Origin of the sequence: Streptomyces rapamycinicus NRRL 5491 (genome assembly GCF_024298965.1) — a bacterium.
Taxonomy (GTDB): Bacteria; Actinomycetota; Actinomycetes; order Streptomycetales; family Streptomycetaceae; genus Streptomyces; species Streptomyces rapamycinicus.
Window position 1 is genome coordinate 287344 of the sequence record NZ_CP085193.1, and the last position, 230686, is coordinate 518029.

The window sequence follows — 230686 nt, forward strand, 5'->3', positions numbered from 1 at the left end:
CATCGGGCTCCTCGCGGAGCCGGAACGCGGCAGTGATGACCGCCGCCGGTACGGATACGACGACATGATCCGCCTCCTGTGGATCCGCAAGATGGCTGATGCGGGTATCTCCCTGGACGACATCCGGGCCGGCTTTGAGGGCGCCACCGGCATCGAGCAGTCCCTGGCCCGGCTGGAGGAGTCCCTCGCCTCCAAGGCGGCCGCCATCGAAGCCCAGCGGGCCGCCGTGCACCGCCTCCGCGCGGTGGGCAGCCCCCTGGGCCTGCTCTCACCGCTGGTCAGCGACCGCTTGCATGAACTGGCGCCCGGAGCCCCGCGCTCGACCGACCTCGATACCCTCCTGGTCACGGAGCGTGTCTTCGGCCCCCTGGGCGCCGCCGTCCAGGCCAACCGGTTCATCGTCCTGGCCACCCACCCCGAGCTGCGGGCCGAGGAGGACCGCCTGGCCGAGGCCGAGACGGCCCTGGACGACACCATGTCACCCGGCGACCCGCGCATCGAAGAACTGGCCGCCCAGCGGTGTGCTCATGAGACCGCCCTGGCAGCCACCATCGACAGATCCGGCCTGGACGAGGCCCTCGACGACCTCCTGGACCAGGAGGACGAGCACACCGGCGAGGAGGAGGGCGAGGCGAGGATGAGCGCGATGGAGGCCATCGGCAAGATGCCGTACGACTTCTCCCCGGCCCGCGTCCGGTACGAGGAACGTGTCATCGAACTGCTTCACTCGGCCGGTCAGGCCGACGACACCCCACGGGCCTGCTGACAGGCGTCGGTGCACGGGGCGAGCCCGACAAGAGCAGCCCGGAATGGTCCAGCACGAACGTAGCCACGGTGCCCCCGGCGGCCGTTGGGCACTGTGTGAAGCGAGCCGAAGAGCACGCCGAGGGCACGACCACGTCCTGGCCCACCTGCGCGCCGCCGGTCTTGGCGCCCTCGCAGAAGGTCGGTACGCCGACGCGGAGCCCGGGTGGCAGGCCGGAGTCGGGTGGACGCTTGCACGCTGCGGTGGATCGAGAACATCGCGAGCCAGCTGGCCGGAGACAGGCCGTAGCCGGATATTGCGGCCGACGAACCGACCGCTGACCTGCCGTGGTCGGGGCGTCGGCCCTGCGCACCGCCAGCCGCCGAACGAGCCAGGCCGAGGCCGCGGCGCACCGCACTGAGTGCATTCGATGCGCACCGATGGTGCGGCGCATCGTTATCCCGTCGGCGGGTGCGCGGCCGTGCCGTACGAGGCATGGACGGTGCGGTGCGCGGTGCGCAGGCGGTCGGTGAGACGGCCCGGTCGTGGCGCAGCGGGACACGCGGGATGTCGCACTCCCCTGGCTCCAGGACCCAGCGCCGTGCTGTACCGCACTCTCAGACGATCCGCGGGAATCGGGAGGATCGACTCGATGAACATGACTCGCAAGCTCGCACTCCCAGCGCTGGGCATCGCCTTGGCCCTCGGCGGGACGACCGCCGCGCCGGCCACCGCGCAGACCGCCCAACCGGCCCGCGCCCACAGTTCCGGTGCACCGGCCGCGACCCTGCGACAGCCCGCCGCACAGGCGCGGTGCAGCGTGTGGAAGGACCATGCGGGACCCGTCGGCGCAGGCCGCGCGCACGCCAAATGCCCGGGTTGGTACGTCCGGGTCAAGGCCTACTGCGACAACGGGAGCATCAGCACCAGCGCATGGCTCAAGGGCTATGCCAAGGCCGAGTGACCCGCGCCGTTGACGTTGACATGATCAAGCACCGGACGCGGAAGCGATAGCCCGCCAGCATGATCGTCGTCACCCGCCGCAGTGTGCGAACGCTGCCGTCCTCGGCGGCCGCCGGCGCGGAGCCGGCGTCGCCGGGTGCGGGCGGCAGGACTGCGGGGTGCGCACGTTCGCGCCCGGCACCTCGTGTTGGCCGCCGCGATCAGCTTCGGCGCGTTCCAGCGCAGTGCGCGTACGCGCCGGGCGGCCGGGTCCCAGCGGGTGACGGCACCGTTGAGCTGCCAAAGCCCCGCGCACGACCTCAGCTCTGCTTGGCCTGAGCCTCCTTGGCAGACGCCTCCAGTCGGTTCCAGTAATCCCGGTACCACGCCTCGTCGCCGCCATCCATGTTGTTGTTGCCCTCCCGCATGCCGACCTTGCCGTCGATCAGTTCGCGGACGATGTCGGCGTGGCCGGCGTGCCGGTTCGTCTCGGCCGTCATGTGCAGCATGATCCGCTGAAGCGTCACGTCTCCGCTGTCGCCCCACCATGCGACGTGGCCCATCGCGTCGAGCGGTAGCGCCCCGATCGTCGCATCCGCGTGCGTCCAGGCGCGGTGGTAGAGGCCGAGAACATCCTCGCGCGACTCGTAGGCGGTCGCCCACATGTCCGAGTTGGGCTCGGCGCCCTCCTCGTGCCAGGGGAGGGATTCGTTGTGCGGGCGGCCGAAAGTCGGGCCGAAGTACCCGAGCTCGACGCTGGCGAGGTGCTTGACGAGGCCGAGGAGGTTGGTGCCGGTCGGCGTCAGGGGGCGGCGGATGTCGTACTCGGACAGTCCATCCAGCTTCCAGATGATGGCTTCGCGTGCTGCTTTGAGATAGCGGTGCAGGTCGTCTTTGGGATCATTGGGCTTCATGGGGCCGAGTCTCGCACCACCTGCCGACAGCGGTCATGTGAGTTTGCCGGCCACCCAGGAAGCACCAGTCGGCGGCTGGGCCGTCTGCACCGCGGACCGGCTGTCCCGAGAACTCACACCGGGGCCATCGCAGTGATCCGTCCCCGCGCGACCAGCTCCAAAGTGGCCCAGACCGCGATGGACTGCACGGCCAGCAGTGCGACGAGGACGAACAGTTGGACCGCGCCCGCCTCGACAGGTGAGGATCCGCTGAGCAGCATGCCGACATAGGCACCGGGGAGAGTGACAAGACCGACGGTGCGGGTCTGGTCGAGGCCGGGAATCAGCGCGTCGGAGGCCGCTGGGCGGGCGATCTCCAGGCGGGCGTCGCGGTCCAGGAAGCCCAGGGCGAGGGCTGCCTCCACCTCTCCTCGGCGGGCGGTGAGTTCCTCAAGGGCGCGGCGTCCGGCGAGGATCGTCGCGGTGAGCGCTCCGCCGGTGAGGATGCCGGCCACCGGAATCAGCGCGATGCCTTTCGACGGCAGCAATCCGGTGAGAAGGAGCGGGGCGAGGACAGGAAGCACACCACACGCGATCGGCGCCGCCGCCCAACGCCAGCTGGGATGGCGGGTGATGCGGTGGCCCGCGGTCCACGCGGCAACGGAGAGCATCAGGACGACGAAGCCGAGCGTCAGCGGCAGGACATGCACGACCGCACCGACGACCAGGGAGACCACAGCGAGTTGCAGCGCGGCGCGTGCCCCGGCAATGGCGATCTCCTTCGCATAGCGCCGGGTGCCGCGGGCATCGCCGAAGTCCGCCCGTGCGGCGATGGCGACAGCGGCGGCGAGGAGTGCCGCCATGACGACGGCGAGGGTCGCGTTGACGGGCAGTAGCATCAGCGCCGCCTCTCGGCGATGGCGCGGGTCAGGGCGCGGACGGCGTCCCTCCAGTCGGCGATCAGGCCGATGTCGCACTGATCGAAGACCGGCGCGTCGGGATCGTGGTTGATCGCGACGACGGTGTGGGCGCGCGCCACCCCGATCAGGTGATCGCGGCTTCCTGAGATACCGATGGCGAGGTAGAGACGCGGAGCTATGGAGCGTCCGGTGATGCCGACCTGCCGGTCGTGCGCCTGCATTCCGGCGTCCGTGACCTTGCGGGTCGCGGCGAACTCCGCATCCAACAGGTCGCGCAGTTCGTCGAGTTCGGCATAGCCCTCCTTGGGGACGCCCGCGCCGACGCCGATCACCACGTGGGCCCGTTCGACGGCGTCGTGGTCGCCGCGTGGGACGCGGTGCAGCACGCGCACGGCCGGTTCGTCCGCGACGTCCAAGGTGCGGTGTGTGATGCCGCGGGCGGCGCGGGGGGCGGGCAGCGGCAGGCAGCCGGTGTGCACCGTGGCGATCCGGGTGTGTCCGACGGCGGTGATGTCGGCGAGGGCGGAGCCCGTGGGTTTGGTGCCGATCAAAAGCGTCGACTCGGCCGTCTCCTGTGTGCGCAGGGAGGTCAGGTCGCTCATCAACCCGCCGTCGAGGCGCACTGCCAGGCGAGCCAGGACTTCACGATCCCAGGCGGTGGAGCCGGACAGTACCGCCCACGGTGGTTCCGGCCGGGACGCGGCCCAGTCCGCGAGCGCGCGGGCCAGCGAACGAGGTCCGCTGTCGGTGAAGACGAGGGCGTCGTCCGCCCCGGCCGCCGAAAGGTGGGCGAGGTCGGCATGCGGGCCGGCGACGACGACATGGCCGTCCATCCGCACCGCGATTCCGGCCGCGGCCCCGAGCAGGGCGCGGGCTCCGACGGACCGCGGCGCACCGATGACCGCGAGGATGAGGGGCCCGCTGAGCCGGGGCGGGCCCGGCGGAAGTGCTGAAGCGGGAGCGACATCGAGCCGGGCGGCGCGCTGGTCGATCAGCTCCAGGACATGCCCGGCGTCGTCCGGGTCACCGGTGAGGAGCTCGGGCCGTCGGCCCTGCCGGATCGTGTGCACTGCGAGGACGGTGGTCGGGCTGGCGGCGGCCGCCCGCGCCCCGGGCAGCTCGGCCAGGGACAGGGTCGTGACGGCGGCGGGAGGCGGCCAGTTTTCGGGCGCTGCCTTCGCGGCGGCACATGAGCGCTCGGCGACGGAGATGACGGCCGGCAGCTCGGCCTCGACCTCCTCGACGGCATCCTCGCGTTGCAGGACGGCGACGAGTCGACGCGTGCCACCCGCCATGCGCAGGCCGACGTCGAGGACGGGGCCGATGAACGGCAGGCCGAGCAGTTCGGCGGTCATGGGGCCGATCGCGCTGGTGGATCCGTCAGTGCTGCTGCGTCCGGCGACGACGAGGTCGGCCGCGCCCTGGGTGCGTACCGCCGCGGCGAGCGCGTGCGCGGTGACGAGGCAGTCGGCGCCTGCCAGGGCGGGATCGCTCACATGCAGCCCGTCGTCGGCACCGCAGGCGATGGCCTCTCGCAGGACGTCCACGGCGCGCGGTGGTCCGAGCGTGACGGCCGTGACACGGCCGCCGCCGGCGCGGCCCAGTTCGATGGCGCGGGTCACCGCGCGCCGGCACCAGGCGTTCATCTCGGCGGGCAGACTCGTCCGGTCGATGCGCCGCCGGCTGTCGAGGGCCGGTGAGCTGTCGTACGGCGGAACCTGTTTGACCAGTACGGCGATGCGCAAGGGCTGCTCGTCGGCCATGGCGCTACGCAACGCCCGTGCCGACGATCAGGCCGACGCCGAAGGTCACCGCCGCGGACAGGCTGCCGAGAATGAGCTGGCGGCCGCCGCCGAACCAGGCGGGTCGGGCTGTGAGGCGGGCGATGAGGCCGCCGGCGAGCAGCAGGCCCGCGGCGCTCGCCAGCAGGGCGGGCAGGATCGCGGTCGCGCCGAAGAGGAAGGGCAGGAGCGGGATGAGCGCGCCGATGGCGAAGGCCAGGAAAGACGATCCGGCCGCCGTCCATGGGGAGGGCAGGTCGTCGGGGTCGACGCCGAGCTCTTCGCGGACGTGCACGCGCCAGGCCACTTCCGGGTCCGCGCTCAGCTCCCGCGCCACTTCGGCCGCGAGGGTGGGCCGTACGCCCTTCGCTTCGTAGATCATCGCGAGTTCGCGCAGCTCGTCCTCGGGGTGCCGCTCCAGTTCGCGGCGCTCCTTGGAGATCTCGGACTGGGTGAGCTCGTTCTGCGAGGAGACGGAGGTGTACTCGCCGGTCGCCATCGAGCAGGCCCCGGCGACCAGGCCCGCGAGTCCGGTCAGGACCACGGACGAGCCCGTCGCGCCGCCGCCCACCACACCCGCGACGAGGGCGAAGTTGGAGACGAGTCCGTCCATCACGCCGAAGGCCGCCGGCCGCAGCCAGCCACCGTTCACGTCCCGGTGGGCGTGGTGCAGTTCGGCCGCGGAGGTGCCGGCGGTCATTGCCATGGATTGTCCAATCTCGTTGAGCAAGTGCCCATTCCCCATACCGGGAGAGCTCAATTAGGTAAGGTTTACTTTTCTTGCCGCTTCCGTTCTCTCGGCAAAGACCGTAGAGTTGCCGGGCCATGGCGGGATTGGTGGTGACCGAAAAGTCGGGACCCGAAGGTTGGGCTCCTCGACAAAGCGTTCGGCGCACGCGACACAAACACTGGTGTCCCTTTCCGGAACACGAAATCGCCGTGCGACTGCGAGGACTCCCATCATGATCCGGCCACTGACATACGACAGCTTTCCCACCCACGACGCCCTCACCGAGCTGCTCAGATCGTGGGCGAATGACCGACCGCACCTGATGCTCCTGGAGAGCCTCGGTCCTTCCCTGGAGGGCCGGGACATCTGGCTGGCGACACTGACGAATACGGCGACGGGCCCCGCCCGCGACAAGCCGGCATTCTTCGTGGAGGCCGGGATCCACGCCGCTGAATGGGCCGGCGGATTCGCGGCCCTGCATCTCGTGCACCGATTGCTCGCCGCGTACGGAACCGACGAGCGGGTGACCCGGCTGCTCGACACCCGGGCGCTGTACGTGGTGCCGCGCCTGAATCCCGACGGTGCCGAGCACGTGATGTCCGAGGGCCGCTACATACGCTCCAGCATGCGGGCCCACCCACCTCGTGGGGAGCAGCCGGGATTGCGGTTGCGGGACGTCGACGGGGACGGGCGGGTGCTGTTCATGCGCCTGCCCGATCAGGACGGGCCGTGGAAGGCGCATCCGGCGGAGCCGCGGCTGCTGGTGCGGCGCGAGCCGGACGAGGTCGGCGGCACCTACTTCCGGCTCTTCCTCGAGGGCGAGATCGAGGACTACCGCGGCGATGTCGTGCCGGTGGCCGACCCGGTGGAAGGCATCGACCTGGGACAGAACCTGCCGACGGACTGGGCCGCCGCGGACCGGATCCCGGACAACGCGGGTCCCTACGCGGGGTCCGAACCGGAGACCCGGGCGGTTCTGGAGGCCGTGACCGGGCGTCCGAACATCACCGGCTTCGTCACCTGCCACACCTTCGGCGGACTGCACCTGCGCCCACCGCTCAACAGCGGCGAGCAACTGCCGTACGCGGACCGGCGGGTGTACGACACCGTCGGCGCGAAGGCCGCCGAGCTGACCGGCTACGACGTCATGTCGTTCCAGGACCTCAAGTACGATCCCGACGTCCCGTTCCGCGGCGGCCAACTCGGCTGGTACTACGACCAGTTGGGCATCTTCGCGTGGATCACGGAATTCTGGAGCCCGCAGCGCGCCGCGGGCATCGAGTCCTACCACCCCTCGCGCTGGCTCCTGGACCATCCCGTCGAGGACGACCTGCGGCTGATCGAGTGGAGCGACAAGGAGCTGGAGGGGCGGGGCTTCGTCGACTGGTACCCCTTCGAGCACCCGCAGTTGGGCCCGGTCGAACTGGGCGGCTGGGACATGATCAACTACTGGTACAACCCGCCGCTGCACCGGGTGGAGGCGGAGGTCGCCCCGCACACCGACTGGATCGTCTTCCAGGCCCTGTGCTCGCCGCGCCTGGACGTGCGCACGGTGTCGGCGACCGAGGAAGCACCCGGCGTGCACCGGATCCGTGCGGTCGTTCGCAACAGCGGCTGGCTTCCCACGTACGTGACGCGGCAGGCGCTGCGCCGCGGGGTGGCGGGTACGGCGACGGCATCCCTGGAGCTCCCCCCGGAGGCGCGTCTGCTGACTGGTGAGGCGACTGTCCGGCTGGGCCAGCTGGAGGGCCGCAGCGGGGCGTTGTCGACGACCACATGGTGGGGGCACGACCCCGGAACGCCCGATCTCGCGGCGGCGGAATGGGTCGTGTCCGCTCCCGCCGGGACGACCGTGACGGTCCACGCCCGGCATCCGAGGGCCGGGGCGGCCACGGTCGACGTCCGTCTGGGCGCCTGACCACGGCTCTCGCGAAAGAGGGGTGACGGATCACTGCCGTCACCCCTCTTCTTCGCGCTCTCCCGCTCCAAGCGCGGCTCAGTCGGCGCGATACGTCCAGCGCCCGCCGAGCAGCGTGCCGAAGACCGGCATGGCGGCCAGTTCGTGCGGTGCGAGGTCTCCGGGGTCCTCCTCGGTGAGGACGAGGTCGGCCCGGTCGCCGATCCGGACCGCGTCCCGCCCCGCGGCGGCCGCGGTCAACGCCGCGTCCAGTCCGATCGCCTGCTCCGGATGCCAGGGTTCACGGCCGCTCTCCGCACCGCGGTGCACAGCGGCCGCGATCCCCCGCCATGGGTCCAGGGGAGCTACGGGCGCGTCCGAACCGATGCGCAAGGTCGCCCCGGCCGCGAGGAGATCGGCGTAGGCGTAGGCCCGATCGGTGCGGCCACGCCAGTGACGGTCGGCGATGTCCCGGTCGTCCGGGGCGTGGGCGGGCTGAACCCCTAGGACGAGGCCGGGGCGAGCGAAGCGGGGCAGGTCGGCCCGGTCGACGAGTTGGGCGTGCTCGATGCTGCCGCGCGCGCCCACCCGTTCGAAGGCGTCCAGTGCGATGGTGTTGGCGCGGTCCCCGATCGCGTGCACCGCGCTGTGCAGTCCGTGCGCGGCGGCTCGCGCCATCAGTTTCTCGAGGTCGGCGGGAGGGGTCTGCAGAATTCCGCGGGAGTGGCCGTCGGGGCCGGCACCCGGGTACGGCTCGTGGCACAGCGCCGTCCTGGTGTTGAGGGAGCCGTCGACGAACACTTTGACCGGGCCGACGGTCACGAGGCCGTCGGTGCCGGGCAGCGGATCGCCGGTGCGCAGACCGGCGGCGATCGTCCGCTCCAGGTACTCGGGGTAGACGGCGCCCGTGACCCGTACCGGGAGCCGCCCGTGGCCCGGGCGCCGCGCCCAGTCCCCGAGGTTGTCGGCGTATTCGAAGTCGAGGAGATGGGTGACGCCGCGGGCGGCGGCGGCCCGCAGCGAGTCCGCCACCCACGCGTCGATCACTTCCTCGCCAACCTGCCCGAGGCGGGCCACGGCGTCCAGAGCGTCGTGCTCCCGCAGCACCCCCGTGGCGTGCCCGGCCCGGCCCAGGCGGGCGAGCGCGGCCCGGCTCAGCCAGGCGGTGTGCAGGTCATTGCTGACCAGAGCGACGGCCCGCTCCCCCGCCCAGGCCAGCAGATCGCGGTGCGGCTCATCGCTCCACAGGCCGTCGCGGAAGCCGAATCCGATGAGTGGTTCGTCCGGCCGCCCGGCCGCGCCGCCCGCGGCACGGGCCATCTCCTGCGCCGCCGCCCGCGCCGACGTCGCCGCGGACAGGTCCACGCGGCGCCGCGCGCTGGCCCATTGCACACTGTGGACATGGGCGTCGGACAACCCTGGCAACAGGGTGCGACCGTGGGCGTCGAGAACGCTGTCGGCGCCGTCGGGCGGCACATCGGGGGTGACGGCCGTGATGCGGCCGCCGGTGATCGTGACACTGCCGCGCGGGCCCCGCGCGCCGAGTCGCACATCGCGCAGCAGCAGCGTCCGGCGGCGTGTGACGGTGCCGCTCAGTGCCTCAGACACGGGCGACCATCACCTTCCGCATGGCATCGGCCAGTTCGGGGTTGCGGTGCGGGTCGTCACCGGCGAGGGCCGCCACCACCCGCTCCACCGTCTCGCGAGGCTTGTCCTGGCTGAGCTTGTGCTTGCCGACGACACGGGTGGGCTCGAGCCGGAATCCGGTCGTGTGCGGGGCGATGGACTGTGCGTAATCGGCCACCGTGTCCAGACTCCACGGTCTCGGCCTGGTCCCTTCGAAGTGGTCGACCGTGCGCCGCAGTACGTCGAATGTGGCGTCGGCGCCGAGAACCGTGGGGTGTCCGTGCAGGTGGGCGACGACGAAGTTCCAGGTCGGAACGTACGGGCCGGTGCCGTAGATGCTGGGCGAGACATAGCCGTGCGGGCCCTGCACGACAAGCACCGCGTCGTGTTCGCCGAGCCGGTGCGTCTCGGCGTCGGCGCGGGCCAGATGCCCGACCACCGCGATGCCGGATCCCGTCTCCGGCTCGTCGACCAGTACGGGCAGGTGGGACACGACGGGCGCGGCCCCGTCCGCCGTGATCAGGGTCGCCCATCCGTGCCCGGCGATCAGCTGTTTCAGCTGCTCCGGGTCGGTCAGGGCGAAGAGTTCTTGTTCGAGCATGGAGTCCCCACGGGTCGGCTGACGCTGTCGTGCCGACGGTAGGTCGCGGCCCCTGCTCGTACTTCGTGCGCGGCGAGCATTTGCGACCCAGGAGTTTGTCGGCGCGCACACACCTCGCTCGCGGCCCGCTATGTTCTGGTGCTGAGGTCGTGCAGGCGCAGTTGCAGCCAGGTGGCGAGTCGGGTGTCCGGGTCGTCGAGGTCCAGGCCGAACAGTTTCTGGATCCGGCGGACGCGGTACCGCAGCGTGTTCTCGTGCACGGAAAGCCGGGCCGCCGCGGGCACGGCCTCGCCGAACGCGTCGAGATAGGCGAGCAGCGACTCGGTGTACGTGGACGCGGTACGGGCGTCGTGCGCGATGATGCGCTGCACCGGTCCCGGCGCCAAGTCCGTTGCCGGGGAGCCTCGTTCGAGGAGTTCGAGGAGCGTGACGCGGCTGCGCACCTCCTCCAGGGCGGCGACCCGCGGGGAGTCGGGGTCGGCGGCCAGGGCGCGCAGCACCCGGTCGGCCGTGCGACGGCAGGCGGGGACATGGTCGAGGACGTCGCCGGTCATACTGACACCGCCGTGCAGGGTGAGTCCCGTACTGCGCCGGACCGTGTCGCAGACGTTCTCGGCGAACTTCACCGCGCGTTCGAGCACTCCCGCGTCCGCGCGCACCGGCAGCAGCGCGTACACGGTGCCGCCCGCGGCGACGCACAGCGCCTGGGGGTGCCAGGCCTCGCAGTACAGATTGACCAGGTCGACGGTGCGGGCTCCGGCGAGGCCGGGGGTGTCCTCCGGTGTCGCCTGCGCGAATGCGACGACGACAGTGCGGGCGTCGGTGGCGAGGCCGAGCTGGGCGGCGGCCGTGTGCCCGCCCACGCCGCCGTCGAGGAGCGCGGCGAGCACCTCCGCGCGCCGCCAACGGTCAGGGTCGCGGTGGGTACGGGCGCGCAGCAGGTGCAGCGCGGTGACCTTGGCGGCCTCCACGATCGCGGCCGCCGCGCCCTCGCCCAGCGCCGGGGCGCCGTCCAACGCCCACAGGAGGCCGAGGAGTTGAGATCCCGCGCGGACGGCTATCGCGAGCCGGTCGGTGTGGTCGGGCTCCGGTATGTCGAACCATACGGGGCCGTCGGCGCGGATCACACGCTGGTACTCGTCGCTGTTGCCGGGGCGGTGCGGAGTGAGCCGGCCGAGGATCGCCTTGCGCCGGATGTCGTCGATCTCCTGGTGCGGCAGGCTGGAGTGGGCGAGGACGTGGCCGTGCGGATCCTCGATGGTGATGGCCCCGCCGACCTGGTAGGCGATCACATTGGCCAGGGCGAACAGGTCGCCCATGCCGACGGACGCGTAGGAATCGGCGGACGGCTCGACCGCTCCGGTGGCGGCGGTGGCGAGCGCGTCGAAGTGCCGCCACGGCATGTCGTCGGGGATGGTGCACAGCGCGACGCCCGCCTCCTGCGCCACAGCTGCGGCTGCCGCCAGGTCGGCCCCGCGGGCCTTGAGGACGACGGCGCAGTAGCCCGCCTGACCCGCTTGTCTGATGGCCTCCAGGGTTCCATCGTCCACGGCGCCGCCGGCCAGCAGGAGCAACCCGTCCGGTTGCGGCGGCACCGGTTCGTAGAGCCCCTGGACGACGGGCTGCCCGACCAGCACCTCGTCACCGCGCGGGATGCACACGCTGTCCAGGACGAGCGGGCCGAGCGTCTCGCGCAGGCGGCGCAGGGTGATGCGATCGGAGTCCTGGAGAGCCAACGGTCCGGTGGCCGGAAACGATCGTTCGGGGTAGCTCGGCATTGCGTCATCGTAGCCACAGCACGCGCTCTCGCCTCAAGATCACATGGGCATCGCCCCGCTCGATCATCAGCATATTTCATGACTTGATCTGTGGCGTGAGGGCGTATGCGTCCTCGGGGTCGACGCCGTGTGGAGGCCGACAAACACTCCGGGGCGTTTTTGCGCCACCCGACGATGTCGGGCCCTTCGCGGTGCGGGACTCTCGGGACCCGCAACCCGACAGCCTCGGAGGTAGCCGTGTTCCCTGTGCTCAGACGCCGCAAGGGGGTGCGGGCCGCGGCGGCCGGTGCCGCCCTGTCCGTGCTCGCGGCGCTCACCGGCTGCGGCACGGACGGCGTCGGCCGGGCGGCGCCGGGTCCGGACGGCGGCTCCTTCAGCGTCGGTGTCCCTTCGTGGTACGTAGCGCACCTCACGCCCGGCCGGGCCGGCAAGAGTTCCGTCGCCGACGCGATCTGGACGCCGCTCACCCGGGTCGACGCCCGGGGGCGGGCCGTCGGCGCGGTGGCTCGATCCGTACGCTCCCCCGACCTCCGGCACTGGACCATCGAGCTGCGCCACGGCTGGACGTTCCACAACGGCGAGCCGGTCACCGCCCGGTCGTTCGCCGACGCCTGGAACGCCGCCGCCTACGGCCCCAACGCGATGCCCTACGGGTATCTGTTCTCCGACATCCAGGGGTACACCGACCTCAACCCTCTCAAGGGAAAGCCGAAGCGCACGACCTTGTCCGGGGTACGCGCCGTCGATGCCCACACCCTGAAGGTGACGCTGTCCCGGCCGCTGTCCGTCTTCCCCTACACCCTCGCCAGTACGGTGTTCGCACCGATGCCGAGGACCGCGTTCAAGGACCTGGCCGGCTTCGACCGGCTGCCGATCGGCAACGGCCCCTACGAGGTCGCCGCGCCCGGCATCAAGCCCGGCGTGCAGCAGCTCACCTTGCGGCGGTACGACGGCTACGCGGGCCCCGAAGGCAGCGCGGCCCGCATCACGGTGAAGTCCTACCAGGACGACGCCACCGCGTTCACCAGTTTCCGGTCCGGAGCGGTCGACGTGGCCCTGGCCTCGGGCAACCGGCTGGCGCAGGCGCGCCGCGCCGACGCGGACGACGTGGCGCTGTCGACCGCCGGCGGCCTCGTCTACCTCGGATTCCCGCTGTGGGACAAGCGATTCGGGGACCGGCGGGTGCGGCAGGCGTTCTCCCTGGCGATCAACCGCCGCGCCGTCACACGCTCGTTGCTCCAGGGCCTGGCCTCGCCCGCCGCCGGTATCGCGCCGGGCACGGTGACCGGGGGCGGACAACGGGCCTGCGCCGACTGCCGCTACGACCCCGGCCGGGCCAGAAGGCTGCTGGCCGAGGCCGGCGGCTGGCACGGCCGCCTCACGCTGTGGACGCAGGCGGACCCGGCCATGCAGACGGTCCTGGAAGCGGTCCTCAACCAGCTGCGCACGAATCTCGGCATCACCTCGATCACCCTCAAGGCACAGCCCACCGACCAGCTCTATCCGAACCTGTCCGCGCACAAGGCCGACGGCCCGTTCCTGCTCTACATGGGCGCCTCCTACCCCGCGCTCTACGCCCAGGCGCAGCAACTGTTCGCCACGGGCTCGGGCACCAACACCACCGGCTACCGGAGCAGTAGGTTCACCTCGCTCCTCGATCGCGCGGCGGCCGCCCACACCACGCCCCGTATCACCACCCTCACCCGTCGCGCCGAACGCACCGCCCTCGACGACCTTCCGCTGGCACCCCTCTACCACCCCGTGACCGGCGCCGTACACGGGCCCGCTCTCGCGGGGGTGCATCTCGACTTCCTCGGCGACGTGCGGCTCGCCCGTATCTCGGTTCGCTGAACCCGCTCGTCTCCCCCTGTAGCTGAAGGAAGGAACGGATGTGGCGCGCTTCCTCGTTCGCAGACTGCTCACCATGATCCCGGTCGTCCTCGGGACGACGTTCATCATCTACGCCGCCGTGTACGCTCTGCCCGGCGATCCCGTCCAGTCCCTGGCCGGGCCCGACCGCGCCGTCAGCCCGGCCGCCGCGGCCGCCCTGCGCTCCCACTACCACCTGGACTCGTCCCTGCTGGCCCAGTACGGGCACTATCTGTCGGGTCTGCTGCACGGTGACTTCGGCATCGACTTCGGCGACGTGCCGGTCTCGTCGCTGATCGCGGCGGGCTGGCCGGTGACCGTGCGCCTCGCGCTGACCACGTGGGTCATCCAGGCGGTGGCCGGTGCCGGCCTCGGGGTCCTCGCCGCGGTGCGTGCGGGCCGCTTCCCGGACCTCGCGGTCCTGGGCGGCTCCACACTGATCCTCGCGGTGCCGTACTTCGTCACGGCGTACGTGGCGCAGATCGTGCTCGGCGACCGCCTCGGCTGGTTCCCCGTCTCCGGCGTCGACGCGGGCTGGCCCCGCAGCTATCTCCTGCCGGCGCTGTGTCTGGCCCTGCTGGGCGTGCCGGAAGTGGCACGCCTGACCCGGGCCGCCGTGCTGGAGAACCTGGGCGCGGAGTTCGTCGACACCGCCGTCGCCAAGGGTGCGGGCCGGATGCGGGTGCTGACCCAGCATGTACTGCGCCCGTCGCTGATTCCCATCGTGTCCATGCTGGGGCTGACACTGGGCACGCTGCTGTCCGGCACGATCCTCATCGAGGGAATCTTCAATCTGCCCGGTCTCGGCTACCAGACGTTCCAGGGCGTCCAGCAGCACAACGGGCCCGTCGTGGTCGGCATCAGCACGCTGCTCGTGCTCACCTTCCTGTTCATCAATCTCGTCGTCGACGTGCTCTACGTCGTCATCGACCCCAGGATCCGCCTTGACTAGCCTGCTGTCCGCCCCCGAGGCGGCCCCCGCGTCCCCTGCCCTCGAACCCGTCCCGGCCACCGGCCCGTGGCGCTCCCTGCTGCGCCGCCCGCGGTTCGTCTTCTCCGCCTTCGTCGTGGTGCTGCTGTGCGCGGTCGCGGCCGGGCCGGGGTTCTTCGCCGGATGGTTCGGGCACGGCGATCCGCACTCCTGCGATCTCGACCACAGCGGTCACGGGCCCACCGCCGGCCATCCGTTCGGCTATGACATCCAGGGCTGTGATCTCTACAGCAACGTCATCCACGGAACACGTGATTCGCTCGGCATCGGCCTGCTCACCACCGCCGTGACCCTGGTGACCGCGGTCGTTCTCGGCTGCCTGGCCGGCTACTTCGGCGGTCTGGTCGATCTGCTGATCAGCCGTCTCATGGACGTGTTCTTCGGATTCCCCGTGCTGATCGGCATGATCGTGGTCCTGGAGACATTCAGCGTGCACAGTGTCACCAGCGTCTCGCTGGTGCTCGCCCTGTTCTCGTGGCCCGTACTCACCCGCATCATGCGCTCGTCCGTGCTCACCGTCCGCGATCTCGACTACGTCGTCGCGGCACGCGAGCTGGGCGCCGGACACCTGCGCATCCTGGTGCGGCATGTCATCCCCAACGCCATCGCCCCGGTCGCCGTCCTCACCAGCATGAGCATCGGCGGCGTGATCACCGCGGAGGCGTCCCTGACATTCCTGGGCGTGGGGCTGCGGGCGCCAGCGGTGTCCTGGGGCGTCCAACTCAACACCGCCCAGCAGTACTTCACGGACCATCTGGGCCTGCTCCTGTTCCCTTCGTTGTTCCTCTCCCTCGCCGTGCTCGGCTTCGTCCTGCTGGGCGACTGCCTGCGCGACGCCTTCGACCCGAGGTTGCGATGACTCTGTCTCTACGCCCCTCCCCGCCCTCCCCCGACCCCCTCACCGCGCTGCCCGCCTACGACGCCGACGCCCCGGCCCTCGCGGTGGACGATCTGCGTGTCGAGTTCCGCGCCACTCGCAGCCGACGGACCAGCACCGTCGTCGACGGCGCTTCCTTCCGAGTGACCGCCGGGCAGACCCTGGCCGTGGTCGGCGAATCCGGTAGCGGCAAGAGCATCACGGCCCGGACGGCCCTGGGCATCCTTCCCGCCGGGGCGGCGGTCCGCTCCGGCAGCATCCGGGTGCACGGCGTGGATCTGCTCACGCTCGACGAACGACGGCTGCGGACGGTGCGCGGGAGACACGTGGCGATGGTCTTCCAGGACGCGCTCGTCGCACTCAACCCCGTGATTCCCGTGGGCCGGCAGATCGCCGAGGTGTTCCAGGTACACGGCCGGGCCGGCCGCCGCGCCGCGGCCCGGCACGCGGTGGACCTGCTCGACCGGGTCCGCATCCCCGACGCGGCCCGCCGCGCGGGCCACTATCCGCACCAGTTCTCCGGCGGCATGCGCCAGCGCGTCGTGATCGCGATGGCGCTCGCGCTCACCCCGCGGGTACTCATCGCCGACGAGCCCACCACCGCGCTCGACGTGACCGTCCAGGCCCAGATCCTCGCTCTGCTGCGGGAGCTCCAGGATGAGCACCGTCTCGCCCTCGTCCTCGTCAGCCACGATCTGGCCGTCGTCGCGCAGAGCGCCGACCACGTGGCTGTGATGTACGCGGGCCAGGTCGTGGAGTCCGCCCCCGGATACGAGTTGTACCGACGCCCGGCACACCCCTACACCCGCGCGCTCCTCGACGCCGTCCCGCGCCGCGGCCGCAAGGGACTCCCCCTGACCACCCTGCCCGGCGCACCGCCCGACCCGGCGCGCCTGGCGGACGGATGTCGCTTCCGTCCACGCTGCCCGCTGGCCCGCGCTCAGTGCGCGACTCCCCCACCCGTCCACGACGTCGGGGCGCAGCACACCAGTTCATGCCACCGCTGGCAGGAGGTGACCGGCTCATGACCGCTGAACCACACGCGACCCCCGTCCTCGACGTGCGCGATCTCGTCAAACACCATCCAGCCGGCAGAAAGCCACTCGCCCGGCGTGGCGGGCACCGGATCACGTCGGTGGACGGGGTGAACCTGACGCTGCGCCACGGCGAGACGCTGGGGCTCGTCGGCGAGTCGGGCAGCGGCAAGTCGTCGCTGGCCCGGCTGCTGACCGCGGTGGACCGTCCCACCTCGGGCGAGATCACTGTGCTCGGCCGCCGCTTGGACCTCCTGCGGGGACGTCGGCTGCGCGAGATGCGCCGCAACATACAACTGGTCTTCCAGGACCCTTACACCAGCCTGGACCCCCGGATGACCGTGTACGACATCGTGCGCGAGCCCCTGCTCATCCACCGCGAGGTGGCACCTCGCGCCGGTCACCGCGCCCGCGTCGCCGAGCTCCTCGAACTCGTCGGCCTGAGCCCCGACCACGGCGGTCGCCGCCCCCATGAGTTCTCCGGCGGTCAGCGTCAACGCATAGGCATCGCCCGCGCCCTGGCACTGCACCCCTCCATCCTCATCTGCGACGAGCCCGTGTCCGCGCTGGACGTCTCGGTCCAGGCCCAGATCGTCAACCTCTTCACCGCTCTCCGCGGCGAGCTGGGCATCTCATACGTATTCATCGCTCACGACCTGGCCGTCGTCGAGCACGTCGCCGACCGGATCGCGGTCATGCGACAGGGCCGCATCGTCGAGACAGGGACCGTCGCAGACATCTACGAGAGCCCCCGACACCCGTACACCCAGGAGCTGTTGGCCAGCTCCCCGGACATGGAGCCGGCACTGCGCGGCCGGGCGGTCCCGGATCCCCACGACTGACCGCCACCGCGGGCCCCGCCCCCTCAGGCGGTGACGGGCGGGCGGGCGGGCGAGGGCAGTGCCTGCTCCGTCCACATGCACTTGCCCGCCGCGGTGAACCGCATGCCCCATCGATCGGACAGCGCCGCGACCAGCTGCAGCCCGCGCCCGCCCTCGTCGGTCTCGGCGGCGCGGCGGATCCGCGGCGTGGTGAGGCTGCCGTCCGACACTTCGCAGATCAGTGTCCGGCCGTACAGCAGGCGCAGCCGCGGGGGGCCGTTCGCGTGCCGGACGACATTGCCGACCAGCTCGCTGACCAGGAGCTCGGTGGTCATCGACAGCTCGTCGAGATCCCACGCGGACAGCTGTTCGGTGGCGCGATGGCGGGCTTCGGCCGCGGCGATGGGGCCGTCCGGGAGCGTCCAGGACACCACCCGGTCCGGAGCCATCGACCGCGTTCGGGCGATCAGCAGCGCGGCGTCGTCGTGGGTCTCGGTCTGCTCCGGCACCAGTGCGCCGATGACGGCGTCGCACAGCCGTCCGGGGCCATGGAGGGTGGTGCGAGCGCACACGTCCGCGGACACATCCGCCGGAGGCGCGGCGGCCTTGGTGAGGGCGTGGGCGAGGCGGGCCATGCCCTGGTCGATGTCAACGGCGGACGACTCGACCAGGCCGTCGGTGTACAGCACCAGATGGCTGCCCTCGGGCACCTCGATCTCATGCATCTCGAAGGGCGGGCTGGCGGCGCCGAGCGGTGGATCGGCGTCGGCAGGGGGGAAGTAGGTCGTCCCGTCGGGTCGGACGATGGCGAGCGGCGGGTGCCCGGCGGCGGCGAAACAGCAGAGGTTGGTGGCGGGGTCGTAGACCGTGTACAGACAGGTGGCGTAGAAGTCATCGCCGAGGTCGCCGACCAGATCGTTGAGGTGGGCGAGGAGTTCGTCGGGCGGAAGCTCGAGGTCGGCGAGGGTGTGCACGGCCGTGCGCAGCCGCCCCATCGTGGCGGCCTCGGACAGCCCGTGGCCCATGACATCGCCGATGACGAGGGCGACCCGCTCCCCGGACAGCGGGATGAGGTCGTACCAGTCGCCGCCGACCTGTACGCCCTCGGCGGCGGGCAGATAGCGCGCCTCGGCCGTGACGGCCGGTACGACGGGCAGCGTACGGGGCAGCAGCCCGCGCTGGAGCTCCTGGGCGCGGGTGTGCTCGGCGTCGTAGAGCCGGGCCCGCTCCAGCGCCTGGGCGACCAGCCCGCTCAGCGCGATGAGCAGGGAGCGGTCCTCCTCGGAGAAGTGGCGCGGCCGCGAGAAGCTCACCACGCAATAGCCGATCTGCTGGTCCGAGGCGATCAGAGGGAGGAACGCCCACGCCTTCATCCCGCTGCGGTGGAGATAGCCGACCGCGTCCGGGTGGTGTTCGGCGTACTCCTGCGGCGTGGACAGGAAGATCGGGGTGCGGGAGGTGAGGGCCTCCACGATGGCTGACATCTCCATGACCGAGATGCTCTGAACGGTCTCGAGGAACTCCTCCGGGTACCCGGCCGCACCGACCATGCGCCACTGCCCGTTCTCGATCAGCTGGCAGATCAGGCCGGTGGCGCCGAACGGCGGAAGCATCCGGTCGGCGACCGCCTTCACCACGTCCTGGACGGTCAGCGCCTCGGCGAGCGCCGAGGTCAGCTCGCCCATGCGCATGACCCGCTCGGCCGCGGTGCGCTGGGCCGCGGACTGCTCGGCCTCCTCCCTCCGGCGTTCGGTGATGTCCGCGATGTGGATGACCAGTCCGTCGGGGGCCGGGTCGAAACGTGCGTGGTACCAGCCCGCTCTGCCGGGCCACCGGGTGTCGAATCCGGCCGGTGCGTGAGTGGTCACGGCCCGCCCGTGGCAGGCGGCCATCCCGGTGTCCCGGACCACCGGGTGGTCCCACAGCACCGTCCCCAGCACCTCCTGGGCGGAAGCACCCAGCAACTTCAGGGCCGCGGGGTTGGCGAAGGTCAGCCGCGCCTGGCCGTCGAGAGCGAGGAGGCCGTCGTTCATCCGCCATACGGCACTGCCGACGGCGTCACCGCCGAGGGGCTGTCGCTCGTGCTCGACGTCCGCGGCGGCGGGCCGCGCGGGCCGCAGATACTCGGCGACCCAGTCGGCGACCCTCCGCAGGAACTCACACTGCTCCTCGCCGAGCTCATCCGGCGCCTCCACCAGCACGGACAGCGCGCCCACCGACCGCCCGCCGGCCGTGACCACCGGCACCGACACCACACCGCTGCCGGGCGGCAGCGACCCGGCACCGGGAGAAAAGTCCCCGGAGGGAGAGCGGCCGGACAGCGGGGGATGCACCCGGTGCGGCACATCGGGCGGTGGCGGCGTCCAGACCCGGGTGCGGTAGCGGACGCAGGACACCGGGGCCGCGCTGTCCTCGTCCGTGAGGGTCTCCCACCCCGCGATCAGGTAATCCGGGAGCCCCACACCGGCGACCACGCGCATGCCTCCCTGGCGCGGATCACGTATATGGATCATGCCGCCCAGGGCGCCGAGTTCGGCGACCGCCTGCCCGAGGGCGAGCCTCACCGGCCCGGTGCCACTCAGCTGGCCACCCGCGGAACCCATCAGCCGAAGCCGTGTCCGCGCCGACCGAGTGATCCGGGTGTCCGCGCTGTCTGGGCGCTGCTCATCCACACCCATGGCGTCACCTGTCATCTCCTCGGTGACCCGATGTCGTACGGATCGCAGACCGCGAGCGTCCCATATAGCCCGAATATAACCCTCCCCCGAGGAGAGTCCCCGGTCGATGGTCATGGTCATCGGTATACGAGCCGGACGCCGCCGAGGCGCGGACGTCAGCCGATGCCCTGCCCGGCCTTGATCAGGTCCGCGGCCCGTTCGCCGATGACGACGCAGGGTGCCATGGTGTTTCCGCTGGTGATGGTGGGCATGACCGAGCCGTCCGCGACACGCAGGCCTTCGATCCCGTGGACGCGCAGGGAGGCATCGACCACGGACATCTCGTCGCGCCCCATCTTCGCGGTGCAGGTCTCGTGGAAGTACGAACCGGCCGCGTCCCGGATGAAGTCCCTGAGCTCGGCACGGCCCAGCGGACCGGGCATGACCTCGCGTTTGACGAACGGCTCGACCTCCGCCGAGTTGCCGATCTCCCGGCAGAGCTCCACGCAGTGTTCGAGCGCTCTCATGTCCTCCTCGGCCCGCAGGTATCCGGCGTCGATCAGCGGGGGTGCGAAGGGATCCGTACCGGCCAGCCGTACGGAGCCGCGACTGGCCGGGCGGGCGAGGCCGGGCGCCAGCGTCCAGGCGGAATCGGCCCCCACGGGAACGTCGTACCGGAGGGCCGTCGCCTCGCTGGCGAGCGGGAGCTCGTCCAGCACCGGCATCAGGTCGGGACCGGGCAGCGACGGGTCGCTCCTGGCGAAGATGGCGAACTCGGCGGCGTTGTTCCGGGGCGCCTCGGGGATCCGGTACTCCCAGATACAGCCGGCGAGCAGGATGTGATCCTGGAAGTTCTTCCCCACACCCGGCAGATCTACGACGCCGGGGATGCCGAGCGCCGCGAGTTCCGCCTGGTCGCCCAGGCCGGAGAGCATCAGCAGCTTCGGGGTGTTGATGGCACCGAGGGAGACGATCACCTCCTCGGCCGCCGAGACGGTGTGTGCGCGGCCCCGGCTGACGAACTCCACCCCGGTCACCCGGCTCCCCGACAGCCTCAGCCGGGTCACCTCGGCGCGCAGCACGATGTCGAGATTGGGACGGCCCATGGCCGGATGGAGATAGGTGGCGGCGATCGAGACCCGGGCATGTCCCGGGCCTACCGCGAGATTGGGAAAGCCGCAGCCACAGCCGGACTCCATGGGGTCCGCGTTGAGATCGCCGACAGCCGGAATGCCGGTCGCGGACGCCGCCCGGGCCAGGGCCGCCGCGACCGGGACCGGGTCTTCGGGGAGGGCGATCCGCAGCGGGCCACCGGTGCCGCGGCGGGGGTCGGCGGGGCCGGTCCAGCCCTCCACCCGGCGGTAGACATCGCGGACAGAGGCGTACGACCAGCCCGGGTCGCCGGTCTCCTCGGCCCAGGAGTCGAAGTCGACGCGGTGGCCCCGTGCCCAGACGGAGGCGTTGACGCTGGAGCCACCGCCCAGCACCTTGCCCATCGGCAGCGCGGGCGCACGGCCGCGCAGCGAGCGGGACGGCTGGGCCGAAAAGCCCCAGTCGCGTTCGCTGCCGATGTTGGACATCCACCGGGTGGCGTCGGTGACCGACTCCACCCGGTCGCTGCCACCGGCCTCCAGCAGCAGGACACTCACCTCGGGCACGTCCGCCAGCCGCCGGGCGACGACGGACCCCGAGGTCCCTCCGCCGCAGACGATGAAGTCGTAGACGGGGCGAGGGACGTCGGTGACGAGCTCACGATCCTCGGTGATGTGACTGGTGCGTGCCATGGGTAACGACCGTCCTCCCGCCGGACGCGGCGTTCGGTGCCACCGCCTGGCGGACTCGCTGATGTCCAGCGTAGCCATGGCGCGGAACCACTCGCCAGACGGATGACGGCGCGATGGGATCAGGCGAGCCGGTTCCAGCGGATCCTCAGCCCCAGAGGCCGAGGGTGAACTCGGCGATCAGCGTGGACAGGAGGAACGACGCGGTGATCGCTACCAGGCCGACCGGGACGATCTTCCAGCCGATACGCCGCAGCAGGGGGACGTCCTTGCCGAGCGACAGACCTGCCAGCGTCAGCATGATCGTGGCGATGGAGAGGAAGTCCACCGAGTTCACCAGCGAGTTGATCGCTTCCGCGCCGAAGAACCACGGACTCGAGACGTACGCGCCCACGGTGGTGATCCACACGATGGGTGAGATCTTCCGGGTTGCCTTGGCCAGGACGAGACCGAGCGATACGAGGGCCAGGAGGATCGCGTAGCCGCCGATGATCTGCCAGCTGAGGGCCTTGGCCGACACCGAGGCGGCGCCGATGCCCAGCACCGTCAGTACTCCGAGGGACAGCCAGAGCGGTAGCTTCACCTCGGCCGAGGCCGCCGCCACCTGCTCCCGGAACGCGCGGTTCACCGCGATGTCGTCCGCCTGGGAGCGGGCGGGAGCTGGGGTGGCGGACGCCCCGGCGTCCGTGTCCGGCTCCGTCGTGGCGGCCGCGGCCGCGCCGTCGTGCCGGCCGCGGGTGAGGAAGCGGTAGACCCTGTCGGCCAGCGGGAGCGCGATGTAGATCCCGATGTAGACGCCCAGGACGGTGGTGATGAGGTTGGACACCGCGGCCGTGCCGAGGATGGCCTCCTGGTCGGCGGGGTGCGCGGCCACGATGCTCGCCGAGGACGCCGCCATCATGGACCCGGATCCGACGCCCGCTCCCATGGCCATCGCCAGTGGATCGAAGATGCGCCAGTTCGCCACGACGGATGTCAGGAGCGTGATGAACACGGCGCCGAAGAGCGTGCCGAACACGTACATCGCCAGCACGCCGCGGTACTGGTCCGAGTCCGGCCCGTACTTCTCCGAGACCATCGCGAAGGAGGGCTCGCGGTCCAGCGAGAAGGTGGCGCCCACCGTGGCCTTGCCCATGCGCAGCAGCACGGCCAGCGGCAGGGCCAGGGCGATCGTCCCCAGGAGGTGCCCGACCTCCTGCAGCAGCAGGGCGGGTCCCGCCTTGACCAGGGTCGGCAGGCTCGGACCGATGTTGAAGGCCAGCCGGGCCACGAGGAGCATCACGGCCACGCCGACGAGAGCCGCGGCCGCCTTCTGGAGGTCCAGGCCCAGGGGCCTGACCTTCTGGACGGAGACCAGCAGGCCCAGGAGCAGGCCCCACACCATCGGGAAGATGATGACGGATCCGACGCCCAGATCGATGTCGAGTTGCCCGATGAACTGGACGGCCAGCGCGATGACCAGCGCCAGGGCAGCGATCGGCAGCGTTTGCAGGGGTGACTTCGGTCCGGCCTTGGCCGGGGCGGTGTGGGTGGTCATGTCGCTGCTGCTTCCTGGGTGGGGTTCCGGCGATAGGGCGTCGTGGCGAAACGTTTCCTCTGCTCCGAGTCGGTGGCCGTGTCGGCTACGGTCCAGGCCAGCGCGAGGGCTGCCTCGAACATCACCCGGTACGCCCGGGGGGTGTCGGCCAGGGCGGTAAAGCCGTGCGAGTGGATGGGGACGTCGGCTCCGGGGATGCTCAGCCAGGGGTGGAGGCTGGGGATCACCTGGCTGACGTTGCCCATGTCGGTCGATCCGCCGCTGAGCCGCCCCGCGGGCGAGGTGTCCCGCCCCAGGGCGCGCATGGCGGCCGTCCAGTGGGCGGCGAGTGTCTCATCCTGGACCAGCGGCTCATAGAGCGGCTCCGTGGACTCGATGGTCAGCTCGGCGCCCGTGGCCAGGGCCGCGCCCTCGAAACAGCGGCGGACCCGTGCCAGCAGCGCTTCGTACTCCTGCAGGGTGAAGGCGCGGCACTCGAAGTCGACGACGGCGCGCTCGGGTATGACATTCGTGGCGATACCGCCCTCCGCCACGAAGAGCGCCACCCGGTGGTCCCCCGGGATCTGCTGGCGCAGCAGGCCGACGGCCACCTGGCTGAGCACGGCCGCGTCGGCGGCGTTCACACCGAGGTGAGGGGCCGCCGCCGCATGGGCCGCCTTGCCGGAGAACACGGCCCGGTACCTGCCCACCGCCTGGGAGCTGGTCCCGGCCGGGGCACAGGTCACTCCGTCCTGGACGAGGTGAACCATCAGGGCCAGCCCCACTCCGTCGAACGCGCCTGCCTCGAGCAGCAGCGCCTTGCCGCCGCCGTGCTCCTCGGCCGGGGTGCCGATCGCCTTGAGCGTGATGCCGAGTTCGTCCACGTGGGGTGCCAGGGCCAGCGCGGAGGCGAGCGAGGCACCGGCGATGAGGTTATGTCCGCAGGCGTGGCCCACCTCCGGCAGCGCGTCGTACTCGACGCACAGCGCGACCGTCAGCTCGCCGCTTCCCGCCGTGGCGGTGAAGGCGGTGGGCAGACCGCCCGTGCCGCGTTCGACGTCGAACCCTCCCTGCTCGAGCAGCTGCGTGAGAGCGGCTGAGGAGGCCGTCTCCTCGAAGGCCACCTCGGGATGGGCGTGGAGGGAGCGCGAGAGCGCGAGCACCCGTTCCCTCCAGCGCTCGACGCCGGCCGCGAGGTCCGTCTTCAGCCGGCCGGAACCGGCGGCAAGGTCCGTCAGTGTCATCTGTGCCTGCCTAGTAGCTCAGCGAGGGGAACGGCGTGCCGGCGGCCCGGGTGGGCACCCAGACGGCCTTGGTCTGCGTGTACTCGTCCAGCACGCCGGGGCCGGAGGACCGGCCGTGGCCGGAGTCGCCGAAGCCGCCGAAGGGGACCGCCACGTGGATGGTCTTGTAGGCGTTGATCCAGAAGGTGCCGGCCCGCACGGAGCGCGCCACATGGTGGGCGCGGGAGACATCGCCGGTCCAGACCGCTCCGGCGAGGCCGAAGTCCGTGCCGTTGGCCCGTTCGATCGCCTCCGCCTCGGTGTCGAAGACGTCGGCGCCGACCACCGGTCCGAAGACCTCGGTGGTCTCCAGCCGGTTGGCGGGGGTGACCCCGTCCAGCAGGGTCGGCATGACCCAGTGGCCGCCGGCCAGCGCGGAGCCGGTCAGCTCGGAGGGCAGCCGCGCGTCGGTGATCCGGCGGCCGCCGTCCGCTATTCCCGCCTCGATCAGCGAGGTCACGGTGGCGAACTGCGGTGCCGTGATGATCGGGCCGACCTCGGTGGTGGGGTCGAGCGGGTCGCCGAGGCGCAGCCGCGCCGCCCGCTCCGCCACGCGCTCCACGAACGCGGCGTGGACACCGCGCTCGACCAGCAGGCGCGAACCGGCCACGCAGGACTGTCCGGCGCCGGAGAAGACGGCGGCGATGGCGCCGTCCGCCGCCCTGTCCAGGTCGGCGTCGGCGAAGACGATGTTGGCACTCTTGCCGCCGAGCTCCAGGACGGTGGGGATACCGGCCCCCGCCGTCGCGACCGCCACCCGGCGGCCGGTGGCCACCGAGCCGATGAAGGAGACCTTCCCGACGCGCGGATCGCTGGTCAGTGCGGCGCCCACGGTGGAGCCGTGCCCGGCGGCGACGTTGAACACGCCCTCCGGGAGGCCGGCCCGGTGCGCCAGCTGGGCCAGCCGGAGCGTGGACACCGGGGTGAACTCGCTGGGCTTGACGACGACCGCGTTGCCCGCCGCCAGCGGGGCTGCCGAGTTCCAGCCCGCGGTGAACAGGGGCGCGTTCCACGGGGTGATGGCCACCACCACACCCCAGGGCACGCGCTCGGTGTAGGTGTGCCAGTCGCCGGGGACGGGGATGGTCTGGCCCGTCAGCTTGTCCGCCCAGCCGGCGTAGTAGCCGAACATCTCGGCGACCTTGGCCGCCTCGGCCCGGGTGTCCCGCAGGGGCTTTCCCGTGGTGACGGACTCCAGCACGGCCAGTTCCTCGGCGTGCTCGGCAACCGTGCGGGAGACCTCGCGCAGGATCGCCGCCCGTTCGAAGGGGCCCGTCGCGCCCCACACCGCCGCCCCGCGGACGGCGCTGGTCAGGATGGTCTCGGCCGCCTCCCGGCCGGGATCGCGGAACGCGGCGTACTCCTCGCCGGTGGCGGCGGCGGTGAGCGGGATGGTCTCACCGCGGCCGGGGACGACGCGGCCGTCGAGGAAGGTGCCCAGACCCTGGGGGAAGGCGGTGTCCACGGCCGCGCGGGCGGCGGTGGCGGAGGACGGGGTGGTCGCGGTGGTCATGCTGCGGGGGCTCCTTCGCTGGTGAGACAGGGGGCGACGGTGCGGGCGATCTCGGTGAAGTCGGCGCCGGAGCCGAGTGCGGCCAGGGCGGCTTGCCAGCGCTGGTTCGCCGCGGCCAGCAGCTCCGGCCGTTCGCCCCGCTGGGCGGCGATCTCGATGGCCAGGGCGGCGTCACGGGCCATGAGGCCCATGGAGAAGCCGGAGTCGTGGGCACCGGTCAGCACCCACTTCGGGTACATGGCAGCGGAGACCTGGCTGCCGCCGGAGGCACCGCTGATACCGGCTGCGGCCATCGCGGGATCCACACCGTGGGCCTTCGCGATGGCGAGGGCCTCCCCGACCGAGACCAGGTTGGCCGCGGCCAGGACGTTGTTGAGCAGCTTGACCACATTGCCGGAGCCGGGGCCGCCGAGATGCTCGTACTGGCCGCCGGTCAGGGCCTCGAGGACGGGCCGGGCCGCGTCGAGGGCCTGCTCCGTGGCACCGACGAAGGCGGTCAGCCGGCCTTCCGCGGCCCCGTCGCGGCCGCCCGAGACGGGCGCGTCGACGAAGGCCGCGCCCTGGTCCGCGGCGAGGGAGGAGAGCGAGGCGCTCGTGGCCGGCTCCGATGTCGTGGTGTCGACGATGGCGAGAGTGCCGGGGCGGGACAGCAGCACCGGAACGGTCGTCCCGACCACACCCGCCGAGGGCAGCGAGAGGACGGCGTAGGGCGTTCCGGCCAGGTGTCCGACGTCGTCCACGGTGCGGATGCCCGCCGCTTCGGCGGCGGAGCGCGCGACGGGCGAGGGATCGAAGCCGGAGACCTGCCAGCCCGCCCGATGCAGGGTGACGGCCATGGCGCCGCCCATCGAGCCCAGGCCGACGACGGCGACGTGCTGGTTCATGAGAGCTCCTGTCGAAGGGGCGTGGGTACGACGAAGAGGGGGCGAGGGCCGCTGGTGGCCCGGGAAGATGTCGCGTGGGGCGGCGGACGCGGGCCGGGTGCGCGCGCGGGCCGGGTGCGCGGGCCCGGTGCGCGGACGCGGGCCGGGTGCGATGATCTCGGCGCCGGAGTGGTGGGGCGTCGAGGAGTGTCCGGTGTCCGGCACCTCTACTCCAGGTAGATGTCCAGGTCCTTCCACAGCTGCTGGGTGCGGCGGATGGCCGCCCTGCTGCGCTCCGGCTGAGCCGCCTGCATTCCGGCCAGCAGACCGTAGACCACCGAGGTGGCCGCGGTGACGGACTGGAAGAAGGAGATGCCTTCCGACGGCACGATGAACAGATGCTCGGCCACGGTGGTGGCCAGACGGCCGCGGCGCATGTCCGTGATCGCCACCACCGCGGCGCCGGCCTCACGGGCGGCCTCGGCGGTCACGATGATCTGCTTCATGGACCGCCACATGTTGACGACCACGAGGACGTCCCCGGGGCCGAGGCTGTTGACGGCACTGGCCAAGTGCACTCCGCCCCGATTTTCCAGCGATATCGGATAGCCCATCGTGGAGCCGAGGTGGGCCATGACGCTCGCCGGTCCGGCGAAGGAGCCGGCGCCGACGACGAGGATCGACTTGGCCGCGGCCAGGGTCGCGATGGCGGCCTCCGCCTCCGCGGCGGTGTTGTTGTCCAGGGTCTGGCGCAGATTGTCGATGTCGTGTGTGAGGGCGTCGTGCAGCGGGCTGCGATGCTCGCCGGACTGGGTGAGCTTGTCCTCGGTGGAGATCAGCACCAGGTAACGGGCGCGCAGCTCACGCTGCAGGTCCGGCCAGCCCCGGTACCCCAGTGCCTGGGCGGCTCGGACCACTGTGGAGCTGTTGACGTCGGCCCGCTGAGCGATCTCGGCGAGGTCCGCGTAGGAGGCCAGCTGCGGGTTGCGGACGATCACGTCGACCACGCGTGACTGCGCCTTGGACAGCCGCACCCGGGGCAGTGCGTCGCCCAGCCACTGAGCGTCGGCATGGTCGAGGATCTCGTTGTTCTGTGCTGTGGGCACGCCTTCGCTCCCAGGTATGAGACGGAGCATCCTGCAAGGAATATTGCAGCACTGTATATTGCAACCCTTGTTGCGGGAACCCCTCGGTGTTCCGGGGAGGTAAACACTCCGGCGCGAGGGTGTAGTGGCCCTGACCGCGGATCTCAGCAGGCGAATCGACGGCAGCGGACGAGAGCGCGGACGACTCTCGCGCGGACGAGGAAGGTGGCCTGACGGAATCCCCCGGCCGTGTCGCTGTCGAAGGGGCGGGCGGCGGACGCGGTGTGGGTGGCGGCCCGGCTGACCGAGGCGCTTGGAACCCGTTGCCGCGTTGCGGGCCGTTAGCCTGTCGGTATGTCAGAGCGTGTCATACCCGGTCGCACGGACGGCCTGATCACCCTGGGGGCCGCGGACGCTCTGTGGGTCGATGTGACGGCCGACAGTGCTGTGCCGACGGCTTCTGGGGCATTCACCCGCTCTCCTGCCCATGCCCGGGCGGGGTACGTCCTGCTCGGCGGCCATGTGGTGGCGACGGTGAGGGCGAGCGGCGGCCAGTGGAGGGTTCCGGAGCTCGAGGTGCGCCGGGCGGCCGCGGAACTGAACGCGGTGGGGATGGATCGGCACGACCTGATCCGCATCGGTCCATTTCGTAAGGCGCCGAGTCAGGAGTGCGACGAGGAAACGCCGCTGCGCTGGCGTCGGCGCATCACGGGGGAACTGCAGCAGCTGGGCGGCCCCGAGCGGGTAGCACGAGGTGAAGTCGGCCGACCGTACCATCTGGCGGGAATCGACTGGCGGCGGATACTCGTGGAGCAGGCCCGCGACGGGACACAGCGGACGTGGTGGCTGCCGCGCGCCGTGGTCAGGCTGCTCGACGCGGCCGAGCACACCGAAACGCAGTGGGTGCGAGCCGCGCGGACCCGCCAGGCAGGCGCATCCGTCACCGAGCCGCCCTCCCACCCCCGGCAGGCCCGAGAGGCCGACGATCGGCAGACGACGAGCCCAGGCGGGCCCACCGTCTCGCCGCGCCCGTACAACGGAGAGCTGGAAGGCCAGCTGTACTCGGTGCTCAGCAGAAAGCCCGGTACCTCCCGCAGGATGGCCGGGTGGGCGTGCGCCGTCTGCCGCACCGCGCCCGCCGCAGTCCTCGACCACTGCCACGAACACGGCTACGTCCGCGCCCCCGTCTGCCAGTCCTGCAACACCCAGGAACGCCCCGACCACCTGTACAGCAACGACATCCGCGTGGCGAACCGCTACACACGCCTCTTCCACATCGACACCGACCACTGGCTTCGCCACTGGCACCGCTGCCCCGGCTGCCGCGCACGCACCACCTTGCCCCTGCCGCACCTCGCCGCATGGACCGCCCAGATAGCCTGCCGATCGCTGCGCCCGACCCACCGCACCTCCCGCGGGCGCCAGCCCTGCGGTGTCCTGCGCGTGTCCTGGACGGGCAGTCAGAACGCGCCCCGTTCCTGCCTGCTCACTGTCGCAGTCGATTTCTGCCCCTCCGGCGAGCACCGCGTCCTGGCGCGAGTCCCCTACCGCGAAGCCGCCGAGCGCTTTGGTCTCTGGTTGGCCGAGACGGCCCCTGCCGTGGCCGCCGCGGCCGGTCCTGACCGCTTGGACGGACTCCCCGCCCAGTTCCGGCCAGTCATCGCGGACACCAGCGGCGAGGGCCTGGCACTGTTCTGAGCGGGCACCGGGAGACCATGACCGCGCAGCGGGCGCTCCCCGGCCGAAGCAGCCCATCGACCCGCGCCGCGCCTCGGGTGCGAGCCGCGGATACGAGTCGACGGGCCGGCTGCCCGAACACGCCCGGCATCGCCGCCTCCTGCGTTTGTGAGGATGCTGTGGGTGACGGGAAATAGGGCTTCCGGCTTCCGGCGCCCCTCCCTACCCTTCGGTGTTCATGACAACTGACAACGCGCAGCAGTCCCAGGGGCACAACGGGCACAGCCGCAGACGCTTCCTGACGGCGACCGGGGGCGCTGTCGCCGGAGTCGTCGGCGGGGGAACGGCCGGCGCATTGGGGACTGCCGGCAGCGCGGCCGCAGCCTCCTCCGGCAAGCGCGTCGCCGTCCTCGGCGGCGGAGTCTCCGGCCTCAGCGCCGCCCACGAACTCGCCGAACGCGGCTACGAGGTCACGGTCTACGAGTACTACGACGCCCTCGGCGGCAAGGCCCGCTCCATGGACGTCCCCGGGACCGGAACGGGCGGCCGCAAGCCGCTTCCCGGCGAGCACGGCTTCCGCTTCTTCCCCGGCTTCTACCGGAATCTGCCGGACACCATGCGTCGCATCCCCTTCCCCGGCAACGCGAGCGGAGTCCACGGCAACCTCCGCAGCGGCACGGAGGCGTTGTTCGCGCACGGCTCGGGCCGCCCGGACCTGCACTTCCCACTCCGCCGGGCCACCACCCCGCCCGCCCCCGGCGACCTCACCCCGTCCTGGATCCGCGACCAGATCCTGTCGGTGCTGGACCTCGCCACCCACCTGCCCGCCAACGAGGCCGCCTACTTCGCCGACCGCCTCCTGGTCCACCTCACCAGTTGCGACGCCCGCCGCGAGGACCAGTGGGAAAAGGTCGCATGGTGGGACTTCATCCGGGCCGGCGAAATGAGCCGCGAGTACCAGGTACTCCTCGGCATCGGCCAGACCCGCAACCTCGTCGCCACCCGCGCCGAGATCGCCTCCACCCGCACCGTCGGCCGCGTCATCATCGAGGCCCTCCTCCTGTGGGGCCTGCTCGGCCGCGGCATGGACGGTGACGCGGACATCGACCGGGTGCTGAACGCCCCGACCAGCGAGGCGTGGATCGACCCCTGGGAGAGGCATCTGCGCTCCCAGGGCGTCGGGTTCGTGCTCGACACCGAGGTCCGGGAGGTGGTGCACGACGGCGGCCGGGTGAGCGGCGTACGGGTGGCGGCGCGCGACGGCAGCCGGCAGCGCACCATCACCGCCGACCACTACATCTCCGCCCTCCCGGTCGAGCACGCGCGCGCGACCTGGGGCCCGGCCCTGCGCGCCGCCGACCCGCAGCTCGGGCGGTGCGACACGCTGAAGACGGACTGGATGACCGGCGTGATGTTCTACCTGCGCACGCCCACCCCCGTCGTGCACGGCCACATCAACTGCATCGACTCACCGTGGGCGGTCACCGGAATCGGCCAGACGCAGTTCTGGGACGTACGGAACTTTTCGCGCGACTACGGGGACGGGCAGGCCCACGAGTGTCTGTCCGCGATCATCTCCGAGTGGGACAAGCCCGGCATCCTGCACGGCAAGACGGCCCGTGAGTGCACCAAGGACGAGATCGTCGCCGAACTGTGGGCCCAGCTGAAGGACGGGCTGAACGACTCCGGCAAGACGACGCTCAGGGACGAGGACCGGCTCGGCTGGTTCATGGACCCAGCGGTGACGGGCCTCGGCGGCCCCGATCCGCGGAACCGCGAACAGCTCCTCATCCACCCCACCGGCACCCTCTACAACCGCCCGTCGGCCAGGACAGCGGTGCCGAACTTCTTCCTCGCGGGCGACTACGTCCGTACGGATGTGGACCTGGCGACCATGGAGGGAGCCAACGAGTCCGCGCGACGCGCCGTCAACGCACTCCTGGACGCGGAGAATTCGGCCGCCGAGCGGTGTCGCATCTGGGAGTTGTTCCGGCCGCCGGAGATGGAGCCCCTGAAGCGGGTCGACGAGGTGCGCTATCGGTTGGGGCTGCCCAACACCTTCGACCTGGGGTAGCACCCGGCACGGAGTTGCACCGGAAGGGCCGCCGCCCGACCCACAGCAGGGATCCCCGACGAACAGCTCCACCCTCTACGGCAGACGGAAGCATCGGTCCGTGCGCTCCGGGCCCGGATAGTTCCTCATCATTCCGCCCAACTGGGTGAGATGGGGCGGATCCACAGTTCGAAGTCGCCGTTAGGGCCACCACCCACCCCCTGCCCGTGCTCGGCGCGCTCCGCCAGTGCCCGGTCCGGCGTACGGTCAGGGCTGGTCCAAGGCCCGTTCGATCGCGCGGTGGGCCCGGCCCACGGCCGACCGGTCGTGCTGGAGTTGCATGGCCGCGTTCAGTGCCAGCCCGGCGGCGACGATCTCGAACAGCGCCTGGTCGATGTCGAACCCGGCGGGCAGCTCGCCGTTCTCCACCGCCGCGGTCAGGTCCGCCCGCAGCTGTTCCCGCCAGCGCGACCACACCTCGGCCACCGCGTCGCGCACCCGGCCGGGGCGGCCGTCGTACTCGGTGAGCGCCGCGGTCATCAGGCAGCCGCCGGGCAGCAGTGGCGCTTCCAGATAGCCCACGGAGTTGGCGCACACCGCGCGCAGCCGCCGCAGACCCGGCGGTTCGGCCAGTGCGGGCTCGACCACCCGGTGCCAGAAGTCCACGAACGCCTTGTCCAGCGTGGAGATCTGCAGCGTCTCCTTGGTGCCGAAGTGCTTGTGCACCCCGGACTTGCTCATCTCCAGCTCCTCGGCGAGCCGGCCGATGGTGATGCCGTCCAGCCCCTCCTCGGAGGCGATCTCGGCGGCACGGCCGAGGATCCGGCCCCTGGTGGCCTGCGCTTCGGCCGCTGAGCGTCGTGGTGACATGCCACAAGGATAGCGTACGGCCGTTCGCTATTGATTTAGCGAACGACCGTACGATAAATTCCACGGCACCCACCGGGACGAAGGAGTGCGAGATGCGGGTGCGACGACTGGGCTGGGCCGGACTGGAGATCGAGGCAGGCGGCAAGCGACTGGTGATCGACTACGTACGGGACCTCTCACCGCTGTTCACGGGGTGGAAGCCCGGCGAGGGGCTGGCGGTGCCGAGCGGGAAGGTCACCGCCGCACTGGTCACCCACCTGCATCGGGACCACACCGACGCGTCCGCGCTCGCGGACGCGGTGACGCCGGGGGCGCCGGTGCTGCGACCGGCACCCGGTCACGGCGACGACGTGGACAACGTGACGACGCTGCCGGCCGAGCGCGAACTGGCCCTGCACCGGCTGGCCGCCGAGGTCGTGGATGCCTGGTCCACCCGCGAAGTCGGGCCGTTCCGCGTCACCGCGGTCCCCTCCGTCGACGGGCTGGGCGACCCGCAGCTGAACTGGGTGGTGCAGGCCGACGGGCAGCGGGTCTTCCACGGCGGCGACACGATGTTCCACGGCTACTGGTGGCTCATCGCGCGCCGGTTCAGCCCGTTCGACGCGGCGTTCCTGCCCGCCAACGGCGCGGTGGTCGACGCGCCGCACCTGCAGCCGCCGAGCCCGCTGCCCGCCGCGATGGACCCGAGGCAGGCCGCCGCGGCCGCGGAGATCCTCGCCGCCCGGTACGCGGTGCCGATGCACTACGACGCGGAGCAGCCGGACAAAATCCCGGGCTACGTCGAGGTCTCCGACCCGGAGAACGAGTTCCGCGCGCACGCCGGACGGCGCGCACACGTGCTGGCCGTCGGGGAATGGCTGGACCTGGCCACATGACCGGAAACTCCGCCGCCCCAACAGGCTCGGGCAGCAACCGGATACAGGTCCGATGCGCACGAAGCAGACCACGACCTCCCGCGGTCACGCCGGGCGCTGGAGCACGACGGCGCCCGGCCCGCCGAGGTTGCCGGCCTCGGCCGGGCAGAGCTCGCCGAGCCGCGCGAGCGGTACGCCGCCGACGGCTGACCTCCCCGGCGTGCACGCCTCTGGCGGTTTGGCGGCCCGCGGGCCGTGAGGTCAGCCGGCCGGGAGCGTCAGCAGCATCTGGACGAACTCCGCATAGACCTCGGCCCGTTGGTAGCCGGTCATGACCCGCTGCTCGGCTTCACGCAGCCGCTGCTCGAAATCCGGACACTTCAGCAGCGTCCGGCGCAGGTAGCGCCCGCTGATCCAGCGGCTGAGGTCCTTGCCCGCGGCCGCCACATCGCTGAACCTCGGGAACGACTGATTGCCCAGGATCACCGCCAGCGCCTGGCCGGCCTCGGCGAACTCCTTCAGCCCCGGCAGCTCCTTGCTGTGCGGCACCGCCCTGACCCGGTCGTAGTCGCGGCTGACCGCCTCGATCCGGGCGATCTCGCGCGGATCGACCCTGGCCCCCTGGTACAGCGACCGGCAGAACGCCCAGCTCTGCTCCATGCCGATGCTCTCGTACAGGATGGTCTTGCCCGCCGCCAACGCCTCCGACGTGCTCTGGTTGCCGGTCGTCATCATCACTGGCTCACTGGCCCTGACCAGCTTCAGCAGGTCGGCGTGGCCGATGCGGGCGGTGACGACGAGATGCAGCCGCTTGCCGTCCTCCAGACCGGTCTCGAAGGAGGACCGGACCATGGAGCTCTCGGCCGGGAGCTCCGTCAGCTCCACACGACCCACGCCGCGCTCGGCGAGGTATCCGCGCAACGGCTCCTCGGTCAGACCCGCCACCAGCCAGTTCCGGTTCAGCGCGAACTTCGGGTTCCAGAACTCCGGGCAGATCTGCACCACATGGACATCGTGCTTGCCGGCCTTCTCGAACTCCGCCAGGACCAGCGCGAAGCGGCTGGCGCTCTTGTTGGTGTACGAAAAGTACAGCCGCGACCGCGCGTCGCCGGCATACCTCTTCAGGTTCGCGTCGAGGTTCTCCGCCTCGTCCTCCGGGAAGAGCGCGGCCAGCAGCGGCCGGGCATTGCCCGAGAGCGTCGCCAGGTACTCCAGCCGGACGGTGCGGCGGACCGCTTCGTCCTCACCCAGTGCCTCCTGGGCCCGCTTGTACTCGCGCAGATCCGCGTCGAAGGTAATGCCGCGTTCCTCCTGGCCGAGCCCGGTGGCGAAGGTCTTCCCGCCACCGAACGGGGCGGCCTCGGTCTTGGCGTACTCGGTCAGCGCCATCGACCTGCCGCCCCACGCCGACTCGACAGTGGTCTGCAACGCCTTGGTCGCCGCCAGTTGCGGTGTGACCAGCACGTATTCAGGCGCGCGGTCCTTGGCGAATACCGGCTCCGCCTTCGGGTTCGCGTCACTGCCGGGAAGGATGACATAGGGCAGACCACAGCCGTCGAACAGCTCCGGCAGCTTCGCGTGCGCCTTCGCGGCGGTCAGCAGTGCCACGTCGTTGGCAGACGGGCCCTCCGTGCTGAACACCAGGCGCAGCGCCTGCGCCGCCTTCACGCCGAGCATCAGGTCGCCGCGGCCGTTGGCCTCGTGGGTGTAGACCGAGACCGCCGAGCGGCCGGTCCAGCGCAGACAGCTGTAGAGCTGGTCGATGATGAGCGGGACCTGCTTCTCCTGCTGCCCCAGACGGATGGACTTCGGGAAGCGCGCGCACACATCTTGGGGATACGGGTTCACCTCCTGCGGTCGCAGATGGACCCACGGTTGGGTGCGCTGCTGGAGCAGGGCCTCGCGGGCCTGCTCCATGTTCTCCTTGTACCGGTCCCACGCTAATTGCATGACGCCCCCTGTGATTCGCCGGCTCCCGGGCCGGTCCGCTGCCGCAGAACGCGTGCGCGGTCGACGGAAGGACCGCTGCCGTGGGCACGTCAGCGGGCAATGCATGGAGAAGTGTTCCGAACCTTACACGGTCGGTAATCAATTGGTGACACATGGCGAGGCTCACGCCCGGCCGGGGGCGGAGGCGGCGGGTCTCAGCGGAGGACCGCCATCATGTCGATCTCCAGCAAGACGTTCGCCAGATCGGCGCCGACCGTGGTGCGGACCGGGTAAGGCGGGGTGAGGTGACGTTCGTAGACGGCGTTGAAGTCGTCGAAGTCCCGGTTGAGGTGCTGAAGATGGACGGTCGCGCGCACCACGTCGGAAAAGTCCAGTCCATGCGCGTTCAGCACCGAGGCCAGGTTGCGCATCGTCTGCTCGGTCTGCTCCTCGATGGTTCGGCCTGCGACGCGGCCGGTGACGGGATCGTGCGGTCCCAGGCCGGACGTGTGCAGAAAGCCGCCCGCCACGATGGCCTGCGAGTAGGCGCCGACCGGCTGGGGTGCGGCTTGAGTACTGATGACCTGGCGTCTGTCCACGTGGGCGGCTTCCTTCGCGGGGTGCTGCGAGGTCGGTTCGGAGCCTCTGCTGCTTGGGCGGCCAGAGCCGTTGGGCACGGCGACACTGCCGGGGTGCCCGGCGGGACCGTGGGTCCCGAGGTGGGCCCCACCGTCGGCAACGCCCGCCCTGCCCGCCCTGGCACCGAGCGCGCGTGATATTTCGTGGGCGGCTCCACGGACGAGTGTGCCCAGCGACGAGACCGACGCGCTCTGCGCACTGCCCGCCATCGCACCGGACAGACCAATGGCCGCGACGGGGGCGTGGTCATGGTTGGAGATGGGGGCGTCCACGCTGAGCACGCCCGACCCGGCGGTTCCGTCCTCGACGGCGAAACCGTGGCGCCGTGCCGCATTGACTGCCGCGCGCAGCTCCTCGGCCACCACTTCGCTCGCCGGATCGCCGGCCGCCGCCAACCGCGCCGCCTTTTCGGCCCGTGCCACCTCGGCGTCGTCGAGCCGGGCCAGCAGCGCCCACCCGGCCGTGCCGGTGTGCAGGGGATGACGCGCGCCCAGTCGGGGTCGTACGGGCATCGGGCCGCTGCCCTCCACGGCATCGACCAAGACGGTCTCGTCGGCTTCGCGGATGCTCAACCGTGCCGTATGGCCGGTCTGCCCGGCCAAGCCGGCCAGCGCGCCCCGAGCGACTTCCCGCAGGTCCAGCCGTTCCAGGTAGGCGCCCCCGAGATAGGCGGCATGGGAACCGAGCCGATAGCGGGCTCGCTCCGCGTCGCGCAGCACCAGCCCATTGTCGGTGAGCGGGGCCAGCAGCCGCAGCAAGGTGCTCTTGTGCAGACCCAGACCCCGCGCGATGTCCTTGAGGGACACGCCCGCCGGATCGGGGTGGTCAGCGATGTAGTCAAGCACCGTCAGCGCGCGCCGCAACGACGAAGAGCGGTTACGGCCGCCGTGCCCTGAGGGTCGTTCCCCTCTGTGTCCGTCACCCTGCACGGTCTCCCTTCTCCTTTTCGTGGCTTCCGCGCTGCCGATTGCTCCCCGTGCAACGGCTCTTGACCATGCCGATCCTGCCTCCTACCGTCAGCCAAATGCAACACCACATTTTGCAATGCAGTACCGATGAGACATTGCTGGCCGAGCTGGTCGCCATTCCCAGCGTCAACCCTCGCGAGCAGGCCGTCGCGGCGGAGACTCCGCTCGCCGAATTCGTCGCGGATTACTGTCGCCGCCTGGGCATGACCGCCCGACTGGACGAGGTCGCCGACGGCCGCTGCAACGTCGTCGCCACCATGCCGGGACGCCGCACCGACGAGTGGCTCCTGCTGGAGACACATCTGGATACCGTCGAGACCGAGGGAATGGCCCTCGACCCCTTCACCGCACACGTCCGCGACGGCCGCCTGTACGGGCGCGGCGCCTGCGATGCGAAGGGGCCACTGGCCGCCTTCCTCTCGGCGCTCGCCCGTATCGCCGCCTCCGGGCGCCCGCCCGAGCGCACGGTCGTGCTGGCAGGTGTCATCGACGAGGAGCACCGCTACCGAGGCGTGACACACCTCCTCGGTCCGGACGGAGGGACGGACACCACGGGCGACGGCAGCGATCGATTCGCCGCACGCTGCGCCGGTGCTGTCGTCGGCGAACCGACCAGCCTCGCCCTTGTCGTGGCACACAAGGGAGTCATGCGCTGCCGCATCGTCGCCACCGGACCCGGTGGGCACAGCTCCCTCCCGGAGGGGCGGGTCAACCCGGTCGAGACGGCCGCCGAGGTGGTCCGCCATCTGCGCGCGGAGGTCGCCACTCGGCTGGCCCGGCAGCAGCGGCCGCTGGTCGGCGCACCCACCCTGGTCACCACACAGATATCCGGCGGTTCAGGACCCAACGTCCTGCCTGAGCGCTGCGAGATCACCATCGACCGTCGCACCGTGGGCGGCGAGGAGCCCATGCAGGTGTGGCGGGAGCTGAAGGACGAGCTGGAGAGCCACTTCCCCGGCCTTGTGGAGGTGGCACCGCCACACGTCGTCGACCACGCCCTCCCCGCGCAGAACGAGGGAACCGGCGCCGCATTCTCCGCAGAGGTCGGCCGTGCCCTGACTGCCCATGGGCTTGACCCGACGGGCATCGGCGTGGGACACGGCACCGACGCCAGCAAGATCTGCCGGGCCGGCATACCCTCCGTCGTCTTCGGCCCCGGCTCCATGACCGAAGCCCACACCCCCCGGGAATTCATCGAACTCAGCCAGCTGGCCACGGCGACCGACGTACTGGTCACCCTGCTCACCACCGGCTCCGGCCGCACCCCGGGCGGGCACGGTGACTGACGCACCTCGCGGCACACCCTGAACGGACGTCCCCCGTACGGCTTCTGCTGCGCAGCGGCGCCTACTCCTCCCACGACGACCCAGATGATCTTCACCCCTGAGGAGGGTCTCGCGCTGCTGGACGCCCGTGATCTCCCCTTCGACGAGGGCCGATCAGCGCGCCTTCTTGCGTTTCCCCCTCCCCTCGATCCGGCCTCACCGTCCCCAGGAAGGATCACCACCAGTGTCCCGCTCCCCCTCCCCCACCCTGTCCAAGGGCACCGCCCGGCGCTCCGGCGGCGACCGGCCACCCACACCGCGTACTCGCTGGGCCGTACTCGCCGCCAACTTCATGGTGCTGGGCCTCAATTACGCGGACCGGGCAGCCATCGGCGTCGCCGCGCCGTACATCATCGAGGAATACGGCTTCTCCGAGACCGCGTTCGGCTGGATCCTCAGCATCTTCGCCGTTTCCTACGCACCCTTCGGGCTCATCGGCGGCTGGGCCGCCGACCGTTTCGGCCCCCGCAAGGCCATGGGCTGGGCGGCTCTCGCCTGGTCCGCCTTCACCGCCGCCACGGCGGCGGGTGCCGGATTCATCAGCTTCCTGATCATCCGGATTCTCTTCGGCGCCGCCGAAGGCCCCCAGGCAACCGTCACCGCCAAGCTGATGAACACCTGGTTCCCGCGGCGGGAGCTCGGCACGGCCATCGGCGTCGCCAATGCCGCCACACCCCTCGGCGGAGCCGTCGGAACCCCCGTCGTGGTCGCCATCATCGAGGCGACAAACGGCAACTGGCGTGCGCCCTTCATCATCTTCGGCATCGTCGGCGTGCTCTTCGCAGTCGGCTGGTTCGCCGTCGTACGGGACACCCCTGAGCGGCACCCCTGGATGAAACCCGCGGAACTGCGCGAGATCCGCGGCCCGGAGGGCGAAGCAGCGGCAACGGGGAAGACCCCCGCTGCCGAAGACCACATCCAGGGAGATGAACACAAGGCCAGAGAGAGCGACGCGGCAGGAGACAAGGCGGGCACAGAGCCGTCGGCGCTGCCGGGCGTGTGGCACTACGTCGCCCGGCCGGTCATCTGGACCACGGCCCTGGCCTACTTCGGCTACGCCTGGATCCTCAATGTCTTCCTGACCTGGTTTCCCACTTATATGGTCAGCGAGCGCGGCATCGATCTGGACCACTTGGCCGTCGCCGGTGCCATCCCATGGGTCGGCGGCTGCATCGGCATGATCGCGGGCGGCATCACCACGGACTGGCTCGTACGCCGCCTCGGCGCCGCCGCCACCGTACGCCGCTGGACGATCGTGATCTGCCTGATCCTCGCGGCGGCGCTGTTCGGCGGCATCGCGTTCGTCGGAAGCGCCGTCGAGGCCGTGGCGCTCATGACGGTCATCATCTTCCTGCTCTACTTCACGGGTGCGCAGTACTGGACGGTGGTCGCCGAGGAGGTGCCCGGGCCACGCTACGGCACCGTCGCCGGCGTCGTGCAGTTCATCGCCGGGTGCGCCGGCTTCCTCGCCCCGCTCATCACCGGAGCCGTGGTCGACCACGCACACTCGTGGACGACGGCATTCACGACCGCGGTCGTCATCGCCATCGCCGGAGCACTGCTGCTGGCCATGGCCGGACGCGGCAGGACGGCACGCGGCTCCGCGGGGGCAGGGAGGTCATGACCGGATGGCGGAGCGTGCGCCCCAGGTCGGTCCGCGGCACATGCTGCCCACAAGCAGATGGCTGCGCGACAGCGGCTGCTACAGGTCGAACTCCAGGTGCTCGATGTCCGTGAAGCGGACCTCCTCGAGCTGGCCGGCGCGGCGGCCGTTGTCCTGGAAGTAGACCTCCTTGAGTGCCTCGGCGGCGATCTCCTTGAGCTGCTGTTCGCCGGCGCCGGCCTCCTGGGCCTCGAAGAGGCGGGCGGCATACTGCGGGGGCAGGGCGACGGTCAGGTGCCGGAGGCGGTCCTGGTCCGTCGTCCCGATCGGCGCGGTGTAGCCGAGCCGGGCGCGGGTGTCGATGACGATGCCACCCGTGGTCGCCGCGGTCTGCCGGGCCTTGGCCCTGATCTGCGGCTGCCACCGCTTCTTCACCTCGCGCTCCAGGCGCGCGGCGAGATCGGGACGGGGCTTTTTGATCTGGTCCTTCACGTACCGCTCGACGGTGCGCTGGGATACCCGCAGCATCTGGGCGACCGCCCTGGTGCCCTTGAGCTGCTTGACCAGGTAGCGCATCTGCGCGGGTGCGCTCTTGGGCGCCGGGCGGGTGAAGGACTTCTGTACCGCGGCGTCCAGGCCGTCCCCGAACAGGCTCATCGTCGCCTTCTCCTACTCTCCGTTGTCGACGTCGGTGACGGTGCCGTCCTTGATGTACCGGGCGAGGTTGAGCTCGGGGGCGTTGAACTGCTCGCGTACGCCCTCGCCCCACAGGACGGTCTGGGTGCCCTCGTGCTTGACCAGGCCCGGGTTGATGCCGAGCTTGAAGCCGCCGGGCAGCGGCTTGCCGTCGCGGTAGGGCAGGAAGTCCAGCGGGCTGGTGCCGTCGGCCGCGTACACGACGCAGTCGGAGAGGACCGCGACCGGGTACTGGCCGGTGAACGCCGCATGCTTGACGATCTTGCGGTGCAGGTTGATCCGTGTGCGGGAGATGACCGCCGCGCGGATGTCCGGCCGCCATGTCGGACGGGACAGGGCCCGCCACGTCTCGCCGGGCCGCCAGCCCTCACCGCGCGGGCGTTCGCGCAGCTTGCCCAGGCCGCCCTTGACCGTCGCCTTGATCGCGGAGACGACGATCGCCAGCTCGGGGTCGCGCTCCTTGTAACCGTCCATCGCCGTCAGGAAGTCGGCCGGTGCCAGGTCCGCGCCGACGCCGAGGTCGGCCATCGTGGCGAGGTAGGCGTCCCTCAGTCGGTTGTACCAACCGTCCAGGTAGCGGCCGTTGTCGTAGCGGACGTACGCCTCGCTCGGCGCGACGTCGTAGCCCAGTTCCACCGCGTAGGCGACGGTGGGCGTCGCGTACCAGGCCGGGCCGTCGGGGCGCTCACCCTTCGGTGTGAACGGGCTGGGCAGCAGAGCGGCGTCCAGGTCCGCCCACTTGTCCTTGCCGACCTTCACGCGGGAGAGGTCGACGTGGGACAGGTCGACCAGCCACGAGCCGGGCAGCTTCGCATCGAACACCGGGTTCTTGACGTGCGTGGGCGCGCCGAGACCGACAACCAGGCCGTTGGCACCGGCGGCGAAGGCCATGTTCACATCGATGCCGACCAGGTACCGCAGGGTGCATTCGGCGTCCGTCATCGGGCGTGCCCAGTCGTACGCCTCCTCGAACAGCTTCTCGCCGGGGCCTCGGACATGGAAGCGCGGCAGGTCCGCCAGGAGCGGGTGCCCGTCCGGCGCCTCGCACGGAGCGCAGGCCACCGGGTCCTCGCCCAACGACCCCGGGGCCTTGTCGTCGGCCTTCCGGAAGCCGCCGGTGGCCTCGTCGCGCACGGCGTAGGTCGGCGGGTGCAGCGCGGTCATCAGTTCCAGGCCGGTGACGGCCGTGGAGCCGCGCGGGGTCATCACCCGGGCCGCGTAGGCGCCCAGGAGCCGGGCGAGTTCCGCCGGCGGGAGCTGCGCGGCGTGGCCCCAGTGGCGGGAGTCGAGCGCGTTCCAGGACGGGATGCACAGCTGCACGCACTGGCGCTCCGAGCCCTTGGCCGGGCGGTAGATCCGCGCCCACGGGCCGAACCCGCGCTTGGTCAGCTGCCAGTCCCCCCGCGTCAGCTGCTTGATGACCTTGTGGCCCCCCGGGATCCGCCCGGCGAGCCGCTCCTCATCCGTCAAGGCGACCGGCAGACCGTAGCGCTCCAGCGCGGCCTCGGTGAGCACGAGCAGCGGGTCGGCGTCCTTGCCCGGCCCGGACAGCTTCGGCTGCCCCAGCTTCGCCTCCTTCAGCGTCCACTCCACCAGGGCCGGGATCGACTTGGCGGGCACGTCCAGGACCAGGCCGCCGACGCAGTACGCCAGCAGCACCTGCCCGTCGGCGTCGGCGTCGACGACCGCGAGCGGCCCGTTCTCGAACCGCGGATCGATGCCGTCTGCCGAGATACCGGCCGGAGCCGCCTTCCGCGTGCCGGGGCGGCGCGACGTCGATGTCGGCCCGGGAGTGGCCGCCGGGCGTGCCGCGGTGGCCGGAGCGGTCGCCGCGCGTGGCGCGGTGTTCTCCGGAGCCGTCATGGCAGGCATGGCGCTTGAGGTGGGGCTTTCGGCCGCAGCCGAGGTGCCGTCGGTCGGCCGGGGCGCGGGGAAGCGGGCCGCGAGGCCCTCGAGGAGCCGTGCGTATGCGGCACGTTTCGGCGGCCGCGGATCGGTACGTCCGGCCTCCCAGCTCCCCACCGCCTCGCGCCGGGTCCGCAGAGCGTTCGCGATCTGCTCCTGCGTCAGTCCGGCCGCTTCGCGCAGACGTTTGCGCTCCGCGGGTTCCGGCAGCGGATCCAGTGCAGCCTGTTCCAGCAGCGCGTCAACGGCACCGAACAGCTCTTCCTCGCTGGACAAGAGCTCACCTCCCGGCCACCATCCTACCTCAAATCGCGCACCAATCACACATAGAACGCTCGTGAATCCCTCATGGAGGGAGGATAGGCTGCCGTGCTACCCCTCAGCGAACCGGTGTGAGGGCCAGGATCGCCATGTCGTCATGCCGCCGTCCCCCCGCCCAGTCGGTGACATCGGCGACGAGTGTGTCCACCACCTCCGACGCCGTGCGGAAATCCCGGTCGGCCAGCCTCGTGCGAGGTTCGTAGTAGGTCCCGTGCCGGTCGCGCGCCTCGGTGACACCGTCGGTCACCAGCAGCAGGTAGTCCCCCTGATGGAAGGGGAAAGTGTCACAGCCGGACTCGCCGATGTCCTCAGGCATCCCCAGCCCCAGGGGAAACCCCGGAGCCGAGGGCTCCAGCGACGTCACCCGGCCCCCGCTGATCAGATACGGCGGCGGATGACCGCGGTGGTGCAACCGCACCCACCCCTCCTCCTTGCTGACCTCTACCAGTACGGCGGTGGCGAACTGCTCCAGTGCGTCCGGCTGGTCGCCGACGTCCGCCGCGAACCGGGCCAGGGCCCGCTCCATGTACTCGGCCAGCTCCCGCAACGTGGCCGCCTGCTCCGCCGCCTCACGGAAGGCGCTGGTCGCCACGGCCATGGTGGACACGGCGGGCAGACCCTTGCCCCGTACGTCCCCGATCAGCGCCCGCACCCCGAACGGCGAATCGCGCACCGCGTAGAAGTCTCCGCCGATCAGCGCTTCCGCGTGCGCACACTCATAGCGGGTGGCCACCGACACCGTCCCCACCCGCGCGGGCGGCAGCGGCAGGACCGCCCGCTGCGCCACCTCGGCCACGGCGCGCACCGCCGCGAAACGCTGCCCCTGACGCTGGACCACCCACTTCAGCCACAGCGCGATCACGCTGATCACCGCCACATCCAGCAGGTTCACCACGAGCGCCGTCAGCGGGCGGTTCACCAGCACATCCACACACACCGCCAGCACACACGCGACGGCCGCGGTGATCACCGCGCCCCGGAACGTCAGCACCATGCAGGCCGCGAGCGGGCTGGCGGACAGCAGGGGCAACCCGGCGTAGGGCACCGGCCCGAAGACGTCCAACACCACACCGCCGATCAGCAGCAGCACCGGGACCATGGCGAGCAGCCCGGCCCAGCCGCCGCGCCCCTTCTCCACCGACCGGCCCACCCCGCGCCTGCGCACGCCGGCTCCTCGGCCATCGGCCCTCGTCTCGTCCGCCATCCGCGCTCTCCCGCTCCGTGTCCGGCCTACGGCGATGAGAGAGTGCTCTCCCGCTCATACCGCCATACCCGACGGCACGGACGGAGTGCGGAATGCTGAGCCACGTGGCGGAGATCACCGATGGCCGATGCCCCGTATGGCATCGCCACCCGTTTCCGGGACTCACCGGAATTCCCGCCGCTCGTAGAACGCACATTCCGACAACGCGGAGAAAATTCCCGGTGCCGTAGAGCTGAACGCGAAATGGTAATTCGAAAAGGCCGGTGAAATGGGCATGCGAGTGGCACAACCCCGCGCGGATCTTCCACGTCGAAACGGGTGATCGGAAATCAGATCCACTCCCCACGGAGGTCTTTCGTGTCCACCCTTGGCCCGCGCTCCCGCCGCGTCCGCCCGGTCGGCGTCGCCGCCTTACTGGCCGCCGCGGCCAGCACCGGACTCTTCGCCTGGAGCGCCCAGGCCGCCACCTCGCCCGCGTCGTCGTCGCCGGTGCCGTCGGCCGCGTCGCCGGCCACCGTGACCGTCACCGACGGAGTGATGGCCTACACGGCGGCCGACGGCCAGACCAACAAGCTCACCATCAAGCGGGTCAGCGAGACCGACACCACGCTGACCTTCGGCGTCGACGACGTTGTCGAGATCTCCGCCGGCACCGACTGCACCCACCCCACCGCCACCGACCTGACGTATGTGACCTGCACCGTGCCCGTCCCCGACCCGGACCACGGCGGCGACCAGGGCAACGTCGAACTCGGCGACGGCAATGACAGCGCCAAGATCTCCGGCGGCGATGTGAACGTCTACGGCGGGGACGGCGACGACACCATCACCGGCGCCTCCGTCGTGGTGGGCGGCGACGGCGACGACACCATCAGCCACGCCACGAACGCGAACGGCAACGCCGGAAACGACACCATCACCGACTCGTTCGCAGTCTGGGCCGGGGACGGCGACGACACCGTCATCGGCGATGACGTGGCCAACGAGATCTACGGCGGCCCCGGCGACGACTACCTCGACGGCGCCGGGAACGATGACTCGATCGACGGCGAAGGGGGCGACGACACCATCAAGGGCGGACCGGGCAACGACTACCTCTTCGGCGGCCCCGGCCAGGACGACATCGACGGCGGCCCCGGCGACAACGTCATCGACCAGGACGGATCCATCCCTGAGGGGTTCTGAGGGGACCTCAGAGGCCGCAGGGGCAGGGGCCTGAACGACAAGACGGCCCGGGCCGACGACCCGGGCCGTTCCGCCACCGAGCGGGCAGAACTCACCCCCTGACCCAACCATCCGCCAGCCGGTGGCCCACTGAAGTGTGAGGTCGCGGGGGTGGGGCGCTGGTAGGGTCCTGACCATGTCCAGCCAACAGCAGCCAGGATGGGACAACGCTGGTCAAGGGGGGCCTGCTGGGTACGGTCCCGCCCCGTATGCCACGCAACCGCCCTATCAGCCGTATCCGAACGGCGGCGCGGTCCCGGGCGGGCATCACCCCCAGTCGATGACGATGCCTGGAACGGTCCGCGCCGCACAGGTGCTGTTCTTCGTGATGGGTGGGCTCGGCCTGCTCGGCATGGTGCTCGCCATCGCGACGGACCACATGGAGGCGGCTGGCTCGATCTTCGCAACGTCGTCCCCGGCATTCGTGGGCCTGGTCAGCGCCCTGCGCTTCCCGAAGAGGAAGCCAGGCTCACGGGGTACGGCGATCATCATCGCTTCGCTGATGATCGCCGTCGGGCTGGGCACGCTGGGGCAGGGGCAACCGGCCGGGCTGATCCTGGGCGGGGTTGGCACCACCATCGTGATCCTGCTGTCTCAGCGGCAAGCCCGTCCCTGGTTCGGCCGTCCGGTCCGTCCCTGACAGACGGAACCCCAGACATGGAGATCTCCCCGAAGGTAACGGCTGCAGAACTCCTCGCGCGCCCAAGCGCATGCGGCCGACAGCGGTCTGGACACCGGCGGCGAGGCCCTGCGCATCAGCCGGGCTGGAGGTCTGAGGGGCATCCGCTCCCGGCTGTCACGCGGGTCGCTACCCGACCGGCCAGTCCCCGGTGCGGGCGAACAGCTCGATGTCGGCCTCGTACGGCGCGGGGTCGAGCCCCCGCGCACGCACCCACTCCGTATTGAGGTGGGTGTTCCGGTACGGATCAGCGCCATCGCCGATGATGGTGACGACGCTGCCCCGCATCCCCGCTCGGCGCATCCGTGCCACGAGGTAGCACATCCCCCAGAAATTGGTGCCGGCCGCCGGTCCGGCTTCGATCCCGGCAACAGTACGAAGCCACCGCAGGGCCGCAATGGACGCCGCGTCCGGTACCGGGATCATCAGGTCGATCACCGCCGGCAGGAAGCCGGGCTCGGTGCGTGGGCGACCGATGCCAGGTATCCGCGAGGGCATCCCCGTGGTGTAGTCGCCACACCCACTCACCCACGCGGGGAAGTAGGCGGAGTTCTCCGGGTCCACCACCGCCAGGCGAGTCGGATGACCGTGTCGCCGCAGGTGGCGTCCGATCGCCGCCGAGGTCGCCCCGGTTCCGGCACCACTGACGATCCACTCCGGGATCGGGTGCGGTTCCCCGCTCATCTGATCGAAGATCTCGTCGGCGATCGTCGGCTCACCACATCCGGCCACCGCCCGCTCCCCGTCGCCGAAGTGGTCCAGGAAGTGGCCGCCGAGCCGCTCGGCCAACGCCCTCGCCTCCTCCTGCACCGCGGCGGGCGGCTGCTCACCCACCTGCCACCGTCCGCCTTCCCCTTCGATCCTGGCCAGGACGTCCGCAGGGGTCTTCGCCGGTACGACGGCGGTGAACACCAGGCCCAGCAGTCTCGCGAAGTGGGCTCCGGCGACAGCAACCGCCCCGCTCGTAGCCGCGATCACCGGTGTGTCCGACCTGATGGCGCCGCTGGCGATCGCCTCACAGAACATGGCCCGCACCAGGCGATACTTCATGCTGCCGGTGGGATGCGCGGACTCGTCCTTGAGGTAAATCCCGACGTCCCGGATCGCGGGTAGCGGAAGCGGGCGCAGGGGCGTCGGTGCCAGATGCGGGCGACCTGCCCGTACCCGACGGATCGCCTCGGCAGCCCACGAGTTGGGGTGCTCCGTGGTCATGACCGGACCCTACTGGAGCCCCGGCACCGGGCAGGTCACCATGCTCAGCGGTCATTGTCGACAACGAGCCTGCCGCTGCGCCTGCTAACGCGCTTCGGCTCGGCCATATTGCTTGGTCGACTGGATTGGAGGACACGGCGGCCGACTTCGGTGAGAACGGTCATGTGGGACCGCCACCGTCTGTCACGCCAATAGGACGCGTTCGCGCAGGAGGTGGAAGCCCGCGCGGCCGAACAGCCTCTTCCAGGGCGTGTATCGACAGTATTTCCGGAGCGGTTGTCGTGTCGCTTCGCTACGGTGCGGCCATGGCGAACTTTGTGCTGGTCGCGGGTGCGCGGCTCGGATCTTGGGCGTGGGACGAGGTCGTGCCGTATCTGCGTGCGGCCGGCCACGGCGTCCACCCGCTGACGCTGTCCGGTCTCGCCGAGAAGCAAGGCGTGCCGGCCGGACAGCGGACCCGCCGTGCTGGAACGGCCGCTCGGCGATCTCCCGGCGACATACAGCAAGTGCACGCTCGGTGACCCCGAGCCGGGCGACGACGTAACCAAGCTACTGACCAGCGAGCACTGGCGGCTGATCGAGATGGACACCGGCCACTTGCCGATGTTCTCGCAGCCGCGCGAACTGGCGCAGACCCTCCTCGGCACAACCGGGGAGTGACCGCGGTTTTCGGGCTTTCGGACTCCTTGCCGGGGCGCATCATGTGCGCTGGTCGCAGCAACTCGTTGATGGCTGCGACGAGGACGGTCACCTCGTAGCGGACTGCCGACTTGTCGTACCGCGTGGCCACTGCCCGGTACATCTTGAGGCGGTTGATACCGCACTCGACCGCGTGCCGCTCGCGATGGTCGACGTGAACGGGCTCTGCGGGCGGCCCTCGACCTGCTGGACCGCTCGGGTCTGGACGCGTTGGCCATGAGGCGGCTGGCCGACGTGGTGGAGCACTTACTGTGGAGGGGCCGGGAGCGCGACGGCGTACGCGCCAAAAAGGAAACACGGGGAAGCAGATGAGTCACGGTCGGCCCATGCGCCGGGGCGCCTGGTGAGCACGGACGGGATCAGGGCCCCGGGGCGGGCATGGCTGGGACGGCTCCGGCCCGAGGACGAGGCGGTGATCGGCTCCGCCGTGTCCGATCCCATGCTGGTCGCCGAGGTGGTCGCCCGGGTCGGCCGCGCCGCGGCGGGCTGGGCCATCGAGGCCGGCCAGGCCATGGCGGCAAGACGGAACGCCCACGGTATCTCCGACGTCCGGTACGTCCACTTCCGGCCGCGCCGTTCCTACGAGGCCCTGGCTCTGTCCGCCGTCGTCTCCCTGTCGGGGGACCACACTCCGCCCGCCGCGCTGCGCAGCGAGTTCTCCGCCCTGGTCAGGGAGGCCGTACCGAGGGGTGTGTCGGTGGACGTGGGGCTCCAGGGCGTCCAACTGTTCCACTCGGACTTCCTCGGCAGGCTCTTCGACTGGTGCGGCGCCCATCTGCCCCCGGAGAGTCAGGCGGAGGGCATGCGGCAGATGTCCGCGGACCTGTTCGAGGGGATGGCCGCGCTGAGCGCCCTGATGGCACAGGAGTTTGCCGTCACCCGTGACCGCTGGCTCGCCGGCACCGCGGCGGCCCGGCAGGAGATGGTGCGGGACATCCTCGCGGGCCGGGAGGTCGACCGCGACCGGGCCATGAGTCGGCTCTCCTACGACCTGACGGTGCACCATCTGGCACTCATCGCCTGGTCCGACACCGAAGTGGCCGGCGGCGCCGACGAACTCGCCGACGCCGCGACGCGGCTGCTGACGACTCTCGGATGCTCCTCGGTCCTGCTGGTACCCACCGGCACGGCCAAGTTGTGGGCGTGGGGAGGCAGGGTCAGCGGTCCGCCGCCCGCGCCGGGCCCGGACCGGCGGTCCGCGCCGCGGGACCAGGGGCTCCCGCCACATCTGCGCGTCGCGCTGGGGCGTCCCGGATACGCCCTCGCCGGCTTCCGCCGCTCCCATGAGCAGGCGCTGGCGGCCGAACTGGCCGGCCGGGTGGGACGATCTCCGGGGCCCGTGTACGACTACGAGCGGCTGGAGCTGCCGATCCTCCTGAACGCCGACCCGGTCGCGGCGGCGGAGTTCGTGACCCGGGTGCTGGGGCCGCTCGCGGCCGACGACCCGGCGATGGCGGAGCTGCGGAGCACGCTGAGCGCCTATCTCGACGACGACCGTGCCGTCTCGGCTGTCGCCGAACGGCTGCATATCGCCAAGAACACCGTGCTGTACCGGGTGAAGAAGGCCGAGCAACTGCGCGGGCGTCCGGTGAAGGAGGGCCGGCTGGCGGTGCACGCCGCCCTCAACTTCGTCGAGGTGTTCGGACCGCCGTCGCAAAGACCGGACTGATCTTTGGTCGCCGTCACAAGAGTCGCGTCGCGTCGCTCGGCTTGGCTCGGTCGCATCGGGGCGTGAGCCCGGACCGAGACATCCAGGGAAGCGATCATGACGATGACTGCCGTCGGACACGACGAGACCAGCGCGGTGCCCGCACGCGAGGAGTTCGTGGCGCGCGCCGCCGCACTCGTGCCGCTGCTCAGGCAGCACGCCGCCGAGACCGAGGAGCGGCGACGCCTGAGCGACGTGAGCCTTGCCGTGATCACCGAGGCTGGGTTCGCGCGACTGTGCGTACCAGTCGAGAACGGTGGCTATGGCCAGGGCATCGGGACGCTCGCCGAGGTGACGGCCGAGCTGGGGCGCGGCTGTGCCTCCACCGCCTGGGTGGTGGGAGTGAATGGTCAGATCGCCGTTACCCCGAAGAGCCCCGCCCTCAATTCCTTCCTGTACGGCGAGCGTCCGGACTCCTGGCTGTGCGGTTCGCTCAATCCGACTGCCGGCCGGGTGGAACCGGTCGACGGAGGTGTCCGGCTGACCGGGCGGTGGGGGTACGCCTCGGGCTGCACGCATGCGCGGTGGGCGATGGTTCTGGCCACCGGCACCGTCGAGGAAGGCGGCCCGACCGTGCACGGCCTCGCCGTCCCGATGAGTGACCTGACCATCGACGAGGACTGGCGGGTCGTCGGTATGCGCGGCAGCGGCAGCCACACGATCGTCGCTTCGGACGTCTTCGTACCGGCCGAACGGATCATCACCTCCAAGGGCCCCCGGACCGCTGAGCAGGTGATCCTCAGCGGGATCGGCGGATCGGCCATGATGGCGGGCCCGCTGCTCGGCGCCACGCACGGGGCGCTGGACATCGTGCACCAGACGCTGGCGGCGAAGAAGAAGATCGTCTACAGCCGGTACCCCTCCGCTCCGGAGGCGGTGGTGACCCAGCTCTGGCTGGCCGAGGCGACGCAGCACCTGGACACCGCCCGGCTGCACACCCGCCGCGCGACCGACGCGATCGACGGGGCGGTCGCGTCGGGCAGCGCCATGAGTCTGGTGGAGCGGGCCCGCGCGCGCATGGATGTCTCCACCGCGGTGGAGAACTGCCGGCAGGCGATGTCACGGCTGCTCGACATCCACGGCGCGAGCGGGTTCGCCGAGGCCAACCCGCTGCAGCGCGCCTGGCGTGACCTGGAGGCGGCCGGCCGCCACGGTTTCCTCAACACGCAGTTGGCCCGCGAGGCCTACGGGCGGGCACTGATCGGCCTCCACGAGCCCATCGCCACGAACGTCTGACGCCGAACGCCACACGAGCAGGAACCCGAACGAGCTGGACATGGGCGGAAACAACATGACGATCACAGCGACTCGCGCCGAATTCCGGGACGCCATGGCACACCTGGCGGCGGCTGTCAGCATTCTCACGACCGACGGCCCCGGCGGCCGGTGCGGAATCACACTGAGCGCCGTCTGCTCGGTCACGGACTCCCCGCCGACCATCCTGGCCTGCGTCAACCGGAGCAGCGCCATGCACGACGTCTTCGTAGCCAACGGCCGGGTCGCGCTGAACGTCCTCGGCGGGGACCAGTCGGAGCTTGCCCGGCACTTCTCCGGAGCCACGAAAGTGGCGATGGACGAGCGCTTCGCCTGGGACATCTGGGCATCGGCCGGCCCGGTGCCGGTGCTGCGCGACGCGCCGGTGACCATGACCGGCACCCTGTCCGGGCGGACGCCGATAGGTTCGCACAGCGTTCTCTTCATCCGTGTGGAAGAGATCCACATGCGGGGTGACGCCGACGGACTCGTCTACCACAACCGCGATTTCCACCGGCTGGGTTCATGACGGGCCACCGCCGCTGCCCCGCCCGGCCGGTTCAGTCGGGCAGGGGCACGGCGGCGGGGACGTCGACTTCGACGAGGTACCCCGGGGCGAAGGGTGTGTGGCGCCCGGGCGTCGCCACCGGGGCCGTTCGCTCAGCGGGATGCCAACAGTCCGTACAGCAGCGGGATACGCGGCTCCGGCAGCCGCCACCAGCCGGATGAGCCACGAACCATATGAGGCCAGCGCGGCCAGGGCAGTTCAGGGCTCTCGCGCAGCCGTCGGACGTCCAGACCGGCTCCGATCAGGGCATCGACGACCTCGCCCAGCCCGTGCATCCACTCGTAGCTGTCGATGGCGCCCTCGACGGCCGGGCCGTCGGTGTAGGTGTGGGTCGCGTCGCGGTGTACAGGGCCGCCGCCGGCCAAGTAGTCGTGCCTCAGCAGGAGTTCGGGGCCGTCTCCGGGGGCGGGTTTGGGGCCCAGCGAGTTGAGGAGCGGGTGGAACTCCACGACGTACAGGCGGCCGCCGGGACGTAGCAGTTCGGCGACGACACCGGCCCAGCGGTCCAGGTCGGGGAGGTAGCACAGGGCACCCTTACCGGTGTAGACGACGTCGAACCGCCGCCCGCCGAGGGCCTCCACGGCGTCGTACACATTGGCCTGTACGTACCTCACGTCGAGACCGGCACGCGCCGCGATGCCGGTCGCCGCTGCCACGGATGCCGCGGAGAAGTCGAGGCCGACCGTCCGCGCCCCGCGCTGCGCGAAGGCGATGGTCTCCGTGCCGAGGTGGCACTGCAGATGCAGCACGTCGCGGCTGGCCAGCTCACCGAGGTCGTCCCACTCCCACGGGGCGAACCAGCGGGACGGGTCGGGCTCCCCGTCGATCCCGTAGAACCGGCTGGCGAGGTGGACGGGGGTCCGGGCATCCCAGTTCGACTGGTTGGCCCGCATCATCCGCTCGTGCGCGTCGGTCATGGGTTCACTATGGCAGCCAACCGCGGGAAGCAGCGTCTTCGGAGTAGCCGTCGCCCGGCCGTGCCCGCCTCCGGTACAGGGGAGGCGGGCACTCCGTGGGGTGTGGTCGCGCGTGGTCAGACGTGCGTCGAGTTCTTCCCGTACGGCGGCACGGTCACGAGCTCCGGCGCGGCCGCCGGCTCGGGCGCGGGGCCGCCTTCGCTGAGGCCGAACCGTCCGTGGAGCTTTCGCAGGAAGCCGGGCGCGTACCAGGCCGAGCGGCCGAGCAGGCACATCGCGGCGGGAACGAGGATGCCGCGTACGGCGACGGCGTCGATGAGAATGGCCAGTCCGCTGCCCAGGCCGAACAGCTGCATAAAGCTGAGCTCGGCCGTACCGAACGCGAAGAAGCTCACCGCGAGCAGGCAGGCCGCCGCGGTGACGATGCGTCCGGTGTGCCCGAGGCCGTTGGTCACCGCGGACTCGTTGTCCTCGCCGAGGTCGTGGAGTTCTTTGATCCGGCTGGTGACGAACACCTCGTAGTCCATCGAGAGGCCGAAGCCGATGCAGAACATCAGCACGGTCATGGACACATCCATCGGCTGGGCTGTGAAGCCGAGCAGGGAGGAGAGGAGGCCCTCCTGGAAGATCCAGGTCATGACGCCGAGGGTCGCCCCCAGGCTGATCAGGTTGAGGAGCAGCGCACGCAGCGGCTGCACGACGCTGCCGGTGAACAGGAAGAGCAGGAGGAAGGTGGTGACGGCGACCAGGGCCACGGCGATCGGCAGCCGGCTGCCGACGGAGTCCTCGGAGTCGACCAGTACGGCGTCGACTCCGCCCACCAGCGGGTGTGATCCGGCGGGCGGGGCTACCGCCCGCACCTCCTGGACCAGGCTCTGGGCCTGGTTCTCGGCGTCCTCGGGCAGTACGACGCGTTCGTCCGGTGTGCCGAAGGTGATGCCGAGGAGCGGGCTTGCCGCGAGCAGCAGGATCGCGAGTACGGGCAGCGCGGTGAGCGCGGGCCGCCGCATGACGGTGCCGGCCAGCCGTCCCCACATGGGTGCCCGGGGTGCCGGAGCGTCCGCGGTTCGCCTTCGCCCACGGCAGCCGCCCGCTGTTGACCCGGTGCCCCAGGACGACGAACAGGGCCGGCATTCGGCTATGCGTTCAAACACGCACGATCTCCTTTGGTGTCCATACGGTGAAAACGACGCGAAACGGCCGGAGTTGACCGAACGGGAGCCGGCGCGGTGCTCCGCGGAGTCTCGTCACCCCGTCAGAAGCAGGTGCGGTGTCGCACTCTTCGTCGCCGCGAACGACGTTAGTGAGCCGACAGGGCATACGACGACCTGGCCGACGCCGTGCGGGCCGCCGTCGACACCGCGGCGGACGACCCGACCCTGCCGCGCCTGGTGGTCGCGGCCGAGGGCTACCGTCAGTGGGCCATCGCCCATCCCGAGCGCTTCCAGCTCCTCCACGGAACGCCGCTGCGGGACTACGCGGCACCCGCCGAGGGCCCGACCACCCAGGCGACGCGCCGGATGAGCTCGATCTTCGAGCGTGAGTTGTTCGACGGGTTCAGCGCGGAGCAACTTGCCGCGGCCGACACTCCCGTGCTCTCGTCCTCACTCCGGGCACACCTGGAACAGCTGCCACATTACGGTCTGGGGTATCTGCCGCCTCCCGCGACCGCTCTTCTGCTGAGCGCGTGGGGACACCTGCATGGCCTCGTCGTCCTGGAGGTGTTCGGGCACGCCTCTCTCCTCGGTGACCACCAGGCCGAGATCTTCCGCATGGCAATGCGGAACCTGCACGCGGACATCCACCGCCAGGTCCCCGTACACGTGGGCACGCCGGATACCGCGGACCAAACGGAACCCGTCTGAATGGTGACGGGGGCGGGGCCGGGGAACCTCTATGCCCCGGTCTCGCCGTAGCGCGTCCAGCCCTGGTCGAGGAGTCGGAATCCCGCATCGACGGACGACTCGGGATCGGCCTCATGGATGGCGATGAGCTGGATCTGCAGGGCGAACCGGACGTAGAAGCGGATCTCGTCACTCGGCCCGGTGAGCCCGAACTCCTCGGTGATCGCCGCGACCAAAGCGTCCTCGTGGCGCAACCACATCTTCTCCGCGTAGTCGATCAGGGCCGGGGTGTCCTCCATGAGGGCGAGGATCCGGCTCTGGGGCTCGGACTTGAGCGCGGCGATCTCGGCGAGGTAGTGCGCCTTCAGGGCGTCGGAGATCGTGGTCCCCGGCGAGCGGCCGCTCACCGCGGCGATGAGGTGTTCATGCCGCTCGTCCTCATCACTGAAGACCAGCGCCTCCTTGTGGGGGAAGTGGGTGAAGACCGTCTTGGGTGACACATCGGCCTGATCCGCGATCTCGCGCACCGTCACCGCGTCGAAGCCGCGTTCGAGGAACAGCGCCGTCGCCGCATCCAGGATCACCGCCCGCGTTGCCGCCTTCTTGCGCTCGCGTCGCCCAACGGCCGCTCCATCCACCATGCTCTCATCCTACCCTCGATCACTATCTACATTGACGGTAAAAGTAGTGTCGATATAGTAAGTGTGCGAGTGAAGCGATTATTGGCTCATTCGCGTGACGACAGACGTTCTGACCTGCACACCAACCGCGATACCGGCAGCCGAAGGACAACGACCATGACCGCCACCGTCAACTCCCCCTCCAACTCCGAGCGGTCGGACGCGGACGCGTTCGCATGGGTTCGCACCTGGGGCGCCTCGCCGCAGGCACCGGACAACTCCGTCACCTCCGTCGAACCCTTCGAGAACGCGACGCTGCGCCAGGTCGTCCGCGTCAGCGGCGGCGGACGCCGCATCCGCGTCCGCATCAGCAACGAGTACGGAACCGCACCACTGACCATCGGCGCCGCCCGGGTCGCCATCGCGGACTCCGACGGCGCGATCCAGAGCGGAAGCGACCGGCCGGTGACCTTCAGCGGCAGGCTGACCACCACCGTCCCGGCGGGCGCGCCGATCCTCAGCGACCCCATCGATCTGCCCACCCCCGCGCTGTCCCGGCTGACGATCAGCCTCTACGTGCCGGAGCGCGTCGACACCTGCACCTGCCACGGGACGTTCCACGCGCTCGGCTGGATAATCCCCGGCGACGCGACCGCCCTCGCGTCTCTGCCCACGGACGCGGTCCCCTTGCCTGCGCAAGCCCTGATCACGGCCGTGGAAGTGCGGCCCGACACACCGGCCGAGGCCATCGCCGTCATCGGTGACTCCCGTGTCGATGGAATCGGCTCCACCCCCGGCACGGACCGGCGCTGGACCGACCTGCTCGCCGAGCGCCTCGCCGCCCGCGGCGGACAGCCGCGCTGCGTGGTCAACCAGGGCATCGGCGGCAACCGCATGCTCGCCGACGGCATCGGCACCGCCGCCCTCGCCCGCTTCGACCGCGATGTCCTCACCACGCCGGGCCTCGGCCATGTGGTGATCGCCGTGGGCAACGACCTCGTCTTCTCCTTCGCCCCGCACACCGAGGAGACCGCCGGATTCCTCGCGATGTTCCCCGGCGCCCCCGTCACCGTGGACGACATCATCGCGGCCCACCTCCAGCTGGCGGCCCGAGCCCGCGCGCACGGCGCGAAGGCTCACGCCGCGACCATCGCCCCCTACGGCGGCACGGACATGTACTCGCCCGAGGGCGACAAGGCGCGCGAGCAGGTCAACTCATGGATCCGCACAAGTGGCGCCTTCGACGGCGTACTCGACTTCGACGCCGTCTGGCGCGACCCCGCCGACCCCGCCCGCATCCGCGGCGACCTGCACATGGGCGACTACCTCCACGGCAACGACGCAGGCTACGCGGCCCTCGCCGAATCCATCGACCTCCCCCTCTTCGACTGATCCCTGACCCTGGAAGGTCGCTGACGGATCTCCGCGCTCGGTCGTCTTCACCGCCGGCCGGTTCATTCCAGTGCCAGCGCCGCCAGTACCGTGGCGGCCAGTGCGGCGCGCGTGACCATGCCCGACACCGAGGTGTTCTCCGAGCGGGCGTGTGCGCCCGAGCCCACCGCGCCGATACCGTCCAGGACCGGGGTGCCCTGGGCCACGACGAAGTTGCCGTCGCTGGCTCCGCCGACCGACGCCTCGGGCAGGTCGTGTCCGAGCAGTGCGGCGCACCGGCGGGCCAGGTCGGCGAGCGCGGCGACGCCTTCCGTCCGTTCGAACACGGGGCGGTTCCAGCCCCCGGTGACCTCCACTCGGGTCCGCGGGTCGACGGGACGCAGGGCGGCGAGGGCCTCTCCGACGCGTCGCTGTTCGGCGGCGGTGGCGACGCGGACGTCGATACGGCCGATGGCGTGCCCCGCCGTGACGTTGCTGCGGGTGCCTCCCGCCACCACGCCCACGTTCAGCGATGTGCCCGCGTCCGGGGAGCGCAGGTCCGCCAGGCGCAGGATCTGGTGGGCGAGTTCGTCCACGGCGCTGGCTCCGGCGGTCGGGTCGAGTCCGGCGTGGGCCTCGCTGCCGGTGACCGTGACGGTGAAGAGTCCGACGCCCTTGCGGGCGGTCTTGATGGCGCCGTCGGCGGCGGCCTCGAAGACCATGGCGAGCCTGCTGTCGCGGGCCTCCGCCACGATGGCGTCGCGGGAGGCGAGGCTGCCGGTCTCCTCGTCGCCGTTCAGCATCACGGTGCAGGCCGGGCGGGGCAGATCGAGGGCGTCGAGGGCGCGCAGTGCCCAGACCGCCTGGACGAGCCCGGCCTTCATGTCGAAGACGCCGGGTCCGCTGATGCGGTCGCCCTCTCGCTGGAAGGGCCAGGTGTCGAGGGTGCCGGTCGGCCATACGGTGTCGTAGTGCCCGAGGAGAAGTACCGGGCGGTTGTCCTGGGCGGTGGTGTCCCGGGCGGAGTAGCGGCGGACGAGGATGTCCCCGGTCTCCTCGCGCGCGAGGGTCTCCTCGGCGTCCGGTTCGCCGAGGCGCCGGTCGAGCCAGCCGCGCAGCCGGCCGAGGCAGGTGTCCAGTGCGTCCAGGTCGTCGCTGGCACTGCCCTGGGAGGTGTAGTCGGCGAGGTCGGCGACCATGTCCTCGCGGTGGGCGTCGAGCCATTGCCGGACCGCTTCGGCCTGTGCGGAGTCGAGGGGAAGCGGGGGTGCGGGGGCCTGGGCCAGGCGGTCCAGTTCGTCCAGCCGTGACTCCGACATGTCGTGCGCGGCGCCCTCCAGTTGGCGAAGGCCGTTCACGACCGTGCGCAACAGGGCCGTGGGCAGGCCTTCGCGTGCCGCGTGGTGGAAGACGTCGGTGTAGTGGGTGGGCGCTTCCACGGGCCGGTGGCGTACGGCGAGGTCGCGCCAGATACCGCTGCGGTCCTTGGTCTGGGTGCGCAGCCATGCGGTGAGGCGGTCGAAGGCGGCGTTCCGGGCAGCGGGGTCCGCTCCTGGCCGGAAGGCGTCCGGTTCGAAGGCGTCGAACGCCTCCAGGGTGACGCCGAGACGGTCGGATACGGCGAAGACCTCCCCCGTCAGGGCGGCCATGGCGGGGCGGTGCCGGTCGATGAGGTCGGCCATGGGGGCGTCCGCGAGGGCGGTGGCGGCGAGCATGGCGCCGAACCCGGACTTGGCCCACAGGTATCCCTCGACGTTGTCACTGGCCACGGCCGGGCCCCAGTTGCTCAGGTCGGCCACCAGGTCCCGGACCCTCACACTGACCGGCGCGCCGTCGGGCTCGCCGATGACGAGTGCTCCGGCGCCGCCGTCCTGGATGACGCCCGGTTCGATGACGTCGGCGAAGATGTTCACGAAGGCCGCGACGGTGCGGGCGGCGCCCACCCGCTGGGCGATCAAAGACTCGTTGAAGCCGTTCTGCAGGGACACGACGTAGCCGTCCGGGGCCAGGCGGGGCGCGATCCAGTCGAGCGCGGTACCGGTGGCCTGTGCCTTCACGGCGAGCAGTACACGTCCGAGGGGGCCGGCGAACTCGTCCGGGGTCGTGGCGGTGACCGGCACGCTCTCGCGGGTGCCGCCGCGGGCGACGACGAGTCCGTGGCGGCGGATGGCGTCCACGTGGGTGTGGTCGGCGTCGACGACGGTGACCGGGTGGCCGGCGCGGGCGAGGGCGAAGGCGAGGGTGCCGCCGATCGCCCCCGCGCCGACGACGGTGTATCCGGGCTTCGGGTGGGTGTCGTTCATCGGATGTGTCCTTCCGCGGACGCGGCCGCCGGCACGGGGCCGGACGAGGTGGCGCGGGTGTCGTCGGGCTGCCAGATCCGGGGCAGGTGAAGGGCGCCCGTGCTGGACCCGCCGTCCACCCGCAGGATCTCGCCGGTGATCCAGGAGGCGTCGGGGCCGGCGAGCCAGCGCACGGCCCGCGCGATGTCCTGCGGCGTTCCCGGGCGGCCCAGTGGGTTGGTACCGATCGCCGCGGCGTACTCCGCGGAGACGGGGTTGCAGTCGCTGGCCACCAGGACGAAGCCGGGGCTGACCGCGTTGACGCGGATGCCGTGCGCGCCGAGTTCCAGGGCGGCGGCGCGGGTGGCCATCTCCAGGGCGGCTTTCGAGCTGGCGTAGGGGCCCCCACCGGGGCGGGCGCGCTGCGCGGCACCCGAGGTGATGTTGATGACCGAACCGGGCCGTCCGTGCCCGGTGGCGAGCCGGGCGAAAGCGGCGGTCGCCAGGACCGGGGCGCGCAGGTTGACGGCGAACAGCCGGTCCCAGGCCGGCGCGTCCACGTCGGTCATGTCGAGGGAGGGGTAGACGCCCGCCGCGTTGACGAGGATGTCCACCGGGCCGTGCTCCGCCCAGGCGGCCTCGACGACCGCGGTGGGCGCGTCGGGGTCGGTCAGGTCCGCGGCCCGTGTCGCGACAGGGGTTCCCAGATGTGCCCTGGTCCGCCGGAGCGCGGCGGGGTCGCGGTCCACGAGGGTGAGGAACGCGCCCTGGGCGGCGAACTCCTCGGCGATCGCCCCGCCGATGCCGCCCGCGGCGCCGGTGACGAGGATGTGGGCCATCAGCTGAACTCCTTGTCCTTGGTCTCCGGCATCGTGAGGTAGACCACGAGGGAGATCAGTGAGGCTGCCGATACGTAGACCCACAGCAGGTCGCTATGGCCGCTCTCGTGCAGCCAGGTCGTCAGGTAGGGCGCCGTGCCGCCGAAGATCGCGACCGCCAGGGCGTACGGCAGGGCGATGCCGGTGGCGCGTACCTCCGGCGGGAACTGCTCGGCCATGATGACGGCGCAGTTGGCGGAGTAGCCGAGGATCAGCAGCATGCCGATGAGCTGGACCAGGAACAGGCTGAGGAAGCTGTTGCCGAGCAGGTGCAGCAGGGGCCAGGCCAGGACGGTGAAGCCGCCGGCGAACGCCGCCATGGTCGGCTTGCGTCCCACGCGGTCCGAGACCACGCCCATGAGGGGCAACGCGACGACGAAGACGACCAGGCAGAGGGTCTGTGACAGCAGCGCGGTCCTCAGCGGGATGCCGGTGGTCAGATTCGCGTACGTGGGAAGGTAGTTGACCCAGATGTAGTAGGTGAGGGTGCCCGCCACGGTGATACCGGCGACGCGCAGGGCGGCCGCGGGGTGCTCCACGAACATCGCCTTGACGGGATTGGTGCGGGTGCGGCCTTCGCCCTGGACCTGGGCGAAGGAGTCGGTGTCCGCCACGGAGATCCGCAGCCACAGTCCGACCAGTCCGAGCAGCCCGCCGAGGATGAACGCGACGCGCCAGCCCCAGGAGTGCAGGGCGGCGTCGCTCAGTGCCGAGGTGGCGAGTGTGCCCAGCAGGGAGGCGACGAGCACGCCGCCGGCGACCGACACCTGCTGCCAGGACCCGGCGAACGCGCGCCTGCCGCGAGCCGCCGACTCCACCAGGAACGCGGAGGAGGAACCGAATTCGCCGCCGGCCGAGAAGCCCTGCACGAGCCGGGAGAGCAGCAGTATCAGCGGCGAGACGATGCCGATGCTCTCGTAGGACGGGGTGACCGCGATGACGAAACCGGCGCCCGCCATCAGGCCGACCGTGAGGGTCATGCCCTTCTTGCGGCCGTGGCGGTCGGCGTAGGCGCCGAGCACGGCGGCACCGACCGGACGCATCACGAACCCGACGGCGAAGACGGCGAGCGTGGACAGCAGGGCCACCGCGCCGTCGCTCTTGGAGAAGAACTCAGCTGCGATGATCTTGGCGAAGATGGAGTACAGCGCCCAGTCGACCCATTCGACGGTGTTGCCTATGGTGCCGGCGACGATGGCCTTGCGCTGGGCGCGGCTCAGCCGGAGCGTGGCGGGGGCGGCGCCGTCCTCGCGCAGGGGGCCGGTGGGCGTGGCGGATCCGGTGTTCATGGTGTGTGCTCCGGGGTGTCGGCGGCGGAACCGGCCGCGGTCCGGCCGTGCAGCACGCCGCGGGCCGTGTCGGCGAGCTGGGCGTGCGTCGCGTACCAGACGCCGGGGTGAGCGGCGATGTGGTCGAGAAGTTCCCGCAGCGCCACCAGGCGCGAGCGGTGACCGATGACGTGCGGGTGCAGGGTGAGCTGGAAGACGCCGCCGTCCCGGTACGCGGCGTCGAACTCGTCGGTCCAGATCTCCCGTACGTCGCGCGGGCGGCTGTGCGGGCGGACGGACCCGTAGCGGTCCATCGTGAAGTACGGGGCGTCGTCCCGGATCCAGTCGACGGGGATCTCCACCAGGCCGGTGGGCCGGCCCTCGGCGACGATCTCGTAGGGCTCGTCGTCGGCCATGAGCGAGGAGTCGTAGGCGAAGCCCAGCTCGAGCATGATGTCGAGGGTCGAGTCCGAGAAGTCCCAGGACGGGGTGCGGATGCCGACCGGGCGGCGGCCGGTCAGCTCGGTGAGGGTGTCGAGGGCGCGCGCCGTGAGTTCCTTCTCGTCCTCGCGGCCCAGCAGCGTGTTGCGCTCGTGGATCCATCCGTGGACGGCCAGTTCGTGCCCGTCACGGGTGTAGGCACGGGCCTCCTCGGGGTGGACGAGCGCGGAGACGGCCGGCATGAAGAAGGTCGCCGGGACGCCGTGGCGGGCCAGGAGGTCCAGGATCCGTGGAGCGCCGGCGCGGGCGCCGTACTCGCCCTGGGCGAGTCGGCCGGGGCTGGTCTCGCCGTCGCGCAGCGGGATCGTCTCGTGGTCGGAGTCGAAGGAGAGGGCGACCGCGACCCGGGCACCGCCGGGCCAGCGGTCGGGGACCAGCCGCCGTCCGGCACGGACCGCGCCGATATGGCCGCGCCAGGTGTGCTCGGGCCAGCGCCAGCTCTCCGAGGGCAGGCCGAAGTCGTCTGTGGGCATGGTGGTCTCCACAAGGATCGGGGGGACGGGAAGAGGGCGGATGAGGGTACGGCGGAGCCACCACCGGGCGGTGTGCCCGGCAGCCGGCCGGGGCTCAGACGGCGCGGACCATCCGGTGCCAGGAGTACTTCAGGGTGGCCAGATGCAACGTCACGTCGGAGGCGATCAGCCCGGGCAGTGCCCCGATGATGTCGCTGGTGTAGCGCAGCAGATCGGTGCGGCGGGGCAGAACCATGTGTCCGACGAGGTTGAAGCGCCCGGTCGCCGCGCCCAGGAACTTCGTTCCCGGATGCCGCGCGAGCTGCCGCCCCGCGGCGTCGAGCCGGTCGGGCTCGATCGACAGCCACACCATGAACTCCGCGTCGTACCCGAGCAGGGTCGGTTCGACGAGGGTCCGGAACTGCAGGATGCCGCGGCAGATGAGCCGGTCCATGGCCCGTGCGACACCGGACTCGGTGTGGCCCAGGCTCCGGGCCAGGGTGCTGACCTGGGCGCGGCCGTCCTCCTTGAGGGCCGCGGCGACCTCCTGCTCCAGACCGGTCAGCGCTTTTGGCGCCTCGTCCCAGTCGCCGCGGTCGCATGACGACGCGAGGGAGGCGGGCCGCAGGTCCGCGGCCGCCTCGGCGGGCAGCAGCCCGGTGTCCCACATCGACGCGGAGGTGAAGGCCCGGATGACGGCGACCGCCTCGGTGCTGGTGATCAGGTCGGCCCCGGGCAGATCGGTGAAGAGCATCCGCATCATCTCCTCGTTGTCGCGGGCAACGAAATCGACGATGAGATCGGCGGCACCGGTGACGACGGCCAGGAAGCGCACGTCCGGGCTGACCGCGAGCTGGTCCGCGAGGTCCAGCCCGCGGCCGGGCCTGGCCTGCACCCGGACCAGCATGGACGAGCCCTCCCGCGTGCGGTCCAGCTCCAGACTGCCGACGACCCGCAGCACTCCCCGCTCACGCAGGGCCTTGTAGCGCCGCTGGGCGGTCGTCTCGCTCGTACCCACCCAACGAGCCACCGCGCTCCACGGGGCGCGACCGTTGAGCTGGAGCGCCGCGATGACACGGCGGTCCAGGTCGTCGATGGTGTCCACGGGGGCCTGGTGGGTCATGGGGCGGACGCTAATCAGCGCTTTTCCGCTCGTCAATGACGGAATCCTGCATCACTCCAGGTCACAGCCGGGTGATCCAGCACCGTCCGGGGTTACGAAGGGGTAACGCCCGCAGTTCCGGTACGCACGAGCGGATGACGTCGAGCGTGACGGATTACGTCACCCGAGAATCCGAAAAAGTTCATCCACACGGTTCCGGCCCATGGCCACCCTCGCCGGGTCGCTCGGCCATGACGACCAGACCCGGCCCGCTCTGCTGAACGCGTTTGGAGCCGGGGCCCGTTCCGGGGCGCTCGGCCGCCCCACGGCCGTGTCCGCGGGGACGGCGGTGGGGCGCGGGGATCGTCGTCACCTTTCTCCCGCAAACGAACTCGTGAGGTGACCCGGTCCAGGGGATCCCGCGAGCCGCGATGAGTCCTGCGGCGCCCGGCGGTCGTACTGTCGAACCCGTTACCGAGGAGGACTCCTGATGCGCAGCGTGACCTATTCGATGGGCGTCTCACTTGACGGCTACATCGTCGGGCCGGACGGCGGCTTCAACTGGACGGCGCCCGACGAGGAGGTCTTTCGCCTCTCCATCGACGAGATTCAAGAGGTCGGCGTCCACCTGTTGGGACGACGGCTGTACGAGACGATGCTGTACTGGGAGACCGCCGACCAGGATCCATCGCTCGGCGACTCGATGCTCGAGTGGGCCGCGATCTGGAAGCCGCTCCCAAAGGTGGTGTTCTCCACCACGCTGTCCGCGGTGCAGGGCCATGCCCGCCTGGCCTCCGGTGGCCTGGCGGAGGAGATCGAGCGGTTGCGAGCCGAGCCGAGGGAGGGCGACATCGCGATCGGCGGTGCGGCTCTCGCCGCCGAGGCGGCCGCGTCGGGTCTGATCGACGAGTACCGGGTCAGGGTCTACCCGGTGCTGGTCGGCGGCGGCATTCCGTTCTTTCCCCGGCACGAGCGCCGGGTGGATCTCGAACTCGTCGAGACCCGCACCTTCAGCTCGGGAGTCGTCTACCTCCGCTACCGCGTGGCGCGCTAGACCATTCCACTGGGCCGATGTTCCGGGGCCCGGGCTCGACGCCGGTCGCCCGGCAGTGCCCGGGCTCTCTCCGCTCCACAAGAAGTCTACAGCTGTATACTTACGTGAGAGTTACTTCGCATCACCGCACAGTGCGGACATGCGAAGCGGGCCCATGAGAGGGAAGTACGAGATGAACCTCAACCTGACCGGCAGGCGCGCGCTCGTCACAGGTTCGAGTGCGGGGCTCGGCGAGGCCACTGCGAAACTGCTGGCGGCCGAGGGTGCCGCGGTCGTGGTCCACGGCCGGGACGGGAACCGCACGGAGAAGGTCGCGCGGGAGATCCGCGAGGGTGGCGGGACGGCCGGCGCGGTCGTCGGTGACCTTGCCGACGACCGCGCCGCCGCCGACGTCGCCCGCGCCGCCACCGCGGACGGCCCCATCGACATCCTGGTCAACAACGCCGGCTTCTACCGGCACCTGTCCTGGGCCGAGGCCACCCCCGAGGAGTGGCGCGACACCTACAACGTCAACGTGGTCTCAGGCGTCCGCATGATCCAGCACCTGGTCCCCGCCATGCGCGAACGCGGCTGGGGCCGTGTCGTCACCATCGGCGGCGGACTCGCCTCCCAGCCGATGGACACCCACCCCCAGTACAACGCCACCCTGGCCGCCCGGCACAACCTCGCCGTCTCCCTCGCCCGCGATCTCAAGGGCACCGGCGTCACCTCCAACATCGTCTCCCCCGGAGCGATCCTCGTCGAAGCCACCAAGGACCTCGTCAGCAGCATCGGGCCCGCCCGCGGCTGGGGCCGGACCTGGGACGAGATCCAGCCCAACGCCGTTCGGGCCCTCATCCCCAACGACCAGGAACGATTCGGCGAACCCGAGGAGATCGCCGCAGCCGTCGCCTACCTCTGCAGCGACTACGCCCAGTACGTCAGCGGAGCCACCATCCGCGTCGACGGCGGACTCATCCGCTCCGCCTTCTGAGCGCACATGCCCCGCCATCCCGCGTGCCGGTGGCGGACGGCTACCGCTACCCGTCGGTGCCGTCTGTGCTGTGGGGGCCGTCCGTACCGTCTGTGCCGTCCGTGCCGTCGACACCGGTTCCGGGCACAGACGTGCCGCCCGCCTGACGGATGACCGGTTCGAGCATGTCGGCGAGGAGGGCGGCGAGACGGCCGTCGTCGGCCGTGACGAGCGGGCGGGTACCGACGACGCTGCGCAGCAGCCACGTTCCGGCGACCAGCGCGAGGGCGAGCTGCGCGCGGACGTCGGCGTCCGATCCGTCGAGCAGCCCCGCGAGACGGGCGCCCACATGGGTCTCCACGCCCTGCCGGACGATGTCCGCCGCCTCCGGATCCGGTGCCGAGCGCAGCAGCAGGAGAAACGGGTCGAGCCGCTCGGCGCCGGACGCGGTGCGCTCGGCGAGCGTGTGGGCGATGGCGCCCGCCAGACCGGTGCGTTCGTCGCCGACGACGGTCGGCGGTGCGAAGGCACGATCGACGGCCTGCGCGAACAGGCCCTCCTTCGAGCCGAAGTAGCGGTTGATCATCATCGCCGTCACACCCGCCCGCTCGGCGATCTGACGCACCCCGGCCCCGGCGTATCCGTGCTCGGTGAACTCCACGACCGCGGCGGCGAGAATCGCCTCGCGTGTCGCGGCGCCGTCGCGCCTGCGGGCAGGATGTGCAGTGCTCATGGGCAGGAGCATACGGGGCGCTGACGCGCGGATTCCGGGACGGTGGAGCCGCGATCGGCCCGCTGGACGAGAAAGACCGCTCGCAAGGCGAGGCGCCGCATGCCGGGAGCCGGGCGCGAACCACAGTGATCGGAACGTGCAGCTGACACACCGGGGTTCACTGGGCGCCGCCGTACGCAGGGCGATCGGAAAGGGCTTGCGGGCGGGGGCCACGCTTCGATAGATGTTGCGGCGGAACCCGCACCACGAGGGTGAGGGGCCACGACAGCAAGAGGAGGGATAAGCCCATGATCCCCATGATCACCGCGCTTGTGTCCTCCCGGGGTGCGGACCACATCTGACCTCGGAGCGGACGGGCGCCTTCACCGGAGCGTGCCTTGACCGTGAAACAGGACCACCTGACCATGCGTCCGATCACCGGACGCGAAGAACTCGCCCTCTTCTCCCAACTGCCTTACACCCTCAACGAGGAATTGGCGGACGACCTCGCCGCCGGCCGCCGGCGTCCGGAATGGATGTGGGTCGCCCTCCGCGGCGAGCGCCTGCTGGCCAGGGTCGCATGGTGGGGCCGGGCCGGAGACGACACACCGTTCCTCTTGGATATCTTCGACATCGACGACAGCAGCGCGGATCGCGATCGCGTGGACATCGGCGTACGGCTGCTGCGGGCTGCCACGGCCGCGGTGGTCCCAGCCGACGGCCGACCTCCCGAGTACAACCGAGCCGTCCCATCCGATTGGCATGAGGGCCGAGTGACCGGGCGCGTCGTCGAGGACCGCATGCTCGCTCTGGAACGGACCGGCGCCCGCCTGTTGGCCGAACGGCTGCTTCTGGAGTGGCGTCCCGGGACGCCGCTCCCCGAACCGAGGGGGCGCCTGGCGTTCCGGCCGGTCCGCGGCACCGAGGAAATCCTCGGCCTGATGGCTCGGGTCCTGGACGGAACGCTGGACGCGCACAGCAGGGCCGACCTGACCCGGATGTCCCCCCGCGAAGCGGCGGCCAGACACTATGAGGAGGAACTCGCGCACTTCCGGAGCCCGCAGGACTGGTGGCGGATCGCGACACTGCCGGACGGCGAGCCGGTGGGGTTCGTCACCCCGGCACGCAACGACTACAACCCCGTCATCGGCTACCTCGCCGTACTCCCCGAACACCGGGGCAACGGCTACATCGACGAGATCCTTGCCGAAGGCACCCGGATCCTCACCGCGCGGGATGTCCCGCGCATCCGGGCAGCCACGGATCTCGGCAACACCCCGATGGCGAACGCCTTCCAGCGCATGGGATACGTCAACTTCCAGCGCCGGATCTGCATGGTCTGGAGCTGACCGAGGGTGCGCTGCTCCCGCAACGGCGTCCCGCCCACTCGCCGGCGAGGCTTGTCGTGGGGGAAGACCGGTCCGCGTCGAATCCGTCTCGTACTTCCGACCGGCCGGAGCGCGCTCGTATCAGTCGTGCGCTCCTGGGGCTCGCGCTGTGACGCTACTGGTACCGGCCGCCGACCCGCCCCATTGGGCCAGCAGGCGCAGGGAGGCTCGGACGGGCTGCCGGGTTCGGTGCCGTAGACGAACAGGATCTGGTCCGGGTCGTCCCCGGGGGTGAGGGCCTGGTAGGTGACGGTGAGGTCACCGACGAGCGGGTGGCGGTAGTCCTTGGTGCCGGTCGTGCGCCGGTGGACCTTGTTGTCCGACCAGATGCGGCGGAATTCCTCGCTGCGTATGCGTGCGGGTCGAGGACGCACACTACGGACGGATCGCGAAGACCCTGCACATCCTGCGCCTGGCCGACGAGCCCGACTGCCGTCGGCAGATCAAGAGCCAGGCCAACCTCCAGGAGGGCCGCCACTCGCTCGCCCGGAAGATCTTCCACGGCCGCTCGGGACAGCTCTACCAGCGCTACCAGGACGGCATGGAGGACCAGATCGGAGCGCTGGGCCTGGCGCTCAACGCCCTCGTGCTCTTCGACACGCGCTACATGGACACCGCGGTGAAGCAGCTGCGCGCGGACGGCTTCGACGTCCGTGACGAGGACGTGGCCCGCCTCTCGCCGTTCGTTCGCCACCACATCAACATTTATCTGGACGAATTCCGTGCGCGGGACCGGCTCAACTTTGAATGCATCCTGACCGAGACTGGCCCCGACGCCTGCCACCTCCAAGCCACCGGGGCGGAGCACCAGGACCGCGGGTCGGGAGTCGACCGGGCCGCTCTCCCCGGTGCAGCTCGGTCGTGCCGCCCCGTGGTCACGGACCTGACCGGTCCTCGCCGTCGCGCTGATCGTCGAGGCGGGCAGTCAGGTCGGGCCAGTGCTCGGACCACCGCACCAGATCGCCTGCGGTCAACGACCACCGCGAACGCAGGGCTTGGTCCGGCAGGAAGCGGACGCAGGTTCCCGTGGTCCCGTCGGCTTCGACGGGCTGCAGATCGGTCACCGGGACGCCGTGCTCATAGCGCTGGCTCCAGGATCCGTTGAGACGGCGGTTGGTATGAATCAGCCACTCGCTGAGCGCTGCGACGACGGACATGCCGCGACGCGGATGTCCGTCCGGAAGCCGCTCCGTCTCCGGGAGGTCGAAGAACCGAAGATCCTTCGTGGCCATGACCGGCTTCTTCACCACTTGGCCATACTCGTCGACCCGAGTGTCGGTGCCCCGGCCGTCATCCTTCACTGACACCGAGCCGTCGGTATGCAGCGTGACCACACACCGTCCGCCGCCCCGGCTCGCTGCCTCGTCAGCGGCGTAAGCAACGATCTCGAGAACAAGGTGTTCGGGCCCGCCCGGCGCGAACTCTGCGGATCCCTGGCGGATCCGACCGAGATGGTCCGCCTCCACGATGCCGGCCCAATCGTGCGTGGTGTTGACCCAAGAAGCCCTTGATCCATCCATCCGGCAAGTATCCGTCGGGTTCTCGTTCAGGCTGCCGCAACGAACCGCTCAGCAGTGATCGTCAGGGCCGGGCTCGGTGCTCTCGCCGAGATCTGCGAGGAGGCCGCGGATCCGGTCGGCGATGGCGTTGTGCCGTTCGACCTCGCGCGGCCAGCCGCGTTCGATGGCGTCCTGGGCGAGCTGCTGTTCACGGGCGAGCCGGGACCGCAGGCGCGGTGTGTACTCGCTCGTGGTGGCTCTGGCCCGCTCCGCTGGATGGGCGGACCCTGGAGGTATGGCCAGGAGGAACATCCGGCGGTGCGGCCAGTGCGGAATGGAGTTGCCGAAGGGCAGCAGGCGGTCGCGCCGGTACTGCGGGCCGGCCAGGTTAGCTGTCGGTGCACGACGGCCATTTGTCCACCGCCCAGTCCGGCCAGCTCGGCCAGCCCGCCGGTGGGGAGGGAATCTCGGCGCCGTCGAGTTCGGCGGCGTCAGGCACCTGGAACTGCTCGCGCCAGGCATCCAGGTCGGCCTCGCTCATCGGAAACGTCTGATGCGGTGTTGTTTCCTGGCGGCGCGCGACGCGGGCGAGCTGGACGTCCTTGTCCACGGGCAGGTAGACCACCTGGCATGATGCCCCGGCCGACTGGGCCAGCCAGCGCAGGGCCGACCGTTCATCGCGGCTCCAGAGCCCGAAGTCGAGCACGACGCTGGTCCCTAGCCTCAGCGCCTGTAGGGCGACCGAAATGAGCCGCCCTTCGAGCACCCAGCGCTTGCCGTCGGCCATCGAATCGCCGAACAGTGGGATCATCCAGTGATCCGGGGTCAGCCGCAGCGCCCGGTGGGTTGCAGCGAGCTCTTTGGCGCGGGTGGTTTTCCCAGCCCCGGGAAGCCCGACCATCAGGAGCAGGATGGCAGCACGTGGGTGCTGCGTAGCGCTGGTTCCGGCTGCATGCGGATGCTGTGAATCGAAACGCTGCGACTGAGACATGACTTCCCTGATCAGGCAGGACGACCCGGCGTCACAGGAATATGAGTGACTGCCGGCAGGACACTGATCCGGCGGTACGTCCTGGCACTGCCCCATGCGAGGGCAGGCAATGGCCGCGGTTACAGGAACCGCGGTACCGCCGCTAAGCGGCGGGTGTCGTCATGGGAGCACAGCAGCACATGCCTTGATCATAGCGGACCGAAACTCTGCCCCGGCCCGCATGGGCGCCCGGAGCGGTGGCGGGCAGCGGTACGCGTCTGGCCGGGCATCGGACGCGTCGTGGAAGAGGCCCCGGCTACGCGCTGGAGTACGTCACCAACGACGTGTGAACCGCCACTGCACCCTCACCGGCCGCTCAGGCAGCCTACTTCCCGGCCCGGACCGCCCCTGAGGCGGAATGCCGGCGGCACGGGCCTTGTTCCTCGCCATTATTGATCAACAAGGAGGAGGCCCCATGCCTGCGATCCTTCGGCCCCGCGCGCTACGTTCCGGCGACCTCGTGGTCGTTGCCGCGCCCTCGGGCCGGCTCGAGCCGGGTGAGGAACCACTGCTTGCCCGCGGTGTGGCGATACTCGAGCGGATGGGTTTCCGCGTGCGGGTCAGCCCGATGGTCAACCCGGCGCGGAATCGCTGGTGGGCATCGGGCACTCCGGCGGAGCAGGCCGACGAACTCAATGTGTTGCTCCGGGATCCGGAGGTGCGGGCCATCATCGCGCATACCGGTGGACAGGCGACCATCGGCTATCTCGATCTGATCGATCTGGACGCGATCCGGGCCGACCCGAAACCGATCCTCGGCTACAGCGATATCTCGCTGCTGCACATGGCGTTGTACGCCAAGACCGGCCTCGTCGGCTTCCACGCCGACATCGCCACCCACGGTTTCGGCAGCGATTGGTACACGCTGGGCAACGAGGCCCGTCGCGCCGAGCTCGTCGACCTCTACACCCGTGTGCTCACCAAGGCCGAGGCGCCGGGCGTGCTGCCGGCGATGGGGGCTTGGGAAACCTGGCGGCCGGGCCGCGCGCAGGGACCACTGTTCGGCGGTCTGCTGAACCGCCTGGTCCTACTGCAGGCGACACCGTTCGCGCCGGCCGCCGAACGGTTCGAGGGCGCCGTGTTGTTCTGGGAGGAGGTGCAGCGGCCGGCCTCGCGGATCTGGAACGACCTGCATACCTTGCGGCTGTCCGGTGTGCTGGACCGGATCGCGGGCATGGTGGTCGGCATCCCGGCCGAGGTCACGCCCTACGAGGGTGGCGGAGAGCGCGCGGGCCTACGCGACGTGGTGCTCGATGTCCTGGCTCGACGTGACATCCCGGTTCTCGCGCAGGTCGACTTCGGTCACACCTCGCCGAACCTGCCGCTGCCTCTCGGCGTCCGCGCACACGTGGACGCGGACAACCAGACGCTGTCCCTGATCGAGTCGGCGGTCGCGGAAGGCTGACGCGCGCATCGCATACGAGACCGGCCCGGATCGCCCGGCCGGCCAGGCCTACGACGGACAGGCCAGAGCGGCCCTGCGCGCCCGCAGCCTCGCGCTCGTGAACGGCTACCACACGACGGCCCACTGCCCCCGACGCCGCTCAGCGGACCCACGGCAGGGAACCCGACGAACAGGTCCCTAAGGCCCGGCAGTCCGACAACAGAGGTGCTGACAGCGGAGGAGTCATGAGAGCAGAAGGAACGACGCCGGAACCGGAAACGCCTGTGCGGAGTGGTCTCACATCTCTGGGCGAGATGGCATGCCGTTATCAGGCGGATGAGATACGGCCGGAGGATCTACCGGTGGTCGCGGCGGAGGCACTCGCGGCCGGGCTGGACACCCCGACGCTGTGTGAACTCGCCGGTTGGCCTCGCAACGCGGATGTCCGCGATATCCGCGACGCGTTCGAGCAGGCGCTCTCCGAGTCGGGAATCAGGTTGCCGGATCGGGGCCTGGCACGGCGCCACGCTCTGCGCCGGCTGGCTGCGAGACTCGTCGACGGAGGAATCACTTCCGCCGACCTGGCGACGGACGACTGGTGGGAGACGGAGGTCGAGACCGCGGCGGAGCAATCGTTCGTGGCGCTGATCCCGCAGTGCGAGTGCTGCATTGAGTACACGTTGGGGCTTGACCGGCAGACGTGGGCGGCCCAGCTGCGGATCGCCGCCCTCGCCCTGACATCGTCTCCGCCGATCGGCCCCGGATGCTGACTCTGCCCGGCGTGCCACGCCCGCGCCGGTGCTCGGCCGCCAACGTCAAGTCCGCCGGCCCTCATCTGGGCCGATGGCGGCTGGACCGGGAATCTCGTCGGGTGCTGCCTGGCCACGCTCGCGCTGGTCGTTTCGATCGTCAAGCGCGGTGACGGCCGGAACCCGTGGCCCCGCGGCCGACTGCGCTCTCATTCGGGCCGGGCGGCACCGCCGACCGTGTGCATGTGCCGGAGCCCTTGCCGGTACGAGTCGAGCAGCCCGGTCTCGGCGTACAAGAGCCCGAGGCCGCGGCAGTGCTCCCGGACCAGAGGCTGGACGAGCCTGAGGTGGGGCCTGGGCATGTTCGGGAAGAGGTGGTGTTCGATCTGGTAGTTCAGCCCGCCGAGGAGCCAGTCCGTGACCGGCCCGCCCCGGACGTTCCGCGAGGTCAGGACCTGGCGGCGCAGATGGCCCCAGCGCTCGCCCGCCGGGTCGGGCATGTCCATGCCCTTGTGGTTGGGCGCGAAGGCCATTCCCAGGTGGAGCCCGAAGAGCGCCTGATGGAGCAGCGCGAACGCGACGGCCTTGCCCACCGGCAGGCAGGTGAGCAGCAGGGCGCCGTAACCGGCCATGTGCAGCGCCAGCAGCGCGCCCTCGACGACCCGCTCGCGCACCGGCTGCCGCCGCAGGTCCTGGACACTGCTCACCTTCAGGGCGATGCCTTCGAGCAGCAGCATCGGGAAGAACAGCCAGGCCTGGTGGCGGGTGACCCACCGGGCGAATCCGCGGCGCACAGCGGCCTGCTCCGCGGTCCACACGAGTGCGCCGGCGCCGACGTCGGGGTCCTTCTCGATGTGGTTGGGATTGGCGTGGTGCCTGTTGTGCTTGTCGTTCCACCATGCGTAGCTCATGCCCAGGAGCAGATTGCCGTGGAGGAGCCCGATGGCGCGGTTCGCCCGGCGGCCGACGGCGATCTGCGCGTGCCCGGCGTCGTGGCCGACGTACGCGGTGCGGGCGGACAGGATGGCGAGCGGCGCGGCGAGCAGCAGCGTCCACCAGGTGTCCCCGGCGAGGACGAACCCTGTCACCACGGCGGCCAGGGCGAGGAGGTTCACGGTGATCATCCGCACGTACCAGCCCCTGCGACGCTCCAGCAGCCCCTGTCCCCTGACCTTCCGCAGCAGCGGAGTGAACTCACTCCCCTGCTGCGCGGTGGCGCCGACGGGTGCGCTGGATACAGACGGCACGGTGGTCTGAGGCATGGAGGGCTCCGGTCCTGAATCGGCCAGCAAGGCTCTGACCTGCTTAAACGTACGGACCGGGGAGCATGCGGCGCCATGGCGTCAACACCCCGGCCGCACGGGGGCCAGCCCCAGGATCCCGAAGGGGGTTAGCGACACCTCCACCCCGACCTCCAGACGCCCACCACGCCGGAGGTCAAGACCCGGTGATCAACTCCGCGCTCAAGACGCACCCGGTGCGCCGCTCGGCGCCGCGGATCGTGTCCCGCGAGGCTTCGCGGGACACGATCCTGAGGGCAGCGCCCGGGGTCTCCGTGCCTTTCGGGCACGAAGACGTGCGGGCGCTGCCCGGCGGACGGGACTTGAAGGCCCGGCCTGTGATCAGGTGGCCCCCGCCCTTGGTCGCACCTCGGTTCTTCAGTAGTCGATCAGGCCTGTGGCACGGCTCGTTCCTGCGAACTGCAGGTAGAACTGGGTGCCGTCAAGCACGTCAGTGGCGGCCACCCCCCAGCTGCCGGCCCGCAGCGTCCGCCAGCTGTTGCAGCCCGTTGTCTTGAAGCAGGTCCTCACACTGCGGGATCCGTCCAGCTTCAGATTGATGTCCTTACACCTGCTCGTGGTGGTTGCGTAGGTTCCCCTGGCGGGCCAGAAGGCGGGGTCGCTGCTGCTGGTACCCGGTGAACTGGTGAAACGCGGCGCTGACGCCGTGCAGGCCCGTGCTGCGCTCATGGGTGTGTCCGAGGCCTCGGCCGATCCCGCCGTCGCGGCGGTCATGCCGCTCCCGAGCAGCAAGGCGGATGCCGCCAGTGATGCGATCTTGAGCTTTCGCAAGGTGTTCCCCTGTCTCATCACAGTGGTGCGGTCAGCACAGGAAGCCACGGACAGAGCTACAGCCGGGATTGCGAAGGCCGCCGCCGCTACCGAAGTGAGCACTGCGCCTCGTGGACGCATACTCGATCCCCCGCTTCGTGATTCCTTCGTTGGCGGATGCGGCCGGGCCGGCTGTAGCCCGGTCCGTGCTGTGCGTCATCGAGTTCACCGCCCACGTCGTTGTTCAGCAGGCCCCCTCCGCCACAGTGAACAATCATGGCGATGCCGGTTCCGCCCCCTCCGGAAGGGGCTGATTCGGTACTTGTCGGACGTATGCCGAGCTTTTAGCGTGGGTGGTGCGCAGGTGACTTCTGCGTTGCGGCGGTGCCAGGGGCATGAGGGGGAATCAGTCCGGTGGGGCGTCGTGAGAGGCCGGTGGACCCGACCGCGGGACCGGTGCAGCGATTCGCGTATGAGCTGCGCAAGCTGCGCCAGGAGGCGGGCGGTCTCACATACCGCGAGATGGCGGGCCGGGCCCATTACTCGGTGACCGCGCTCTCCCAGGCCGCCGCCGGTGAGCAACTGCCGTCACTGGACCTCGCTCTGGCCTATGTCCGAGCCTGTGGCGGCGATGCGGAGGAGTGGGAGCGGCGCTGGCGCGAGACAGCAGAGGAGTCGGCGGTCCGAGATCGTGAGGACGGCGGCGCCGGGTCGCCGTACCTGGGGCTGGTTCGCTTCGAACCAGGCGATCACGAGCGGTTCTTCGGACGGGACCAACTGGTGGCCGATGTACAGGAACTGGTCCTGCGGCGGCGCTTCGCAGCCGTCGTCGGCCTGTCCGGCAGCGGCAAGTCCTCGCTGCTGCGGGCCGGGCTGATCCCCGCGCTGCGCGCCGATGGCCCATCCTTGGCGGCGATCCGCATCCTCACACCGGGCGTGCACCCGCTGCGTACGCACGCCGAGGCATTGCGGCCCAAGGACGCAGACGGCGACACCGTCCTCGTCGTTGACCAGTTCGAGGAGGTCTTCACCCTCGGCCGCGACTCGCACGAGCGCACCGCCTTCATCGACGCGCTGCTCGCTGCCCAGCACCTGGACAGCAGGCTGCGCGTCGTCATCGCCATCCGCGCCGACTTCTACGGACGCTGCGCCGAGCACCGCGAGCTCGCCGACGCCCTGCGGGAGGCCAATCTGCTGGTGGGCCCCATGAGCCCGGCGGAGTTACGCGAAGCCGTGGTCAGGCCCGCACAGTCGGCCGGGCTGATCGTCGAGCGCGACCTGACCGCTCGCCTGGTGGAGGAAGTGCACGGCGCCCCAGGTGGTCTGCCCCTGCTCTCGCACGCCTTGCGGGAGACCTGGCGGCGGCGCCGCGGCAGGGCACTGACCCTGGAGGCGTACGAATCGGCGGGCGGCGTGCATGGCGCGATCGCGCAGAGCGCGGAGGAGATTTACACCCGGCTCGCTGCCGGCCACGCGGAGCTGGCCCGGCTGATCCTGCTGCGGCTGATCGCTCCCGGTGAGGGCTCCCAGGACACCCGGCGCCCGGTCGGCCGCGGCGAACTCGACCTCGACGCCGCCTCCCAGGATGACATCGCCCTGGTCCTGGACCGTCTGGCTACCGCCCGGCTCCTCACCCTCGCCGATGGCACCGTCGATCTCGCCCACGAGGCGCTGATCACTGCCTGGCCCAGGCTTCGTCAATGGATCGACGACGCCCGCGCGCGCCTCCGCCTTCACCGTCAGCTCACCGAAGCCGCGAGCGTGTGGAACGCCCTCGACCGCGACCCGGGAGCCCTGTACCGCGGGGTGCGGCTCGCCGCCGCCGAGGAAGCCTTTGGCGACCTCGACACCGTCAAGGAGCTGACTTGCTTGGAGCGGGAGTTCCTCACCAGCAGCACCACTGCTCGCGAGCGGGAACAACGCGCGGTTGCCCGCACGGCTCGCCGCCGACGCCGGCTCATCGCCGCGCTGTCCGTCCTGCTCGTCATCGCCATGATCGCGGGCGCGATCGCATGGAGCCAGTCCCGAATCAGTGAGCACCGGCGACAGCAGGCCGTCGCCGCGCAGAAGGCCGCGTTTTCCCGACAGCTCGCCGCGCAGTCAGCTGCCCTGCTGGGCTACAACCCTGATCTCGCCTCGCTCCTGGCCGTCCAGGCGTACCAAGTCAACCCCACGGCAGAGGCCACCTCGAGTCTCTACGCCGCAGCAGCCCTGCCGCTGAGACACCTGCTGACCGGAGACGCTCGTCATGTGGAGGCGGTTACCTTCAGCCCCGATGGCCGGACCGTGGCCGCCGCTGGCTCAGACGGCAGGATTCTGCGCTGGGACGCGGGTACCGGGGCGGCCCGTACCTCCTTGCGCAGCGCCGCCGGCGCGGTGAAAGCGATTACCTACAGCAAGGCGGGGCAGCTTCTGGTCGGCAGCGACACCGACGGAACTCTGCGCTTGAGCAACCTGACGCGCCGGAAGGCCTGGACCGCAACGGACCGCACCGAGACAGGACCGCTGGCGTTCAGCCCCGATGACCGTACCGTGGCCGTCGGCTCCGCAGACGGCGGAATCAGGTTGAGGGACGTCGCCACCGGCGCCATCCGGACCACGTTGCCCATCTCCGCCGGAAGAACAGTCGCGATCGCCTTCAGCCCTGATGGCCGCTTGCTATCCGCCGGCGGCGCCGATGGCGTAATCAAGGTGTGTGACCTGTCCAAGGGCACAACCCGGACTGTCAAGTTCACCGGACCTGCCGCCCCGACATCGATGGCTTTCAGCCCGAACGGCCACTTGCTGGCAGTTGGCGATGAGTTCGGCCAGGTACGGCTTTCCGACACGGAGACGGGCAGATCGCACGCCCGCTTCACCGATCACAAGGGGCCGGTAGGGGCCGTGAAGTTCAGCCCTGACGGGCGCCTTCTGGCCACAGGCAGTGACGACAGCACGGCACGGCTGTATGACGTGACCAGCGGCGAAAGCCGTGTCGTCTTCACGGGACACACGCGCGGCGTGGCCTCTGTGTCGTTCAGTCCTGACGGGAGCATGCTGGCCACGGGCAGCCGCGACCGCACAGTCCGCTTGTGGGACGTTCTGCGGGGGGCGGCTCGTGTCACTCGGAAGACCGACAACACCCCGACGTCCATGGTCTTCACCGCAGACGGCCGTGCACTGGAAACCGGCGACGGCGCTGGAAGAGTCAGTACTTGGGACACGGTCCGCCAACAGAGCCACAGCACCCGCAGCCTCGTCTTCGGCACCACGACCAGATCAGTGAGCCTGCCCCCGGGCGGTCCTGTGATAGCCGCCTTGACCAGCGACGACGGCCGCACCGTGCAAGTCTGGGACGCGACCAGCCACCTGCTCCGAACGACGGTGCACGGCCACTCTCGCTCTGTCCGCTTTGAGACGGCGGCCCTCGATCCCGACGGCCGCGTCCTTGCCACCGGCGACACCGGCGCGAACGTACACCTGTGGGACGTGGCCACCGGCAAGAGCAAGAGCCGTGCGGTCCTGACCGGGCAAACGGATGTCGTAGAGGCACTCGCTTTCAGCGGCGATGGGCACACGCTCGCATCCGCCGACAGCTCTGGATCAATCAGGCTTTGGGACGTCGCCACCGGCAAGAGCCGTGCAGTGCTCACCGACAACGCCACTTCGATCGCGCTGAGCCTTGACGGCCGCACCCTCGCCGTCGGTCACGACGACGGAACGCTGCGCCTGTGGGACGTATCCACCCTCACCCTCCGCAGCACGCTGAGAGGGCGTCAACTTCCCGTGAGTTCCGTGGCCATGAGTCCCGACCGACGCACCCTGGCCGCCGGCAGCGAAGACGGGACGATTCAGCTGTGGAAGCTGACCGTGCCCAGCCCGACCGGCGTCATTGACAGGATTTGCCACGCACTGCACCGGGATTTCAGTCAGCGGGAACGAGCCCAGTATCTTCCGGGTCAGCCGCGGTATCGAGTCTGCATGGCCGCCGCGCAGGGTCGTCAGCTCAAGTGAGGCGGGGCGGTGATCGGCATGCCGTTCAGGGCATGCCGACCACCAGATGCGGGCTATCGCGCGCCCGGCGCGGCGTGCCCTCGGGCAGCAGTGATCAGCTCGGTGAGCAGGGCGTCGCGTCGGCGGGACAGGGCGTCGATCGGGTGCGATTCGCTGATCGGGCGGAGCCCGTCCACGAGCCGCCGGGACGTGGCCTCGTCCAGGTGTGGTCGGCCCAGGTCGTCGAACCAGCGGTTGAAGCTGTCGGCGTAACGCTCGCAGAAGGCCTCCAATCCCCTTTCTCCGGCGCCGAGGTGGAACAGCAGCGTCGCGCCCATCGTCGCCCACCGCAGTCCGGGGCCCGCGGAGACCGTTGTGTCGACGTCTTCGACGCTTGTCCGCTCCTTTCAGACCAAGTCGACGACGAGCCTCGGCCGGAGTGGCGACGGTGTGCCCGAGGGACTCGATGATCGTGCGGATTTTCGGGACCTGGGCCGCGTTGGACGGGGTGAGTTCGCCGGGGCCGATGAAGAGGCTGTCCTCCATTCCCACCCTGAGATTCCCGCCGAGCATGGCGGCCTGCGTCGCGAAGGGCATCTGGTGCCGACCAGCCGCGAGGACCGACCACTCGTAGTCGTCCCCGAAGAGCTTCTCGGCGACGGTGTGCATATGCGCAAGGTTGTCCAGGTCAGCGCCCACACCGCCCAGCACGCCGAAGACCATCTGCACGAAGAAGGGCGGTTCGATCCACCCCTGGTCGATGAGCCAGGCGAGGTTGTACAGGTGGCCGAGGTCGTAGCACTCGAACTCGAACCTGGTGCCGTGTGCCCCGCCCAGCTCCTTCACGATGTACTCGAGATCGGCGAAGGTGTTCTTGAAGACCAGGTCGCGCGTCGACTCGAGGAAGTCGGGCTCCCAGTCGTGTTTCCACTGGTCGTGCTTCCGCGGGCCCCACCCGTGGAGATGTTGACGACGGCGTCGGTCTCGGCGGATATCCGCGGCAGGAACCGCTGGAACAGTTCCGGCCGGGGGTCGGGTTTGCCGGTCTGCGGATCGCGGGCGTGCAAGTGGACGATGGCCGCGCCCGCCCGCACGGCCTCGATGGAGGCCTGAGCGATCTCGTCCGGGGTGATCGGCAGGTGCGGTGACATCGTCGGGGTGTGGATGCCTCCGGTCGGAGCGCATGTGATGATGACTGGCTCGGGCATGCGGACGCACCTCGCTACGGGATGGAGAGGGCAGGCACCTTGGCGATCAGGGCGCGGTCGTGCCGCCCGCCAGCGTGCGGTAGGCCTGGAGGACGAGGCCGTGGAAGTGGTGCACACCGTGCTCGGAGAGCCCGGGTGCCCGCTCGGGGTCGTAGACGATCCGGCCCTGGTCGAAGGCGGGCGTGCCCATGCCGCGCTGGACACTCTCGACCAGGCCGATGTCCTGTACTTGCAGCACCTCGTCGATGTACCGCACCGACTGCTCCTCCGCCTCGTTGAGCTCCGGGCCCTCCAGGAAGAAGTCCCAGGTCTCCACGGTTCGATCGGGCCCGGCCGGCAGCACCTGGAAGATCATGAAGTTGCCCCGTCCGGGGTAGCGCAGCAGGCATGTGTTGGGCCACAGCCACCACACCGCGTGCTCCTTGACGGTCGCGCCGGACACGTCGTATGCGACTCGGCGGCGAGGTCGGGAGCCTGCTCCGTCAGGGGCCGGGCGGCCGGGTCGAGGTTGACGTAGACGAAGCCGCAGAACTCCTCGGCCTGGATCCGGTCGAGGCAGATCCCCGACCTGTCGAAAGTGTCCATCCGGAAACCTGTCCGTTACGCCCTACCCCACGCGATCACAGGCGTGCGGGAACCGCCCGTTCGGGGCGTTTGTGCAGCCAGCCACGATCGGCGAGCTTGGTCATCTTCGCCCGCAGCGGCTCCAGCTTCCCCCGCACCCCCGTGTCCAAGCCCAGCACCTCACCGATTGGTCGGACCGCGACCGGACCAGCGGCCTGCCGCACCGCGGCGAGGATGCGCTGGTACTCCGCCGGCAGCGCGGACTCGGCCACGCCCGGCGCACGGTCCGGAACCAACCACACTGCCCGGCCCGCTACTTGAACGACCGACGCCCCGGCCTCCGCCTGCTCGTCGGCGATCTGCTCGCTCAGCCGCTGCAGAACCCGTTCGGCCACGGCGCGAGCTCGTCCCGCTCCGCCCGCACCTCCACCAGCTGCTTGACCAGCTGTTCTTCAAGTCCGTCCAGCTCCGCACGTCACGCGGTGATCCGCTCCAGCACCTCGGGGTCCATCATGCGCCGGATCGTAGAAGCGACACCGGCGACGACGGGCGGGAACCCGCAAAGCCGCCCCGCCAGACGATCTACACCCCGGACTGTCCAGCACGAACACCCCGAAACAACGTCACGCCAGACCACATGACCTGCGACTTCACAATGCACACTGCTCATTGGACGGCAGGGCGTGAACCCTCGGCGCGCGGAGCACTCGGCCCCCGCCCTCAATGCCCCAAAGCCCGGATGCCCTCATTCGCGCTGTTCGCCTACGGCATCACCATGACATCGCTCCGTGATACCTCCCGCTGCCGCAGCGTCTCCGGTCGGCGCCGAGCACTCTGCAATGCCCGCCACCGGAGGGGCTCGACGACGATCGCCGCCGAGCCCCCTTTCCGCCTCAGTCGAAGACCCGCTCCAAGAGCGCGTCGAGGTTGCCGCAGAGGCGCTCGATCTGCTGCTCGACGGTGAGGGACTCCTCCATGCGCCCTCCTGATGCCGGCTTCTTCCTGCCCCGTACGTACAAGGAGCAGTCCAGGTCGGTGCAGATGTAGAGGCCCACCGAGTTGCCGTCGCGACCGGCCGGGCCTGCCTTGCGGGCGGTCATGAGGGAGACACCGCTGCCGGGATGCGTGGTCAGGCACAGCGAGCACAGGCTGCGGCGCAGGAAGCCGCGCTTGCCGGAGGCGGAGCGAAGGGACAGGCCGACGAGCTCGTCGGCGCGTTCGACGACGAGATAGCTGCGATCGGGCGCGGACAGGTCGAACCAGCCCAGGAAGTCCAGGTCGTCCCAGTGCTCGAGGTCCGCCAGGTTCTTGGGCAGGGGGAGGCGTTTGGCCTCACCCTTCGAGCAGTTGACGAATGAGGTACGGATGTCATGCTCGGTCAGGGGTTTCATGGAGGGTCCTTCGGTGGGTGAGGGGGAGGGTGGCGGGGCGGGACCCAGGCCGGCTAGGCGGGTGCGTCGCGTCCGGCGCGCTGCAGCGTCCGGGCCCGCACGGCCAGGCCCGCCACCAGAGCGGCGAGCAGCAGGACGCCCGCCGAGCACCAGTCGGCGACGGAGAAGCCGTGCACCATGCCTTCGTTGAGGATCAGGCCGTTGCGGTCCGGATCGTGCGGGTGCGAGTGGACGTAGCGGCTGGTGGCGCCGGTGGCGATGGTGTTGAGCAGTACGGTGCCCAGCGAAGCGCCCATCTGCTGAACGGTGTTGAGGGCCGCCGAGGCCACACCGGCGTCCTCCGCGGGCACCCCGGCGGTGGCCGTCGCGTAGACCGGCATGAAGGTCAGGCCCATGCCCAGACCGAGCAGCAGCAGGGCGGGCAGCACGTGCGGGACGTACCGCGCGTGCACGGTCAGACGGCTGAGCAGCACCATGCCGACGGCGGCCAGCAGCATGCCGGACGACATCAAGGTGCGCGGCGCCGTGCGCGGCAGCAGGCGGGCCGCGATCTGGGTCGCGCCGATGACGATCCCGACCGACATCGGCACGAAGGCCAGGCCCGTCCGCACGGGCGGATAGCCCAGGACGACCTGCAGGTAGTACGTCAGGAACAGGAAGACGCCGAACATGCCGACGGTGGCCAGGCCCATCGTCGCGAAGGATCCCGCCCGGACGCGGTCCTTGAGGATGTGCAGCGGCAGCAGCGGACTCGCCGCGTGGCTCTGCCACCACACGAAGACGACGAGCAGGATCACGCCGGCCGCGAACAGTGTGAGCACCGACGGGCTGGTCCAGCCTCGGGGTTCGGCCTCGCTGAAGCCGTACACGAGGGCGACGAGTCCGCCGCAGCCCAGCAGCGCGCCCGGCACGTCCAGGCGCCCGCCCCGACGGCCGGAGCGGTCGCTCAGGAAGGCCGGGGCGCCGAGCAGGGCGGCCAGCGCGATGGGCACGTTGACATACAGGGACCAGCGCCAGTTCAGATACTCGGTCAGCACACCGCCCACGATCAGCCCGACCGCGCTGCCGCCGCCGGCCAGCGCACCGTAGACCCCGAACGCCCTGGCCCGCTCCTTGGGGTCGGTGAACGTCGTCGTCAGCAGCGACAGAGCCGACGGCGCCAGGACCGCGGCGAATGCGCCTTGCAGGGCCCGCGCCGCGAACAGCATCCCGGGACCAGCCGCCGCGCCGCCCAGTGCGGAGGCCACGGCGAACCCGGCCAGGCCGATGACGAAGGTGCGCTTGCGGCCCACCAGATCGGCGATACGGCCGCCGAGCAGCAGCAGCCCGCCGAAGGCCAGCGTGTAGGCGGTGATCACCCACTGCCGGTCGGCGTCCGACATGCCGAGGGCACGCTGGGCGGAGGGCAGGGCGATGTTCACGATGGTGCCGTCCAGGATCACCATCAGCTGGGCGAGGGCGATGACGGCCAGCGCCCACCAGCGCTTCGGGTCGGGAGCCGGGGCCACGACGGGAACGTCGCGGCCCGTGGAACGGTCTGTGTCCGTAGAAGGGCCAGGGGTGGACGGGGTGGCTTCCCCTCCGGGAAGTTTCTTGTTCAAGGCGATCACACATGTTTCGCGTCGAGGTGCTGCCGAGGCAGCCGGCCAGGGACGGTCGCAGGGGTGCCGACGGGCCGGGTGTACGCGGGGCGGTACCCGGGCATGCCGCACCAGCTGCTGGTCACTCACGCTGGTGCCTTTGCTGATCAGCAAAGGCAGAGCCCGTCCACGGGCACGCTTCCCCACGACCCATGCGGCGATGGACCGCGGGCCAGGACATGCCACAAGAGGCGTCTCAGAGGCGACGTCTCATGACGATGCCGCAGAGAAAGAAACAGAAGGGGAAGAGACTTACCGCGCGCCGTGGAGGAGGGAGGGCACACGGCCGGAGGCAACTATGGCCGCAACGCATTCGGCACGGTCCATGTCTCTCGCCTCCTTCCGGCCAGGGCACGCAGTGCGTGTCGACGCCGAGCGCGCCGAGCGGGGCGGCAGAGATCCTGCCGCGCGAAATCCCGGACAGGCTACCCCACCAACGCCTCGGAGTGCGATCGGAAAATCCGACCTGCGCAAGCCGGAAGGGGCTCGACGACGGCTGTCGTCGAGCCCCTTGCGGTGTTCTGCCTGGGATTCCTGCCTCTCGGTCGGTACCGGCGTCGCGTCCGTCCGGCCGTCTCCGCAAGCTGCTTGCTCAATCCCTCGGCAAGCGTGTCCAGTTCGCGGACCCACCGGGCCAGGAGAAGTCGAGCTAATCCGCCGTAGCGACGTCCACCAGAGGGGCCCGCACGGCACCGCTGACGCTCGGAAAGGTCTCCGTGGCCCGTGCGTTTGCCGCTGGCAACTCGACCCCGCGTCCCCCGACCTGCCGCTGAGCTTCCGGCGACCGTTCGCAGCCAGCACAACGGTGACGGGCGTCGCGACGCCGCGGAGATCCATCAGAAGCCCCCTAGCCCTCCAGCGCCGCCAGCGCCTCCTCGTCGAGCACGACGTCGCCGGCAGCGAGGTTCTCCTCGAGGTGGTCGATGCAGCGGGTGCCGGGGATGAGAAGCGTCCGCGGCCCCCGGGTGAGCACCCATGCCAGCCCGACCTGGGACGGGGTGGCGCCCAGCCGCGTCGCCACCTCCCGCACGGCGGGCTGGTCGGCGACCTTCGGCAGCTCCGGGAACCCCGACCCGAGCGGGAAGTACGGCACCCAGGCGATGCCGTGCTCGCGGCAGAGGTCGAGCACGGGCTCGGACGAACGGTCGACGAGGCTGTAGGCGTTCTGCACGCAGACGACACCGGCCGGCAGGGCGTGCCGTAGCTGGTCGGCGTCGACGTGGCTGAGGCCGATTCCGCCGAGCAGCCCGGCGTCGCGCAGGGCGATCAGCTCGGCGAGCTGGTCGTCGAAGTCGACCCGCTGGCCGGCGGGGATTCCCTGCGTCCGGTACATCGGGTAGATGTTGACCACGTCGAGGCGCTCGGCGCCCAGCGTGCGCAGGTTCGCCTCCAGCTCGGAGCGCAGTTCGGCGGGCTTTTGCGCCGGACGCAGCCCGTACTGGCCGCCCGGATCGCTGGTGGCACCGACCTTGCCGGCCAGCACCAGGTGCTCGGGGTAGGGACGCAGTGCGGCTCGGATGCGCGCGTTGACGCGGCCCGCTCCGTAGAACTCGGCGGTGTCGATGTGGTCGACGCCCAGTTCGACGGCCCGGCGCAGTACGGCGAGGGCTTGCTCGTCGTCACCGTGTTCGAGCTGCATCGCGCCGTAGCCGATGCGGGCGACGGGACGTCCGGCGAGAGACGTGAGTCCGCCGGGGTGTGGGCGTGCGCCCGAAGTGGTGCGGGTGGTGGTCATGGTGGGGCTCCCGTGGAACGGTAGGCTCACGGCTAAGCGGAGGGACCTCCGCAACGTAGCATAATCGGAGGTGCCTCCGCTTCATGGCCGCTGTCGACCGTGAACCACGCCTGCGGGCCGATGCCCAGCGCAACCGGGACCGCCTCCTCGAGGTGGCCCGCGCCGCCTTCACCGCCGGACAGACGCCGACCCTGGAGGCCGTCGCCCGCGAGGCCGGCGTCGGGATCGGCACGCTCTACCGGCACTACCCGACCCGCGAGGCGCTGATCGAGGCGGTCTACCGGGCCGAGCGAGCGCAGCTGTGCTCCCGCGTGGAGCCGCTGCTCGCCGAGCACGAGGCCGTCACCGCACTGCGCATGTGGATGGACGACTACGCCGACTTCATCGCCACCAAGCGCGGCATGGCCGAGACACTGAAGGCGATCACCGCCGAGGGCACGGTTGCCTCCGCCCGCGCGCGAGCGAACATCAACGGCGCCGTCGGCGCGCTGATCGCCGCCGGGGCACGGGAGGGCACGCTCCGGGCAGACGTGCGCCCCGACGACGTCGTCAGCACCCTGGTAGGGATCTTCCTCGCGACCGAAGACCGCGAGCAGGCCGGGCGGATGCTCGACCTGCTCGTCGACGGCTTGCGGGCCGGGACGTCAGCGAAGCGCGGCTGACATGGGCCGGGCGCTTCTCCCAAGTCCCGCGTCGCAGGAGGGTCGTCGCCGCGACGATCATCCCGAAGAGTTCACCAGGAGGGGATGAGTCGGCCAGCAGCGCGTCGACTTCTTCGGACCGGCCGCACGGCCGACCCTCCGGCTCCTGGCCATGTGCCGCCGCGCAGCCCTTCTGCCCGGCGGCACATGATGTCCGCCGCGACGCTCTTCGTGGGCAGGGTGCCGTATCAAGCGCGGCCTCGGTGAACCGGTCGCCGGACAGGCCGTGTCCAGCATCGCCTCGCGCCACGAGCGGCGCGGGGCCCCCTCGGCGTCCTCCGGCGCGGCCGCCAGGAGCTCGCGGCAGAACTCCATCCGCCGTTCGCCATCGAGCGCGGCCGATGCGACCGCCGACCCCTTCCGTGCCGCCGAGGTCGCCCTCGACCCCGCCGGGTCCCCCGAGCGAGCTACTCATGTGTCCACTCGGGGGTGAAGCCCGGCACCAGCGGTCTCTTGTTGACTCCCTGACTGTCAACGCAGCGGTCGGACCGGCGGTCCGGCCATGTCGAACGCCAGGAGGGCGACACCATGAGAACGATGCGCGATTCTGGAAAGTCCGGTTTCCCCGGGGGCCGCCGGTTCGCCGTGGCTCTGGTGGTTTCCACGCTGGCCGGAACCGGGCTGGCGGCATGTGACGGGGACGACGGGGACACGGCACAGACCAAGGCGGGAAAGCAGACCGGGCCGACCGCCACGCAGACCGCGGCGGACCACGCCGGGATCGCCTGGGGCAAGTGCCCTCGCCCGGCCAAGGGAACGCCCCGGAACGCCCGGTTGACCTGCGGAACGCTGAAGGTCCCGCTGAACTACCGCGACCCCGGCGGCGAGCAGATCGACGTGGCGGTTTCCCGGCTGGCCACCGCCACGCCCGGCAAACGGCATGGCGTCCTGCTGCTGAACCCCGGCGGACCGGCCCTGGGCGGTCTCGACACACCCGGAACCATGGCGCCCACACTGCCGAAGGCCGTAACCGACAGCTACGACCTGATCGGCTTCGACCCGCGCGGCGTCGAGCACAGCACCCCGCAGAGCTGCGGTCTGAAGGACCCCGGCGTCTCCGCGCTCTTCCCGTACCCCGCCGCGGACGGCTCGATCACCAAGAACGTGGCCCTCGCCGAAGCCAACGCCAAGAAGTGCGCCGACACGGCGGGCGAGAACCTGAAGTACTTCAACACCGCCAACACCGCCCGCGACATGGACCGCATCCGCCAGGCGCTGGGCGAGGAGAAGATCTCCTATTGGGGCCAGTCCTACGGCACCTACCTCGGCGCCGTCTACCGGTCCCTGTTCCAGGCCCGGACCGATCGGATGATCCTTGAAGGCAACGTCAACGCCACCAAGGTATGGGCCGATGAGGTGGCGGACACCTGGGGCAAGGGCATGGCCGACCGGTTCCCCGACGCGGCCGCCGTCGCCGCGGCCCAGGACAGCACCCTCGGGCTGGGCAACAGCGTCAAGCAGGTGACCCGGACCTACCTCGCCCTCGCCGACCGGCTCGACCGCAAGCCCGTACCGGTTCCCGGCACATCCCTGTCGCTGGACGGGCCGCTGCTGCGGAACATCACCTACAGCATGCTCCTGCACAACGACACCCTCGCGCCCCTGACCCAGTTCTGGAAGGCGGCCTCCGCCCTGGCCGACGGCCACACCACGGGCGCCGACAAGGCGGTGCTCCAGCAGGTCCTCGCCGACACCCCGGCGCCCCCGGGCGTCCCCGCGGACAACCAGGCAACCATGTTCCTGGCTCTCACCTGCGGCGACGCCGAGTGGCCCCACGATGTCGGCGGCTACGCCACCCGCACCGCCGCCAACCGGAAGGCGTACCCGCTCACCGCGGGAATGCCGGCCAACGTCTGGACGTGCGCCTTCTGGAAGAAGCCGGTGGAAAAGCCGGTCGCCGTAACCGACAAGGGTCCGCGCAACACCCTGATCCTGCAGAACCGCCGGGACAACGCCACCACATGGGAAGGCGGCCTCGGGCTGCACCGTGCCCTGGGCGACCGCTCCGCCTTCGTCGGCGTCGACAACGGCGGGCATTACGTCTACGACGCGGGTACCGCCTGCGCCGACAAGGCCACCGTTGGCTTCCTGACCACCGGCCACCTGCCGGGCAAGGACATCTACTGCACCGACGCCACGCGGAAGTGACCGGCGCCGGTGAGCGGAACGACGCCGCAAATGTGGTGGCCCGAGGTCACGGTCGGTCCCCTCCAAGGCGAGCGGACGGCCTGGGGGCCGAGACCAACCGACCACCACAGGCCCTCAACCGCTCGACCTCACGACAGCCGCGGGATCCGGCAGCGCCCGACGCAGGCGGCACCCATGGCCCACGGTGCGGTAGAAGGGGGCCCGCCGGGTGGGCAGTACAGCCACAGCACAGGAGGCCATCGCCATGGTGGTCCGGCGTCTTCCGGCCGGCTGCGGTCCTGCCTTCCTGGGCAACCCGGAGGAACTCGCGGCTCATGAAGCCACAATGGAGTGGCACCAGACCGACGAAGGTTGAATGACACGGTGAGGGCCTGTCGCGAAAGCGTCGACCGCGATGTCTGATCCCCGCCAGCACGGTGGGCCTTCGCCGGTCATTCTGGCGGCATGACGATGCCATCCACTACAGATACAGACTCAGTAACCGTCCTCACCGGCATGTATGCGGCTGAGGCGGAGTACCTGGCGGCCGGAGGCCCCGGCGGGGCCTCATTCGAGTTGCTCGCCCCCTTCTTCGCACCGAATGTCGAGCTGCATCAGGCAGATGCTCTGCCATACGGAGGCACTTGGCGTGGGCACAACGGAATGACGCAGTTCTTCCTCGCGATGGGACAGGCCTGGGAAACGTTCGACATGGTGGAGCAGGAGTTTCTTGCCACCGGTGAGACCGCGGTCGTGCTCACTCAGGTCCGTGCTCGCGCTCGTGCGACCGGCCGTGAACTCAGCTTCCCGATCCTGCAAACGATCACGGTCAAGGACGGGCAGATCACCGAGGTCCGTCCGTTCTACTGGGACACTCAGGCCATCGCCGACGCCTGCGCCGGGTCCGCGCCAACACGCTGAGGCCGACCGCGAATCCACTCGCGGTCACACGTTGAGGGCTGCGGCCGGTTTGTCGAACTTCGGTGGCCGAACTCCTCGGGAGCCGAGCGTGTGGCGATTGCGGACACGGTCCGAGGGCCCCGGAATCGTCGCCTTGGTCCCAGTCCGGGCTCCTGGCCTGACAGCCTCCGGCAAGTCCCCGACGTTACCGTTGATGAAGGCGGTCTACCGCACAGTCGGCAGCGAGCCGGGCCTGGACGGCTCGCCAACGACGACCTGCGCGACACGCCCGAGGCAGACGTCCAGCGGGTCCACGGCCACAGCTGACATCAAGGAAACAGCCCGCCCACCGGGGCCGGATCGATCTGGTGGCCGTACGGCTGGGGAAGAATGCCGGTAGCGATCACCAAGGGGGCGTCGTACCACGTGGAGGCGGAGACGATGACCGAGGCACGGGGCTATTGCACCCTCTGCAAGTCACGCTGCGGCGCGATCTACACCATCGAATCGGGGGCGATGGTCAGTGTGCGTCCGGACCCGGACCACCCCACGGGTGCGGCGCTGTGCCCGAAGGGCCGGGCGGCGCCCGAGCTCGTGCACAGCCCGGCTCGGCTGACCCGGCCGCTGCGCCGCACCACGCCGCGAGCCGACCCCGATCCGGGGTGGAAGGAGATCAGCTGGGAGGAGGCGATGGCGGAGATCACCGACCGGCTGGCGGAGTTCCGGGACACCACCGGTCCGGAGTCCGTCGCCTTTTCGGTGACCTCTCCCAGCGGTACGCCGATGAGCGACGCCATCGACTGGGTGGAGCGGTTCATCCACCTCTACGGCAGTCCGAACATCTGCTACTCGACCGAGATTTGCAACTGGCACAAGGACTTCGCGCACGCCTTCACCTTCGGCAGCGCGCAGCCGGCCCCGGACTTCGCCGACACCGACCTGACGGTGCTGTGGGGTCACAACCCGGCCAAGACCTGGCTTGCCCGGTCGGCTGCCCTGGCCGAGGCACGGGCGCGGGGAGCCCGCCTGGCCGTCGTCGACCCGCGCCGCTCGGCCGGCGCGACGCAGGCCGACCACTGGCTGCGGGTACGGCCGGGCACCGACGGCGCCCTGGCGCTCGGACTGGCCGACCTCGTTCTCCGCCGCCACGGCGGCGACCAGGAGTTCCTGCGTGCCTGGACCAACGGGCCGCTGCTGGTGCGTGAGGACGACGGCCGCTTCCTGCGGGCGGACGAGCTGGCCCCCGGCGGCTTCGGCTACGTCGTGTGGGACGAGCACGGCCGTGGGCCCGAGCCCTACGACACCGCCCGGGCCGCCGTCGCCCCGCGGCGATTCGCTCTGCGCGGCACCTACCGGGTTCGCACTCGCTCCGGCACGATCACCTGCCGGCCGGCGTTCCAGCACTACCTCGACGCCGTGGCGGCCTGGCCGCTCCAGCGCACGTCGTCGGTGACGGGGGTGGACCCCGACACGCTCATCGCGTTCGCCGACGACCTGGCCACCGCACGCTCGGTCAGCTACGGAACCTGGACCGGGGTCGGCCAGCACGCCGACGCGACGCAGACCGAACGCGCCATCGCCACCCTGTACGCGCTCACCGGCTGCTACGACGCACCCGGTGGGAACGTCGTCCTGCCGCAGCAATCGCTCGCCAGGATGGCCCTGCCGCCGACACCCGAGCAGGCGGTGAAGGCGCTGGGCCTCGACGAGCACCCCCTCGGCCCCCCGGCGTCCGGCTGGGTCACCGCACGGGCCCTGTGCAGGTCGATCATCGACGGGGATCCGTACCGGGTGCGGGCCCTGGTCTCCTTCGGAGGGAACCTGCTGCTGTCCCAGCCCGATCCGGTGCGCACGGCCGAGGCCCTGCGGCGGCTCGAATTCGGCGTGCACATCGATCTGTTCGAGAATCCCACAGCGCGGTTCGCCGACATCCTCCTGCCCGCCAACACTCCCTGGGAGCGTGAAGGGCTGCGTGCGGGCTTCGAGGTCTCGCACCGTGCTCAGCAGCGCGTACAGCTGCGCCCCCGTATGCTCGACCCGCTCGGCGAGTCCCGCTCCGACCTCGACATCGTCTTCGACCTCGCCAACCGCCTGGGGCTCGGAGACGCATTCTTCGGCGGTGACGTCCAGGCGGCGTGGAACCACCAGCTCGGGCCCCTCGGCCTCACCGTTGACGAGCTCCGTGCGGCCCCCGGCGGCATGGACGTGCCGCTGCCGATGCGGTACCGGAAGTACGCCGAGACCGCGCCCGACGGGCAGGTCACCGGATTCGCCACTCCGACCGGGCGGGTGGAGCTGTACTCACAGCGGCTGCTCGACCACGGCTACTCCCCGCTGCCCGAATCCGCCGGACCACCCACCGACCCCGCCTTGCCACTCACCTTGAGCTGCGCCAAGAACGGCTACTTCTGCCACAGCCAGCATCGCGGGCTGTCGTCGCTGCGCAAGCGCTCGCCCGAACCCCTCGTCGACATCGGCGAGCGGGCCGCCGCGGACCGGGACATCACCGACGGTGACCTGGTGGAGATCACGACGCGCAACGCCGCCGTGCGGATGCGTGCCCGGGTCGACCCCGGCCTGCACCCCGACACCGTGGTCGCCGAGTACGGGTGGTGGCAGAGCGCTCCCGACCTCGCACTACCCGGGTCCGACCCGCTGGCCGACGGCGAACAGAACTACAACCTGCTCATCGACGACACCTCGCACGACCCGATCAGCGGCTCGGTGCCGCTGCGCTCGACCCCCTGTGACGTCCGCCGGATACCGACCGGAACATGGTCCGGGCCGCGCGAGTTCGTCGTGGAGTCGGCCGACGACGTGACCGAAGACATCCGGGAGCTGGTGCTCCGCCCGGCCGACGGCGGTCCGCTGCCGGAGTTCCGGCCCGGCCAGCACATCACCCTCGCCGAGGCCGACGCCGCCCCGGGCACCACTCGGGCGTACTCGCTGACCGGCGCGGCACGGAGCGACGAACTCGGAACGTATCGGCTTGCGGTCCGACGGATCGACGGCGGCGCGTTCTCCCCGATCGTGCACCGCCACTTCACCGCCGGAGCCCGGGTGTCGGTGACCGCGCCGTCCGGCCTGTTCGCGATCCCGGTCGACCACGACCAACCGGTGGTGCTGCTCGCGGCCGGAGTCGGCATCACCCCCTTCCTCGGCTACCTCGAAACGCTGGCGTCCACCGGCGGCTCGGTCCCCGAGGTGGTCCTGCACTACGGCAACCGCAACCGCAGGACCCACCCGTTCGCGGACCGGTTGCGGAAGCTGGGCACGGCCGTCCCGCGGCTGACGGTGATCGACCACTACAGCCGCCCGGATGCCGAGGACGTGATCGGCGTGCACTACTCGGCCTTCGGCCGGGTCACCGCCGAACACCTCGACGAGGAGCTGATCCGCCGACGCGCCCGCTTCTACATCTGCGGTCCCCAGGCGATGATCGACGCCGTGACCGCCGGGCTGACGGCTCGCGGAGTCCCGAAGTTCGACATCTTCGCCGAGCGATTCCAGCCCACTACGCGAAACGTCGAAATCCCGGCGGACGCGACCGCGACCGTACGCTTCGTCCGCTCGGACCGCGAACTGACCTGGACCCGGGCGGACGGCACACTGCTCGAACTCGGCGAGAAGGCAGGCCTGCCGATGCCGAGTGGATGCCGCCTCGGCCAGTGTGAGAGCTGCGCCGTCACCGTCCTGAACGGCGAGGTCGCCCACCTGGTGGCTCCACCCGACGACCTGCCCGGCGATCAAGCCCTGACCTGCCAAGCGATGCCGGTCACGGACATCGTGCTCGACATCTAGGGGTACTCGGCCTCAGGCATCGGGGGCTCGCTTCGTGGGCCCACGGCCGCCTGGAGACAGCTTGAGCAGGGTGTCGGGCAACGGGATGTCCGACACCGAAAGCTCTCCGGTGGGCCTGTCCGGACCGAGGGTGGCGGCCCGGAGGATGTCGCGGGCACCGAGTCGCGCAGGGGTCGCAGGTGGTCGATTGCGGCGTCCGGGTAACGGAACGATGGCGGGGCTCAGAGCCGCCGGAGCCGCCTGGAAGTACTACGTACCGGCGACCACAACCGGCGGTCTCCACGGCTCCGGTGAGGCACCGGCCAGGTGGACCGGCCTTGAGGTTACGCCTGCAGGCGCTTGATCCAAGGGTGAGGTCCGTACGTCTTGGAGATCGCGTCGACGAGCCAGCGTCGCTGCTGGTCCGTGAGCACGGGCAGCGCGGCGTCGAAGTCCTCTTCGTCCTTGGGCCGAGGTGCCTTGGCCTTGTAGTAGAGCTGCACGTCCGGGGCGAGAAAGGGAACACCGTCAGCCGAGGTCATCCCCAGCGTGCTGATCGGCCTACGCACCCGAGGGTCCCGCCGGGACACCCATTCCTGACCACGGGACTCGTCGATCATGATCTGGATGCGCCATGGATCGTCGGCCCCGGCCCGGCACCAGATGTCATGAACACCCAGGGAGAGTATCTCGTCCGACGCCCACGGACGCAGGCTTCCCGGCGGATCGGCGGCCCACCATTGCCAGCCCGGCAGAGCCTGCTGGGCCACGAGCTGGTCACGCCGCAGCAGCAGGACATCAAGGTCCCCATGGCTCCGGATCCGGCGGCCCACCGCGAGCTCGATCGCGAAACCCCCAGCCACCCACCAGCAGGACTCCAGGCCGGAGAACCTCGCGACAACCTCGCTCAGAGATGCGGGATCCCATCTGCCGAACGGAGCCCGGAGACGTGTCATGCCGCTCATTCTCCCCTGGCCGGTGTGGGCGTCGGGCACACCAGCCGCGCGCATGGAGCTCCAGGAGCTCGCCCGACGTGAGGCCGGGCGGATGGGGCCGACCTGCACCGCCGATGCGGCCTGACGGCGCTTGGCGCGTTCGGCCCGCCGCCCCGCAGCAGCAGGTCCGCGAAAACGCGCCCATGACACCAGCGAACAGCGCGGCCCCTGCCTCCCGCTCCCCCGGTAGGTTGCCCGCATGTCTTCTGTACTTGTCGTTGGTTACGATCCACAAGCGATACCCGGCCTCGACGGGGACGCTCTTCGCGCCGCTCTTGATGCGGAGCTGGCCCGGTTCGGTCACCACCGCATCGACGCGTCCGTGACGGTGGTCGTGTTCGACGACTCGGCCGAGTCCACCCTCGTCGAGTCGCTGACGAGGCACCCGTGGGATGTCGTGGTCGTCGGTGGCGGGATCCGCAAGGCCGAGCCGTTGCTTCCGCTCTTCGAACAGGTCGTGAACCTGATCCGCCGCCATGCGCCCCAGGCCGCCATCGCGTTCAACACAAGTATCGGGGACAGCCTCGAAGCGGCACAGCGGTGGCTGTGAATTCCGCCCACCCGATCAAGAATCCCAGTCGCAACGGTCACGGTGCCGTGGAAGGCGCAGGCCGCGCAGGGTGGCCGTTCCGCCGGCTTTGTTCACTTCGAGCGACCCTTCTCATCGAGACGACCGATGGTCGTGCTGTCGCTATCCTGTGCGGCTGTGACTGGCTCTGTGCGGCTTCCGCCGCTGTTCCTCGACGTCGACGGACCGCTCATCCCGTTCGGTGCGGAGCCGCAACGGTATCGGACCTATGCCGCAGGCCTCGATCTGCGTGAAGCCGACGCGAATCCGCTCCTGACCAGGATCAATCCTGAACACGACGAGGTCACTGACACTGATCGGGCCTGGGTCGCCGCCCATCATCCGGGACACGCCCTGCTCCACCGAGTCGACGCCCGCCTCGGTCTCACCGATGGCGACTATGCGGCACTCGGCTTGTGGCTGCGACAGTTGCTCGGGGTGGAGGAGGCCGGGCAGCAGTGCATGGTGCCGGCCCGGCGCCCCGAGAGCGAAGGGCCGCCGAGCGGAAACCGGGAGTGATCAGCCGGCCTTGGCCGGTACCTCGGCTCGGGCCCATGCTCTTCGGTCAGCCGGTGGAAGATCCGGGTCACCGTGTGTCGCCACTTGCTTGGCGTGTCCGGGTCTGCCCGCAGGGGCCCGTCGGTCACCGCCTTGTACGGATCGAGCGAGGACGGAGGCGGCGGCAGCGGCTCGCGTGGCTACGGTCGCGCGGAGCCGTCCTGGGCTGAAGGGCCCGGGCATCTCGCTCAAGCCCGCGCGGCCGAACGACCGCGGCACAGCAGCGAAAGCCCCCCTCGGACACCAGTTGGGGCCCGAGCACCGTGCCGACGAAGGCAGGCGGTACGACGGTCACCACGACCGCGAAGATCTGCCGCCCTGTGGTCAAGGCGACGCTGTGCTTTCCGCGCGAGCGCAGGCGAACCGTACCGGCAGATCGCGGAGGTCAAGTCAGCACGATCGGGTTGGTGAGAGCAGCCATATGGCCATGCGGATGGCGTACCTCGATCCGGACGAACGCCGAGTCTTCCCAGGTCGTGTGCCACTCGGCGGTACCCACGCCTGAGTCCGGCAGCGCTTGGTGGTGGACTTTGCCCCGGTCGGTGTGAAAGCTGACGGTCCCCGATGGGACACCGCGTATGTGCGCGCGCACCATGACGGGTTCCCCATTGGTTGCCAGGCGTTCGCCGATGCCCGCGTCGTGGCCGGCGGCGACGGCCGTGAGTGACAGATCGACGGCAGCCGATTCGGCGATCCAACTGCGGCCCACGCGGATTCCCGCGAGGACGGCCGGCATGCTCAGATCCTCGGCGAACACCACGGTGTGCGGGATGCCGATCTGACCTTCGAGGTGGGTGTCACTGTTGCCCATGGCCGGCTGCCAGCACCCCGCGCGTATTCCCTCCGCCAGTCCTCGGCCCCACTCGGCGAGGGCCGCCTCGTTGTCGGCGTTCCACGGCCGGTCCGACGCCCACAGTCCGTTCCATACCTCGACCACATCGAGGTCCTGGTAGGGGTACATGAAGCTGCCTGAGGGATAGGGCGCGTGCGGATGCGCGGCCACGCACAGTCCACCGGATTCGCGGACCTGGTCCAGGCATCGGCCGATGAGTCTGTCCCCCACGCGATAGTCCCAGTCGATCACCTGCCCTGGGGCGATGCCGAGAGCGAGCCAGTGCCCGGTCTTGGTGGTCACCTCCTCGCCCAGGAGGACCAGGAAGTCATCTGCGGCATGGCGTCCCCAGGCACTATGCGCGCCCGAGGAGTTGTGTTCCGTGGTGGCGATGAAGTCGAGTCCCACTGCGCGGGCATCGGCTGCCAGCTGCTCAGGAGTGAGCTCGCCGTCCGAGTACACGGAGTGGATGTGGCAGTCTCCGCGATACCAGTCGGCTCCTCGGCCACGCGCTTGCATTGGTGGTGGTCCCGAGTCCTGCATCGCTCTCCTTGTCGTAGGACCGCCCAACAGACCGTACGAACGAACGCAGCCGACGCAGTGTCCCCGGCGCCGGCTTGGCGCGCGAGCGGTTGCTCACGGGTGTCCAGGCTCCTGCCCCGACGGCACCGCGCTCATCGGACTACAAGCGCCGCAGCAGCCGGTGCATCGCCTCCGCGGACTCGGTCATGGCGGCCAGCGAGCAGGATTCATCGGTGACATGGGCCTGATCCGGGTCGCCCGGTCCGTACACCACCACCGCCGGGTCGCCGAGTCGGCCGGTCAGCACCGAGGCGTCGGTGAAGTAGGTCGCGTACTCGGCCGGGCGGGCCGAGGAGCCGGGGGCCAGGAGTTCCCGCGCGGTGGCGGCGGCCGACGGGGCGGTGGCGACGCCGGGCAGGTCCAGGAGCGGTTCCAGGGTGATGCCGTCGCCGCACAGGCGGGCGATCTCCGCGATCGCCTCGTCCCGTCCGAAGCCGGGAACGGTGCGCACGTCCAGGCGCATCTCGGCGTGGTCCGGTACGAGGTTGGGCTGCTCGCCCGCGTGGAACGTGCCGATGTTGACCGTGGCCGGGCCGTGGGTCGGGCTCACCGGCCAGTCACGGTGCCCGTGGATCCTGGTCGCCGCGGCGGCGAGCGCGGCGATCGCGTTGCGGCCCAGCTCGGGGCGGGAACCGTGCGCGGAGACGCCACGGGCCGTCGCGGCGAGCCACAGCACGCCCTTGTGGCCGAGGACGGTCCGGTTGCCGGTCGGCTCGGCCACGATGAGCAGGTCGGTGGGGGTGAGCGACGCCGCGTCGATCTGCTCGGCCCCATGACAGCCGGTCTCCTCGCCGAAGGTGAGGATCAGCTGTACGGCGGTGTCCCGCGGGCTTTCCCGGGCGGCTCGTATCGCCGCTTCGACCTGGCAGGCCACGCCCGCCTTCATATCGCTGCTGCCGCGGCCGAGCAGCCGGCCGTCGCGCAGTTCGCCGCTCATCGGGTCGAACGACCAGCCCGACGGGTCGGCGGGCACGGTGTCCAGGTGTCCGGTGAAGGTGACCGGCACCCGTGGTGCCGCGGGCCCGAACCGGGCGATGACGTTGGCCCGGCCGGGTATCGGCTCCTCGACCCGGACGTCGAACCCGGCGGCGTCCAGCCGGTCCGCCACCAGTGCGGCGGCCGGTGCCTCCCGGCCGCCCCGGGTGTCGATCCGCACCAGCCGCCGCGCGAGGTCCGTCGCCCCGCGCCAGGTGTCCGCGTCGTCCATCGGGGTCCTCCTGGGGTTGTGGTGAGCGGCCGTCATATGCGGTCCGGAGGCGCCGGAGTGGCCCGGGTGCTGTCGCGCACCACCAGGGTCGGCACGAGTGATATCCGCGCGTGCGGGCCGCGCTCGGCGTCCTTGGCCAAACTCGCCGCGGCCAGCAGCCGTACCGCCTCCGCGGCGATCCGGTCGCGGGGCTGATGGACCGTGGTCAGGGCCGGTTCGGCCAGCCGGGAGAACTCGATGTCGTCGTAGCCGGTCACCTGCACCCGCTGGGGCACCGCGAAACCGTGGGCCCGGCAGGCGCGGGTGGCCCCGAGCCCGATCAGGTCATCGGCGCATACGAGCGCGTCCGGCAGGCCGCCCTCCGCGATCAGCCGGGCCACGGCGGCCTCGCCCCACTCCACGCTGTAGTCGCCGAGCAGCACCTGATCCGGCTTCACCTCGATGTTCAGCTCCTCGGCGCGCCGCCGGAACCCGGCGAACCGCTGCTCCGTGGAGGAGTGGGTCATCAGCGAGCCGATGAAGGCCGCCGACCGCGCCCCGCCGTCGTGGAGGTGGTCCATGACCTGCCGCATCGCGGCGACGTCGTCGACGCCCACCCAGTCGGTGGTGGTGCCGTCGACGAAGCGGTCGAGCTGGACGAGCGGCAGCCGGTCCGCGGTCTGCTGGACGGCGGGCCGGCTGTCGACGCCGTGGCTCGGGCTGACGATGATGCCGTCGACGTTGCGCGCGGCGAGCGAGGCCAGCCGGCGCGCCTCGATCCGCGGGTCGGAGCGCGCGTCGCACAGGAACAGCTCCTTGCCCTCCTTCCCGAGGGCGTGCTCCACGCTCTCCACCAGGGAAGTGAAGAACGGGTTGGTGATGCTGGGCACGACCATCCCCACGGTGTCGGTACGACTGTTGCGCAGTGCCCTGGCGATGACATTGACCTGGTAGCCCAGGTCGTCGGCGGCGCGGCGGACCTTGCGTTCGACCGCGGCCGAGACCTGGCCCCGGCGGGAGAGCACCCGCGACACGGTGGCGGTGGAGACACCGGCCCGCTCGGCGACCTGAGCGATCGTGACCCGTTGCAATCGATTACCTTCCTGCCGGGAAACATGGCGGTCACATGGTTCCAACACCGATGTGACCTGATGCGTTGGATCAGCATAGAGCCTTGACACGGCACCTGACCCCTGCCTACGGTCCTCCGCAACTCAGCTGTAATCGATTGCATTGAGGTGGCGCGATGACGACGTCCGGGAGCACGAGCGGCCTTGGGGTGTTCCCGCCCCGGCCGAACGCGGTCAACGAGCTGTTCGGCACCCCGAAGGTCGTCATCGGCGTGGTGCACCTGCCGCCGCTGCCCGGCAGCCCGCATTACGAGGGCGCCCCGCTGGACGAGATCTGCGCCTTCGCGGTCGAGGAGGCGCGGGCCTATCTGGAGGGCGGCTGCCACGGGCTGATCGTGGAGAACCACTGGGACATCCCGTTCCTCAAACCGGGCGAACACGGTTATGAGACATCGGCGGCGATGGCCGTGGTGACCGACCGGGTGCGGCACGCCGTGCTGGAGGGGGCCGGCGGCAGGCTCGGGGTCAGCGTGCTTTCCAATGCCGCCGAGTGCTCCATCGCCTCCGCCTGGTCCGGCGGCGGCGGATTCGTACGGGTCAACCAGTGGGCCAATGCCTATGTCGCCAACGAAGGCATCATCGAGGGCCAGTCGGCACACGCCAGCCGCTATCGCAGCCGGATCGGCGCCGGTCCGGTCAAGGTCTTCGCCGATGTGCACGTCAAGCACGGTTCGCACGCCATCGTCGCCGACCGCACCCTGGCCGAACAGACCGAGGACGCGGAGTTCTTCGGCGCCGATGTGCTGATCGCCACCGGCTCCCGGACCGGGGACGCCGCCTCACTGGAGGAGGTCGAGGGCATCTCCGCCCACACCACCCTGCCGGTGGTGATCGGCTCCGGTATCACCGCGGGCAACATCGGCGGCCTGCTGCCCGCCTGCGACGGAGTGATCGTCGCGTCCTCGGTGAAGGACAACGGCCGCTGGTGGGGCCGGGTCGACCGGGCCAAGGTCCGCGAGCTGACCACCGCGGCGGCCAAGGCCGGAGTGGTGCTCCCGTGATCGTCTTCTGCGGGTACGCCAACATCGACCTGACCGTCGGTGTGCCGGCGCTGCCCGCTCCCGGTGACCGCGTGCAGGCGACCGCCATCCGCCAGGGCCACGGCGGGATGGCCGCCAACGCCTCGGCGGCCGCGGCCCGGGCGGGGGCCGACGCGTGGTTCGCCGGTGTGGTCGGACCGGAGCCGCGGAGCACGGCGTTCCTGGCCGCACTCGCCGCCGACGGGGTACGCACCGACTGGACCGCCCGCACCGGCACCCTCACCACCGCCGTCGTACTGCTCACCCCGGACGGCGAACGCGCCGTGATCAGCCAGGACGACGAGCTGGACGCCCGGCACATCATCCGTACGGTACGGGCCGCGCGCGAGGCCGGGGCGGACTGGCTCTACCTCGACGGCTACCGCTTCCCCGAGGCCGCCGCCGCACTGGCCGAGGCCGCCGCCGACGCCGACGCCGACGCCCCGCCCGGTGCGCCCGGACCGGGCCTGGTGGTGGACCTCGACGGCTGCGACCGGGCGGAGGCGATGCGCACCGCGCTGTCCGCGGCCGATCACGCCGTCGTCGGCCGGCCGCTGGCCGTCGCGCTGCTGGGCGGAGAACCGGCCCTGGCCCAAGCCGCCGCCGACCATGACGTCCATCTGGTCGTGACCGACGGTTCGCGCGGCTGGACCCTGCTGACCCCGGCCGGTGAACGCCACGACGGTCCGGCGATCGAGATCGACACGGTCGACGCCACCGGGGCCGGAGACTGCTTCACCGGCGCGTACTGCGCCGAACTTGACCGGGGCCGGTCGCCGCTGGAGGCGGCGCGCTTCGCCGCCGTCGCCGCCGGCCTGTCCTGTACCCGGCCCGGCGCCCGTGACGGGCTGCCCGACCGGCGGGCCATCGAATCCTGGCTCGCGGCCCACCCCCACCCCACTCCCGGAACCCCGGAGCCGACCCGCACCAGGTAGGACAAGGAGAGCAGATGCGCCAGAAAGTGACGGCCGTGGTCGCGCTGGGCCTGCTGCTGACGACCGTCGGCTGCGACACCCAGGCCCGCCGCGAGATGGCGGCCGAGAAGAAGACCACCGAGCAGGGCCCGCCGCCGCCCGCGGAGGTCGCCCGCTCCTGTACCGTACGCGGCCACGCTCCGAAGATCGGTATCGTGCCCATCAACCTCCAGGCGCTGTTCTTCAACCAGATCAACACCGGCGCCCGGACCGTGGCCCGCAAGGCCGGGGTGAAGACCCAGATCGTCAACGGCAACGACGACTCCGCCACCCAGGCCAACGCCATCGACGACCTGGTGGCCAACCACTACGACGCCATCATCGTGGACGCGGTCGACACCGAGGGCATCAAGCCCGCCATCCGCCGGGCCAAGGCGGCGGGCGTGCCGGTCGTCGCCGTGGACGCCACCGTCGACGACCCCGCGGTCTCCACCCAGGTCGGCGTCGGCAACGCGGAAGGCGGCCGGCGGATCGGCGAGGCCCTGCTGAAGACGGCCGGCAACCGCGGTGGGATCGGCGTCGTCGGCGCGCTCAACAGCACCATCCAGAACGAGCGGCAGAAAGGATTCACCAGCACCGTCACCGCCAAGGGCATGAAGATCCAGAACGTGGTCGACGGCCGCAACATCCAGGAGAACGCCCAGACCGCCGCCGAGAACCTGCTCACCCGCGACCCCGGCCTGAAGTACGCCTACGCCACCGGCGAGCCCGCCCTGATCGGCCTGGCCGCCGCCGTGGTCAGCCAGCACCGCACCAAGGACCTCAAGGTCGTCGGATGGGACCTGTCCAGCCAGGCCGTCGACGGGCTGCGGGCCGGCTGGATCACCGGTGTGCTGCAGCAGAACACCTTCCGGTTCGGCTACGAGGCCATGAATTCCGCGATCGACCTGGCCTGCGGCCGCACCACCCGCCGGCAAGTGCCCGTTCCCACCCAGCTGGTGACCCCGGACAACGTCAAGAACTACCTCTACTACCTGGAGAAGTGATGGGCGAGAGCGCGCTGGTCTCCCTGCGAGGAATCACCAAATCGTTCGGCGCCGTCCGCTCGCTGCGCGGCGTCGACCTGACCCTGGCCCCGGGCGAGGTGCTCGGCCTGGTCGGCGACAACGGCGCCGGGAAGTCGACCCTGATGAAGGTCCTGGCCGGTGCGGTCCAGCACGACAGCGGGCAGATCTCCATCGACGGCCGCGACGTCCGCTTCACCAGCCCCGCCGACGCCCGCCGCGAGCGGGTCGGCATCGTGTACCAGGACCTCGCCCTGTGCGACACCCTCGATGTGGCCAGCAATCTGTTCCTCGGTCGTGAACCGCGCAGGGGCCCCTTCATCGACCGCGCCACGATGCACTCACGAGCGGCGGAAACCCTCTCCGAACTGCACGTCCGGGTGAAGTCCACCTACCAGGAGATCGGCGAGCTGTCCGGAGGGCAGCGGCAGGCCGTGGCGATCGCCCGTGCGGTGTCGTTCCGCCCGCGCGTGCTGATCCTGGACGAACCCACCGCCGCCCTCGCCGTCGCCGAGGTCCGGCAGGTGCTGAAGATGATCCGCGACGTCGCCGCCCAGGGCGTCGGCGTCATCCTGATCACCCACCGGCTGCAGGACCTGTTCGAGGTCTGCGACCGGATCACCGTGATGTACGAGGGGCGCAGCGTCGAGGACGCCCCGATCTCCGATCTCGACATCGAACGGCTCGTCGCCATGATCACCCGATCCGGCGCCGCGAATGGCGGGCCCGGCACCGAGGAGGTGGCCTGATATGAGCGCCGACACCGCGATGCGCACCACCGCCGTACTGGGCCGGCCTCCGGGCCGCTGGCAGCGCGCCAACAAGGCCACCCTGGCCATGCTCGGCGTGGGGCTCGCGCTCTTCCTCGGCTTCGGTATCGCCGCCCCCAACTTCCTGACCTTCAACAACCTGTCCAACCTGGCCACCCAGGTGGCGATCACCCTGATCGTGGCGGTCGCCATGACCTTCGTGATCAGCACCGGTCAGATCGACCTGTCCGTGGGATCGATCCTCGCGTTCACCGCCACCTGTGCCGCCGAGATGCTGCAGGCCGGCTGGGACTCCTCCGTGGTGATCGTCGTGGCGCTGCTCGCCGGGCTCTTCTGGGGCGCCGTCAACGGATGGCTGTCGGCGTATCAGAAGATCCCCCCGTTCATCGTCACCCTCGCCACCATGTCGGTCGTCCGGGGTCTGGCGCAGCTGTGGACCAAGGGGTTCTCCGTCCCCATCGACGCCCGGCTCTTCGTCGCCAAGCTCGGCGACGCCTCCTTCCTCGGACTGTCCGCGCTGGCCTGGATCGCCCTGGCCACGGTCGCCGTCGGCGCGGTCCTGCTGTCGAAGCTGCCGTTCGGCTCCTACGTCAACGGCATCGGCTCCCAGGAGGAGTCCGTGCGGCGAGCGGGGGTGAACACCGCCCGGATCAAGATGATCACCCTGATGCTGACCGGGGTGGCCGCCGGTATCGCCGGGCTGCTCACCGCGGCCAGGCTCGGGTCCGGCTCCGCCAACTCCGGACAGGGCTTCGAACTCACCGTGATCGCCGCGGTCGTGCTCGGGGGCACCAATCTGTTCGGCGGCCGGGGCACCGTGGTGGGCACCGTCATCGGCGCCCTCATCACCGGAGTCATCGCCAACGGCCTCAACCTGCTCGGCGTGAGCCCGTTCCTCACCCCCATCGTCACCGGACTGGTGCTGCTCGCCGCGATCTGGCTCAACCTGCGCGGCCGGGCGATGGCCGACCTGTTCGCCCACCTGACGGGCCGCTCATGAGCGGCCCCTCCCCCACCAACGTGACCACGGTGACCGGGCCCGTGCCCAGCACCGGGCTCGGCCTCACCCTCACCCATGAACATCTGCGCAACGACGTCCGCAAGGCCGTCACCACCCCGGCCGACCCCCGGCTCGGTCAGCTGCGCGACGCCCGCACCACACCCGGACTGGCCTGGCTGCTGCGCGAACAGCCCTACGCCTGCCTCGACCACTGTGTGCTCGACGACACCGAAGCGATGCTGGCCGACCTGCGCGCGTTCGCCGCCGGCGGGGGCGGCACGATCGTCGACGTCACCCCGGGCGGACTGGGCCGCGACCCGGCGGCGCTGCGCGCGTTCTCCGAGGACAGCGGCGTACGGGTGGTCATGGGCAGCGGATGGTACCTGGAGACCTACCATCCCCGGCCACTGTCACCGGCGGACGAGCGCGGCCTGGCCGTCGCTCTGCTGGCCGAGTTCACCGAGGGAGCCGACGGCACCGGGATCCGGCCGGGCGTCATCGGCGAGATCGGGGTCTCCCCGCGGTTCACCGAGGGTGAGCACACCGCGCTGCGCGCCGCCGCGCGTACCCAGCGCGAGACCGGTGTCCCGCTCTACGTCCATCTGCCCGGCTGGCAGCGCCGCGCCCACGAGGTCCTCGACCTGGTACTGGGCGAGTACGGGGTGGCGCCGGCCGCCGTGGTGCTGTGCCATATGGACCCCTCGCACGCCGACCCGGACTATCAGCGGTCGGTGGCCGACCGCGGCGTCTGGCTCGAATTCGACATGATCGGCATGCCGTTCCGCTACCCCGGCGAGGGGCAGTCCCCGGCACCCCACGAAACCGCGCACGCGATCGCCGGGCTCATCGCCCGCGGACACGGGGACCGGCTGCTGCTCAGCCACGACGTGTTCCTCAAGAGCATGCTCACCGCCTACGGCGGCAACGGCTTCCGCTATGTGCCGGAGCTGTTCCTCCCCCGGCTCGTCGAGCACGGCGTGCCCGAGCGGACCGCCTCGGGCCTGCTGCACACCAACCCGGCCCGGCTGTTCGAGCACGCCGCCGCGTCCTGACCACGTCCCACCGTTTCCATCACCACCCGTTGCGAAGGAGCACCCCGTGAGCCGCGTCCTGATAGCCGGTGAGAGCTGGATCTCCCAGTCCACACACATCAAGGGGGTCGACTCGTTCACCACCAGTAGCTATGTGACCGGAGTCGAGCCGTTGCGCCGGGCGCTGGAGGGCCGCGGGCACGAGGTCACCCACCTGCCCGCGCATCTGGTACCCGGACAGTTCCCGGGCGACGCCGAGGCGCTCGCCGGCTACGACGTCGTCGTCCTCTCCGACATCGGGGCGAACTCCCTCCAGCTCTCCCCCGAGGTGTTCGAGGGGGGCACGCCGGGGGCCGACCGGATCGACGCACTGCGCGGATGGGTCGGCGACGGCGGCGGGCTGCTGATGGTCGGCGGCTATCTCTCCTTCACCGGTTTCGAGGGCAAGGCCGCCTACCGCAACACCGCGCTGCACGAGGTGCTGCCGGTCGAGCTGCTGCCCGAGGACGACCGCGTCGAACTCCCCGCGGGGGGCCGCCCGTCGGCCGTCGGTACCGGCCATCCCGCCCTCGGCGGGGTGACCGGCGAATGGCCGCCGCTGCTCGGCTACAACCGCGTCCGGCCACGTCCGGGCACCGAGGTCCTGGCCACCCTGGGCGGCGACCCCCTGGTGGCGGTGGCCGAATACGGCGCGGGACGCTCGGCCGTCTTCACCTCCGACTGCTCCCCGCACTGGGCGCCCGCGGCGTTCTGCGAGCAGTGGGACGGCTACGCCCGGGTCTTCGGCGGCCTCGTCGAGTGGCTCTCCCGTTGAGCCGGTCCGAGCGGCTCCTGAAGGCCGCCGCCCCGGTCATGGAACAGGCGCTGCGCATGCGCTTCGTCACCGAGGTCACGGCCGGCACGATCAGCGACGCCGACTACGCCGACTACCTGGAGATCGAGGCCGCGTTCGTGGAGACGGCCACCCGGCTGCACGGACTGGCCGTATGGGGCGCCCCGGACCGGACGGCGCTGGAGCGCAACGCCCGTGCGGTCCACGCGCTGACCACGACCCAGGCGGACTACTTCCGCGAAGCCCGCGCCACCTGGCCCGTCCCCGCCCGGCCGGACGCCGCCCGGCGCGCCGAGGTGCTGTCGCGGTACGCACTCGACGTGGCGCGGGAAGGCGGCTACCCGGCGGTGATGACCATGCTGTTCGCCGCGGAGAGCCTCTACCTCACCTGGTGCGCCCGGGCGCACGAGCACGGCGCCGTCCCCGACGGCGCGATGAGCGCCTGGGTGGCGCTCCACGCCGACCAGGCGTTCCGGGACGGCGTACGGGCTCTCGCGGCGGAGGTCGACGCCCTGCCGGACGACATCCCCCAGGAGCGGCTGACCCGCTGGTTCACCGGCATGCTGGAGGCGGAAATCGCGTTCCACGACGCGGTGTTCGGATGACCGGGCCCCGGCGGGGGCCGATCAGTCGTCCGTGGTCCCCTCGTGCAGCCGCTGGGTGAGGTCGTCGGCCCAGTCCCAGTCCCGGGCCCAGGCCCGCACGGTGGCCGTGTCCGCCTCGGAGGCGGGAGCGGCGTGGACATCCATGAGGTCACGCACGGCACCGCGGTCGGCCAGCCCGCGCACCTTCGTGCCGATGACGTCGTCCAGGGCGAGGACGGGGCCGTACTCGGTCGCCGTGGGCGGGCGCCAGAACGCCTCCTTGAGGATGCCGACCTCGCACTGCTCACCGCTGGCGGGATCCGTGACCACGAGGCGGCGGGAGAGCGGGGCCACGCCCACCTCTCTGACCTGCCAGCCGCGCTCGGCCGGCCCCGGCGACGAGGGAGCGGGTGATCTCCGCCATGGGTGCGGGGTTCTCCGTGGCTACGTCGAGGTCCTGGCTGAGCCGGTCGACCAGGCCGTGCGCTTGGACGGCGTACCCGCCGGTGATGACCAGAGGGTAAGGGGTGCCGATGGCCAGGACGTCGGAGAGGAGTCTGCGGTGGAGATCGCCGAGGTTCACGCCGCGGCTCCCGGGCAGGCCGAAGCCAGTTCGGGGAAAGCCTCCTCCCACACGTCACGGATGGCCCGGCTGATCAGCGTGCGCAGGACGGGCCACTGGTCGATGAGGAGATCCCGGTTCAGCAGGGCGACCAGGTCATCGTGCTGCCCTTCGGCGAGCACCGTGCGGTACATGCTCATCCTCGACCGTGGTCGGTCCAGATCGAACCGCGTCAGTCCCGACCACGCCACATGCAGCGGCAGCTGGACGGAGCCGTGGGTCGGCCCGGCCGGCCGGCGGAGCGCGTCGGGGAGCCTTCGCGCGTAGCGCTGCCGCAGCACCTCGGCGGCGGGCGGTGACGGCTCAGCGGCAGGCATGGCGGACATGCAACCAGCATGAATGACGCAGGCCGTCCCGGGACTCACACCCGGCGAGGACGTCCATCGGTTCTTCTTCCGCCCGGGAGGGCCTGTCCATCCCCGAGACCGCGCCGGCTTCAGACGGGCAGGAAGTCCCTCGCTATGCGCGCCGCCACCCGCTCCAGCAGGGGTCCCGCCTGTGTGAGGCAGCGGGGGACGTCGGGTTCCAGTTCGGTCAGGGCGTAGGCCCGGTGGATGCCGACGGCTTTCAAGGAGGCCGGGTCCAGGGACAACCGGCCGCAGACCGCGATCACGGGCAGGCCGCGCGCGCGGGCCCGGGAGGCGACGCCCGCCGGTGCCTTGCCGTGGAGGGTCTGGCTGTCCAGGGAGCCCTCACCGGTGATCACCAAATCCGCTCGGGCCAGGGCCTCGCCGAAACCGAGCAGGTCCAGCATCACCTCCACTCCGGGGCGAAACCGCGCCCGCAGTGCGGTGAGGGCGCCGAAGCCCAGGCCGCCGGCCGCCCCGGCCCCGGGTTCCCCGGCCGTGTCGAGGAACCCGCACGTTCGCGCGTAGTGGCGCAGGGCGCCCTCGAGGAGGTCCACCTCCTTTGGGGAGGCGCCTTTTTGGGGCCCGTAGACCGCGGCCGCGCCCTTCGGTCCGAGCAGCGGGTTGTCTACGTCGCTCGCCAGTACGAGGTCCACCTCCGCGAGCCGGGGGTCAAGCCCGGACAGGTCGGCCTTCGCGAGCCGGGCCAGTGCCGCCCCGCCCGGCCCGGCCGAGGCGCCGGACGCGTCAAGGAACCGCGCGCCGAGCGCCGACAGCATCCCGGCGCCACCGTCCGTGGTCGCGCTGCCGCCGACGCCCAGGGCGATCGAACGGGCCCCGGCGTCCAGCGCGGCGCGCAGCACTTCGCCGGTGCCGAACGACGTGGCGGTGAGCGGCGCGAAGACGCCCGCCGGGAGGTGCCGCAGCCCGGACGCCTCGGCCATTTCCACGACCGCGGCACCGTTCCGCAGGGCGTAGGCGGCGGTCACCGGCTTGCCCACGGGTCCGGTCACGCGTATCTCGCGTCGGCCGAACCCGGCCATGACCGCGGCGTCCACCGTCCCGTCACCGCCGTCGGCGACCGGTACGGACGCGACCGACGCGTGGGGGGCCGCCCGCCGGAGCCCGGCGGTGAGCCGTTCGGCTACCTGAGCCGCGGTCAGCGACCCCTTGAACTTGTCCGCCGCGATCAGTACCCGCACTCGTTTCCCTCTCCTTCCGGGCCGGGCGGCGATCCACCAGGCGTCGTCCGCCGGATCGGTCAGGGGGCTGTCGCCACCAGATCGCGTACGCGGGCGGCCACGCGCGGTTCGCACCCCTCCAGCGCTTTGGCCAGTCCGTCCGGATCGGTCAGCGGGCGCCTGTCGACGGCGCCCCGCGCCCATTCCGGTGCCGCGCCGCACTCGGTGACCAGAGCCTGAACCGCCTGGGCGGCGGGCAGCAGGTCGAACCAGCGCAGCCCGAGCGCGGCGAGGCCGGCGGGGGTGGGCTCGCCGAACAGCCGAAGCCGCGCCAGGCCACCGTCGGGATAGATGTCGAGCCTGATGTGGCTGACGGGGCGGGAGGCGTCGACTCCTGTTCCCGGAGGTCAGCCGTGGGCCACGCGGAGCGTTGTGGGGGCGTGTTCGGGGCTGGTGGCCAGCTCCTCGAACTCGTTGACGTTGTCGAGTTCGGTGCCCATGGAGACGTTGGTGACGCGTTCGAGGATGACCTCGACGACCACCGGTACCCGGTACTCGGCCATGAGCTTCTTGGCCTCTTCGAGGGCGGGCCCGATGCGGTCGGGTTCGAAGACCCGGATGGCCTTGCAGCCGAGCCCCTCGGCCACCTTGACGTGGTCGACGCCGTAGCCGCCCACTTCGGGGGCGTTGACGTTGTCGAAGGACAGCTGGACGCAGTAGTCCATGTCGAAGCCGCGCTGCGCCTGGCGGATCAGGCCGAGGTAGGCGTTGTTGACGACGACATGGAGGTAGGGGATCTGGAACTGGGCGCCGACGGCGAGTTCCTCGATCATGAATTGGAAGTCGTAGTCGCCGGAGAGGGCGACGACGGGGGCGTCCGGATCGGCGGTCGCGACGCCCAGGGCGGCGGGCACGGTCCAGCCCAGCGGCCCTGCCTGGCCGGCGTTGATCCAGTGCCGGGGGTGGTAGACGTGGAGCATCTGCGCGGCCTGGATCTGGGAAAGACCGATCGTGGAGACGTAGCGCGTGCCGGGCCCGAACGCCTTGTTCATCTCCTCGTAGACCCGCTGCGGCTTGACCGGCACCTGGTCGAAGTGGGTCCTGCGGAGCATGGTGGCCTTGCGCCGCCGGCAGCCGTCGGCCCAGTCGCCGCGGTCCCTGAGGGCTCCGGCGGCCTTCAGCTCCCTCGCCGCCTCGACGAAGAGCTCCAGCGCGGGCCCGGCGTCGGAGACGATGCCGTAGTCGGGGGGAAAGACCCGGCCGATCTGGGTGGGTTCGATGTCGACGTGGACGAAGGTACGGCCCCGGGTGTACGTGTCGAGGCCGCCGGTGTGGCGGTTCGCCCAGCGGTTGCCGATACCGAGGACGAAGTCGGACTCCAGCAGGGTGGCATTGCCGTAGCGGTGGGAGGTCTGCAGACCGACCATGCCCGCCATGAGCGGATGGTCGTCGGGGATGGCGCCCCAGCCCATCAGCGTGGGCACCACCGGCACCCCGGTCAGCTGGGCGAACTCCACCAGCGACTCGCTCGCGTCGGCGTTGATGACGCCGCCCCCGGCGACGATCAGCGGCCGTTCGGCGGCCTGGAGCAGCTCGACGGCCTTGTCGATCTGCGCCCGGGTGGCGACGGGCCGGTGGACCGGAAGCGGCTCGTACGTCTCCAGGTCGAACTCGATCTCCGTCATCTGGACGTCGATCGGCAGATCGATCAGCACCGGGCCGGGCCGGCCGGAACGCATGAGGTGGAACGCCTGCTGGAACGCGCCGGGCACCTGTGCGGGCTCCAGCACGGTCATCGCCATCTTGGTCAGCGGCCCCGCGATGGAGGCGATGTCGACGGCCTGGAAGTCCTCCTTGTGCAGCTTGGCCACCGCCGCCTGGCCGGTGATGCACAGGATCGGGATCGAGTCCGCCGCGGCCGAGTACAGACCGGTGATCATGTCGGTGCCCGCGGGACCGCTGGTGCCCACGCAGACCCCGATGTTCCCGGCCTTCGCGCGGGTGTAGCCCTCGGCCATGTGCGAGGCCCCCTCCACATGCCGGGCGAGGACATGCGTCAGGCCGCCGTTGGTGCGCATCGCCGAGTAGAAGGGATTGATCGCCGCACCGGGCAGGCCGAAGACATGGGTGGTCCCCTCACGCTTGAGGATCTCCACCGCCGCCTGGGCCGCGGTCATTCGAGCCATGGGGATGCTCCTGTCGATTGGTACATCGGGGGGTGGGTTTCAGTGGGTGGCGCGGCCGGCCAGCCGCTCGACGCCGCGCAGCAGGGCGCAGTGGTCGAGCCCGCCGTCGCCGCGGGCGCGGGCCGAGGCGACCAGTTGGGCGACGAGGGCGCCGACCGGCAGGGGCGCCCCCACGGCCCGTGCCGCGTCGGTGACGATGCCCATGTCCTTGTGATGCAGGTCGATACGGAAGCCGGGCTTGAAATCGCGGTCGAGCACCGCCTGCCGCTTGCGGGCCAGGACGGTGGAGCCGGCCAGGCCCCCGCCCAGGACCTCCAGCGCCGCCTTCAGGTCCACGCCGGCGTTCTCCAGGAAGACCACGGCCTCGGCCAGGGACTGCAGGTGGATGGCCACCATCAGCTGGTTGGCGGCCTTGACCGTCTGTCCGGCCCCGTGCGGGCCGACGTGCACGATGGTGGTGCCCAGTGCCTCGAACACCGGCCCGGCATCGGCGAAGTCGTCCGGGTCGCCGCCGACCATGATCGACAGCGCCCCCTCGATGGCGCCCGCCTCGCCGCCGGACACCGGGGCGTCGAGCGTACGCAGACCCTTGTCCCGCGCGGCGGCGTCCACCTCCAGCGAGGTCTGCGGGGTGATGCTGCTCATGTCGATCAGCAAGGTGCCCGGCCCGGCGTGTTCCAGGACGCCGCCCTCGCCTAGGACGACCTCCTTCACCTGCGGGTCGGCCGGGACCATGGTGATCACGACCTCGGCTTCGCGCACCGCCTCGGCGATGCTGTCGGCGCCCCGGCCACCGGCCGCGGCCAGGGCGTCCACCGGCGCGCGGCCGCGGTTGTAGCCGGTGACGGTGTGTCCGGCCTTCACCAGGTTGGCGGCCATCGGGCCGCCCATGATGCCCAGGCCGATGAAGGCGATCTTCCGGGAAGTGGCGCTCATCGTGGGTTCCTTCGTGTCGTCCGTGCCGTACTTGTCATCCGTGTCGTCCGTGCCGTACGTGTCGTCGTGGTGGTCCGGAACGGCGGGTCGGGCACCCGGTCAGGCGTGGCGGTCACTGCCGCGACGGTCGCGTGGGAGCCAGTCGAAGCTGTCCGCGCTCGGGCCCCCGGGCTTGTACTCCAGGCCCACCCAGCCCGCGTAGCCCGCGGCCTGGAGGCGCAGCAGCAGCCCGTCGAGGTCCAGCCGTCCCGTACCGGGCGCGCCCCGCCCGGGTGCGTCGGCGATCTGGACATGGCCGATGCGGTCGGCGTGGGTGTCGATCACCCCCGGCACGTCGTCGCCGTTGACGGAGAGGTGGTAGAGGTCGGCCAGGAGACGGAGGTTGCGGCTGCCGGACGCGGCCGCCACCCGCTCGATGACGGCGATCGCGTCCGCCGCGGTGAGCAGCGGGTACGCCGGGGCGCCGCTGACCGGCTCCAGCAGGATCGTGCCGCCGACGCGCTCGGCGGCCTTGGCCGCCAGCGCCAGGTGCTCCACCGCCAGGTCGTCCTGCTCCGCCGGGGAGACGCCGTCGACCCGGTTGCCGTACAGCGCGTTGAACGAACGGCATCCCAGTTGCTCGCCGATCGCCACGGTGGCGTCGATGTTGTCGCGGAACTCCGTGGCCCGGCCGGGCCAGGACACCAGGCCCCGGTCGCCTCCGGGCATGTCCCCGGCGAAGAAGTTCAGGCCGGTCAGGCGGACACCGGCGGCACGTACCGCCCGCACGAAGGCATCGGCCTCCGCGTCCGTCGGCACGGCCGTCGCGTAGGGCCACCAGAACTCGACCGCGTCGAACCCCGCGGCCTTCGCGGCGGCCGGGCGCTCGAGCAGCGGCAGCTCGGTGAACAGGATCGACAGATTGACCGTGTGGGGAAGTCGGCTCTTCATCAGTGCTCCCTGCCGAGGCTCTTCAGGTACGGACGCCAGCCACCGAAGTCGGTGATCTCCTTGTGAACGTCCCTCTCCAGCTCGCCGCGGCGAAGGACCATCGAGAAGGACGAGGAGCCGTCCTGGAGCCGGATGATCCAGAACTCCAGTTCCGGCGGCTCGCTGGGCAGCAGGTGGTCGCGCAGCACCTCGTCGGGGACGTCGTAGACCTCGCCTTCCACCGCGGTGCCGACAGCTGGGTCGGGCAGCAGCCCGGGGCAGGTGTCCCGGATCGAGAAGAAGCGGTAGCCGGGGGCGGTGCGGGTCCGGGCCACGAGGGGGGCTCCGCGCAGGTGGTGATGGAAGGGTCCGCCCTCCATCGCCTGGCCGTTGAGGAACATGCGTGCCATGAGATCTCCCTTGAGCGGCGGGATCTTCTGGGATGTGGATAGTATTTTCTGCAATGTGGAATAACAACCCCCCGGCTCGCCACTCACCCCGGACGCCCCGCCCCACGCCCCGCACTTCGGTGGCAGACTCATCGACGCGGTGACGACGCCCGGACGGACGGGCGGAGCAGGGACGCGAAAAGCCTTGACAGGCACCCACGGCGGACCTATATATCTGCCAATCGAAAAATAAATTCCGCATGGTGAAAAGCGCTTTGGCCCCGTCCCACCCACCGCCGAGGCCTTGGCAGGCGGCCCCGGTCGGCGGCCCTGGTCAGCGGGCTTGGGTCAGCGGCCTCGGTCAGCGGTAGGCGTTCCGCTGAGGCGCCGCCTCCCCTACGCCATGCGCGGCGTCCCGACGGCCCCGCCCCGCCCGCTCGGCGCGAGACGTGCCACCCGCCCCAGACGGCCTCGCCCCACCAGTGGAGGACGGCCCGGCCCAGGAGGTTCTCGACGTGAAACCCATCCATCTGCTCGGCGCGATCCCGTTCCTCGGGATCCTCGGGGGAATCTTCATCGCGAACCGGGTGACGCCCTACGTCCTCGGTATGCCGTTCAACCTCTTCTGGCTGGTCATGTGGGTCGTGCTGATCTCGGCGACCATGGCCGTCATCTACCACCTGGACCCGGCGAACCGGGAGGAGCAGAGCTCATGATCGCCCTCGCCGTCATCTTCGCCTTCCTGCTCGCGGCCCTGGGCCTGGGACTGCGCGCCCGCCGTGGCAGGGACATGGATCTCGAACAGTGGTCGGTGGGCGGCCGCGGCTTCGGGACGGTCTTCGTCTTCCTGCTGCTGGCCGGCGAGATCTACACGACCTTCACCTTCCTGGGCGCCTCGGGATGGGCCTACGGCAAGGGCGCGCCCGCCTACTACATCCTCTGTTACGCCTCACTGGCCTACGTCCTGTCGTACTGGCTGCTCCCGGCCGTGTGGCGCTACGCCAAACAGCACCGGCTGATCTCGCAGTCCGACTTCTTCGTCGCCAAGTTCAACAGCCCGCTGCTCGGCGCGCTGGTGGCCCTCGTCGGAGTCGTCGCGATGGTGCCCTATCTCGTCCTGCAGCTCAAAGGGTTGGGGATCATCGTGTCCGTCTCCTCCGACGGCCGTATCTCCTCCCACTGGGCCATCGTGATCGGCACGGTGGCGCTGACCCTCTATGTGACCATCTCGGGCATCCACGGCTCGGCCTGGACCTCGGTGCTCAAAGACGTCGCCATTCTCGCGATCGTCCTCATCCTCGGCATCTATCTGCCGATGCACTACTTCGGCGGCGTCGGGGAGATGTTCCACGCGGTGGACAAGGCCCACCCCCAGCTCCTCACCCTGCCCTCCAGCGGCATGAGCACCTCGTGGTTCGCCTCCACCGTGCTGCTCTCGGCGGTCGGCTTCTACATGTGGCCGCACACGTTCAGCGCCTCCTACAGCGCCCAGAACGAACGCGTCTTCCGCCGTAACGCCATCTTCATGCCGCTCTACCAGCTCATCCTGCTCTTCGTCTTCTTCGCCGGCTTCACCGCCATCCTGGTCGTGCCGGGCCTCAAAGGCGCCGACGCGGATCTGTCCCTGCTGCGCATCACCACCGCGACGTTTCCCTCCTGGTTCGTCGGCATCGTCGGTGGCGCCGGGCTGCTCACCGCGCTGGTCCCCGGATCCCTGCTGCTCATGACCTCCGCGACCTGCCTGTCGAAGAACGTCTACCGCCTCGCCCGGCCGCACACCAGCGAGCAGCACATCACCCGCCTCGCACAGCTGCTCGTCCCCGCGCTCGCCCTGGTCTCCCTCTACTTCACCTTCAACGGCGGCAGTTCGATCGTCTCGCTGCTGCTCATGGGCTACGCACTGGTCACCCAGCTCTTCCCCGCACTGCTGGCGAGCCTCGCGCGACGGCAGTTCGTCACCAAGGAGGGAGCAGCGGCGGGCATCGTCGTCGGAGTCACCACGGTCGCCGTCGTCACCCTCTCCGGAGTCACGGTGGGCGGCCTCCTGCCGGGACTCCCCCAGGTGGTGAAGGACCTCAACGTCGGCGTCATCGCCCTCGTCCTCAACACCGTGGTCATGGTGGCCACCTCCGCCGCCACTCGCACCGCGAGCCCCGACCCCGTGACCACCGCCGCCCTGCGCCCCGAACCCGAAGCCACGGCCGGCACCGGCTGACCCGCTCCCCGGGCCGGGACCTCACACGGTCGCTCCCGGCCCGGGGCTCCGGCCGCTCCTTCGCGGCAGGGACAACGCCGAGCCCTCCTATGCCGGGCTGTCGCCGGGCAGCCCCATACGGCGGGTCATCGTCCACAGGAGCAGGGCGGCGAGGCTGAACGACGCGCCGAGAACCGACACCCCCGGCCAGCCCGCCGTCGCGTAGGCGAGGGAGGAGCCGAGGGCGCCGAGGCTGCTGCCCGCCGAGTAGAAGACCATGTAGCCGCCGATGATCCTGCTGCCCGCGTCGGGCCGCACGGCGTGGATCAGGGTCTGGTTGGTGACGTGGACCGCCTGCACGGCGAAGTCCAGCAGGACGGCGCCGATCGCCAGCGCCCACAGCGATTGCCCGGTCAGGGCGATCGGGAGCCAGGAGAGCGCCAGCAGGGCGAGGCCGGCACCGGTCGTGCGCTCGGCGAGCCCCCGGTCGTTCCAGCGCCCGGCCACTCCGGCGGCGACCGCCCCGGCCGCCCCGGCGAGCCCGAACGCTCCGATCGCGGTGTGCGACAGCGACCACGGCGGACCGCTCAGGGGCTGGGCCACGCCGCTCCACAGCGTGCTGAAGGCCGCGAACACCAGCAGGGCGAGCGCGCCCCGGATCCGCAGCAGCGGATGGCGGACGAACAGGGTGACGGTCGAGGCCACCAGCCGTCCGTACGACGCCTCGCGCACACCGGCGGACGGCACGCCCGGGGGCAGAGCACGGCACAGCGACAGCGCGAGGACGGCGGTGACGCCCGCGGACGCCAGGTAGACCGCCCGCCAGCCGGCCAGGTCGGCGAGGACGCCGGCGGCGGCGCGGGCCAGCAGAATTCCGGTGACGATACCGCCGGTGACCGTCCCGACGGCACGGCCGCGCCGGGCGGGCGGGGTCAGGGCGGCGGCCGCCGCGACCATCGTCTGGGCGACGACGGCGAGCAGCCCGACCACGGCGAGCGCGCCGAGCAGCGCCGCCACGCCCGGCGCCAGCCCGGCGGCCAGCAGTGCCAGTGCCAGCAGTCCGAGCTGACCGGTGACCAGCCGTCGGCGGTCGAGCAGGTCGCCGAGCGGCACCAGCGTCAACAGGCCCGCCGCATAGCCGAGTTGAGTCACGGTGACGATCACACCGAGCAGCCCCGAGCCGAGCGCGAACCGCTCACCGAGGGTCACCAGCAGGGGCTGGGCGAAGTAGACGGTGGCGACGGAGCTGCCGCAGGCGAGGGCGAGCAGGGGCACGAGCCCGGCGGGCGGCGACGCGTCCGACGCCGACGCCGTGGCAGGCGCCTGGTGGCCCCCGGTCCCGCCGCACCCGCCCGCCGCACCGGAGCACTGGATCGCCATACAGCCACACCTTCCGCTCGGTTGCATCTTGCTACCGACGTGACAGTAGCCATCCGAGGTAGCATGTTGCAACCATCCCTGGAAGGGGTCCGGGGAGCTGAGGAGAGGAGCCACGGATGGTCGCCCGCACCCGTTTCGACGCCGACCCCTGTCCCGTCGCCCGGACGGTGAACGCCATCGGCGACTGGTGGTCGCTGCTGATCGTGCGGGACGCCTTCGACGGCAGCCGCCGCTTCGGCGAGTTCCAGCGCAGCCTCGGCATCGCCAAGAACATCCTGGCGGCACGGCTGCGCACGCTGGAGCAGGCCGGAGTGGTGCGCGCCGAGCCCGCGCCGGACGGCGGGTCCCACCGCGAGTACCTCCTCACGGACAAGGGCCGCGCCCTGTTCCCGGTGATCGTCGCTCTTCGCCAGTGGGGCGAGGAAGAGTGCTTCACCCCCGGCGAGGACCACTCCCGCCTGCTGGACCGCCGGACCGGCCGCCCGTTGCGCCCGTTGCGGATTCAGGCGGCGGACGGACGGCCGGTGGAGCCGGAGGACACGGTCGTGGAGAAGGTGCGAGAGACGGAGAGGGCCGAGAAGAAGACCTCGGCGGAGGCGGGCCGGGCCCGCTGAGCGAGGCCGTGAGTGCGGAGTTGTTGCCGCATCCGAGTCCCGCGGGCTCACCGGCGGCAATACGATGCGATCTCACGACCCCGCCTCTCCGTCACGGTGGCCTTCATGAACAGCGTGTACTCGCCCATCCTGGAGCTCAATCTCCTCCGGGAGTTCGACGATCAGTTCGGGACGCACAGCTACGCGGACGGCTTCGAACTGCTCGACTACGACGACAAGAGTGAGCTCAAGGGCTGGCTGGACGATCCGGAGAACCCCAGCCGCGCCGAGTTCTTCGAGCAGCTGATCCCTTTCGCACGCGCCACCGGCAGCGGTTCGGGCTATGCGCTGTGGCGGTTCGACGACCGGGCCGACCTCGCGGACCTTCCCGTCGTGTTCCTCGGCGACGAGGGCGACGTATGGGTCCATGCGCGCAACCTACGGGAGCTGCTCCGGCTGCTCCCGGTCGAACGCGATGTCGCCTACGAGGACGAGGACCTCGACGAGCTCTTCCCGGCGCGTCAGGAATACCTGATGTGGCTGGAACGGAACTTCGGTCTCGCCCCGCCCGACGAGGACGAGGAAGCGGCCATCGGCAAGGCGGCCATGTGCGCGTTCGGCCCGCGGTTCGCCACCTGGCTGACACGGTTCACGAACCAAGGGGTGATCGACGACATGGTCAGGCTGCTGGATTGAACTCGGCGCGGGCGGCCGCTCAGCCGGTCTCGGCGCGGCTGCGACTGCCTCGCGGAGGAGTTCGCCCCACCACAGCAGCTCGTCGAGCATCGCCTTCGCGGCGCCGTTCGGGCCCTCCGGGTCCCGTAGCTCCCCCTCCGGGCCGAAGAGCTCGTATTGACGTCCTCTCCCCCTGAAAGGGGAGATTCCCGCCCTACCGCGTCGTTGAACGCTGCGGTGTCGAGTGGGTTCCTGCTTCGCTGCGCGGTGCCGGGACGAGTCCCGGTCTTACGCGCTCCACAGGCTGTAACGGCCAGTCCGGCCGCCTTGGCGACGTTGACCGCCGCGTTGATGTCCCGGTCCAGAACCGCCCCGCATCCCCCACAGGTCCACACGCGCACGTGCAGGGGCTTGGGCCCGTCCTTCACTCCGCACCGCGAGCACACCTGCGACGTGGGCTCGAACCGGCCGATCCGGATGAAGGTGCGCCCGTACCGGGCAGCCTTGTACTCCAGCATGCTCACGAACGCCGACCACCCAGCGTCGTGAACGGACTTGGCCAGGCGCGTGCGGGCGAGCCCCTTCACCGCCAGGTCCTCCACGGCGACCGCTTGGTTCTCGCGGATCAGCCTCGTGGAAAGCCGGTGGTGGAACTCGCGGCGCGCGTCCGCGACACGGGCGTGTGCCCGAGCGACGCGGACCCTGGCCTTGTCCCTGTTCCTGCTGCCCTTCTCCGTGCGGGAGAGGGCGCGCCGCGCCTTCTTCAGGCGCTTCTCGGCCCGGCGCAGGAAGCGTGGGCTGTCGACCTTCCGGCCGTCGGAGAGGACCGCGAAGTGCCCGAGGCCGAGGTCGATGCCCAGCTCGGGCGTCGTCTCCGGCAGCACCTCGTCCGGGCCGGTCTCCACGACGAAGGACGCGAAGTACCGGCCCGCCGAGTCCTCGACCACCGTCACCGTGGACGGCGTCGACGGCAACGTGCGGGACCACTTCACCTTGAGGTCGCCGATCTTCGGCAGGCGCAGCTTCCCTCCCGTGGTGATCGACCAGCGGGCGTTCGCGGTGAACCGGACGGCCTGCCGGGTATCCTTGTGCGCTTGGACAGGTCCCCGGTCTCCGGGAACGGCATGCCTTCGCTACGGGCGGTCTCCCGAGCGCGGAGCGCGTCGTTGTAGACCACCCGCACGCATCCGAACGCCCTCGCCAGCGCTGTGCGCTGACCGGCACTCGGGTACAGGCGGAAGCTGTACCGAAGCTGCACGCAGATCATGCTACGCAGTTGGTTTATGAGTATCGATGAGAAGGTTCGTACGGGTCGTCAAATCCCGAGGAGGGTGAACTCCGCCTGGCCTACGAGACGCTGGAGCTGCCCGCCGACGATCAGCGCCTGGTGGTGCACATCCCCGCCGACGACGCCTCCGCCGCCGCGCTGGACCGGCTGACGGGCCGCCGGTCCGGGGCGCTGCGCGCGGTGTCCGGCTGAGACCGCTGGGGACGGCCGCCGGCCCGGCCATGGCGGTCGGGGACGTGACGGCGTTCAGCGCGGAATCACCCAGCCCGGGGCCCAGGTCCCGGCGGCGTCGTGGCCGGCCGCCGCGGTGCCGAGGTGGGCGCGGAGAGTGGCCAGCGCCGGGTGGGGGTTGTCGCGGTGCCAGAGGAGGGAGTGCGGGTAGACGGGCGTCGGATCGGTCACCGGGATGCGGCGCAGCCCGTGGCCGACGGGCCAGATGAGGCGGGTCTGCTCACTCATGAAGGTGGCCAGGGCCGGGGTGTCGGCGACGGTGTCCAGGAGCACGTCGGAGCCGAAGTTGGGGCCGGTCGCCTCGACGGTGAGGCCGAACTCGGCGACGAGGTCGTCGTAGTAGGCGGCCCACTCGGTGCCGGGGACGATGCCGGGCATCCAGATCCGGTGCCCGGCGAGCTGGGCGACGGTCACCGACCGTGCGCCCGCCAGCGCATGAGCGGGGCCGGTGAGGAGCTGGAGCGGCTCGTCGAGCACCCGGACGGACTCGATGTCCTCGGGAAGGGGCCGGCCGGGCATGGCGACGGCCCGGAACGAGGCGTCGATCGTACCGGACCGGATGGCGGCGACGGCCGTCTCGATGTCGAACAGCATCACCACGTCGAGGTCGATCTCGGGATACGCTCGGTGGAAGCCGCGCATCAGACCGGACGCCGCGCCGCGCGAGGCGATCACGTCGACGCGCAGCGGACGGCGGCCGGTGCGCACGGACGAGACCGCGCGCTCGGCGACGCGCAGCAGCTCGCGCGCGTGCGGCAGGAACGCCTGCCCGTCGATGGTGAGCTCGGCGCCGCGCGGAGTGCGGGTGAAGAGCCGCACGCCGAGCTCGCGCTCCAGCGCGGCGATGCGCTTGGAGACTGCCTGCTGGGTGACCGCGAGCTCGGCGGCGGCCTCCTGGAACTGCCCCGCGTCGGCGGCGACGACGAAGGTCCGGACGGTGTCGAGGTCCATGCTGAGACCCTAGGGCCACAACCATCGGTTGTGGCAGGCGGCCCCGCGGTTGTTTGATCCCTGGGTCCGGCGCTCGCTTTGATGCTTCCGATCACGGATCGGTTGTGCGAATGAGTGGCGAGGGGGCGTCGGGCATGTCGGGTACGAGGAGCGGGCACCGACTGGGGCATCTGCCCGGACATCGGCTGGGGCGGCGGTTCGGGTGGCTCTGGGGGGCGTACGGGACCAGCGCGCTCGGCACCTGGCTCGCCTTCGGTGCGTTCCCGCTGATCGCCATCCAGGTGCTGCACGCCGGACCGGCCGAGGTCGCCGCGCTCTCCTCCGTCGGGGCAGCGGTGGGCGCGGCCGTGGCGGTGCCGCTCGGGCCGTGGGTGGAGTTCCGCCGCAAGCGGCCGGTGCTGATCACGATGGACCTGGTGCGGTGCGCGGCACTGCTGACGGTCCCCGCCGCGTTCGCGCTCGGCGCGCTCACCTTCCTCCAGCTGCTGCTGGTCTCGGTCGTCGTCGCGGCGGCCGACATCACCTTCCGCGCCGCCTCCGGCGCGTACCTGAAGACGCTACTGCCGGCCGATGACCTGCTCGTCGCCAACGCCCGGTTCGAGTCCACGGCCTGGACGACCACGATCGTCGGACCGCCGCTGGGCGGCGCCGCGATCGGGCTCCTCGGCCCGGTGGCGACAGTGGTGGCCGACGCGGTCAGCTATCTGCTCTCGGCCCTGGGCATCCGCGCGATGGGCGGCCACGAGCCGCGCCCGGAGCGCCGGGAGGCCGCGCGCATGCGGACCGGGGACCTGCTCGACGGTTGGCGGTACATCCTCGCCGACGCGGCGCTGCGTCCGCTGTTCTTCAACACCGCCTTGTTCAACGGCCTGGTGATGGCCGCCCAGCCGCTGCTCGCCGTCCTGATGCTGGGCCAACTCGGGTTCGCGCCATGGCAGTACGGCCTCGCCTTCGCCGCGCCCTCGATCGGCGGGCTGCTCGGTTCATGGCTGGCCCGGCCGCTCGTCACCCGGTTCGGGCAGCACCAGGTCCTGGTCACGGTCGGGGCGCTGCGCGCGATCTGGCCCGTCGGCCTGGCCTTCCTGGGGCCGGGGACCGGCGGGCTGCTGCTGGTGATGGGCGTCGAGCTCGGGCTCATCTTCTGCTGCGGGGTCTTCAACCCCGTCTACGCCACCTACCGCCTCGAGCGCACCGCGTCCGATCGGGTCGCCCGCACGCTGTCCGCCTGGGCGGTGACGACCAAGGCCTCGACCGCGCTCCTGACGGCCGTCTGGGGGGTGCTGGGCGGGCTGCTCGGCTCGCGTACGGCCATCGCCCTGGCCGGTGTGCTCCTGCTGGCGACCCCGCTGCTGCTCCCCCACCGCGCGGCAGGACATCTCCCGGAGCCGGAGCCAGGGCCGGGGCCGGAACCGGAGCCGTACTCGAGCCAGTCGAGCGGCAGCGCATGACGGGTCGCGCTGAGGTCCGGCTCAGTTCCGGGATCTTGTCGAAGGCGTCGGGGAGGACGTCGGCCAGGCCGCCCCGCCACTCCGTCTCCCCCTGGCTTGTCGCACAGCCAACGCAGCAGTCCGGAGCGCCCGCGCTGCCTCCAGACGGCACCGGCGCCCTGCGCCTACGCGTCGAGCGGGACCCCGATGGTCAGCCTGTCGCCTGGGCCGCTGTGGAGCGTATCCGTTCCACGTCGACGTCCCGGGGGCTATACCTGTTGATCGCGTTGATATCCATCGGACAGGCAGAGAGCACCAGCCAGATCGGTACGAGTGCTTCCAGGACGACGGCGTCGCCGGGGCGGGCGGGGGCGGGAAGCCAGGAGAGGTCCCCGTCGGCGTTCCAGGCGACGTGCATGAACAGATTCAGTGGTGGCGGGACGGGCGGGGGAGCTTCCCCCACCGCCGCCAGTGCGGCACGCATGTTGTCCGCGCAGTTGGCGTGGTCATCGCCCGCCGTCAGCGAGCGGTAGCGTTCCGGGTCGCAGGCGGCGATCAGTGTGTCGTGGATGCCGGGGCTGGTGTCCTCGGCCAGTCGTACCAGCGGTCGGCGGTAGTTGCTGACCAGCGCGTCGCCAGGGCGTGGCACCAGGCGTTCCAGGGCGGTACGGGTGTGCTCCATGGACAGGTGTTCGCCGGGGACAGTAGGGGCTCCCCCACAGATACCCTCCGACCTGCACCTACATGCCGCATCACCGATCGTGATGCACATCTGGTGCACAACCTTCCGAAGCCGAGGAACCCCAGCCGCATGGAAGTCAACTTCGCCGATCATGAGTGCTGCCCTCCTCGTGTCTCCGGGACCTTGTGCCGTGGCTACGATCAATCTGCCAGCGAAACGCCCGTCCTACCCGGTAAGCACCGCAGGTTACATCCATCGCTCACCGAGGTCGTTGGGAGCTCCTTCGTTCACGCTCGGCTCGGGGTGTCAGGGCAACCTCAGGCAGGCCAGCAGGCGCTGCGATGCCGTACAACTCCTCGAACGAGGCGGGAGCGTTCTCCCAGTCAACTTCCCAAACGAGGTAGCCGTACGTATCCAGCGTCTCGGCCAGCCGTGCGTGGCGCATGCGCGCCTGCACCTTGCGCGGCTCCAGGCCCGAGGCGACCAGCACGGCATCAGCAAAATGCCGAAGGTCCCGGAATGTGGCCTTCTTCGGGATCTCCACTCCTCGCACCCGAGCCCGCTCCTTCGCCAGGTCGAACGCCCGACACAGGGCGTTCTCTCGTACGGGCGTCCAGTACCTGGTTACTGTGACCAGGTCTCCGTACTCCTCAGGGACGGGGGGCAAACCTCGCTTTTCTCTCTTACGTAGCGCCGCAGTCGACAGAGGCGCTCGCCAACGAGCCATGTGCGCCTTGTACTTGTCGAGCAGGAAGGAACCAACATCGAGCACCGCTTGACTGGCTTCCGTCTTCAAGGGCACTGCTTTCCCCCGTTGCCGCTGTTCCTCCACTAACTGCTTGCCCGCTGCGGTCTCCATGTCGGGACGCCGCACTCCAGCAGCTTCCATGGAACGCAGAGCTTGCAAAGCCCCGTACCAAATCAACAGTTCATATCGAGGATCGATCTCCTCAGCCAATGCGATCACATGTTTCCATGCCAGCCGCACGCCTCTGCCGCTCCCTTTGGGAAGACGGATACCCGACACGGGGTTTCCCTCAAGGTAGCCATCCTCTACCGCCATGGACAACATGGCCGACAACGCCTTCTTCACTCCGGAACGAGTAGTATCGGGTATCCCTCCAGCCTTTATCTCGGTGAAGAAATCTCGATACTCTCCGCGCTTTACGTCGCCTACCAAACGCGAACCCAAAACCGGTACAACTTTCCCTCGCAGCCGGTACCCGTATGTCTTAACGGTGCCCTCACGGCCTTCGTGTCGAGACAGGAATGTCTCAATGTACTCAGCGATGGTCGGGGTGCCGGAGCTGCTCTTTCGACCCCTATGCGGGAACGGGTCTCGACCTTCCTCCACCGCAGCACGTTGACTGCGTTGGAATGCTAGAGCAGCCGTCTTCTTGTTCTTCGGGAAGTTCTTTGACCGCTGGCGTCCATTCTCGTCCCTCCAGCGCGCTTGCCACCGCTTCTCACACCCATGCTCGCCACTCGGCACCAGACCGGGGTGTTCGCGGCACTCTGGCTCTCCGGCCCTGGGCCGAGACTTGTGCCAGCGGTCATACGGCTCTTCCTTGGCCACTCGTCACCTCCTATCTAGCCCTCCGTCAGGCAGCCCGCGGCATGTTTTGATGTACTGGGAAACATCTGATTCCCGATAACGCAGCGCCCGGCCTCCCATGCGGAGCGGTTCTGGACCCCGTCGCTCCACCTCCCAGGTGCTTGCCCAGTTATAGAGCGTCTTGCGCTTCACGCCGAGTCGGCCCGCTGTTTCCTGTGCAGTTAACAGGCGCTCAGAATAGCCAGGGGATTTCGACAATGAAACCCTCCAAATTTTGGTCCCGCGCAGGCGGAAATCAAGCGAATGAATTTGACTCTCCTGGCACGCCACTTTCGTCGACATGCCCACTGTAGGATCTTGAAGACTCCCAATCGGACGCGGTTCAGGGGGCCATGGCCACGGTGAGGTCAGCGACACGAAATGAAGCGTTGACACGGCATGCCTTAGTGGTCGGCGCTGGAAGTCCTTCGGGGGTTGATCAAGCTGCCAAGGCGACGGAGGATTCTTCTTGTCGGCCGGCGGATGTATGTCGGCTGAGCCGGGCCAGCAGATCGTCCAGGTCGGAGGTGGTGAACCTCCACTGGAACGGCTGTGCCGTGGCGTTGTAGCGGTCTTCGAATGCTCGGAGGCGGTCCCCGACCTGGGTCAGGTCGGTGAAGGCGTTCGGTGAGACGACCTTGCGCTGCACAGCGGAGAAGAAGATCTCTACCTGGTTCAACCAGGAGGCGTGCACCGGGGTGTGGACAAGGACCGCGTTCGGGAACGCGGCCGATAGGCGGTCCGCGGCCCTTTTACCGCGGTGAGAGGAGCCATTGTCGACGACCCAGAACACCCGCTTCGCGCTCGCGTAGGGCTCCTGGCTCATCACCTGGGTGACCAGGTTCATGAACGGTTCGATCCCGGTGGTCTTCTCGCAGCGACCGGACACCTGCGCGGCGTGGACGTCGTAGGCGGCCAGGTAGGCCAGCGCGCCGCCGCGTCCGTAGGTGTGGTTCACCCGCATCGCGCGGGCCCGCCCCGGTGGCAGGGTCGGGTGGCAGCGGCAGCGGGCCTGGACCGAGGTCTTTTCGTCGGCGCTGATGACGTACTCGTCCGCACCCAGGGGCTTGCCCTGCCAGGTGCGGGCGTACAGGCCCAGCACCCGCTGGGCCTTGGCGCGGAAGTCCGGGTCGGTGATGAAGATCCAGGACCGGTACTGCCAGGGTTTGAGCGCGTCCTCGCGCAGCCAGCGGCGCACCGTGGAGGCCGAGATGCTGTCAGCGATGCCTCGCGCGGTCAGCTCGGCTGCCAATTCCGGGCACGACCAGCGGGACAGTGGCACGCCGGCCTCGGCCGGTAACTGGCAGGCCAGTGCCTTGGTCTCGGCGACTTGCACCGGGGTGAAACGGGCTGGGCGACCGGAGCGTTTACGGTCGGCCAGAGCTGGCAAGCCGCCATGGGCGAACCGGCCCCTCCATGTCCGCACCGTATCCACGTGCAGGCGGATCTCGGCGGCGATACGGGCGTTGGAGCGTCCCCGGGCCGCGTGCAGCACGATTTGCGCGCGTATCCGGGCCTGGTGCTCGGTCTTGTGGCCGTAGGCCGCCTTCTTCAGGTGGTGCCGGTCGGAGGCGGTCAGGGTGATCGGGCATGCGGTGGCAGCAGGCAAGGAGGGCAGCGGTCAATCTCGGGAGGATCGTTCAGGGCGGGCAAGCATCGGCCGCAGCCTGAAATCGGTGACCACGCGGCCTGGAAGGCTGATGGGCTGGCCAGATCCTCAATCCCAGTGCCCGTCGGCGGGTGCCTTCAGTAGTCGGTTCAGCTCGTCCCCGGCCTCGTCGTACCCGGCGTCGGCGATCCGTTGCAGCTCGCGCAGGTCGCCGGTCGCGGCCGCGCGTCGAGTGAGCAGAAACCCAGCACGCATGGATCCCTCGTCCAACAGCTCGCTCAGCTCTCCGAGGCCGTCTGCTGCGTCAGCGAGGTCGGCCAGCTGGTCCAGAGCGGTCTCATTGCCCTCGTCGGCCAGCTCGCGCAGGGTCTCCCGATCGATATTCGTGTTCGCCATGACGCCATGCTGCAACCCTGCCCTAAGGGAAAGGTCAAGTGGGACGATGGCTGGGTGATCACCATCGGGCAGCTGGCAAGCTACGTCGGAGTGTCGATCAAGACCGTTCGCGTCTATCACGACAAGGGGCTGCTCCCTGAGCCCGACCGCGATGCATCTGGCTACCGGCGGTACGGCGCGAACGACGCCATTGAGCTGATCAAGATCCGGACGCTCGCCGAAGCCGGCGTCCCCCTAGCCCGCATCCGGGACCTGAGATCAGCGACCGACGAGGAGTTCCAGCAGGCGCTGTGCGAGATCGACGACGAGCTCACCGCCAGCATCCGTGGCCTTCAGGCAACGAAGGGGCGCCTGCGCGAGCTCGCCGCCGGGCGTCTGGCACCGCTGCCCACCGAGGTCGGCGCCCATCTGGAGCACCTGGACAGTTGGGGATTCACCTCTCGATGGGTGGACTTGCAACGCGACCTGTGGATCCTCGTGTTCGCCACCTACCCAGACCGCGCGATCGCACTGTTCCACGACCAGGCCGGGACTTTGGCCAAGCCGGCGCTGCGGCAGCTCTTCCTAGATTACGACCACGCGCACGACCTCGACGCCGACGATCCACACATCGACGGCCTCGCCCGCAGGATCGCCAAGGCGACCCGGGAACGTTACGGACCCGGCGAACTGCCCACGCTGGATGCAGCATCTGAGGTCCCCGCCCTTATTCAGGGCACGGTCAACGCCTCGTCCCCGGCATGGCAGCGACTCGACACGCTCATCCGTGCACAACTGGATGCGTGACTCGACGTGGGGACGCACGGTCCCTTGATCGCCAGTCACGGCTCGGACCATCACGTCAACCCCCGAAGGACTTCCAGCGCCGACCACTTAGAAGTCGCGCGGAAAGACGCGCGGTCATGGACGTCGGTTCGGGCGTTCGTCGCAGCGGTGGGTGGTCCAGGCCCGTCGGATCAGGTTACGCACGGTGATGATCGTGTCGGCGAGGTCGAAGAAGGCGTCGATGACGGTGGTGCGCCGCTCGTAGCAGCGGGCAAGGGGGGTGGAAGGCGTTCTGCCAGGCGTGGGTGCGTTCGACGTGCCAACGCTGACTGGCCTGGATCGGGGCCTTCTCGCCTTTGTGCGCGATACGGCCGTGTGGGCCGCGTTCGTTGAGCAGAGCGCGGGTCTTGTCCGAGTCGTAGCCGGCATCCAGGTGCACGGTGATGTCGTCGGGCAACAGGCCCAGGTCGTCCAGGCGGTCCAAGGTCGGGGCGAGCAGTGGAGAGTCGTGGCGGTTGGCTCCGGCCAGGACACGCCCCAGTGGAATGCCGTATCCGTCCGTCATGCCCGAGCGTTTCAGGCCCTGTTTGCCGCGGTCGACCGGTGAGCGTCCGGCGACCTCGCCGCCTCCGGGTGCCTTGGTGATGGAGCTGTCCACGGCGATCTGGTCGAGGACGAGGCCGACGATACGGTCGTAGGACTCCAGCGCGATCTGCTTGAGCCGAGCGAAGACACCGAGTCGTATCCACTCGTCGCGGCGGTTTCGGATCGTGGTGGCCAAGCACGTCGTGTCGGCGATCGCCTCGTAAGAACAGCCGAAGCGCAGTAGTTGCAGCATCTTGTCGAAGACGATCCGGTCGCTGATGCGTCGGCGGTGGCAGCCCAGCGGGTGGGCCGGGTCGTAAACCGGCCGCGCCGGCAGCAGAGTCGCGAATTGCTCCCAGAGCGGTTCGGTCAGCCATAAGGGAAGCGCAGGCATGGGTCTCCCAGTGATCACAGAGCGCCGCAGCTTCGTGATCACCTGATCTACAACTAAGTCACGACTTATAGGTGGATCAGTAGTCGTTCTGGAGGGGTGGGCCGCAGGCGCCGGGCCACCGGGGTAGTGCCAGCTGAGGCCGCCCCACTCGATCAGAACGGGTACGGCGTGCGGGAGAGGAGATCCCCAGGCCAGGGCCTCGCTGGCACTGCACGGTGGGGCGCCAGGGGCCGGTCCGTGCACGTGAGGACCCCTACCGCGGCCGCTCAGACCTCCTCATCGGGCCTGCCTTCAGTGCAGTCGGCCCGTACGGGCCCGTCGAGGCACCCGCCCACATGGTCCTGCCACGACATGGCATAGGTTCCGCGTGCGCGGGGGAACCGGCCGCTAGTGAAGGCAGCCGCGGCGCGAGGCAGATTGCGAGCTCCGGGCTGGGGCGTCACTTCAGTTCCATGAGGATGTCGGCGCGGGCGTAATAGTCGGCCACCGGGAGACGGTTGCGGGTGATCCTGACGAACCCGGCTTCCTCGTACAGGCGGATGGCGGGAGCCAGCTTGCTGTTCGTGCCGAGGAACAGTCGGGCCGCGCCAAGTGCCTGGGCACGGTCGATCGCTGCGGCTATGAGTTGGCGGCCGGTGCCGCGTCCCTGCGCGGCGGGGGCCACGGCCATCTTCGCCAGCTCGAACACGGCGTCCGGATAAGCCAAAAGTGCGACGCACCCGACAACGATGCCGCTGCCCTGCTCGCGCGCCAGGAGCACATCCCCGCCCGGGCCCACGATGCGGCCGAACGGATCTCCGAGAACCGCCCGGTCCTCTTCCTGCAGGGTGAACAGGCGGGAGATCCACTCCTCGTTCAACGCGCGGAACGCGTCGGCATCACTTTGTGAGGCGATCGAGGAGACCACGGTGGGAGCAGAGGTGTACGGCATGAGGCGGGTTTCCCTTCGGGTGTGCCTTCCCACCAGCCTCCAGTCCCGCTTACCCATATGTCCAATACAAGCAGTAGCCCATATCGATAAGCTTGAACTATGGATCAGCGAATCGAGCTCCGCCACCTGCGGTACTTTCTGGCCGTGGCCGAGGAACTCCACTTCGGCCGTGCCGCCCAGCGGCTGAACATCGCTCAGCCCGCTCTGTCCCAGCAGATCAGGCAGCTCGAGAAAATTGTCGGTGTTGAGCTGTTCCGGCGGACCTCTCGAAGCGTCCGCCTCACAGACGCGGGAGCGACGTTCCAGCCACGGGCGAGGGACCTTCTGGGCCGTCTGGCGGCCGACCTCGACGAAGCCAGCCGTGTCGGGCGCGGCGAGGCCGGCCGCCTGGATGTCGCCTTCATCACCTCCGCCACCGCGATCGTCAGCGAACGGATCCGTGAATTCTCCGGCTGCCGCCCAGACGTCCAGGTCAAACTGCACGACGGCTTCACCGTCGATGTCCTGGCGGCCCTGGAGCGGGGCACGGCCGACATCGGGATCGTGCGGGATGCTGAGAAGCGAGACGACATCGACCTTTCCCTGCTGACAACGGAACGGTTCGTCGCCGTCATCCCCACAAACCACTCCGCCGCAAGAGCTGATCATGTGGAAGCAACAGCGCTGGCCGCTGACCCGCTGATCCTGTTCCCGCGTTCAGCAGGAGCCCAGGCGTTCGACGTGAACACACAGCCGTTGCGGGACGCCGGCATCGACGTCCAGGTCGCGCAAGAGTGCTCGAACTGGCACACCATCATCATGTTCGTCGCCGCTGGCCTTGGCGTCACCATCGCCCCCTACAGCATCACGACCCTGCTCCCCGCAGGCGCCCAACGCCTTGAACTCGACGGACCTCCCACAATGAGCCGGATCTTCATGGCCACCCGCCGAGGAGACAACCGTCCCCTCGTGCAAGCCTTCATCGCAGCATCTGAGTCCGTGACAGGTCGTGGCCACGACCGGACGACGAGAGCACGTTGACCTGCCGAGCGAGCGCCTCCAAGGCAAGGGCTTGAAGGCGTGCCGTGCGTAACCTCATCGGCCGCGTCTGAAGCACCCACCGCTGATACAACAGCCCAAGCCGACGATGCTAAAACCGCGCCTATCCGCGCAGCCTCTAAGCCGTCCATTCCGTTCGCGCGAGAACTCCGGCAGCGACGCCTCGATGCCGGCCCGACCCTCACGGAACTGGCCGTGCGGGTCCACTACAGCAAAGGGCAGCTGAGCAAGGTCGAGCGTGGGATCAAGGCTCCCAGTCGTGACCTTGCTCGTCTGTGCGATGCCGTCCTCGAGGCCGGGGGCGCACTCGTGGCACTGCTGCCGGACCCGGCCACCGACACCCGTACTGAGGAGCCAGATGGTTTCGACGAGGAGGTATGGCTGATGCAGCTGTCCACTGACGGCGGCAGCTGGTTCAAGCCCGTGTCCCGCAGGCAGGTGGTGAGCGCGGGCGCCGCCTCATTGATGAGTCTGGGTGCGGGCAGCTCGGAAGCCTTGTCCACACGGGGTGGCGCGCAGGTGCTGGAGGTGTCCCGTTCGCTGTTCGACCACTATCGGCGCCTCGGCCAGACGGTCGGTCCGGGATTCCTTCTCCCCGGCCTCATCGCGCAGACGCACACGTTGCGAGAGACGTCCACCCACGCCGACCCGCAGACCCGCCAGCAACTGCTCGCGCTCGGCTCCCGATATGCGGAGTACGTCGGTTGGCTGGTGCAGGAGTCCGGCGACGAACGAGCTGCGTTGTGGTGGACACAGCGTGCCGTGGACCTGGCGGCCGCTGGTGGTGACCGGCATCTGGCCGGGTACGCCCTGGTGCGCCGGGCCCTGGTCACGCTGTACCGCGAGGACGCGAAGGAGACCATCGCGCTGGCACGGCAGGCCCAGGACAGCAGCCTTCCCCCACGCATTCGGGGGCTTGCCGCCCAACGTGAAGCCCAGGGACATGCGATCGCCGGCGACCGAGACGCTTGTCTGCGCGCCCTCGACCGAGCCCGCGAGCTACTCGCACGCCATACCCCGGACTCCGACACGCCTGTCATCGGAACCATGCATCTACCCGATCCGGTGGGCATGATCACGGGCTGGTGTCTTTACGACCTGGGGCGTCCACACGAGGCAGCCGAGGCCCTGGACCAACAGCTGACACGAGTTCCCCCAGACGCCCTGCGCACTCAGGTCCGCTACGGGGTACGGCGCGCTCTCGCGCATGCGGCGGCTGGCAACCTCGAACGCGCCTGTGACATCACAGCCCAATTGCTCGGCGGTGCCGCTGCGGTAAGTTCCGCCACCATCTCAGCCGACCTGCGCCGTCTCGCACACACTCTGGGCCGCCATCCACGCAATCCATCGGTCCGCGCGCTGGCACCGCAGCTCGGCACATCCTTACGGCTGATCATGCCATGAGAGAGGAGACAAACATGGCCGAGGTATTCATCAACTACCGTACGGGCGACGGAGAGAAGACGGCTGCCCTGATCAAAAGGGAGCTGTCATACCGCTTCGGCGAGAACAGTGCATTCCGTGCCTCGGAATCGATAGCACCCGGCACGCGCTACCCCGAGGAGTTAATCCGAAGCGTTCGGCGCAGCGCCCTTTTGCTGGCTGTGATCGGGCCGGCCTGGACACGTTTCGCTGAGCTGCATCGGTCGGACGACTGGGTCCGCAGGGAAATCCTCGAGGCGTTCGACTGCGGAGTGCCGGTCGTCCCCGTACTCGAGGGACGGAAGACGGAACGGCTGAATGGAGCCGATCTTCCACCCGAGCTGGGGCGACTCGCTGAGGTGCAGTCCGTCCGGCTGGACATGCAGAACGCCGTGGCGGATCTCAGGCGCCTCGGCGACGTGGTCGCCGACATGGTGCCATCGCTCAAGGCACACGAGCGCCACGACCGGTCTTCCCCCGACGCCGGCGCGGTGAGCAACGCGACGGGTGAGGTCAACGGCACAGCGGTACAGAGCCGGGACATCACCGGGGACGTGGGCACCGTAATCAAGGGCAGCTCGGGTCCGGTACACACGGGGAAAGGCGACATCTACAACAACTCACGCCACATCTCCGGCGGGCGACACTTCTCCGGCCACGGTATGACGTATTTCGAAGGGGACAATCGGGGAGGAATTCACCAGCGCTTCAGTGAGCGTTTTCAGCAGGGCCACTGATCGGGTGACGGCGATGGTGGTGAGCAGGCCGCAACGCACAAGGCTCCCGTGCCGTTGAGGGAGGTGTTCGAAGTCTCAACCCACCGGCACAGGAGCCTTGTTGGTTTCCTATCCTGCCGCACTCGACTTGCCGCACGCGCTGGTCGAGTGGGTCACCATGCTCATCGTCACCCGTGAGGGTGACCGCCGCTGCAAGCTCCCGCCGCACAAGCGGGCCCTGGTCGCGCTGGTGTACCTGCGCAAGCACGACACCCTCGCGCAGCTCGCCGCCGGCTTCGGTATCTCAGTGGGCACCGCCCACGCCTACACCCGGGCGGTCGTCGATCTCCTTGCCGCACGGGCTCCCGGCCTGCTGAAGGTACTGCGGGAGAACGATCCGGACTTTGTCCTGCTGGACGGCACCATCGCCGAGTGCGACCGCGTCGGTGACAGCCGTGCCGACTACTCCGCCAAACACCGCCGGCACGGCGTGAACGTCCAGGTCGTCACGGACCCGGGCGGGCACGTGCTGTGGATCTCACCTGCCCTGCCTGGACGAGCCCACGACCTGACCGCGGCCCGCACCCACCGGATCATCCGAATCTGGGAACGCCAGGGCGTCCCGGTGCTGGCCGACCGTGCCTATCAGGGCGCTGGCCCCTGGGTGACCACCGGCCTCAAGCGCCCGCCCGGCGGCGAACTCACCCTCACCCAGCGGACCGTCAACCGCGCACTCGCCCAGGCCCGCGCACCTGTCGAACGGGGCATGGCTCAGCTGAAGTCCTGGCGCATCTTCCGCAAGTCACGCATCAGCCCCAACCGGATGACGTCCATCGCCAAAGCCGTCCTCACCCTGGAGAGGCAACGCTGAAAACGCTCATTGTTCTCCAAGGGGGACGGTTACACCTCGCCCGGCGGGCGGGCCAGTCAGAGGTCGAGTACGAGCTGGGGGGTGAGAGACCGGGAGACGCACGGCAGGATCCGGTCGCCTGCCGCCCGTTCCTCCTCGGTGAGCACCGAATCACGGTGGTCCGGGCGGCCCTCGAGTACGGCCGTCTCACAGGTACCGCAGGTGCCTTCCTCGCATGAAGTCAGCACGTCCACGCCCGCCTCGGTCAGCACGTCCACAATGGATTGCTCGACGGGCACCGTCAGCTCGAGTCCGGTCGAGGCGATCAGGACCGTGAACGGCGAATTCCCCCGTGGGGAGTCGATCTCCTTCGGCGAAAACCGTTCCGTGCGCAGGCGAGTTCCGCGACGTGCGCACACTGCCTCGGCCGCGCGGATCAGCGGCTCGGGTCCGCAGCAGTAGACGTAAGTCTCCGGCGGCACATCGCCGAGCGTGGACTCGAGGTCGATCGGGCCGCCTGCGTCGGACGGGAGCAGGTGCACCCTGCTCGCGTCGACGGCCCGCAGCTCATCGACATAGGCCATGGAGGCTCGGGTCCGGCCGCCGTAATGCAGCGACCAGTCAGCACCGTCGCGGGACACACTGCGGATCATGGGCAGCAGCGGCGTGATCCCGATGCCACCCGCCACGAACACGTAGCGGGGACCCGGTTCCAGCGGGAAGTGGTTGCGGGGACCGCCAACCAGGACCCGGTCACCCTCGTGGAGCCACTCGTGCAGCCACGCCGATCCGCCCCGGCTCTCGGCCTGGCGCAGAACGGCGATCCGGTAGCTCGTGCGATCGCCGGGGTCACCGCACAGCGAGTACTGGCGGACAATTCCGGCTGCGGTCACGACGTCGATGTGGGCGCCGGGCTGCCATTCCGGTAGATGGCCGCTGTCGACAGGGTGCAGCTCGAACTCGACCACACCGAGGGCGACAGTCCGGCGGCTGCCGATGGTGAGCTGGAGATCCGCGGAGCCGTTCATGCCGAAATTTCCGGGGTGAAGGCCACCGGCAGAGCGAAGTGGGTCATCAGCGATCCGCCGACCAGGCCACTTTCGACCGGCTCCCCGTCGAGACTAAGGTCCGGCAGCCGGTCGAGGAGACGGCCGAGGGCGATCCGGAGTTCGGCCCGGGCGAGGTGCTGGCCCTGGCAGACATGCGGTCCCGCCCCGAAACTCAGGTGCCGGTTACGGGTCCGGCCTCGGTCGAATGTCTCCGGGTCGCTGAATTCCCGCGGATCCCGGTTGGCGGCCGCGAGGTCGAGCAGAACACGGCCGCCCGCGGCGAGTTCCCGGTCGCCGAACTGGACTGGGCACCGGAGCGTGCGCGCGAACAGTTGCAGTGGTGTGGTCAGGCGTAGGCTCTCCTCGATCACCCGCGGCAGCCCGCGTCGGTCGGTGAGGAGATCGTCTCGCAGGCCGGGCACGGTGAGCACGTTCCGGATGAGACCGCCGAGGGCGGATCCCGTCGAGTGGTGGCCGCCGACTATGTAGGCCAGCATCAGTCCGGTGGCGGCGGCCTCGTCGATCTCCTTGCCCTGTACGACGCCACTCGCCAGCTCGGTGAGCATGTCGTCGCGGGGGTTCTCCCGGCGGTCGGCCAGCCAGCGCTGCGTGTGTTCAGAGAATTCGGTAAACCGCGCCGGGAACTCCTCGGAACCCATGGCGGCGAACAGCGCCGCCGCGACGGCGCGGGCACGCACCGCCTCGGCCTGGTCGAGCCCGATCATCCGCCCGATCACGATCGCGGGCAGGGGTTCTGTCAGCTGGCCGACGAGGTCGGCCTTGCCGACGGTCGCGAAGTCATCGATCAGAAGGTCGACGACCTCGGTGATGACCGATTCGAGCCCTCGCACGGCGCGCGGAGTCAGCGGGCCGTCGAGAACGCGCCGCCACTCGGAGTGCTCGGGCTCATCGAACTCCAGCGCGGGGATCGGTGGCAACACCCCGCTGGGCGGAATGCGCACACCGTCGGCCGAAGAGAACGCTTCTGTGCCGTTCAGCGCGGCGCGGACATCGGCGTAGCGGGTCAGGAAGTCGAATCCGCCATGCCGGTCACTGTGCACGACGGGGCAGGCTTCGCGCATGTCCGCATGAGCCCGGCGAACATCCGTGGCGGACAGGGTCCCGTCGAAGTGATCGAGGGCGGGATCTGCGGTAGTCATGGTAGCTCCTTCGTCTGCACTGACGATGCGCCAAGTGTGGTGGCGGGCGGCTGGAGGGGCTATCCGCTCTACGCGGGCCTGTCCGCCGTGCGCGAGGCGTACAGGGTGGTCGACGGCGTGATTCCGTAACGCAGGCGGTAGTCGCGTGCGAACCGGCCGAGATGGTAAAATCCACACGCCAGCGCGATGTCGGCGACCGAGCTGGCAGTGTCGGCCGAGGACAGCATCCGGTGCGCACGGTCCAGGCCCAGCTCGCGCAGATAGCCCGTCACCGTCGTGCCAAAGCGCGATCGGAAGCCTTCCTGCAACGTTCGCAGGCTCACCCCCGCTGTGTGGGCCAGTTCCTCGAGCGTTATCGGTGCCGCCGGGTCCGCGATGATGACCTCGGCGGCGATGCCGGCCGCGCGATACCCGCGGGCGCCGCCGCTGCGGAACATCGCCTGGGTGCGGTCGTGCGGTTGGGCGAGCAGGAGTGCCGTGACCAGCGTGCGCTCCAGTTCGAGACCCGCACGCGGCGGCAGGATGCCGGTGTCGAACCGGTCCACTGTGTCCACGGCAAGCCGAAGCAGACCGGGCCACGGCGAGTCGGCGGGTACTTCCAGCCCGAAAGCCAGGCTGTCGGCGGGCTCGGCGCTGAGGCTGGAATAGGCCCGCTCGACCACGTCCCGGGGCAGCTTGGAGGCGACCTGCACGGTTCCGGGCGCGAAGCGCAGGCGCAACCGCTCACCAGGCGAGACGACACACGCCTGCCCGGGCCCGGCCCGACACCTGCCGCGTTCCGTGACCACGTCCATCGCCCCGTCCAGGATGAGCTGGAGTGTGTAGTACTCCATGGGAGCGAGCGCCGTCACCTCCGCCTCGCCGTAGTACACGGCGTACAGCAGCGTCGAGGAACCGACGTCCACGGCATGCAGTCGGGCGCCGAAGTCCCGGGGCCGTATCACGCGAAGCCGGTGCGACGACATCACGCGCCCAGCCGTGGCCTCGGCCTCATCGAGGTCGGTTGTCCGCAGCCGCGTATACCGGTGCAGTGGCAGCAGAGTTGTCATCACGCATCCTCCGTTCGCGAGCGTGGACTCAGGCGGGACGCTCGGCCACGCGGCGTTGGACAGCGCCAGGGCCCGCGCGGCGCTGCGCCACGTTCTACGGCGCCGAGGAGTCGCGCCGCAGCGCCCGTGCGGCCACGGCGCTGGCGCCCTCGTCGGGCACCGTCAGCGGCGTACGGCGGCCCCTTCGGCGCGGAGCCACGGTCCGCGGGCGCTAGCTCGGCTCGTCCCCGAACGTCTCGGCGATCACCCGCAGGCGGCGGCGGTCGACCTTGCCGACCTGGCTGATCCGTGGCATTTCCGGTAGCACGACGATCCGCTCCGGCCACTTGTACTTCGCGACCTCAAGACGCTCGAAGTGCGCTTGCACCTCGGCGAGATCGATCTCCAGGCCGTTCCGGGTGACGACGAAGGCGCACGCCCGCTCACCCAGCCGAGCGTCCGGCATCGCCACCAGGGCAGCCTCGACGACCGCGTCGTGAGAGCTGAGGAGGAGCTCGATCTCCTCAGTGTTGATCTTTTCGCCACCGCGGCTGATCATGTCCTTGATACGGCCCTCGACGGTGTAGCACCGGACGCCGGCGATGGTCCGTTCCGCCATGAGGTCACCGGTGCGATAAAGGCCGTCGGAGGTGAAGGCTCGCCGATTATGCTCGGCCGCGTCGTAGTAGCCACACAGGGTGTACGGGCCACGAGCACAGAGTTCGCCCACTTCGCCGGGTGCCACCTCCTTCTCGGTCCCCGGCTCGTACAGCCGGATCTCGTCCGCGGGCGAGATCGGCACCCCGACGCTCGCAGCGCGGGCCTCGAGCGGGAAGTCGAGCGGGGTGGTGAGGCAGAGTCCCTCGCTCATCCCGAAGATCTGCCCAGCCCAGATCCCCTGTGCGTCCAGTACTGCCATGTGCCGGTGGGGCACCTTCTTTCCGCTGAACAGCACCCGCCGCAGCGTCGTGGCGGCCGCCAGGCCCGGGTCCATGGCGAGATCGAAGAGGAACGGACCGAGCAGGACATCCGTCGCCCCGTTCTGGACGACGAGGTCGAGCGCGGTCGAGGCGTCGGGCACACCGAGTACGAGGGTCGCCCCGACGCTGTGCGGGCCCTGCAGACCGATGATGATGCCCGCGTTATGCGCGATCGGCATCAAGAACGCGATGCGGTCCCCAGGCCCCCAACCTAGGGCACGGGCGAGGCTCGCGCCGTAGTGCCAGTAGGGAGCCTGCAGGCACGGGATCACCTTGGGCACCCCCGTGGTCCCGCCAGAGAGCTGGAACACCGCCAGTGACTGCATTCCGAGTCCGGCCTGGATGCCTTCGACGACCCTGCGGGCCTCGGCACTGTCGATGTCGTCTCCCAGCCGGTCCAGTTCGACGGCTCGGGGGTCGTCTGCCGGCCCGTCGGAGACCAGGACCGTGCGTTCCACGCCTGCTGCCGCGGCCTGGGCGAAGGCGAAGCGGACAAGGTCGAAGCGGGGATCACGGGCTGCGACGAGGTGCGCGACGGGACGGGTCTGTCGCGCGATCTCCCCGATCTCGTGCCCGCGATGTAGTGGGAGGGTGCACACGGGCAGAAGTCCGGCTTTGAGCAGGGCGTACCAGGCGATCACGGTGTTGGTGGTGTTGTGCACCTGTAGCAGCACCGCTCCGCCCGGACTCAGTCCGAGCCGGTGGAGGCCCGCAGCGCGTTGGTCGGTGATGCGGTCCAGCTCAGCGAAGGTCAACCGGATGTCACCGCACACCACTGCGTCCCGGTCGCCGTGTTCCTGGGCGATGGAGTGGAGGTGCTCGGCAATGCTGGGTGATCTCCACAGCCCCTCGCGGACGTAGCGGGCCTCCGCCTCGATGGAGTAGCGGACGAGTTTGTCGGGAGTGTCGGGAGCAAGCGTCATCGCATGTCTCTCCTCAAACGATCAAGCGGCATTGGGTGTGATCAGCGCAGGTCGCGCTCGTAGCCGAGCACGACCTCGCGGTTCTCCCGCCGGAAGTCCCGGTAAGAGACCCGTCCGGTACGCATCAGGTACTCGAGTGCGAACTTCGTCGGATGGGTGATGGTGCGGGACGGGAGCCCCTCGTACCAGGCGATGCTGCGTTTCGCGGCGGCTTGGAAGGCGTCCGCGACGGGCTTGCGTACCCGCTCGAACTCTTTGAGCCCCACCTCAACGTCCCACTCCGCGCCGACCAGGGCTTGCGTGAGATAGACGGCATCACGCATCGCGAACCGGGTGCCGGACCCGATCGACGGGTGGACGGTGTGCAGAGCGTCCCCGATCAGCACCAGGTTTTGGTGGGTCCATCGTGCGCAACTGACGAACTTCGTCTGAAACCACGGAGAGTGATCGCTCCGCAGCGGTGCGCCGTCCAGCGAGTTGGCGAAGAGCTGCTCGCACCGCTCTCGGGACTCGTCCTCGCTCATACCGGCGAAGCCAAGCCGGTCGAACGTCTCCTGGCCGACCTCCACCGTGAAGTTGCTCATCTCGGCCGAAAACCGAGAGGCATGGACCATGAGGACCCCGTATTCGCTGTTCCGCAGGATGATCGACGGCGGGTAGGGCTTCGGGGTGCCGTACCAGGCCAGCCAGTTGTCACCGAGTTCGACGCTGGGCTGGAAGTGGTTGGCGAAGCGCTCGCGGGTCCGGCTGTGGACCCCGTCGGCGCCGATCACGAGATCCCAGTCGGCCATGTTGTCTTCGGTCACAACCGTGTCGCAGTCGTGCGTGATGTGCACCCCGGCGGCGAGGGCGAACTTTTCCAGTATGGCCAGGAGTGACCAGCGTGCGTTGAGGTGGCTGCGGCCGACCTGAACCGGCACGTCGACGCCATCCAGGCTGATGACCATCCGATCGTGGCGGGTGTTTGTGGTGAGCGCGTCGATCACGTCCGGCGCGGCCGGCCGGAGCGTGTCGGCCGCGCTCTCGGTGAACGCCACGCCCCAGCCGTACGTCACTCCTTGCGGGTTCTGCTCCCTGAGATGGACCGTGGCGGTCGGGAGCGCTCGTTTGGCGATGATCGAGAAGAAGAGGCCTGCGGGCCCGCCGCCGACCACCAGGATCTTCATCGGCTTTCCGGACATCACTGGCCACCTCCCTGCCACAACGCGATATGGTGTGCGACCCGCTCGCCCAGCGCCGACGCCGTTCGCAAGTCGCTGTCCTGCATGCCTTCCAGACCCTGATCCGCATTGGACTGCGCCATGGCGCCGGCGTAGGAACCGAGCCGGTTCAGCTCGGCGTCCGACCCCGTGCTGCGTCCGTTGCCGTCCAACAGGCCCAGCCCGACCCAGACCATTCCGTGCTGCATGGCGAAGAGCCAGAGCTGGGTGAGTGTGTTGAGCTTGTCCCCGGAGTGCCCGCTGGAGTTGGTGAACCCTGCCGCCAGTTTTCCTTTCCAGCCCTGGTTCAGCCAGATCTTCGAGCTGGCCTCCATGAACGTCTTGAACACTGCCGAGCCGCTGCCCATGTAGGTCGGGGTGCCGAAGATCAGCGCGTCGCAGTGGTCGAGTTGCCGGGGATCGCCGGCGAGGTCCTCAGCGAAGTGCAGTGCGACATCGATGCCCGGGACCGAAGCGGCGCCTTCCCCTACCGCCCTGGCCTGGGCGGCGGTATGGCCGTAGCCGCTGTCGTAGACGACTCCGATGGAGCCCATTTCCTTCACCTCGTTCTCTGGGATCGTGCGGTGGCGAACCGGTCGGCCAGCCAGCGCTCGATGTGAACGGCAGCCGCGGCGTACCCAGTGGGCTCGCCCACGGCGATCGGCTGGCCGAAGTGCTGACCCCGGACGACATGGCGGGTCTTGTCTTCGCCGGCCAGCGCCTCGAACATCCGGGCGCTGGCGGTAGGGAGAGCGGCTTGGTCGCCGCTGAACTCAAGGTAGAGAGCCGGCAGCCGTACGCCGGTCGCGCACCGGACGAAGTCCGCGTTGGTGTGATTCGCAGACCAGGTGGACAACCACGCATCGGGAGTGGTCAGCCTGCCGAAGCCCACCAGACCGTAGTTGATCAGATCCGGGCGGCTGCCGAACAACGAGCCATAGTGCCGGTCGTTCGGATCGATCGACAGGTCGACATAGCAGGGGTCGGCGTCGGTGCGGTAGGTGGTGATGATCCTCGGGGCGAGGCTGGTCCGCCGGTCGACGGGATCCTTGGTGCGGGCGAACCGGGCGCGAGCCTCCTTGGCCTCGGAGGCGAGCTCGAGCGCCCGGGCGTCTATCCGGGCGATCCGGTCCTTCTGGGCCGCACGGAATGCGTGGAGGAAGTCCGCGCTGTAGCGGCTTGGCTCCGGTGGCTGGACGAATCCGTTCCCGGGCGAGTACATGTCCAGCGCGGGCTCCACCGACATCGGGTCCGACTCGTTGGTTACGGACGGGTCGATGCAGTGCAGCAGGACTTGTCCTTGTCCCGGGTGTGGCGCGAGGAAGATCACGCCGTCTGGGACGGGCAACCGCGCGCCCGCCAGCGCGACCGGCCTGCCGGCCGGTGTCTGGTCCAGCCGCAGCTCGGGTTCCAGGGACGCCTGCTCGATGTAGAAGGCCGACAGCGTGCCGCCGCCCGAGTGGCCGAAGGTCAGCACCGCGTCGAACCCGGCGTCCCGGAGGAACACGTGCCCCGCCGCCGCGTCCAGCACCGCCTGTTCGTGGACCAGAGCGATGTCGTTGTTCGGCGAGCGGGAGCCCTGGGTCCAGACCGACACGCCGCTCCACAGGAGCAGCGGGATCATCGGATGGTGAGTCATCGATTGGCGCGGGTGCATCACGGTGACCACCGTGGCCGCGCCGTCGAGGGCGTACAGCACCCCCTCGACCTTGGCGCCGTCGAAGGTGGTGAGCTGGTGCGTACTTACCGTGACGCCGGGCGGCGCCTGGGCTGTGTGGACGTCCCGGCCCCCACCGAGCCGGTCCACCGCCAGGGGGCTCATCCCCCGGCTCCTGTGGGCTCGACCACCAGCACCGACTTGTCCCAGCGGCTGATCCGGCTGCCACTGACGGCGGCAATCGAGCTGTACCAGACGGCGTTGCGGCAACCAGTGGCGCTGCGCTCGATGCGGATCGAACCAGGTGCGGCGACCTCGAGGTAGGGGCCGCGCCGCCGGACGGTCACGTCGGGGTCCTTGCCGGCGACCTTGGCCAGCGGACGGAAGTCATCGATGTCGAGGACGAACAACGTGGTCATGCGAACGTCACCAGCTCGGGCTCGCCTGCGTAACGCTCCGCGATCAGCCTCGCCTTGCGGGCGAAGAACTTGTCCAGGGAGGGGTCCGGTTCACCGGCCACCTCCATGAGCGCGTCGACGCTCAGATTGGCGTCGATATCGTCTTCGGTGGTGATCGCCCGTAGTGGACGGGTGATCTCCATCAGGTACCCGTTGGGGTCGGTGACGTAGATCGACTCGACGGTCTCGTGTCGCACCTGCAGCTCGCACGGCCAGTTGCTCGTGTCCAGCCGACGCCGGTACTCCAGCAGATCTTCCTCGCCGTCCACGTGGATCGCGAGGTGCCGGGCACGGTGGAGCAGGTCGGGGATCTCGGTGTCCCGGTAGGGCTCCACACCGAAGTAGTAGAAGAAGGCCAGCCGGTCGCCGTTGCCGATGTCGAAGAAGAAATGGATGAAATCCGGGTGTTCCCCGGGCCCCCACCCGAGCGCGCACGTTGCGTGGACGACCGGGAAGCCCAGGACGTCCCGGTAGAAGGTGATGGTGGCCCGCGGATCGAAGGTCGGGAACGCCGCATGGTCGACGCCCCGCACCGTGTGCGCAGGCAGGTCTCGCCCCGGTGATGACATCTACGTACTCCTCTCGCGACGAAGTCTGTGCCTTGAGAGTAGGCTTGTCTGACACATGAGTCAAGATTCTGACGTATCAGTATCGACCGCCTGTTGGTCGAAGCTGCTGTACAGGTAGGTGAGTCGACATTAGGCTGTCAGTTTTGTGACGCTTCAGCAAGGGAGGTGCATGCGGCGTGCTGGGGTCTGGCGAACGAAGCGAAGGCACCTCTGACACAGAGAGGTCTCCCGGTCCACGGGCGAAGACACCGGCCTTGGACGGCAATCGCATCCGGAGGCTGTGGCGCCTGCAGCGACAGCGCGGGAGCGGCGGGCTCGGCACCATCCGGCGCGCGGCGAAAAACCCGGCGGTCGCGGGCCTGGCCGCGTCGGCGGAAATGGGACGGCACAGCCGGTGTTCGCGGGTAAGTGCCTTCCCGCTGTGCCGGCAAAGACCTTCGGCAAGCGTCATCCTCCCAGCTCAGAAGGCGCGTTTGCTTCTCCGGCCAAGATCGGGACACCGCGGCGAGTGAAGCGCGCAGGCTAGGATGACCCAGATGGCCGCGCATGACGACTTCGCGTCGCACGCGAAACCGAGGGGTGAAAATGGTGACCGCAGAGGACTCCGGGGCGCGGGGGCGGACCGGTGGGCGCCCGGAGTCTCGTCGAGGCGCAGCGTCCCGGCGCAAGCTGCTCATGAGCGAGATCATCGACCAAGCCATGCGACTCTTCGCTGAACGCGGCTACGACGGAACCACCCTGCAGGATGTCGCAGAGGCGGTCGGGTTGAGTCGTGCCAACCTCTACAACTACGTCAAGAGCAAGGAAGAGTTGCTCGTCGCGATGGTCGACGCGACCACGCAGAGCGCGGCGAGCTCGTTGCGCGAGGTCCGACGGCGCACCGATCTCGACTCGGCGGAGAAGCTGCGCATGCTCGTGCACACCCTCGTCCTGCACCGCGCCGAACAGCCGGCGCAGTTCCGTACGCTCGACCGCAGCGACCAGGCGCTCCCCGCGGAGATCGCGAAGAAACATCTCGAGGGCCGACGGGCCGTCCTCCGTGAGATCACGGAAGTCGTCGAGGAGGGGGTCACCGTCGGCCGTTTCCGCCCCGTCGACGCAGGCATCACCGCCTTGTCGATCATCGGCATGTGCAACTGGGTCGCCTGGTGGTTCCATCCCTCTCCGGCGCACCCCGCCGAACCGGTGGCCGAGCAGATCGCGGAGAACGCGGTGGCGATGGTGGTCCGGGACGCCGGGCGTATCCCGGATACACCGACCCCGCTCGGGATTGTCTCGCTGCTCCGGCAGGACCTCGACCACTTGGCCCGCCTCCTCACCGCAGAGGATGAGTGAAGGACCGTCCCTCCCGGCAAGACGTAGTGCCTGCGACGACCACCTCCGCGTCGAGCGGCTGATCGAGGTCCTGGGATCCCCACAGCCGACGGCCGAACCACTCCGCGACTCGCCTCGCCACGGATCCACGGGCCGTTCACCGTCTGCACTGCTGCCACCCACCTCCGGGGGCGGCCGCCGCGGTCGTCGTCGACGAACGGTTCGCGCGCCCCGGGGACTACGGACCGACGTGGCCGTCTTCGCGCAGGCGATGACCACCGATACCCCCTCGAGCACCGATGCCGACGCTCAGTGCCAGTGCAGCCGCCTCTCCGCGTGAGGCCACCTCAAGCTTGCGAAGAACGCTGGCCACGTGGAACTTAACGGTGCTCTCCGTGATGCCGATAGCATCGCCGATTGCCTTGTTCCGCTTGCCTCGCGCAACCAGACGCAAGACCTCGAGCTCTCTGGGATTGAGGTCTGCCAAGCGGGATTGCTCAGGGCGATCGGCGGGCGGATCGAGCGGGAAAACGAGCCTGGCATGGCTGCCCCACCCCGGAATCGCGTCGAGAGTGATGCTCCCGCCCAGTGTTTGGGCACGCCCTTGAAGCTGACGCTGCAGGGCGGGGAGATCGACTCCCCGCTTCCCTGATCTCTCACATCGACTATCAATGAGGCGTCGAGGCTGCTCCAGCCGATGCGCAGGCGTGTGAGCTGGGGCTGGGCGAGGAAGGCCAGGACCGCGGCGCAAGTCATGGCGCGTGCGGCGTAGGCGACCTCTCCCGGCAGTGGGCGTCCGGTCTTGGGCGGAGGCACGAACTCGATGCATGCCTCGTGATGGCGCAGCATATGACGGATGCCTTTACGCAACTGTCCGAAGGCCTTGTGAGCAGCCTCCTCAGACAGCTCCCGGTCAGTCTTCTGTGCCGAGCGAAGGGCGACCAGTGCTGAGGAGGCCGTGTCGGTGGCGGCAAGCCGGGCACGCGCGTCATCGAGGTCAGAGGCCCTCAGCGTGCCCAAGACAGCGACGAGTGACGTCTCGTGGGCGGCTGCCATTTCGGAGATGGTGCGGGCTCGCTCGGCCGGGCTCTGTCACGTAATCGGTGGTGACGAAGCGTGCTCGGCATCGTTGACAATCCATGCGAGACGTCAACTCCCTTGTTTCGACCGTGTTTTTGGGGTTGTCGGCACTGGTTGTCGAGGACGTGGTGGACGAGGGCGATGCAGGGCTGCGTCGTTCAGGTGATGTGTCCTGGTTGATCACGTGATGCCAAGGGTGATCAGCGGACGGTTGGCGTCGCGGGTGTGGTGACGGAGGCCGGCGGCGATGTTCGTCTGGTCGGTGAGTCGGAGAGCGCCGATGGCCAGGTTGCGCAGGGAAGCCATGGCGCGTGGAGCGGTGCCGGTGCGTACGTGGGAGGCGTCCTCGGCATATGTGGTGTCCCTGACGTGGTGGATCTTGTTCTCGATGCCCCAGTGGTCGCGGACGCGGCGGGCGATCTCGGTTGCGTCGGCCTGCTCCGCGGTCAGGTCGGTCACCCCGTAGACGCGTTCCAGGGTGACCTTGCCGGTGGTGACGATCCGTCGGCGGCGCACGATCTGGACGGCCTGCACCGCGTGCGGGAACGCGATCCCGGTGACGGCGGCGGCCTTGATCCGGCGGATCTCGTCGCGGCCGTGGGCGGTGGCCCGGGTCTTGTCCAGGAGCGGCACCTCCCGCCATGGCAGGGCTTTCAGCCACCGGTGCAGGGTGGGATGGTTGCCCTTGACCAGCGCGATGTAGTGGGCGTGCTTGTCCTCGACGAGGAAGCATGCGTGGGCGGTCTGCGAGTGGAGGGCGTCGAAGGTGATCACCGTGCCCTGCAGGTCGAGCGGGGCGAGCAGGGGCCGGAAGACGGTGATCTCGTTGGTCTTGCCGTCCACCTCGCGCTGGGCGGTGACCAGGCCGGTCCCGGTCATCGCGGCGAGCAGGTGGACCTGGGTGCCGTCGGTGCGTCGGGCACCGCGCATGGTCTTGCCGTCCACCGCGAGGGAGGGCAGGGGCCGGTCGCTGTCGTTCTCCTCCTGGCCGGCGGCATGTTCGCGCCCGGCGAGCCACCTTCCGACGGCGGTATCGAGCGCGTCGCCGTCGATGCGCTGGAGGATCCGGCGCACGGTGGCCTCGGCCGGGGCGACGGCGCCGCGGTCCGGCTCCCGGCATGGGCCACCGAGCCTGGCCAGGACGTGCGGCGGGGCGTCGGCGGCCCACTCCGCGATCGCGGCCAGGGACTTCGCTCCGGCCAGGACCGCGCACGCGGCCAGGGACAGGACGAAGACGAGCGGGTGGCGCCGGCCACGGTCCCGGCGAGGGTCGGGCACCTGAGCCAGGCAGGTCAGCAGGCTGGGGAGGTCATCGGGGGCGGTCGGTGCGGCGTCGGTGAGTTGGCCCAGAGGGCCCGGGATGAGCGAGGATGAGCGGGCAGGCACGGTCTTCCGTCGTGGTGATCAGGGACTCGACACCTCATGATCACCGGGAGCCGTGCCTGCCTCCGCGTCAGCCCCCTGCGACCACCCCGCGGTCCTGCCCCGGCTCTTGAAGCCCCATCAACCCGGACACACCGCCTGAACGACGCCGCCCTGGGCGCCCTCCTCCGACAGATCCTCGTCAATGATCACCTCGATGGACAGCCCGGCCGCCTGGAGCTGCTCGCGTAGGCGGGTGTACCGAGTTGTATCGGTGACCAAGAGCTCAGGGTGTGCAGCAGCGTTGCCCACGGGCCGCAGGCAGTGCAGCTTCATCTGATACGCACCGAGCTCCTGCAAGGTGCGGGCCAGAGGCAGCACTTCGTCGATGTTCCGGGAGGTGACCGTCATCGTCGCCCCCGTCCTGACTCCGAGCTCCCGGGCGAGTTTGAGTGCGCTCAACGCGCTCCGGTAGCTGCCGGCCTTGCGGATGTGGTCGTTGGTCGCGCCGATGCCCTCCAGCGAAAACCGCAGCAGGTCAAGGTACTGCGCGATCTCGGTAAGCCGGCGCTCGATCCGGTAGCCGTTCGTGCAGATCTCGACTTGCAGGCCCATTTCCTCCTTGGCGTAGTGGACGACCTGGGCGAGATCCTTATGGAGGAACGGCTCGCCGCCAAGCAACGTGACAGCCTCGGTGCCGTACTGGTTGCGCATCAGCCGGATGAGGTTAACCGCCTCGTCAGCGGTAAAGGCGTCGGCGTGCTTGAGCCTCTCGCCGTGGAAACAGTGCAGACACTGGAAGTTGCAGCGGTACAGCAGTTGCAGGTACAGCATGCGGATCCTGGAGCAATGCTCAGGACCTGTGGATCGGCCTCGGGGAGGGCGCCTCGCGGCATGCGAAGGACGTACCTTCCCGAGTGATCGATTGTTGGTCACCGAGTAGGCCCGCGTTGCAGCGCGGGCCGGGAAGGCACGCCCGTGCTCAGCGTAGTTAACGCCGACGGAACCACCGAGAGCGGCTCCTTGATGGACGAGATCGTCCGCGAGGGTGCGAGGCGGATGCTTGCCGCCGCCCTGGAAGCTGAAGTCAACCAGTACATAGCCGAGTTGGCCGACCATCGCGACGAGTCCGGTCGTCGCCTCGTTGTCCGCAACGGCCACCATCGCGAACGCACCGTCGCGACGGCCGCCGGGCCGATCCCGGTGAAAGCGCCGCGGGTGAACGACAAGCGCGTCGACGCCGTGACGGGCGAGCGCAAGCGGTTCTCGTCGCAGATCCTCGCCCCCTGGTGCCGGAAGTCTCCGAAGATCAGCGAGGTCCTGCCCCTGCTCTATCTGCACGGCCTGTCCTCCGGTGACTTCGTGCCCGCGATGGAACAGTTCCTCGGCTCCTCGGCCGGTCTTTCTCCGGCCACCGTGACGCGGCTGACCAAGCAGTGGCAGGACGACCACGCCGCCTTCCAGGACCGCGCCCTGTCCGGCAGCGACTACGTCTACGTGTGGGCCGACGGCGTTCACCCCAAGGTCCGCCTCGGTCAGGCCCACTCCTGTGTCCTGGTTCTGATGGGCGTGCGCACGGACGGCCGCAAGGAACTCATCGCGGTCGTCGAGGGCCTGCGCGAGTCGACCGAGTCCTGGGCCGACCTGCTGAGGGACTGCCGCCGGCGCGGCATGACGGATCCCGAGCTGGTCGTCGGCGATGGCGCCGTGGGTCTTTGGAAGGCCCTGGCCGAGGTGTTTCCGCAGGCCAGGCACCAGAGGTGCTGGGTTCACAAGGTCCGCAATGTCATGAACACGCTTCCGAAGTCCGCGCAGCCTGGCGCGAAGAAGGCGCTCCAGGAAATCTACAACGCCGAGGACCGTGACCACGCCGAGAAGGCGATCAAGGACTTCGAGCGCAGCTACGGCGCGAAGTGGCCCAAGGCGGTGAAGAAGGTCACCGGCGAGGTGGATGAACTCCTGGCCTTTTACGACTTCCCGGCCGAGCACTGGGTGCACTTGCGCACGACGAATCCGATCGAATCCACCTTCAGCACAGTCAAGTTGAGGACCCGGGTCACCCGCGGCGCCGGCAGCGCGGCCGCCGCCCTGGCCATGGTGTTCAAGCTCGCCGAGTCCGCCCAGGCCCGCTGGCGTGCGATCACCGCACCCCACCTCGTCGCCCTCGTCCGCGCCGGAGCACGCTTCGAACGCGGCGTCCTGGTCGAACGCGGGGAGCCTCGTGCGGCGTGATGGACCCCCAACTGCCGCTCAGCCAGCGGCCATCAGGAGCCGTGACTTCAGCGCGCTGTGCGTCCGAGCAGTCCGCTCAGCTCATGGGCGAGGGCGACCGAGGCCTCGATCTCGACCTTGCGGATCGACACGCTCTCCACGAGGAATCCGAAAGGCATGCCGAGCTTGCGGCAGAAGGCGATCAGATCCCGGGCGTTCGCCAAACAATGCTCGTACGACTCGGCAAGCGTGTCGTCCGCGTGAAGCAGGGAGTTCTCGAGCCAGCGCGGAACCTCGACTCCGAGCCACTTGAGGAACGCCAGCGTCTTCACCGAGCCGCACACCGACAGCGTAAAGAGCACGGGCTTCGGTGCGAGCTGCCGCTCACGGCAAACGTAGTAGTAGTCGGAGACCATGCTCTTGGCCGCGTCGGCGCTGTAGATGACCTGCGAGATGAAATACGCGCATCCCGCCTCCTGCTTGGTGATCAGCCGCAGATGCTCGTCAGGGCGCTCGGTGATGGCGACGCCACCGAGCAGCAGGTCCGGACGGACGTCGCGGCGCAGGACGTGCGCCGTCGACAGGCGCGTATGTATAGCCTTGTCCTTCGAGGACGCACCCACGAAGACCCCGAGCACGCGGTCCGCATCGGCCATCCGCAGCCAGGTCCGCAACTCCGCCTCGGTGTACTTGCCGACGCACCGATAGATCACCGCAGGGCGGTTCCACTCGCCGAGATATTCCGCATGGTACGCGGCGGGATCCATGGTCGGCAGGTAGGGGAACGGGCGTTCCTCCGGATTGCGGTCGCTCTCGTCGTCGATGTCGTAGAGCGCCAGACCATCCACGTTGAGGACGTCCAGCCGCGCCAAGGTGGCCGCGGTGATCTCTCGGATCCGCTCAGGAGCGATACTCAGGCGCGGCGGCGTGATGCCGAACAGAAGGACGCCGCTCTCGGCGTCAGTCACCAGCGTCCGGAGAGCCATGCTTTCGCTGTGATCCACCATGCCGCGGAAACTAGCAGCTCATCCACCAGGCGGTAGGCAAGCATCACTCTGTGAGACCGGATCCGGTGACGCCCCGCCCGAGGAAGCCACGGCAACAAACGCCTCCTGGATCAGGAAGCCGTCGCAAGACCCTTGACGACATCACTCGTTCCCGTACGAAGCCCGACCGCTGCTGGTCAGATCCACAGGGTTTGACAATAACTCCGGATCCTGCGGATGCCGGTGACTTCGCCAATCACGATGGGCCCCCTGGGCTGGTTGGAGACCCGATCGTGGCGCAGCCGACCAGGACCTCGTTACCGCATACGCGGACGCCCCAAGACGTCCGGGGACGTTTTCACCATCGGGCGAAGCTCGCCAGGATCTCAAGGAGACCAGCCGTGTCCGACAGGTCCGGAAGGACCACGGGTGCTTCGGCAACCGTCAGCTCTTCCTCGCTGTGGATACCGGAGGCGACTGCGATGATCCCTGAGCCTGTCGAGAGAGCTGCCTCGACGTCCCGCGGCGTATCACCAACCAACACCACAGGCACCTCCCCCCGCACACCGCGGAGTTGGTGGACACGGCCTCGGGCGACAGCTACAAGGTCAGAGCGCTGTACGGCATCCTCCCCATAGGCGCCTACGGACAGGTCCAGCAGTGGGTCGAGTTCGAAAGCTGACAGCTTCACACGGGCGTTGGCCGCGATGTTGCCGGTCAGAACGGAGGAGATCCAGCCCTCCCGCGCCGAGACGGCCTTCAGGACATCGCGCACACCGGGCAACGCCGTCCCCCGTGCGCGAAGGTCGTCGAAGCGCTCCTCCCCGGCATGAGCGAGGGCAGCCTCTATGGCAGTCCAGTCCGGGACGGGCAGTCGGTGCCGGCAGAACATGTCACGCATGATCAGACGATCCGTACGCCCTTCAGTGCGCGCCGCCTCGGCCGGCGGGAATCCCGACAGCGCCGTGAAGGCGCCGGCGTAGGTCTCCTTGCTCACCCCTGCGTTGTCGATGAGCGTGTGGTCGATGTCCCACAGGACGATGAGCCGCATATCGCCAGCGTAAAGACGACGGTTGTGGTTCAGGCCCATCGAAGTGGCCCCATACCGAGCTTGCCCGCTCCTGGCCACCTGGGCTTGTATAGCCTGTGTGAACGAGCGACTTCACTCCGTACTCGCCCAGCGCGATGTTTCGCCCGAATCGCTGGCCGAAGTCTGCGAGGTAGACGCCAAAACCGTCAGCCGCTGGCTCAGCGGGCGCGTACCGCACCCGCGGCACCGTTTCCGTGCCGCTCAGCACCTACGCGTGGAGGAGACATTCCTCTGGCCCGTGGCGAAGTCCCGCACCGGCCAATCCGGTGTCGGGGTAGGCATCGAGCTCGTAGGCACTTATCAGAACCGGGCCGGTGTTCCGCGGGACGTGTGGCTCTCCCTGTTGCAAGGAGCGCAGGAGCAGATCGACGTCCTCGTCTTCTCAGGCACGTTCTTTGCCCAGTCCAATCCATATGTCGCCAAGATGCTCACCGAACGCGCCTCTGTCGGTGTCCGAGTGCGCCTGTGTTTCGGCGACCCGCGGGGGCACGCGGCCGCCATCCGAGGCCGCGAAGAAGGGATCGGCAACACCCTGGCCGCTAAGATCCGCGCCTCTCTCACCTACTACCGCGCATTGCTGCCGGAGGCTGGGTGTGAGGTGCGGCTCCACGACACCACCCTCTACAACTCCCTCTTCCGCTACGACGACAACCTGCTGGTCAACCCACACATCTGGGGCCAGCCCGCCAGCGCCAACCCCTTATTCCACCTCAAGAAGGCGCAGTCCAACGGCTGGTTCGACAACTACGCTCAAAGCTTCGACGCAGTGTGGGCCGGCGCACGGCCCTGGAATCCCGACCAGGAGGAGACCGCCGCACATGGGCAGGATTGAGTACTACAACGACCCCAATGCTCCCAAGGCCAACACCCTCATCCCCGCCAGCAACCTGCTCGTCGTCGATGACAGCGGCGCGATCCTTCTCCAGCGCCGCCGCGATACCGGCCAGTGGGCCCTGCCCGGCGGTGCCCAGGACATCGGCGAGACCGCCGCGCAGTGCGCGATCCGCGAATGCCGGGAGGAGACCGGCATCATCGCCGAGATCACCGGCTTCCTGGGGGTCTATACCAACCCCCACCACATCGTTGCCTACACCGACGGCGAGATCCGGCAGCAGTACGAGAACACCTACATCGGGCGCCCAGTCGGCGGCAAGCCGACCATCAACGACGAGGCCGACGGTGTCCGCTTCGTCAAGCCCACCGACCTCGACCAGTACGACATCCACGCCAGCATGCGCCAACAGATCGGCGATTACCTCGCCGGCACCTACCCCCACCTCGGCTGAGCCGCCAAGGCCGCCTCCACCCGCTCCACGGTCGCAAAGATTTCCGGCGACGCCCGACGAATAAACCTGCCCACGACACTGCCAGCTCCGTAGCGGCCCACAATTTCCGTAACTCGCCGCTCAGCAGTCGTCTGCTCCCCGTCCGGCGTCGTCGTCATGTCACACCACACAAGAGCGTCCACGAGCAGCGGCTCGTCAAGCAGCGGGAACTCCTCCTCCAGTGTTTCCCTCAAGCCACGCTCTTCGGCCTCCAGCAACGCAAACGAGTGATTCGCCACCAACCGCACCAGCCGCTCATCAGCACCATGCACGTCACGGAGGAACCGGGCACCGTCAAGCGGATGAAACCCGGTCGCCACGAGCCCCGGTGAATACCCAATGTCATGCAGAACTGCCGCCGCGCGCAGCAGCCCTACCGAATCACCAAGCAAGGGAGCCAGTTCCACGGCCCTTGCGGCCACACCCAGCGAGTGCGCCCAGCGTCGCGGCAAAGTTGACGCCAGTTCCGTCTTCGCCGTCTTCCAGGCCCACTCTGCGAGTTGCGAAGTCATGGCCAAGCCCGTTCCCAAAGCATCCGTATTCCAGTCACCGAACGACGGCTACACTCTCCTTCTGACCGGCCGACAGGCTCATCGCCACCACTACTTCCTTTCTGCCGGACGGTAGCACTCATCACCGCGAGTGCGAGGAGCAGTTGGCCGTCTCCAGTCACCGCGCCTCGTAGTTGGAGCCATCCCCTGTAGGTGTGGGGAACTCCTTCCAGGACGACGCCTCGCTCGCGGCCGCCAGGGGCCGCCCCGCAGCGCGCCAGGTTCAAGAACTGGTCCCCCGAGGCGGGACCATCCCCGCGGGTGCGGGGAGCAGACTCCGTGACCTGTGCATCTACCTGACAGTTGGTTCCCTGCAAAACACTTTCACCAAGTCCGGCATTCCAGACATATGCATTGCGTGGTTCACACGACGAACGCTTCCACACCGGCCATATCATTTCTCAGAACATGGACGGCCGTCAGCACCACGTCGTACCGCTCCCCGCCACGGCTTCAAACGACAGGAAGCAGGGCACCCCAGCGCTTACAGAGGCCGCCGCATCGACAGGCACCACAGAGGCACCTCCTACCTCGGACCTTCCTCGCCCGCGCCGCGGGCCTGATCACAAGGCAGAGAAGCTGAAGGACCGCCCTCGCCAGACGATGCTTCCATCGTCACGTTCCCGGCCCTTGCCGAGCGCACCATGGACACCAACGTCCGGGACCTGGCCGCGCCAACATGCAGTCGCTTCCGTAGCGTCTCAGCCGAAATCGGCCGCTGATACGTCTCCCAATGCCACGCATCTTCCACCAAGGCACGCTCCAGAAGGCCATCCCCATCAGCCCCGAGCTGACTACGCTGATCATCTTCCGGCGGGACCAGGACATGCGGCTGGTCAATATTGACGCTCTTCTGCTCGATCATCATCGCCGCGTGTTCCACGGAACACTCCGGGATGTCTCCCTTCTCGGACTCGGACGACTTTCCGCTCCCGGCACCGCTGATGGCCTGCAAAAGCCCCGGACCCACCTCTGCCCAACCGATCAGCAGCAACGGTCCCACCGCATCGAAGGCGGCTCTGCCGTTCTCACCAGCCAGCAGCGGGTCCGTCACGTTCAGCGCCAACGTCATCAGACTGGAGAAGACCAGCAACCGACGGGCCGGCCGGAGCTGCTCCCGACTCGCACCCTGCAACGCCAGGTACCGGGTACCCAGCAGCAAGCCCAGCACAGAAAGATCCACCGCCGGGGCCACCAAGGGCGCCACCCACGGCGGCACACCCAACCGCAGCGCGAGGGTCCATACATTGCCGAAGCCGAACAAGAACGTCAGCCCCGCCACCGCGGCCATGATCAGGGTCACCGCGCGAAGAGTGACCACCCGCTCGAAGGAAGCACTCGGACCGCTGCTGTCACGTGTCAGACTCTCGTCAGCCATCAGCGTGTCTCCTCCTGCGCTGAGGGCTCAAAAGTTCCCTTGATCACCAGCCTGCCGACGAAATTCCGCGGGTGAGGATGGCCATCCTTCTGTGTGGCGCCCCGCCAAGGGCTCGAACCTGTGGCACGCATAAGACGAGGCTCACTCGCTTGCTCACCATCATCGTCGGCGCTCGGCGGGTACTGCCTTGGCCAGGTAGTACGGCCAAAGCCGACGCGTGCAGAACCACGATGGTCAGTGATCGCCATCACCGGCCTCCCTTCCCGCCCGGTGGTGGAGGCAGGGGAGCTCACGGCGTAGCCGGAACATGCGGGTACCGCGCATGCCGTCCGGAGCCGCAGGAGAGTTGCGGAGCGGGTGGTGATCTCCGAGCATGCCAAAGCCCCCCGCCCAGCGAGCTGGACGGGGGCGCGGGCAAGCGGACCCAGTGCACAACCAGTGCACACTTGCGCGGGAACTCCCGGGAACTCCCAGGTAGAGGAGGGAAGTGCAGGGGCCTGGCCGAGGGCCCTGCACAGGGCATATTCCCTGGTCAGGGACCTGGTGGCGGACGAGTCGGCCTGTACGCCGGGATCTGTCCGTACGAAGGCCCAGGTGTCGACGACCTGCCCGCCATGGGTGTTGATGATACGGGCGCGGTCACCGGGCTCCAGGGCAATCGCCGCACCGGTGCGTGCGGCGATCCGCTGATGGTCGCTCATCGCGGCACCTCCGGGACCACACCGAACTCCGGTTCGTCGTTTGGCCCGGGTCCGGGACCTCGCGCGGCAGCGGGTTCTGGCCGGCCGCGGCCCGACGTGCTCTCGGGCAAAGAAGGGGCGACGGTTCGCCGCGCCAGCAGCCAGTACATTCCGCCTCCTACGAGGATTCCGGTGAGCCAGGACAGGTCCAGTCCCCCGGTGATCCGTGACAGTGGTCCCGTCAGCACCGGAGTCGCTCCCGTCTGGAAGGCCCAGGCCGCGATGAGCCCGGCGGCCAGGGCGAACGAGCCACGCTTGTTGAAGTCGCCGAGACGGCTGGTGCGGGCCGGTTCGTAGAGTGCGTCGACCGCGATCCGGCCGCGTCGCAGGACGAAGAAGTCGACCAGGCAGATCCCCGCCCAGGGGGAGAGCCAGAACACCAGGGACACCAGCCACTGTTTGAAGGACTCGGCCACATTCTGCGCGTTCAGGAACCAGATCAGGACGGCCGAGGCGATCACCCCGGTGGCGACAGAGATCTTCCAGCGCGCGGCCCGCATATCCATGGAGAGGGCCGCGAGACCAGCCGAGTACATGACGACGATGTTCGCCGCGATGGGTCCGTGCAGGACCAGCAGGAGCACCGGGAGGGCCATGGCGCCGAACGCCGTGATGACCAGTTGGGCGGGGTCCGTGCCGCCGCCCCCGGACGCGAGTGCGGCTCCGAGTCCGGCGAGCCACACCGTGGGAAGGAACATGCCGAGCATGGTCGCTGTGATCACTTTCCGGGGCGCGACGCCATTGGGAACGAATCGCGTGTAGTCCGAGGCGTAGATGAGCCAGGTGATGCCCCAGCCGATCCCGATCGCCGTCATCAGCTGGGACATGGCGACGATGCCACCGTGTCCTTCGCCATGCTGAGCCATCGGCTGGAACTCGGTGCGGGTAAGGACCAGAACCGTCATGACCGCCATGACCACCAGGACAACGGGCATGGTCCAGCGTTCGAAGACCTGGATCGCCCGGAAGCCCTTCGCGGCGAGCGCGATCGCACGCGGCCGTGGCCGCGCTCCGCACCCGGCTGCGCGGGACGGAGGTGATCCACGGTGACCGAACCGACCGGGACCGGGGAGACCCGGCTGCGAAGGGCGTTCACACTGATCGGGGACGAGGCCGGGCGCCCGGACCCCGCGGCATCGGGCCACACCGCCCCGGTGTCGGCTCGCCCCCTCGCGCGGGCAGTGGCGTGTCCGGGCGGCACTCGCCGTAGCGGCGGCCGTCTGCACCGCCGCCATCGTCGTGACCGTGACGGTCACCGCCGACGACGGCTCCGGAACCGATCCCGACACCACAGGCCGAGGACAGACGTTCCCGCAGGCTCTCACCTGCGCGACCGCCGTAGTAGAAGGCGACCTCACCGCGGTGCGCCCCGTCGGCCGAGGCCGGATACAGCTCACCGTGTCCGTGGACCGGTGGTTCAAACCCAGCACAGGCCCTGCCGCGGCACGGTTCGACCTCGCCGACCCCGCGGTCGTGGACCCCGCCGAGGCATACGCCGCAGGGGACCACCGCACGGTCCGGCGACCGAGACCTCCCGGCCGAGCCGGCCGACCGCAGGGCGGGTCAGAAGCCCACGTCGGCGGGGCGGTATGCCGGCGCTCTGCGGACCCGGCCGGCCTGCTCGTAGGCGTAGGCCAGGCGGAGCAGGGTCGGTTCGCTCCACGCCGTGCCCATGAAGGTCAGGCCGACCGGCAGGCCGGAGGCGAAACCCGCCGGGACGCTGATCGCGGGGTATCCGGCGAGTGCGGCGGGCGTGGAGGCGCCGCCGCCGTAGCTGTCCCCGCGGACCAGGTCGATCTTGGCCGGCGGTCCGGTGGTCGGCATCACCAACGCATCGAGGTGGTAGCGCCGTAGCACCGCGTCGATGCCTTCGGCACGCGACAGCCGGTGGTTGGTGGCCAGCGCCTCGCGGTACTCGCTCTCGGTGAAGTCCAGCCGGTGCACGGCCTCCAGACCGTCCTGGCGCACATAGCGGAGCTCGCGGTCGGCGTGTGCGCGGTTGAACGCGATCAGCTCCGCCAGGCCGCGCGGGTGGTCGCCGGGGGCACCGGCCAGATAGGCGTTCAGCGCCCGCTTGATCTCGTACACCTGAACGATCTTCGAGCCGGGGAGGTCCTCGAGCCGCTCGGCCGTCGGGATGTCGGCCGGGTCGACCACGGTCGCGCCGGCGGCGCGCAGCGTGGCGATCGCCCGCTCCGCGATCTCGTCGGCGTGGTCGCTGTAGCCGAAGTACACGGTTCGCGGTATGCCGATCCGCGCGCCACGCAGTCCGTCGGCGTCCAGGAATCGGGTGTAGTCACGATGGAAGTGGCCACGGCTCGCCCCGGTCGCCGGATCACGGTCGTCGATGCCGACGAGGACGCCCAGCAGGATCGCGGCGTCGCGGACCGTGCGCGCGATCGGGCCGACACTGTCCTGGCTGGGCACGCCGGGGATCACTCCGCCGCGCCCGACCAGTCCGACGGTCGGCTTCACCCCGACGACGCAGTTCGCCGAGGCGGGGTCGATGATCGAACCGTTGGTCTCGGTCCCGATCCCGGCGACACAGAGGTTGGCCGCGGTGGCGGCCGCCGTACCGGAGCTGGACTCGTTCGGGGACCGATCCAGCTTGTAGGGGTTCCGGGTCTGCCCACCGCGGGCGCTCCAGCCGGCGTGGTGGGTGAGCGACATCCCACCGGCCCACTCGCTCAGGTTGGTCTTGCCGAGGATGACGGCACCGGCCGCGCGCAACCTGGCCGCGACCGTGGCGTCCCTCGCCGGCCGGAGGCCCTCCAGGGCGAGTGATCCGGCCGTTGTGTGCATGCGGTCCGCGGTTTCCACCAGGTCCTTCAGCAGAACGGGCATGCCGTGGAGGGGCCCACGGGGATGTTGCCCGGCGTCCAGGCGCCGGGCCTCTCGCAGCGCGTCGGGGTTGACCTCGATCACCGCGTGCAGGAGTGGATCGATACGTTCGATCCGGTCCAGGTAGTAGCGGGTCAGCCGTTCCGCGTCGAGCCGCCCTTCGTCCATCCGCGCGCGGAGTTCGGTCACGCCCAGTTCGTCCAGGCCTCCGGTGGCAGGGCGGGCTCGGGCGGTGGCCGCACCGAGCCAGGGCGTGGCCGCCGCGGCGGTGCCGAGCGCGAGCATGCTCCGGCGGGTGGCGTTGATCCGGTCGATTCGGTACGGCGTGGTCATAGGTCGGCACGCTAGAGGTGTCACCGACGTACCGCGCTCCGGCTGTCCCCCGGCTCTTCACTGGTGGTGTCCCCCTGCCGCACCGGGGGAAAGCCTGACCGGGGCCGGTCCGGGCGGGCTCAGGCGCATTCACGGACCGGCGGGGGCGGCCCCCACGTGGCTGCGCGGGGTCCGCTCCTCCGCGTCGGCCAGCCAGAAGAGGACCGGCGGCAGGCCGAGTTCGATCACCGCCAGTGCGCTCTGGAACCACTGCGGCCAGCCGTGCATGGCGAGCGAGAGCAGCCTGCCCATGCCGCCCAGCAGGAAGACGCCCGCCAGCCACCGCACCGCCCGAGCCGGGATCGGACGCTGCCGCGCGGCCCAGAGCCAGGCCAGTCCGTAGCCGACGAAGCCGGCCCCCATGAACCGGCCCCAGCTGTCGACCGTGGTGCCGGCGGAGCCCGCGCCGGGGATCGCCGCGTTGCCAAGTGCCACGTGGTACAGCCCGATCGTCACGCAGGCCCAGCCCATCAGCTGTGTGAGTAGGCGCAGAGTTCTGGCCATGATCCCTCCAAGCCGTCCTGGCGAAGCTTAGTTGACATGCGTCTACTAGCTTGGGCGAGCTGGTTGACTCGTGTCAACTAAGCTTCGTCCGTGCCTCCTCGCCAGCGACTCCCCCCTGCTGACCGCCGCGCCCAGCTCCTCGCCGTCGGCGCGCGGCTCTTCGCCGCGCACCCCTACGCCGATGTGCTGATGGAGGAGGTCGCCGAACGGGCCGGGGTCTCCCGGGCCCTGCTCTACCGTCACTTCCCCAGCAAGCACGCCCTTTTCGCAGCCGTCTACCAACAGGCGGCGGACAAGCTGCTCGCCGAGACGCGGTTCGACCCCGCCGACTCCCTGGTGGAGCAGCTCATCCAGGGCATGGACGTCCATCTCGACTATTTCGTGGCGAACCGCAACGCCGTCCTCGCCGCGAATCGGGTCCTGGCGGGCGACCCGGTGATCCAGACGATCATGACGAACGAGCTGGACGCGCTCCGCGCGCGGCTGCTGGCCGTACTCCCGCTCGCGGACGAGAGCGCCCGTGAGGCCGTGTCCGGCGTCCTGAAGAGCTGGCTGGTCTTCGTCCAAGTCCTCTGCGTCGACTGGCTCACCCACGAGACCTGTACCCGCACCCAGCTGCGCGACGTCTGCGTCGGCGCGGTTCTCGGCGCCCTCCGGCCGCTGCTCGCCGAGGATCCCGCCCCCGGCTGGACCACCACTCCCGGTGCGTGACGCCGACCAACCCGGCCGTGGAACGCGTCCCCCTGGCGCCGCGGCGCGGGCGGAGTCAGGCTCAGCCGGTACCGGTCGGACGGTGCAGGTAGGCGCCGACCGGTGGGCCGGTGACCTTGCCCGCCCGCAGGATGTGGTTGCCCCTCAGGAAGGCGTCGGTGACCCGGGCGGTCAGCTCGAACCCCTCGAACGGGGTGTACTGCTGCGTCGACTCCGACTCCGCGGCGCGCACGGTCCAGGTGTGGCCCGGGTCGACGAGGGCGATGTCGGCGTCGAAGCCGGGAGCGATGCCGCCCTTGGTGCGCAGCCCGAAGCGCCGGGCCGGGTTCCAGGAGGTCAGCGCGGCGATCCGGCCCAGCGGCAGGCCGCGTCTGGTTCCCTCGGTGAGCAGGCCGGGGAGGAGGTACTCGGCGCCGCCGAAGCCGGCCTTGGCGAGGAAGACGTCGTCCTCGGGCTCGCCGAACTTCACCTCCTCGCGGCAGCACGCGTGGTCGCTGACGACCCAGTCGACGGTGCCGTCCAGCATGTGCTCCCAGAGCGCCTCGACGTCGTCACGGGGTCGCAGCGGCGGGTTGACCTTGCCGCCGAGGCCGTGTGCGGTGGTGATGTCGGCGAGCAGATGCCCGACGGTCACCTCACGGCGGAAGTCGATGTGCGGGAACGCCCGGCTCATCCGCACGGCCGCGTCGACCGCCTTGCGGGACGACAGGTGCAGCAGGTTGATCGTGGGCAGCCCGGTCTCGTGCGCCAGGTAGGAGGCGACGGCGACCGCGAGGCCTTCGGAGTGCTGCGGCCGGGAGGCGCTGTAGGCGGCGAGCCCGGTCAGGTCACCGGCCTCCTCGACCAGCCTGGTGTACGCGGTCATGATCTCGGCGGTCTCGCAGTGCAGGGAGAGCGAGATCTCGTCGGCGAGACCGGGGAACCGCTCGCGGGCGGCCTGCACCCCGCGCATGACGAACTCGAAGTGCGCGTAGTCGTACCGCTCGTCCTTGGGGAGCATCAGGAACGCGTTCTGGTCGGCCGACCTGCCGTGCAGGCCGTGGCTGCCGTAGAACATGAAGACCTTGAACGAGGGGACGCCGAACCGCTCGATCAGGTCGGGAATCTCGTCGATGTGAGCGCGTGAGATCGGCGCGAGGTGGAAGCCGTAGTCGACGTGGGCGCGGCCGGAAACGGCGGCCAGCACCTCGGGGAAGAAATCGGCGTACGCACCGGCCTTGTTGAGGTAGTAGCGGCCGGTCCGGGTGTAGGTCAGGGCGCTGGTGACGCCTCCCTGTGCGCACGCGCGGCTCTCGGTGGCCGCGTCCTCGGGCAGCGGGTGGTAGATCCCCCAGTGCTGGTGGGCGTCGACGACACCGGGGAACGCCAGCCTGCCGCCGGCGTCGACCACCCGGCGGGCGCCTTCCGTGGCGATGCCGGAGGCCACGGCGACGATCCGGCCTCCTTGGACGGCGATGTCCGCGGGGCGCGCGTCATCGTGGTCGTGGGTGACGACACGGGCGTTCCTCACCACCAGGTCGTATGCGGTCACGCGGGCCTCCCTGCCTCTGTCGTCCTCGGTTCGTCATACGCCGATCACCCGGTTCTCCTCGGCCCAGAAGACGAGCCGTTTCCGGGCGAACCGGATGATGAAGTGGGCGATCAGCCCCAGTACGGAGAGCACCACCAGCACGGCGAACATCCCGGCGATGTCGAAGTTGTAGTTGGTCTGGAGCAGGAGGTATCCCAGGCCCTCCTTCGCGCCGATGAACTCGCCGACGACGGCGCCGAGGATCGAGAAGACGATCCCGATGTCCAGGCCGGCGAAGATGAAGGGGAGGGCGCTCGGCAGCCGCACCATCCGGAACACCTGGAACCTGCCCGCGCCGAACACCGTGAGCATCTGGATCCGGTCGGCGTCGGCCGAGCGCAGCCCCTCGATGACGTTGACCAGCACGGGGAAGAACGAGATCACCGCCGCCATGACGACCTTGCTCGTCATGCCGAAACCGAACCAGACGACGAACAGCGGCGCGAGCGCCACCTTGGGCACCGTCTGGAAGGCGACGACATACGGCATGAAGGTGCGCTCGATCAGCCGCACCTGGGAGATCGCGGTGCCCAGCACCAGCGCCGCCGCCACTCCTAGCAAAAAGCCGTAACTCGACTCCAGCACCGTCACCTTCAGATGTCCCCAGAACAGCGGGTCCGCCAGTTGTGTGCGGAGGGCGTCGAAGATCTGCGAGGGGCGCGGCAGCACGTAGTCGTCGATACCGAAGGCGGGGACCGCGAATTCCCAGGCCAGGGTGGTGACGACGAAGACGGCGGGAGCGAGCAGCAGTTCGGGGCGCTCGCGCAGGTCCACGCGCAGCCGCCGCTCGCGGAGTCGCTTCATGAGCCCCTTCATGAGTCGCTTCATCAGTCGATCCCCCAGGTGGCGTTGAAATGCCCGCGGATCCGCTCGACGAAGACTCCGGCGCGGTCCGAGGCCATCGCGCCGAGTGTGCGCGGGCGTTCGAGCTCGATGTCGACGATCTCGGCTATCCGGCCGGGGCGGGGGCTGAGCACCACGACCCGGTCGGAGAGGAAGACCGCCTCGGGGATGGAGTGGGTGACGAACACGACGGTCTGGCCGCTCTCCCGCCAGACCCTCAGCAACTCGACGTTCATCGACTCGCGGGTCAGGGCGTCGAGTGCGCCGAAGGGCTCGTCCATCAGCAGCACGGCCGGGTCGTGCACCAGGGCCCGGCAGATTCCGGCGCGCTGCTGCATCCCGCCGCTCAGCTCATGCGGGTGTCTGCCCTCGAAGCCGTCGAGGCCGACCATCGCGAGCAGCCGCTCGGCCCGCTTCCGGTACACCGAGGCATCGAGCTTCCGTATCTCCACGGGCACCATCACGTTCTGCAGCACGGTGCGCCAGGGCAGCAGGGTGGGCGTCTGGAAGACCATGCCCACCTCGGGCAGCGGCCCCGTCACGTCGCGGCCGGCGACGCGGACCGTCCCCCGGCTTCTGGAGACGATCCCCGCGAGGATCTTCAACAGGGTGGTCTTGCCGCACCCCGACGGGCCGACGACCGACACGAACTCGCCGCGTCGGACCGTGAAGGTGATGTCCGAGAGTGCGTGGGTCGGCTCGGACCTGCGCGGCCGGTAGGTCTTGTGCAGCCCGGTGACTTCGATCCAGCGGTCTTCGCCCACGGTCCCCCCGCTCTCCTGTTCTCCCCGCCTTGCCCCGTCACCCGGCGGCCTTCGCCTTGGCGATCACGGTCGCCGGGTCGAAGTCGTTCGCGCCCCCCAGCAGGCTGTCGTCCCACAGCGCCGGGATCGGAACGTCCTCGGTGATCTGACCGGCAGTCCTGGTGTAGGCGACCGTCTTGTCCCACTCCACGTCGCTGATCGCGCCCCAGTCCTCGAAGTTCCCGGGCTCACCGGTGTCGGGGACCGCGGTCTTGATCCACGCCTCCAGGGTCCTGGTGTCGTCGGCGATGCGGTCGTCGGCCTTCTTGCCGGTCAGCAGCTGGGGAAAGGCCTGGTAGCCGTCGCGCATCGCGGCCTCGGGGTTGACGGCGGAGAAGAGCAGTGCCTTGTAGGAGGCGCGCAAGTAGCGCGTCAGCACGTCCTTCTTGCTCTTGAGGGTCTTCTCGGTCACCACGTAGGTCAGGGAGCGGATGCCGTCGAAGGCATCGGAGTTGTCGAGATAGCGCAGTTCGGTGCCCGCGTTCTCGATGGTGGTGTACGCCTGGGTGTACAGGGCGAGCACGTCGACCTTGCCGTCCTCGAGGGCGGCCAGGGCCTGTGCGCCCACGCCGACCGGCAGCAGGTCGACGTCCTCGGCCGCGTCCAGTCCGGCGTCGCTCGCGTACGCGCGGGCGTAGATGGCCGAGCCGGAGGCGAGGCTGATGACCCCGATCTTCTTCCCCTTGAGGTCGGCCGGGCTCCTGACCCCACTGCCGGGCCGGACGGCCATGCGCCACGGCCAGTTCCGTACCAGGCCCCCGATGGCCTTCACCGGGACGCCCTTCTCCCGTGCGGCGAGGACGGCTCCCGCGTCGGCCGGCGCGATGTCGGCGCTGTTCGAGGCGACGGCCTGGACCGCCGCCACCGACCCGTCGGTGTTGATCACGTCGACTTTCAGCTTCTCCCCGGCCAGATAGCCCTCGGCGTCGCTCACCGCGTGGGTGGCGACCTCTTCCTTGGGGGCGATCACGGCCGAGGGAACGGCGAGTCGGAGCGTGGCCCGGGCGCCCGAGTCACCGTCGGAGGGCGACGAGGGCCCGTCCGCGCAGGCGGAGAGCGTCGCGAGGGCGGCGACGCCGAGGCCGAGCCGTAAGGACAGTCTCATGTTCCGTACCTTTCGTGGCCGTGCCGCTCGATGAGGTCGGCGGCGGTGCGCAGCCCGTCGCGGGCCCGGATGGTGGTGGAGGCTTCCGCCAACCGGTGCCGCAGACGGGTGTCGCCGAGCAACTCCGCGAGGGCGCCGTGCAGTTGGGCGTCGGTGAAGCGGTACGGGTCGAGGCGGACGCCGTAGCCGAGTTCGGCGACCCGCTGTGCGTTGTCGTACTGGTCCCAGAAGAGCGGGAGCACGATCATGGGCTTGCCGAAGTGGAGGCTCTCGGTGGTCGTGTTGTTGCCGCCATGGGTGATGACGAGGTCGACCAGCGGGAGGATCCGCGTCTGCGGGAGGAACTCCGCGCCCCACATGGCGGGAGGCAGTTCGATCTCGTCGTGCAGCGGCCCCTTGGAGACGATGTAGCGGTGCGGGGTGCGCGCCAGGGAGGCGATGATCCGGCGCATGAGGCCGGTGTCGGCGGAGCCGAGGGAGCCGAGGCTGAAGTAGATCAGCGCGCTGCCCTCGGGCCGGTCGGCCGCCTCCGGCGGCAGGGTGAACTCCTCGTCGGTCTCGCGGACCGAGGAGTCCAGCCGGTGCCAGGCGGGTCCCAGCGGGCGGGCCTCGGCGTAGTCGGCGGTCTCCGGGTAGACGTACAGGTTCAGGTCGCCGTCGTGGATGAACTCCAGGTCGGGCAGCGGCCTCGCGCCCTGGTCCACGACCCAGGCGTTGAACTCGGCCCAGAGCTCGCGGTGCGTGCGGTCGTACTCGGCACGGAACTCGGCCCAGCCCGCGCGGTCACCGGCCGGGTACCCGGAGAAGGGCGGGGGAACGTGCTCGCCCTTCACCTCCAGCGGGTTGCAGGAGACGATCCGCACGAAGGGCACGTCCGCCGTGGTCAGCGCGGGGAAGCAGACGACGTTGTCCTCAACGATCACGTCCGGCCGGACCCGGTCGACGATGCTCCTGAGCCGGGGTTCGCAGTACCGGGCGCCGGCGGTCAGTTCCTCCCAGACCGGCCTGACCCACGTGCCCAGCTGTTCGATCGTGGGCTTCTGGAACTCGGGGGCGGTCTCCCGTACGAAGTCCTTCCAGAACTGGCCCGCCTGCTGGGGTCCTTCGGGCGGCGGGGCCAGGTCGACCAGGTCCTCCTCGAAGCCGAGCGGGGCGAGCCTGCCCTTCCAGGACGCCTCCGCCGCGAACACCACGCGGTGGCCCCGCCGGCGCAGTACATCGCCTATGCCGACGCAGTTGTTGGTCGGGCCGTACGCGCTCTCCGGCGCGAAGAGGATGGTCAGGGGTTCGCTCAAGGAGTGTCTCCCGTCGTCTCGATCAGTACCGCGCTCTCCGGGTCCCACGACAGCGCGACGCGGGCCCCGGAGACCACGGTGGCCGGGCCCGGAACGGTCAGCAGGACCGGCCGGTCCAGACCGGGGACCGTGATGGCGATCCTGGAGGAGCCGCCGAAGTAACTGATGTCCAGCACCGTGCCGCGCAGATAGGCGTCCGCGCCCTGGGCGGCGAGCCGGATGCTCTCCGGACGTACGCCGACCAGCCCCGCCGCCTTCCCGGCCGGGGCGGGCAGGACGCCGACGCCGGGTACGTCGAGTCCGCCGGAGGGCAGCAGCCGTCCGGAGAAGACATTGTTGGCGCCGACGAGGCCCGCGACGAACCGGCCCCGAGGGTGCCGGTAGAGCTCGACGGGGGTGTCGACCTGCTGGACGCGCCCGGCGTCCAGGACGGCGATCCGGTCGGCGAGCGACATGGCCTCCTCCTGGTCGTGGGTGACGACGAGGAAGGTGATGCCCACCTCGTGCTGGAGGCGCTTGAGCTCCAGCTGCATCTCGGCGCGGACCTGTTTGTCGAGCGCCGACAGCGGCTCGTCGAGCAGCAGCACACGGGGGCGTTTGACGATGGCACGGGCGAGGGCGACCCGCTGCCGCTGCCCGCCGGACAGCTGGTGCGGCCGTCTGCGGGCCCGCGTGGTCAGCCCGACGGTGGCGAGTACGGCCGCGACCCGTTCGCCGATCTCCGCCCGGGCGAGCCCTTCCCGCGCCGGCCCGTACGCGATGTTCTTCTCCACGCTCATGTGCGGGAACAGCGCGTACGACTGGAACATGAGGTTGACCGGCCGCCGGTGCGCGGGCACGGCCAGCAGGCCCCGGCCGTCCAGGGTGACCGTGCCGCTGTCCGGGGCCTCGAATCCGGCGAGGACGCGCAGCAGGGTCGTCTTCCCGCAGTCGCTCGGGCCGAGCAGGGCGAAGAACTCGCCCTCCGCGATCTCCAGGCTCACCCCGTCCAGGGCGGTGACCTCGCCGAACCGCCGGGTGACGGCATGGATACGGATCACAGCGCCTCCGTCAGCCGGCTGACCCGCTGGGCGGCGATCACCACGGTGAAGCTGACCGCGAGCAGCAGGGTGGCGAGCGCGTTGATCTCCGGGGTCACGCCGAACCTGATCATCGAGTAGATGACGATCGGCAGGGTGGGGTCCTTCGGTCCCGCGGTGAAGAAGGCGATGACGAACTCGTCGAGCGAGAGCGTGAACGTCAGCGCGCCCGCCACGATGCCGGGGGCGAGGGTCGGCAGGGTGATGCGGAGGAAGGTGGTGACCTCGCCCGCGCCGAGGTCGCGTGAGGCCTCCTCCAGGGAGGGGTCGACATGGGCGATCCGGGTGCGCACGACGGCCGTGACGAAGGCGAGGCCGAAGACGGTGTGGGCGAGCAGAACCGAGTGCAGGCCGAGGGTGGCCGAGACGAGCGAGTAGAAGGCGAGCAGTCCGATCGCGAGCACGATGTCGGGCAGGACGGCGGGCAGCACCGACAGGGCGGGCAGCAGCCGCGACCGGCTCGCGTGGCGGGCGAGGCCCACGGCGAGCAGGGTGCCGAGGACGGTGGACAGGGCGGTCGCGCCCGCGGCCACGACCAGCGTGTTGACCAGGCCCCGCAGGACCTCGTCGTCGCCGGCCAGCGTGCCGTACCAGGACGCCGGCGTAGAGGGGGTCGGTGAGCCGCGCGAAGTTCTCGCCGGTGCTTCCGTCCTCGTACGCGATCCCGCCGAAGCGGCCCCGCCGGAAGACCGTGTAGCCGATCAGCAGGGCCGGCGGCAGCAGGAGCAGGACGGCCAGGTAGGACAGGCCCGGGCCGAGCAGGACGAGACGGGCTCGCAGGTGTGGTCCTCCGGCCGCCCTCCCCCGGCCGGCCATCAGCCCGCGGTGACTTCCGTGACGATCCGGGTGTACGCCGTCGCGGCGTCCCCGAGGAAGCCGATCCCCTTGTCGTCGGTCGGGCACCAGCCGTCCCAGGCCTCCGCCAGCACGGCCTCCCCGGACCTGAGCCGGTCGCCGAACGTGGTGTCGTCGTAGGCGAGGAGCCCGTCCTTCGCGGCGAGCAGCAACTTCTTGACCCGGGCGAGCTGTTGCTCGTCGGTGGTGTTCACCGAGTAGCCGAGCGCCTTCTGCGCGGGGAGGAAGAGCCAGCGTTCGGTCTTCAGCATGGTGGCCTTGCCCTTGACCGCGGCGCGCGGCTTCAGCAGGTCGTTCCAGCTGTCGGGGGCGTGGCCGACGAGATCCTTGCGGTAGCAGAGCCCGGTGGTGCCCCAGGTGTACGGGACGGAGAAGACGTTGCCCTTGTCATGGGCGAGCCGGGCGGCGAGCGGGTCCAGGTTCTTCAGGTGCGGCACCAGATCGTGGTGGATGGGTTCGAGCAGCCCCTGCGCCGCGAGCGCCTGCGCGTACTGGCCCGATACGAACGCCACGTCGATGCCGCTGTCGGCGGAGGCGGTCAGTTTGGCGACGATCTCCTCGTTGGTGCTGTGCTTGGCGACGGTCATGGGCGTGCCGACGGCCGACTTGAACCGGGCGGGAAGGTCCTTCGGCAGATAGCCGTCCCAGTTGGAGACGGTAAGCCGCTGTTTGCGTAAGTCCGCCTCGGGGTCGAGCGACGCGGAGGCGGCGGGGCCGTTTCCGCCCGGTTGGCCGTCGCCGCCGCATGCGGGGAGAAGGAACGCGAGGACGGCCGCCGTCGCCGCCACGGACACATGCCCGAACCTCGGTGCGCCTGACACGCCACTCCCCCTTGCTGTCGAGATCAGCCGGCTGAGCGTGGGTCGTGCCCGGTTCGCCGAACGGCTCACGGGCGGGCACCGGTTTCCGGATTTTCGCACCATTGGCATGCACTGGGCAAGATGGCCCATTCGCCCGGCCTCGTTCTCACCCTCGCCGCCGTCACCCCATGCGGGCGTAATGTATCCATATGGGTGATGTTCGGTGTCAATGGTGCGATGCGTTGCTACCGGATCAGGGCGGCCACAATCGGCGGTATTGCAGCCCGGCCCACCGACAGGCGGCCTGGCGGGCGCGGCACCGATGGCCGGCGGCGGCCCGGACACGGCAGACGATGGTGCTCGCGGGCGCGGACCTGATGGCCCGAGTTCAGGCGGTAGCACGGCAGTCGGGCGATCCGTCCCCGGCGCGGGAGGCCGCGGTGGGCCGGCACTGTGCCGCGGTGGCGGAGGTTCCCGGGCTGGCTGAGCGGTTGGTGCGGTACGCGGTGCTCGCCGATCGCCAGGCCGGAGCCAGCTGGGCCCGGATCGGCGCCGCGTTGGGGACCAGCGGCGAGGCGGCCAGGCGCCGCTTCGGGCGTGTGCGGGACCTCCCGGAAGAGGGGCGGACGCCACGGGACGACACCACGCCCGCCGTCGGCTCCGGTACGGAGCTGCTGGATGCGCTGCTGTGCGAGGCGGTTCGGGAAACAGGCGCGTCAGCGGGTCTGGTGTACCTGCTGCCGCCGGGCGGGCAGGTGCTGCGGCTGGCCATGACGACCGGGGTGCCGCCAAAGATCACCGTGCTCTGGGAACGGTTGCTGCTTCCGGCCCCGGGGCCCGTGGCGGACGCGGTCCGTGAGCGGCGCCTGGTGTGGCTCCCCAGCCAGGCCGAGCTCGCGCGCCGCTACCCGAGGGCGGCACTGGTCTGGCCCTATCCCGTAGCGCTGGCCGCCGCGTCGCTCACCTCCGGTGCCACCGCTTGGGGCGGACTGGTGCTGCTGTGGCCCGAACCGCGCCCCTCGCATCTGAGCGCGCATGAGCGCGTCGTGATCCGCTCCACCTGCGACCGTGCGGGCGCGCTCCTGCGGCATGCCGCCGCGGACGGGCACCCGATATCACCCGGGGAGCCGCATGTGGTGGCCCCACCGCGTGCCCGGACCGCCACGCGGGCCGCGGTGGACTTCGCCGACCGCCTTACGGAGGGCTGTTGTGTGCTGAACGCGGAGGGCCGGATCTCCTTCATCAGCACCACCGCCGCCGACCTGGTCGGCGGCAGCGTCCCGGATCTGCTGGGCGCACCGCTGTGGGAGGCACTGCCATGGCTGGACGACCCGGTCTTCGAAGACCGCTACCGGGCCGCGGTCCTCGGCCGCCGGCCCACGTCCATCACCGCCCTCCGCCCGCCGGACCGGTGGCTGTCCTTCCAGCTCTGTCCGGACGCCACCGGCGTCAGCGTGCGCATCTCCCCCACCGACCACACCACCCCCGTGGACAACCCGGAGCCGGAGCGCGCGTCGAGCGTCGCCACACCGGCACGGGTCGGCACGCTGTACGACCTGATGCACCTGGCCGGCGCGCTCACCAAGGCCGTCAGCGTGCGGGACGTAGTCGAGCTGACCGCCGACCTGGTCCTGCCGGCGTTCGGCGCCCAGGGCTTCGTCCTGTCCGTCGCCGAGGGCGACCGGTTGCGTGTCGTCGGCCACCGCGGCTACCCGGCCAAGGTCATCAACCGCCTCGACATCCCTCCCTTCCGGGACGAGTCAGCCCCCACCGTGCGCGCCGTGACCACGGGAATCCCCCTCTTTTTCGCCTCCCCCCGCGAGATGGAACAGCTCGCCCCCGACATCCCACGGCTGACGAAGAGGGCGGCCTGGGCCTTCCTGCCGCTGCTGGCCTCCGGCCGCCCGGTCGGCTGCTGCGTGGTCTCCTACGACCAGCCGCACGGCTTCACCCCCGACGAACGCGCCGTACTGACCTCTCTCGCCGGGCTGATCGCCCAGGCCCTCGACCGCGCCCGCCTCTACGACGCCGAACACCAGCTCGCCCACAGTCTGCAGAGCGGCCTGCTCCCCGCGACCCTCCCCACCGTGCCCGGCCTGGAGGTAGCAGCCCGCTATCTGCCCACGGCTCGCGGCATGGACATCGGCGGCGACTTCTACGACCTCATCCGCTGCGACGCCACCACCGTCGCCGCGGCCATCGGCGACGTCCAAGGCCACAACGTGAACGCCGCCGTCCTCATGGGACAGGTCCGCACCGCCGTCCACGCCACCGCCGGCGCACCTCCCGGCGAAGTCCTGGCCCGCACCAACCGCCTGCTCACCGACCTCGACCCCGGCCTGTTCACCAGTTGCCTCTACGCCCACATCGACCTGGCGCACCACCGTGCCCACCTGGCCACCGCCGGCCACCCGCCGCCACTGCTGCGCCACCCCGACGGCCACACCGAGATCCTCCACCTGCCGCCCGGCCTGCTGCTGGGCATCGACCCCGACGCCGACTACCCGGCCGCCGAGATCCCCCTGCCGCCCGGCGCCGTGCTGGCCCTCTACACCGACGGCCTCGTCGAAAGTCCCGACGTCGACCTCGACGACGCGACCACCCACCTCGCCGACGAGCTCGCACAAGCCCCGGACCTGCCCATGACCACCCTGGCCGAGACTCTCATCCGCCACGACCCGCACACCGACCCCCGCAGCGATGACATCGCCCTCCTCCTGCTCCACCTACGGCCGGACGGCGGATGACATACCCTTCGCCTGCGGTGTGCCGGGAAGTCGGATCGTGACCAGGAGGCCGCCGGTGGGGCGGGGTGTGAGGTCGAGGCTACCGTCGTGTGCCCGGACGATGCTGTGCACGATGGCCAGCCCGAGGCCGACGCCGGCGTGCTCGTCGGTGCGCATGCGTTCTGTTACCCGCTGGAACGGTTCGGTGAGGGTCGGTACCAGTTCCGATGGGAGCGGAGGGCCCGTGTTCTCGACCCGCAGCACGCTCGCGTCGTGCCCCGCTTCGGTGTGGACGGTTACGGTGCCGCCCGCGGGGAGGTTGTGGACGATGGCGTTCTGGACGAGGTTCGTCACCATCCGCAGGAGGAGCGCCGCGGAGCCGACGGTCTGGGTTGTCCCGCCGGTGACGTCGAGCGTGATCCGGCGCTTTTCGGCGAGGGGAAGCAGCGTTTCGGCGGCTTCTTCGGCCATGAGGGAGAGGTCGACGGGCTCGCGGGTGAAGCTCCCGCGGTCGGCGTGGCTGAGCAGCAGGAGGGCCTCGGTGAGGTTGATCGCCCGGGTGTTGACCGTGTGGAGGCGTTCGATGAGTTCGCCCTGGTCCCGCGTGGGGTCGCTGCGGGCGGCGTCGAGGAGTGTCCGGGAGATCGCCAGCGGGGTGCGCAGTTCGTGGGAGGCGTTCGCGGCGAACCTCCGCTGCTCGGCGACGTGGGACTCGAGCCGTTCGAGCATGGTGTCGAACCCGTCGGCGAGTTCGCGGAATTCGTCCTGGCGGCCCTTCATGCGGATCCGGTGGGACAGCGACCCGTTCGCGGCCATCCGTGCCGCGTGCGCGATCCGTGTGAGTGGTGCGAGCATCCGGCCGGCGAGGATCCATCCGCCCAGGAGGCCGAACACGAGGAGGAAGGCCAGTGCCGTGGCCGCGGCGGGGGCGAAGCCGCGCAGGAGGTCGGAGCGGTTGGGCCCGAGGATGACGATCGCGCCGCCGAACGTCTTCTTGATGGACCTGGGGTCGTCGTCCGGCAGCCAGCGCAGCACGAATACCCAGACCACGGCCAGCAGGAGAGCGCCGGCGAGGAGGAGGAATCCGGCGTAGCTGATGGTGAGTCTCAGTCGGGCGCTGAGCCCTGGGCGTCTATTCATGAGTGGAGCCGGGGTGGGAGGTGTCCATGCCGGTGTCGATGCGGTAGCCGACGCCGGGCACCGTGGCGATGAGCCATGGTTCGCCGAGTCGTTTGCGCAGGGCGGAGACGGTGATGCGGACGGCGTTGGTGAAGGGGTCGGCGTTGTGGTCCCAGGCCCGCTCCAGTAGCTCTTCGGAGCTGACGACACCGCCTTCGGCGGCGACGAGGACTTCGAGCACGGCGAACTGTTTGCGGGTGAGCGCCACGTAGCGTCCGTCGCGGAAGACCTCCCGGCGGAAGGGATCGAGGCGCAGGCCCGCGATCTCGCGGACCGGGGGCCGGACGTGCGCGCGTCTGCGGTCGAGCGCCCGCAGCCGCAGGACGAGCTCCCGCAGCTCGAACGGTTTGGTGAGGTAGTCGTCGGCGCCGAGCTCGAACCCGGAAGCCTTGTCGTCGATCCGGTCGGCGGCGGTGAGCATGAGGATCGGGATGCCGCTGCCGGAGGCGACGATGCGCCGGGCGATCTCGTCGCCGGAGGGGCCGGGGATGTCGCGGTCGAGGACCGCGAGGTCGTAGGAGTGGATACTGAGCAGTTCCAGGGCGGAGTCGCCGTCGCCGGCGATGTCGGCGGCGATCGCCTCCAGCCGCAGACCGTCGCGGACGGCTCCGGCCAGGTAGGGCTCGTCCTCCACGAGCAGCACTCGCATGTCCGAAGCCTAAGCGGCACAACATATCGCCGGCGTATGCAAAGACGTGTGCGCACCGGACACGCGGCTCAGCCCGCCGGTGCCGGCGCGTGGCGAGACCGGCCGGACGGCGCTTCCGCCGTAGTGCGCCACCAGCGGCGCGACGCCAGCGCGGCCAGTACGGCGCCGGCGGCGTTGACCAGTACGTCGTCCACGGAGGACACCCGGTCCAGCCGCAGGACGTACTGTGCGGTCTCGACCAGGACCGAGCAGCCCGCCCCGAGCGCCAGGATCCGCGGCGCGGACGCCAGCGCCACGAACCGCACCGGGGCGAAGAACCCCAGCGCCGCGAAGACCAGCAGGTTGCCTACGATCCCGAGCGGCCCCATCGTGACCAGGTCCCGCAGCGGCACCAGGCTCACCCGTGGCGGGACGGCGCCGGCACCGGCACCGGCACCGGCACCCGGCATCAGGGTCAGCCACAGGAACGGCACCGTCCCGTGCACCATGCCCACCTCGGCCAGCGACATCCGCCACGCCGATGCGACGCCGGCGGCACGGCGGCGACGGCGCGCCAGCGCCCACGCCACCAGCGCGGCCAACGGCAGCGCGACCAACGTCATGAGCACCACACCGTTGAAAGTGTCCAAGCAGCCGTGCCACCGCCCGGCCATGCACCTCGGAGCGGACATCATGAGCGGCCGCCGCATGACGAACACGGCGCCCGCCATGCCCAGTACCGCCAGGCCGAGGAGCACGATTCCGCGCGCGCGGCGGGACGGTGCGGACAGGGATGCGTTCTGGTTCATGCCCCCATTGGAGACGGAGGGCCGTTGCCGTCGCGTATGCGATTCTCGATACGCCCGCGATATGCGGGATCCCCGGCATCGAGGAACGGGGGTAAGGGACTTCTTTCGAGTGAAAGAAGAGCAATACCCATGGTATGAGCAAGCCGTCGGCCAAATAGTGAGCAGCGCAGCCGGACACGAACTTCCGGCCGCGCCCAAACACGGCGGCTGTTCCTGTCTTCCGCCCAACCGCCCTGAACAGCCCACGGATCGAAGAAGGGTGACAACATTCATGCGCACGGAGGCCACCAAGCGGGTCGCACACGTCTTCTCCCTCTTCGACGCCAATGGCAACGGCGTCCTCGAAGCAGATGACTTCGACCTCATGGCGAACAACGTCATCGACGCCGCGCCCGACGCGGACAAGCCGGCGAAGGACGCGATGCGCGCCGCGTTCCGCCAGTACTGGACGACCCTGGCCACGGAACTGGACGCCAACGACGACGGCAAGATCAGTTACGAGGAGTACGTAGCCTGCGTGCTCTCGCCCGAGCGCTTCGACCCGACGATCGGTGTGTTCGCCGAGGCGCTCGCCGCGCTCGGCGACCCGGACGGCGACGGGCTCATCGAGCGCCCCGCGTTCGTCGCGTTGATGAGGGCGATCGGCTTCAAGCGCGCGAACATCGACGCGCTCTTCGACGCCTTCGGCCCCTCGGACCTGGACCGGATCCAGGTGGCCGGCTGGGTCGCCGGGATCAAGGACTACTACGCCCCGGACAAGGCGGGCATCCCGGGCGACCTCCTGGTCCCGGGCGCGGCGGTCTGACCGCGGCGCAGGCGCGGCCCGCCGAACCACCGTTATGAACCGCCTCCCGTCCGCCGCGGTGGCGACCGTTCCCGCACAGCGAACGAGAGCCGGACACCAGCGCTGAGGCCAGGCTCCGCGGCGGGCGCGGGCTAGACTTCCGTCGTGGTGGAAGGGGCTCGGTGGGCTGTGCGCGGACGGCTGTCTGAGGCGGGTGCGGACTCCGCGGCGCGCGGTTCCGCGACCTTGCGCGACGTGGCCGCCCTCGCCGGTGTCTCGGTGAGCACGGTGTCGAACGTGGCCCGCGGCCGCGGGAACGTCCGGGAGGAGACCCGGCGGCGGGTGCAGGACGCGATCGACGAGCTCGGGTACCGCCCCAACCTGGCCGCGCGGCGGCTGCGTTCGGGCCGCTCCCATGTGCTGGGGCTGGCCCTGCCGAGTGTCACGGTCCCCTACTTCCGCGAATTCGCCGACTCCGTGTTGCGCGAGGCCCAGGGGCATGGAATGTCCGTGCGCATCACGCAGACACACGGCGATGTGCGGCGCGAGCGCGGTGTCTGTGACGACCCGTACCTGCGGCATGTGGACGGAATCCTGCTCGTTCCTGTCGCGCTCGGCCAGGCGGACATGCGGGCGCTGACGGTGACGAAGCCGCTGGTCGTGGCCACGGCGTCGTTCACCGCCGGCCGCGTCGACTCCTTCGACACGGACCGGTTCGAGGCGGCGCGCACGGTCGTGGCCCATCTCGCCGCGGGCGGGCGGCGCCGCATCGCCGCCCTGGCCCCCGGCGAGGCGCAGCCGGCGGAGAGCGACGAGCGCTATCTCGGGTACGTCGCGGGTCTGCGCGACGCCGGGCTGCCGGTGAGCCGCCGACGGGTGGTGAGCACGGAGACCGTCACCTTCGCGGCGGGCGCCGACGCGGTGCGGACGCTCGTCGGGCGGGCGCCCGATACGGACGCCGTGTTCGCACTCGGCGACGCGCTCGCCCTGGGCGCGCTCCGCGGCCTGCGGGACGCGGGGCGCACCGTGCCGGGGGACGTCGCCGTGGTCGGGTTCGGCGATGTCGCGCAGGCCGCGTACTGCGCTCCCACCCTCACCACCGTCGACCCGGGGCGGGAGGAGATGGCGCACCGTGCCGTCTCGCTCCTGGCCGAACGCGCACAGGCGCGGACCACCGGCGCGGTGCTCCCCGAACCGGGACACCATACGGTCGGGTTCCGCCTTGTCGAACGGGAGTCGAGCGCCGTTGCCAGTGAATGATCCGGAGCCGTCCGGTGGCCGGCCGACGGTGGTGCGCATGCGCGACGTGGCCGCCGCCGTCGGTGTGTCCGTCAAGACCGTGTCCAACGTCGTCAATGCCACCGGGCAGGTGAACGAGGCGACCGTCCGAGCGGTGCGCGCCGCGGTCGAGGAGCTCGGCTACCGCCCCAACCCCCTGGCCCGGGGCCTGAATTCGAGGGCGACGGACACGGTGACGCTCGCCGTGCCGGGCCTCGGGTACGGCTACTGCGCGCCCCTCGCCGCCGCGGTCTTCGATCTCGCGGAGGCCGAGGGCATCAGCGTCGTGATGGAGCCCACCGGGGGCGACCGCGAGCGGGAGGTGGAGGTGCTGCGCAATCGCGGGGGCCTCTCGGACGGCGTGCTGCTGATGCCGACCGCGATCACCGCGCGGGACCTGAGGGACCTGCCGTCCCCCGGCCCCGCGGTGCTGATCGGATCGCGCCGGGTGGAGGGCCCCTTCGACAGTGTCACGTCGCGGGACACCGTCGCGGCCGAGGCCGCCGTGCGGCTGCTGCTCGACCGTGGCGCCTCGCGCGTCGTGCTGCTGGGCGGTGAGCGGAAGGCGGGCGGCGACAGTGCGGCCGCCCTGCGCACCGGCGGATACCGGCGCGCGCTGACGGCGGCGGGGCGGAGGTTCGACCCGTCTCTCGTCGTGGAGACGGCACAGTCCTCCCGGGAAGACGGGCATGTGGCGATCGCTCGGCTTCTGGCCCGGCTTCCGGGCGGGGAAGCGCCGTTCGACGCGGTGCTCGCGCTCGAAGAGCCGCTCGCGCACGGGGCGTTGCGCGCACTGCGCAGGGCGGGCCGGGACGTACCGGGGCAGGTCCAGGTCGTCGCGTTCGGCAACGACGAGGATGCGGAGTACTCCTCCCCGAGCCTGACGACCGTCCGGGCGGATGTCCGCACGATGGCCCGGCGCGCGCTCGACCTGCTCACGGCGCGGGTCCGGGAGGGCGCACGACCGCGGAGCCATGTCGAGGTGCCACTCACCATAACCGAACGTGAGTCAACATTTTCCTAACGCCCGGTCATTGACGGCGAACGTCACGCGGTCCTAACGTCCACCGCAATGCAACGGTTACCGTAACCGTTGGAATCCTCAGTGGAGCCGCTGTATGCCAAGGCCAGACCCACCTCGGATCCCACCCGCCGCGCGTCGTACCGTACTCGCCGGCTTCCTCGGCTCGACCTTCGAGTGGTTCGACTTCGGGCTCTACGGAACCACCGCGGCACTCGTCTTCGGCCAGGTCTTCTTCCCGGCGCAGAGCAGTGCGATCGGCTCCCTGCTGGCCCTCACGACGACCGCCGTCGGGTTCTTCGCCCGGCCCATCGGCGGCCTCGTCTTCGGGCACTTCGGCGACCGGGTCGGCCGCAAGAAGCTCCTGATCCTCACGATGCTGCTCATGGGCATCCCGACGTTCGTGATCGGCCTGCTGCCCGGTTACGCCACGATCGGCGCGGCCGCCCCCGTCATCCTGCTGTTCCTGCGCGTACTTCAGGGCATCGGCCTCGGTGGCGAGTACGCCGGTGCCGCGCTCGCCACGATCGAGTCGGTACCGAAGGAGCGGCGCGGCTTCTTCGGCTCCATCCCGCAACTCGGCAACCCCGTGGGTGGCATCTTCAGCAGCGGGCTCGTGCTGCTGTGCACCTGGCTCTCCTCGGACACGCAGTACGAGGACTGGGTGTGGCGGGTCCCGTTCCTGCTCAGCGGAATCCTGCTCGTCTACACCCTCGTGGTGCGCACGCGCCTTGCCGAGAGCGAGGACTTCATACGCCTTCAGAAGAAACGCGGAGTGGAGAAGGCGCCGCTGATCACCCTGGCGCGCGACCACTGGGCGCCGCTGCTCCTCGCGCTGGGCGCGCGTTCGGCCGATGCCATCACCGGCAATGTCGTCGGGCCCGTGGTGACGGCGTACATCGTCACCTACCTGCACCGGAGCGACAGCATCGGGATCGTCGGAACGATGATCCCGAGCATCATCTGCCTGCCGCTGATGCTCTGCCTCGGCAGGCTCGGTGACCGGTTCGGGGTGCGCCGCACCTTCGTGTGGAGTGTGCTGTCGATGGCTGTGACCACCTTCCCCCTGTTCGCCCTGTTGCAGACCGGGACGCTCTTCTGGATGGTGCTCGGGATCACGGTCTTCCGGCTGTGCAACTCGGCCCAATTCGCCGTCCAGAGCACGTTCTTGGCCGAGCTGTTCCCCACCGAGGTCCGCTACACGGCGGTGTCGTTCGTCTACCAGGTCGGCTCGATCCTCGGCGGTCTCACCCCGCCGGTCGCGTACGCCATGCTCGTGGCGTCCGACGGCTCGCCGTGGTGGCTGGCCCTCGCCGTGGTCGTCTCGGTCCTGTTCAGTACGGCCTGCGCGGCCGTCATCGGCCTGCGGTTCTCCCGCGCCGGCCTCCGTACGACCGACGGCCCGTCGACCGACGGCGCCGCCCTCGCCGAAAGGACCACCCGAGCGTGACCGCGCGCCACCGGCCCGACATCGTCCTCGTCCTGACCGACCAGCACCGTGCCGACGTCAGCGCCCGTGAGGGATTCCCGCTGGACACCACGCCCTTCCTCGACGAACTGGGACGCTCCGGGGCCTGGTTCGACCGCGCCTACACGACCTCACCGCTGTGCTGCCCCGCGCGCACCAGCCTGATGACCGGACGGTTCCCCAGCGCGCACCGCGTCACCCAGAACCCGGCGCATCCGCTCGCGGTCCGCGACGCCGATCTCTTCGGTGAGGCCCGCGCCGCCGGTTACGCCACGGCGATGATCGGCAAGAACCACACCTATCTCGACGCCTCGTCCGTGGACCACTGGGTCGAGTTCATGCATGACGGCCAAGTGGCCGCTCCCTCGAAGGCGTTGAACAAGGAGTTCGACAAGTGGCTGGCGGGGCTGCGGCACCGCACCCACGAGAAGCCCACGCCGTTCCCGGTCGAGGCCCAGAACCCGCATCGCATCGTCGACGAAGCACTGGCCTGGGCCGCCGGTGTCCCGGATGACCGGCCGTTCCTGCTGACGGTGTCCATCCCCGAGCCGCACAATCCGTATCAGGTGCCCGAGCCCTACTTCTCGCTGTTCCCCGAGGAGTCGCTGCCGCCGACCCGCACCGGGGCCGAGGTGCTGGAGGGGAAGTCCTTCCCCTGGCGGTACCTGCGCAGCCTGGGCGAGCGCGCGGTGGCCGACTACGAGGGAGCCATCGCCCCGTCGCGTTCCAACTACTTCGGCATGCTGCGGCTCATCGACGACGAACTGCGGCGGCTGCTCACGGGGTTGGAGGGCCGGCACCGGGTACGCGAACGCGTCGTCGTCGCCACCGCGGACCACGGCGACTTCGTCGGCGAGTACGGACTGGTGCGCAAGGGCGCGGAGATCCCGGACATCCTGGCCAGAGTCCCCCTGGTCGTCAACGGGGACGCGGTGCGGCCCGCCGGCGCGCCGCGTCCGGAGCACGTCTCGCTCGCGGACCTCATGCCCACCCTCTGCGAGGCGATGGGGCGCGAGCTGCCCGACGGTGTGCAGGGGCGCAGCCTGTGGCCGCTGCTGACCGGACGCCCCTGTCCGGCGGATGAGTTCAGCAGCTCTTACGTGGAGCAGGGCATGGGAGGACTCCCGTACGGGCCCGGGGACGTGGCCGGCCAGATGCCCGGACTCATCTTCGACGGCCCGGACGGCGAGCCCCGCTGGGACGAGCTCAACGCGGCCACGCAGAGCGGACGCCGCCGCAAGGTCCGCAGCGGGGACTGGACCCTGTACGCCGACATCGTCGGCGACTTCCGCCTGTACAACCTGCGCGAGGACCCGCTGGAACTGGTGGACCGCTGGTCGGACCCGGCGGCCGCCGACGAACGGGTCAGGCTGCTGTCCCTGCTCGCCGTGTGGCAGATGCGGGCCGAGGATCCGCTGCCGACGGTCCCCGGCGGCTACCGGCTCAAGCGGGACCCCCGCAATCACCTCGCTCCCTACCGGCATTCCGAGGGAAAGGGACAATCCTCATGAGACAGCAATGGCACCCGCGTGCCGGAAGAACCGGAGGAGCCGGGAAAACCGGAGGAGCCCGATGGGCGCTGGGGCTCCTCCTCGCCCTGCTGCTGACGGCCATGACCACCGCCGTCCAGCCGCCCACCGCGGCGGCGAACGACCCGGGCGACAGCTTCTACACCAGGGCGTCGAACAACGAGTTCCTCGCCTACTCCCGCATCATCCGCCTCCAGCACAGCGGTCCCGCCAACGGGACGCTGATCGGCACCTTCGAGCACGCGGCCAAGGACGGCACCGCGTCCGACTTCGTCATCCGCACCTCGAAGGACGACGGCAGGACATGGAAGACGCTCACGACGCTGGACGACCCGCTGAAGGGTGAGAACCACCCGTCGGACCAGTTCTGGCAGCCCTTCCTCTTCGAACTCCCCCGGAAGATGGGCGAGTTCCCTGCGGGCACCCTGCTGCTGGCCGGCAACATCGCGCCCAGCGAGAAGGTCCGTACCGACTTCGTCCTGTGGCGGAGCACGGACCACGGGGCGCACTGGACCTTCCAGTCGATCCTGCAGACCGGCGGCGGCAGCGTCGGCGCACCTCATGGCGGATCCGGAGTCTGGGAGCCGTTCCTGACCGTCGACGGCGCCGGCCGCCTTGCCATGTACTTCTCCGACGAGCGGCGCGAACCCGAGTACGCCCAGATCATCGCCCATGTGGTGTCGAACGACGGCGGTGTCACCTGGAGCGCACGCCCCGACGGCTCCACGAACTTCGCGCCCGGACTCGTCATCGACGTCCGGAGTGACGTGGACACCGACCGTCCGGGGATGCCGACCGTCGCCACGCTCCCGGACGGGCGGATGGTCATGGCGTACGAGATCTGCGGCGAGGACCGCAACTGCGAGGCCCATACGAAGACGTCCACCGACGGGGGTGCGACCTGGGGCGGCGGCCCCGCCGACCTCGGAAAGATGGCCGTCACGTCCGACGGGCGGTACCTCGGGAGCAGCCCGTACATCGTGTGGAGTCCGGCGGGCGGCCCTTCCGGACAGCTGATGCTGACCGGGATGCGGACCCGCTTCACGGGAACGAACGCCTTCAGCCCCGAGGACCGGCAGGCCGTCTTCATCAACGACCCCGAGGTCTCCGGGCCCTGGTCGTGGACCCCGGCGCCCTTCGGCCCCGTCGCCGACCCCACCCAGAATTGCAGCACCAGCTACAGCCCGCACCTGCTCCTGGACGCCTCCGGCAGGTCGGTCCGCTTCACCACGGCCACCGCCACCGGGCCGACCGGCTGCATGGAGGCCACGGCGGTGGCGAACAGCGGAGTTCTCCCGTATGCCGATGCCTTCGCGAAGGGGAGGTCCGGCTGGGTCGACTACGGGGGCTGCTGGGCGACGTCGGGCGGTGTCCTGTCCGAGACGTGCGGTGGCACCGGCGGGAACAAGTCGATCGCGGGCTCCACCGGGTGGACCGACTACCGCCTCGCGGGCGACGTACGCGTCGACAGCGGAACGCAGGCCGGATTCGTCGTGCGGGCGTCCGACCCGGGCAAGGGGGCCGATGCCCTCGACGGCTACTACGTGGGTGTGTCGTCGCGCCGGATCGTCCTCGGCAAGCAGAACGGTGCCTGGAGGGAGCTGGCGCGGACGGACATCCCCGGCGGCCTGGCCACCGGGACGTGGTACCACCTGACGGTGAAGGCCGTGGGCTGCGCCCTCACGGTGACCGGCAGGCCCTCGGGCTCCTCCGCCACGCCGGTCGGCTTCACGTACGAGGATCCGGACTGTTCCTTCCCCCGGGGCGCGGTCGGGGTACGTGACCAGGCCGGGACCGCGAGCTGGCGGCACGTGACCGTCACCAGGAGCGGCTGAGCGCTCACGCGCCGAGGGACCGTCTTACGTCCGGCGGTCCCTCGGCCCGGATCAGCGAAAGAGCTGTTGGCGCCCGCCGTTCGTGGACTCCCGGGCGTGCAGCCAGTGCGGAGCCGTGTGCACCTCGAACGGCAGGGGCACATCCGAGCGGATGCGGGCCGCCAGGCACTTCACGGCGAGCGAGGCGATCGCGGCCTTGTCGGGGACCACGGACGTCAGGGACGGCGTGCTGTAGAGCGCCTCGTCGGAGCCGTCGATGCTCGCCACCGCGACATCGTCCGGGATGTGCGCCCCCGCCTCGAACAGCGCCCGCTGGGCCCCGACCGCCAGCAGGTCGCTGAAGCAGAAGACCGCGTCCGGCCGCACGCCGGCCGGCAGGGCGGCGAGGGCGCGCATCGCCAGCAGGCCGTTGCGCCGGTCGAACTCCTTGATGCGGGGCGCGAGCCGGGGGTCGTACGTCACCCCGGCTTCGTGCAGGGCGAGCTGGAAACCTTCCAGGCGCTGACGGCTGGTCGCCGACGCCTGCCGGTCCACGCCGATGGCGGCGATCCGCGTACGGCCGAGGGCGGCCAGGTGCGCGGTGGCCTCGCGCGCCGCCGCGACGTTGTCGATCAGGACGTGGTCGGCCCCCACCTGGTCGCGCGCGTAGCTGCGCTCGCCGAGCAGGACCAGCGGGAACTCATTGGCCACGGCGGCGAGTTCGTCGGGCGAGACACCCAGGGGCGACAGGATCACACCGTCCAGCAGTGACGCGCCGACGCCGGTCGCCAGGCGCAGTTCCTCCGTCGCGTCGCCCGATGTCTCCTCGATCAGGACGGTCAAGCCCAGCTGCGCGGCCTCGGCACGTACGTGCTGGGCGAGTTCGGCGAAGTACGGCGTGGCCAGATCCGGGACGGCGAGACCGATCAGGCCGCTGTGCCCGGTGCGCAGGCGGCGGGCCGACGGGTTCGGCCGGTAGCCGAGCTCGTGCACGGCCTTCAGTACGCGCTTCCGCGTGGCCTCGGACACGCGGGGAGCATCGCGTACAACGTTGGACACGGTCTTGATCGATACCCCTGCCCGCTCCGCCACGTCCTTGAGTGTCACCGCGGCCACTGTCCGAACCCCCTCACCTGTGTTTCTCCGCATTATGCACCGGTTCCAGCGGGCTGTCAGCGCCGGGACGGCCCGGAATCCCGTTCCCGACAAGGGGTTGACCGTGGCGAGATTTCGCGGTTACAACGTTGGAACCAATCGATAGCAAGCGGTTGCTAACGAGGGCGTCACACCGGCAGCCGACGACCGCCCGTCGGACGGTCCGGGCTGCCCGCCCGTGCCCACGGCGCCGCGCTCACCACCCGTCGCATGAGAGGGTCCGCATGTCTTCGCACCGCCCCACCACCCCACTGCGCACCGCCGTGGTCGGCACCGGAGGCATCGCGCGCTCCAGCCATCTGCCCGCGCTGCGGACGCTGGCCGACGCGGGCGAGGTGGAGATCGTCGCCGCCGTCGACGTCGACATCCACGCGGTGCGGGCCTTCACCACCGGCGCCGGGATCCCGTACGCCTCGACGGACCTCGACGCCACCCTGGCCGAACTGCGCCCGGACCTCGTGGTGCTGTGCACCCCGCCCGCCGTGCACCGCGGGCAGGCGGTGGCCGCGCTGCGGGCGGGCGCCTGGGTGTGGTGCGAGAAGCCGCCGTGTCCGTCCCTCGCCGACTTCGACGCGATCGAGGCCGCCGAGAAGGGCGGGGACGCGGGACCGTACGCCTCGATCGTCTTCCAGCACCGCTTCGGCTCCGGCGCACGCCATGTGCGGCGGCTGCTGCGGGAGGGGGCGTTCGGCCGCCCGCTCCTCGCGCACTGTCAGACGACCTGGTACCGGGACACCGCCTACTACTCCGTTGCGTGGCGCGGGCGGTGGGCGACCGAGGGCGGCGGCCCCGCCATGGGACACGGCATCCACCAGACGGATCTGCTGCTCGACCTGATGGGCCCCTGGAGCGAGGTGCGGGGGATGGCGGCGCGGCTCGTGCACGACGTGGAGACCGAGGACGTGTCCACGGCGCAGGTGCGGTTCGCGAGCGGCGCCCTGGCCACCGTGGTCAACAGCGTGCTCAGCCCGGACGAGGTCAGCCGCATCCGCGTCGACTGCGAGCTCGCCACGATCGAGCTGACCCATCTGTACGGCTACCGCAACGCGGACTGGCACATCACCGCGGCCCCCGGCGTCCCCGAGGACACGGTGGCGGCCTGGCGCGACTTCGGCACCGACGAGCCGAGCTCGCACCTGGCCCAACTCCGCGCCCTCGTGGCCGACGTCCAGGCGGGCCGGCGCCACGCCACCAGCGGCGCGGGCGGGCGTCGGACGCTCGAGTTCATCACCGCCCTGTACAAGTCCGCGTTCACCGGCACCCCGGTCCGCGCCGGGGAGATCGGCCCCGGCGACCCCTACTACACCGAGCTGCACGGCGGCGCCCCGGGCTGGGCCCCCGCCACCACCCACAAGGAAGGGGCCCCCGCATGACGCCAGCCCTGCACCCGAGCCGCCGGGCCGTCCTCGCCACGGCCGCCGCCGGCCTCAGTACGGCCCTGACCGCCACCCTCTCCGGCTGCTCCGCAGCGAGCGGCAGCACCTCGGGCGGCGTCACCCTCACGTTCTCCTGGTGGGGGAACGACGACCGTGCCGCGCGTACCGAGAAGGCGGTACGTCTCTTCGAGAAGGAGCACCCGGGCGTCAGCGTCCGCACCTCCAATGGCGAGTTCGGCGCCTATCTGCAGAAGCTGGCCACACAGGCGGCGGGTGGCGGAATACCCGACGTGGTCCAGCTCGACTACCGGCAGGTCTCCCAGTACGCGGGCGGCGAAGCGATCTTGCCGCTGGACGACATCATCAAGGCCGGGACGATCCGTACGTCCGAGATGGACAAGGGCCTGCTGCGCACCGGCACCTACAAGGGCGGGCAATACGCCCTTCTCATGGGTCGTGGCATCACCGGATACGCCTATGACTCCGCCGTCTACAAGAAGGCCGGGGTCCCCACGCCCGGGCCGAGTTGGACATGGCAGGACTGGGCGGAGGCCAACAAGAGGATCGCCGCCCTGGGCCTGAAGTCCCCCGACGGACGCCCGTACACGGGCTCCAACGACGGCGGCGGCAACGAGGACGTCTTCGAGACCTGGCTGCGCGGCCGGGGCGGCAAGCTCTACGCCCATCAGACCGAACTCGGCTTCACCGAGGCCGACTTGACGGCCTTCTGGGCGTTCTGCGACGGGCTCCGCAAGGACGGCGCCATCGCTGAGGCCAGGGACACCGTGCAGGCCAAGAGCACCGAGACCAGCCCCATCGGCCGCGGCCTCGCGGCCGCCGACTTCACCTGGGACGCGCCGTTCCCCGGGTACACGGGCCTGCTCGGCAAGGACATCCACTTCGCGCCCGTGCCCACGACCGGCGGCCACCAGGGCGCGTACTTCAAGCCGAGCATGCTCCTCGGCATCGGTGCGAACAGCGAGCACCCCGAGGAGGCGGCCCAGTTGATCGACTTCCTCCTCAACGACCCACGGGCGGGCGACATCCTCGGCTTCTCCCGCTCCACCCCGCCCAACCGGAAGATCGCCGCCCGGGTCGCCAAGACGCTCCAGGGACCGGAGCGGGAGATCTACGACTACGCGCAGACGATGGAGAAGTACGGCCTGGACGACCCCCCGACCGCACCGCCGCCCGGCGACCTCGCGATCCAGACGGCGTTCAAACGGGGCTACCAACGCGTGATGTACGGCATGGCCACCCCGCGGCAGGCGGCGCGCGAACTCATCGACGAGGCGAACCGGGAGCTGAGGTCATGAGCACGGTGTCGACGACGAGGGCGCCCGCACGCGTCGAGCGCACGACGGATCCGCGCCCGCGGAGGAGCAAGCGGCGCCAGGTCCGCGAACGGCAGTGGCCCGCCTATGTGTTCCTCTCCCCGTGGATGATCGGCGCGGTCGTGCTGACCCTGGTGCCGATGGCCGTGTCGCTGTACCTGTCGTTCACGGACTACAACCTGTTCGACCCGCCGCACTGGGTGGGCCTGCGCAACTACCAGGAGATGCTGTTCGAGGATCCGCGCTACTGGCGGTCGGTCGGCACCACACTGCTGTACGTCGTCGTGGCCGTCCCGCTGAAGCTGGGCCTCGCTCTCGGCGTGGCGATGCTTCTGAAGAACCTCGGCCGGGGCCGGGGCTTCTACCGCTCCGCGTTCTACGCGCCGTCGCTGCTCGGGGCGAGCATGTCCATCGCCCTGGTGTGGAAGGCGCTGTTCAACGACGGCGGCACGGTCCCCGACGTCCTGGACGCGGTCGGCATCCACACCGGCGGCTGGGTCGGCAACCCCGATCTCGCGGTGTACGGGGTCGTGCTGCTGACGGTCTGGCAGTTCGGCGCACCCATGGTGATCTTCCTCGCGGGCCTCCAGCAGATCTCGCCCGACCTCTACGAGGCCGCGGCGCTCGACGGCGCGGGCCGCTGGCGGCAGTTCGTGTCCATCACCGTGCCGATGCTGTCCCCGGTGGTCTTCTTCAACCTGGTCCTCGAGGTCATCAACTCGTTCCAGGTCTTCACCCCGGCCTTCGCGATCAGCGGCGGCGACGGCGGACCCGCCGACTCCACCATGTTCTACACGCTCTACCTGTACGAGCGCGGCTTCACGGCCTCGCACATGGGCTACGCGGCGGCGATGGCCTGGCTGTTGCTCATCGCCATCGGCGTGATCACCCTGATCCTGTTCCGGACCTCCCGGTCCTGGGTCTTCTACGCGGACGAGGAGGGACGATGAACATCGCCACGAAGCGGTGGCTGCCGCACACCGTCGCGGCCGTGTGCCTGCTGGTCCTGCTGTACCCGCTGGCCTGGCTGCTGGCCACCTCGCTGAAGCCGGCCGACGAGGTGGTGACGAGCCTGGACCTGCTGCCCAGCCACCTGGAGTGGTCGAACTACACGACCGCCCTGGACGGGGTCTCCGGCGTCACCGTCTCCCGCCTGCTCGGCAACACCCTGCTGATCGCTGGGGGCGCCGTGCTCGGCAACGTCCTGTCCTGCTCGCTGGCCGCCTACGCCTTCGCCCGGCTGCGCTTCCGCATGAGCAAGGTGATGTTCGCCTTCATGGTGGCGACGCTGATGCTGCCGCACCACGTCGTGCTGATCCCGCAGTACATCATCTTCAACCGCCTCGGCCTGGTGGACAGTTTCTGGCCGCTGATCCTGCCGAAGTTCCTGGCCACCGAGGCGTTCTTCGTCTTCCTCATCGTCCAGTTCATGCGCGGGCTGCCGCGCGAGCTGGAGGAGTCCGCGCGGATCGACGGCTGCGGTCCCTTCCGCGCGTATTGGTCGATCACACTGCCGCTGGCCCGGCCCGCGCTGATCACCACGGCCATCTTCACGTTCATCTGGACGTGGAACGACTTCTTCACCCAGATGATCTATCTCTTCGCGCCGGAGAAGTTCACCATCACGCTCGCCCTGCGCAGCTTCGTCGACCAGTCCAGCACCTCCGCGTACGGGCCCATGTTCGCCATGTCGGTGATCTCGGTGCTGCCGATCGTGCTGTTCTTCCTGGTCTTCCAGCGCTACCTGGTGCAGGGCATGGCCACGTCCGGACTGAAGGGGTGAGGTACACCATGGCCCATGCACCGATCGCGCCCCGGCGCGAGCGCCGGGAACCGGGAGAGGTCTTCGGCTCCGGCTTCAGCCTCTTCGCGGACATGCTGCTCGTCGGTCTGCTCACCAGCGCCGCCTGCCTGCCGGTCGTCACGGCCCCGGCCGCGTTCGCCGCCGCGTCCGCGACGCTCCGGCAGGCCGCGGACAACCGCGTCCAGGTCAGGACGGGTACGTACGGCGCTCACCTGCGTGCCCGCCTGTCCGCGCGGTCGGCGGCCCTCGGTCTGGTGCCGCCGCTGCTCGCGGTGGTCGTGCTGATCGATGCCGCGCTGATGCGCGCCGCGCTGCCCGGAGCGGCCGTCATGGCGCCCGCCCTCGCGCTGCTCGTCCTGGGCGCCACGGTCGTGGCGCTGCGGGCGACCGCGATCGAGGCACCGCACCCCCTGTCCGCACGCGAGGCGCTGCTCCGCTCGGCCGCGGACCCGCTCGGCAGTCTCCTCCTGGCCGGTGCCGTGCTCCTCGGCGCGCTCCTGGCCTGGTCGATTCCGCTGCTGATCCCGCTGCTGCCGGGCCCGCTGGCGTTCGCCGCCACGGTCGTGGACCTCCGCTCCCCAGCGGACGCCCTGGAGAGCTGAACCGCGGCGCGCCACCTTCCCACCGCCCACCTTCCCACCGCCCGCCTACGCACCGCTCGCCCACGCGCCCCTCGCCTACGCATCACACCACCGGAGTTCACGCATGTCCTACCCGCACCTGGACGCCGCAGGTCATCCGAGGCCGCAACTGGTCCGCGATCCCGACTGGCGCGACCTCGGCGGTCCATGGCGGTTCGCCCACGACGACGAGGACCGCGGCCGCGCCGACCGGTGGATGGACCCGGCGGCCTCCGCACCGTTCACCGGCACCGTCACCGTGCCCTATCCGCCCGAGTCCGCGGCCTCGGGTGTGGCGGACACCGGCTTCCACCCCGTGCTCTGGTACCGGCGCACGATCGACGTGCCCCGGCCGGCCGCCGGGCGGCGGCTCCTGCTGCACTTCGGTGCGGTCGACCACCGGGCCGAGGTCTGGCTGAACGGCCGCCCGGTGGGACGGCACGAGGGCGGGCACACCGGCTTCACCTGCGATCTGACCGACGCCGTCGGCCGGGACGGCGAGCAGACGATCGTCGTCCGCGCCGAGGACCAGCCGCTCGACGCCGCGCAGCCCCGCGGCAAGCAGGACTGGCGCCGGGATCCGCATGTCATCTGGTACCACCGCACCTCCGGGATCTGGCAGCCGGTGTGGCTGGAAGAGGTCCCGGCCGAGCACATCACGCTCCTGCACTGGACCCCCGAGGTCGTCCACGCCCGCGTCCGCTGCCGGCTGCGGCTGGCCCGCTGGCCGCGACGGCCCCGCACCGTGACGGTCCGTCTCACGCGGGGCGAGCGGGTGCTCGCCGAGCAGCGGACGCTGCTCGAGAGCCAGGAGACGGAGTTCGACGTCGCGGTGCCCGCCCTGCGCCACGGGCAGGATCTCGACGATCTGCTCTGGAGTCCGGAGCGACCCCAACTTGTCGACGCGGTCGTGGAGTTGCGCGACGCGGCCGATGACACACCGGTCGACCGCGCGGCGTCCTACCTCGGTCTGCGCGACATCGGCTGGGACGACGGCCTCTTCCTCCTCAACCACAAGCCGTACTTCCTCCGGTTCGCGCTCCAGCAGGGCTACTGGCCCGCTTCGCACCTGTCGGCCTCGGCCGGCGAATTGCGCCGCGACGTCGAACTGGCGAAGGAGACCGGCCTCAACGGGCTGCGCGTCCACCAGAAGATCGAGGATCCGCGCTTCCTGTACTGGGCCGACCGGCTCGGGCTGCTGCTGTGGGAGGAGATGCCGTCGGCGTACGCGTTCGGCGCGCTGACCGTGGAGCGCGTGGTCGCCGAGTGGACCGAAGCCGTCTCCCGCGACCTCAGCCACCCCTCGATCGTCGCCTGGGTCCCGATCAACGAGTCCTGGTCCGTGCCGAACCCGGCGCTCGTCCCCGCACAGCGCCACTTCATGGACGCCCTCTACCACCTGACCAAGGCCCTGGATCCCTCGCGGCCGGCCGTCTCCAACGACGGCTGGGAGATCTCCGCCGCGGACATCTGGGGCGTGCACGACTACACCCAGCACGGGGACGTACTGCGCGAGCGCTACGGCCATGCCTCGCTGCGGCGGGGCGAGATCGCCGAGCAGTGGCCCGGGGCCAAACGCCTGACCCTGGAGGGCGTCCGCCACCAGGGGCAGCCCGTCGTCCTCAGCGAGTTCGGCGGCGCGACCTTCGAACCGGCGGAGGGCGCCGAGTGGTTCGGCTACGACACCGTCGCCACGAAGGAGGACTTCGCCGAACGCCTCGCCGGCCTGGTGGCCGCCGCGGTGGACTCCGGGCTCGCGGGCTTCTGCTACACCCAGTTCACCGACACGGAACAGGAGACCAACGGCCTGCTCACACCGGACCGCCGGCCGAAGATCCCCCTGACCGAACTGCGCGAAATTCTCACCCGAACCCGGGTATAGCGTGTCTCGTTCTTCCGCAGAGGAGAAACCGCAATGGCGCGATCCGAGTACGAGTACAGTCGCCGCCGCGTGCTCCAGGCATCCGCTCTCGCCTTCGCCACGGTGCTGAGCCCATGGAGCACGGCAGCCAGCTCCGCCGCGTCGGCAGGCATCCCCGATGAGGACGGCTACGACCTATGGCTGCGCTACCGCCCCACTACCGATCCCCGGCGGCTCGAGGAATACCGGAAGGCCCTGGCCGGTCTGGCACGTCAGGGCGAGGGCGACGTCATGGGGAACGCCGAGTTCGAGCTGCGGCGGGCCGTCGAGGGCTGCACCGGCAGCGCACCGGCCCGGGTTCCCGCCGATCGGGCCTCGGTTGTCATCGGCACGGTGGACGAGTCACCGGTCGTACGATCCCAGGTGAGTCCCGACCGGCTGGCCAGGATCGGTGGGCAGGGGTTCGTGATCGAGATGACGGGCGCGCCGGGCCGTCGGCGACGGCTGGTCATCGGGGCCCGCAGCGATCGGGGCGTGCTGGCCGGGGTCTTCCATCTCATCCGTCTGCTGCGGCTCGAGCGTCCACTGCACAGGCTGTCCGTCCTGCAGAAGCCGCACACCGCGCTGCGCATGATGAATCACTGGGACAACTTCGACGGGTCGATCGAGCGTGGCTACGCGGGCACTTCGATCTTCGAGTGGAACAAGCTGCCGGACATCTCCGACCGGGTCGTCGACTATGCGCGGTCCATGGCGTCGATCGGCATCAACGCTTCGGTGCTCAACAACGTGAACGCCAGTGCCGACTTCATCACCAGCGGGATGCTGACCAGACTCAGACCCCTGGCGGCACTTCTCCACTCGTGGGGGATCTCGACCTGGCTGTCCGTCAACTACGCCAGCCCGATGATCCTTACCGCGGACGACGCCGATCCGGTCACGACGGCCGATCCCGCCGATCGACGGGTACAGCGGTGGTGGCGGGACAAGAGCGCCGAGATCTTCAAGAGCCTGCCCGGCTTCGGTGGGTTCCTGGTGAAGGCGAACTCGGAGGGGCAGCCGGGCCCGCTCGACTACGGGCGCACCCATGCCGAGGGCGCGAACATGCTGGCCCGCGCGGTCGCACCGCACGACGGGCAGATCGTCTGGCGCAGCTTCGTCCACGAGGACTTCGGCGACTGGGCGGAGTACCAGTACCGGGTGTTCGCCCCGCTGGACGGCAGGTTCGACGACAACGTCATCCTGCAGACCAAGTACGGACCGATCGACTTCCAGATCCGCGAGCCCGTACACCCCCTGTTCGGCACGATGCGCCACACGAACCAGATGCTGGAACTCCAGCTCACGCAGGAGTACACGGGCCACGAGATCCACACCACCTATCTGGCTCCGCTGTGGCGGGAGGTGCTGACCTTCCCGACGCGGGGGCCCGGCACCGGGCCGACCGTCGCCGACATCCTCTCGGACGGCGATGGCCGAGCGCCGCGGGCGGGCATCGCCGGGGTCAGCAACTTCGGCAACGCCCGTGATTGGACCGGCCATCTGCTGGGAGCGGCGAACACCTACGCCTTCGGCAGGATGTGCTGGAACCCGGACGCCGATCCCCGGGACCTGGCCGCGGAGTGGGCCGCGCAGACCTTCGGCACCGACCGCGCGGTGACCGAGGTGGTGGCCGACATCCTGACGCACTCGGGCCGGACGTACGAGGACTACACCTCGCCACTGGGGATGGGCTACCTCACCGACCCCGGCGGCGACCATCTCGACCCGAGTCCGCTGGGCACCCTCTTCCAGTCGCACCACTCCACGGCCGAGGGCACCGGCTTCGACCGCACCGAGGCGACCGGCAGCGGCTTCACCGGGCTCTACCCACGGCCGTGGCAGAAGCGCTACGAGTCCACGGCGACCTGCCCCGACGACCTGCTGCTGTTCATGCACTGGGTGCCGTACGACCATCGGCTGCGCTCCGGCAAGACGGTCATCCAGCACATCTACGACACGCACTTCACCGGGGTCGACCGCGTCGACCGGTTCCTCGCCGAGTGGCGCGAGGTGTCCGGGGACGTCGACCGGAAGCGCCACGCCGCCATCGAGGCGGGCTTCGAGGCCCAGCGGAAGCACGCGACGTTCTGGCGTGACACGGTGGTCGGATTCTTCTTCGACAAGAGCCGCGTCGTCGACGCGCAGCGGGAATGGCTGCAAGTGGCGCTGAACGGCTCGCGGGTGCTGCTCGGCGGCCGGCCGAACCTCTTGCCGGTCACCGTCACCAATGCCTCGGCACGGGCCCGTGACATCACCGTAGCGCTGCGGCCGCCGTCGGCGTACTGGCACACCGGGCCCGCCGAACGGTCCGCGGCAGGCGCCGCGACCGCGGAGTTCGAGCTGCCGGTCACACCGCCCTTGGCGGGCACCGTCGCCGCCCTGGACCTGGACGTGGCGCCGAAGCTCACCCGGCTCGACGGCCGGCCGCCGTCCCTGGTCGTCGCCCCCGATGGCAGGCGCTGCCTGGTGGCGCTCAACGCCGGTCCGCGGAACGGGACTTCGGCGCCCGGCTACGACGCGCTGACCCCTGATTCGGCCTGGTCCGCGTCGGTGGGCCACGGCTGGGTCGGCCCCGCCCCGTCGGCCAGGGACCGCGGTGGCGAGCCCCTGTTGCGCGACCATCTCTGGCACAACTCGTCCCGGGTACTGCGCGTCGCCCTGCCGGCCGGCAAGCACACCGGGTACGTGCTGGTCGGTGACACCGGCGCCACGGCCTCGCCGACCCGGGTCTCGGTGGACGGCGCCACCGTCGCCACCAGTCCGAAGCAGCCCAGCGGAACCTTCACCTGGCTGGAGCTCCCCCTCGACGGAGGTGCCACCGGCCGCACCACGGACATCACGTTCACGGGGGTGGGCGGCCCCTGGCGGCTGTCCGCGTTCGCCATCACGGATCCGGCCGCCCCGGCACCGTCCCTGGTGGTGCTGAGGACGGCGGCGGATCCGGTGTGGTGGACGGGCCGGGCCAACCCGGTCACGGTGCTGGTACGCAACACCGGCACCGAGGACCGGGACGTCGCCGCCCGGCTGGTCACCCCCGACGGCTGGTCCGGCACCGAGCGGACCGTGACCGTCGCCGCCGGAGCCGAGCGAGAGCTGACGGTCACCGCGACCCCGGTGGCCACTCCGGGGTTCGCCACCGTCGAGATCCGGCTCACCAGCGGCGACGAGGAGATCGAGCGCGGCCGGTCGGTGTCCGTGGTCACCACGCCGCACCCCGGTGACGCGGCCACCGCGTTCGACGCCGGCCCGCCGTCCAGCCCGCTGCTGACCGGGTACACCAGACTGTCGCCCGAGGACGGCTACACCGGCGACCGCGGCTTCGGCTGGGTCGGCAACCGGCCGATCACCCGCGACCGGGGCAACGCCGACGACCTGCGCCGCGACATCGTCATGCAGAAGGGCGAGCCGAGCGTCCTGCGCATCCCGGTGCCGCCGGGCAAGCACACGGTGTGGGTGCTCACCGGCGACTCCCTCACCGATTCGGGTGTCACCACCGTCTCCGAGGACGGCACGGTCCTCGGACGCTCAGGCGACGACAGCCTGCCGAGCCGCGCCTTCGTCTGGTTCTCCTTCGGCCTCGACGGCGGCGCGGACGGGCGCACCGCCGACCTGGAAATCACCGGTTCGAAGCTGAACGGCCTCTGGCGCATCGCGGCCCTGGTCGTCGTCTGAGCCCACCTCCGCGCTCCGGACACCCGCCCGTTCCCTCCCGGCCCGGCCCCGCGCCCCGGTATCTCCGCATCTCAGGTATCTCCGGCATCCACGAAGGAGAGCTCCCGACATGACATCGAAGTCAGCACGGTTCCCCGCGGTCCGGGGCAGACCCGGCGTCGTCCTCCTCGCCCTGCTCATGGTCCTCGGCCTCGGCAGTGCGCACCCCGGACCGGCCGCGGCCGATCCCGCCGATCCGCCCGGGACGTACCAGAACCCCGTGATGGACGACGTCGCGGACGCCTTCTCCGACCCATCGGTCATCCGGGGCAAGGACGGCTACTGGTACGCCTACGCGACCCAGACCAGCATGCGCCGGGACAACCAGGGAGGCCCCTGGGAGTCGCAGCACTTCATGCCGATCACGCGATCGGCCGACCTCGTCAACTGGACCTACGTCGGTGACGTCTTCGGGCCCGACAACCACCCGGAATGGCGCGACTTCGAGAGCACCTACTACTGGGCCCCGGACATCCGGTACCTCAACGGCAAGTACTACCTCTACTATTCGGTCGCCGGAGACGACAAGAACACCATCGCGCTGGCCACCGCGGACCACCCGGCCGGCCCGTGGAAAGACATCGGCCACCCCGTGCTGCCCTACGGGACAACGGTCAATCAGATCGATCCGTCGGTGTTCCTCGACTCCGACGGCCAGAAGTACCTCTACTACGGCTCGTTCCGCGACGGCGGCATCCAGGCGGTGCGCCTCGACGAGGAGGGCACCGCACCGGTCGGCGCCCCGGTGCAGGTGGTCGGCGCCCGGCGTGGCGAGGCCGCGTACGTGGTGAAGCGGGACGGCTGGTACTACCTGTTCTACTCCGGCCTGGGCTGCTGTGCCCGCGACAAGGGCGCGTATCCGGTGTTCGTCGGGCGGGCCAAGGACCCGATGGGCCCGTTCACCGACGCCGAAGGAGTCGGCCTCGCCGACCTGCACCCCGGTGGCACGATCGTCAACGCCCCGAACGGCAACAAATGGGTGGCGACGGGCCACTCGGCGAACGTCGTCGACAAGTCCGGCCAGGACTGGATCCTCACCAACGGATTCGACCGCCACGAGACCGATCCGAACTGGGGCGGACGGCCGGCCATGATGGACCGGCTCGACTGGATCGACGGCTGGCCGACCGTCCGCGCGGGCGCCTGGACCAGCGAGGACCCGCAGACCGCACCCGCGGGCGACTGGGGCTCGGGGAGCACCTTCGACGACGGCCTGGACGGCTTCGACATCCTCGGACACGGCTCGTGGAGCATGGGTTCGGACGCCGACTCGGGACGCTATGCCCGCGGCCGGTCCCGGGCCGCGGTCCCGCAGCTGCTGCTGCCTCGGCGGGCCCCGGACGGCGATGTGAGGATCGAGGCCGACGTTCGGCTGCGCGACGGCGAAGGCCGGGTCGGCCTGGTCCTGGCATCCGCGGGCCGCTCCAACCACGCCGTGGCCTGGCTGGACTCCACCGGCACACTCTCCGTCGAGGTCACCCGGGACCGGAAGGTGGTGCGGAAGCGGACCGCTCGTCTGCACGCGAACACCGATCCGCGGACCTGGCACACGCTCACGGCCGAGATCCGCGACGGGGCGGCGCACATACAGGTCAGCTCGGCCATGCTCGACATGCCGCTGGCCGAGCTGACGGTGGACGTGCCGGAGGACTGGCGCCGCGGCGGTGTCGCCTCGACCCGCGGCTCCGGCGAGGCGGACAACGTCGGCGTGACCCGGCTCCACACGCCGGTGACCGTCAGACAGCCGGACCCCCGGATCGGAGCCCGGCTGCCCGAGTACGACGAGGACTTCGACGACGGCCAGCTGGACGGCTGGAAGTGGTTCGGCCCCGCCGATGGGAAGGCCGCCGACGGCCAGTACGTGTGGCCGACGCAGGATGCGGACTTCTCCGGCAAGGGGACGATGGCATCGGCGCTGCTCCGGGACGCTCCGACCGGCACCTACACGGTCGAGACCAAGCTGCGCTTCCCGATCAGCGACGCCCCCGACGGGCGCAGCCAGGCCGGGTTGATCGCCTTCCAGAGCCCGGCGGACTCGATCCATCTGGCTCCGACACGGACCGGTCCCTCACGGCAGGCCTTCCTGTGGATCGGCCGGGACCGTGACAGCTGGCCGGAGCTGCAGCTGGGCCCGTCGGCCGACACCATGTGGCTGCGGCTGCGCCATACCGTCGATCCGAAGACCGGCGAACACAGATTCCAGCCGGCCACGAGTCGGGACGGTGAGCACTACATCTGGGGCGGGGTCTGGCATCTGCCCGCCGGCTCCGACCCGTCCATCGGCCTCGTCTCCCTGGCCGGTGAGGGAGTGACCGCACGCTTCGACTACGTGCGCTTCTACTCCTGACGCCGTTCTCGCCTCCCCTTCCCGGGTGTGCTTGTCTGGACTGATGTCACAGCGGGAAGTGCCTCTGAAGCCTGTTCGGCCCACGCCTCCGATTGGAGGTCTGGGATCCTTGCTGACACGGCGACGCAGCACACGCGGCTTCGGGTCCCGGCCCCTGAGCATCGCCCAGGTCGCGCTCATGGTGTGGGCGGCGCAGGGGCGGACAACCGGTGAGCACCGCACATGCCCGTCGGCGCACGCGTTGTATCCACTGACACTCACGGTGGTCGCGGGCAACGTCGACGGTCTCGCCGCCGGGACTTACCAGTACGACGCCGAGCGCGATGTGCTGACTCTGATCACTGCCGGCGACCACCGCGACCGGGTCGCCGGCACCACCCTCGCCGACCACGCCTGGCTGCGTCGGGCGGGTGCACAGCTGCTGCTCAGTGGTGATCTGGAGGCCGCTGCGCGACATTTCGCCGATCAGCCGCCGCTGGGGCAGCGGGGTGCGCGCTATGTGTGGCTGGAGGCCGGGCATGCCAGCCAGAACATCTATCTCCAGGCCACTGAGGCGGGCCTGGGCGCCGTGCTCGTTGCCGGGTTCGACGACGACCGGCTCCTTGGACTCACCCCCGCCGTCGTCCCGTCCGGTCAGCACCCACTGGGGCTGCTCGGCGTCGGCCATCCAGCCGATGGGCGGAGTTGAATCCCCGCCTGACGATGTCGTCGCCGCCACCTCCCCGCGCGTCGAAGTCCACGATCGATTGTCAGTGGTGGGTGAGAAGGTAGGAGCATCGAAAAGGAAAAGGGGGAGCGTCCATGTCCGGAAACCAGAACTACATCAATCACGTCGCTCTTGTGCTGGATGCCAGTTCGTCCATGTCACATCTGAGCCGCAAGGTCGTCGAAGTCGCCGACCAGCAGATTGAGTATCTGGCTCGCCGATCGAAGGAACTGGACCAGGAAACCCGCGTCACGGTGTACGTCTTCGCCGACAAGGTGGAGTGCGTCATCTACGACAAGGACGTGCTGCGGATGCCGTCCCTGAAGCAGCTTTACCGGGTCGGTGGAATGACGGCTCTGCTTGCGGCCACACTGAAGTCGCAGCGGGAGCTGGCGCAGACAGCCCAGCTGTACGGCGACCACAGCTTCCTGACGTTCGTGCTGACGGACGGCCAGGAGAACGCGAGTCATCGCTGCCCGGATGCCCCTACCAAGAACCAGCGTGAACTCGTGCAGGCCGTGGCCAAGATGATGGCGACACAGGAGGACAACTGGACACTGGCCGTCCTTGTGCCGGACCAGATGGGCAAGCGCGAGGCCATGCAGTGCGGTTTCCCGAAGGACAACATCGCCATCTGGGACGCCACGAGCACACAGGGCCTGGAGGAGGCAGGGCAGGTCATCCAGCAGGCCACCGAGAACTTTATGGTGGGCCGGGCACAAGGCATCCGGGGATCGCGGGCGGTTTTCTCCACGGGCGCGGAGGCGGTCAACAAGGACACCATCAAGGCAGCCGGCCTCACTCCGGTGAATCCGTCGGAATACCAGCTGATTCCGGTGGCTCGCGAGGCCGCGATCCGGGAATGGGTCATCGAATGCGGGCACAGCTACCGTACCGGCTGTGCGTTCTATCAGCTGAGCAAATCGGAGAAAATCCAGGCGCGGAAGCAGATCGCGGTGCTGGAGAAGAAGACGGACCGGGTTTACACGGGACCGGAGGCCCGATCCCTGCTCGGCCTGCCGGATACGGAAGTTCGCGTCAATCCGGACCGCAACGACGACTTCACGATATTCGTGCAGAGCACCAGCGTGAACCGGAAGCTGGTACCGCACACACGGCTGCTGCTCATGATCTGAGGCGGCGCGAGTCGGGACCCGAGCCCAGCCCGTCGAGGTGAGCGAGGTGCCGCGACCCCGTTGTCCGGGGCGCGGCACCTCCAGCGCGCGTCGATGAAATCCACGATGCGCAACACCCTCGTCCATGGCGCATCCGTGCCAGGAGTCAGCCGGGTCCATCGCTGGCGGCCGCGAGGAGCGGCACCACCAGATCGCTGATCGGCGTCGGGATGCCATGGGCCCGTCCGCGGCGCAGCACGACACCGTTGCGGATGTTCCATTCGAGCGGCCGGCCGGCCTCGCGGTCCGCGAGGATGGAGGTGCCCATATCGGCCGGGTAGGCCTGGAAGCTGTCAACGATCTCCCGCGGCACCTCGTCGCTCAGTGCCGCGCCCTCGGCTCGGGCAACCTCGAGGCACTCCCGTAGATAGGCCAGGGACAGCTCGGCGATATCGGCCCTGGCGAATACGCCGGTACGGCGGCCCGTGAGGACCATCAATCCGGCGGCCGCGTTCTGCAGCAGCTTGCGCCACGCCACGGACTTGAAGTCCGTGGCCAGGTCGACCGAACACCGGGTGCCGCGCAGCGCCTCGAGCACCACACGAGACGCCGGCGTGTCCGGCAGGGTGAGGCGTGCTTCGCCGCGCAACCACACCGAACCGTCGGACTGCGCTTGGGCGGGGAACCACACGACCGAGGGGATGGCCCGGGCGCCGGACAGATGGGGCGCGACAATCGATCCTTGCTCGACGCCGTTCTGCAGAACACAGACAACGGTGTCCGCACCGCACAATGCCGTCAGCCATGGTGCCGCCGCCTCGACCTGCGTCGACTTGACGGCAAGGAAGACAAGGTCGACCGCTCCGTCGGCGTGTGCCGGGTCGATCTCCACGGGCCCCGGCACGACGACGCGACCTTCGTCCACGCGCAGTTCGAGGCGATCACGCGCCGTGCGGCCACAGATCCGCGGGGTACGGCCGGCCTCATGCAGCGCCGCCGCCACGGTCGTGCCGATCGCCCCCGGCCCCACGACTGCGACGGTTGGATCCATCGACATCATCATCTCCTTGAGTAACTCTGGTCTGTCACCGGGAGGATCTGGCCGCTTCCCGGGGAACGGGCCCAGGCCGTCCCGGGCGCGACTACCGCCGTGCGGCAGCCTGGTGCGCGTGGTGACTCACGTCGCCGATCAGGTTGATGCGGACCCGTCGCTCCACGAAGCGCCACCGCTCATCACGGCACTCGAAGCGGTCGTGGTACCGACCGGCGGCGATGGGTTGCAGCGGCAGGTCGGGCAGTGCCTGGAACACGGTGACGTACGAACGCGAGACCGCCGTGCTCGCCTGTTCATCGACCTCGATGGCAACGTTGGTGGTGACATGGTGGGTTCGCGGCGTGCCGTCTGCGTAGACGATCAACGTGTCCTTGAACATCTTCTCGATCGCCTCGCGCCCGCTGACCGACTCGCCAGTGCCCGTGAAGGTGGCTTCGGCGAGAAGTGTGCCGAGTCCCGCGAAATCGCCGTCGTCCACGAGTTCGGCGTAGCGTGCGATCAAGTTCTCGATGGCTCGGTAGCTCGACGTCGGATCGGCGGGCGTGCCGATGGATGTGGACATGGTCTCCTCCAAGCGAAGCGGGAGATCTTCCGTGTGCTGCCCCGGCGACAACAGGGCCGCGCATGGGCCCGTTGCGACACGTTAGCGTCGTACCGGCTCCGGGCCGGGCTCATACCGCCGAACTGGTGCCTGTGCGGAGGGTGCCGCGGGACGGACACCGGCGCGGGTGGCGCCGACGCTGGCCACGACCACGAGAACCAGGAACCAGGCCAAGTGTCGCAGCCGTCCCGGGGCGCTGGCCGAGAACGAGCAGACCGACCATGAGGGCGATGGCGGGCTCGAGGCTCATCAGAGTGCCGAACGCGGACGTGGTCAGATGGCGCAGGGCGAGAAACTCGAGAGCGAAGGGGATGACGGGGCTGAGCACCGCCAGACCCAGCATGGTCCACAGCGGTGACCACGTGACGCGTTCGGCGAGGCCCGGGGCGGCGATGGCCAGCCCCACCACCGCGGCGACCGGCATGGAGACAGCCAGCCCTTTCAGGCCGGTGACGCGATCACCGACCCGTTGGGTCAGCAGTATGTACGCGGCCCAGCACCCCGCGGCGAGCAGCGCGCTCCCCACCCCCACCGGGTCGGTGCCGCCGTGCCAGGGCTCGGTCAGCAGCACGACGCCCGTCGCCGCCGCGGCCGCCCAGATCAGGCGTCCCTTCCTCGGCCCGAAGAGGGAGACGGTGAGCGGTCCCAGGAATTCCAGTGCGCTTGCGGTCCCCAGCGGGAGACGGGCGATCGCCTGCATGAAGAAGACCATCATTCCGGCGGTCACGAGACCGAGCACCATGCAGGCGAGCAGATCCCGGGAGCTGAAATCACGAGGCCGGGGGCGGATGGCGACCAGCAGAATCAGCCCCGCCCAGCCCAGGCGCAGCCCCGCGGTGCCCAGCGCGCCGAGCTGTCCGAACAGCGGAACCGTCAGAGCCGATCCGAGCTGCACGGTGCACATCGCGGTGGCAGCCATGAGGAACCCGGCCCCGGCGCCGGCATGGCGCGAGCGACGGGATGGAAGAGCCTCAGGCGGTTCGGGAGCGTTCATGGGCTCCAGTAGAGATCCTCGACACCGTTCACGTCCACGTGTCGATCCCGAACGATTTGTTCGGGATTCATGGACAATGGAGAGATGGAAACACGCCGCCTGCAGATGCTGGCCGAATTGGCCCGGAGAGGCTCGATGCGCGCGGTGGCCGAGGCCACCGGCACGACCACCTCGACGGTTTCCCAGCAGGTCGCCGCTCTGGCTCAGGACATGGGCACGGCACTGATCGAGCCGCATGGGCGCAGGGTCAGGCTCACTCCGGCGGGCCGCCGGCTGGCGGAACACGCCGTGACGATCCTTGCCGCGGTCGAGGCCGCGCAGCGGGACCTGAGCCCCGACGCCCCGCCGACCGGCACGGTGCGCGTGGCAGGCTTCGCCACGGCCATCCGAGCCCAGCTGCTGCCCATCATCGGCAACTTGTCGGCAAGCCATCCTCAGCTCAGCATCCTGGTCAGTGAGCACGAACCCGCCGAAGCCCTCCTTCTGCTGGCGAACGACGAGGCCGACCTCGCGCTCACCTACGACTACAACCTGGCACCGGCCGAGCCGGACCCCGCGGTCGTGACCACCCCGCTGTGGACCGCCCCCTGGGGTCTGGGCGTTCCCGACCACGCCGCCCGTCCCTCGGTACCGGGCGCCCCGGAGGTCTTCCGCTGGTTCCGCACGGCGGATTGGATCGGCAACTCGCGCAACACCGGTGACGAGACCGTCATCCGGACACTCGCCTCCATGGCCGGCTTCACCCCCCACCTCACTCACCAGGCGGACAACCTCGACCTCGTACAGGGCATGATCGCGGCAGGGATGGGCGTAGGGCTGCTGCCGATGGGCACCGCCACGCTGCCCGGTGTCCATCTGGTGCCGCTCACCGCGCCTGACGTCGTCCTGCGCGCCTTCGCCGTCGCCCGCCGGGGTCGCGACGGCTGGCCTCCGCTGGCCCTGCTGACCGACCTGATCATTCGGCAATCGGCGCGGAGTGCGTAGTCTCGATCGCCGCACCGGCCACCGGCGTGGACGGTGCGCCGGGGGCGCGCCGCGTCATGGCAATGACCCCTCCGGACTCCGCGCGCCCTGCCCATGAGCCACCGGACGCGGCAATGATGAGCGGACCGCGCGTGATCCACACGACTCCGCATACCTGCCCCCTGGGCAGGTGGCATGCGGTGGAAGGAAGCCACGTTGTTGCTTCTCATCTCCCCGGACAGCGTCGAGGAGGCCCTCGACTGCGCGAAGGCGGCGGAACACCTCGACATCGTCGATGTCAAGAAGCCCGACGAGGGCTCGCTCGGCGCGAACTTCCCCTGGGTCATCCGGCAGATCCGTGACGCGGTCCCGGCGGACAAGCCGGTCTCCGCCACCGTGGGAGACGTCCCCTACAAGCCCGGCACAGTGGCCCAGGCGGCGCTGGGGGCAACGGTCTCCGGAGCCACCTACATCAAGGTCGGCCTCTACGGGTGCACGACGCCCGAGCAGGCCGTCGACGTCATGCGCGGGGTCGTCCGGGCGGTGAAGGATCATCGGCCGGACGCGTTCGTCGTCGCCTCCGGCTACGCCGACGCCCACCGGATCGGCTGCGTCAACCCGCTCGCGCTGCCCGACATCGCCCACCGCTCCGGCTGTGACGCGGCCATGCTCGACACCGCGATCAAGGATGGGACGCGGCTGTTCGACCACGTTCCGCCCGACCTCTGCGCGGAGTTTGTCCGGCAGGCCCACGAGGCCGGTCTGCGCGCCGCCCTCGCGGGCAGCGTCAAAGCCGCCGACCTCGGTGCGCTCACCCGCATCGGCACCGACATCGTGGGGGTGCGCGGCGCGGTCTGCGAGGGAGGCGACCGCGACGCCGGAAGGATCCAGCCGCAGCTGGTGGCCGCCTTCCGGGCGGAGATGGACCGGCACGCCGGGGAACACGCGGCGTCCGTCGCCACCGCGAGTTGACCGCCGGTATGCCGGGCCCGCCCCCTCGCACGCCCGGAACCAGTGGCGGGTGGATCGCCGTGCTCGATCCGGCCACCGGCGAGGCCTTCGACGAGGCCCCCGACCAGCGGCCGGACGAGCTGGACGGCATCGTCGGCCGGGCCCACGCCGCCTGGCGCGGCTGGCGCGCCGACCCCGCCGCCCGCACCACCGTGCTGCTCGCGGCAGCAGACGCCGTCCTGACCATCGTCACCGGCCGCGAACCGCTCGGCGCCCGCCTCGCCTCCCATCCGGGGATCCGCCACGTGACCTTCACCGGTTCGGTTCCCACCGGGCGGGCCGTCGCGCGGGCCGCGACGGCCTCGCTCGCCCCTGTCACCCTGGAACTGGGCGGTAACGACGCCGCCATCCTGCTGGACGACGTGGAGGTGGAGCGGATCGCGGACCGGCTGTTCTGGGCGGCGTTCCGCAACTGCGGGCAGGTCTGCATGGCGGTCAAGCGCCTCTACGCCCCGGCCCGGCTCTACTCGCAGGTGGTCGAGGCCCTCGCGGGGCGCGCCAAGTCCGCCGTCGTCGGTCCCGGGCTCGGCCCCGGCTCGCAGCTGGGCCCGGTCGGCAACGCCCCTCAACCGGCCCGCGTCGAGCACTACACGGCCCGGGCCCTGGCAGCCGGTGCCCGAGCCGTGACCGGTGGCCACCGGCTGGACCGGCCGGGCTACTTCTTCGCCCCCACCATCCTGGCCGATGTCCCGCCCGACAGCCCGGTGGTCACGCAGGAGCAGTTCGGCCCGGTCCTGCCGGTGCTGCCGTACGTCAGCCTCGACGCGGCCATCGAAGCGGCCAACGACTCCGGCTTCGGGCTGGGCGGCTCGGTATGGGGCACCGACCCGGACCGGGCCGAGGCGGTGGCCGGCCGGCTGGAGTGCGGGATGGTGTGGATCAACCACCACGCCGAAACCTCCCTCGCCCAGCCCTTCGCGGGCATCAAGGACAGCGGTGTCGGCGTGGCGGGCGGGCCGTGGGGGCTGTATGGCAACCTCAGCCCGTTCGTCGTGCACCGTCCGGTCGAGGTGCGCGGATGAGGTTCACCGCGGCGGTACTGCGCTCCTGTGAGAGCCGGTTCACCCTCGAGGAGGTGATGCTGCGCGCGGGGCCGGGCGACGGCGAGGTCCTGGTGAGGATCGCGGGCTGTGGGATGTGCCGGACCGATCTCGCGGTCCGGCACTCGGCAGGCCGCTCACCGCTGCCCGCGGTGCTCGGCCACGAAGGAGCCGGGATCGTGGTGGAGACAGGCGGCCCGGACACCGGCCTGCGCTCCGGCGACCACGTCGTTCTGAGCTTCGACTCCTGCGGACACTGCCGGAACTGCATGGGCGCGGCCCCCGCCTACTGCGACTCCTTCCCCGCGCTGAACCTCTTCGGAGGGCGCAAGGAGCACGCGGCGCGGTTCACCGACGCGGACGGAGGCGCGTTGGCGCCCCGCTGGTTCGGCCAGTCCTCCTTCGCCGAATACGCGGTGGTCCCGGCCCGCAACGCCGTCCGGGTCGATCCCACACTGCCCATCGAACTCCTCGGACCGCTCGGCTGCTCCTTCCTCACCGGCGCCGGAGCGGTCTTCCACTCCTTCGGTGTCGGCCCCGGCGACACCATCGCGGTCTACGGCGCGGGGGCGGTCGGCCTGGCCGCGGTGATGGCGGCCACCGCCGCCGGGGCGGTGACCGTGGCCGTCGACCGGCACCCCGAACGGCTGGCCCTCGCCGAGCGGCTCCACGCGATCCCGCTGCACACCGCATCGGCCGACCTGCCTGCCCTGGCCGACCTGCCCTCTCTGGCCGACCGCATCCGGCAACTGACGGACGGCGGCGCACACTACGCACTGGACACCACAGGCTCACCCCAACTGATCAACAACGCCCTCCGGGCCCTGCGCCCGACCGGCCACCTCGGCCTGGTGGCGCGCCTCCGCACTCCCCTGCCACTCGAACCGGGGACCTTGGACCGGGGCCGGAGGATCTCCCACATCTGCGAAGGGGACGCGGTGCCGGGACTGCTGATCCCACGGCTGACCGGGCTCTGGCAGGCCGGGCGGTTCCCCTTCGACCAGCTGATCCGCACCTACCCCCTCACCGACATCAACCAAGCCGAACGCGACTGCGACGCGGGCCGCGTGGTCAAACCCGTCCTGATTCCCGCGGGGCCAAGGGAGGACACTATCGGGTAGGCGGGCCGGTTCTCCCGGCCCGCCCCCCACACCACCGGACATGCGGGCCCGCATCCGGCGGTTCGTCCAGTTGATCTCAGGAGGTGATGTGATGACGCGAGCGGGACCACGAGTCGGTGAACGATCTGTAGCCTCTGCTCGCCCAGTAGGTGCTGTTCATGGCGATCGAGACCGAGTGCGAGCGGGACTGGCGCCAGTATCGCTTGCGCGAGATGACGACCTCTCCCCGATCGACGGTCCGTTCTGGGTCGTAGCCCAGCTTCCGGAGCATGTGGCGTTTACGTTCGTACGTCTTCCACTGCACCATCTGCGCCTGCCGCAACCTGCGGCGCGTCCATTCGTCGATCTCGCGGAAGACCCTTCCGGACTCCGCGAGGCCGAAGTAGGCCACCCACCCGGTCGTAAACCGGTTGAGCTTGTCCAGCCTGTGATCCATGGACACACCCCACGTCCGGGAGGTGTAGCGCCGGACCGTGCTCTTCAGGCGTTTGACCGCCTTCCCAGCGACCCGGATCTTCACCTGTCCCTTGGTGAGGTAGTAGCCGAACCCGAGGAGAGACGTCCACCAGATGGGGCACGCCTTGGACTTCTCCTTGTTCACCTTCAGCTTCAGGGTCTTCTCGATGAAGCCCGTGACCGAGGCGAGGGTCCGTTCCGCCGCTCGCTTGGAGCGGACGAAGATCATTGCATCGTCCGCGTACCGCACGAACCGGTGTCCACGCTTGAAGAGTTCACGGTCGAGGTCATCCAACATGATGTTGGAAAGCAGCGGGGAAAGAGGCGAACCCTGAGGTGTTCCTTCCCCGGAGCTAATGACCACCCCTTCGGCCATGATTCCGGCCTCCAGGTATCGGCGAATCAGCTTCAGGACCTTCTTGTCCTTCACCCGGCGGGCCACCCGCGCCATGAGCGCATCGTGGTTCACCCGGTCGAAGAACTTGTCAAGATCCAGATCCACAGCCCATCGGTTTCCATCCTGAACAGCTCGGCGGCCAGCCCTCACGGCCTGGTGAGCCGAGCGCCCCGGACGGAACCCGAACGACGACCCCGAGAAATGGGGGTCGAATACGGGCACCAGAACCTGGGCAATAGCCTGCTGGATCAGCCGATCCAGCACACCCGGAACACCCAGCATCCGCTCCCCGCCATTCGGCTTAGGGATAGTCACCCGACGCACGGGAGCGGGCCTGTATGTTCCCACGTCGAGCTCAGCCCATACCCTGGGCCAGTTCTGGGCGATCCACGGCCGCAATTGCTCCGTGGTCATCCCATCGACGCCGGGGGCTCCCCGGTTCGTCTCGACGCGCCTGAGCGCCGCGAGCAAGTTCTCCTTCGAGAACAGCACTTCCCAGAGGGACGGCTCGCGGTGATCTTCGGTCCGGTGCCGCGCCGCCAAGTCGCTGCGCTCCACAGGCGGGACGGCCGTATGCACCGGCGCCATCACCTGTGGATCTGCCGTAGCAGGCTTGCAGCGGTCATTGCGGCCTGGGCGAGCAGACACCCTTCCCCCGATCCACTAAACGTTCAGTCCTTCCCGAGCCCTTGTCGGCCTGCTGCCTACCCGCTCGGTACTATGACCTCTGCTGACTTCTGCCCGGCAAATCAGCGGGATTGCTCCCGACGATCGTCACGATCTCCGCCATCACACGGTTACAGGTGACACCCGGACAGATCTCCCCGAATAAAGACGACAACTTTCCCCGGATGCCCGCCGCATATACCCCGCGCCATTCTTGGTGAGAACGGGCATCGACGTCATCAGCCGCCTTACCCTGGACACGTGGCCTCCAATGCGATTCTTGTACATCGGTACCCGGTTTTGCCTTCGGCTTCCTTCCCACCCCTCCTCACGGAGACGCAGTTGCCGTTCGGCTATCGAGTTAGTCTCACCTCTGCTCGTAGGGACTTTCACCCATAAGCTGCCGCCCGCGTCGGGCGTACTGACTTCCTCCCCCGCCTGAAGGAGGGGGACTCCTACGGCTCGCGCCGTAGAGGTTTCTGCTTCATCGCCGACTGCCCCATCCGGGAGGACTCCCGTTGAGGTCTCACACCAGCTCCCCAGACAGACACCGCCGGCCCGGCGGCCAGAAGGTTCTTCGCGGCGTTCACATCACGGTCGTGGACCATTCCGCAGTCGCACGTCCAGGTGCGGACGTTGAGCGGCAGCTTCCCGGCGAGGGTGCCGCAGTGGGAGCACAGTTTGGAGGAGGGGAAGAAGCGGTCAACCGCGATCACTTCCCGCCCGTACCACTGCGCCTTGTGCTCCAGCGTGCTCCGGAACTTCGTCCACGCGGCGTCGCTGATGGCGCGGGCCAGACCCCGGTTCTTGACCATGTTGCGGACGGTCAGGTCCTCGCTCACGAGCGTTTGGTTCTCGCGCACGAGTCGAGTGGTCAGCTTCTGCAGGTGGTCGCACCGGCGGTCGGTGATCCTGGCGTGGATCTTGGCGACCCTGCGGCGGGCCTTGGCCCGGTTCGCGCCGTCGCCCCGGGCCTTCTTCGCCAGGCGCCGCTGCGCGAGCGAGAGACGCCGGCGGTCGCGGCGCTCGTGCCGGGCGTTGGCGATCTTCTCGCCGGTGGACAGGGTGAGCAGGTGGCCGAGGCCGACACCGATACCGACCGCGTTCTCGTTGCCGGGCAGTGGCTGGACGAACGGGTCCTCGACGAGGAGGGACACAAACCAGCGTCCGGCCGGGTCCTGCGACACCGTCACCCTGGACGGCTTCGCGCTCTCCGGCAGGGGGCGGGACCACACGATGTCCAACGGTTCCGTCACCTTGGCGAGGGTCAGCTTCCCGTCGCGGAAGCGAAACGCACTGGTGGTGTACTCCGCGCTCTTGCGGGAGCTCTTCCGCGACTTGAACCGCGGGTACTTCGCCCGCTTGCCGAAGAAGTTCGTGAACGCGGCTTGCAGGTGCCGGAGCGCCTGCTGGAGGGGAACCGAGGACACCTCGTTGAGGTAGGCCAGCTCTTCGGTCTTCTTCCACTGTGTCAGCAGAGCCGACGTCTGGTTGTAGTTGACCCGCTCCTGTCGCGCCCATGCCTCCGTACGGGCCGCGAGCGCCATGTTGTAGACCTTCCGCACGCACCCGAACGTGCGCGACAGCTCGGCCACCTGCGCATCGGTCGGATAGAAGCGGTACCGATACGCTCGCTTCACGTTAGTGTCACAACTCACAAACTAGCAGATCAGCTTGTGACTCCTTGCGGGTTCGTGTGAGCGGGCGCCGGTCCGCCCTGACGGCGAACCGGCAATCCCCGCCCCGCTACGCAGGAGTCCGCTTCCTCCCCGACCTGAAGGCCGGGGTATCCACGGAGGAATCACGATGACCGACACAGCGCATCACAACACCGGTGTGGAAGGCGTGGAAGGGGGTGTCGGCCTGACCGCTCTCATGGTCGCCGCGGCCCGGGCGATCGAGACCCACCGCCACGACAGCCTGGCACAGGACATCTACGCAGAGCACTTCGTGCACGCCGCACCGGCCGCCGCGGACTGGCCGGTGCGCATGCACCAGGTCGCGGACGGGGACGCGAATCCGCTGTGGGGGCGCTTCGCCCGCTACTTCGGTCTGCGAACGAGGGTCCTCGACGACTTCCTCCTCCAGTCGGTGCGCACGGCGGGAGCCCGCCAAGTGGTCCTGCTCGGGGCCGGGTTGGATGCACGGGCGTTCCGGCTCGACTGGCCTCCCGGCTGTGTGATCTTCGAGATCGACAGGGAAGGCGTGCTGGAGTTCAAGCACAAGGTACTCGGCGGACTGCCGACCACCCCGAAAGCAGCCCGCGTACCGATCCCCGTCGACCTGCGCGCCGACTGGGCAGCGGCGCTGACCGACGCGGGCTTCGACCCGGCCGCACCAAGCGCCTGGCTGGCCGAAGGGCTGCTGTTCTACCTGCCCAACACCGCCGAGACGGACCTCATCCACACGGTGGACCGGCTGAGCGCAGAGGGAAGCACGCTGGCGTTCGAGGTCAAACTCGACAAAGACCTGCTCGAATACCGCGACAGCCCCCTGTACACCGCGACGAAACACCAGATCGGCATCGACCTGCTCAATCTCTTCAGCCGGGAGCCGCGACCCGACTCCGCGGGCGATCTCAGGGGCAAGGGCTGGACCACGGTCGTCCGGACCCCCTTCGGCTACACCCGCCAACACGGGCGCGGCCCACGCCCCGAACAGAACGACGCACTAGCGGGCAACCGATGGGTATTCGCCCATAAACCCCGCCCCTGACGCCACCGTCCAGGAGCAGCGATAGCACGGCACGAACGGGGTACCGGTGGGCCCATGCCTGCCACGCTGAATCCGACGAGAACCCGCGCCGCACTCCGCCTGTCAGCGCGGATCTCCCTTGAGCTGCTTCTGATCCTCGCCATGGCGGCGGTGGTCCTGTGGGCCCTGGGCCGGATGTGGCCGGTCCTCTGGCCACTTGTCCTCGGCCTGCTCCTCACGACCCTGACCTGGCCCCCGGCCCGCTTTCTGCGCGGGCGCGGGTGGCCTCCCGCGCTGGCCGCCTCGGTCGTGACCGTGCTGTTCCTCCTGGCCGCCACGGGCATCGTGGCGCTGATCGCCGTACCGGTGGCCGCCCAGTCCGGCGAACTGACCGACGGTGTCACCGAAGGCATCCACCAGGTACGTCAATGGGCCGCCAGACCACCGCTGAACATCGGCGACGCCCAGATCGCAAAGGCCTCCGACACCGCGGCCGCCCGGCTCCAGAGCAGCACCGGCAGCATCGTCACCACGCTCGTCACCGGGGTGAGCACCGTGGTCGACGGCCTGATGACCACCGTCCTGGCGCTGCTGCTGATGTTCTTCTTCCTCAAGGACGGCCCGCGGTTCCTGCCGTGGCTCGCCCGCCAGCTGCCCGGCCGGCTCGCCACCGACATCCCCGTCGTGGCCGCACGTGGCTGGGACACCCTCGGCGCCTTCGTGCGCTCCCAGGCGCTGGTCGGCCTGCTCGACGCCATCCTCATCGGGCTCGGCCTGTGGTCCTTGGGAGTACCACTGGTACTGCCGCTGGCGGTCCTGACCTTCATCTCCGCGTTCGTCCCCATCGTGGGGGCCCTGTTCGCGGGCGCGGTCGCGGTGCTCATCGCGCTGGTGTCCAACGGCCTCACCGACGCGCTGATCGCGCTGGCCATCATCGTCGTGGTGCAGCAGCTGGAGGGCAATGTGTTCCAGCCCATGATCCAAAGCCGCGGCCTCGGTCTCCACGCCGCAGTCATCCTGCTGGCGGTCACGCTGGGCAGCAGCCTCGCCGGAATCGTGGGCAGTCTGCTGGCCGTACCGGTCGCCGCACTGACCGCAGTGATCTGGAACTACCTGCGTGAACAACTCAGCCACCCGCCGGATGAACCAGATGACGACGATCAGCGCTCCGACGGCACGGTCACGTCGTGACCCTCGGCCGCAGCGGCATGCAGCCGGGCCCGCGGGGTACCCGGTGGAAACACCTCACACTGGGAGTACTTCGCCATGATTTTCGGCATTGTTGGCATCTGTGTCGTTCTGGCCGTGCTGGCCTTCCTGGTCCCACGCCTGTCCCGGCACCCTGAACGCGGCACCCAACGCACCCTGGGCGCCGGATCACGCGCCGGTGGCAAGGCCCCCGGCCTCCTGGGACGGATCCTCAGCAAACCCTTCCGCAGCAGTTCCAAGGCAGTCGGCCGCAGCGGCTCCGCCGGGCGGCGCGCCCGAGGCCACATGCCGTTCTGAACTCCGACTCGGCATCCGGCGGCTAGGTGTATTGATGGCCGGCCGCGCACCAGACCGGACGTGGTCCTGGCGGACAGGGCATATTCGTCCCGCGCGATCCGCGAGCACCTGCGCCGCCGCGGCATCCGGGCCGTGATCCCCGTTCCGGCGGACCAACGCGGCCACCGACTGCGGCGCGGCAGCCGAGGCGGCAGGCCACCGGCCTTCGACCGCGAGACCTACAAGCAGCGCAACACCGTCGAGCGGTGCATCAACCGCCTGAAGCAGTGGCGAGGCATCGCCACCCGCTACGAAAAGACAGCCACCATCTACCTGGCCGGACTCCACATCGCGGGCATCTTTCTCTGGTCCGCCCGATGATCCAAACGAAACCGCCTAGCCGAGGGTCCACTTGCCCGTGCGCTCGGGGTCCGGCCCGACCTTTTCCATCAGGTACGTCACGGACGTGATCTTCGCGTCCTTCGGCACCTCGAAGACGATCCAGCCGGTGACCCGCTCGCCCGGCTTGATGATCATGTTGGGGCCCAGGGAGTCACCGACGGTGGGGGTGCCGGCCTTGCCCTGATATCCCTGCCCGTTCGCGTCGAAGACGTTCGCCTCCGCATACCCGGAGTCTTGGTAGGTGCCGGTGCCGGTCTCGACGATGGTGAACTTGGCGGCCACGAGGCGGTTCCCGGCGGCAGGCTCGAGTACGCCGATCGCCGACTTGGCGTGGTTCTCGAACTTCTCCAGCGTGAAGTCGGCCCCGATCGTACCCGTGCCGTTCAGGCTGCCTTCCATCCCCACCAGCTTCAGGGTGTCGCCGAGCTTGCCGACCGGCGCCTGCGTGCTGCCGACGGTGGCGCCGGGCGACTGCTCGCCGGCCGGCTGGGCGGTGCTGCTGGAGCCGGCGCCCTTCGTGGGCCCCGTGGGCCCGGCCTTGTCGCTGCTCCCGTCCGAACCCCCGCATGCCACAAGGGTGGCGGTGAGCGTGACGACTGCGGCGGCAGCCGCGATGGAACGGCGCATGGAATCCCCCCGTACATTCCCGCTGGACCAGATGAGTATGACGACTGATCCAGGTCAGTGTGTCGATGCCTGGAATCCTTGTACAGATCGGTGGCGCAGGGAACGGCCGTTGTGTAACCGAACTGCACCAGGGTCCGTCTTCAAACGGATCTTGCCCAGAGCAGGAAAGACGCGAGGGTGACCGCTGCTTCGTAGGGTGGCGGTCTTCTCGTATCTCGTGGCGATGCCGCGGAAGCCTTTGAGGAGGTCCTCATCGGTGTCGGCCTGGGCCATCAGAGCGGTGAACACCCGCTCCCACGTGCCGTCCACGGCCCACATCCGCAGCCGGTTGTAGACGCCCCGCCAGTTGCCGTACTTCTCCGGCAGGCGCACCCACCGCTTTCCCGTCTGGAACTCGAAGGCGGTCGCGTCGATCACCTCCCGGTGATCCCTCCAGCGACCTCCCCGCATCGGCTACCGGTCCGGGAGCAACGGCTCGATCCATGACTACTGCGCATCAGCCAACGACACATCAGACCAACGATCCGATGATCCGATGATCCGAACGACACGCCCTAGCTCTCGACCCGTTTCAGGCCGCGCACGGCCGGGATGGCCAGCAGCAGGGCGCAGGCGACGAGCGCCATCGACGCTGACACGCACAGCAGCGGCGCCGTCCCCGCGACGACCGCGAGCGGCCCCGCCAGCGCCTGCCCGACTGGCTTCATCACCAGCGAGCCGGCCGCGTCGTACGCGTGCACCCTGCCGAGAACGTCCTGCGGGATGTTCGTCTGCACGCTCGTGTGGAACATGACGATCCAGAACGCCATGCCCACACCGCTCACGCCGTAGCACCCGGCGATGAGCGGTGCGGGGAGGCCGAGAGCGACCCCCAACGGCATGAGCGTCCAAAGGATCATGGAGAGGGCGCCGGCCCGGAGCGGATACCGCGGGCGGAACCTGATCGCGACGATCCCGCCCAGCACACTTCCCGCCCCGAGGGACGACATGACCAAGCCGAACGTCGATGTTCCGTAGTCGGTGACGAGCGTGCTGTTGCCGAGGGTCATGGTGGGGCCCGCGCCGGCCAGCTGCCAGAGCATGAAGACGACGATGACGCTCCACAGCCAGGTCCGGGCCCGGAACTCCCGCCATCCCTCGACGAGATCGGCGCGGAACGACGAGTCGACGTCCCGCGCGGCCGGGCCCATCGGGACCGAGCGGAGCAGGAGTAGGCAGGCGCCGCTGACCCCATAGGTCAAGGCGTCGAGGGCGACCACCGTCGCCGGTGAGGAGACCGCCAGCAGCAGGCCGGCCAGTGACGGGCCGATCACGGCGGTGATGGACTCCGAGATGCGGAGGGTGGCGTTGGCCTTCTGTACGTCCTGGGCTATGCGCGGGGTGATGCTGGCGACTCCCGGCTGGAAGATCGCGCTGCCCGCCCCGATCAGGGCCAGCAGCACCAGGATCTGCCACAGCTGCGGCGTACCCAGCAGGAACAGCAGCGCGAGTACCGCCTGAGAGCACAGCCGAGCCGTGTCCGAGACGACCATCAGCCGTCGGGCGCCGAAGCGGTCGGACAGCACCCCGCCAAAGATGATCAGTGCTGCGAACGGCGCTACGAGCGCGGCGAGCGCATAGCCCACCCCGCTCGCCCCGTATCCCGCCCGGATCACGGCGGCCGTGATCGCGACGGGGAGCATCGCGTCGCCCAGCAGAGAGGTGGTGCGGGCGGTGAAGAAGAGCCGGAAGTCCGCCGTCCACAGCGACGGATCAGACGAGGTCTCCTCGACTTGCAGGTCACGGGCTGTGTCCGAGCCAGCCACCGCACACCGCCCCACGTATGCCGTTGATCCCGACCAGAGCGACAGTGTTGTGCCTCGGCCGTCCTCAGTCAACGGAATATCTTCGACAGGCTCAGTACGTACGCGCGTTGGAAGAGACCGCACGGCCGCCTAGGAGCGGGTCCGGCACAGTTCCCGGTCGACGAGTGTGGTCATGGCCTGCTGGGTGTCCTGGCCGCCGTCACTGGTGACGTACACCACGGCGGTGCGGGTCCCGTCTCGGGTGGCGCCACCCCAGGCGTGGTAGCCGAGCAGTTCGCCCAGGTGCCCGAAGTAGCTGCCGCCACAGGAGAGCGGAATCTCGCCCAGGCCGAGTCCGTACCTCACGCCCAGCTCGGGCGCGGGCTTGGTGGTCGTCATCTCGTCGAGCTGCGCCGGAGCCAGCAGACGGCCGCCGAGCAGCGCGGTGTAGAACCGGTTCAGATCGTGCGCTGTGCTGATGATCGACCCGGAACCCACGGCCATACTCGGATTGAGCGTGGTGACGTCGATGCTGGTGTCGGTGGAGAACGCGGCGTAGCCGTGGGCGTGCGGGCCCAGGATGGCCGGGAAGGTCCCGGGCGTGCTGGTGTCCCTCAGGCCCAGCGGGCGGATGATCCGGTCGTTCACCTCCTGTGCCCAGCTCCGCCCTGTGACCTCGTGGATGATCATCGCGGCGAGAATGTAGTTGGTGTTGGAGTACGACCAGTCGGTGCCCGGCGGGAAGTTGGGAGGGTGCCGCATCGCCAGCCTCACCAACTTCTCGGCGGTGTAGGTGCGGAACCGCTCGGCTCGATAGCCGTCCGCGCTGTTCAACGCGGGTATGTCCGGCTTGACGTCAGGGATGCCGCTGGTGTGCTGCAGCAGCTGCCGCACGGTGATCCGGCCGCCGTCGTTGCCGTTGCCCCGGACCACTCCCGGCAGCCACTGCTCGACGGTGTCCTCCAGGGACATTCGCCCCTCACCGACGAGTTGCAGCACGACCGTGGCGGTGAAGGTCTTGGTGGTGCTGCCGATCCGGAACCTGCCGTTCTGCGGCATCGGCCTCCCGGTGCCCCTCTCGGCCGTCCCGGCGCGTGCGCTGTCACGTGTGTGCGGTGACGTCGCCTCGGCGAACACGCCGACGGCTCCGGTGTCGTGGATCGCGTCCACCTGCCGTTGGAGCGGATCGGCCTGCTGGGGCTTCGCCGACGCCGTCAGTCCGGTCGATGCGGCGAGGAGGACCGCGGCCAGGCCGGACAGGACAAGTGGGCCTCGCCGACGCGTTCCTGACACATGCATGGTGTCCCCGTTTCTGTTCAGGTCCGCCCGCGCGTTCAGGAAACGCCCAGGCTGTGGCGCGCGGCGGTTTCGCCCCCGGAGCCGGTGGTCGACGACCATCCCATCAGCGGAGAGCGGATCGGCCCATCCGGCCAACCCCCTGACATGCCGACGCGCTGCCCTCAGGGCGCTGCCTGGGGCTACCCCCAGGTACCTGTCAGACCCCGCACCGGCCCAGCGGCGTCAGGATCGAGTCCGACGCGAAAGGCGACTGCCGACGAGCGCGCGACGGCCGTCGACCGAGGCGCCTCGCGGAGGTGCGGACCGGCGCGTGGCCGTCCCGGGCACCGGGTGAGTGCGGTTGCCGAGCGCTCAGGGCCGTATTGCCCGGCGCCGCCGACACGGTGTACGCGATCCGGGTGGCGGTGGCGTCAGGGAGTGCGGAATCCGCGAAAGGTCACGTGCTTCCGGCTCGCGAAGCCGAGCCGTTCGTAGAGCCCGAGCGCGCCGGTGTTCGCCTCGGCCACATGCAGGAAGGGGCGTTCGTTCCGAGCCAGGATGCGGCCGACGAGGGCACTGATCAGTCGGGCGGCATGGCCTCGCCCGCGTGCCTCGGGGGCCGTGCAGACGGCGCTGATCTCGGTCCATCCCGGGGGCCGGAGCCGTTCGCCCGCCATGGCCACCAGTCTGCCGCCCTCCCGGATGCCGAGGTAGGTGCCGAGTTCGACGGTGCGCGGCCAGAACGGTCCCGGTTGGGTCCGTGCGACCAGGTCGAGCATCTGGGGCACATCGGCCGCGCCCAGTTCGGCCACGTCGGTGCCGTTCGCCGAAGCAGGCTGGTCGGGGCGGCCGCCGCCGGGCCAGATCAGCTGCCGGCCTTCGAGGACGAAAACCTGCTCCCAGTCCGGCGGAGGGGACGCCTGGCAGCTGAACATGTCGGCGAACGCGTCCCGTCCGAGGAGCCGTGCGAGACCGGCCCAGTCCGCCGCGTCCGCGTCGGCCGGTACCGCCGAGAAGGTCGCGACTCCCGGCAGGTAGGTGGCGGCCCGGCCGAGTCGGCGCCCAAGGCCCGCGTGGCGGCCGCGCAGCGACTCGCCCACCGGGTCGTCGAGTGCCGCGGTGTCACCGCTGTCACCGCTCGTCATCGTGATGTGCCTTTCCCCCTGCGCGCGGTCGGCCGAGCGGCGCGAGACCGCCCGGCGCGTTTCCCCGTCCGGATTCCTGCCGACGCGTCCGGTAGTGGCGCCGGGCTGATGGAACCATAACCGCCCCCGGCCCATCGCTTCGCGAGAGGGCCGGACGCCCTCCCGGTCAGTGCCTTGAGCTGGGTGATCGGACGGAAGAGCCACGGTGTCGGTCACACATCGGTGGCTGTCGGTCCGTTGTCGGTGGTCGGTCGGCGAGGCCTGGAACCTTTCCAAAGAGATCCTGCCGGGCGCCCATCCGGCAGGCGTACGACAGCAAGGGACCACCATGACCACTGACGTCACGATCATCGGTGCCGGACTCGGCGGGCTCACGCTCGCCCGCGTCCTGCACGTCCACGGCATCCCGGCCACCGTGTACGAGGCGGAGGCCTCCCCGGCGGCGCGCACACAGGGCGGGATGCTCGACATCCACGAGGACAGCGGGCAGCCGGCTCTCGAGGCGGCCGGTCTGGTGGACGAGTTCCGCGGCCTCGTCCTGGAGGGTCGCCAGGCGATACGGGTCCTCGACCGGGACGGGACCGTCCTGTTCGACAAGGCCGACGACGGTACGGGTGGCAACCCCGAGGTGCTGCGCGGCGAGTTGCGGCAGACGCTCCTCGACTCGCTCCCGGCGAACACCGTCCGGTGGGGGCACAAGGTCAGTGGGACCCGTGCCCTCGGCGAGGGCCGCCACGAGGTGACGTTCGCCGACGGCGGCACCGTCACCACCGGCCTGCTGGTCGGCGCGGACGGCGCGTGGTCACGGGTCCGGCCGCTGCTGTCCGGCGCCACCCCCGAGTACATCGGCATGTCGGCCGTCGAAACCTACCTGTTCGACGCCGACACCCGCCACCCGGCCGGCGCGAAAGCGGTCGGCGGCGGGTCGCTGTTCGCGCTCGCGCCGGGCAAGGGATTCCTGGCTCACCGGGAGAAGGACGGCACCCTGCACACCTATGTGATGCTCGCCCGGCCACGGGACTGGTTCGCGGACATCGACTTCACCGATTCCGCCGTGGCCACCGCACGGATCGCGCGGGAGTTCACCGGCTGGGCACCGGAGCTCACCGCGCTGATCACCGACGGCGACACCGTCCCGGTGCCGCGCCCCCTCTTCGCCCTGCCCGTCGAGCACTGGTGGGAGCGGATGCCGGGGGTGACGCTGCTCGGCGACGCCGCCCACCTCTCGCTCCCCAACGGCGAGGGCGCCAACCTGGCCATGTACGACGCCTCAGAACTCGGCAAGGCCCTCGCCGCACACCCCGACGACGTCGCGACCGCGCTCACCGGATACGAGCAGGCCATGTTCCCCCGCAGCGCTGCGGCCGCCACCGAAGGCAGCTACGTCCACGAGTTGTTCTACGGCGACGACGCACCTCACGGCCTGATCAGCATGTTCACCGGAGGCGAGCAGACCCCATGAGCCGCCGGCTCCCGCACTCACCTCGAAACGACTCCCGCACCGAGATACACGGCCAACCGATATCGGATCGCCTCAGACGGATCTGAGCTGGCAGGCTGCCTCCATGGATCACGCGGAAGTACTGCTCATCGGAGGGCGGGCCGGAGTCGGCAAGACGACAGTGGGGTGGGAGGTATCGGCCGTACTGCGGGCCGCGGCCGTCTCGCACGCGGTCATCGACGGCGACTTCATGGGGCAGGTCCATCCGGCCCCGGAGGGAGATCCCCACTGCTCGGAAGTCGCCGAAAGCAATCTGACGGCGGTGTGGGCGAACTACGCCCGACGTGGCTACCGCCGGCTGATCTACACCAACACCGTGAGCGTGCTGCCTGAGTCCACGGGAATGTTCGAGCGCGCCATGGGAACGGGGACACGGATCGTACGGGTTCTGCTCACCGCCTCCGATGCCACCGCCCGGGAGCGGCTGGTGCGCCGGGAACTCGGCTCGGAGCTGGAGCGGGAACTGAAGGCCAGTGCTCGCAAGGCACGGCTGCTGGACCAGCGGGCCACCGCGGAGACCGTACGGGTGGCGACGGACGGGCGTGCCGTCGTAGACATCGCGCGCGAGGTGGTGACCGCCACCGGCTGGGCCAAGCACCACTCGGCAAGCGGCCCATGACACCTCCTCGCCGCGAGCTTCCCCAGTGCTCCGGCCGGGAGGGTTCACCGGGCGGTGGTTCCGCCTCGGTAGCCTGCACGGCATGACCGACTCATACGCGAGTTCCGACGATGCCGCGGTCGCGGTAGCCGGGGTGCGGGCAGGCGCGGACGTGGTCCGCGGCATGTACGGCAAGCGGCTCAACCGCATCGACAAGGGCGCCGGGGACTTCGCCACCGCCGCCGATGTGGAGGCCGAGAAGGCGATCCTCGGCGTCATCCGTGCCGCTCGACCCGATGACGCGGTGCTCGGCGAGGAAGGCGGGCAGCAGGGCGCTGCCGACGCTGTGCGACAGTGGTTGGTGGATCCCCTGTGCGGCACGCTGAACTGCAGCGTCGGCAACATGCTGGTGGCCGTCAACGTGGCACTGCGCGATGGGGCGGCGGCGGTGGCCGACCCGTTCAGCGGCGAGGTCTTCTTCACTGACGGGGAGACCGCCTGGGTGCGGCGTGACGGGGCCGACGACGCGCTGCTGACGCCCACGTCCGCCACTCGATTGGTGGACGTCAACCTGGATCCGCCGTTCCCGAGTGCGCCCGCATTCCGGGCCGTGGATCTGCTGGCCCATCCTGAGTTCGTCGAACGTTTCCGGCCGCGCGTCGTGTCCACGACGCTGGCGCTGGCCTGGGTCGCCGTCGGCAAGCGCGCCGCGTATGTCACCGATGGCGGCGCCTTCTCCGGGAACGTGCATTTCGCGGCCGGCGTCGCCCTGTGCCGGGCGGCCGGCTGCGTTGTCACCGGGATCGACGGTGCTCCGATCGGCGAGGCAGGTCGTGGGCTTGTGGTCGCCGCCGACGAGGAGACCCACGGGCTGCTGATGTCGATGCTGCGCAGCGGAGTTCATGAGTCGGTGGTCGCCGTGACGAGCCCTGATTCGTAGGCGCTGATGACAAGTTGCGCACGATCGCGCGCTTCCAGCTTGCTCAGCAGCCGGCCGATGTGTGTCTTGACGGTGCCGTGGCTGAGGTGGAGGTATTCGGCGATGTCGGTGTTGGAGAGGCCGCGGGCCACCAGCAGCAGGACCTCTCGCTCGCGGTCCGTGAGGTTCTCCAACGAGGAGCCGGGAGCCGGGCACGCGTGGGGAAGGCGGGCGAACGCGGCGATCAGGCGCCGGGTCACCGAGGGTGCCAGGAGGGACTCTCCGGCGGCGACGGTGCGGATGCCGGCCAGCAGGCTCTCGGGCGAGGTGTCCTTCAGCAGGAACCCCGCTGCCCCGGCCCGCAGCGCCCCGTACACGTACTCATCGAGGTCGAAGGTGGTGAGGATGAGGATGCGTGTCTGTGCTGTCTCGGGTGACCGGGCGATGTGCCGCGTCGCCTCGATCCCGTCCATGCCGGGCATCCGGATGTCCATGAGCACCACGTCCGGGCGCAGCCGCCGGGTGCTCTCGACGGCTTCGGTGCCGGTTCCGGCCTCGCCCACCGTGGTCAGTCCGGGCGCGGTGTCGATGAGCACGCGGAAACTGCCCCGGAGCAGGGACTGGTCGTCGGCGACCAGGACCCGGATCGGTTCGGTCACGCGGTCGGCTCCCTTCGGTCGGATGCGGTGCCGTGCGCGGGTCCGGCCGGGAGCCGGACCGAGACGGCGAATCCACCGCCGGGCCGGGGCCCGGCCCGAAGTGTCCCCCCGTACATCATCACCCGTTCCCGCATCCCCACCAGTCCGTGCCCGCCCCTGAGGTCCGCCCGGCCGGACAGCGGCGCCCTCCCCGCTCCGTCGTCGGCCACTTCGATGTGCACCTGGCCGCGCGTGTCCGCGGTGACGGTGACCTCGCAGTGCGTTCCGTCGCCGGCGTGCTTGACGACGTTGGTCAGCGCCTCCTGGACGATGCGGTAGACGGTCAGTGCCGTCCCCGCGGGGAGGTCGGCCGCCAGCCGGGTGCGGAGCCCGGCGCGGATGCCCGCCCGCTCGGCGCGCCGGACCAGGGCGGGCAGGTCGTCCAGTCCGGGAGGAGGTGCCATCTGCGCCGCGTCGGCACCTGGTTTGTGCGGTCCGGCGTCGCCACCTGGTGTGTGCGGTGTGGCGGGGTCGCCTGGTGTGTGCGGTGTGGCGGGGTCGCCGCGCAGCATGCCCAGGGCGCGCCGCATCTCGGTCAGCGCCTCCCGGCCGGTGCGCTCGATCGCGCCGATGGCGTCCCGTGTCTCCTCGGGGCGTTCCTCGGCCACGTGGTTGGCGACCGACGCCTTGACGACGATCACGCTGAGGCTGTGGGAGACGATGTCGTGCAACTCCCGGGCGATGCACAGGCGTTCCTCGGCCAGCGCCTCCTCGGCCAGGCGCCGCTCGCGCCGCGCCGCCCGGGCCCGCCGCTGACGTACGGCACGGCCCGCGGCCCATGCGCCACCGGTCACCAGCCACACCAGCGCCACGGTTCCGGCCGCTTCCGGCCACGGGCCGGACGGGGTCAGCACCGCCTCCCCAATGATGACCGCGGCCGCCGAGACGGCCAGGGTCAGCGCCAGCGCCGCCTCGGTCCGGCGGGGCGGTACCAGGAGCGCCACCGCGTAGAGGGCCAGGGCGGTGGCGAGATAGGGGTCGCGGGTGATGTCGAGGAGTGTCGCCGCTGCCGTGGCGCCCAGCACCACCACGAGGGCGGGCAGGGGCCACAGCCGCCGGGCGGCCAGCGGTGCTCCCACACCAGCCGCCACCAGCCAGCCCACCCATACCGGGCCGGAGAACCGGGGCAGGCCGTCGGACCCGCCCTGCCCGGCCAGAGCCACATACGCGGCCGTCACCACACCCGCCACGCAGGCGTCGACTGCCAGCAGATGCGGCCCGGTCCGCGGGCGCCACCGCACAATGCGCACCGCACGACAATACCGGGCGCTCATCCCGCCTGCCCGAAGCAGAACATCGCGGTGCCCACCACACCCACCAGCACAAGTCTCCCGACGACCATGGCCGCCCGCGGAGTTGGCCCGGTGCGCCATGCGGCCACGCCCAGCGGTACGAGTGCCACGCACAGCCCGGCGGCAGCCGCGATCGACCACGCGGTGGTCCCCTTCAGCACCCCCAGCGGCATCGCCGACACCAGGCCCAGGGCCACCGCACGCAGGGGTCCGAGCACCCGCGCACGGTGGGCGCCGACGGCCAGCAGGATCCAGCCGCCCATGATGGCGGCGTTCAGCGCGCTGAAGACGTGGAAAGCGCCATAGGTCTCGCTCACGGTCCGGGCCGCCGACGCCGCGCCATCAGTGCTCACCAGTTGGAAGTCCGCGTGATCCACACCTGCGTGAAACGCCCGGGCGAACAGGCCCAGGACCGTGAGAACACCACCCCATACGGCCAGTTCCGGGAACCGCGCGCCGACTCTGGTGGCCAGGAGCGCCACTCCCGGCCAGAGCAGCACCCACCCCGCCGCGACAAGGCCGTACGAGGCGGTCATGAGATGCGGATGGCGCTCGTAGGCGCTCAGCTGCGCGGGGAAGAAGAAGCCGAAGCGCGCACGGAACAGCACACCGGTAAGCACCAGCAAGGGCCCGGCCACGAGGGATGCCGCGCCCACCCAGCGTCCCGGAAAGAGAGCCTGCGGCACGGCGGTTGACGGAGAAGTGACGGTCATGAGGCAACGATGTCGCCACCCATGCGCCACGTCGTCGGAGCACGGACCACACTTCCGGATCGGACCGTGGTCGTACCTCCCCTGCCGCACCTCAGCCCCTGGTCCGGCCTCACCATCACTGAGTCGCGGCCGGGGACCAACACCGAGGTTCACCCGGACACCGGCCAACCGCCCGCTCACGCCTCCACCCTCGTCCGCCTGCCCGACAACGTCTCCACCGTCCATGCGGCCGTCGCCACGGACTCCGTCGTCACCGCCTACCACGCGGTCCGCACCGAGGCCCAGGCCAAACCGGGCGAGGTGATCGCTGTCATCGGCCTGGGCGGCCTCGGCCTCAACGGAGTGCGTACGGGAGTGATCGCCGGGGCCACGGTCTACGGCGTGGACATCAACCCCGGCACCTTCGCGGCCGCCCACGCGGCGGGCGCCCGCGAATGCTTCACCGACACCGCCGCGCTGGCGGACCTGCGGACCGGCTCCGCCACGGCAAGGTCCGCGGCCGCCTGTTCCCCCGCCCCGGCGGCTGACCCCGGCCTCCTCGGCGTTCACGCCCTCCGTCAGCTCAGCGGCGACGGGAGAGCTGTTCGCGTACCCACGCCGGATCGGGGTTGGTGTGCGAGCGGCCTGCCACGATGACGGTCGGTACGGTCTCGTTGCCGTCGTTGGCGGCCCTCACCGCCGCCGCACCAGCCGGGTCACGCCAGATGTTGACCCAGTGCACCCGGCGGGCGCCGCGGCCCAGGCGGATGCGCAGGCGGAGGCAGAACGCGCAGCCCGGTCGCCAGAAGACGACTGGACGGCCGTCCGCCGCGCTGCGTCGTTGTGCCTCCGGCGCGCTGATCGACCGCGGGAAGATCAGGGGCGAGTTCACGACCGCGAGAGTCACGAACACCAGCAGGGGCGCTACGGCCGTGCCAGGGTTTCCGCTGGAGATCAGGCCGGCGGCGAAGGACGCGCCGCAGAGCACGAGGACTGTCGGCAGGATCCAAGCGCGCGTCATAGCGGCCAAGGCTATCGCTGTGCCGGGCTCCAGCGGCCGTCGACGTACGCCGCCACCACCTCGATGTCCCCGATACGCGACGTATCGACACGCCGGGGGTCGTCGCCGAGCACGGCCAGGTCGGCGAGCTTGCCCGGGGTGAGGCTTCCCAGGCTGTCCTCCCAGCGGCAGGCGAACGCGCCCGCGACCGTGTAGGCCCGCAGGGCCTCGTCGAGGACGATCCCCTCATCCGGGCCGATCACCTGACCGGACTCGGAGGTGCGCTCGACCATGAACTGGATGGCCGTCAGCGGGGATCCGTCCGTGACGGGACGGTCGGAGCTGCCGACGAGGGGGATGCCGTGGTCCAGGAACGCCTTGCCGCGGTAGAGCCACGGGGCCCGTTCCTCGCCCATGATCGCCGCGTAGTCGTCGCCGAAGTGACGCAGGAAGCCGGGCTGCACGACCGCACTGATACCGAGTCCCGCGAAGCGCGGAAGCTGATCGGGGCGGATCAGGCCGGCGTGCTCGATGCGGTGCCGGGCGCCGGGGCGTGGCCGGAGCCGCTGGGCCCGTTCCAGGGCGTCCAGGGCCACATCGGCGGCGCGGTCGCCGATCGCGTGGACCGCGAGCTGCCACCCGGCCAGGTGGCCGTCCACGATCGTCTCCGCGAGCGCCTCCGGATCGTCCTGCGGCTCACCCCTGTGGTCCAGCCCCTCGTACGGGCTGCTGAGCGCGGCGGTCCGGGCCATCATGCCGCCGTCCGTGTAGATCTTCAGCGCGCCCACGGAGAGCCGGTCGTCGCCGAACCCAGTGCGCAGTCCCAGGTCGAGGGCCCGGGGAATGCCGTCGGCTTCGTGTGCGGCGACCGGGTGCAGCCGGTCGGCGGACACCATGACCTGTACGCGCAGCGGCAACAGGCCCGAGTCACGGGCGAGTTGGTAGGCGCCCAGCTCGACCGGGCTGTGGCCGAAGAGGGCGCCGCCGATGCCCGCCTCGGCGCAGGCGGTGACGCCCTCGGCCAGGCAGGTGCGGGCGGCGCGGCCGATCGCCTCGGCCAGTTCCCGCTGGGAGTACGGGAGGCGCAGAGCGCGGGCGGCGCCCATGGCGCCCTCGGCGAGGAAGCCGCTCTCGTGCGGGATGCCGGCGGGGAGCAGGTCGAGAACGGCGGAGTTGACGAGGCAGCCGTGCCCGGAGTCGTGCGTCACCATCAGCTTGCGCCCGCGGCTGACCTTGTCCAGTTCGGCGGCGGTCAGGTGGCGTCCCAGGGCTCGCTGGTCGTATCCGGCGATGCTCACCCAGGCCCCGGGCGAGCTGTTCCGGGTGACGGTCTCCTCCACGGTGGCGAGCACGTCGTCGATCCGGGTGCGGCCCGCGATGCTCGGGGTCTGCTGCTTGAACCCGGTCCAGGCCAGGTGCGCATGGGGGTCGATGAACCCGGGCAGCACGGTGGCGCCTTGCAGGTCGATCACCTCGCGGGCGGGCAGGGAGGTCACGGCCTTGTCCAGGCCCGCGATCCGGCCCCGCCAGATGCCCAGGTCGTGGGCGACGGGGTGGTCCGGGTCCATGGTGAGGAAGCGGGCGTTCGTCAGTCTGGTGCAGAGCATCTGCCGGCGCTCGCCTCGGTGCCCGGGCGGCTTGCGGTGACGAGGGTCAGGTGCCGGTTACGTCAGTTCTCCATGGTCTCCGCCAGGGATCGGGGGCGCAGGTCGGTCCAGTGGGTTTCGATGAACTCCAGGCACGCCTTCGCGGGTGTTCTCCTCGAAGACGGTCGTCCATCCCCCGGGCACCTCGGCGAAGACCGGCCAGAGCGAGTGCTGGCCCTCGTCGTTCACCAGGACCAGGAAACGGCCTTCGGTGTCATCGAAAGGGTTTGTGCTCATGCCCAGCGCCTCCTATGAAGACCTGACTTAGGTTAGGCTCGCCTAATTGACGGGAGTTTAGCTCCGTCCCTTCCCTCTCACAAGGAGACGTTCATGCGCCTGGGCGCGGCCGATGGGAAGAACGCCTTCGCCGGGTTCGGGCTGCCCGGCGCACCCGGCACCGGCGAGTTCTGGGCGGCGGCGAGGACACCCGCGTCGGTGCCCGCCGACGGCGGTGGATGGGTGACCTTGTTCCTGTGGCGCGGCTCCCCGACGAGCATCGGCTTCGAGAGCTGGTCGGAGCCGGTCCCGCTGCGCCGGTGGGGCGATACGGACTGCTGGTACGCCGAGGTGCGCATGCCCGAGCGGCTGCGCGTGACCTATCAGTTCCTCGTGGGCGACGCGGCGCACGCCGACCCGTTCAACCCGGTCGGTGCGGGCGGTGAACGGTCCATCGCCGCGACCCCGGACGCCCCGGCCCAGCCGCACTGGCCCGTCATCGGCGCCGACGCCGTACTGCCACTCCCGCGCACCCGGATCCGCTGGAGCAGCGAACGGCTCGGCGGGCGGCGCACCGCGCGGGTCCACCCGGCGGGCGGTGGCGGGCCCGTGGTCCTGCTGCTCGACGGGGACGACTGGCTGTACCTGCACCCGGCCATGGCCGCGTTCGACTCGGCCGTCGCCAGTGGCGAGATGCCCGCCGTCACACTCGTCTTCCTGCCGAGCGGGGACAGGGAGACCGAGTTCGGATGCGGGCCCGCCCTGTGGGAGGCGATCCGGGACGAACTGCTGCCGCTGGTGGCGGAATCCGGCGTACCCGCCGATGTGGACCAGCTGGTGGTCGCCGGGCAGAGCATGGGTGGGCTGAGCGCGATGTACGCGGCACTGGAGTTCCCGGACCTGGTGTCCCGCGTCGCCTGTCAGTCGGGGTCCTTCTGGTGGGCCCCCGGCGCCATGGACCTGCCGGACCCCTTGGGCGGCCCGGTCGGCGGCACCGTCGCCGCGCGCCTGCGGGAGCGTCCCGACCTGTCCGGGCTGCGTGTCGCGTTCGACGTGGGGGAACACGAGACCCGGATGCTCCCCCACTGCGAGCTGACCGAGTCCCTGGCGACACGAACCGGCGCGACCGTACGGGTCTCCCGGTCGGCGTCCGGCCATGACCGGGCGGGCTGGCGGCACGCCCTGCTCAGGGATGTCGCCTGGGCGCTCGATGAGCGGGTGTTTCGTTAGCCGACCGGTTCACCGGGCCACCGCCGCGCAGTAGTCCTCGTCCGTGGCGAGGAGGTTGCGGTGGGTGTCCTCGGCGGTGATGACGCCTTCGTCCAGTGCGAGGACACGGTCGGCGGCGTCCAGGAGGGCCGGGCTACTGGTGATCACGATGGTGGTCCGGCCCCGGCGCAGCTTCGCGACGTTGCGCGCGATGAGCTGCTCGGTGACCGCGTCGACGGCCGTCGTCGGGTCGTGCAGGACGAGGACTTCGGTGTCGGCGGCGAGGGCACGGGCCAGGGACAGCCGCTGGCGCTGGCCCCCGGAGAGGTTCGCACCGCGGTCGCGGACCCGGTAGTCGAGTCCTTCACGGTGGAGGGCGACCACGTCGGTCAGCATGGACGCCTCGATGGCCTCCGGGACCATCCGGCTGGTGCCCAACGGGTCGATGTTGGTACCGAGGGTGCCCGCGAAGATCTCCCCGTCGTACGGGTTGACCAGCAGGTACGCGCGGAGCGCCTCGACCGACAGCTCCCCGAGCTCCCGCCCGCTCACCCGCACCGCCCCCTCGTACACGCCGGGCGGGACGGTCACGGCCAGGATCGACGCCAGGTCGGCCGCCGCGCGCGGCTGGTAGGCGGCGATCGCCACGAACTCGCCGGCGCTCACCTGGAACTTCAGCTTGCGCAGGGAGCCGTAGCGGAGGCAGTCGACGTCGAGGCCTCCGCCCGCGGCCGGGTGCTCCGCCCCCGAAGCCGTCACCGGCGGCGCGGCCAGCACCAGCGCCATCCGCTCGGCCGACGCGCGCGCCATCATCACGTACTTCGGCATCTCCGAGAACAGCTTGAGCGGTTCCATGATGAACTGCGCCAGCCCCACCGCCATGACGAGTTCGCCGACGTTGATCCGGCCGCTCCACGCCAGCGAGCCCGCCGTCAGGGTCACAGCGGCGGCGAGGATCGCGTTGAGCGCCAGCGCGGTGCCCGCGTACACGCCGTTGACCTTGGCGACCGTGATCGCCTGGTGGGTCGCCTCCGCGCTGACCTCACGGTAGGACCGGAACGCCGCCTGGTTGCCGCCGAAGCCGTGCAGCGGGCGCAGCCCGGTGATCAGGTCGGCGACCTTCGCGCCCGCCCGCGCCACCCGGGCCTGCTGTTCGCGGGTGCTGGAGCCGATCCGCCTGGACAGCACGCTCAGGACCGACAGGATCGCGACGGTTCCCACGATCACCAGCAGGCCGAGCCGCACATCGGCCAGGCCGAGGGCGACCGCCGCGACCAGCACCGCGACCAGCGAGCTGATCAGCAGCGGCACCACCTCGATGATGTCTGCGGTCTGGTCGGCGTCCTCAGTGGCGATGGTGAGCACCTCGCCGGACTTGAGGTCCATGTCCCTGGCCACCGGCTGAAGGCCACAGGCCGCGACCTTCACCCGCCAGCGGTGTGCCTCGGTCGTGTTGGCCTTCTGGAGGACGCGCATCCCGAACCGCCATGACAGCGACACCGTCGTGATGATCACCGCCAGCGCGGCGATCGACAGACCGAGCGCGCCGAGGCTCCGGTGGCGCATCGTGTGCTCGACGATCAGGCCGAGCGCGATGGGGAAGGCCGTCTCACCCGCCTGGTACAGGCCCATGAGGACGGTGCCCCAGGCCATGGCGCCGAGGTTGCGGCGCAGTGCGGTCCGGAGGATGTCGGGCCCGGGTCGGGGCCGCCGCGTGTCAGGAGTTGTCATCGAGGACTCGGGCATCGAGGACTCGGGCATGGAGGTGGTGGGCATCGAGGTGGCGGGCCATCGCTTCCGGGGTGCGCAGGGTGAACAGGTCTCGTATCGTGATCACCGGACCGTACTCGCGGCGGAGCAGCCCGATCAGCCGCACCGCCAGCATGGAGTGCCCTCCCAGGGACACGAAGTCGCTCACCGCGCTCACCTCGTCGTCGTCCAGGTCCAGTGCCTCGGCGAAGAACTCGCACACCACCGTCTCGGTCTCGGTCGCCGGCCCCCGCTCCCCCGCCGTGGTCAGCGCGCCCAGCGGCTTGGCCTCCGGCAACGCCTTGGTGTCAGCCTTCCCGTTCACCGTCAGCGGGACGCTGTCGACCTGGGCGTAGTGCGTCGGGCGCAGGAAGTCCGGCAGCCCGGCGCCCACTTCGGTGGCCACGGTCGCCAGCTCCGCGCCCTCCAGCACCAGATAGGCGGCCAGCCGGTACGCTCCGTCGACCTGCGGATCGGGCTGTGCGACCGCGGCAGCGAACCGGACCGCGGGGTGTGCCGCGAACGCTGCCTCGACCTCGCCGAGTTCGACCCGGTGTCCCCGGATCTTGACCTGCTGGTCGGTGCGGCCCAGGTACATCAGGTTGCCATCGGGCCGACGGACCACCAGGTCCCCGGTGCGGTACATGCGCTCACCGGGCTCGCCGAACGGGCACGCCACGAAGCGGTGCGCGGTCCGGGCGGGCTGCCCGAGATAGCCACGCGCGATGCCGATGCCCGACACATACAGCTCACCGGGCACTCCGTCCGGCAGCGGCCGCAGCCACGGATCCAGTACGTAGACATCGGTGTTGTCGATCGCCACACCCACCACCGGGTCCTGACATTCGAAGGTGCCGACGCCGAGGGTGTTGATGGTGTACTCGGTGGGTCCGTAGAGGTTGTAGCCGACCGTCCCCTCGGTCTCGGCGAGCCGCCGCCACAGCGCCGGGGTGACGGCCTCGCCGCCCAGCAGCACCAGCGCCGGCCGCCGCTCCGGGTGGTCGAGCAGCCCCTCGGCCACCAGCTGCTGCGCGTACGTCGGGGTCACGTTGATGACGTCGATGCCGTGCTCGAGGCAGTACTCGACCAGCCGGGGCGCGTCACGGCGCAGCTCCTCGTCGCAGATGTGCACCTCGTGGCCGTCGGCGAGCCACAGCAGCTCCTCCCACGACATGTCGAAGGCGAACGACACGGTGTGCGCGATCCGGAAGACCCGGTGGCCGTGGGCCGCCAGCACCGGCTCGAAGATCCGGCGCTGATGGTTGATCAGCATGTTGGTGAGCCCCGCGTACTCGGTCACCACGCCCTTGGGCTTCCCGGTCGACCCGGAGGTGTAGATCGTGTACGCGGGGTGCCGCAGCCGGTCCGGGTCGTCCGTCGCGAACGTCACATACGGTTTCCCCTCGGGGAGGGGCCGGTCCAGTTCGATCAGGTCACCGGTGAGCCGGGGCGAGACCGCGCTCACGGTGAGGATCACCTCCGGGCGGGCGTCCGCGACGATCGCGGCGATCCGCTCGTCCGGGTGGTCCAGCTCCAGCGGAACGTACGCGGCGCCGACACGCAGCACCGCGAACAGCGCCACGATCGAGTCGAGGGAGCGCGGGATCGCGAGGCCCACGGTCGTCCCGGGGCCGATGCCGCGCCCGGCGAGCACACCGGCCGCCGCGCGGCTGCGGTCCCGCAGCCCGGCGAAGGTCATGGTCGAGCCGCCGGCGACCAGCGCCACCCGCCGCGGGTCGCGGTCCGCCGCCCGGTCGAACCGGTCGACCACGGTGTCCGTGCCGATGTCCGTACGCTCCCCCCGCGAGGGTTTTGGCGCCAGCCCCGGCAGCGCGCCGACCGGCCCGGTCGACCGGGCCAGGTCTTCGAGCACACGCAGGTAGTCGTCGAGGAGACGGCGGGCGTTGCCGGTGTCCTCGTCGCGGTACTCCAGCTTGACCGTGAGCCGGTCGCCGGGCGTGACGACCCAGGTGAACGGGTAGTGGGTGGAGTCATCGGCTGTCACCGAGGTGATGCCGTGCCGGGCGTTCATCTCGGCGAACGCGTCCATGTCCAGAAAGTTCTGCAGCACGAACAGGTTGTCGAACAGGGTGTCGTGCCCGCTGGCCCGCTGGATCTCGCCGAGCCCCAGGTGCTCGTGGTCCATCGCCTCGACCCTGGCCGCCTGTACGGCCGACAGATACTCCCCGGCCGTGTCGTCCGGCCGGGCCCGCGTCCACATGGGCACGGTGTTGAGCAGCACGCCGACGATGCCGTCCAGCCCCTCGCCCTCCCGGCCGGAGACGGTCACGCCGAACACGGCGTCGCCGCGGCCCGTGTGGGCGCCCAGCAGGAGGCCGAACGCGCCGGTCAGCACCGAGTTCAGCGTGACGCCGTGCGCTTTGGCCGCCTCCCTCAGCGACTCCGATCGTTCGGCGGACAGGGTGTGCACGAGCGCGCGCGGCAGGTCGTCCGAGAGAGCGGGCGCCGGTCCGGCGAGCAGTGTCGGACCGGGGAGACCGGCCAGGTGCTCCGCCCAGAAGCGCTCCGATACGGCGGAGTCCCTGGCGTCGAGCGCCCGGGCGTGGTCCTCGAAGCTCGGCGTGGCCGGGGCCGGGGCATCCAATTCGTCCTGGAGAACGGCCTGGTAGGCGTCGAACAGCTCCCGCAGCACGATCTCGCGGGACCAGCCGTCCCACAGCAGCAGGTGGTAGCTGAGCAGCAGCCCGTCGCGGTCGTCGGGCAGCCGCACCACGGTCATCCGGATCAGCGGCGGCTCACCCGGGTCGAATCCGGTGTCGCGGTCCCGGGTGCGCAGGACTTCGACTTCCGCGTCCGTGGAGAGAGCGACCGTGCGGACATCGACCCGCCGGCCCGCCCCCAGCACCTGGACCGGGTTTCCGTCGTCGCCGGTGGTGAAGCCGGCGCCCACGACCGGGTACCGCTCGATCACGTATGCCATCGCCTCGGCCAGCGCGTCGGTGTCCAGGCGCCGGTCGAAGGTGAACCAGCTCTGCGCGACATAGTGTCCGGCCGGGCCCGCCATCTGGGCCTGGAAGAACAGGCCCCGCTGGAGCGGGGTGACCGGTGCGGTGCGCTCGGCCGTCGCGGAGGCCTCCGCGATGTGTTCCAGTGCCCGGCGCCAGTGTTCGGTGATCTCGTCCGGGATGCCCTCGGCGAGGGTGAAGTCCGTGTGCAGGCTTCCGGTGGCCGCGTCGGTCCATGCGTTGACCTCGACGGCGTACGGGCTGCCCTGATCGCCGCCGGTGAGGCGCGGCGCCCGGGACTCGCCGCCCCGGCCGAGGTAGTTGAACAGCACCTGCGGGCGGCGGTCGAGCAGCGGGGCCGTCTGCGGGTTGAGGTACCTGAGCTGGCCGTAGGCGACGTGTCCGCGCTCGTCCGGCTGGCGCTCGGCCACCTCGTACGCCGCCGCGACGGGGTCGGTGTGCGCCGTCAGCCGTACCGGCGCGATGGAGGTGAACCAGCCGACGGTGCGGGTGTAGTCGTGGTGTTCCAGCGCCGGGACCCGGCCGTGGCGCTCCAGCTCGATCGCGAGGTCGGTGGGCGACGGCTGGATGTGGGTCAGCGCGGTGCGCAGCGCGCCGCACAACAGCTCGGTGAGACCGACGCCGAGTGCCGCGGGAGCGGTACGGGTCACCGAGTCGCTCATATCGGGGCCGAGCACGACGGTGGTCTCGCGCAACTCCCCTGGCGCAGGCAGCAGTCCGGGCGCCTGGAGGGTGGTGACCCAGTGCCCGAGGCCGTCGACGGCCTGGGTCGATTGGAGGGCCAGTGCCTCGGCGTACTCGGCGTACGACGTGGTCGGCGGCGCCAGGGGCTCGCCGCGCAGGGCGGCGGCCAGATCGTCCAGCAGGATCAGCCAGGACACCGAGTCGACGGCGAGGTGGTGCACGGTGACCACCAGGGTCCGGCTCGCCTCCAGCCACGAGAACGCGACCACGTCCCCGGACCCGGGATCGAGCCGTCCGGCGGCCTCGTTCGCCACGGCCGTCGCGTCGGCCGTCTTCGCCCGTACGACCATCACCTCGACGGAGGGCTCGGTGCGCAGGGCCCACACTCCGTGCTCGACGCGCAGCCGCAGCCGGAGGGCCGGGTGCGCGGCCACGACGGCGTTCGCGGCGCGCCCGACATCGGCGAATCCGGTGCCCTCCGGGGCCACCAGCGTTCTGGCCTGGGCGAACCGGGCGAGCGATCCGCCCAGTTCCCGCTGGCGCAGGATGATCGGCGTCGGCGTCAGCGGGCCGTCCTCGCGGCGGGCGGGCACGGGCGCCGGGGCGGCCCGCGGTGTGCGTGTTCCCAGGTGCTCGGCGAGCGCGCGCGGTGTCCTGAACAGGAACACGTCCCGTGGCACGATCGCCAGGCCGAGCGCCCTGGCCCGGTTGATCACGGTGATGGCGACGATGCTGTCGCCTCCGGCGCGGAAGAAGTCGGTGTCGGCGCCAGCAGCGACGCCTGGCAGCGTCTCGGTGAAGATACGGACCAACGCGTCGAGCGCGGCGTCTTCGGCTGCGGGTGCGCCCCGCAGGGGCGCGGGGAACTGCGCGCCCAGCCATGACGTACGGTCAGACGAAGAAGGCCCCGTCGCGGCGCTCTCTGTCAACGCTCCCCGGTCGAGCTTGCCGTTGACGGTCAACGGCAATGCCTCGACCGGCAGAACCCGCCCCGGCACCATGTGCCCAGGCAGTTTCGTGGACAGCAGATCGCCGAGGTCGTCCGGCACCTGGCCCACGACGTGAGCGACCAAGTGGTCCCCGCTCTCAGCCACCGTGACGGCCACGTCGACCACACCGTCGAGCTCCCTGACCGCGTCTTCCACCTCCGCCAACTCGATCCGGAATCCCTTGAGTTGGATTTGATCGTCGGTGCGTCCGAGGAACTCCAGCTCACCGTCGAGGGTACGGACGGCGAGGTCGCCCGTGTGATACATGCGGGAGCCGTCGCCCATGAACGGGTTCGCCACGAAACGGCCCGCGGTGAGCCCCGGCCTGCCCAGGTAGCCGAGCGACACCTGGTCGCCGGCGACGTAGATGGCGCCCACTCGGCCCGGCGGCACCGGCCGGAGCCGGTCGTCGAGCAGATGGATGACCAGGCCGGGGATCGGGCCGCCGATCGGGCTCACGTCCTCACCGAGGCCGAAGTCCTCGTCGGCCAGCACCCGGTGGGTGACATGGACGGTGGTCTCGGTGATGCCGTACATGTTGACCAGCTCGGGCGAGCCGGTGCCGTGCCGCTCGATCCAGCCGCGCAGCCGCCCGAGGTCCAGCGCCTCGCCGCCGAAGATGATCCGGCGCAGCGCGGGCAGCGGCTCGTCGGCATGCCGGTCGGCCTCGGTGAACTGGTAGAACGCCGACGGGGTCTGGTTGAGCACGGTCACTCCGCGCTCGCGGACCAGCCGGTTGAAGTCGACCGGCGAGCGGGTCAGCCCGTACTCCGGCACCAGCAGCTCACCGCCGTGCGCCAGCGCGCCCCACAGCTCCCAGACCGCGAAGTCGAAGGAGAAGGAGTGGAACTGGACCCATACGTCGTGCGGTCCGAAGTCCATGTCCGGCCGGGTGTTCGCGAGCAGCGTCACCACGCTGGAGTGCGGGACGACGACACCCTTGGGTCTGCCGGTCGATCCGGACGTGTAGATGACGTACGCGGGGTCGTGCCACCCCGCCTCCGGCCCGGCCTCCGCATCGGCCCGCGGCAGTTCGTCTCCCCGCACGAGCACACGGGCCGGCACGCCCGCCCGGGCCAGCAGCCGGGTGAAGCGGTCCCGCTGCTCGCGGTCCACGAGAACGACCTGCGGAGCGGCGTCGGCGAGGATGTACTCCAGCCGTTCGTCCGGGTACGCCAGGTCCAGCGGTACGTACGCGCCGCCCGCGGTGACGATCGCGACCAAGGCGACCACCTGCTCGACGGAGCGTGGGACGGCGATGGCGACCCGCTTGCCGGGCCGGACCCCGGCGGCTCGCAGGGTCAAGGCCAACTCGTCCTTCGCGGCGGCGAGTTCACCGTAGGTCAGTGACCGGGTGTCGCCGTCGAGGGCGCACTGGGTCACGGCGGTGGCGGCCGGGTCGCGGCGCGCGGCGGCGTCGAACAGTGCTCCCAGGGTCGTCGGGCTGATCCGCTCGGGACGCCGGTCGCTCCCGGGCGTCAGGTCGTCGACGGGGATGTCCGGCCGGGCGAGCAGGCGGGCGAACGTATGAGTGAACGTACGCAGGATCGCCTGGGCGCTCGGCTCCCGTAGCAGTTCGCCGTCGTAGATCAGGTTGAAGCGCGGACGGCCGTCCAGTGCGCGCTCCACCACCAGAGTCAACGGATAGTGCGGGGCGCCCTCGTTGACGATGCCGGTGATGGCCAGCGTGTCGCCGGGCCGCCGCAGGGCGTCCACATCGGTCGCCACGTCGAACACCACCAGGGTGTCGAAGAGGGTGCCCGCGCCCGCCCGGCGGCCGATCCTGGCCAGCGAGACATGCTGGTGCGGCAGCACCGCGCTCTGGTGTTCCCGCACGGAGGCGAGCAGATCACGCGCGGTGGTGGTACGGGTCCAACGGGCCCGCACGGGGATCGTATTGATGAACAGACCCACCATGTCCTCGATGCCGGGCACCTCGGCGTCGCGCCCGGACACCGTGGACCCGAACACCACGTCCCTGCCGTGCAGGAGGGAGCCCAGGGTGACCGCCCAAGCGCTGTGCACGGCCACGCTCAGCGGCACACCGGCCGCCCGGGCGGCCGCGTCGATGTCGTCCTCCGGCTCCACGGCGGTGTCGGCGAACCGGCCGGACGGGGTGTGGCCCTCGGCGACCAGCGAAGGGCCGGGCAGCCCGGCGAGCTGTTCGCGCCATACCCGGTCGCTCTCGTCGTCGTCACGTCCGGCGAGCCGGCGCACGTATTCGGAGAAGCCGGCGACCGGGTACACGGTCCCCGGCGCGTGGTACTCGGCGAGCAGCGCCCGGAGCATGGGCGGCACCGACCAGCCGTCGGCGATGATGTGGTGCACGGTCTGCACCAGGACGTTCCGGCCGGGGCCCCCGCGGATGAGCGTGTAGCGCATCAGCGGACCGTTGGCCAGGTCGAACCCGGCTCGCCGGTCCCGCTCGGCCAGGTCCCGGACCTCGTCGTCGGTGATGCCGGGGCGGTCCACCGTGCTGAAGGGCGCTTCCACACCGCTCTCCAGGACGGAGACCACGCGGCCGTCGGCGAGGGCCACGAACCGTACGGCCAGGTTCGGGTACAGCGTGAGCACCCGGCCGGCGGCCGCCGCGAGCCGGCCGGGGTCCACCGCGCCGTCCAGGG

At 70.1% G+C, this 230686-nt stretch carries 191 protein-coding genes and 16 pseudogenes (2 of these 207 running past the window's edge); 90 read left to right on the forward strand and 117 right to left on the reverse strand.

The genetic code is table 11. The features are described 5' to 3' along the window. Both LIV37_RS01280 and LIV37_RS01285 read left to right on the forward strand, forming a co-directional pair. Window positions 1-766, forward strand: the 3' portion of a protein-coding gene (locus LIV37_RS01280; protein ID WP_020865302.1) for a MerR family transcriptional regulator. It extends 92 nt beyond the left edge of the window; only the last 766 of its 858 coding nucleotides appear in the window; the start codon falls outside the window, past its left edge; the stop codon is at window positions 764-766. Window positions 767-1397: 631 nt separating this feature from the next. Continuing rightward, the gene (locus tag LIV37_RS01285) at window positions 1398-1709 is read left to right on the forward strand and encodes a hypothetical protein (protein ID WP_020865303.1); all 312 of its coding nucleotides are present in this window, start codon (window positions 1398-1400) and stop codon (window positions 1707-1709) included. A 298-nt stretch (window positions 1710-2007) separates the two neighbouring features. On the opposite strand, the gene LIV37_RS01290 is transcribed toward LIV37_RS01285, so the two are convergent. The 4 genes from LIV37_RS01290 to LIV37_RS01305 form a co-directional block, all read right to left on the reverse strand. Continuing rightward, the gene (locus tag LIV37_RS01290) at window positions 2008-2601 is read right to left on the reverse strand and encodes a DinB family protein (protein ID WP_020865304.1); all 594 of its coding nucleotides are present in this window, start codon (window positions 2599-2601) and stop codon (window positions 2008-2010) included. 113 nt (window positions 2602-2714) lie between these two features. Beyond that, window positions 2715-3479: an ABC transporter permease gene (locus LIV37_RS01295; RefSeq protein WP_020865305.1), complete on the reverse strand. Its 765-nt coding sequence runs from the start codon at window positions 3477-3479 to the stop codon at window positions 2715-2717. After that, a complete protein-coding gene (locus tag LIV37_RS01300) occupies window positions 3479-5263 on the reverse strand; it encodes an FAD-binding protein (RefSeq protein ID WP_020865306.1) in 1785 nt (594 codons plus the stop codon). The genes LIV37_RS01295 and LIV37_RS01300 overlap by 1 nt, the downstream gene beginning before the upstream one ends. A gap of 4 nt (window positions 5264-5267) precedes the next feature. Beyond that, on the reverse strand, window positions 5268-5981 hold the full coding sequence (locus LIV37_RS01305) for a VIT1/CCC1 transporter family protein (protein ID WP_020865307.1): 714 nt from the start codon (window positions 5979-5981) through the stop codon (window positions 5268-5270). A 262-nt stretch (window positions 5982-6243) separates the two neighbouring features. Here LIV37_RS01305 and LIV37_RS01310 point away from each other — a divergent pair, with 262 nt between their 5' ends. After that, entirely contained in the window at window positions 6244-7929 is a 1686-nt protein-coding gene (locus tag LIV37_RS01310) for a M14 family metallopeptidase (RefSeq protein ID WP_020865308.1), read from the forward strand. A gap of 78 nt (window positions 7930-8007) precedes the next feature. Here LIV37_RS01310 and LIV37_RS01315 read toward each other — a convergent pair whose 3' ends face one another. The 3 genes from LIV37_RS01315 to LIV37_RS01325 form a co-directional block, all read right to left on the reverse strand. Further along, window positions 8008-9516 carry an amidohydrolase gene (locus tag LIV37_RS01315; RefSeq protein WP_020865309.1) on the reverse strand — a complete coding sequence of 503 codons (1509 nt, stop codon included), beginning with the start codon at window positions 9514-9516 and terminating at the stop codon, window positions 8008-8010. Beyond that, window positions 9509-10135, reverse strand: a complete 627-nt coding sequence (locus LIV37_RS01320) for an FMN-binding negative transcriptional regulator (protein ID WP_020865310.1) — start codon at window positions 10133-10135, stop codon at window positions 9509-9511. The genes LIV37_RS01315 and LIV37_RS01320 overlap by 8 nt, the downstream gene beginning before the upstream one ends. A gap of 128 nt (window positions 10136-10263) precedes the next feature. Then, complete coding sequence (locus LIV37_RS01325; RefSeq protein ID WP_020865311.1) at window positions 10264-11913, reverse strand: PucR family transcriptional regulator; 1650 nt, start codon at window positions 11911-11913, stop codon at window positions 10264-10266. Between the two features lie 237 nt (window positions 11914-12150). Between LIV37_RS01325 and LIV37_RS01330 the strand changes: the two genes are divergently transcribed. Genes LIV37_RS01330 through LIV37_RS01350 form a run of 5 tightly spaced genes read left to right on the forward strand, consistent with a single transcriptional unit; the run spans window position 12151 to window position 17526 of the window. Beyond that, entirely contained in the window at window positions 12151-13764 is a 1614-nt protein-coding gene (locus LIV37_RS01330) for a peptide ABC transporter substrate-binding protein (RefSeq protein WP_020865312.1), read from the forward strand. Window positions 13765-13804: 40 nt separating this feature from the next. Next, window positions 13805-14734 (forward strand): ABC transporter permease, encoded by a 930-nt coding sequence (locus tag LIV37_RS01335; RefSeq protein WP_020865313.1) that lies wholly within the window; start codon window positions 13805-13807, stop codon window positions 14732-14734. Then, on the forward strand, window positions 14727-15632 hold the full coding sequence (locus tag LIV37_RS01340; protein ID WP_020865314.1) for an ABC transporter permease: 906 nt from the start codon (window positions 14727-14729) through the stop codon (window positions 15630-15632). Before LIV37_RS01335 ends, LIV37_RS01340 begins: the two co-directional genes overlap by 8 nt. Next, on the forward strand, window positions 15629-16678 hold the full coding sequence (locus tag LIV37_RS01345) for an ABC transporter ATP-binding protein (protein ID WP_020865315.1): 1050 nt from the start codon (window positions 15629-15631) through the stop codon (window positions 16676-16678). Before LIV37_RS01340 ends, LIV37_RS01345 begins: the two co-directional genes overlap by 4 nt. Then, entirely contained in the window at window positions 16675-17526 is an 852-nt protein-coding gene (locus LIV37_RS01350; RefSeq protein WP_020865316.1) for an ATP-binding cassette domain-containing protein, read from the forward strand. Before LIV37_RS01345 ends, LIV37_RS01350 begins: the two co-directional genes overlap by 4 nt. Before the next feature lie 23 nt (window positions 17527-17549). On the opposite strand, the gene LIV37_RS01355 is transcribed toward LIV37_RS01350, so the two are convergent. The 7 genes from LIV37_RS01355 to LIV37_RS01385 all read right to left on the reverse strand — a co-directional run bounded on the left by LIV37_RS01355 (window position 17550) and on the right by LIV37_RS01385 (window position 28224). After that, complete coding sequence (locus LIV37_RS01355; protein WP_243146428.1) at window positions 17550-20198, reverse strand: ATP-binding SpoIIE family protein phosphatase; 2649 nt, start codon at window positions 20196-20198, stop codon at window positions 17550-17552. Between the two features lie 140 nt (window positions 20199-20338). Next, on the reverse strand, window positions 20339-21946 hold the full coding sequence (locus LIV37_RS01360) for a GMC family oxidoreductase (protein ID WP_020865317.1): 1608 nt from the start codon (window positions 21944-21946) through the stop codon (window positions 20339-20341). A 145-nt stretch (window positions 21947-22091) separates the two neighbouring features. Beyond that, window positions 22092-23480: a DUF3100 domain-containing protein gene (locus tag LIV37_RS01365; RefSeq protein ID WP_020865318.1), complete on the reverse strand. Its 1389-nt coding sequence runs from the start codon at window positions 23478-23480 to the stop codon at window positions 22092-22094. Then, window positions 23477-24703, reverse strand: coding sequence for an amidohydrolase (locus LIV37_RS01370; RefSeq protein WP_020865319.1), 1227 nt, complete (start codon window positions 24701-24703; stop codon window positions 23477-23479). Before LIV37_RS01370 ends, LIV37_RS01365 begins: the two co-directional genes overlap by 4 nt. 10 nt (window positions 24704-24713) lie before the next feature. After that, window positions 24714-26255 carry an aldehyde dehydrogenase family protein gene (locus LIV37_RS01375; protein WP_020865320.1) on the reverse strand — a complete coding sequence of 514 codons (1542 nt, stop codon included), beginning with the start codon at window positions 26253-26255 and terminating at the stop codon, window positions 24714-24716. Next, window positions 26252-27139: an NAD(P)-dependent oxidoreductase gene (locus LIV37_RS01380; RefSeq protein ID WP_020865321.1), complete on the reverse strand. Its 888-nt coding sequence runs from the start codon at window positions 27137-27139 to the stop codon at window positions 26252-26254. Before LIV37_RS01380 ends, LIV37_RS01375 begins: the two co-directional genes overlap by 4 nt. 206 nt (window positions 27140-27345) lie before the next feature. Further along, window positions 27346-28224 (reverse strand): MurR/RpiR family transcriptional regulator, encoded by an 879-nt coding sequence (locus LIV37_RS01385; protein WP_020865322.1) that lies wholly within the window; start codon window positions 28222-28224, stop codon window positions 27346-27348. A 333-nt stretch (window positions 28225-28557) separates the two neighbouring features. On the opposite strand from LIV37_RS01385, the gene LIV37_RS01390 reads away from it, so the two are divergent. Then, on the forward strand, window positions 28558-29901 hold the full coding sequence (locus LIV37_RS01390) for an endonuclease domain-containing protein (protein ID WP_121825949.1): 1344 nt from the start codon (window positions 28558-28560) through the stop codon (window positions 29899-29901). A 217-nt stretch (window positions 29902-30118) separates the two neighbouring features. Beyond that, complete coding sequence (locus LIV37_RS01395) at window positions 30119-31954, forward strand: hydroxysqualene dehydroxylase (RefSeq protein WP_121825948.1); 1836 nt, start codon at window positions 30119-30121, stop codon at window positions 31952-31954. 246 nt (window positions 31955-32200) lie between these two features. Here the strand turns inward: LIV37_RS01395 and LIV37_RS01400 are convergent, their stop codons facing one another. Next, window positions 32201-32803 (reverse strand): TetR/AcrR family transcriptional regulator, encoded by a 603-nt coding sequence (locus LIV37_RS01400; protein WP_020865325.1) that lies wholly within the window; start codon window positions 32801-32803, stop codon window positions 32201-32203. Between the two features lie 92 nt (window positions 32804-32895). Here LIV37_RS01400 and LIV37_RS01405 point away from each other — a divergent pair, with 92 nt between their 5' ends. Next, entirely contained in the window at window positions 32896-33678 is a 783-nt protein-coding gene (locus LIV37_RS01405) for an MBL fold metallo-hydrolase (protein WP_020865326.1), read from the forward strand. Between the two features lie 240 nt (window positions 33679-33918). Here LIV37_RS01405 and LIV37_RS01410 read toward each other — a convergent pair whose 3' ends face one another. The 3 genes and pseudogenes from LIV37_RS01410 to LIV37_RS52435 all read right to left on the reverse strand — a co-directional run. After that, a complete protein-coding gene (locus LIV37_RS01410; RefSeq protein WP_148717886.1) occupies window positions 33919-35607 on the reverse strand; it encodes a hypothetical protein in 1689 nt (562 codons plus the stop codon). Window positions 35608-35801: 194 nt separating this feature from the next. After that, entirely contained in the window at window positions 35802-36185 is a 384-nt protein-coding gene (locus tag LIV37_RS52430; RefSeq protein ID WP_243146490.1) for a RidA family protein, read from the reverse strand. 183 nt (window positions 36186-36368) lie between these two features. Next, a pseudogene (locus LIV37_RS52435) lies at window positions 36369-37154 on the reverse strand (IclR family transcriptional regulator); the annotation flags it as partial. Window positions 37155-37249: 95 nt separating this feature from the next. On the opposite strand from LIV37_RS52435, the gene LIV37_RS01425 reads away from it, so the two are divergent. Further along, complete coding sequence (locus LIV37_RS01425) at window positions 37250-38479, forward strand: M20 family metallopeptidase (protein WP_158634955.1); 1230 nt, start codon at window positions 37250-37252, stop codon at window positions 38477-38479. A 223-nt stretch (window positions 38480-38702) separates the two neighbouring features. Beyond that, on the forward strand, window positions 38703-40142 hold the full coding sequence (locus LIV37_RS01430; protein ID WP_020865330.1) for an MFS transporter: 1440 nt from the start codon (window positions 38703-38705) through the stop codon (window positions 40140-40142). 78 nt (window positions 40143-40220) lie between these two features. On the opposite strand, the gene tpg is transcribed toward LIV37_RS01430, so the two are convergent. The 3 genes from tpg to LIV37_RS01445 form a co-directional block, all read right to left on the reverse strand. Further along, window positions 40221-40778 (reverse strand): telomere-protecting terminal protein Tpg, encoded by a 558-nt coding sequence (tpg, locus tag LIV37_RS01435; RefSeq protein ID WP_020865331.1) that lies wholly within the window; start codon window positions 40776-40778, stop codon window positions 40221-40223. Window positions 40779-40790: 12 nt separating this feature from the next. After that, window positions 40791-42998 (reverse strand): telomere-associated protein Tap, encoded by a 2208-nt coding sequence (gene tap / locus LIV37_RS01440; RefSeq protein WP_020865332.1) that lies wholly within the window; start codon window positions 42996-42998, stop codon window positions 40791-40793. 103 nt (window positions 42999-43101) lie between these two features. Next, a complete protein-coding gene (locus LIV37_RS01445) occupies window positions 43102-44208 on the reverse strand; it encodes a PP2C family protein-serine/threonine phosphatase (RefSeq protein ID WP_243146427.1) in 1107 nt (368 codons plus the stop codon). 396 nt (window positions 44209-44604) lie between these two features. Here LIV37_RS01445 and LIV37_RS01450 point away from each other — a divergent pair, with 396 nt between their 5' ends. Together LIV37_RS01450 and LIV37_RS01455 are read left to right on the forward strand one after the other, a co-directional pair. Next, a complete protein-coding gene (locus tag LIV37_RS01450) occupies window positions 44605-45432 on the forward strand; it encodes a calcium-binding protein (RefSeq protein WP_020865334.1) in 828 nt (275 codons plus the stop codon). 175 nt (window positions 45433-45607) lie between these two features. Beyond that, complete coding sequence (locus LIV37_RS01455) at window positions 45608-46111, forward strand: hypothetical protein (protein WP_148717884.1); 504 nt, start codon at window positions 45608-45610, stop codon at window positions 46109-46111. A 168-nt stretch (window positions 46112-46279) separates the two neighbouring features. On the opposite strand, the gene LIV37_RS01460 is transcribed toward LIV37_RS01455, so the two are convergent. Beyond that, window positions 46280-47362 carry a PLP-dependent cysteine synthase family protein gene (locus LIV37_RS01460; protein ID WP_121825945.1) on the reverse strand — a complete coding sequence of 361 codons (1083 nt, stop codon included), beginning with the start codon at window positions 47360-47362 and terminating at the stop codon, window positions 46280-46282. A gap of 305 nt (window positions 47363-47667) precedes the next feature. On the opposite strand from LIV37_RS01460, the pseudogene LIV37_RS01465 reads away from it, so the two are divergent. The 4 genes and pseudogenes from LIV37_RS01465 (at window position 47668) to LIV37_RS01490 (ending at window position 51552) form a co-directional block, all read left to right on the forward strand. Beyond that, window positions 47668-48022, forward strand: a pseudogene (locus tag LIV37_RS01465) (hypothetical protein). A gap of 382 nt (window positions 48023-48404) precedes the next feature. Continuing rightward, window positions 48405-49730, forward strand: a complete 1326-nt coding sequence (locus tag LIV37_RS01480; protein ID WP_121825944.1) for a PucR family transcriptional regulator — start codon at window positions 48405-48407, stop codon at window positions 49728-49730. A 96-nt stretch (window positions 49731-49826) separates the two neighbouring features. Further along, a complete protein-coding gene (locus tag LIV37_RS01485) occupies window positions 49827-51005 on the forward strand; it encodes an acyl-CoA dehydrogenase family protein (protein ID WP_020865339.1) in 1179 nt (392 codons plus the stop codon). Between the two features lie 55 nt (window positions 51006-51060). Next, window positions 51061-51552 (forward strand): flavin reductase, encoded by a 492-nt coding sequence (locus tag LIV37_RS01490; RefSeq protein ID WP_121826299.1) that lies wholly within the window; start codon window positions 51061-51063, stop codon window positions 51550-51552. A gap of 131 nt (window positions 51553-51683) precedes the next feature. Here LIV37_RS01490 and LIV37_RS01495 read toward each other — a convergent pair whose 3' ends face one another. Then, entirely contained in the window at window positions 51684-52508 is an 825-nt protein-coding gene (locus LIV37_RS01495; protein WP_020865341.1) for a class I SAM-dependent methyltransferase, read from the reverse strand. A gap of 116 nt (window positions 52509-52624) precedes the next feature. Continuing rightward, window positions 52625-53642: pseudogene (locus tag LIV37_RS01500) on the reverse strand (MMPL family transporter); the annotation flags it as partial. Window positions 53643-53821: 179 nt separating this feature from the next. Here LIV37_RS01500 and LIV37_RS01505 point away from each other — a divergent pair. Then, a pseudogene (locus LIV37_RS01505) lies at window positions 53822-54373 on the forward strand (TetR-like C-terminal domain-containing protein); the annotation flags it as partial. A 29-nt stretch (window positions 54374-54402) separates the two neighbouring features. On the opposite strand, the gene LIV37_RS01510 reads toward LIV37_RS01505, so the two are convergent. After that, entirely contained in the window at window positions 54403-54993 is a 591-nt protein-coding gene (locus LIV37_RS01510; protein WP_020865344.1) for a TetR/AcrR family transcriptional regulator, read from the reverse strand. A 156-nt stretch (window positions 54994-55149) separates the two neighbouring features. On the opposite strand from LIV37_RS01510, the gene LIV37_RS01515 reads away from it, so the two are divergent. After that, the gene (locus LIV37_RS01515; protein WP_020865345.1) at window positions 55150-56364 is read left to right on the forward strand and encodes an SGNH/GDSL hydrolase family protein; all 1215 of its coding nucleotides are present in this window, start codon (window positions 55150-55152) and stop codon (window positions 56362-56364) included. A gap of 62 nt (window positions 56365-56426) precedes the next feature. Here the strand turns inward: LIV37_RS01515 and LIV37_RS01520 are convergent, their stop codons facing one another. From LIV37_RS01520 to LIV37_RS01540, 5 genes are all read right to left on the reverse strand, one after another. Further along, window positions 56427-58646 (reverse strand): M20/M25/M40 family metallo-hydrolase, encoded by a 2220-nt coding sequence (locus tag LIV37_RS01520; protein WP_020865346.1) that lies wholly within the window; start codon window positions 58644-58646, stop codon window positions 56427-56429. After that, window positions 58643-59464, reverse strand: coding sequence for an SDR family NAD(P)-dependent oxidoreductase (locus LIV37_RS01525; protein WP_020865347.1), 822 nt, complete (start codon window positions 59462-59464; stop codon window positions 58643-58645). The genes LIV37_RS01520 and LIV37_RS01525 overlap by 4 nt, the downstream gene beginning before the upstream one ends. After that, a complete protein-coding gene (locus LIV37_RS01530) occupies window positions 59464-60792 on the reverse strand; it encodes an MFS transporter (protein ID WP_020865348.1) in 1329 nt (442 codons plus the stop codon). The genes LIV37_RS01525 and LIV37_RS01530 overlap by 1 nt, the downstream gene beginning before the upstream one ends. Further along, complete coding sequence (locus LIV37_RS01535; protein ID WP_020865349.1) at window positions 60789-61745, reverse strand: polysaccharide deacetylase family protein; 957 nt, start codon at window positions 61743-61745, stop codon at window positions 60789-60791. The genes LIV37_RS01530 and LIV37_RS01535 overlap by 4 nt, the downstream gene beginning before the upstream one ends. A 94-nt stretch (window positions 61746-61839) precedes the next feature. Continuing rightward, entirely contained in the window at window positions 61840-62847 is a 1008-nt protein-coding gene (locus LIV37_RS01540; RefSeq protein ID WP_020865350.1) for an Lrp/AsnC family transcriptional regulator, read from the reverse strand. A gap of 469 nt (window positions 62848-63316) precedes the next feature. Between LIV37_RS01540 and LIV37_RS01545 the strand changes: the two genes are divergently transcribed. Continuing rightward, window positions 63317-63880: a dihydrofolate reductase family protein gene (locus LIV37_RS01545; protein ID WP_020865351.1), complete on the forward strand. Its 564-nt coding sequence runs from the start codon at window positions 63317-63319 to the stop codon at window positions 63878-63880. Between the two features lie 172 nt (window positions 63881-64052). Continuing rightward, on the forward strand, window positions 64053-64853 hold the full coding sequence (locus tag LIV37_RS01550; protein WP_020865352.1) for an SDR family NAD(P)-dependent oxidoreductase: 801 nt from the start codon (window positions 64053-64055) through the stop codon (window positions 64851-64853). A 46-nt stretch (window positions 64854-64899) separates the two neighbouring features. Here the strand turns inward: LIV37_RS01550 and LIV37_RS01555 are convergent, their stop codons facing one another. Next, window positions 64900-65565 (reverse strand): TetR/AcrR family transcriptional regulator, encoded by a 666-nt coding sequence (locus LIV37_RS01555; RefSeq protein WP_243146426.1) that lies wholly within the window; start codon window positions 65563-65565, stop codon window positions 64900-64902. A gap of 404 nt (window positions 65566-65969) precedes the next feature. Here LIV37_RS01555 and LIV37_RS01560 point away from each other — a divergent pair, with 404 nt between their 5' ends. Continuing rightward, window positions 65970-66893: a GNAT family N-acetyltransferase gene (locus LIV37_RS01560; protein WP_121826298.1), complete on the forward strand. Its 924-nt coding sequence runs from the start codon at window positions 65970-65972 to the stop codon at window positions 66891-66893. Window positions 66894-67159: 266 nt separating this feature from the next. Here the strand turns inward: LIV37_RS01560 and LIV37_RS52440 are convergent. Further along, window positions 67160-67306, reverse strand: a pseudogene (locus tag LIV37_RS52440) (MmyB family transcriptional regulator); the annotation flags it as partial. Here LIV37_RS52440 and LIV37_RS01565 point away from each other — a divergent pair. Beyond that, a pseudogene (locus LIV37_RS01565) lies at window positions 67303-67638 on the forward strand (Tn3 family transposase); the annotation flags it as partial. The pseudogenes LIV37_RS52440 and LIV37_RS01565 sit on opposite strands and share 4 nt — an antisense overlap. Before the next feature lie 169 nt (window positions 67639-67807). On the opposite strand, the gene LIV37_RS01570 reads toward LIV37_RS01565, so the two are convergent. The 3 genes from LIV37_RS01570 to LIV37_RS01580 form a co-directional block, all read right to left on the reverse strand. Continuing rightward, window positions 67808-68452, reverse strand: coding sequence for an ATP-binding protein (locus tag LIV37_RS01570; RefSeq protein WP_121825943.1), 645 nt, complete (start codon window positions 68450-68452; stop codon window positions 67808-67810). A 48-nt stretch (window positions 68453-68500) separates the two neighbouring features. Then, window positions 68501-68743, reverse strand: coding sequence for a hypothetical protein (locus tag LIV37_RS01575; protein ID WP_020865357.1), 243 nt, complete (start codon window positions 68741-68743; stop codon window positions 68501-68503). A gap of 76 nt (window positions 68744-68819) precedes the next feature. Continuing rightward, window positions 68820-69422, reverse strand: coding sequence for a P-loop nucleotide/nucleoside kinase family protein (locus tag LIV37_RS01580; protein ID WP_121825942.1), 603 nt, complete (start codon window positions 69420-69422; stop codon window positions 68820-68822). A 454-nt stretch (window positions 69423-69876) separates the two neighbouring features. On the opposite strand from LIV37_RS01580, the gene LIV37_RS01585 reads away from it, so the two are divergent. Continuing rightward, a complete protein-coding gene (locus tag LIV37_RS01585; RefSeq protein WP_020865359.1) occupies window positions 69877-70866 on the forward strand; it encodes a S66 peptidase family protein in 990 nt (329 codons plus the stop codon). A 341-nt stretch (window positions 70867-71207) separates the two neighbouring features. Then, window positions 71208-71615 carry a hypothetical protein gene (locus LIV37_RS01590; protein WP_020865360.1) on the forward strand — a complete coding sequence of 136 codons (408 nt, stop codon included), beginning with the start codon at window positions 71208-71210 and terminating at the stop codon, window positions 71613-71615. 188 nt (window positions 71616-71803) lie between these two features. Here the strand turns inward: LIV37_RS01590 and LIV37_RS01595 are convergent, their stop codons facing one another. Both LIV37_RS01595 and LIV37_RS01600 read right to left on the reverse strand, forming a co-directional pair. Next, complete coding sequence (locus LIV37_RS01595; RefSeq protein ID WP_020865361.1) at window positions 71804-72856, reverse strand: fatty acid desaturase family protein; 1053 nt, start codon at window positions 72854-72856, stop codon at window positions 71804-71806. A 396-nt stretch (window positions 72857-73252) separates the two neighbouring features. Then, window positions 73253-73666: a hypothetical protein gene (locus tag LIV37_RS01600; RefSeq protein ID WP_020865362.1), complete on the reverse strand. Its 414-nt coding sequence runs from the start codon at window positions 73664-73666 to the stop codon at window positions 73253-73255. A 414-nt stretch (window positions 73667-74080) separates the two neighbouring features. Here LIV37_RS01600 and LIV37_RS01605 point away from each other — a divergent pair, with 414 nt between their 5' ends. Then, complete coding sequence (locus LIV37_RS01605) at window positions 74081-77638, forward strand: nSTAND1 domain-containing NTPase (protein WP_020865363.1); 3558 nt, start codon at window positions 74081-74083, stop codon at window positions 77636-77638. Window positions 77639-77691: 53 nt separating this feature from the next. On the opposite strand, the gene LIV37_RS01610 is transcribed toward LIV37_RS01605, so the two are convergent. The 8 genes and pseudogenes from LIV37_RS01610 to LIV37_RS01645 form a co-directional block, all read right to left on the reverse strand. After that, complete coding sequence (locus LIV37_RS01610) at window positions 77692-77955, reverse strand: hypothetical protein (RefSeq protein WP_020865364.1); 264 nt, start codon at window positions 77953-77955, stop codon at window positions 77692-77694. A 130-nt stretch (window positions 77956-78085) separates the two neighbouring features. After that, window positions 78086-78463 (reverse strand): annotated as a pseudogene (locus tag LIV37_RS01615) (beta-keto acid cleavage family enzyme); the annotation flags it as partial. Then, window positions 78460-78825 (reverse strand): 3-keto-5-aminohexanoate cleavage protein, encoded by a 366-nt coding sequence (locus LIV37_RS01620; protein ID WP_309471125.1) that lies wholly within the window; start codon window positions 78823-78825, stop codon window positions 78460-78462. The pseudogene LIV37_RS01615 and the gene LIV37_RS01620, both read right to left, overlap by 4 nt. 46 nt (window positions 78826-78871) lie before the next feature. Continuing rightward, a complete protein-coding gene (locus LIV37_RS01625) occupies window positions 78872-79267 on the reverse strand; it encodes an SRPBCC family protein (protein ID WP_020865367.1) in 396 nt (131 codons plus the stop codon). Window positions 79268-79445: 178 nt separating this feature from the next. Then, the gene (locus LIV37_RS01630) at window positions 79446-79784 is read right to left on the reverse strand and encodes a hypothetical protein (protein ID WP_254807084.1); all 339 of its coding nucleotides are present in this window, start codon (window positions 79782-79784) and stop codon (window positions 79446-79448) included. A gap of 498 nt (window positions 79785-80282) precedes the next feature. After that, entirely contained in the window at window positions 80283-80780 is a 498-nt protein-coding gene (locus tag LIV37_RS01635) for an FBP domain-containing protein (protein WP_020865369.1), read from the reverse strand. 53 nt (window positions 80781-80833) lie between these two features. Next, complete coding sequence (locus tag LIV37_RS01640; RefSeq protein ID WP_020865370.1) at window positions 80834-82288, reverse strand: MFS transporter; 1455 nt, start codon at window positions 82286-82288, stop codon at window positions 80834-80836. Window positions 82289-83267: 979 nt separating this feature from the next. Continuing rightward, entirely contained in the window at window positions 83268-84155 is an 888-nt protein-coding gene (locus tag LIV37_RS01645) for an aldo/keto reductase (RefSeq protein WP_020865371.1), read from the reverse strand. Between the two features lie 83 nt (window positions 84156-84238). On the opposite strand from LIV37_RS01645, the gene LIV37_RS01650 reads away from it, so the two are divergent. From LIV37_RS01650 to LIV37_RS01670, 5 genes are all read left to right on the forward strand, one after another. Next, a complete protein-coding gene (locus LIV37_RS01650; protein ID WP_020865372.1) occupies window positions 84239-84817 on the forward strand; it encodes a TetR/AcrR family transcriptional regulator in 579 nt (192 codons plus the stop codon). 576 nt (window positions 84818-85393) lie between these two features. Then, window positions 85394-87004 carry an alpha/beta hydrolase gene (locus LIV37_RS01655; RefSeq protein WP_243146425.1) on the forward strand — a complete coding sequence of 537 codons (1611 nt, stop codon included), beginning with the start codon at window positions 85394-85396 and terminating at the stop codon, window positions 87002-87004. A 208-nt stretch (window positions 87005-87212) separates the two neighbouring features. Further along, window positions 87213-87359 (forward strand): DUF6193 family natural product biosynthesis protein, encoded by a 147-nt coding sequence (locus LIV37_RS01660; protein ID WP_274596692.1) that lies wholly within the window; start codon window positions 87213-87215, stop codon window positions 87357-87359. An 89-nt stretch (window positions 87360-87448) separates the two neighbouring features. Beyond that, window positions 87449-87904: a nuclear transport factor 2 family protein gene (locus LIV37_RS01665; RefSeq protein ID WP_185057946.1), complete on the forward strand. Its 456-nt coding sequence runs from the start codon at window positions 87449-87451 to the stop codon at window positions 87902-87904. Window positions 87905-88324: 420 nt separating this feature from the next. Beyond that, window positions 88325-91684, forward strand: a complete 3360-nt coding sequence (locus LIV37_RS01670) for a molybdopterin-dependent oxidoreductase (RefSeq protein ID WP_121826294.1) — start codon at window positions 88325-88327, stop codon at window positions 91682-91684. A gap of 323 nt (window positions 91685-92007) precedes the next feature. On the opposite strand, the gene LIV37_RS01675 is transcribed toward LIV37_RS01670, so the two are convergent. Beyond that, window positions 92008-92619 carry a nucleotidyltransferase domain-containing protein gene (locus tag LIV37_RS01675; RefSeq protein ID WP_020865376.1) on the reverse strand — a complete coding sequence of 204 codons (612 nt, stop codon included), beginning with the start codon at window positions 92617-92619 and terminating at the stop codon, window positions 92008-92010. On the opposite strand from LIV37_RS01675, the gene LIV37_RS51655 reads away from it, so the two are divergent. From LIV37_RS51655 to LIV37_RS01685, 3 genes are all read left to right on the forward strand, one after another. After that, window positions 92618-92743 carry a hypothetical protein gene (locus LIV37_RS51655; protein WP_020865377.1) on the forward strand — a complete coding sequence of 42 codons (126 nt, stop codon included), beginning with the start codon at window positions 92618-92620 and terminating at the stop codon, window positions 92741-92743. The genes LIV37_RS01675 and LIV37_RS51655 overlap by 2 nt on opposite strands. 114 nt (window positions 92744-92857) lie before the next feature. Further along, window positions 92858-93208, forward strand: a complete 351-nt coding sequence (locus LIV37_RS01680; RefSeq protein ID WP_121825938.1) for a hypothetical protein — start codon at window positions 92858-92860, stop codon at window positions 93206-93208. Window positions 93209-93364: 156 nt separating this feature from the next. Beyond that, a complete protein-coding gene (locus LIV37_RS01685; RefSeq protein ID WP_243146424.1) occupies window positions 93365-93745 on the forward strand; it encodes a hypothetical protein in 381 nt (126 codons plus the stop codon). 424 nt (window positions 93746-94169) lie between these two features. Here LIV37_RS01685 and LIV37_RS01690 read toward each other — a convergent pair whose 3' ends face one another. The 3 genes from LIV37_RS01690 to LIV37_RS01700 all read right to left on the reverse strand — a co-directional run bounded on the left by LIV37_RS01690 (window position 94170) and on the right by LIV37_RS01700 (window position 97475). Next, complete coding sequence (locus LIV37_RS01690) at window positions 94170-95159, reverse strand: CehA/McbA family metallohydrolase (RefSeq protein ID WP_167525902.1); 990 nt, start codon at window positions 95157-95159, stop codon at window positions 94170-94172. A gap of 139 nt (window positions 95160-95298) precedes the next feature. Next, on the reverse strand, window positions 95299-96405 hold the full coding sequence (locus tag LIV37_RS01695) for a M20 family metallopeptidase (RefSeq protein WP_020865381.1): 1107 nt from the start codon (window positions 96403-96405) through the stop codon (window positions 95299-95301). Window positions 96406-96437: 32 nt separating this feature from the next. Next, window positions 96438-97475, reverse strand: coding sequence for a LacI family DNA-binding transcriptional regulator (locus LIV37_RS01700; protein ID WP_020865382.1), 1038 nt, complete (start codon window positions 97473-97475; stop codon window positions 96438-96440). A 155-nt stretch (window positions 97476-97630) separates the two neighbouring features. Here LIV37_RS01700 and LIV37_RS01705 point away from each other — a divergent pair, with 155 nt between their 5' ends. The 8 genes from LIV37_RS01705 to LIV37_RS01740 are packed head-to-tail and all read left to right on the forward strand — an operon-like array spanning window position 97631 to window position 104749. Next, window positions 97631-98515, forward strand: coding sequence for a BtpA family protein (locus tag LIV37_RS01705; protein ID WP_121825937.1), 885 nt, complete (start codon window positions 97631-97633; stop codon window positions 98513-98515). Continuing rightward, window positions 98512-99468 carry a carbohydrate kinase family protein gene (locus LIV37_RS01710; RefSeq protein WP_020865384.1) on the forward strand — a complete coding sequence of 319 codons (957 nt, stop codon included), beginning with the start codon at window positions 98512-98514 and terminating at the stop codon, window positions 99466-99468. The genes LIV37_RS01705 and LIV37_RS01710 overlap by 4 nt, the downstream gene beginning before the upstream one ends. A gap of 14 nt (window positions 99469-99482) precedes the next feature. After that, the gene (locus tag LIV37_RS01715; RefSeq protein ID WP_020865385.1) at window positions 99483-100493 is read left to right on the forward strand and encodes a substrate-binding domain-containing protein; all 1011 of its coding nucleotides are present in this window, start codon (window positions 99483-99485) and stop codon (window positions 100491-100493) included. Next, complete coding sequence (locus tag LIV37_RS01720) at window positions 100493-101260, forward strand: ATP-binding cassette domain-containing protein (protein WP_020865386.1); 768 nt, start codon at window positions 100493-100495, stop codon at window positions 101258-101260. Before LIV37_RS01715 ends, LIV37_RS01720 begins: the two co-directional genes overlap by 1 nt. Window position 101261: 1 nt before the next feature. Then, window positions 101262-102281 carry an ABC transporter permease gene (locus tag LIV37_RS01725; RefSeq protein ID WP_020865387.1) on the forward strand — a complete coding sequence of 340 codons (1020 nt, stop codon included), beginning with the start codon at window positions 101262-101264 and terminating at the stop codon, window positions 102279-102281. Beyond that, complete coding sequence (locus LIV37_RS01730) at window positions 102278-103333, forward strand: phosphotriesterase family protein (RefSeq protein WP_020865388.1); 1056 nt, start codon at window positions 102278-102280, stop codon at window positions 103331-103333. Before LIV37_RS01725 ends, LIV37_RS01730 begins: the two co-directional genes overlap by 4 nt. A 46-nt stretch (window positions 103334-103379) precedes the next feature. Beyond that, window positions 103380-104126: a glutamine amidotransferase gene (locus LIV37_RS01735; protein WP_020865389.1), complete on the forward strand. Its 747-nt coding sequence runs from the start codon at window positions 103380-103382 to the stop codon at window positions 104124-104126. Beyond that, window positions 104111-104749: a TenA family protein gene (locus LIV37_RS01740; protein ID WP_208928438.1), complete on the forward strand. Its 639-nt coding sequence runs from the start codon at window positions 104111-104113 to the stop codon at window positions 104747-104749. The genes LIV37_RS01735 and LIV37_RS01740 overlap by 16 nt, the downstream gene beginning before the upstream one ends. A 21-nt stretch (window positions 104750-104770) precedes the next feature. On the opposite strand, the pseudogene LIV37_RS01745 reads toward LIV37_RS01740, so the two are convergent. The 8 genes and pseudogenes from LIV37_RS01745 to LIV37_RS01780 form a co-directional block, all read right to left on the reverse strand. Beyond that, window positions 104771-105311 (reverse strand): annotated as a pseudogene (locus LIV37_RS01745) (nucleotidyl transferase AbiEii/AbiGii toxin family protein). Continuing rightward, window positions 105308-105667 (reverse strand): hypothetical protein, encoded by a 360-nt coding sequence (locus LIV37_RS01750; RefSeq protein WP_121826292.1) that lies wholly within the window; start codon window positions 105665-105667, stop codon window positions 105308-105310. Before LIV37_RS01750 ends, LIV37_RS01745 begins: the two are co-directional and overlap by 4 nt. A gap of 119 nt (window positions 105668-105786) precedes the next feature. Next, window positions 105787-106899: a glycerate kinase gene (locus LIV37_RS01755; protein WP_020865392.1), complete on the reverse strand. Its 1113-nt coding sequence runs from the start codon at window positions 106897-106899 to the stop codon at window positions 105787-105789. A 59-nt stretch (window positions 106900-106958) separates the two neighbouring features. Continuing rightward, window positions 106959-107249: pseudogene (locus LIV37_RS01760) on the reverse strand (hypothetical protein); the annotation flags it as partial. Between the two features lie 36 nt (window positions 107250-107285). Beyond that, entirely contained in the window at window positions 107286-109064 is a 1779-nt protein-coding gene (gene gcl, locus LIV37_RS01765; protein ID WP_121825935.1) for a glyoxylate carboligase, read from the reverse strand. 39 nt (window positions 109065-109103) lie between these two features. After that, window positions 109104-110009, reverse strand: a pseudogene (locus LIV37_RS01770) (2-hydroxy-3-oxopropionate reductase); the annotation flags it as partial. A gap of 90 nt (window positions 110010-110099) precedes the next feature. After that, complete coding sequence (locus LIV37_RS01775) at window positions 110100-110930, reverse strand: hydroxypyruvate isomerase family protein (RefSeq protein ID WP_020865395.1); 831 nt, start codon at window positions 110928-110930, stop codon at window positions 110100-110102. Continuing rightward, complete coding sequence (locus LIV37_RS01780; RefSeq protein WP_020865396.1) at window positions 110930-111319, reverse strand: allophanate hydrolase-related protein; 390 nt, start codon at window positions 111317-111319, stop codon at window positions 110930-110932. Before LIV37_RS01780 ends, LIV37_RS01775 begins: the two co-directional genes overlap by 1 nt. A 494-nt stretch (window positions 111320-111813) precedes the next feature. Between LIV37_RS01780 and LIV37_RS01785 the strand changes: the two genes are divergently transcribed. Continuing rightward, window positions 111814-112014, forward strand: a complete 201-nt coding sequence (locus tag LIV37_RS01785; protein ID WP_121826290.1) for a DUF3311 domain-containing protein — start codon at window positions 111814-111816, stop codon at window positions 112012-112014. After that, window positions 112011-113513: a sodium:solute symporter family protein gene (locus LIV37_RS01790; RefSeq protein ID WP_020865398.1), complete on the forward strand. Its 1503-nt coding sequence runs from the start codon at window positions 112011-112013 to the stop codon at window positions 113511-113513. The genes LIV37_RS01785 and LIV37_RS01790 overlap by 4 nt, the downstream gene beginning before the upstream one ends. An 87-nt stretch (window positions 113514-113600) precedes the next feature. Here the strand turns inward: LIV37_RS01790 and LIV37_RS01795 are convergent, their stop codons facing one another. Next, window positions 113601-114872 (reverse strand): MFS transporter, encoded by a 1272-nt coding sequence (locus LIV37_RS01795; protein WP_020865399.1) that lies wholly within the window; start codon window positions 114870-114872, stop codon window positions 113601-113603. A gap of 116 nt (window positions 114873-114988) precedes the next feature. Between LIV37_RS01795 and LIV37_RS01800 the strand changes: the two genes are divergently transcribed. Continuing rightward, on the forward strand, window positions 114989-115486 hold the full coding sequence (locus tag LIV37_RS01800) for a winged helix-turn-helix transcriptional regulator (protein ID WP_020865400.1): 498 nt from the start codon (window positions 114989-114991) through the stop codon (window positions 115484-115486). Between the two features lie 105 nt (window positions 115487-115591). Further along, window positions 115592-116161 (forward strand): hypothetical protein, encoded by a 570-nt coding sequence (locus tag LIV37_RS01805; protein ID WP_020865401.1) that lies wholly within the window; start codon window positions 115592-115594, stop codon window positions 116159-116161. A 193-nt stretch (window positions 116162-116354) separates the two neighbouring features. On the opposite strand, the pseudogene LIV37_RS01815 reads toward LIV37_RS01805, so the two are convergent. Further along, window positions 116355-117398: pseudogene (locus LIV37_RS01815) on the reverse strand (RNA-guided endonuclease InsQ/TnpB family protein). A gap of 72 nt (window positions 117399-117470) precedes the next feature. On the opposite strand from LIV37_RS01815, the pseudogene LIV37_RS01820 reads away from it, so the two are divergent. After that, window positions 117471-117620 (forward strand): annotated as a pseudogene (locus tag LIV37_RS01820) (transcriptional regulator); the annotation flags it as partial. 54 nt (window positions 117621-117674) lie between these two features. On the opposite strand, the gene LIV37_RS01825 reads toward LIV37_RS01820, so the two are convergent. Then, window positions 117675-118610, reverse strand: a complete 936-nt coding sequence (locus LIV37_RS01825; RefSeq protein WP_020865403.1) for a LysR family transcriptional regulator — start codon at window positions 118608-118610, stop codon at window positions 117675-117677. Window positions 118611-118744: 134 nt separating this feature from the next. On the opposite strand from LIV37_RS01825, the gene LIV37_RS01830 reads away from it, so the two are divergent. Continuing rightward, entirely contained in the window at window positions 118745-120058 is a 1314-nt protein-coding gene (locus LIV37_RS01830; RefSeq protein WP_020865404.1) for an MFS transporter, read from the forward strand. A 190-nt stretch (window positions 120059-120248) separates the two neighbouring features. On the opposite strand, the gene LIV37_RS01835 is transcribed toward LIV37_RS01830, so the two are convergent. The 5 genes from LIV37_RS01835 to LIV37_RS01850 all read right to left on the reverse strand — a co-directional run bounded on the left by LIV37_RS01835 (window position 120249) and on the right by LIV37_RS01850 (window position 124318). Continuing rightward, a complete protein-coding gene (locus LIV37_RS01835) occupies window positions 120249-120872 on the reverse strand; it encodes a DUF1989 domain-containing protein (RefSeq protein ID WP_121825934.1) in 624 nt (207 codons plus the stop codon). A gap of 106 nt (window positions 120873-120978) precedes the next feature. Beyond that, window positions 120979-121812, reverse strand: a complete 834-nt coding sequence (locus tag LIV37_RS01840) for a site-specific integrase (RefSeq protein WP_121824129.1) — start codon at window positions 121810-121812, stop codon at window positions 120979-120981. 486 nt (window positions 121813-122298) lie between these two features. Further along, window positions 122299-122616, reverse strand: coding sequence for a helix-turn-helix transcriptional regulator (locus LIV37_RS52445; RefSeq protein ID WP_121825933.1), 318 nt, complete (start codon window positions 122614-122616; stop codon window positions 122299-122301). A gap of 136 nt (window positions 122617-122752) precedes the next feature. After that, entirely contained in the window at window positions 122753-123922 is a 1170-nt protein-coding gene (locus tag LIV37_RS01845; protein WP_020865406.1) for an IS630 family transposase, read from the reverse strand. A gap of 108 nt (window positions 123923-124030) precedes the next feature. Then, window positions 124031-124318 (reverse strand): hypothetical protein, encoded by a 288-nt coding sequence (locus tag LIV37_RS01850; protein ID WP_020865407.1) that lies wholly within the window; start codon window positions 124316-124318, stop codon window positions 124031-124033. Between the two features lie 54 nt (window positions 124319-124372). On the opposite strand from LIV37_RS01850, the gene LIV37_RS01855 reads away from it, so the two are divergent. Continuing rightward, the gene (locus tag LIV37_RS01855) at window positions 124373-125104 is read left to right on the forward strand and encodes a MerR family transcriptional regulator (RefSeq protein WP_020865408.1); all 732 of its coding nucleotides are present in this window, start codon (window positions 124373-124375) and stop codon (window positions 125102-125104) included. Between the two features lie 114 nt (window positions 125105-125218). Here LIV37_RS01855 and LIV37_RS01860 read toward each other — a convergent pair. Together LIV37_RS01860 and LIV37_RS01865 are read right to left on the reverse strand one after the other, a co-directional pair. Then, window positions 125219-126062: pseudogene (locus LIV37_RS01860) on the reverse strand (IS5 family transposase). Window positions 126063-126501: 439 nt separating this feature from the next. Beyond that, complete coding sequence (locus LIV37_RS01865; protein ID WP_020865409.1) at window positions 126502-126993, reverse strand: GNAT family N-acetyltransferase; 492 nt, start codon at window positions 126991-126993, stop codon at window positions 126502-126504. A 99-nt stretch (window positions 126994-127092) separates the two neighbouring features. On the opposite strand from LIV37_RS01865, the gene LIV37_RS01870 reads away from it, so the two are divergent. The 4 genes from LIV37_RS01870 to LIV37_RS01885 all read left to right on the forward strand — a co-directional run bounded on the left by LIV37_RS01870 (window position 127093) and on the right by LIV37_RS01885 (window position 131040). After that, window positions 127093-128013: a LysR family transcriptional regulator gene (locus LIV37_RS01870; RefSeq protein WP_020865410.1), complete on the forward strand. Its 921-nt coding sequence runs from the start codon at window positions 127093-127095 to the stop codon at window positions 128011-128013. Between the two features lie 123 nt (window positions 128014-128136). Then, window positions 128137-129435: a helix-turn-helix domain-containing protein gene (locus tag LIV37_RS01875; protein WP_121826287.1), complete on the forward strand. Its 1299-nt coding sequence runs from the start codon at window positions 128137-128139 to the stop codon at window positions 129433-129435. 14 nt (window positions 129436-129449) lie between these two features. Further along, the gene (locus tag LIV37_RS01880) at window positions 129450-130190 is read left to right on the forward strand and encodes a toll/interleukin-1 receptor domain-containing protein (RefSeq protein WP_121825932.1); all 741 of its coding nucleotides are present in this window, start codon (window positions 129450-129452) and stop codon (window positions 130188-130190) included. A 100-nt stretch (window positions 130191-130290) separates the two neighbouring features. Further along, the gene (locus LIV37_RS01885; protein ID WP_121825931.1) at window positions 130291-131040 is read left to right on the forward strand and encodes a transposase family protein; all 750 of its coding nucleotides are present in this window, start codon (window positions 130291-130293) and stop codon (window positions 131038-131040) included. Between the two features lie 56 nt (window positions 131041-131096). On the opposite strand, the gene LIV37_RS01890 is transcribed toward LIV37_RS01885, so the two are convergent. From LIV37_RS01890 to LIV37_RS01930, 9 genes are all read right to left on the reverse strand, one after another. Beyond that, window positions 131097-132047: a PDR/VanB family oxidoreductase gene (locus LIV37_RS01890; RefSeq protein WP_020865414.1), complete on the reverse strand. Its 951-nt coding sequence runs from the start codon at window positions 132045-132047 to the stop codon at window positions 131097-131099. Then, window positions 132044-133228 carry a cytochrome P450 gene (locus LIV37_RS01895; protein ID WP_020865415.1) on the reverse strand — a complete coding sequence of 395 codons (1185 nt, stop codon included), beginning with the start codon at window positions 133226-133228 and terminating at the stop codon, window positions 132044-132046. The genes LIV37_RS01890 and LIV37_RS01895 overlap by 4 nt, the downstream gene beginning before the upstream one ends. A 68-nt stretch (window positions 133229-133296) precedes the next feature. Beyond that, the gene (locus tag LIV37_RS01900) at window positions 133297-134277 is read right to left on the reverse strand and encodes an AraC family transcriptional regulator (RefSeq protein WP_020865416.1); all 981 of its coding nucleotides are present in this window, start codon (window positions 134275-134277) and stop codon (window positions 133297-133299) included. A gap of 211 nt (window positions 134278-134488) precedes the next feature. Beyond that, on the reverse strand, window positions 134489-136159 hold the full coding sequence (locus tag LIV37_RS01905; RefSeq protein ID WP_020865417.1) for an AMP-binding protein: 1671 nt from the start codon (window positions 136157-136159) through the stop codon (window positions 134489-134491). Window positions 136160-136200: 41 nt separating this feature from the next. Further along, window positions 136201-137340, reverse strand: coding sequence for an FAD-dependent monooxygenase (locus tag LIV37_RS01910; RefSeq protein WP_020865418.1), 1140 nt, complete (start codon window positions 137338-137340; stop codon window positions 136201-136203). Further along, a complete protein-coding gene (locus tag LIV37_RS01915) occupies window positions 137340-137912 on the reverse strand; it encodes a flavodoxin family protein (RefSeq protein ID WP_020865419.1) in 573 nt (190 codons plus the stop codon). Before LIV37_RS01915 ends, LIV37_RS01910 begins: the two co-directional genes overlap by 1 nt. A gap of 5 nt (window positions 137913-137917) precedes the next feature. Beyond that, a complete protein-coding gene (locus tag LIV37_RS01920) occupies window positions 137918-139180 on the reverse strand; it encodes a hypothetical protein (RefSeq protein ID WP_020865420.1) in 1263 nt (420 codons plus the stop codon). Then, window positions 139177-139434: a hypothetical protein gene (locus tag LIV37_RS01925; protein WP_020865421.1), complete on the reverse strand. Its 258-nt coding sequence runs from the start codon at window positions 139432-139434 to the stop codon at window positions 139177-139179. The genes LIV37_RS01920 and LIV37_RS01925 overlap by 4 nt, the downstream gene beginning before the upstream one ends. Continuing rightward, window positions 139431-140042 (reverse strand): VOC family protein, encoded by a 612-nt coding sequence (locus LIV37_RS01930; protein ID WP_020865422.1) that lies wholly within the window; start codon window positions 140040-140042, stop codon window positions 139431-139433. The genes LIV37_RS01925 and LIV37_RS01930 overlap by 4 nt, the downstream gene beginning before the upstream one ends. Before the next feature lie 675 nt (window positions 140043-140717). Between LIV37_RS01930 and LIV37_RS01935 the strand changes: the two genes are divergently transcribed. Next, on the forward strand, window positions 140718-141377 hold the full coding sequence (locus tag LIV37_RS01935) for a TetR/AcrR family transcriptional regulator (protein ID WP_020865423.1): 660 nt from the start codon (window positions 140718-140720) through the stop codon (window positions 141375-141377). Window positions 141378-141594: 217 nt separating this feature from the next. On the opposite strand, the gene LIV37_RS01940 is transcribed toward LIV37_RS01935, so the two are convergent. From LIV37_RS01940 to LIV37_RS01950, 3 genes and pseudogenes are all read right to left on the reverse strand, one after another. Next, window positions 141595-141843: a response regulator transcription factor gene (locus LIV37_RS01940; RefSeq protein ID WP_202979665.1), complete on the reverse strand. Its 249-nt coding sequence runs from the start codon at window positions 141841-141843 to the stop codon at window positions 141595-141597. 773 nt (window positions 141844-142616) lie between these two features. Next, window positions 142617-143822 (reverse strand): ISAs1 family transposase, encoded by a 1206-nt coding sequence (locus LIV37_RS01945; RefSeq protein WP_121825929.1) that lies wholly within the window; start codon window positions 143820-143822, stop codon window positions 142617-142619. 153 nt (window positions 143823-143975) lie between these two features. Next, window positions 143976-144632 (reverse strand): annotated as a pseudogene (locus tag LIV37_RS01950) (radical SAM protein); the annotation flags it as partial. Window positions 144633-144776: 144 nt separating this feature from the next. On the opposite strand from LIV37_RS01950, the gene LIV37_RS01955 reads away from it, so the two are divergent. Beyond that, on the forward strand, window positions 144777-146030 hold the full coding sequence (locus tag LIV37_RS01955; protein WP_121825927.1) for an IS256 family transposase: 1254 nt from the start codon (window positions 144777-144779) through the stop codon (window positions 146028-146030). 47 nt (window positions 146031-146077) lie between these two features. Here LIV37_RS01955 and LIV37_RS01960 read toward each other — a convergent pair whose 3' ends face one another. Both LIV37_RS01960 and LIV37_RS01965 read right to left on the reverse strand, forming a co-directional pair. Continuing rightward, window positions 146078-147016, reverse strand: a complete 939-nt coding sequence (locus LIV37_RS01960; RefSeq protein WP_121825926.1) for a methylenetetrahydrofolate reductase — start codon at window positions 147014-147016, stop codon at window positions 146078-146080. A 337-nt stretch (window positions 147017-147353) separates the two neighbouring features. Beyond that, window positions 147354-148046: an HAD family hydrolase gene (locus LIV37_RS01965; RefSeq protein ID WP_121826286.1), complete on the reverse strand. Its 693-nt coding sequence runs from the start codon at window positions 148044-148046 to the stop codon at window positions 147354-147356. A gap of 97 nt (window positions 148047-148143) precedes the next feature. Between LIV37_RS01965 and LIV37_RS01970 the strand changes: the two genes are divergently transcribed. Beyond that, window positions 148144-148917, forward strand: coding sequence for a helix-turn-helix domain-containing protein (locus tag LIV37_RS01970; RefSeq protein ID WP_121825925.1), 774 nt, complete (start codon window positions 148144-148146; stop codon window positions 148915-148917). After that, window positions 148904-149371 carry an NUDIX hydrolase gene (locus LIV37_RS01975; protein ID WP_121824157.1) on the forward strand — a complete coding sequence of 156 codons (468 nt, stop codon included), beginning with the start codon at window positions 148904-148906 and terminating at the stop codon, window positions 149369-149371. Before LIV37_RS01970 ends, LIV37_RS01975 begins: the two co-directional genes overlap by 14 nt. On the opposite strand, the gene LIV37_RS01980 is transcribed toward LIV37_RS01975, so the two are convergent. The 6 genes from LIV37_RS01980 to LIV37_RS02000 all read right to left on the reverse strand — a co-directional run bounded on the left by LIV37_RS01980 (window position 149353) and on the right by LIV37_RS02000 (window position 155796). Continuing rightward, window positions 149353-149922 (reverse strand): HD domain-containing protein, encoded by a 570-nt coding sequence (locus LIV37_RS01980; protein WP_121825924.1) that lies wholly within the window; start codon window positions 149920-149922, stop codon window positions 149353-149355. The two genes, LIV37_RS01975 and LIV37_RS01980, sit on opposite strands and share 19 nt — an antisense overlap. Before the next feature lie 565 nt (window positions 149923-150487). Next, complete coding sequence (locus tag LIV37_RS01985) at window positions 150488-151339, reverse strand: hypothetical protein (RefSeq protein WP_020865425.1); 852 nt, start codon at window positions 151337-151339, stop codon at window positions 150488-150490. Continuing rightward, window positions 151339-152040, reverse strand: a complete 702-nt coding sequence (locus LIV37_RS51660; protein ID WP_121825923.1) for a DUF1989 domain-containing protein — start codon at window positions 152038-152040, stop codon at window positions 151339-151341. Before LIV37_RS51660 ends, LIV37_RS01985 begins: the two co-directional genes overlap by 1 nt. Next, a complete protein-coding gene (locus LIV37_RS01990; RefSeq protein WP_274596698.1) occupies window positions 152037-153314 on the reverse strand; it encodes a purine-cytosine permease family protein in 1278 nt (425 codons plus the stop codon). The genes LIV37_RS51660 and LIV37_RS01990 overlap by 4 nt, the downstream gene beginning before the upstream one ends. A gap of 328 nt (window positions 153315-153642) precedes the next feature. Next, window positions 153643-155253 carry an amidase gene (locus tag LIV37_RS01995; RefSeq protein ID WP_020865427.1) on the reverse strand — a complete coding sequence of 537 codons (1611 nt, stop codon included), beginning with the start codon at window positions 155251-155253 and terminating at the stop codon, window positions 153643-153645. 129 nt (window positions 155254-155382) lie between these two features. Continuing rightward, window positions 155383-155796 (reverse strand): DUF4345 domain-containing protein, encoded by a 414-nt coding sequence (locus tag LIV37_RS02000; RefSeq protein ID WP_121825921.1) that lies wholly within the window; start codon window positions 155794-155796, stop codon window positions 155383-155385. 90 nt (window positions 155797-155886) lie between these two features. Here LIV37_RS02000 and LIV37_RS02005 point away from each other — a divergent pair, with 90 nt between their 5' ends. After that, a complete protein-coding gene (locus LIV37_RS02005; protein ID WP_121825920.1) occupies window positions 155887-156507 on the forward strand; it encodes a TetR/AcrR family transcriptional regulator in 621 nt (206 codons plus the stop codon). 61 nt (window positions 156508-156568) lie between these two features. Here the strand turns inward: LIV37_RS02005 and LIV37_RS02010 are convergent, their stop codons facing one another. From LIV37_RS02010 to LIV37_RS02045, 8 genes are all read right to left on the reverse strand, one after another. Beyond that, on the reverse strand, window positions 156569-158038 hold the full coding sequence (locus LIV37_RS02010; protein WP_020865430.1) for a dihydroorotase: 1470 nt from the start codon (window positions 158036-158038) through the stop codon (window positions 156569-156571). 33 nt (window positions 158039-158071) lie between these two features. After that, window positions 158072-158881 (reverse strand): ABC transporter permease, encoded by an 810-nt coding sequence (locus LIV37_RS02015; RefSeq protein WP_243146423.1) that lies wholly within the window; start codon window positions 158879-158881, stop codon window positions 158072-158074. A gap of 23 nt (window positions 158882-158904) precedes the next feature. Beyond that, window positions 158905-159684, reverse strand: a complete 780-nt coding sequence (locus tag LIV37_RS02020) for an ABC transporter ATP-binding protein (RefSeq protein WP_020865432.1) — start codon at window positions 159682-159684, stop codon at window positions 158905-158907. Window positions 159685-159721: 37 nt separating this feature from the next. Further along, a complete protein-coding gene (locus LIV37_RS02025; RefSeq protein ID WP_020865433.1) occupies window positions 159722-160828 on the reverse strand; it encodes an ABC transporter substrate-binding protein in 1107 nt (368 codons plus the stop codon). Continuing rightward, window positions 160825-162123, reverse strand: a complete 1299-nt coding sequence (locus LIV37_RS02030; RefSeq protein WP_020865434.1) for a glycosyltransferase — start codon at window positions 162121-162123, stop codon at window positions 160825-160827. Before LIV37_RS02030 ends, LIV37_RS02025 begins: the two co-directional genes overlap by 4 nt. Further along, the gene (locus LIV37_RS02035; protein ID WP_020865435.1) at window positions 162120-163163 is read right to left on the reverse strand and encodes an ABC transporter ATP-binding protein; all 1044 of its coding nucleotides are present in this window, start codon (window positions 163161-163163) and stop codon (window positions 162120-162122) included. The genes LIV37_RS02030 and LIV37_RS02035 overlap by 4 nt, the downstream gene beginning before the upstream one ends. Then, window positions 163160-163735, reverse strand: coding sequence for an ABC transporter permease (locus LIV37_RS02040; protein WP_020865436.1), 576 nt, complete (start codon window positions 163733-163735; stop codon window positions 163160-163162). The genes LIV37_RS02035 and LIV37_RS02040 overlap by 4 nt, the downstream gene beginning before the upstream one ends. Before the next feature lie 282 nt (window positions 163736-164017). Further along, on the reverse strand, window positions 164018-164878 hold the full coding sequence (locus tag LIV37_RS02045) for a polyamine ABC transporter substrate-binding protein (protein WP_243146422.1): 861 nt from the start codon (window positions 164876-164878) through the stop codon (window positions 164018-164020). 332 nt (window positions 164879-165210) lie between these two features. On the opposite strand from LIV37_RS02045, the gene LIV37_RS02050 reads away from it, so the two are divergent. Beyond that, entirely contained in the window at window positions 165211-167604 is a 2394-nt protein-coding gene (locus LIV37_RS02050) for a SpoIIE family protein phosphatase (RefSeq protein ID WP_020865438.1), read from the forward strand. Here LIV37_RS02050 and LIV37_RS02055 read toward each other — a convergent pair. The 3 genes from LIV37_RS02055 to LIV37_RS02065 all read right to left on the reverse strand — a co-directional run bounded on the left by LIV37_RS02055 (window position 167584) and on the right by LIV37_RS02065 (window position 170199). After that, entirely contained in the window at window positions 167584-168723 is a 1140-nt protein-coding gene (locus LIV37_RS02055) for a sensor histidine kinase (RefSeq protein WP_121825918.1), read from the reverse strand. The genes LIV37_RS02050 and LIV37_RS02055 overlap by 21 nt on opposite strands. Continuing rightward, window positions 168716-169411 carry a response regulator transcription factor gene (locus LIV37_RS02060; RefSeq protein ID WP_121825917.1) on the reverse strand — a complete coding sequence of 232 codons (696 nt, stop codon included), beginning with the start codon at window positions 169409-169411 and terminating at the stop codon, window positions 168716-168718. The genes LIV37_RS02055 and LIV37_RS02060 overlap by 8 nt, the downstream gene beginning before the upstream one ends. A gap of 68 nt (window positions 169412-169479) precedes the next feature. Next, on the reverse strand, window positions 169480-170199 hold the full coding sequence (locus LIV37_RS02065) for a VanZ family protein (RefSeq protein WP_020865441.1): 720 nt from the start codon (window positions 170197-170199) through the stop codon (window positions 169480-169482). A gap of 271 nt (window positions 170200-170470) precedes the next feature. Here LIV37_RS02065 and LIV37_RS02070 point away from each other — a divergent pair, with 271 nt between their 5' ends. The 6 genes from LIV37_RS02070 (at window position 170471) to LIV37_RS02095 (ending at window position 178114) form a co-directional block, all read left to right on the forward strand. Continuing rightward, window positions 170471-171004, forward strand: coding sequence for an EF-hand domain-containing protein (locus LIV37_RS02070; RefSeq protein WP_020865442.1), 534 nt, complete (start codon window positions 170471-170473; stop codon window positions 171002-171004). 144 nt (window positions 171005-171148) lie between these two features. Next, on the forward strand, window positions 171149-172243 hold the full coding sequence (locus LIV37_RS02075) for a LacI family DNA-binding transcriptional regulator (RefSeq protein ID WP_121825916.1): 1095 nt from the start codon (window positions 171149-171151) through the stop codon (window positions 172241-172243). 37 nt (window positions 172244-172280) lie between these two features. Then, complete coding sequence (locus LIV37_RS02080; RefSeq protein WP_020865444.1) at window positions 172281-173285, forward strand: LacI family DNA-binding transcriptional regulator; 1005 nt, start codon at window positions 172281-172283, stop codon at window positions 173283-173285. 94 nt (window positions 173286-173379) lie between these two features. Beyond that, on the forward strand, window positions 173380-174732 hold the full coding sequence (locus tag LIV37_RS02085; protein WP_020865445.1) for an MFS transporter: 1353 nt from the start codon (window positions 173380-173382) through the stop codon (window positions 174730-174732). Then, window positions 174729-176261: a sulfatase-like hydrolase/transferase gene (locus tag LIV37_RS02090; RefSeq protein ID WP_020865446.1), complete on the forward strand. Its 1533-nt coding sequence runs from the start codon at window positions 174729-174731 to the stop codon at window positions 176259-176261. The genes LIV37_RS02085 and LIV37_RS02090 overlap by 4 nt, the downstream gene beginning before the upstream one ends. Window positions 176262-176362: 101 nt before the next feature. Further along, on the forward strand, window positions 176363-178114 hold the full coding sequence (locus LIV37_RS02095) for a sialidase family protein (protein WP_020865447.1): 1752 nt from the start codon (window positions 176363-176365) through the stop codon (window positions 178112-178114). Window positions 178115-178165: 51 nt separating this feature from the next. Here LIV37_RS02095 and LIV37_RS02100 read toward each other — a convergent pair whose 3' ends face one another. Then, the gene (locus LIV37_RS02100; RefSeq protein ID WP_020865448.1) at window positions 178166-179209 is read right to left on the reverse strand and encodes a LacI family DNA-binding transcriptional regulator; all 1044 of its coding nucleotides are present in this window, start codon (window positions 179207-179209) and stop codon (window positions 178166-178168) included. 263 nt (window positions 179210-179472) lie between these two features. Between LIV37_RS02100 and LIV37_RS02105 the strand changes: the two genes are divergently transcribed. From LIV37_RS02105 to LIV37_RS02150, 10 genes are all read left to right on the forward strand, one after another. After that, the gene (locus LIV37_RS02105) at window positions 179473-180621 is read left to right on the forward strand and encodes a Gfo/Idh/MocA family protein (RefSeq protein ID WP_020865449.1); all 1149 of its coding nucleotides are present in this window, start codon (window positions 179473-179475) and stop codon (window positions 180619-180621) included. Next, entirely contained in the window at window positions 180618-181940 is a 1323-nt protein-coding gene (locus LIV37_RS02110) for an ABC transporter substrate-binding protein (RefSeq protein ID WP_020865450.1), read from the forward strand. Before LIV37_RS02105 ends, LIV37_RS02110 begins: the two co-directional genes overlap by 4 nt. After that, complete coding sequence (locus tag LIV37_RS02115) at window positions 181937-182908, forward strand: carbohydrate ABC transporter permease (RefSeq protein WP_020865451.1); 972 nt, start codon at window positions 181937-181939, stop codon at window positions 182906-182908. Before LIV37_RS02110 ends, LIV37_RS02115 begins: the two co-directional genes overlap by 4 nt. Continuing rightward, window positions 182905-183741, forward strand: coding sequence for a carbohydrate ABC transporter permease (locus tag LIV37_RS02120; protein WP_020865452.1), 837 nt, complete (start codon window positions 182905-182907; stop codon window positions 183739-183741). Before LIV37_RS02115 ends, LIV37_RS02120 begins: the two co-directional genes overlap by 4 nt. An 8-nt stretch (window positions 183742-183749) precedes the next feature. Beyond that, on the forward strand, window positions 183750-184364 hold the full coding sequence (locus tag LIV37_RS02125) for a hypothetical protein (protein WP_121825913.1): 615 nt from the start codon (window positions 183750-183752) through the stop codon (window positions 184362-184364). A gap of 103 nt (window positions 184365-184467) precedes the next feature. Continuing rightward, window positions 184468-186264 (forward strand): sugar-binding domain-containing protein, encoded by a 1797-nt coding sequence (locus LIV37_RS02130; protein WP_020865454.1) that lies wholly within the window; start codon window positions 184468-184470, stop codon window positions 186262-186264. Window positions 186265-186297: 33 nt separating this feature from the next. Further along, on the forward strand, window positions 186298-189957 hold the full coding sequence (locus tag LIV37_RS02135; RefSeq protein WP_020865455.1) for an alpha-glucuronidase family glycosyl hydrolase: 3660 nt from the start codon (window positions 186298-186300) through the stop codon (window positions 189955-189957). 109 nt (window positions 189958-190066) lie between these two features. Continuing rightward, window positions 190067-192343: a glycoside hydrolase family 43 protein gene (locus LIV37_RS02140; RefSeq protein WP_020865456.1), complete on the forward strand. Its 2277-nt coding sequence runs from the start codon at window positions 190067-190069 to the stop codon at window positions 192341-192343. A gap of 109 nt (window positions 192344-192452) precedes the next feature. Continuing rightward, window positions 192453-193031, forward strand: a complete 579-nt coding sequence (locus tag LIV37_RS02145) for a SagB/ThcOx family dehydrogenase (protein ID WP_020865457.1) — start codon at window positions 192453-192455, stop codon at window positions 193029-193031. 113 nt (window positions 193032-193144) lie between these two features. Beyond that, the gene (locus LIV37_RS02150; RefSeq protein ID WP_020865458.1) at window positions 193145-194185 is read left to right on the forward strand and encodes a vWA domain-containing protein; all 1041 of its coding nucleotides are present in this window, start codon (window positions 193145-193147) and stop codon (window positions 194183-194185) included. A gap of 145 nt (window positions 194186-194330) precedes the next feature. Here LIV37_RS02150 and LIV37_RS02155 read toward each other — a convergent pair whose 3' ends face one another. The 3 genes from LIV37_RS02155 to LIV37_RS02165 form a co-directional block, all read right to left on the reverse strand. Continuing rightward, window positions 194331-195215, reverse strand: a complete 885-nt coding sequence (locus LIV37_RS02155) for an oxidoreductase (RefSeq protein ID WP_202979664.1) — start codon at window positions 195213-195215, stop codon at window positions 194331-194333. A gap of 91 nt (window positions 195216-195306) precedes the next feature. Further along, the gene (locus LIV37_RS02160; protein ID WP_020865460.1) at window positions 195307-195780 is read right to left on the reverse strand and encodes a nuclear transport factor 2 family protein; all 474 of its coding nucleotides are present in this window, start codon (window positions 195778-195780) and stop codon (window positions 195307-195309) included. A 109-nt stretch (window positions 195781-195889) separates the two neighbouring features. Next, a complete protein-coding gene (locus tag LIV37_RS02165; protein WP_243146421.1) occupies window positions 195890-196738 on the reverse strand; it encodes an EamA family transporter in 849 nt (282 codons plus the stop codon). A gap of 159 nt (window positions 196739-196897) precedes the next feature. Here LIV37_RS02165 and LIV37_RS02170 point away from each other — a divergent pair, with 159 nt between their 5' ends. From LIV37_RS02170 to LIV37_RS02185, 4 genes are all read left to right on the forward strand, one after another. After that, complete coding sequence (locus tag LIV37_RS02170) at window positions 196898-197797, forward strand: LysR family transcriptional regulator (protein WP_020865461.1); 900 nt, start codon at window positions 196898-196900, stop codon at window positions 197795-197797. A gap of 174 nt (window positions 197798-197971) precedes the next feature. After that, window positions 197972-198748 carry a (5-formylfuran-3-yl)methyl phosphate synthase gene (locus tag LIV37_RS02175; protein WP_121825910.1) on the forward strand — a complete coding sequence of 259 codons (777 nt, stop codon included), beginning with the start codon at window positions 197972-197974 and terminating at the stop codon, window positions 198746-198748. 8 nt (window positions 198749-198756) lie between these two features. Then, window positions 198757-199809 carry an aldehyde dehydrogenase family protein gene (locus LIV37_RS02180; protein ID WP_121825909.1) on the forward strand — a complete coding sequence of 351 codons (1053 nt, stop codon included), beginning with the start codon at window positions 198757-198759 and terminating at the stop codon, window positions 199807-199809. Further along, window positions 199806-200948 carry an NAD(P)-dependent alcohol dehydrogenase gene (locus LIV37_RS02185; RefSeq protein WP_121825908.1) on the forward strand — a complete coding sequence of 381 codons (1143 nt, stop codon included), beginning with the start codon at window positions 199806-199808 and terminating at the stop codon, window positions 200946-200948. Before LIV37_RS02180 ends, LIV37_RS02185 begins: the two co-directional genes overlap by 4 nt. 76 nt (window positions 200949-201024) lie before the next feature. Here LIV37_RS02185 and ltrA read toward each other — a convergent pair whose 3' ends face one another. Further along, entirely contained in the window at window positions 201025-202389 is a 1365-nt protein-coding gene (gene ltrA / locus LIV37_RS02190) for a group II intron reverse transcriptase/maturase (RefSeq protein ID WP_121825657.1), read from the reverse strand. 533 nt (window positions 202390-202922) lie between these two features. Then, on the reverse strand, window positions 202923-204107 hold the full coding sequence (locus LIV37_RS02195; protein ID WP_020865465.1) for an RNA-guided endonuclease InsQ/TnpB family protein: 1185 nt from the start codon (window positions 204105-204107) through the stop codon (window positions 202923-202925). Window positions 204108-204273: 166 nt separating this feature from the next. Here LIV37_RS02195 and LIV37_RS02200 point away from each other — a divergent pair, with 166 nt between their 5' ends. The 4 genes and pseudogenes from LIV37_RS02200 to LIV37_RS02215 all read left to right on the forward strand — a co-directional run. Then, window positions 204274-205182, forward strand: coding sequence for a class I SAM-dependent methyltransferase (locus LIV37_RS02200; RefSeq protein ID WP_020865466.1), 909 nt, complete (start codon window positions 204274-204276; stop codon window positions 205180-205182). A gap of 54 nt (window positions 205183-205236) precedes the next feature. Continuing rightward, a complete protein-coding gene (locus LIV37_RS02205) occupies window positions 205237-206352 on the forward strand; it encodes an AI-2E family transporter (protein ID WP_020865467.1) in 1116 nt (371 codons plus the stop codon). 75 nt (window positions 206353-206427) lie between these two features. Next, on the forward strand, window positions 206428-206667 hold the full coding sequence (locus LIV37_RS02210; RefSeq protein ID WP_020865468.1) for a DUF6411 family protein: 240 nt from the start codon (window positions 206428-206430) through the stop codon (window positions 206665-206667). A 36-nt stretch (window positions 206668-206703) separates the two neighbouring features. Beyond that, window positions 206704-207027: pseudogene (locus LIV37_RS02215) on the forward strand (transposase); the annotation flags it as partial. A 15-nt stretch (window positions 207028-207042) separates the two neighbouring features. Here LIV37_RS02215 and LIV37_RS02220 read toward each other — a convergent pair. From LIV37_RS02220 to LIV37_RS02240, 5 genes are all read right to left on the reverse strand, one after another. Then, window positions 207043-207675, reverse strand: a complete 633-nt coding sequence (locus LIV37_RS02220) for a DUF4352 domain-containing protein (protein ID WP_020865470.1) — start codon at window positions 207673-207675, stop codon at window positions 207043-207045. 54 nt (window positions 207676-207729) lie between these two features. Further along, window positions 207730-208125 (reverse strand): transposase, encoded by a 396-nt coding sequence (locus LIV37_RS02225; protein WP_276063709.1) that lies wholly within the window; start codon window positions 208123-208125, stop codon window positions 207730-207732. Between the two features lie 104 nt (window positions 208126-208229). Further along, window positions 208230-209480, reverse strand: coding sequence for an MFS transporter (locus LIV37_RS02230; protein WP_020865472.1), 1251 nt, complete (start codon window positions 209478-209480; stop codon window positions 208230-208232). 129 nt (window positions 209481-209609) lie between these two features. Beyond that, the gene (locus tag LIV37_RS02235; RefSeq protein ID WP_121826281.1) at window positions 209610-210758 is read right to left on the reverse strand and encodes a serine hydrolase domain-containing protein; all 1149 of its coding nucleotides are present in this window, start codon (window positions 210756-210758) and stop codon (window positions 209610-209612) included. Window positions 210759-211168: 410 nt separating this feature from the next. Continuing rightward, on the reverse strand, window positions 211169-211882 hold the full coding sequence (locus tag LIV37_RS02240) for a GNAT family N-acetyltransferase (protein WP_020865474.1): 714 nt from the start codon (window positions 211880-211882) through the stop codon (window positions 211169-211171). Window positions 211883-212210: 328 nt separating this feature from the next. Here LIV37_RS02240 and LIV37_RS02245 point away from each other — a divergent pair, with 328 nt between their 5' ends. The 3 genes from LIV37_RS02245 (at window position 212211) to LIV37_RS02255 (ending at window position 214921) form a co-directional block, all read left to right on the forward strand. Further along, window positions 212211-213344: an FAD-dependent oxidoreductase gene (locus LIV37_RS02245; protein ID WP_020865475.1), complete on the forward strand. Its 1134-nt coding sequence runs from the start codon at window positions 212211-212213 to the stop codon at window positions 213342-213344. A 103-nt stretch (window positions 213345-213447) separates the two neighbouring features. After that, window positions 213448-214002: an AAA family ATPase gene (locus LIV37_RS02250; RefSeq protein ID WP_020865476.1), complete on the forward strand. Its 555-nt coding sequence runs from the start codon at window positions 213448-213450 to the stop codon at window positions 214000-214002. An 82-nt stretch (window positions 214003-214084) separates the two neighbouring features. After that, window positions 214085-214921: an inositol monophosphatase family protein gene (locus tag LIV37_RS02255; protein WP_121826280.1), complete on the forward strand. Its 837-nt coding sequence runs from the start codon at window positions 214085-214087 to the stop codon at window positions 214919-214921. Here LIV37_RS02255 and LIV37_RS02260 read toward each other — a convergent pair. Genes LIV37_RS02260 through LIV37_RS02270 form a run of 3 tightly spaced genes read right to left on the reverse strand, consistent with a single transcriptional unit; the run spans window position 214882 to window position 217603 of the window. Continuing rightward, on the reverse strand, window positions 214882-215559 hold the full coding sequence (locus LIV37_RS02260; RefSeq protein ID WP_020865478.1) for a response regulator: 678 nt from the start codon (window positions 215557-215559) through the stop codon (window positions 214882-214884). The genes LIV37_RS02255 and LIV37_RS02260 overlap by 40 nt on opposite strands. Continuing rightward, a complete protein-coding gene (locus LIV37_RS02265) occupies window positions 215556-216848 on the reverse strand; it encodes a sensor histidine kinase (protein ID WP_121825906.1) in 1293 nt (430 codons plus the stop codon). The genes LIV37_RS02260 and LIV37_RS02265 overlap by 4 nt, the downstream gene beginning before the upstream one ends. A 20-nt stretch (window positions 216849-216868) precedes the next feature. Then, window positions 216869-217603, reverse strand: a complete 735-nt coding sequence (locus LIV37_RS02270; protein WP_121825905.1) for a hypothetical protein — start codon at window positions 217601-217603, stop codon at window positions 216869-216871. A gap of 66 nt (window positions 217604-217669) precedes the next feature. Here LIV37_RS02270 and LIV37_RS02275 point away from each other — a divergent pair, with 66 nt between their 5' ends. Then, window positions 217670-218239, forward strand: a complete 570-nt coding sequence (locus LIV37_RS02275; protein WP_243146420.1) for an MDR/zinc-dependent alcohol dehydrogenase-like family protein — start codon at window positions 217670-217672, stop codon at window positions 218237-218239. On the opposite strand, the gene LIV37_RS02280 is transcribed toward LIV37_RS02275, so the two are convergent. From LIV37_RS02280 to LIV37_RS02290, 3 genes and pseudogenes are all read right to left on the reverse strand, one after another. Beyond that, window positions 218166-218603, reverse strand: coding sequence for a glutaredoxin domain-containing protein (locus tag LIV37_RS02280; protein WP_121825904.1), 438 nt, complete (start codon window positions 218601-218603; stop codon window positions 218166-218168). The two genes, LIV37_RS02275 and LIV37_RS02280, sit on opposite strands and share 74 nt — an antisense overlap. Window positions 218604-218614: 11 nt before the next feature. Continuing rightward, window positions 218615-220189 carry an amidohydrolase gene (locus tag LIV37_RS02285; protein WP_020865482.1) on the reverse strand — a complete coding sequence of 525 codons (1575 nt, stop codon included), beginning with the start codon at window positions 220187-220189 and terminating at the stop codon, window positions 218615-218617. A gap of 62 nt (window positions 220190-220251) precedes the next feature. Then, window positions 220252-220465: pseudogene (locus tag LIV37_RS02290) on the reverse strand (MbtH family protein). A 93-nt stretch (window positions 220466-220558) separates the two neighbouring features. On the opposite strand from LIV37_RS02290, the gene LIV37_RS02295 reads away from it, so the two are divergent. Next, window positions 220559-221674 carry an alpha/beta fold hydrolase gene (locus tag LIV37_RS02295; RefSeq protein WP_020865483.1) on the forward strand — a complete coding sequence of 372 codons (1116 nt, stop codon included), beginning with the start codon at window positions 220559-220561 and terminating at the stop codon, window positions 221672-221674. 9 nt (window positions 221675-221683) lie between these two features. Here LIV37_RS02295 and LIV37_RS02300 read toward each other — a convergent pair whose 3' ends face one another. Continuing rightward, window positions 221684-223384: an ABC transporter transmembrane domain-containing protein gene (locus tag LIV37_RS02300; protein ID WP_121825903.1), complete on the reverse strand. Its 1701-nt coding sequence runs from the start codon at window positions 223382-223384 to the stop codon at window positions 221684-221686. Further along, window positions 223371-230686: the 3' portion of a non-ribosomal peptide synthetase gene (locus LIV37_RS02305; RefSeq protein ID WP_020865485.1), read on the reverse strand. The gene runs 3673 nt beyond the window's last position; only the last 7316 of its 10989 coding nucleotides appear in the window; its start codon lies beyond the right edge, outside the window — the gene reads right to left on this strand; the stop codon is at window positions 223371-223373. Before LIV37_RS02305 ends, LIV37_RS02300 begins: the two co-directional genes overlap by 14 nt.

Coding starts and splice junctions, on each gene's coding strand:
- LIV37_RS01285 (WP_020865303.1), top strand. CDS start 1,398: ATGAACATGACTCGCAAGCTCGCACTCCCAGCGCTGGGCATCGCCTTG.
- LIV37_RS01290 (WP_020865304.1), bottom strand. CDS start 2,601: ATGAAGCCCAATGATCCCAAAGACGACCTGCACCGCTATCTCAAAGCA.
- LIV37_RS01295 (WP_020865305.1), bottom strand. CDS start 3,479: ATGCTACTGCCCGTCAACGCGACCCTCGCCGTCGTCATGGCGGCACTC.
- LIV37_RS01300 (WP_020865306.1), bottom strand. CDS start 5,263: ATGGCCGACGAGCAGCCCTTGCGCATCGCCGTACTGGTCAAACAGGTT.
- LIV37_RS01305 (WP_020865307.1), bottom strand. CDS start 5,981: ATGACCGCCGGCACCTCCGCGGCCGAACTGCACCACGCCCACCGGGAC.
- LIV37_RS01310 (WP_020865308.1), top strand. CDS start 6,244: ATGATCCGGCCACTGACATACGACAGCTTTCCCACCCACGACGCCCTC.
- LIV37_RS01320 (WP_020865310.1), bottom strand. CDS start 10,135: ATGCTCGAACAAGAACTCTTCGCCCTGACCGACCCGGAGCAGCTGAAA.
- LIV37_RS01325 (WP_020865311.1), bottom strand. CDS start 11,913: ATGCCGAGCTACCCCGAACGATCGTTTCCGGCCACCGGACCGTTGGCT.
- LIV37_RS01345 (WP_020865315.1), top strand. CDS start 15,629: ATGACTCTGTCTCTACGCCCCTCCCCGCCCTCCCCCGACCCCCTCACC.
- LIV37_RS01350 (WP_020865316.1), top strand. CDS start 16,675: ATGACCGCTGAACCACACGCGACCCCCGTCCTCGACGTGCGCGATCTC.
- LIV37_RS01355 (WP_243146428.1), bottom strand. CDS start 20,198: ATGACAGGTGACGCCATGGGTGTGGATGAGCAGCGCCCAGACAGCGCG.
- LIV37_RS01360 (WP_020865317.1), bottom strand. CDS start 21,946: ATGGCACGCACCAGTCACATCACCGAGGATCGTGAGCTCGTCACCGAC.
- LIV37_RS01365 (WP_020865318.1), bottom strand. CDS start 23,480: ATGACCACCCACACCGCCCCGGCCAAGGCCGGACCGAAGTCACCCCTG.
- LIV37_RS01370 (WP_020865319.1), bottom strand. CDS start 24,703: ATGACACTGACGGACCTTGCCGCCGGTTCCGGCCGGCTGAAGACGGAC.
- LIV37_RS01375 (WP_020865320.1), bottom strand. CDS start 26,255: ATGACCACCGCGACCACCCCGTCCTCCGCCACCGCCGCCCGCGCGGCC.
- LIV37_RS01380 (WP_020865321.1), bottom strand. CDS start 27,139: ATGAACCAGCACGTCGCCGTCGTCGGCCTGGGCTCGATGGGCGGCGCC.
- LIV37_RS01390 (WP_121825949.1), top strand. CDS start 28,558: ATGTCAGAGCGTGTCATACCCGGTCGCACGGACGGCCTGATCACCCTG.
- LIV37_RS01395 (WP_121825948.1), top strand. CDS start 30,119: ATGACAACTGACAACGCGCAGCAGTCCCAGGGGCACAACGGGCACAGC.
- LIV37_RS01400 (WP_020865325.1), bottom strand. CDS start 32,803: ATGTCACCACGACGCTCAGCGGCCGAAGCGCAGGCCACCAGGGGCCGG.
- LIV37_RS01405 (WP_020865326.1), top strand. CDS start 32,896: ATGCGGGTGCGACGACTGGGCTGGGCCGGACTGGAGATCGAGGCAGGC.
- LIV37_RS01410 (WP_148717886.1), bottom strand. CDS start 35,607: ATGCAATTAGCGTGGGACCGGTACAAGGAGAACATGGAGCAGGCCCGC.
- LIV37_RS01425 (WP_158634955.1), top strand. CDS start 37,250: ATGCAACACCACATTTTGCAATGCAGTACCGATGAGACATTGCTGGCC.
- tpg (WP_020865331.1), bottom strand. CDS start 40,778: ATGAGCCTGTTCGGGGACGGCCTGGACGCCGCGGTACAGAAGTCCTTC.
- LIV37_RS01455 (WP_148717884.1), top strand. CDS start 45,608: ATGTCCAGCCAACAGCAGCCAGGATGGGACAACGCTGGTCAAGGGGGG.
- LIV37_RS01460 (WP_121825945.1), bottom strand. CDS start 47,362: ATGACCACGGAGCACCCCAACTCGTGGGCTGCCGAGGCGATCCGTCGG.
- LIV37_RS01485 (WP_020865339.1), top strand. CDS start 49,827: ATGACGATGACTGCCGTCGGACACGACGAGACCAGCGCGGTGCCCGCA.
- LIV37_RS01490 (WP_121826299.1), top strand. CDS start 51,061: ATGACGATCACAGCGACTCGCGCCGAATTCCGGGACGCCATGGCACAC.
- LIV37_RS01495 (WP_020865341.1), bottom strand. CDS start 52,508: ATGACCGACGCGCACGAGCGGATGATGCGGGCCAACCAGTCGAACTGG.
- LIV37_RS01510 (WP_020865344.1), bottom strand. CDS start 54,993: ATGGTGGATGGAGCGGCCGTTGGGCGACGCGAGCGCAAGAAGGCGGCA.
- LIV37_RS01515 (WP_020865345.1), top strand. CDS start 55,150: ATGACCGCCACCGTCAACTCCCCCTCCAACTCCGAGCGGTCGGACGCG.
- LIV37_RS01520 (WP_020865346.1), bottom strand. CDS start 58,646: ATGAACGACACCCACCCGAAGCCCGGATACACCGTCGTCGGCGCGGGG.
- LIV37_RS01525 (WP_020865347.1), bottom strand. CDS start 59,464: ATGGCCCACATCCTCGTCACCGGCGCCGCGGGCGGCATCGGCGGGGCG.
- LIV37_RS01530 (WP_020865348.1), bottom strand. CDS start 60,792: ATGAACACCGGATCCGCCACGCCCACCGGCCCCCTGCGCGAGGACGGC.
- LIV37_RS01535 (WP_020865349.1), bottom strand. CDS start 61,745: ATGCCCACAGACGACTTCGGCCTGCCCTCGGAGAGCTGGCGCTGGCCC.
- LIV37_RS01540 (WP_020865350.1), bottom strand. CDS start 62,847: ATGACCCACCAGGCCCCCGTGGACACCATCGACGACCTGGACCGCCGT.
- LIV37_RS01545 (WP_020865351.1), top strand. CDS start 63,317: ATGCGCAGCGTGACCTATTCGATGGGCGTCTCACTTGACGGCTACATC.
- LIV37_RS01550 (WP_020865352.1), top strand. CDS start 64,053: ATGAACCTCAACCTGACCGGCAGGCGCGCGCTCGTCACAGGTTCGAGT.
- LIV37_RS01555 (WP_243146426.1), bottom strand. CDS start 65,565: ATGAGCACTGCACATCCTGCCCGCAGGCGCGACGGCGCCGCGACACGC.
- LIV37_RS01560 (WP_121826298.1), top strand. CDS start 65,970: ATGCGTCCGATCACCGGACGCGAAGAACTCGCCCTCTTCTCCCAACTG.
- LIV37_RS01570 (WP_121825943.1), bottom strand. CDS start 68,452: ATGGATGGATCAAGGGCTTCTTGGGTCAACACCACGCACGATTGGGCC.
- LIV37_RS01575 (WP_020865357.1), bottom strand. CDS start 68,743: ATGTTCCTCCTGGCCATACCTCCAGGGTCCGCCCATCCAGCGGAGCGG.
- LIV37_RS01580 (WP_121825942.1), bottom strand. CDS start 69,422: ATGTCTCAGTCGCAGCGTTTCGATTCACAGCATCCGCATGCAGCCGGA.
- LIV37_RS01585 (WP_020865359.1), top strand. CDS start 69,877: ATGCCTGCGATCCTTCGGCCCCGCGCGCTACGTTCCGGCGACCTCGTG.
- LIV37_RS01595 (WP_020865361.1), bottom strand. CDS start 72,856: ATGCCTCAGACCACCGTGCCGTCTGTATCCAGCGCACCCGTCGGCGCC.
- LIV37_RS01610 (WP_020865364.1), bottom strand. CDS start 77,955: ATGGGCGCGACGCTGCTGTTCCACCTCGGCGCCGGAGAAAGGGGATTG.
- LIV37_RS01620 (WP_309471125.1), bottom strand. CDS start 78,825: ATGCCCGAGCCAGTCATCATCACATGCGCTCCGACCGGAGGCATCCAC.
- LIV37_RS01635 (WP_020865369.1), bottom strand. CDS start 80,780: ATGAAACCCCTGACCGAGCATGACATCCGTACCTCATTCGTCAACTGC.
- LIV37_RS01645 (WP_020865371.1), bottom strand. CDS start 84,155: ATGACCACCACCCGCACCACTTCGGGCGCACGCCCACACCCCGGCGGA.
- LIV37_RS01650 (WP_020865372.1), top strand. CDS start 84,239: ATGGCCGCTGTCGACCGTGAACCACGCCTGCGGGCCGATGCCCAGCGC.
- LIV37_RS01655 (WP_243146425.1), top strand. CDS start 85,394: ATGCGCGATTCTGGAAAGTCCGGTTTCCCCGGGGGCCGCCGGTTCGCC.
- LIV37_RS01665 (WP_185057946.1), top strand. CDS start 87,449: ATGACGATGCCATCCACTACAGATACAGACTCAGTAACCGTCCTCACC.
- LIV37_RS01670 (WP_121826294.1), top strand. CDS start 88,325: ATGACCGAGGCACGGGGCTATTGCACCCTCTGCAAGTCACGCTGCGGC.
- LIV37_RS51655 (WP_020865377.1), top strand. CDS start 92,618: ATGCCGCTCATTCTCCCCTGGCCGGTGTGGGCGTCGGGCACACCAGCC.
- LIV37_RS01675 (WP_020865376.1), bottom strand. CDS start 92,619: ATGACACGTCTCCGGGCTCCGTTCGGCAGATGGGATCCCGCATCTCTG.
- LIV37_RS01680 (WP_121825938.1), top strand. CDS start 92,858: ATGTCTTCTGTACTTGTCGTTGGTTACGATCCACAAGCGATACCCGGC.
- LIV37_RS01690 (WP_167525902.1), bottom strand. CDS start 95,159: ATGCAGGACTCGGGACCACCACCAATGCAAGCGCGTGGCCGAGGAGCC.
- LIV37_RS01695 (WP_020865381.1), bottom strand. CDS start 96,405: ATGGACGACGCGGACACCTGGCGCGGGGCGACGGACCTCGCGCGGCGG.
- LIV37_RS01705 (WP_121825937.1), top strand. CDS start 97,631: ATGACGACGTCCGGGAGCACGAGCGGCCTTGGGGTGTTCCCGCCCCGG.
- LIV37_RS01715 (WP_020865385.1), top strand. CDS start 99,483: ATGCGCCAGAAAGTGACGGCCGTGGTCGCGCTGGGCCTGCTGCTGACG.
- LIV37_RS01720 (WP_020865386.1), top strand. CDS start 100,493: ATGGGCGAGAGCGCGCTGGTCTCCCTGCGAGGAATCACCAAATCGTTC.
- LIV37_RS01725 (WP_020865387.1), top strand. CDS start 101,262: ATGAGCGCCGACACCGCGATGCGCACCACCGCCGTACTGGGCCGGCCT.
- LIV37_RS01730 (WP_020865388.1), top strand. CDS start 102,278: ATGAGCGGCCCCTCCCCCACCAACGTGACCACGGTGACCGGGCCCGTG.
- LIV37_RS01750 (WP_121826292.1), bottom strand. CDS start 105,667: ATGCCTGCCGCTGAGCCGTCACCGCCCGCCGCCGAGGTGCTGCGGCAG.
- gcl (WP_121825935.1), bottom strand. CDS start 109,064: ATGGCTCGAATGACCGCGGCCCAGGCGGCGGTGGAGATCCTCAAGCGT.
- LIV37_RS01775 (WP_020865395.1), bottom strand. CDS start 110,930: ATGAAGAGCCGACTTCCCCACACGGTCAATCTGTCGATCCTGTTCACC.
- LIV37_RS01780 (WP_020865396.1), bottom strand. CDS start 111,319: ATGGCACGCATGTTCCTCAACGGCCAGGCGATGGAGGGCGGACCCTTC.
- LIV37_RS01790 (WP_020865398.1), top strand. CDS start 112,011: ATGATCGCCCTCGCCGTCATCTTCGCCTTCCTGCTCGCGGCCCTGGGC.
- LIV37_RS01795 (WP_020865399.1), bottom strand. CDS start 114,872: ATGGCGATCCAGTGCTCCGGTGCGGCGGGCGGGTGCGGCGGGACCGGG.
- LIV37_RS01800 (WP_020865400.1), top strand. CDS start 114,989: ATGGTCGCCCGCACCCGTTTCGACGCCGACCCCTGTCCCGTCGCCCGG.
- LIV37_RS01805 (WP_020865401.1), top strand. CDS start 115,592: ATGAACAGCGTGTACTCGCCCATCCTGGAGCTCAATCTCCTCCGGGAG.
- LIV37_RS01825 (WP_020865403.1), bottom strand. CDS start 118,610: ATGGACCTCGACACCGTCCGGACCTTCGTCGTCGCCGCCGACGCGGGG.
- LIV37_RS01830 (WP_020865404.1), top strand. CDS start 118,745: ATGTCGGGTACGAGGAGCGGGCACCGACTGGGGCATCTGCCCGGACAT.
- LIV37_RS01835 (WP_121825934.1), bottom strand. CDS start 120,872: ATGATCGGCGAAGTTGACTTCCATGCGGCTGGGGTTCCTCGGCTTCGG.
- LIV37_RS52445 (WP_121825933.1), bottom strand. CDS start 122,616: ATGTCGACGAAAGTGGCGTGCCAGGAGAGTCAAATTCATTCGCTTGAT.
- LIV37_RS01850 (WP_020865407.1), bottom strand. CDS start 124,318: ATGGCGAACACGAATATCGATCGGGAGACCCTGCGCGAGCTGGCCGAC.
- LIV37_RS01865 (WP_020865409.1), bottom strand. CDS start 126,993: ATGCCGTACACCTCTGCTCCCACCGTGGTCTCCTCGATCGCCTCACAA.
- LIV37_RS01870 (WP_020865410.1), top strand. CDS start 127,093: ATGGATCAGCGAATCGAGCTCCGCCACCTGCGGTACTTTCTGGCCGTG.
- LIV37_RS01880 (WP_121825932.1), top strand. CDS start 129,450: ATGGCCGAGGTATTCATCAACTACCGTACGGGCGACGGAGAGAAGACG.
- LIV37_RS01890 (WP_020865414.1), bottom strand. CDS start 132,047: ATGAACGGCTCCGCGGATCTCCAGCTCACCATCGGCAGCCGCCGGACT.
- LIV37_RS01895 (WP_020865415.1), bottom strand. CDS start 133,228: ATGACTACCGCAGATCCCGCCCTCGATCACTTCGACGGGACCCTGTCC.
- LIV37_RS01900 (WP_020865416.1), bottom strand. CDS start 134,277: ATGACAACTCTGCTGCCACTGCACCGGTATACGCGGCTGCGGACAACC.
- LIV37_RS01905 (WP_020865417.1), bottom strand. CDS start 136,159: ATGACGCTTGCTCCCGACACTCCCGACAAACTCGTCCGCTACTCCATC.
- LIV37_RS01910 (WP_020865418.1), bottom strand. CDS start 137,340: ATGTCCGGAAAGCCGATGAAGATCCTGGTGGTCGGCGGCGGGCCCGCA.
- LIV37_RS01915 (WP_020865419.1), bottom strand. CDS start 137,912: ATGGGCTCCATCGGAGTCGTCTACGACAGCGGCTACGGCCATACCGCC.
- LIV37_RS01920 (WP_020865420.1), bottom strand. CDS start 139,180: ATGAGCCCCCTGGCGGTGGACCGGCTCGGTGGGGGCCGGGACGTCCAC.
- LIV37_RS01925 (WP_020865421.1), bottom strand. CDS start 139,434: ATGACCACGTTGTTCGTCCTCGACATCGATGACTTCCGTCCGCTGGCC.
- LIV37_RS01930 (WP_020865422.1), bottom strand. CDS start 140,042: ATGTCATCACCGGGGCGAGACCTGCCTGCGCACACGGTGCGGGGCGTC.
- LIV37_RS01935 (WP_020865423.1), top strand. CDS start 140,718: ATGAGCGAGATCATCGACCAAGCCATGCGACTCTTCGCTGAACGCGGC.
- LIV37_RS01960 (WP_121825926.1), bottom strand. CDS start 147,016: ATGGTGGATCACAGCGAAAGCATGGCTCTCCGGACGCTGGTGACTGAC.
- LIV37_RS01965 (WP_121826286.1), bottom strand. CDS start 148,046: ATGCGGCTCATCGTCCTGTGGGACATCGACCACACGCTCATCGACAAC.
- LIV37_RS01975 (WP_121824157.1), top strand. CDS start 148,904: ATGGGCAGGATTGAGTACTACAACGACCCCAATGCTCCCAAGGCCAAC.
- LIV37_RS01980 (WP_121825924.1), bottom strand. CDS start 149,922: ATGACTTCGCAACTCGCAGAGTGGGCCTGGAAGACGGCGAAGACGGAA.
- LIV37_RS01985 (WP_020865425.1), bottom strand. CDS start 151,339: ATGGCTGACGAGAGTCTGACACGTGACAGCAGCGGTCCGAGTGCTTCC.
- LIV37_RS51660 (WP_121825923.1), bottom strand. CDS start 152,040: ATGAGCGACCATCAGCGGATCGCCGCACGCACCGGTGCGGCGATTGCC.
- LIV37_RS01990 (WP_274596698.1), bottom strand. CDS start 153,314: ATGGCGGCGGTGCAGACGGCCGCCGCTACGGCGAGTGCCGCCCGGACA.
- LIV37_RS01995 (WP_020865427.1), bottom strand. CDS start 155,253: ATGACCACGCCGTACCGAATCGACCGGATCAACGCCACCCGCCGGAGC.
- LIV37_RS02000 (WP_121825921.1), bottom strand. CDS start 155,796: ATGGCCAGAACTCTGCGCCTACTCACACAGCTGATGGGCTGGGCCTGC.
- LIV37_RS02015 (WP_243146423.1), bottom strand. CDS start 158,881: ATGAAGCGACTCCGCGAGCGGCGGCTGCGCGTGGACCTGCGCGAGCGC.
- LIV37_RS02025 (WP_020865433.1), bottom strand. CDS start 160,828: ATGAGACTGTCCTTACGGCTCGGCCTCGGCGTCGCCGCCCTCGCGACG.
- LIV37_RS02050 (WP_020865438.1), top strand. CDS start 165,211: ATGGTGCTCGCGGGCGCGGACCTGATGGCCCGAGTTCAGGCGGTAGCA.
- LIV37_RS02055 (WP_121825918.1), bottom strand. CDS start 168,723: ATGAATAGACGCCCAGGGCTCAGCGCCCGACTGAGACTCACCATCAGC.
- LIV37_RS02060 (WP_121825917.1), bottom strand. CDS start 169,411: ATGCGAGTGCTGCTCGTGGAGGACGAGCCCTACCTGGCCGGAGCCGTC.
- LIV37_RS02065 (WP_020865441.1), bottom strand. CDS start 170,199: ATGAACCAGAACGCATCCCTGTCCGCACCGTCCCGCCGCGCGCGCGGA.
- LIV37_RS02070 (WP_020865442.1), top strand. CDS start 170,471: ATGCGCACGGAGGCCACCAAGCGGGTCGCACACGTCTTCTCCCTCTTC.
- LIV37_RS02080 (WP_020865444.1), top strand. CDS start 172,281: ATGCGCGACGTGGCCGCCGCCGTCGGTGTGTCCGTCAAGACCGTGTCC.
- LIV37_RS02085 (WP_020865445.1), top strand. CDS start 173,380: ATGCCAAGGCCAGACCCACCTCGGATCCCACCCGCCGCGCGTCGTACC.
- LIV37_RS02095 (WP_020865447.1), top strand. CDS start 176,363: ATGACCACCGCCGTCCAGCCGCCCACCGCGGCGGCGAACGACCCGGGC.
- LIV37_RS02105 (WP_020865449.1), top strand. CDS start 179,473: ATGTCTTCGCACCGCCCCACCACCCCACTGCGCACCGCCGTGGTCGGC.
- LIV37_RS02110 (WP_020865450.1), top strand. CDS start 180,618: ATGACGCCAGCCCTGCACCCGAGCCGCCGGGCCGTCCTCGCCACGGCC.
- LIV37_RS02115 (WP_020865451.1), top strand. CDS start 181,937: ATGAGCACGGTGTCGACGACGAGGGCGCCCGCACGCGTCGAGCGCACG.
- LIV37_RS02120 (WP_020865452.1), top strand. CDS start 182,905: ATGAACATCGCCACGAAGCGGTGGCTGCCGCACACCGTCGCGGCCGTG.
- LIV37_RS02125 (WP_121825913.1), top strand. CDS start 183,750: ATGGCCCATGCACCGATCGCGCCCCGGCGCGAGCGCCGGGAACCGGGA.
- LIV37_RS02130 (WP_020865454.1), top strand. CDS start 184,468: ATGTCCTACCCGCACCTGGACGCCGCAGGTCATCCGAGGCCGCAACTG.
- LIV37_RS02135 (WP_020865455.1), top strand. CDS start 186,298: ATGGCGCGATCCGAGTACGAGTACAGTCGCCGCCGCGTGCTCCAGGCA.
- LIV37_RS02140 (WP_020865456.1), top strand. CDS start 190,067: ATGACATCGAAGTCAGCACGGTTCCCCGCGGTCCGGGGCAGACCCGGC.
- LIV37_RS02150 (WP_020865458.1), top strand. CDS start 193,145: ATGTCCGGAAACCAGAACTACATCAATCACGTCGCTCTTGTGCTGGAT.
- LIV37_RS02155 (WP_202979664.1), bottom strand. CDS start 195,215: ATGGATCCAACCGTCGCAGTCGTGGGGCCGGGGGCGATCGGCACGACC.
- LIV37_RS02160 (WP_020865460.1), bottom strand. CDS start 195,780: ATGTCCACATCCATCGGCACGCCCGCCGATCCGACGTCGAGCTACCGA.
- LIV37_RS02165 (WP_243146421.1), bottom strand. CDS start 196,738: ATGGCTGCCACCGCGATGTGCACCGTGCAGCTCGGATCGGCTCTGACG.
- LIV37_RS02170 (WP_020865461.1), top strand. CDS start 196,898: ATGGAAACACGCCGCCTGCAGATGCTGGCCGAATTGGCCCGGAGAGGC.
- LIV37_RS02175 (WP_121825910.1), top strand. CDS start 197,972: ATGCGGTGGAAGGAAGCCACGTTGTTGCTTCTCATCTCCCCGGACAGC.
- LIV37_RS02180 (WP_121825909.1), top strand. CDS start 198,757: ATGCCGGGCCCGCCCCCTCGCACGCCCGGAACCAGTGGCGGGTGGATC.
- LIV37_RS02185 (WP_121825908.1), top strand. CDS start 199,806: ATGAGGTTCACCGCGGCGGTACTGCGCTCCTGTGAGAGCCGGTTCACC.
- ltrA (WP_121825657.1), bottom strand. CDS start 202,389: ATGGCGCCGGTGCATACGGCCGTCCCGCCTGTGGAGCGCAGCGACTTG.
- LIV37_RS02200 (WP_020865466.1), top strand. CDS start 204,274: ATGACCGACACAGCGCATCACAACACCGGTGTGGAAGGCGTGGAAGGG.
- LIV37_RS02205 (WP_020865467.1), top strand. CDS start 205,237: ATGCCTGCCACGCTGAATCCGACGAGAACCCGCGCCGCACTCCGCCTG.
- LIV37_RS02210 (WP_020865468.1), top strand. CDS start 206,428: ATGATTTTCGGCATTGTTGGCATCTGTGTCGTTCTGGCCGTGCTGGCC.
- LIV37_RS02220 (WP_020865470.1), bottom strand. CDS start 207,675: ATGCGCCGTTCCATCGCGGCTGCCGCCGCAGTCGTCACGCTCACCGCC.
- LIV37_RS02225 (WP_276063709.1), bottom strand. CDS start 208,125: ATGCGGGGAGGTCGCTGGAGGGATCACCGGGAGGTGATCGACGCGACC.
- LIV37_RS02235 (WP_121826281.1), bottom strand. CDS start 210,758: ATGCATGTGTCAGGAACGCGTCGGCGAGGCCCACTTGTCCTGTCCGGC.
- LIV37_RS02240 (WP_020865474.1), bottom strand. CDS start 211,882: ATGACGAGCGGTGACAGCGGTGACACCGCGGCACTCGACGACCCGGTG.
- LIV37_RS02245 (WP_020865475.1), top strand. CDS start 212,211: ATGACCACTGACGTCACGATCATCGGTGCCGGACTCGGCGGGCTCACG.
- LIV37_RS02250 (WP_020865476.1), top strand. CDS start 213,448: ATGGATCACGCGGAAGTACTGCTCATCGGAGGGCGGGCCGGAGTCGGC.
- LIV37_RS02255 (WP_121826280.1), top strand. CDS start 214,085: ATGACCGACTCATACGCGAGTTCCGACGATGCCGCGGTCGCGGTAGCC.
- LIV37_RS02270 (WP_121825905.1), bottom strand. CDS start 217,603: ATGACCGTCACTTCTCCGTCAACCGCCGTGCCGCAGGCTCTCTTTCCG.
- LIV37_RS02280 (WP_121825904.1), bottom strand. CDS start 218,603: ATGACGCGCGCTTGGATCCTGCCGACAGTCCTCGTGCTCTGCGGCGCG.
- LIV37_RS02285 (WP_020865482.1), bottom strand. CDS start 220,189: ATGCTCTGCACCAGACTGACGAACGCCCGCTTCCTCACCATGGACCCG.
- LIV37_RS02295 (WP_020865483.1), top strand. CDS start 220,559: ATGCGCCTGGGCGCGGCCGATGGGAAGAACGCCTTCGCCGGGTTCGGG.
- LIV37_RS02300 (WP_121825903.1), bottom strand. CDS start 223,384: ATGACAACTCCTGACACGCGGCGGCCCCGACCCGGGCCCGACATCCTC.